The organism is Acutalibacter muris (assembly GCF_002201475.1).
GTDB classification, from domain to species: domain Bacteria; phylum Bacillota; class Clostridia; order Oscillospirales; family Acutalibacteraceae; genus Acutalibacter; species Acutalibacter muris.
Genome location: NZ_CP021422.1, coordinates 3,057,080 through 3,284,072, shown reverse-complemented (window position 1 = coordinate 3,284,072; position 226,993 = coordinate 3,057,080). Strand labels below are relative to the sequence as shown.

Below are 226,993 nucleotides of genomic sequence, written 5' to 3'. Positions count from 1 at the left end.
CCGTTTGAGGTCTGCTTATTTGAGAAAAACACGGTAGTTCAGCCGGATATCACGGTCATCTGTGACAAATCCAAGCTGAACGAACGGGGATGCAAAGGCGCGCCGGAGATGGTGGTAGAAATCATCTCCCCCGGCAGCCTGCGGCATGACCGGCTGGTGAAGTTTAATCTGTACCAGCGGGCCGGAGTAAGGGAGCTTTGGCTGGTGGACCTGGCAAGCAGTTCGATTGAGGTGTTCCTGCTGAAGGACGGCCTTTTACTCCTCCACGAGGTCTATACTTCAAAGGACACTGCCAAGGTGAACAGCCTGGAGGGGTGCTATATTGAGGTAAACAAGGTGTTTATGTAGCCTCGAAAAGTTTTACAATCCGCTTTTAACGGCACTGGTTTCACCAGTGTCGTTCTTTTTTGAAAAAAAGATTCCGCGCTTATACATCTTAAAGGCGCAGTATAAACCTTTAGCGTGTTGGTTACTTTCCACAAAAAGGGTTATATTTAACCTAAATGAGTGAGCCTGATGGGAGCGCGGTATGACGGACAAAAAGTTTGGGAACAGATTTAAGGCATGTAGAGAAAGGTTAGGCTTGACCCAGGAGGAACTGGCGGCAAGGACCGGGTTATCCGTACAGTATATCTCCTATGTAGAGAGAGGGAAAAGGTTTCCTCGTTATGATAATATGGTTTTGCTGCTGAATGAGCTGAAAATCTCAGCAGACGAAGTGTTCTGTGATGTAGTGGATAAATCCATGGAACACAGGGCGTCATATTTGAGCGAAAAACTTTTCGCGCTTCCTTCAGATGAAAAGGAAAATATTCTTGATTTGTGTGAGCTTTTAATCCAGCAGGCAGAAAAAAGGAACACTAAAGGAGATTGACAATCACTCCAAAACCTGATAAAATAGCATTACAGTATCAGGTTCGGACAACGGACAAAGTCACCGCGTTACAGAGTGTCATCAGTGTTTGCCGTGTGCAGACATAGATGGCACTTTTTTGTTTCCTCTTACAACCGAATCGGGCCGGTACTGGCAAAAGGCAGCAGTCATTATGACCGCTGCCTTTTTGCATTTCACCAAAGAAAGGGAGTATCAAAATGTCAACCTGCCAGGACAACTATTCTGCCACATTCCCGGACTTCCCCGCTATGCTGGGGTACCACGAGAACCAAACCCGGGAAAGCCAGTGGAAGCGCCGCCGGGTGAAAGATCTGCGTCTGGAGCCTCTGGACAAAAACGCCCCGCTCTACAGCGACCTCTCCTCCTTTGCCCCCGGTATCAGCCGGGAAGCGGTGGAGGACACCGCAAAAAATCTGGGCCTCGCCATGAAGATGGACAGCGGCTACTACCCCGTCCGGGACACAGCCTACAAGAGCCTGCTGGGCCGGGCCAAAATCAACGGCACCGCCCTGCCCAAGCTCAAGCGTGACAAGCTGGCGGATGTCCTCAACGCCTGCATGACTCTGTTCGGTGATGAGGCCCTGCTGCTGATCCGGGATGAGAAGGTCTCGGCAGTTCACTCCGGCGGCGAGGCCGACTATGCCGTGCTGCCGGTGGATGAACTGCTCATGACCCTCAAAACAAAGCTGGACGAGCGCTTTCCAGGCAGCAGCTTTGTGGACGGCTACTGCGACCACTCGATAGTCAGCGCGTCCTGGGAGATGCCCGGCCAGAAAGAGGACCTGTTGGGCGCCTATGCCAAAATGCTTGCCTCCCAGGGCAAGGCTTCCATAGCGGCAAAGCTCACGCCGGGTATCCGGTTCATGACCTCAGATACCGGCACAGCCTCGGCAAAGGTTTCCGCCCTGCTTATAGGCGGCCAGGTCCCCATCCACATCGGGGAGTGCGTTGCGGTAGACCACCGGAAAGGCCACAAGGTTTCCGACTTCGAGACGGCTCTCGACCAGGTTTTTGCCCAGTTTGGGGACTTGGTGGGCAAGCTGCAAAGGCTCCTTGAGGTTGAGTTGGACTATCCCATCAACGCCATGACCCGGGTATGTAAAAAGCTCAGCTTGCCCAAAAAGGCGGCGGTGGAAGCCATCGCCATGTACGGGATGGCTTTGGGCGGCAGCCCGGCCACGGCCCACGACGTCTATTTTGCCATGCAGGAGATTCCCTTTATCCTCAAAACCCAGGGTACGCCGGAAAGCAAGCTGCTGGCCGTAGAGGAAAACATGGCGCGAGCACTCACCCTGAACGTATTCCCAGCGGCTATAAGTCCTACTGCACCAATTGCGGGCAGAAGAGTTACCGGTCCGTGCAGGAAATGTCTGTGGAGTCTGCAGAAAACCCGCCTGTGTTGACTTTCGAGGGACGCATATGCAGGTCACCACCTTTCCGGGCCGCGGCACTGACTGTGATGCCGATTTTGAGGATTGGTCCATGTATGACCTGAGAAACAGGGTGCGGCTAGTGCAAGAATTTGACCGGCTGGCAGACGATATGGTACAGGAGGCTGTCTTTTACGCCCAAAACTATGCTGTGCAGGATGAAGAATACCAAGTCACGCAGACGCGTAAGGCGCTGGTTCCTGTTGGCTGAAAGGAGTACAAAATGCTTTGTGAATTCCAGCGGGTGATCTACCCGCCCATCCCCAGCCCCGGCAGCTACATGGTAGCACTCTACCACCCCTGCGAGCAGGTCAAGGACCTTGCCGGGAACATCCTGACCCAGATAAAAGCCGTTGGCTACTGTCTGCCCACCGCTGAAAACCTGCGGTACAACATGCAGGGGCGGTGGAATACCAACACCAAGCACGGCGTCCAGTTCGAGGTGGAGAGCTATGATGAGGTGCTGGTGCCCACAAAGGAGGGCGTCATCGGCTACCTTGCCTCCGGGCAGATTAAGGGCATTGGCCAGAAAACGGCTGAAAAAATCTATGATTTGTTCGGAATAAAGGCTCTGGATGTGCTTGATTCTGAGCCGGAAAAGCTGCTGCAAATCAAGGGCATCACCCCGAAAAAGCTGCAAAAAATCCGGGAGTCCTACCTGATGAACCGTGGAGCTAGGGACATCATCGCGTTCCTTGCGCCCCACGGCATCACGCCCAGGCAGGCGCTGAAGTTCTATGAGGAGTACGCCGAGCACACCATGGACACCGTTAAGAATCACCCTTACCGGCTTTGCGAGCTGTCGGGCGTGGGATTTCTGACGGCCGACAAAATTGCCGCCAGTATGGGTTTTGACAAGCTGTCCACTGAACGGGTGGACGAAGGCTTACTCTACACGCTGACCGAAGCAGAGAGCTATGGGCACTTATGCCTTGAGAAACACGCTTTCCTCAAGGCGGCGCTCAAGCTGCTGGACACCCCGGAGCTTACAACCCGGATGGCGGCGAACCGTGCCGCCTGTTTGGTGGAGAGCGGGCAGCTCACCACCTACGACCAGTATGTGTACCGCGCGAAAAGCGCTCATACCGAGAGATGTCTAGCCCAGAGGATTCAGCAGTTTTTGCGGGCCAAGACAAAGGGCTGCATCAATCTGGAAACCGAGCTGGACGGCGCGGAAAAGCGTCTGAATCTCAGCTTTGCTCCAGAGCAGCGGCAGGCCGTTAAAATGGCCCTGACCCAAGGGCTGTCTGTTATAACCGGCGGTCCTGGTACGGGTAAGACCATGATTCAAAAAGCAATTCTTGACATCTACCACCGGCAGAACCCGGACGGCATGATCTGCTGCTGTGCCCCCACCGGGCGAGCGGCACGCCGCATGGAGCAGGCCACCAATCACCCGGCCTCCACCATCCACAAGGCCCTGAATCTTATGGCTGACGAGGACGGCAATTTCAACGAGCCTGAGTTGGTGGACGCCGATTTGATTCTGGTGGACGAGGTTTCCATGTTGGACCTGTACCTGGCTAATTACTTATTGGGAGCTATCCGTCTGGGCGCACAGGTAGTGCTGATTGGCGACAGCGACCAGCTGCCCTCTGTGGGTCCTGGAGCGGTTCTCAGCGAGATCATCGCCAGCGGCAAGGTGCCTGTTGCCCGGCTTGATAAGGTATTCCGCCAGCAGGCGGGGAGCCGGATTGCGGTCAACGCGAAAGCTATCCGTAAGGGCGTTCGTAATCTGGAGTTCGGTGACGATTTCCAGTTTGTGGACTCGCCTGACATAGCAGCGTCCGCAGACAAGGTGGTAACGCTATATATGCAGGAGGTCAAGAAATATGGCCTGGACAATGTTGCCCTGCTTACCCCCTACCGCAAAAAGACGGAGACCGGGGCCAACGCACTCAACCTCCGTCTGCGCGACTTGGTGAACCCGCCCGCGCCCGGCAAGCCTGAGGCTGCACATGGCAAGCGGGTATTCCGGGTTGGCAACAGAGTGATGCAAACCAAAAATCTGGGCGAAGTGAACAATGGCGATGTGGGTTATATCAAGGATTAAGATTTTCAAGGCCCTGTACATTTAACCCATCATAAATAATCGGTTTAATATATTCGTTTAAGGTTTTTATATCAGTTTTAGTTACCCACGGCCCCGCTTTATCTTCGCCATATAAATAAGTTGCAAAATTTTCAGCAAGTCCTTCGCTAACCATCATTTCGGCCAGTGTAATATCATTTCTCCATCGAATAAATTGAAATCGAATATTATGATTGACTTCATGTGCAAGAGCAACTGGCAACCGCTCCAAAGTATATTGATTGGGAACAAGCCATGCAAAAATATAGCCGGGAATACCTCCATCGCCACAATACCCTTCATTAAGTGAAATATAGGGACTTTCGGGATCTGCTAACAAAATTGTAAAAAGATATTCCTGTACTGGTACTTCAATACCACTGTTTGCAAAGCAATCCAAAGATTTCTGAATAGATTGTTGACAAGCAGTCCACAGTAAATCAGAAGAAATTTGCTCGATATTTTTCTGCTGGGATTTGTCTACTTTACTTGGAGCAATAAGACCAAGCATACTGCTTGCCATTATTACATCATATCCATTAGGCGTTGATGCTTTCATTGGGACACTATAACAGTCCCATTTTTTCTTGAAAGGCATCATTAACTCATAACGATAGATGTCATTTTTCTTTTCAATGGACGCATTTGCGATTTTTTGATAAACGCCGTCAGAACGAATATACTTTACTTTCATTTTAATCATCCTTTCCTGTTTTCTCTATAATACACTATGACGTTACGTGAAAGTCAAGCGTGTAGAAGTTGTTTTTGTTGTTCAATATGAAATTAAACAGTCAGTAGTATGAAATACACAATCGTTCAAATAATATCATATGAAATGTAAAATTACATTAGGTGATGTTATGAAGATTGAGAGAGATAATCGACGATTTGATTTTCACGATATAGGGCTCGCCATCAAGCGGGCAAGGGAAGCCAGCGGAATGACGCAGGAGCAACTGGCCTATATTGTTGACCGGGCTCCGCGTACCATCATGTATAACGAGAATGACGGCCAGCACCCCAGCCTCAACACCTTTTATCAGATGGTGACAATGTTCGATATATCGGTAGATCAATATTTCTATCCGTCCAAGAATAAAGGGAGTGAGTGCAGAAAGCGGATCGACGCCATTCTTAACGCCCTGGACGAAAAAGAACTAAAAATTGTAGAAGCCATGATCCAAGCGATGAAAGCGGCTAAAGAAACGGAGGATGCGTAAAGAGAAGCACGCGCCTCCGTTTTTTCGCGCCACTTCCGGGGTTGCGCGTTTCGGCAAGCAATTCGGGTGTGGCCACACTCCGAAATTTTTGCTGGGCCATGGGCCCGCAAAAATGCTTGTTGGGGAGCCTCCCCAAACCCGACTCTTTGGGACAAAATGTCCCAAAGAGGTTGGCTGCGTCACCGCCGCTATCGCGTCTGTTCCTTATCTGTGCGCCCGTCCGTAAGGCCGAGCAGATGGTCGATGTTGGCCTTGACCGCCACGGCCTCCCGCATATCCCGCTGGGCCTGCCTATACTCGGCATAGAGGGCCTTTTTCTTATCCGCCAGCTCCCGCCGCTGTTTTTTCAGCGCGTCCATTTTGGGGAGCTTTGCACCGCCCAACAATTCATTCATAGCGGCCCGGGCCGCCCGGTAGGTGGCAAGCTCCGCCTCGTGCTCGGCAAGGTATTTTTTCGAGTACCGGGCCGCCTTGTAGCCATCGAACACGGGCCGGGCCTTGGCATAGTCCACCACGGCCCCCATCAGCTTGGAGACTTTCGAGAGGGCGGCCTCGGTGGTCTGGAGCTCCCCGGCCAGCGCGTAGGCCCGGTCAACCGCCGCCGTGGTCTTTGCCGCCAGCGCGTCATAGTCGGTGAGATTGTTTTCCTGCAAAAACTGGAGGGCGGCGGCCATCTGCTTTAGGTTGTAGACTTTCGCCCACCGTTCATAAGCCGGGCCCTTGCCCTCGGCCATGCGCTTTTGAATGTCAATGATAAGCCCCACCTGCCGGGCCGGGGGCGGCGCGTTCTTGGGGAGCTCCGGGAGGGGCCGCTCCCCGGCGATCACTGCCCGGATGTCCTCGGGGTCAAAGCCCGCGCCGAGGGTGGATGCCCGGAGCCGGGTGTACTTGTCCTGCCCCGGCGCGAGGAACGAAACCACGCCGCCCCGCCCGCACTTGACGGCAAAGCCGGACTCTTCCATCAGCCGGAGGAACGCGGCAAAGTCGGCGGGCTTTTTTTCAAGGGCCGCGATGATTGCCAGCCGCCCCCGCTGTTGAGCGGAGGGCGGCTTGTCGCCTATCCACTGGCCATAGTGGAGGAAACGGCCCTTGCTGTGCTGTTTGGGGTTTTGTATCACGGACAAATCATGCTCCAGACATACCCGGTCAGACAGCCGCCGGAGGGCAAAGCTGGAGCCGAGGAAATTATGAAATTTCCGGGAGCAGTCAAAGGCCGTGGAATTGAAATAGATATGATTGTGAATGTGGCCCTTGTCGGTATGGGTGCAGACGAAAAACTGGTACTTGCCTTTCGTCCAGCGCATCGCCGTTTCAAAGCCCAGCTTGTTTGCCTCCTCCGCCGTCACCTCGCCGGGCGGGAACGCCTGCCGTATCTGGAAAAACAGAGCCCCGCGCTCCACGGGCCGGGCGGTGGCCGCCTGGTATTCGCTTTTCACCAGCAGAAACTCGGCGGCGGCTGTGGCCGGGTCGCAAAGGTGGGAGGACACGGCCCCCAGCTTTTGGGGGTTGAGCCCGTAGGCAAACCGCTCCTCCATCGTCTGGACGGCGCTCAGTCCCGCCGCCTGCTTGTAGGGCCGGATGTAGGTCGTGGCCGTGGTAGCACCTCCTTTTAACAGAAAAAATGACAGTAAGGCAACTCACCTTCTGTCATTCTTTCAAATAATTTATTAACTTAATTTCTATAATTAATGCTCTATCGGGATTGCCTCCTGCTGTTTTTGTAGAACAATGCTTGCATTTGCCCCATGTACTTTAGCAATAAGCCTATCCTCGCCGAGGACTTTGACAAGATTACTTATTTGGTTTCCCAGAGTTGTCTGACTATGATAGAAAATTGTTGTTTTGGTGCTTTCCATGTTAATTAGGCTTGAAAGAATATCTTTGTCGGTAATGTCCAAGGAATGTCCTATAATATAGACATTATGTATGGCATCTCCGTTTCTCCCATAACCCGATGGCATCTGTGCCATACTATTCATCCAGTCAATATATTTGCAGCCAGTCTTTTTATAAATTCTCTGATAAAATTTCTTGAACTGAATGAACTCATTGTCTCTATCTTTGGCATATCCTTCTAAATATTCATCAATTCCAAGAATAAGATTGCAATTATCGACGTCACTTCCAGCTTTTGTTTCCCCGTGAATATAGTCGTATCTTATTTTTGGATTTTTGTTTGCGTCATAAAATCTTTGATATGTATGAGTGTAATTAAAACTAAGAACACAATGAATAGTCAGCCCATCAATGTCCGGTAGTTTAACTTTAGGAGTAATTTCTTCAACATAATTACTCAGATAGATTTCCAAGCACCGTGTAAGCCTATTTAAATCTGTTAAAAATCGTGTTTTTTTATATCCGACTGCGTTTTCATCAAATTTCATGCTATCACAGCTTGTTCCCGGTTTACCCCAAAGCGGAGAGAGAATATTTGATTGTTGATACGTCATTTTTCCCAGCTTTTGACCTCGGTTTATCTCTTCTAAAATAGTAAGCCTTGCTTTATCAAGTGTTTGTATTATCCTTGATATTTCACTCTCAAAATCGATCCACCCATCTTTCCCAGCTATTCCTCGGCTTTTATAAATCTTCCAAAAATAATCAATCCAAACATTATTTGAAATTAGGTTTTCTATTTCTTTATAAATTTGTGGTTTTTTATCATAAAGATTAGCAAAGTGTAGTATAAAATCTTTATCTTCTTCGTTCGCAGTTTCCCAGTCAGCCTTAACGCTTTCTTGTTTACAGATATCCTTAAATCGCTTAAAGGCGTCAACATATTTCAAAAAATGCTCATATTTTGTGGGTAGGCCATGAGCTAAATCAAACCCATTTCCAATGATAAGAATATTCAAAGCCAGTGCCTCCTTTGAACGCATACTAACTCATATAAAGCAAAGCATTTTCACTTAAACATATTTTTTCGCTTGCTTAAACATAATTATATCACATCTCATTTCGACAATCTACCCATCTTTGGGACAAAATGTCCCGAAGTACGAAAAAAGCCGGGGAGCGGCACAGCACCGCTCCCCAGCAGGTCACAGCTCCACCAGCGCGGAAAGCTGTTTCAGCAAATCAGACAGAGGGCCCCACAAAGCGGAGTAGTCCCGCTGGAGGGCCGATATTTCCTCGGGGTAGATGCCCCCGTAGGTGTTGGCATGGATGGCCACTTGATTGAGATTGTTTGAGCATCGCCGCTGGAGGGACACCAGCTCTCGGACGGGGGCAAGGTCAATCTGGAGCACATAGCCGCAGAGGGCCATCCGGCGCATATAGGCCCCCATGTTGCGGATGCCCGCCTGGGCCATGCGTTCCCGGATAAGCGCCTGCTCATCCTCGGACACCATCACATGGAGATGGATGGGGCGGCGGCGCTTTTTTCCGGCCATGCCTACCTGTCGCCCCGGTCGGGCGCGTTCCGTTTGGGCGCGGCGGGGGCCTGCCGTTCCCCGGCCAGTTTCCCAGCCTCCCGCAGTTGTGCGGCAATCGGGGGTTTTTCCTGCCGGGCCCGTTTACGGCCAGCGGCCTCCTGCTGGAGCTCCACCCCACGGGCACACTCGGCCAGCCGCTCCGGGGAAACAAATTCTTTCACTACATAGCACCCAAAATCCGGGTAAAACCATGTCAGCCGCTTTCCATCAGGGACGCGGCCCTCGTCCTCCCATTTCCCCACCACCTGGGCCTGGGTATCCATCAGCCGCCGCATATCCGGGTTATCACGGGATGGCTTGAGTTCGTAATTATAGAGCTCCTTTTCCGTGAGCGGCTGGGCATAGGCCAGCTCGCCCCATGCAAGCCGGGTATCATGCTCCACCCAAATCCGGCCCTCGTAGTTTTCGATCCGGATGGGCGGGTTTTCCTTGCCATTGGGGAACGTGCCGATGTCAACGGGCCGCTGGGTAGAATAATACTTGTATTCCTGCGCTTTTTCCAAAGTTACCTCCTCTCAGATGTTAGCTTTTGGGCGGGGAAACGGGGGCCGGACATAGAAACATACCGGGCCCCATGAACCGCGCCCGGAAAGCCTTGATACAAGCGGGTTTTCAAGCGGCAAACCTTGTCCTCCCCCATGATGTAGATAGGGAGATGGGAAAGGTTGAAGTTATCCAGCGTCACATAGCAGATGTAATAATCGTAATACACCCGGTAGCTGTCGGTGTGGGTATTGCCGTCCTCGTCCGTCCATGTATCCGTTTCGATGTAGTACCGCCGCTCCTTTACCACGTTCTCTGTCAGCGTGTACTGGCGGTCAAAGAGCATCTGCAGCGTAGGCCGGACATCCGCCAGCGTCCACTCGCCCTCATGCCATGCGCTCAATAAGGAAATCAGCACATAGGGGTCGTGCTCAATAGCGTCCAAATCAAAATGGTACTCGTCATAGTCGTGTGTGCTTTCGTAGGTATCCAGATAATGCTGGAGCTCCGCCTCCAGCGAACAATAAGCGGCCTCGGCCCCCAGCATATCCCCGTCCTGGGCGGGGTAGGTGGTGGCCCCAACCGCGCCTGCGGCGGCGTTCCCCAAAGTGATAAGGGAGGACGCGCAGGACTGGAGGGATAAAACGAGCACCACGCAGGCCAGCGCGATAAGCGCCCCCACGGGATGCCGTTTCACGAAAGCCACGGCCCGCTCCGCCAGCTTTTCCGTGGCGGCGGCGGTTTTCCCGGCGGCCTTGGCCCCTTGTTTCGCGGTCTGTTTCGCGGTCTGTTTCGCCGCCTGCCGCGCTTGTTTGGCGTACTGCTTTTTCAGCTTTTGCTTGTGCCAGTAGCGGGTGACGGCGTTCTTTGCAAGCTCCGGGTTCTCCTGGGCGGCCATGCGGAACTGGTAGTCCGCCCGGGCCTTGATGTACTGCGTCTCGGCCTTATGGACGGCCCGGGCCGGGTGCTCCCGGATGCGCTTTTTTGCGTACCGCGTCCCCTGCCGGAGAGCGGCCTCGCCCAAAAGCTCGGAGCGGTGGGTCCCCTCGGTTCCCACGTTTTCATGCTCCACCTCGTAGATTTTGCCATGCACAAAGCCGTGGGCGCTCCACCCGGCGGCCCCAAAAGCCCGGCGCACCGGGCCCCTGGGCTTCGGCGGCTTTTTGCCCTCCAGCTTTTTCCGGGCCCGGTTCAACTTGTCCTCCCGCGTCTCCATGCGGAGCTTGGACTTGCTGATTTTTTCCTGTTCGCTTTCCATGCGGAATTTCGATTTTTTGGTTTTGGGCCCTTTCGGGGACTTTGGGACATTTTGGAGCTGTTGACAAAGTGCCCCCAAATCGCTCGAAATATGGTATAATTAGAGCAGGGGGGGCGAGGAAATGCAGTTAAAATATCACATGGTAACGATAGAGGATTTGGTACCGGAAAATCATTTTCTGCGGAAATTGGAAGCGGCGCTGGATTTATCGTTTGTGTATGAGGAGACGGCGCACTTGTACAGCCGGAGGTATGGCCGTGCGCCCATAGACCCGGTAGTAATGGTAAAATACCTGTTGCTGGTTTTTTTGTACGGCATCCCCTCGGAGCGGCAGATCGAGGTGCGGTGTGCGGACAGCAACGCGTTTCGTTGGTATCTTGGAATAGATTTGGATGAACGAGTGCCAGACCACAGTACGATCAGCCAGCTGCGGCGGCGGAAGCCTGCGTTTCGGAAGGTGTTCCGGCGGCTGTTTGAGGAAGTGGTGCGCCAGTGCGTGGAAAAAGGTCTGGTGAGCGGACGGCTGGCGGTGACGGATTCCACCCACGTCAAGGCCAACGCGTCCAGGGCCTCGAAGCAGGAGGTAGATGCGCTGGAAGAGGTGGGGAACTATTGGGAGCGGCTGGACGCCTATGAGGAGGAGGGACTGGAGGAGCTGAAACGGCAGACAGGGCAGCGCCGGGCGAAGCGTACAAAGCAGGTGAAAAAGGACAAGCGCCGTTCCCACAAGAAGGTGAGTAGTACCGACCCGGAGTCGGGCTACATGAAGCGGCCCGGCAAGCCCAGCGGTTTTTATTATCTGTCTCACCAGACAACCGACCCGGACCACGGTATCATCACCGCTGTAACCGTGACGCCGGGGGATGTCCATGACTCACGGCCCTATTTGGAGCAGTTGGAGTACGTCCATAAAAGTGTTGTGCCGCTGCAAGCCGCCGCGGCGGACTCCGCCTATGACTTCCCCCTGGCACACCGAGCGCTGGAAGAACTGGGCATCGACTTCTTTGTCGTGCCACAGCCCGCCCATGACCGCACGAAAGCTGAACTGAAGCGGGATGCATTCACCTATAACGAACAGCGGGACGTATACTTGTGCCCTAACGGGAAAGAACTGCGGCGCAAGCGGCTGTATCGAAGTGGCAGCGGGCTGTTCTGGGAATACTGGGCGGAAAAGAAAGACTGCGGCAGTTGTCCTTTGCGGCAGAAATGTTTGAATGAGACGGACAAGGCCGGCACCAGAAAGCTCCAGGACAGTTATTTCAAGACTGTTGTTCAAGAACATTTCTCCAGGCGATGGGAGCCGGATTACCGGGAGGCGCTGAAGCAGCGGCAGATCTGGTGTGAGGGTACTTTTGCCGCACAGAAATGGGGACACAACCTGACGCGTCTCCTGCGGCGAGGTTTAGAGGCAGCGGAGGACCACTGTCTCCTTTCCGCCGCGGCCTTGAACCTCAAAAGAATGATTAAACACTCAGTGTGATGCCGAAAGGCATCTTTTTTCTTGCCTGAAATCTCCCTTGTCCCTTTATTTCAGGCACTTTGTCAACAGCTCCATTTTGTCCCGAAGTGCCTTTGTCCCCGGCGTTATTCGTTCCTCTGGTCATTGGCTATGTCCTCCGGGCGGGTGGTGAGCAGGTTGTAAATCTCACCCTTGGGGAAACGGTCAACAAAGGGGATGGTCACATTCCCATAGAACAGCAGGCCCTCGCCGGAATTGCTGTGGGTGATATAGGAAAGCTGGTGCTCGGAAATGCCGAGCTGTTTTGCGATGATGGCCCGGTCGCTCTGGGCCTGGGAGAGCAGAACAAGAAAATCGGTGTTATCCAGTATGTTCTCGATTTCCCGGCTGGCCAAAAGGTCTTTCACGTTCTGCGTGAGGGCCGAGGGCACACAGCCCTTTTTGCGGAGCATCTTCCACACCGCCACAAAGTAGCTGGCGGTCAGCGGGTCGCGGAGCAGGATGTGGAACTCGTCAAAGTAGCACCACGTCGCCGCGCCGCTTTTATAGTTGGTATTCACCGCCGAGGTGACAAACTCGTTGGTGACGTGCATCGCAATCTTGCGGAGGTTCTCCCCCAGCCCTTTCAGCACGATGCACACCACCCGGGAGCTCAAGTCCACATTGGTCGGGTGGTTGAACAGATTGAGGGAGCCCGTACAGTAGAGCTCCAGCGCAGTCGCCACACGTTTCGCCTCCGGCTCCGGCTGTTTGAGTAATTCCTCGTACAAGCTCTGGAGCAAAGGCATCTTTGCGCCCTCCAGCCCCAGCGCAAGCTCCCGGTACACCAGCCGCACACAGCGGTCAATCACGGTCTTTTCAATAGGTTGCAGGCCGTCCTTGCCGCCTACCACCAGCTCACAGAGGGAAAGCAGAAAATCCGCTTTCATGGAAAGGGGGCTGTCCTCGTCATTCAAACCGATTTCAATATCCATCGGGTTGATGTGGTGGGGGCTGTCCGGGGCAATCTCAATGACCTGCCCGCCCAGCCGCCGTACCAGCGGGGAATATTCCCCCATCGGGTCAACGATAACGATGCGGTCACTTGTGGCAAGAAAGACGTTTATCAATTCCCGTTTGGCGGCAAAGCTCTTGCCGGAGCCCGTGGAGCCAAGATACATCCCATTGGCGGATTTCAGCTTTTTCCGGTCAGCCATGATGACATTGTGGGAAAGCGCGTTCATGCCGTAGTAGAGGGCCTGCCCGCCCATGCGGAGCTCCCGCGTCATAAAGGGAATGAAAATCGCGGTGGAGCTGGTGGTCATGCCCCGCTGTATCTGCACCTCGTTATAGCCGAGGGCCAGCGAGGACATAAAGCCCTGCTCCTGCTGCCAGTCCAGCCGCTTTAAGGCGCAGTTGTATTTCTGCGCGATGCCGGAGACGGTGAACACGTCATTTTCCAGCCGCTGGCGGGTGGGGGCGAGGTTGATGACGGTGAACGTCAAAAGGAACATCCGCTCATTCCGGGACTGCAAATCCCCCAGCAGCTCCGCCGCGTCCTTGCTGAACGTGATAAGGTCGGGGGGAAGTATATCCATGTCGTACCCGGCGCGGACGGCCTTTTTCTGCTCCTCCACTTTCATCTTGTCGATGTCCGAGATTTTCCCCTTGATGGTCTTTATCGCCTTTAACTGGTCAACGGTCTGGATGTGCATGGTGACGGTGAGCTCCGCGTCCAGCTCCAGAATTTCCCGCAAAAGGCGGTCAGAGAGCTCGGACGCCAAAATCTGAAGATAGGACGCCGCGCCCCAAAAGCCGCCCACACGGAAGAACCGGGAGCCCCTAAAGTCAAAGCCGCCGCTGGGGGTGATGAAGTCCTTTGTCCCCATGCCCGTTTTGGAAATATCGCCCCATGAAAAGCGGAACGGCTCCCGCCGTCCGGGGTGCATCTGCCCATGCAGGAGGGCCAGCCGCTCCCGCCCGTCCAGCGGGGACGAGGGAACGCCCAGCCGGTGGAGGTTCCCCATCACGTCCGCCTCCACCCGGTCAAGCCGGGGCCGGGCGGCGGCAATCCCCTCGGCGGGCACGCCAAAGGTGATATATTTGGAGCGTTCAATCCCGTTGTTGCTCCGGGCAATCTGCCGTTTGAGCATCCCCACGAACTCGCCCCGGATGCTGTCAAAATCGTCCGCCTGGGCGGGGATGTTCACATGGTAGCGGCTGGTGGAGTGGGAGCGGCGGTTGATAAAGGAGAGCTGGACGGGGAGCGCGCTGTCGAAGTAGTTGAGGAACGAGCTCCACCCGCTGAATATCGCGGACTGATCCTCGGTGGATGCCACGGAATAATTGATGTCCTCATATTCCACGGTCTTTGTGTAGAGCCCGCCGGGGAGCTGGCACACGCCGTCCGGGTGCATCGCCACATAGGGGATGGACTGCTGGGAAGATAAGGCCGCCTTATTCTTTCTTTTGCTTTTTCGGTTTTCCATTCACTGCCTCCTTTCCCGCCTGCCCGGTAAAGGGCGCGTAGATATTCCCGGTCTTGTAGGGCCTCACGCCGGGCCGCAGGTACTTGGCCCGGATGATGTTCTTTACCACCTTTTCCAGCGGCAGGCCGTCTTTCTCGTACATCGCCAGAAGAAACGCCGGGAGCATGATGCCCAGCATCAGGAACAACGCCGCCGTGTTCCCAAACGAGCTCCGGGCCAGCAGGTAGGAGGGGACTCCCACAAGGGCCGCGCCGCCGAAACACACAAGCTGGCGTTTTGTCAGATTGAAAGCGATTTTCGTCTTGATTTTGGATAAGTCGTTAGGTACATTCACATAGGGCATTTCAAGCCTCCTTTCTTTGGGACAAAATGGAGCTGTTGACAAAGTGCCTGAAATAAAGGGACAAGGGAGATTTCAGGCAAGAAAAAAGATGCCTTTCGGCATCACACTGAGTGTTTAATCATTCTTTTGAGGTTCAAGGCCGCGGCGGAAAGGAGACAGTGGTCCTCCGCTGCCTCTAAACCTCGCCGCAGGAGACGCGTCAGGTTGTGTCCCCATTTCTGTGCGGCAAAAGTACCCTCACACCAGATCTGCCGCTGCTTCAGCGCCTCCCGGTAATCCGGCTCCCATCGCCTGGAGAAATGTTCTTGAACAACAGTCTTGAAATAACTGTCCTGGAGCTTTCTGGCGCCGGCCTTGTCCGTCTCATTCAAACATTTCTGCCGCAAAGGACAACTGCCGCAGTCTTTCTTTTCCGCCCAGTATTCCCAGAACAGCCCGCTGCCACTTCGATACAGCCGCTTGCGCCGCAGTTCTTTCCCGTTAGGGCACAAGTATACGTCCCGCTGTTCGTTATAGGTGAATGCATCCCGCTTCAGTTCAGCTTTCGTGCGGTCATGGGCGGGCTGTGGCACGACAAAGAAGTCGATGCCCAGTTCTTCCAGCGCTCGGTGTGCCAGGGGGAAGTCATAGGCGGAGTCCGCCGCGGCGGCTTGCAGCGGCACAACACTTTTATGGACGTACTCCAACTGCTCCAAATAGGGCCGTGAGTCATGGACACCCCCCGGCGTCACGGTTACAGCGGTGATGATACCGTGGTCCGGGTCGGTTGTCTGGTGAGACAGATAATAAAAACCGCTGGGCTTGCCGGGCCGCTTCATGTAGCCCGACTCCGGGTCGGTACTACTCACCTTCTTGTGGGAACGGCGCTTGTCCTTTTTCACCTGCTTTGTACGCTTCGCCCGGCGCTGCCCTGTCTGCCGTTTCAGCTCCTCCAGTCCCTCCTCCTCATAGGCGTCCAGCCGCTCCCAATAGTTCCCCACCTCTTCCAGCGCATCTACCTCCTGCTTCGAGGCCCTGGACGCGTTGGCCTTGACGTGGGTGGAATCCGTCACCGCCAGCCGTCCGCTCACCAGACCTTTTTCCACGCACTGGCGCACCACTTCCTCAAACAGCCGCCGGAACACCTTCCGAAACGCAGGCTTCCGCCGCCGCAGCTGGCTGATCGTACTGTGGTCTGGCACTCGTTCATCCAAATCTATTCCAAGATACCAACGAAACGCGTTGCTGTCCGCACACCGCACCTCGATCTGCCGCTCCGAGGGGATGCCGTACAAAAAAACCAGCAACAGGTATTTTACCATTACTACCGGGTCTATGGGCGCACGGCCATACCTCCGGCTGTACAAGTGCGCCGTCTCCTCATACACAAACGATAAATCCAGCGCCGCTTCCAATTTCCGCAGAAAATGATTTTCCGGTACCAAATCCTCTATCGTTACCATGTGATATTTTAACTGCATTTCCTCGCCCCCCCTGCTCTAATTATACCATATTTCGAGCGATTTGGGGGCACTTTGTCAACAGCTCCATTTTGTCTCGAGGTTGGGACGGGGGCCTGTCCGGGGCCGCCTTGTCAGCCTTGGGTGGGCGGCTCTTGCGGGCCCCCGTCCCTCCCGGTTCGCCGGGCCCCGCTTTTTCTTCCTTGGGCTTGCGGCCCCGCCTGCCCTTGGGTTTATCCGGCTCGGGCTTTTTTTCTTTGGCGGCCTTGTCCTTTTTGGCGGGCCCCTTTTCCCCGGCGGCCTTATCTTCCGGGGCCGGGGTGGGCGGCTGTTCCGGTTCGGGCGGCTCGTTCTTTTCCACCTCCGCACGTCCCGCCGCCCGCTGTTCTGCCATGAGCTTTTCAATCTGGTCAGCGGATACACTCACCTCGCCGGGAGCACCAGCCGGGGCATCCTGGGCGGGCGCATCCACGGCGGCCTGCTCGGGAATGTTCTCCGGGGCCGGGGGCTCCGGCGCGGATGTTTCCGGGGCAGGAGCATCCGCCGGGCCAGTATCGAACAAGCTGGGCTGGGGATTTTCCTCCGGGCTCACGTTTAATTTTTCGTCTGCCATTCGTTACCTCCTTTTTTAATTTCGTGAATGTTGCACAAATCTTGCACTAAAACTTTGTTACTATTTTTTCGCCTCCCTCCCGGCTATCCACGCAAAAAAGCCGCCCGTTTTTTCATGCCGGACGGCTTTCTGCGTAATGTGATAGCTCAAATAATATTTTTTTGTGGTTGCTGGCTCCGAAAAGCCTTGATATTACAGTGTTCCTATTAAAACTCATTCATATTTAAGCGAGGCCCCCCTGGCTGGTAAGGCGGAGTTTATCGACTCGCCCAACGCCAATGCTGTGGGCTATGAGATGCTGGGTGAGAAGCAGCTGGCAAGATTGCGGGGGTAACGTATGCGGAAGAATGGGAAGTACAGGTTCTCCCTACAGTTTCCGGCAGAGACGGAGGAGCAGATACAAGCCGGGGAACTGCTGGAAAGGCTGGGAAATAAGAAAAGCGCCGTCGTGGTGGCGGCGCTGGGGGAGTATTTGGCTGCTCACCCGGCCTTGCTCAGCCCGGAGTGCAGGGTCGAAATCAAGGCGGTGCAGAGCCTTTCGTCAGAATCATTAAGGGAAATGGTACGTAATTTGTTGGAAGAACAGCTTGCGGCAACCTCAAAAACAGAAGCAGGTACTGGAAACAATGTGGATTTTAATGGCAAGATAACAGAAATGCTGGATAATTTAGATATGTTTCAGTAAAACACACGATTTCTTTATCGCTTAATCTAAAGAGATTATAAGTGCTCCTTTACAACACTTTCTTTTTGAAAATGGAAGCAGTAAAATTATTGTGCAGTAAGAAATAGGTTTTCTGTATATCTGCTGATACTTTTATTTCGGACTGCTCGCATGAAGGCCGTTCTACAGAAATGTAGCCCGGCCTTTTTGTCTTTTTATATCATTTTGTCCAGGCATACCATTCAGGTGTGTCTGGTTTTTTCGTTCCGCGCTTTGCCCTGATGGTGTGCTCTGGGAGAAAGGAGCGCACCATGCGCGGGAAAAATCAGGAACGAGATGAACTTAGGGCGAGGTTTACGAAATGGATGGAGGTGACTGTTTACAGAGCAAGACAAAACTACATAAAGGCACAGAGTCGTAGAATGGACACGATTTCCCTGGAGGAAGCTCCTATGGAGCAGTTATGTTTCCAGGATATGCCGGTGGCTGAGCGTTTCTGTTTTGAGGAGGAGAATCTCTCAAAGGCGTTTGCTCAGCTGCCCGCTGCAAAAAAGAAGATAATGGCAATGCTGTTTTTTCTGGATATGTCGCCAGAGGAAGTAGCAAAGGAGTTGGGCTGCACGGTACAGTACGTCTATAAGCAGAAGTCACTGGCAATAAAAAGGCTCCGCGATGCGCTGGAAAGCGGTGGCGAGTTATGAGTGCCAAGGAATTTCGCACGACACTTATGGCGGCAGTGAATGGCAGTAATGAAGCACTTGCCGATATAATTGAGTTATATATGCCGCTGATAAATAGCAGAAGCTATATTGATGGAGAGTTGGACGAAGACCTGCGCCAGTATATCCTGCTGCACATTTTCAAAAATATTTCAAAATTTTCTCTCTGAAAGGGAAGATTTCCGAAATCTCAGTTGTTTTTATAGAGTGAAAGGCATTTCCCCATGCCCCGAACCTTGACAACCGCATAATCTGACCCGGTACATATCCCTGTGGGCGAGCGGCTATCCACCAGCCCGGCAAGCTGGCCATGAGTACATATGAGGCGGCGGCACCGCCCCAACGCGACGATACCCGCATGGAATATGGGAGAACCGACCACTCCATAGTCCGTTAGCCACGGACGCTGGGGAAGATATTTTTATTTTTTCGTTGCAAAACAAAACCTCCGCAGGTGGAATCCAATCAGAAAGCGATTACATCACGGACAAGCAGACCATAATGAACTATGAGGTGATACCATGAACATGACAGTTATACGCTATATCAACAACGAGCCATACAGGGGAGAAAAGCTGCCCGCCATTGAGGTGGAAAACCTCGGCGTAGTCATGGTGCTGAAAGATTTGCAGCACCGGCTTCTTGATACGCCAAAGTCAGAACCCAGTGACCGGGCGGATGGGAAATTCTCCCATTGATTTTCTACCCGGCAATATGGTATACTGAAAGTGCCTTGCAGAGGGCATTTCCGGAAAGGAGAAAACGTGGCAAGCAAGCCAAACCAAGAGTTAGAAACCCGCTTTCGCGTGCTGTATATCCGTGTTTCCACGGAGGCGCAGGCGGAGGAGGGCTATTCCATCGGGGCCCAGCAGGAACGGCTGGAAGCCTACTGCCGGGCTATGGGATGGAAAAACTATCAACTTTATATCGACCCCGGATTTTCCGGGAGCAACCTGAACCGCCCAAAAATGCAGCAGTTGATCGCGGACGTACAGGCGGGAAAGGTGTGTGCGGTGGTGGTCTACAAGCTGGACCGCCTCTCCCGCAGCCAGAAGGACACTCTGTACCTGATTGAGGACATCTTTATCCCCAACGATGTGGCTTTCGTATCTCTCAACGAGAACATCGACACCGGCACGCCCTATGGCCGGGCCATGATAGGGATTCTGTCAGCGTTCGCCCAGCTTGAACGCGAGAACATTTACCAGCGCACCCGCATGGGTATGCTGGAGAGGGTCAAGCAGGGCTACTGGATGGGCGGCGGTGGAGTACCCTACGGGTATGACTACGACCGAAACCAGGGTATCTTGGTGCCGAACCCCCAGCAGGCCGAACAGGTGCGGAAGATGTACGACCTCTATTTGAAGGGCTACTCCGCCCAAAAAATCGCCAATATGCTGGGGCTGCACTATGACAAGATCGTCACCCAGATATTGACCCGAAAGAGCAACACCGGCGTGATATGCTATAAGGGCGAGGAGTACCCCGGGCTGCACGAGCCAATTATCTCGGAGGAGATATACAACCTGACCCAAATCAAAATGCGGGAACGCTCCGAGAAGAGCCGGGTGCCTACCAAAGGCACCCACCTGCTGGCTGGGCTTGTGTATTGCGGCGAGTGCGGCGCACGTATGAGGTATGTGAAGTGGGGCAAGAACGGCTACAAGCTGTACTGCTACTCCAAAGACAACTCCAAGCCCCACATGAAACGGGCCGATTCCTGCGATTCAGAGCCCTGCTGGGCCGACCAGATTGAGGACCTGGTGATACAGGACTTGTTCAACATCTCGGCCAATCTGGAACGGTCTACAAAGGATGACACTGCCCCACCGGTCAACCCCCTCCAGGAGTTGGAGAGCCAGATCGCCCAAACCGAGGCCAAAGTCAAGCGCCTGTATAACCTCTACGCCATAGACGGCAACGATATGCTGCTGGACACCATAGAGGAGAACAAGCGCCAGCTGGCCCTGCTCCGGGAACAGCTTATCATGGAGGAGGAGACCCGCACCCGGGCCAAGCACATCGACCTGGTTCGGGAGCGGGTAGTCAGCATCCGGTCGGCCTGGGGTATGCTCAGTATGCAGGAGCGCCAGACCGTGCTGCGGGACTGCATTGACCGCATTATCATTCACAAGAACAAGGTGGAGATATTCTACACCTTCTTAAAGGACAAAGGAAAGGCGGGGACAGCCAAATATGTTGCGTAATAGCTGTTCTTTGCCTCAAAATATAGTTTTTCCCCAGGGTACTCTCATGCCCATGATAATCGGCGAGGTACGTCGCTTCCTCCGTGACAACAACTCCGTGAGGGTCAGCCGCTCCATGCGGGACACGGCCTATAAGGCCATCCAGTGCAAGGAGCGCCTTACCGCAAAGAACGGCAGGGAGCCCACTGTGGAGGAGATGGCGACTGAGCTTGGGATAAAGCGGGAGGACGTGGTGGTGGCCCTGGAGGCCATTGTGGAGCCGGTGTCCCTATACGAGCCCACCTTCTCCGACGGCGGGGACCCGGTGTATATCATGGACCAGGTGGGCGGCAGCGACGACCAGGACTGGTTGGAGGAGATAGCCATAAAACAGGCCATCCACAACCTATCTGAGCGGGAAAAGCGCATACTCTCCATGCGCTTTCTGGACGGCAGGACCCAGATGGAGGTGGCGGGCCTTGTGGGCATCTCCCAGGCCCAGGTGTCAAGGCTTGAGAAGGGGGCCCTTGGGAAGATAAAGGCGGAGATAAGGGCTTAACTTTAGGACAATATATGCCGATATACTTCATATAAGCGTATTGGAGGTATCGGCATGAACATAAAAATAGAGGGCGGCAGGCCGGTCTTTTACGGCGAGCCGGTCAGGGTAACCCACACAGACGTTACCGGAGGGGAGAACATGACGGTGAACGGCCAGACCGTGAAGCGGGTGACCGGGAACAGGACTGAGTACACCCTAAATGCCGACGAGATGAACGCCATCGGCTGGACAATAGACGGCTCTGTGCACCAGCCCCACTGGAAACAGCTGGAGAACGTAAAGGACACCTTCTTCCGGGGTGCGGGCTGCGGCGCGAAGATATCAGAGGATATCCAGAGCATGAAAAGCTCCATGGAGAGCCTTGCCGACGGTTTCTTCGATGGGGAAGTGACCGAGAGCGAGCTTGCGGACAAATTCCAGGCCCTGGCTGAAAAGTTCATCGGTATCTGTAAGGAAAAGCAGTACCCCTTCCCGATGCTCACCGGCATGGACGAGGCGGCTATGTCCTTCGCCTATGACTGCTTTCGGGGAGCCATACTGAAGTCCGCCGTGCAGCATAACAACGCCGAGGGCAGTGAGCTTGCCTCCAAGCATAACCGTGACTGGCACTATTATAACTCTGACTACTACTATAAGAGCGAGAGCGCCATCGGGGCAATATCCGAAAGGGTAATGGGTATGGCCCAAGAGCGGGATTATAAAGAGTTCCAGATACCCGACTATATAGCTATCGGCAAGAACAGCCTTTATAATTTCAACTCCGCTGTCTCCGGCGAGAGCGACTATATCCCCGGCGGTCTGCTGGCCATAGAGGAGAAGTGGATACTGGACTTTGACGCGGCGCCGCCAGAGGACTTTAAGTGGTTCTTTGAGGAGGAGGGCAGCAAGGAGGACGTGCTCATAAGCGGGGGCGGGGAGGATATCCCCCGGCCAAAGTCCAGGGTTTGGGCCATGTACAGGGATATGCTCGTCTCAAAGAGCTTTGACTTCAGCCTGGGCCGGGACCTGCCCTCGGAGGTGAAGAATCTGGGGGATTTGTTGCAGTTCGGGGCCGGGGTAAAGAGTGAAATCGTTGCGGTCAATAAGTATCTGCGGAACTTCCAGGTGGCCCCCAGCGGGTACTTTGCCGATAAGGCGTGGAGCGAGAGCCAGAAAAGGGCTGAGGGCGGATGGGATGCGAGAGCGTAATAATAACATATAGAGACTGGAGAGACACATATGAACATAACCCCTATCGCAAACAATATAAAGAACTATGGCCCCGGCTCAAAGGTAACCATCTCTGAAGAGGCCCTGGAGAAGCTGGAGACCAGTATCAGAGAGGGCCGCTTCGACTCCTTCCAGCCGGGAGAGGATTATGGGATAAGGCAGCTTGAGGAGCTGGACGAGGACATTATCGGGAGGGTGCTTGGAAAGCCGCAGCTCTCCACCACCTTCACCAACAGCCAGGTCTCTGAAAAGGCCAGGGAGCTGTCTATGCTTATGGACGAGCGGGACGACGCCCTTCGGTCCCAGCTGAAAGAGTTCAGCCTGACTATCAGCCGGGACCAGCTTGCGGAGCACTTCGGGGAGGTGGGCCGGAAAATAGACGAGGCCTTTTCGGAGGGCTCCATCACCCGGCAGGAGTATGAGGATTTGAACGCTGGGCTTAAAAAGTATACAGAGACCGTCACCGCCCGGGAGGAGCGCAGGGCCGCCGTCCAGGAGGTCCTCAGGGGGAACGCCAAGGCCATGGACGCCATGATGAGAAGGGGCGCTTCTCAAAAAGAGATAGAGGAGTTCGCCAAGTGGAACCGTGAGACCCTTTCGGACAGGATAGACGAGCTTGTGAAAAAGAGCAAGGAGTATGACCGGGAACTTATGGCGGCGCTTATAGAGCGTGTGCGCGGGGGAGAGGACATATTAAAGCCGGAGGAGAAGGGGGAGCCCGGATAATGAAGCGGATAACCGTTCTTGGGGCCGGGACCTGGGGCACGGCCCTAGCGAGGATGCTCTCCAATACCGGCAGTGTAGTCACCGTCTGGTCCGCCCTTGACAGCGAGGTGAGTACGCTCTCAGAGACACGGGCGCACCCGAACCTTCCCGGGGTGGAGCTGCCACGGGAGCTTATCTTTACCGGCAGCATGGAGGAGGCCTGCCGGGAGATGGACCTGCTGCTGTTCGCGGTGCCCTCGCCCTATGTGCGCGAGACCACCAGGAGGGCCGCGCCCTATATAGGCCCGGGCCAGCTTATAGCCGACGCGGCCAAGGGCATAGAGGCCGGCACACTTCTGACCATGACCGGGGTCATAGCTGACGAGCTCAAAAAAGCCGGGGCGGGGCCCGCAAGGTTAGTGGCCCTCTCCGGCCCCACCCACGCCGAGGAGGTGGCAAGGGATATGCCCACCACCATCGTTTCCGCAAGCCCGGATCCGGAGGCGGCAAGGCAGGTCCAGGACCTGTGCATGAATACCTGCATGAGGGTGTATACAAACCCCGATATCCGGGGGGTGGAGCTCTGCGGGGCGGTGAAGAACGTGATAGCCCTGGCCTCGGGCATCTCTCTGGGGTTAGGCTATGGCGACAACACCAAGGCGGCCATTATCACCCGGGGCCTTGCGGAGCTGACACGGCTGGGCTGCGCCATGGGCTGCGACCGGCAGACCTTTACGGGCCTTGGGGGCATTGGGGACCTGATAGTTACCGCTACCAGCATCCACAGCCGCAACAACCGCTGCGGGCAGCTTATAGGCGGAGGCCTTACGCCTGAGGAGGCTGTGGAGCGCACCGGCATGGTGGTGGAGGGCCTCCACGCCCTGCCTGCGGTGCTGGAGCTCTCCAGGCGGTACAAGGTGGAGATGCCCATTGTAGAGGCCGTGGAGTCCATTATCCACGGCGGGGTGCCCCCCGCTATGGCCGTGCGGGAGCTGATGTCCAGGGACCGCAAGGGCGAGGAGGTATATTAGTCGTTTAGGTGTTTTTGACGCAAAACCTGTTGACAAATCCTCCTGAATTGGGTACTATAATATATATAATATAATACCCAAGAGGAGGTCGTTTCCAATGAAAGTAAATATCGGCACCTATTCCTTCGGCGGCATCGCCAGCTACTTAGGCCTTGGGCCCACCCTGCTGGAGAAATTTCAGACCATCAAGGCCCTGGGCTTCGACGGCGTGGAGCTGCTGCCTGTGGACCTGGACAATCCCGTTGAGGACATTAAGAAGTGGGCCCAGGAGACCGGGCTGGAGATAGTATCTGTTCACGCGGAGCCCACCGAGGAAATCGTCAAGAAGATGGCTGCTCTTGGCGGCAAGGCCGTTATCTGGGCCAGCACCGACTTCTGCAACAAGGAGGAGGCCATCGAGGTGGCCCACAAGCTGGACAAGATGGCCGAGATGGCGGAGCCCTACGGCATAAAGATCGGCTATCACAACCACAGCAAGGAGTTCTATGTGGACCAGGGTCTGCCCCTTATCGAGCATATGGCAAATAACTCCAGCAAGTTCTTCTTCCAGCTGGACTGCGGCTGGTGCATGAACGCAGGCACATATCCCCCCACCTTTATCCGCAGGTATAGGGACAGGATAGTGGCCATCCACGTCAAGGAGAACTGCCGGGTCCAGGGCCCAGGGCCCCAGCCCAAGTCAGCCCACGCCGAGGGTCCCCACGAGAGCCCCTTCGCCCATGTTAAGGAAATGTCCCTGGAGGAACGCCAGGCAATGTTGGATCAGTTCAACGCCCGGAACCAGAGCCCCGAGGGGCAGAAGCGCTTTAACGTCCAGTGCAAAATGGGCGCGCCCGAGTCCAATATGGACTGGAGGGCTATTAAGGAGGCCCTGGACGAGCAGAGCTTCGAGGCCTTCTGGGTGGTGGAGCGCGAGGGCTTCTATGACGAGCACGACAAGTGCATTGCGGACGACGCAAAGTTTGTGAAGGAGAATATCCAGTAAGAAAAAAATAAAGGGCCGGCCCTGCTGTCAGGGCCGGCCAAGGTTTTGTTTACAGCAGGACTATTCCGGCCTCTCTGCACTTCTCCCGGGTGTCGCTGTCCCAGAGGGAGGCCTGGACCTCGCCGATGTGGGCCTTGCCAAGAAGCAGCATACAGAGACGGCTCTGACCGATGCCGCCGCCTATGGTAAGGGGCAGTTCTCCTGCCAGGAGCAGCTTGTGGAAGGGCAGCGCCCGCCTGTGCTCACAGCCGGCTTCTTTAAGCTGGCTGTCAAGGCTCTCCGGGTCCACCCTTATGCCCATGCTGCTTATCTCCATGGCGCAGCCTAAGGGCTCGTGCCAGAAGAACAGGTCGCCGTTAAGGGCCCAGTCGTCGTAGTCGGGGGCCCGGCCGTCGTGGAGCTTTCCACTCTTCAGTTTACCGCCGATGCCCTCTATGAACACCGTCTTATGCTCTTTTGTGAATCGGTTCTCGCGCTCCTTGGAGCTAAGCTCGGGCCACATATCCTCCAGCTCCTGGGCGGTTATGAAGGTCACGTCACGGCACAGGTCCACGGGCAGGTCCGAAAACTGCCATTTGAGCTCATCCAAAGTGCCGCAGACGGCGCTGACTATCCTTCCGACCGTCTCCTGCAAAAAGCCTATATTTCTGCTCTCCCGGTCTATGACCTTCTCCCAGTCCCACTGGTCCACATAGACCGAGTGGAGATTGTCCAGCTCCTCGTCCCGGCGTATGGCGTTCATGTCCGTCACAAGGCCGTTGCCCACATAGAAGCCGTAGTCGTGAAGGGCCAGCCGCTTCCACTTTGCCAGGGAGTGCACCACCTGGCCGTCTATCCCCACGGCGGGGATGTCGAAGCCCACCGGGCGCTCCACGCCGTTGAGGTCATCGTTAAGGCCCGTTGAGGGATCCACAAAGAGGGGCGCTGTGACCCGCTTTAAATGCAGGGCCGCGCAGAGCTTCACCTGAAACACGTTCTTTATAAGGCCGATGGCCTTTTGGGTGTCGTAAAGGCTGAGGGTGGAGACATAGCCCTCGGGTATTGTCGTCATGGGAAACACCTCCAATCGGTTAGTTTGCTTTGCCTTACTTTACTGCGACGGCCTCTATCTCAAAGAGTGCGCCCTTGGGAAGGGCCGCCACCTGGACGCAGGAGCGGGCAGGGGCCTCGCCGGTGAAATACTCGGCGTAAATGGCGTTTATAGCCGCGAAGTCGTTGATGTCTGCCAAAAATACGGTGGTCTTGGCCACATCTGAGAGGGCCATGCCGCTGGCTTCAAGCACGGCTTTAAGGTTCTCAAGGGCCTGCCTGGCTTGGGCTTCTACCCCGTCGGGCAGCTCTCCTGTGGCGGGGACGAGCCCCAGCTGGCCGGAGGTGTAGAGAGTATTGCCGCAGAGCTTTGCGTGGCAGTAGGGGCCCACGGCGGCAGGGGCATTTTGAGCTGTTATTGTCTTGTTCATGGAAATATCCTCCTTTGATTTTTTTATACACCATATATATTATACTTTTTGCGGGAAAAAATCAAGCCCTTGACATTCCCGAGGTACTGCGCTAATATGATAGTAAAATTATCGGGAGGTCATAATTGTGAAACTAGGCGCGCAGCTTTTCACCTTACGCGAGTACACCCAGACGGAAAAGGACCTGGACTACTCCCTTATGCGGGTGGCCCAAATGGGCTATACCACCGTGCAGATATCGGCCGTAGGGCCCATCGCCCCGGAGCGGGTCCGGGAGCTCTGCGATAAGCACGGACTCGAGATAGTGCTGACCCATACGGACCCCAACCGTATTCTGAACGACACAGAGAACGTCATAAAAGAGCACGACGTCATGGGCTGTAAGTACATAGGCATCGGCATGATGCCCAAGAAATACTGCTCTCCCGAATGGCTTTGGCACTTCGCCGATGACTATAAAGAGGCCGCAAGGAAAATTGCCGCCGCAGGCAAGCTGCTGATGTACCATAATCACAACGTGGAGTTCCAGAAGTTCGGCGGCAAGCTGGTGATAGACACCCTGCTGGAGAACTTCGCCCCCGGTGAGCTGGGCTTTACCCTGGACACCTACTGGGTGCATATGGGCGGCGCTGACGTGTGCGCCTGGATGGAGAAGCTCTCTGGGCGCATACCTTGCATACACCTTAAGGATATGGCCGTAAGCGGCTGGGAGCCGGTGATGGCCCCGGTGGGGGAGGGTAACCTGGACTTTGATAAAATTATTAAGACGGCAAAGAGGTGCGGGACAGAGCATCTTCTGGTGGAGCAGGACACCTGCGTGGGCAGCCCCTTCGACTGCCTTGAGATAAGCTTTAAGAATTTGCGGGGGAAGTATTGAGCTTTTTATAGAGCCTGACGGCCCAGACCGCCAGCAGCACCGCCCACAAAAGCACCCAGCCCTCGCAGAGAAGCATACTCACCGCGCCACGCTGGTACAGGGCGGCGAAAACGTCCACTAAAGCGTGGGCCAGGATAGCCAGGGGCAGGTACAGGCGGCTCTTGCCCGTGTCCAGCCCATAGGCCACCACCAGGGTCAGGGAGATGTGCGCGGACATGACTAGTACGCGCTCCACAATGTTCAGCAGCCCCATCATGGGGCCGAAGCTGGCCGCGGCCTCCAGGGCGGGGCCGATATTACCGGCGCCTGTGGGGTCCAGCATTTTTCCTGTGGCTTCGGGGCCCTGGAGCATCAACAGCACGGCTGTCACCAGATAGCTCAAAATGCCCATGAGTATGACAAAGACCTCTATGCCGCCGTGGCCTATGCCGTACATGACGTAGTCCTCTCTGCCGCGGTGCTTCTTCATGGTGAAGCGCAAAAAGACATAGCGCCCGCACTCCTCGAAGATACCGGCCATAGACGCGCCGTAGAGCACGTAGAGGGGCGTGCTTGAAAGTATCGTGCGGGAGACGGGGTTGTCCATGACGATGCACACCATATGTACCCCCAGCTCCAACACCCGAGCAAAGAGCAGGAAGCCCGCCGCCCCCAGGAACAGGGGCACGAAGCTGGGCTTTGCGCGCCTTCTCCAGACGAGGGCCGCGATTACGGGCAGCGCCAGCAGGAGCAGGGAGGTTATGGCCAGGACTATTACGGACTGAAATATGTTTGGTACGTTCTGCATATGCTTATTCTCCTTTGGATATTTTACGTTTAAGTTAAACGTTGTGTGTATTGTAGCATATACTCCCTGGAATGTCAAGTTCTTTCAAAGGCCGCCCTGCTTGACAGAAGGGCTTCATTGTGCTAAAATTTCCAGTATAAACTGAAAGATAAAAGGGGTTTGGCAGTATGAAAAATTATAAGCTCACCGTTTTAAAGGGCGACGGCATCGGGCCCGAGATAGTGGACGAGGCCATAAAGGCATTGGATAAGGCCGCGGACAAGTTTGGCTTTTCGGTAGAATATGACTATCAGCTCCTGGGGGGCGCGGCCATAGACGCCACAGGGGTCCCCCTGCCGGAGGAGACCGTCAATTCCTGCAAGGCGGCGGATTCGGTGATACTGGGCGCAGTGGGCGGGCCCAAGTGGGACAAGGAGCCCGGGAACAACAGGCCCGAAGCGGGGCTTCTGGGCATACGCAAGGCCTTGGGGCTCTACGCCAACCTGCGTCCCGCCGTGATATTCGCGCCCCTGCGGGGCGCGTCTCCCCTGAAGCCCGAGATAATCGGGGAGAGCCTTGACATAATGGTGGTCAGAGAGCTCACCGGGGGCATCTACTTCGGGGACAGGGGCACCGAGGAGAGGGACGGCGTGAAGTCCGCCTTTGACACCGAGCGGTACTCCGTGCCGGAGATAGAACGCATTGCCCGGGTGGCCTTTGACATGGCCCAAAAGCGTGATAAACGGCTTACAAGCGTGGACAAGGCCAACGTGCTGGACAGTTCCAGGTTATGGCGGGCCACGGTGGACAGGATAGCAAAGGAGTACCCCGAGGTGCAGGTCAGCCATCTGTACGTGGATAATACCGCCATGCAGCTGGTCCGGGACCCGGGGCAGTTCGACGTGATACTTACCTCCAATATGTTCGGGGATATTCTCTCGGACGAGGCCTCCATGATAAGCGGCTCCATCGGTATGCTGGCCTCGGCTAGTTTAGGCGGCAGCGGCTTCGGACTGTACGAGCCTATCCATGGCTCCGCCCCTGACATCGCCGGACAGGACGCGGCGAACCCGCTGGCAACCATACTGTCAATAGCCATGCTGCTTCGGTACTCTCTGGACGAGCCCGAGGCTGCGAAGGCCATAGAGGACGCTGTGGCAAAGGCGCTCACCAAGGCCCGCACCCGGGATATCTACACCGAGGGCTGCGGCGCGAAGCTGGTGGGGTGCGGGGAGATGGGGGACATAGTGGCCTCCCTTATCTGAACCCTGGTACGGAAAACTTAATAGCTGCCACCGGGCAGCAGGTGCAATAGTAAAGCTTTGGCACCCGGCGCACATCGTTAGGTCTTTGAAGATGTGCGCGGGGTGCCCTGTTTTTTAAATTATAGTACATTTTTCGGGGGTTTTTAGTATGAAAAAAGCTGATTTTCGCACACTTTTGCGCGATTTCTACCACTATTTTACCCGGGGGGAGCGGGCGCTCTGGTGCTGCTCTGTGGCGCTGGTGCTTATCGTGCTCTGGGTGATGGCGAGTATTGGGGAGCCCTCCTACCTCTCGGTGACGGTGTGTTTTGCGGTGTTTCTTGTGAACGACTCCTATACCTATATAAACTGGCGCAGGCTGCAAAAAAGGCAGGGGGAGAAAAGCGGAGCTTGACCGCCCGGCGGAAAGGGGGTATACTGGTACTGCCAGATAAATTTGAAAAGCATAAAAGGGTGACTGAAATGAAAAAGATACTGCTCATCGCCACCGGCGGCACCATCGCCTCCCGCAAAACCGGGACGGGCCTTGCGCCGGGGTTTTCGGCGGAGGAGCTGCTGGCCAGGGTGCCGGAGGTCAGGGGCCTTTGCCGTGTGGAGGCCGTCCAGCCCCTGAACCTGGACAGCACCAACATATCCCCCGGGGACTGGCTCCTGATAGCGGAGGTGATAGAGGAGAATTACGGCCGCTTTGACGGCTTTGTTATATGCCACGGCACGGACACCCTGGCCTATACCGCCGCCGCGCTCTCCTATCTCATACAGAACACCGGCAAGCCCATCGTTCTGACCGGGGCTCAGCGGCCTATCGACCGGGAGGACACCGACGCAAGGCAGAACCTTCTTGACAGCTTCAGCTATGCGTGCAGCGGGGACAGCGGGGTGTGCATAGTATTCGGCGGCCATGTGATAGCGGGGACCAGGGCCAGAAAGACCCGTACCAAGAGCTATAACGCCTTTTCAAGCCTCAACTTCCCGGATATCGCGGAGCTTCGGGACCGGCGGGTGGTGCGCTTCATACCCTATAAGGGGGCGGGGGAGCCGGTTTTCACCCATAAGCTCAATACCCGGGTGGCCCTTCTGAAGCTGATACCCGGCCTGCCGCCGGAGATGTTTACCTCCTTTGGGGGGCTCTGCGACGGGCTGATAATCGAGAGCTACGGCGTGGGCGGCATCCCGGACGCGTACCTTTCGGAGCTTGAAAGCATACTGAACGCGGGCAAGACCGTAGTGCTTGCCACCCAGGTGCCCCAGGAGGGCAGCGACCTGTCGGTGTATCAGGTGGGCCACAGGCTCAAGGAGCGGGAGGGGCTTCTGGAGCCCTACGACATGACCCTGGAGGCGGCGGTGACAAAGCTTATGTGGGCGCTGGCGAGGACCAGGGAGCCGGGGGAGGTCAGGCGGCTTTTCTATACGCCGGTGAATTATGATCTGCTGTTTTGAGGGCTTATCGCGGAATAAACCGGCAGGTACAAGCAAATATTTTGGGGGCCGCTCATACAATTAACATAAAGTATTAAACAGGTTAATTGTATAGGAGTGACCCCCATGTTTTTTGCAAATTTCCTCGACCTCCTGTCCCACGCCGTCTACCTTCTCCTGCACGTCACCGGTGCGGGAAGTTTCCCCCGGGCGCTGGGCGCCCAGGCCGAGCGGCAGGCCCTCTCGGAGATGGCCGCAGGCAGCGCCGCCGCCCGGCAGCGGCTTATAGAACATAACCTGCGGCTGGTGGCGCATATCGTGAAGAAATACTATGTCAGCGGCAGCGACCAGGAGGATCTGGTTTCGATAGGGACAATAGGGCTGATAAAGGCGGTGGATACCTTTGACGCGGGGAAAGGGATACGGCTTTCCAGTTATGCTTCTAAGTGTATTGAAAATGCTATGCTAACACGAGAGAGATATGGCGGGTAAAAATGCCTTTGGGGGATGGACTGTACCTGATGGGCCGGAGCGGCAGGTGTGCGCCGCTTTATGTGCACACGTTCCAGGTGTTCGCAATGGGGATAGGCAAGAGGTATGAAGACTTGCACACCGTGCCAGAGAGACTGCGTTGGTGTCGGCTTAGGTTAGGGTTGATGCAGAAAGAGGTGGCCCAGCGGGTGGGTATCTCTCAAACTCTGTATGAGGAGATGGAGCGCGGGGACTGCCAGGAGTATCCGGCTTATGCGGTGGACAAGCTGGCAGAGCTATATCAGGTGCCGGTGGAGGATTTGCTGGACGAGTATAGCCGGTTCCTCTATGGCGGGCCGGTTGACCGGATACGGTACGCTCGGAAAAGGCTGGGGTTGAGCCGGAAGGCATTTGCGGAGCTGGCGGGGGTCGGGGAGAAGTCGGTGCGGGATTGGGAGATGGGACGGAAAAAGACCAGGAAAAAGAGCTGGGAGAGGCTGAAAGCGGTTTTGATTCTGTAGAGAAATACCCGGGAGCCAAACACCCCCGGGCAGTTCTTATTCTTCATCTTCTGAAAGACCGGCGGCTCCAAAGAGCAGCTCGGGATAGTTCCGGCGGCCGTAGAAAACTCGGTCAACGTACACGTCGTTCCCTTCCGCCCGGTAAAAAATCAGGTAGTTGCCGGAAACCAGAAAGCGGTACTCGCTCTCAAGGGCCACAATGGAGTTCAGCGGCGGTCCCATGAGCGGGAAGTCCTGAAGCTGGCGGATGCGCTGGGTGATTTTCTTAGCGGTGGATCTAGCTGCCTGGGGGTTGCCCAGCCCCTCGGAAATATAGGCCTTGATTTCGGCCATATCGGCCCGCGCATCATCGGATATGTGAAGTTTAGTCATCGGCAATCCCCAGGCTCCTTTCCACTTCCTCAATGCTCAGCCAGCCCTTTTCCTCGCCGGAGCGCCGCCCCTTTTCCAGCTCGTTCATCAGCCAGATAGAGGCTTGTAGCTTCTCATAGTCGGCCATGTCCAGAATGGCGTACTTGCCCCGGCCGTTGCGGGTCAGGAAGACCGGCGCGCCCACGTCCACGTCCCGCAGGACCTCGGTGTAGTTTCTCAGGTCAGAGATAGGCTTGATGTTCGGCATAAGATTCAGCTCCTTTGTTGTAGTAAGTAATAGTATACTTTATGAAAGACGAGCGTGTGAAGCCGCTATCTTTCAAAAAGTATACTTTTCGAGAGTGAAGTGGCTTTGCACACTTCACTTCGTAAAGTATACACCATTTTGCCGAGAAATTCAACCGCGAATTTTACAGCGAAGTATTTTTCTTTCTATCCGGGGAAGGATGTGGTATAATGAAGTTAAGCAGAACCATCGGAGGAACACACTGTGAAACTATACACCATCATCGGCGGGGTAAACGGATGCGGAAAATCCAGTCTGCTCGGAATACTACAAGCAGTACGAAACGATTTAGGCCATATTTTAGAGCACCCGCCAGTCGAGAAAATGAACGAGTGCCTGGGGAAGGGCTTGAACTTCACCCAGGAGACCACCCTGGCCGGGGCCAGAACGGAGCGCACCATCCGGCAGGCAAAGGAGCTGGGCTATACCATCCGGCTGTACTATATCGGTCTGGATAGCCTTGAGGAGAGCCTTTCGCGCATTGAGAACCGCGTCAAAAAGGGCGGGCACAATATCCCCCAGCGGGACGTGGAGCGGCGGTATGCGGGGCGGTTTGAGGCCCTTGTAAAGGTGCTGCCCTACTGCGACGAGGCTAGGTTCTTTGACAATGGCAACGGCTTTATGGAGGTGGCCCGGTATGAGAATGGGGAGCTGCTGGCTATCTCTCAGAGCCCGCCGGAGTGGCTGAAAGAGTTAATGGTTTTTTATAAAGCAAAAGTCCCGGAGAGAAACACTCTCTGGGACTTTTACGCATTAAGTCGCGATATTAAACTTTTCATGGACAGCTTTTCTCCTATCCGTGTTTTTGTTTGTCAATCATTTTTGATAATGTTTTTAGTTTAGTTTTAAGTTTATTTTAACTGCGTCAGCGACTTAGTTCATCAGTGGCGGGACTTGCACGCTCCCTCTTCGCGGCGTTGTTCACAGCTTTCATCAACTCAATTCTTTCTCTAACAGAACCCCGCGTACCGTTGACTTTATGTATCACCGCGTCCGCGTGGGCCTGGGCTACACGCCGGGACAACTGGCGTATTCCATCTTCGGTCTGGGGGTAGTGCATGACGATCTTGAAAGGTTGGCTCTTGGGCAAAGGCAGCACCTCCGATTCACTTACTCATATGGTTGGGAGCTTGTACAATATGCTTGCTCATGGTGCCGTGCCTTAACTTTCTTCATCGAAGTCAACTGGAGCATCTTTCACTCCAGTAACCGCCTGCTCAATTCTCCGCAGGGCGTCCCGCAGGCGTATTACCTCCTCATAATATTTTCCCTTGTCCACAAGGCCGGTGGCGTTAGCCATGAACGCAATCTGGTTCATGTTGTTGCCTATTTCTTTTAGCTCGCGGGTCATGCCATAGTAATCAGCGGGCGGGGCCTCGCGGGGGTTGTAGCCGTGGATGAGTTGGCGGATGTAGCCGGACCTGGTTAGCCCGCACTTGTGCGCTTTGCGGGTAAGCCGCTTGTAATCCTGCTCGGTCATCCTCATGTCAAATTTCTTTTGATTGCCTATAAAAATCATCCTTTCTATTATGTTATAACTCTAAATATAAGGGGTCACAGGGTTCTCCCTGTCCAAGCTGCATTGTCCGCACACGTGTCCGCACGGGTGTCGGGACAAATGCGATGCTGGCTCATTCTAAAACCTCGTAAAAACTCGGTTTCAGAATTTAGCCCCTGCGGGGCTGTTTTCAAGGGTCAAATTTTCATGTGTTCCAGGTGTTCCAACGGAACATAGGGGTAAATATATTTGCTCTCGCATAGGAGGTAATGTTTTAGCCTGGAACACTTGGAACACCGTCAGGTTTGCGGTTGGAAAGCGGTGCCCACTTTAAGCTGTACACCACAGAACATGGCCGTTGGATTAACAGATTTTCCGGCTCCCTTTGGACGCTTTTTCCTTATTTGCGCGTACCCTTCCATACCCTGTTTGAATGTGGGATAAGCGTCTGCATACTGCCCGTTTTGCGTACACCAGTCCCGGTATTCGCGGTAAACATCTTCGGTTCTGACTTCACCATCGGGGGCTGGCGTGAGCATTTCCTCCACAAAGCGAGTCAGCTTGTCGCTGTCATGCTGGTACTGAGCAGTGGCATTCAGCACCGATTCCGGCGGCTCAAACCCTGTTTCCTGCATGAGCCACAGCCCATCTAAGCACCAGTTCAGCACGCCCGACAGTTCCTTTTCCAGCTGTCTTTTGAGAGTTTTATCCTGCTCTTCCGGTTCAAAGTGGCGGTTAAATGGCAACACTTTCACTCTCCCAGAGCTGAAAATCGTCACGTCGTTGGCCTTTGGCAAGTGATTTGTGTTGATGAAGAGTTTGAATTGCGGCTTGAACTCAAAGCTGTTTTCGTTAAGGAAGCGGGCGCTCATGGTGTCGTTTCCGGTCAAAGTTTTCACCAAAGCGGAGCTCAAAACCATCTGTTTGTCCGGCTCGGAGATGTTCACGGCCCGCGCTCTGGCCAGCTTCGCTATGTCCTCAGAGGGGCCGCTGGCGTTGTAGTTTTGGCGCAGGGCTATGGTTTCTGGCCGCGCTGTTTTGCCATAACCGCCCAGCATTTTCATATAGGTTTCCATCACGGTGCCCTTGCCGTTGCGGGTGGTGGGGCCGTAGAGCAGAAAGAAACACTCCTCGCTGGTGTCCCCAGTCAGGCCGTAGCCCAGGGCCTTTTGCAGGTAGGTAGCAAGGTCGATATCACCTTGCATAACGTCCTGGATAGTGCGCTCCCACAGTGCCGAACGGGCCTCCGGGTCATACTTTACCCCCGAAATGGTTGCCAGCATATCGGCTGGGTTGTGCTCATGGAACGCTCTCGTTTGCAAATCCAGCGTACCATTTATGCAGTTTAACAGGTAGGGTTTGTTGTCAAAATCACTGAGCTTTACTGGGTAAATACTCATCGCATCTTTTAGGATTATCTCCCTGTAGTGGCGGATTTGCCAACGCTCCACGGCTTTGCGGTACTCGTTACGGTCACGTCCATCGGGGAGGGACAATGCGTAAATTACCAGCTCGTCAGCCAACCTTTTGCATAACTCCATGGCCTGGAGATTGCCAATGTCCGGCTCCCACATTTTACCAGTGAAGATGTACCACATCTTCCGCTCGGGGACGTAGCGGGCGACGTCGCGGTAATAATCGGCGAACAGATTGCTGTTGCCAATGTCGGTCGTTGTGTATCGGGAGTTAGCTTCAGGAGCAAATTTAACCAGACAGTTAGAGAAATTTGTCATCGCTTCACCCCCTCTTTTGCTTTCTCCCAGGCCTTTTTCTCCCAATAGCGGCGGTTCATCTCCCTCACCTTATCGGGGTTCTTCCTGCGCCACTGGCGCTGGTACTCTCGCTGGGCTTCTCGCGCCAGCTCTTGAATGGTTTTTGTTTCTGCTATAGAAATTCCTCCTTTGTAATAACCACTTGACAGTGGCATTATTTCTTGCTATACTCAGTATAGAGCAAGGAAAAGGCAAAGTCAATATTTCTTTCTGCATTTGCAAAATCGCAAGAAAATCGTGCACTGCAAAAGGAGGTAGATTTCTTGTCAGACAAATATAATGACATATTCCCTACTCGGCTCAGACAGCTAATTGAAGAAAAGCCCACTACCATCACAGCGGTTGCAAGAGAGCTGGGTATATCACGACAGGCAGTTAGCCAATACACCATGGGTATAGGGCAGCCGAACGCTGACAAGCTGTTGCAAATTGCCGAGTACTTCGATGTGTCCTGCGATTGGCTGGTGGGGCGGCAGGGCGGGGCTAAGAGCTTTGATATGGATATGGCGGGAGTGTGCAAGTTCCTGAACATGAGCGAGGAATGTGTGGTATTCCTACGAGAATTGGGACAGTTTGCGGCGGACTATCCTGGCACACTAGATGCCCTCTTTGCTGCTGAAAAGTTTCACGAAGTTATGAGAAGCTTGTTGAAATATCGATATAGCCTAGAAGGACAGCGGGATGCTGAGAGAACGCAGGCAGACCGGGAAACAAAGACCAAATGGATAAATTCTGTTTTCATTGAGCACCTTGTCGCCACAACCGAGCTGGAAAATATCATTCAGGCCTGGGAAACCGAAATAGTAGGGGAAAAGAAAAGTATCACCGAGCAAATCCGTGAAACTTTGAAAATAGAACAAAGTACAGACTGAGCTTTTCTCTGCCAAACTAAAAACGCCATTTTGTCGGTTTTAGAACGTGGCGGAAATCATTTCCGCCACGTTGCGGTAAGCAATCTGGTCAACGTCAAAAATTCGCTGACCAAGCGATAATATGACGTTTTGATTCTGCGGGATGGAGGCGTGCATTTTGCCTGTGACCAGAAAACAACGTGGGAAAAACGCTTTCGGCCACGCCGCTGCAAAGTGGTCACGGACATTTTGTCCATGACCGTCCGCACACAATATTTTGTGTCTATAAGTTCATTTTTCCTCAAATTGTCATTGTAAGGTTGAAATATCTCTGCGAATATGGTATAATTTCCAATATATAGTGCGGTTTGTGTCTAAAGGAGGTCGAGTCAATGCCCGGAAACAGCAATCTGCATATGTCCCGAGCGGGAAAGACGGATGAGTTCTACACACAGCTCTCCACCATTGAAGATGAGCTGCGCCACTACCGTAAGTATTTCCGGGATAAAATTATCTTCTGCAATGCAGATGATCCGGCCATTGGGGAGGATGGGCAGGATCATTTTGGCGATGGCCTGGGAGGTTACACCAGCAATTTTTTCCGCTACTTCCAGCTTAATTTTACGCAGCTTGGTATCAAGAAGCTGATCACCACCCACTATGAGGCAGAGAAACCCAGCTACAAATTTGAGATTGTCAGCAGCGATAATGATGATCAAATTGGTATGCCCGACTATGTAAAAACCCCACTAGAGGGTAACGGGGACTTCCGCTCGCCGGAATGTTTAGCCCTGCTTAAAGAGTGCGACATTGTGGTGACGAATCCGCCTTTCTCTCTGATGAAAGAGTATATTCCTTTAGTGGCAGATAGTGGGAAAAAGTTTATTATCTTAGGCAACACAAATCATGTTACAATGAAAGAAGTTTTTCGCTATTTCAAATCTAACGAAATGTGGTTAGGAAATCGAGCAGGTCATTTTTGGTTTCGAGTTCCTGATTATTATGAAGAGAAGAACACCGATTTTCGTAAAGATGATGACGGCACGAAATGGCGAAGAATGGGGAATTGCTGTTGGTTTACTAATCTTGATATATCAGTACGCCATCAGCCTCTGGATTTATATATTACCCCCGAACAAGAATATAGGAAATCTGATTATGTTGAAAGAAAGCGGAGACCTTATCAGGAGAATGTTGTAATGTTCGCATGAAGGAAGTAGTTTTATGGCGGATATCGTATATGGTCCGAGGTAAGTCGCCAGAATGGACCGAAAGTTTCAGCGCGTGATTGAGATATTCGTCCGGATTGCTCTCGGGAGCATAGGGCGGCAGAAAGAACAGCTCGATTTTATCCCGATGCTTGTCCAGCCAGGCTGCGGCTTTCTTCCCGTGGTGCACCTTTAAGTTGTCCAAAATCAGGAAAACCTTTTGGTTGGAGGTCCGAATCAACCGGTCCATAAATTGGATCAGGCGCTGCTGGTTCATGGAATCCTCGTACATCATAAAGCGAACGTCCCCCTGCCTGCTCAGGGCGGAAAGCATATTCAGCCTCTCTCTTTTCGTTTCCACCGACAGAACAGGAGGCTGTCCTTTGGGTGCAAACCCGCGCTCACAGTTCGAGCAGTTGTCGATTCCAGTCTCGTCTCCCCAGTAAATCACGGCATTTTCTGCCTTGGCCCGCTGGTCGATGGCCGGATATTCTTCCTCCCGCCACCTTTAGATACGGGAAGGATTCTGTTTCCGGGCACGCTTGACCGGACGCTGGCACGTCAAGCCCCAGCGCCGCATATAATCCGACACACTGCCGTCCGAGATCTTTTTCCGATACCTTTTCCAGACGTATGCACACACTTTCTTCAGCGTCCACAGACTCCCAGGAATGCCGAATTCCTCTGGGCGGCGGGTAACAATCGTTTCCCGTATTTCCGCCTGCTCCTCCGGTGTCAGAAGCAGATGCGTCCCCTTCTGGAATCCGTGTTTCTTCGGTTCCAGCGCTTTGTCTCCCTCTCGCTTATATGCCGTCCATATTTCGCTGGCGCGACACTGCCGTACTCCGGTTAATTCCTCTATTTCTTTCCCGGTTTTCCCCATCTTTTTGAGGCGTACGACCTGCCGGCGTATCTGCTTGAGTTCTCCACTTTTCAGTTTTCGTAAATCTATGTATTCCATACTCTCTATTTTACCACTTTCTACTGCTTTTTTCTAGGTCGTTTTTCAGGAATAATAAAAGATATTCTCCTAAAGAATATCCATGTTACGACAACTATGAGATTATCAATGTAGATAAGACGGCTGACATTCCCTGTGATTACTCAGGCATCATGGGCGTTCCTATTACCATCCTAGATAAATGGTGTTCCGACCAATTTGAATTATTGGGTATAGCAAATTCCGCTCGTTGGCTTGGCTATGAGTGCTATACAATCATCAATGGAAAAAAGATATACAATCGAGTCCTCATACGCAACAAAAATCCCAAAAGGCTAGGTGAAGAATAGATGAATATTGACCGCATCCAAGTGACAATCAAAGAACTGATTGACGGCTATGAAGAAAAGGGCCCTGATGGTATTGAGGGCGTTGTTGCCTATGGCGGCAGGCTGGACGTGCGCCCGGCTTACCAGCGCGAATACATATACCCTGACAAAGACCGGGATGAGGTTATCCGCTCTATAAAGAAACAGTTCCCCCTCAATGTGATGTACTGGGCAAAAACTGCTGATGGCCGTTATGAGTTGATGGACGGTCAGCAACGCACCATCTCCATTTGCCACTATGCGGCGGCCAGTAATGAGTTCGACCGTCAGAGTTATGAGCAATGCTTTTCGGTGGACAACCTGTATTTCTTTAATCTGCCAGAAGATCAGAAAGAGCGTATGTTGGACTATGTTTTGGACATTTACGTCTGTGATGGAACGCCCTCTGAGGTGCTGGACTGGTTCAAAATTATCAATATCGCGGGTAAGGTGCTTTCAGCGCAGGAATTAAGGAACACCTCCTATACCGGCCCTTGGCTTGCTGATGCGAAACTTCACTTTTCCAAGCCAAACTGTACCGCTTATCGTATTGCTAAGGACTATATGAGTGGTTCGCCTATCCGTCAGGAGTATCTGGAAAAAGCCATTGAGTGGATTGCCGCCAGGGATGGCCTGAGGTCTATTGAGGAATACATGGCATTACACCAGCAGGACGAGAATGCCAACCAGATTTGGCTTTACTTCCGCCGGGTGATTGAGTGGGTGGAGGCGATTTTCCCGGTTAGGCGCAGGGAGATGAAGGGCCTTGAGTGGGGACTGCTCTATAATCAGTTTATGGACGCAGAGTTAGACCCGGATGCGTTAGAACGGCAAATCAAAGAGCTGATGATGGATGATGAGGTCACAAGTAAGAAAGGTGTTTATACATACATCCTAACCGGCGAGGAAAAGCACCTGAGCCTGCGGGCGTTTACCGAGGCCCAGAAGCGCGCGGCATACGAACGGCAGGGCGGCATATGCCCGGATTGTCAGGCCGCGGGAAAAGAAAATGCACATTATGAGTTTGAAGAGATGGAAGCTGACCACATCACGCCTTGGAGCCAGGGCGGGAAAACAGTGCCTGAGAATTGTAAGATGAGGTGCAGGGAGTGTAATCGGAGGAAAAGTGATATATGAAGAAGTTAGATCTACATATTCATACGGTCCATACCGTTAGCGATAAACCATTCGAATTTGACTTATCTATATTGACTAGGTACATTTCTGAATTATCTCTGGATGCAATAGCAATCACAAATCACAACCAGCTTGATATAGCACAATATAATGAAATATGTTCAGAAGTTTCAATTCCTGTTTTTCCTGGAATTGAAATCGACCTTGAGAGAGGGCACCTTTTAGTTATTGCTTCTCCAGGAGATATTTCAGACTTTTCTTCGCGATGTGATAAAATAAGCTCATTAATATCCACCGCAACTGATTTTGTATCCGCTGCTCAATTTAACGAGATTTTTCCCACTCTCAACAAATATCTTTTGATTCCCCATTATGATAAAGAACCTATATTAGACATGGAAAATGTTGTATCGCTGCAAGGTCAAGTGGTGTGCGGCGAGGTTTCCAGTCCAAAAAAGTTTCAAACTTATAAAAAGACAACCGACAAGCTTACCCCTGTCCTTTTTAGTGATTTTAGAATTGCAAGTGGTGTTACTCAGTTTCCCTCAAAATGCACTTATGTTGATGTTGATTCCATATCAATTTCATCTTTGAAACAAGCTTTTACCGATAAAACAAAAGTTGCTTTATCCGATGATGAAGGACATCAACTTATAGATGTACTAAGCAATGGACTTAAAATATCGACCGGGTTGACGGTTCTTTTGGGGGAGAGGTCTTCTGGAAAAACTCATACACTAGATGAACTTGCCAATAATATTAGTAATCATAAATATATTAGGCAGTTCTCGCTATTGGCAGCAGACGCAAGTATTGACGAAAAGAACTTTGAGAAGTTATTAAGAAATCGCTCTGAAACCATCGCGGAAGAGTACCTGCGACCATTTCGAGATGTAGTTGAAGATGTACGTGCTATCAGCTTGGAGCAAGATAACAGCTTGTTGGAAGCTTATATAAGTGCTCTGCATAAATCTGCCTCTGAAGCGGACCGACAAGATGTATTTTCTAAAACAAGACTATTTACCGAGTCCCATTTTGATACTCCAGATCTTAACTCCTTAGTCAAGCTTATTGAAGCAGTAAACACAGTAATTGCAAACAAAGAATATGAGGCGATTATTGGTCGGTTCATTGACCGATCCAAACTGATTGAGTTGGCCATTGCACTTATGGAACAGTATGCCGAAGAGAAAGAGTTGCTTCTGAAAAGGGAGTACGTTAATGAGGCATTGGATGACATCAAATCACAACTAAAAGTTCGTACTGCTACTACACCGATTCCAGAAATTGATTTCTATGATTTGATGCTCAAAAAAGTAAAAATTCAGAAATACATTTCTATTGCTCAAGCAGTTAAGAACGAAAAAGTCATTTATACGAAAGAATTGCGTTCTTTTAAGGTAGTAGCTACGGCTCTCCCATATACAGGTGCTTTAGAGATGAAAAATCAAAGTGGGAAAGTAGTTGCGTTTTCTGATGCATTTGAGCAGTATGATACGCCGTACAAGTTTTTGTGCTGTCTGAAAAACAAACCTGAGCTATCAGTTTCTGAATATTATAAGTATTTTGTTAACATAAAATATGAAGTAAGAAACAGACATGGCTTTCGTGCTTCGGGCGGAGAACGATCGGAATATAATTTGTTAGAACAACTTTCAGATGCAACACAGTATGATATTTTACTTTTGGATGAACCTGAGTCATCGTTTGATAATCTATTTTTAAAGAGTGATGTTAATTCGTTAATTAAGGATATATCTAGAACCACACCAGTTATTGTAGCTACACACAATAATACGATTGGTGCTTCTATTAAGCCTGATTATATTTTGTACACTCGAAAAAAGCTTCAAGATGATGGTCATGTCACTTATCAAATCTTTGGAGGATTTCCAACAAGCACGGATTTGTGTGATCTTTGTGGTGAAACAATTGCAAAACATGACGTACTGTTAGATTGCCTTGAGGCCGGTGAGCCTGCGTATAATGAAAGGAGAGTAACTTATGAAATGTCTTCTAATTGAAAATGGGAAAGGGTACTATGCGCTTGATGAAAGCAATAAGATTTCCTTAGATCAGCTTACAAAAGAAGATTTACTAAAGCTATTGGATTTAGTTCTATCTTCAGAAGTAGAAATAGACCCATATGATGAGAACAACTTACAGAACGCTGCTCATCGAATTATTTACCGAAATCTCTGCTCAAAATTGAACAGCCTTATAGATAACAAGGCAAGATTCAAAGATGAAAGCATAAGCATATACAAAGCAGCAATGGATAAATATAAGGTTGAACTTCAAAAAGAAGAAACAAAGCAAAAGACATGGTTAGCTACTATCGATTAGTTTTTCTGGTGCAATGCACTAATTTATTAGATAATTTGAGAATTCTGTATACATTGGTGCATTATTTATCAAAATAAAATTAATGCAAGGATAGTCGGTACAGTAAAGTACAGACTATTCTTGCTTTATCTAAAGCTAGGAAAAATAATTTTACGGGTATTTACTCTGGCAAGACTTTATGATATACTACAATCAAACTTATATCATAAAGGAGTCTCCCATGAAACCCACCGCCATCTACTCCCGCAAATCCAAATTCACCGGCAAAGGCGAAAGTACGGCCAACCAAATCGACCTTTGCCGGGAATACATCGCACTGCACTCCGGCAAAGAAGCCGCCCGCACCGCCCTCATCTTTGAGGACGAAGGCTTCTCCGGCGGCAACCTGAACCGCCCGGCCTTCCAGCAGATGCTGAGCGCCGCCCGGAACCATGAGATCAGCTCCATCGTGGTCTACCGCCTGGACCGCATCAGCCGCAACATCAGCGATTTCTCTACCCTCATCGAAGAACTGAGCCGCCTGAATGTGGCGTTCATCTCCATCCGGGAGCAGTTCGACACGGGCAGCCCCATGGGCCGGGCCATGATGTACATCGCCTCCGTGTTCTCCCAGCTGGAGCGGGAAACCATCGCCGAGCGCATCCGGGACAACATGCACGAGCTGGCCAAGACCGGCCGCTGGCTGGGGGGCAACACCCCCACCGGCTACTGTTCTGAGAGTGTACAAACTATCACCGTGGACGGCAAGAGCCGCAAGTCCTGCAAGCTGAAGCTCCTGCCGGAGGAGGGCGAGCTGGTCAGGAAGATTTACTCGCTCTATGCCCAGACTGACTCCCTCTCCAAAACCGAGGCCGAGCTTCGCCGCCAGAATATCAAGACCAAGACGGGCCGGGACTTCACCCGATTTGCTGTCAGGAATATCCTGCAAAACCCTGTCTATCTACTGGCCGACCAGGAAGCATACCAATATTTCACAGAAAACGAGGCCGAGCTGTGCTCCTCTCCCGCCGACTTTGACAGCACCCACGGTATTCTCGCCTACAACCGCACCGACCAGGAAAAGGGCCGGGCCACGGTCTACCTGCCGGTCAATGAGTGGATCGTCACCGTGGGCCAGCATGAGGGCCTGATACCAGGCCGGGAGTGGGTGAAGGTGCAGGAGAGCCTGGAGCAGAACCGCTCCAAATCCTACCGCAAGCCCCGGAGCAACCAGGCGCTGCTTACCGGCCTGCTGTTCTGCTCCTGCGGCAGCCGGATGTACCCAAAGGTCAGCAAGCGGCTGAACAAAGAGGGCCAGCTGGTATACAGCTACGTCTGCAAGTGCAAGGAGCACAGCCAGGGGAGTCAGTGCGCCCAGAAAAACGTCAGCGGCAACCGGCTGGACGCCGCTGTTCTTGAGGAGATAAAGGGGCTGACCGAGGACAAGGCGGCGTTTGTGGAGCAGCTTGAAAAGAGCAAGAGCTTTTATTCCGGCGATCGTACCGGCTATGACGAGCGGTTAGCCGGTCTACGCAAAAAGTGTGCGGACGTAGAAACCAAGCTCACCGCTCTGGTGGATTCTCTTGCGGAACTGGACAGTACCGCCGCCAAGAACCAGGTAGCCAAACGCATAGACGAGTTGAGCGGGCAGCAGGAGACCCTCCAAACCCGGATAACCGAGCTGGAGGGCCTGACCGCTCAAAATGAGTTGAGTGCCGAAGAATTTGACATACTCGTCCAAATGCTGTCCAGTTTCCGCACTACTATTGATCTGCTGTCTGTTGAGGAAAAGCGCGCCGCTATCCGTACAGTAGTGCAAAAGGTAGTCTGGGACGGGGACGCCGCCCATGTGGTGCTGTTCGGCGCAGAGGGGGACGTGGGCTATACCACTATCCCAGATTTGTCGCAGTCAAGTGAGGATAGCAAATGAAATCCTCATGTTCTTCCGTTCCGGCAAAAAAACCGCCCAGGACGTGTCTATCAACGAGCCCATTGACTCAGATAAGGACGGCAACGCCCTGACCCTTATGGATACGATGGCCGTGGATGATACCGTTATCGACGACCTTGATGTTCGCATGAAAAGCGAGAAGCTTTATGACTATCTCCCCACCCTGGAGCCACGAGAGCGCAGCGTTATCTGTATGCGCTACGGCCTTGGCGGCCGCAAGCCTCTGCCCCAGCGGGAGGTGGCGGGAAAGCTGGGCATCTCCCGGTCCTATGTATCCAGGATAGAGAAACGCGCCCTCCAGAAGCTGAGGGCACGTTTTGAAGCCGGAGAGGGGGAGGGCTAAAGAGTATATGCCCCTTTATTGCCGTTCGTTTAAGAGTCGGGTTTTTCCGAAGCCCTGCTCGTATCTGAAGGGGTACTCGCCCACCCCTTTAAGGGACGCGAGCCTTGCCCAGCGGAATTTCCCCTCCCCAAGGCCCCTCCGGGGGGAGTGGAAAACAGGGCGGTGGTCACGGAGCTCATCGGGCAGCGGGGAGAGCACCATGCGGCCGCCGAGCTCCGGGTCCTTGGCACAGAGCTCCTTCAGGAAGTCCCGAAGGCCCAGCTGGGACAGGAACTCGCCGTTTATCAGGGAGTATTTCAAAAGGCACGACAGGTAATACTCCCCCATGGACAGGCAGATATCTGCGCCGCCATAGCCCTTGGAGTGTATATACAGCCGCCCGAAGCGGTCCTTCTGCCGGGGGCTGCGGTGGGCGCTTGCGTCCTCGAACCTGCCGGGGTGGTAATAGTACGCTTCCACCCATAGAGGCAGCAGCATGATGTCCTCCCCAAGCCTTACGCAGAAGCGGGTCAGGAGCAGGTCGTTGAGCCGCTGGAGCAGCGCTATCTGGTCCTCAATGTCCCGGGTGCGCTCCAAAGTGTGGACGGTCTCTCTGAGCTCAAGCATGGGCTCTCTTTGACAGGAGCTTTCTGACCCCCGCCCGGCCCAGGGCCAGGACCGCGCCCACGGCCAGGGACAGGGCGAAGACTCCCAGGGGTACCAGGTGGTATATGCCGAACTCATACTGCCACTGCATATGCTGCCAATACAGCCCCCGGAGGAAGTCCAAAAAGAAGATGTGCAGGAGATACACCGCCAGGGTGGTCTCCCGGCCCAGCCAGGACAGAACCCGAACCGGCTTCGGGGCATTATAGAGCGGGTGGTTCAAGGCTAGGTGTATTAGGAGGAAGGCGGTCAGTATAGAGCCCATGTACAGTTCCCACGGGCCCAGGGAGCCGTATTCCAGAACCGCCAGCCTTTCCGCCAGAAAGACCAGCGGCAAACAGCCCCACCAGGATATCTTCTTTATCCTGGCGAAAGAGCCGGTGCGTATCAGCTTGCCCGAAAGGAAGAAGGGCAGGCCGAAAAGCAGGAAATTGCGGTAGTGGTAGAGCTGGAAGTCAACGCCGGGGTCCCGGGTCAGGAGCTGGTATGTTGTAAGCCCGCCCAGCATAAGGGCCAGCGTAATACACCACCTGGTCCACCGGGGGAGCTTATCGAAAAGCCACCCCAGCAAAAGGTCCAGCAGCAGCACATAGGCGAAGGCCCCAAGAAACCAAAGATGGGCGCTGATGGGGGACTCGTTAAAGAGTAGAAGGTTCCTCCAGGACCCTGGGGGGAATATCTGGGAAAGCCGCATTCGGGCGGCGTAGGCGTTCTGCTGGGGCAGGAGCTCCCTTGCAAGGTACATAAGGTTTCCCAGCACCGCCCATATGAGGATACGTAGAAACTGCCGGAGCTTACGCTTATTGTCAAAGCCCGCCGCGAAGTAGCCGGAGAACATGAAGAATAAGGGCACGGCAAAGCGGCAGAGGGCCACGGTCTCCTCGGCCCCTGCCACCCCGGAGCCGCTGAAATTGTGCAGGCAGATTATTGAGAAGGCCGCGGCAAGACGCAGGAGGTCTATGGTATGGTTGCGCTGCCTGAGCTGGGCATCCATTTTCATCACCTTACCTTGTTCAAATATCCATCTGGGCGGAGAGCCAAGCCTTGGCAAGCTCCGGCCATACCCGGGCGATTTCACAGTCCCGGCGGAGCTTTTTCTGATACTCCGGGTCGGGCTCCCCGGGCGGGGCGAAGAAGCCGTCCAGCGCGTCGGCGGGCGCAGCCTCTATGCTGTCGGCTTTCAGCTTATCCCGCAGAGCGGTTATGGGCGCCAGGGTGTAGGTATCGCCGTGGTCGTTTCTCAGCCACGCGTCATTTGCCAGGGCCAGGCCGTGCTGGCCGCTGGTGAACACGTGGTGGGCAAAGGGCACCCTAGCCGCCTTGCAGGCCCCCGCAAAGAGATAGCTGTTCTCCACAGGCACCGCGTCGTCCTCGGCGGTCTGCCATAGGAAGCAGGGGGGAGCTTTGTCCGTCACCTGGGTCTCAAGGCTCATGTAGTGCAGCATACCCGGGTCGGGCTCACGGCCCAAAAGCGCGTCGAAGGAGCCCCGGTGGGCGTGCTCGCCGGAGGTTATCACCGGGTAGCTGAGTAGGGCGGCGTTCGGGCGGTTTGAAATGCCCGCATACTTCGGAGAGGGATCCTCCACGTCCTGCCAGTGGACGCACAGGCTGGCGCTGAGATGCCCGCCGGCAGAGAACCCGCATACGGCCAGCTTTTCAGGGTCTATATGAAACTCGGCGGCGTTCTTTCTTATGTACCGCACGGCCCTGGACAGGTCGTTTAAGGGCTGCAGGAGAAGGGGCTCCAGGCAGAGGGGGTTCACGGTATAGGTGAGCACGAAGGCGTTATAGCCGGAATTATAGAACTCCAGGGCCACCGGCTCGGCCTCGCTGGGGGCCACGAAGCAGTAGCCGCCGCCGGGCGTCACCAGCAAGGCGGGGTGCGGGGCGGGATCGGTGTGGATATAGCTGACGAGGAAGGGGGTAAAGCCGGCGGAGAGGGAATAATTGTACTCGCCGGGGGCATAGATTTTATGAGTCCGTTTTTGCATATCTGCTCCTTTCGGGGGCTTACTTTTTCTGTCTTGAGAGCCACTGCAAGAGGGTCACGGGCTCTCCGTCTATAGTCACGGGCCTGCCGTCATAGTCCAGGGTGCAGTCGTCGTTCAGCAGGGGTATCCAGGCAAAGTGGCCGATGTACTCGAAGGGGTTTCCCTCCTGGTCCTTAAAGCCCTCGTGTATATCCTTTATATTGTCCCAGTAGGTGAAGTGCACGTTCTTTGCCCCGGCGGCTATCAGGCGCTTATAGGTGGGCTCCACGGTCTCGGAGGGCTTTACCACCGGGTCGTTTTTCGCGTGGGTAAACCAGAGGGCCTTGTCCTTTATGCCCGCAATATCCTCGTCGGTGATGGTCTCGTCATACAGGGCCTCGCACACCGGGAAGGCCGCCGCGAAGTAGTCCGGGTGGTCAAGGAACATACGCATGGTCATGAAGCCGCCGTTGCTGTCGCCGCCGATGTATATGCGGTCCCGGTCGATGTTCTCGTTGCGGGAGACGAAGTCCTCTATGCAGTCCATAAGGGCCTTGGAGTACATACTCTTACCTGTGCGGCCGTATTCGCCGCTGCCGTCGTTCATCCAGAAGGTGGGGGTCTGGGGGGCTAGGACGTAGGCCCCGCCGAAGTACGCCTGTATCTTCGGGGAGCTCAGGGCCACCACCTTATTGCCCATGTAGGCAACGGAGGGGTCAACGCCGCCCTCCCCCGCGCCGTGCAGCCAGATAATAAGGGGCCGGGGGCCGGGCTCCACGGTCTGGGGGAGGTAGTAGCCGTAGTTCAGGGGCTCTGCCGTGCGCGAGGTATCGTTTATCCAGCCCTTGGAGCAGGGGCAGCTTTCGCCTAAGGGATAGTCGTACACAAGGCCGGTGACAGCGCCCTCTGAGGTCTCCAGGGGCCCGGTCTGGGTTATAGTAAAGCGCATATTTACGAAGACGTTCAGCCCCTTGGGGGCGGAGATGCGGGAGGCCAGCTGGTGTAAGGGGCCATAGGCAAGCTCCAGGGCCACGCAGTCCCCGGACTCCATGGGTTCGCCGGACAGGTCCGAGGGATAGGCTTTCTTTACCGGGATATACCCCCGGCTCTCCTCCTTGTCGTCCACGGCCATCCAGGACTTCGGCAGCAGGAGAAGTTCCCCTCTCTCGTCCAGGCGCCGGACGTACACGGAAAAGCTCTCTGGGCAGACGGCCCTGACAGGGGCGGGCAGGGGCAGGACGATTTTTGTGACATATGGGCCAAAATCGGTGACGCGGGTGTGGGTGTAGTAACCTTTGCTCATTATATTCGCTCCTTTATGCGTTTTTTTAATTATATCGCTTAAACGGGCGGGTGTCAAGAGATGTGCTATATAATCGGGCGGAGGGGTCTATAACAGTATAGATGCACTGATAAGTCTGTGCACAGTTACCTGCCATATTATCAAAAAAGCATATAAAACTGGTTGACATTGCCATTTCGTTATGGTATAATGACTACGACCCAAAGCTGACCGAGGCAGGTTTTTGGATACTATGTTTGTTGTATCCAAAGAATAACCGGCCCGGGAGCGGCTCTTTAAAGGACGAAAACCCGCGCAGCCCTTTAGGGGCGGTTTACCGGGAGATAAGAGCTGAACAGCAGAGTCTACATACTATACTGCTTGTGAAGGAGGTGAGCCGGAGAGCTTTTCCTAATTTCTTTGCGGTGAAAAGCCGCGCGGGCTCATTAGCCGGGCGTTTTGAATAATCTCATAGAAAGGGTACCCTTTCTATATTGTGTATATCCGTTGGATATACACAATAGTGCCTTGACGATGTGGGACCTGCGGCTTGCACCAAAGGGTTCCTCCCCAAAAAGCGGCGCCTGCGGGTGCGCCTTGAGGAAGGAGCTCATATTCCAAATTCAATATCCCGCGCAATTTTCCAGAGGAGGCATTTTATAATGCGTAAAAAGTTAATCGCACTTTTACTGGCGGCCGTTATGCTGGTATCCGTTTTCGCGGCCTGCGGCGGCGAGAATAACAGCAGCACCGCCGGCGGCGACAGCTCCGCCAGCACCCCCGAGAGCAGCACTGGCGGCGACAGCTCCGAGAGCGCTCCTGAGAGCTCCCAGGTAAGCACCGGCGACGGCGCTATGACCGAGGTGGGCACCCCCCGCAGCGAGACCCTGATAGTTGAGTTCCAGAGCGCTACGGACTGCCCCGGCCAGTTCAACACCTACATGAACGGCACCTCCGCCGGCATCGGCATCCATCAGCTCATGTCCGCTATGATGTGGGAGATGGACACCGTTAAGGGCGAGCAGTTCCCCGAGGTGGCCGCCGACATGGGCACCCCCAACGAGGACTTCACCGAGTGGACCATTAAGATCCGCGAGGGCATCAAGTGGTCCGACGGCGAGGACCTGAACGCTGAGGACGTGGCCTTCACCATGAATATGATAAAGGACACCGACTCCATCGGCGCCAGCTCCTACTACAAGCAGGTCTTCAAGTCCATCGAGGCTGTGGACGCTACCACCGTCAAGATCGTGACCAACGAGCCCTTCCCCAGGCTGACTCAGCGCTTTGGCGTTACCATCTGGGGCAACGACCTGCGCATCGTTCCCGAGCATATCTACAGCCAGCAGGCCGACGTGTACACCTTTAAGGACGAGCAGCCCGTAGTGGCCGGCCCCTACACTGTACATTCCTACGACCCCAACGGCGCATGGGTGCTCTATCAGCGCCGCGAGGACTGGGAGCAGTCCACCCTGGGCGTTGTGAATAAAGAGGTCTACGGCAACACCGACGCGCCTCCGGCGTGGGTATGGTTCCGCACCCTGGGCGACGACGAGTCCACCAAGCAGATGGCCATGATCAACAACGAGATCGACGTGCTCTGTGAGGTCACCCCCGAGGTTCTGGAGGCCATGATGGCCCAGAACGACAAGGTCAAGGCCTGGTACGCCGACTTCCCCTACGCTACCTCTGACGACCCCTGCTCCAAGGGCTTGGTGTTCTCCATGGGCAAGGGCGCTCCCTATAACGACCCCAACTTCCGCTGGGGCATGACCCTTATGCTGGACTTCGACCAGATATCCATGAACGTCTTTGAGGGTATCGGCCGCGCCTCCTGCTTCCCGATCCTGACGGCCACCACTGCCATGACCGAGCTGTACTATCAGCCCCTGAAGGAGTGGGTCACCGACTTCGAGCTGGATCTGGGCGACGGCACCAAGTTCAAGCCCTTCGATCCCGAGTATAAGAACCGCATGGCGGAGACCCTGCGCGCCCAGGGCCGCGACATTCCCACCGACGAGGCTACCCTTGAGGATATGTTCGGCATCGGCTGCTGGAAGCACGACGAGGAGGCCGCCACCAAGCTGCTGGCCTTGGCCGGCGTGACCAAGGAGGGCGACACCTGGATGTTCAACGGCGAGCCCTTCAAGTTCAACGTGTCCTACCTGTCCTCCGGCGAGTTCCAGGCCGGCCGCGGCGGCCAGGCTGCCTATAACCAGTGGAAGGCTCTGGGCTTTGACTGCACCCTGGTCTCTGAGAGCTCCGCTACCTGGGACACCAACGGCGGCACCGGCGAGTTTGACATTGGCGCTTACTGGCCCACTGGCGGCATCACCAAGGACATCTACTCTCAGATCTCCGGCTATGACAACGCCCTTATCAAGCCCCTGGGCGAGACCGGCTCCGGCCAGGGTATGCGCTGGGACAATGAAGAGGCCTCCAAGATCATCCAGGACCTCTCCAAGATCTCTCCCGACAGTGACGAGGCCTATCAGCTGGCCCAGGACTTCATGAAGATAGCTATTGAGGACTGCGTCATGATCGGCTTCCATTCCGGCGTTAAGTTCGTTCCCACCAATGACACCTACTGGACCGGCTATCCCTGCGCGGATGATCCCTACAACGGCCCCTGGTGGTGGTGGAGCTGCTTCAAGTACATCCTGCCCCATCTGAAGGCGGTTGGCTAAGGAGCGGTATCCCAAAAGGAAAATTAAAGGGCAGGAGGGCTTCACAGCCAAATGCCTGAAGTAGCATAAGTTTAGGGGAGAGGCGCGAACCTTCTTCTGTTGCGTCTCTCCCTTTTTATACTTAAATTCTGTGTCAGTTTTTTTGCTCAATTAACACATTTTTCGTCACTGTTGCGAAACATTAAGCGTTTCGCCGCCCTATAATCTGTCAGATAAGGAAGTGTATTTGTGAAATTCCGTACATATTTCTTGAAGCGTATCCTGACTTGGGCCCTGACGATCTGGATCGGCGTAACATTCATATTCTTCATCCCAAGAATGTTCCCTTCTGACCCTGTTCAGAACATGATCGGACAGATGACAGCCCGGTCCGGCTCTATGGACCCCGCCCAGAGAGAGGCGCTGGAGAGCCAGCTTCGGGTGCAGTTCGGCCTGGAGGGCTCTTTGCTACAGCAGTATGGCTCTTTCCTGTGGAACGGCCTTCTGCATTTTGACTTCGGCCCCTCCCTGATGAGCTATCCCACCCCGGTGAACGACATTATCGGCCGCAACCTGCCGTATACGGTGTGCCTGTCCCTGTTCTCCACCGTGTTCGCCTGGATAATCGGCAACGTGATAGGCCTTCTGGCCGGGTTCCGCAAGAACAAGCGCTCCTCCAAGATACTGGAGGGTATCGCCATCTGCATTTACCCCATTCCGTACTTTATCGTGGCCCTGATATTCCAGATAGTCTTCGCCTTCCTGCTGGGCTGGTTCCCCCTTACCACTACTCTGCCCGCCGCGGGCGGCGCTGCGGCGTTCTGGGGGGCCCTCTTAAAGGCCTCCGTGCTGCCGGCCCTCAGTATGCTGCTGGTGGGCACCGGCTGGTGGATAATCTCCATGAAGTCCCTTGCCGGGACCACGGCCGAGGAGGACTTTGTGCGCTATGCCCGCTACCGCGGTCTTTCCGAAGGGAAAATCGGCCGCAGCTATGTTTTCCATAACTCTATCCTGACCCAGATCACCGCTTTGGCTATGAGCCTGGGCGGCGTGTTCGGCGGCTCCATCATGGTCGAGATCATTTTCGGCTATCCGGGCGTTGGTACGTTGGTGCAGAACGCCATACTGGCTTCGGATTACAACATGATCCTGGGCTGCATCACCATCTCCATCGTGGCCGTGGCAACCGCCACACTGATAGTCGACCTGGTCTACCCGTTCATCGATCCACGGATCCGCTACAGCTAAGAAAGGAGGGAGTTTATACGTGGCTAAATTTAGAAAATTCTGGAAAAACGCGAATTTCCGCCTGAAAGCCGGACTTATTATCACGCTGATATTCTTTATCATCGGCTTTGTGGTCTATTTCTTCCCCCATGAGGACCCCTTCGCCTTCAACACCTACCCCAACAAGCTGGGCGCTTCCATGGAGCACCCCCTGGGCACCACCAATATGGGCCAGGACGTTATGTGGCTCCTTATTGAGGCCATACATAATTCTCTGACCATAGGACTTATTGTGGCGCTGATAGGCACCGTGGTGGGCGTTTTCGTGGGGCTGCTGGCCGGCTTTGCCGGCGGAGCCCTGGACCGTGTGCTAATGCTCATTACGGATACCTTTGTGGTTATCCCCTCGCTGCCCATACTGATCCTGATGACCTCGCTGATGAAGGGCAGCTCCACCGTCATACTGATGGCGCTGGTGCTGGCACTGTTCGCTTGGGCCTGGCCCAGCCGCCAGATACGCTCCATGGCCCTGACCATAAAGGAGCGCGACTTTATCCACACGGCGCGGTTCTCCGGCGAGGGCACCATACAGATAGTTGTCACAGAGATTCTGCCCTTTGCGCTGTCCTGGTCCCTGTCAAACTTCATGAACGCCGTTTTGAGCGCTATCGGCTCCGAGTCCAGCCTGGCGGTCCTGGGCCTTTCCCCCGGCAGTCTGGTGTCCCTGGGCAATATGATCCAGTGGGCCAGGGAAAAGAACGCGATTTTCACCCAGCAGTGGCTCTGGATAGGCTCGCCTATAGTGGCCACCGTGGTGCTGTTCATTGGCCTGTTTATGCTCATCACGGGCTATAATGACTATCAATCCATGAAGAGAGGCAGGTAAACCGAATATGTTAAAAATCGAGCATCTGTCCACCTCTTATAAGACCATAGACGGCGACGTGCACGTTATAAACGATCTCGACCTGACTATCAAAGACAACGAGATCTTCGGCATTGCGGGCGAGTCCGGCTGCGGCAAGACAACTCTGCTCAACACCCTCTACGACATCGTGGAGTTCCCCCTGGTGATAGACCAGGGCCGGGTGGTTCTGGAGGGGGAGAAGAACGGCAGCAAGTTCTCTTACGAGTCTGGCCAGATACGCAAAACCTGGTGGAACAATATTTCCTATGTGCCCCAGGCCGCCCAGAGCGTGCTTAACCCCATTGTGCGGCTGAAAAAGCAGTTTGTGGATTCAATACCCAAGGAGGACAGAAAGAATGAGACCGAGGCCCAGACACTGGAGCGCGTGGCCAACTACCTGAAAGAGCTGAGCCTTTCGCCGGATGTGCTGGAGGCATACCCCTTCCAGCTTTCAGGCGGTATGCGCCAGAGGGCCATCATAGCTCTTGCCACATTTATGTCTCCCAATGTGGTGCTGGCGGACGAACCCACCACCGCCCTGGACGTGGTGGTGCAAAAGGGCATTCTGATGATGCTTATGCGCCTGCAAAAGCAGCTGAAGAACACCCTTGTTATCGTCAGCCACGACATGGGCGTGCACTATCAGGTGACCAACCGCATGGCCATCATGTATTCCGGCAGCGTGGTGGAGCTGGGCAATACCGAGGACATCTTCGGCGACCCCATACATCCCTATACCACCATGCTGGTCGGGGCCCTGCCCCGGGTGGGCGAGGATATACAGAGGGTCGGCATACCGGGTCGTCCCCCGGCCCTGAAGGACCCGCCTCCGGGCTGCCGCTTCGCGCCCAGGTGCCCCCACGCCACAGATAGGTGCCGCAAGGAGGTCCCGGCTTTCCGGGAGGTAAGGCCAGGCCGGTTTGCCGCCTGCCATCTGCTCAACGAGGAGGTGAAGGCGAATGGCTAAGAAATTACTTGAGATAAACGGCGTCAGCAAGATATTCCGCGTGGGCGGTATGCTCCGCGGCAAGAAGCTGGTGGCCGTGGACGACGTTACACTGTCCATCGACAGCGACAGGCCGGTTATACTGTCCATCGTGGGCGAGTCCGGCTGCGGCAAGTCCACCCTTTGCAAGATGGTTCTGCGCCTGCACAACCCGGACATGGGGGAGATAATCCTGGACGGCAAGAATTACGCCGACAAAAAGAGCTATGACCCCCATCAGTTCAAGCTGGACGTTCAGCCCATCTTCCAGAACCCCTATGAGTCCTTCTCCGCCAGGAAGACCGTGGATACCTACCTTTACAACACGGCTCTGCGGCTGGGCATAGCGAAGAACCGGCAGGAGGCCGACAGGCTGGTGGACGAGGCCCTAAAGAGCGTGGGAATGTCCCTTGAGGTCGTAAAGGGCAAGTACCCCACCCAGTTCTCCGGCGGCGAGCTCCAGCGCGTATCCATCGCCCGGGCCCTTATCACCCGGCCGAAGCTGATAATCGCCGACGAGCCTGTGGCGGCCATAGACGCCTCCATGAAGATGAACATTGTCAACCTCTTCAAGGAGCTTCGTGATAAGTACAAGATATCCTTCATCTATATTACCCACGACCTGTCCACGGCCTACTACGTGTCGGACTATATCGCCACCCTCTACCGCGGCTGCCTTATCGAATACGGGCCGGCCAAGGAGATAATGGACGAACCGGCTCACCCCTATACGGAGCTGCTCATGAGCTCTGTGCCCCGGGTAGGCGACAAGTGGGACAAGGAACTGGCCATGCCCGACATGGAGGGCAAGGAGTACGCCATCTCCTACTGCAAGTTTGCCCCCCGCTGCCCCTATGCCACGGACAAGTGCCGCCAGTCGCGGCCCGAGCCCACAAAGCTTGGGGAGGAGCGCATGGTGCTGTGCTATCATCCGCTTAACGGCAACAAGGATTAAAGCTTGGCCATATAAATCAAATAAGGCATGGGTTTTGGCCCATGCCTTATGTTTTATGAGTAAGCTTAGATCCACCTTGCCTCGGTCATCTTGTCCTCGAAGGTGATGGAGCGCTTGAGCACGTCGCAGGCCTTTACAAGGCCCTCGTTCTGGCTCATAAGGCTGTCCTCATGCTCGATGGACAGCACGTAGTCATAGCCCACCATGCGCAGGTTGCTGACAAACTCCTTCCAGAACAGCTCGTCGTGGCCGTAGCCGATGCTGCGGAAGATCCAGCTGCGATGGAGCTCGTCGGCATAGCTGATGGTGTCCAGGGTGCCGTTGACAGGGGCGTTTATGGGGTCTATTATAGCGTCCTTGGCGTGCACGTGGAAGATGGCGTCGCCGCCCAGGGCCCTGATGACCTTGATGGGGTCCATGCCCTGCCAGAACAGGTGGCTGGGGTCGAGGTTAGCGCCGATCTCGGGACCCACGGCCTCCCGCAGGCGCAGGAGGGTACGGGTGTTATGTACGCAGAAGCCCTGGTGCATCTCCATGGCTATCTTATTTACGCCGTGCTCCTTGGCGAAGGCCACAAAATTCTTCCAGTAGGGGATAAGCACCTCGTTCCACTGCCACTCCAGCACCTCAGGGAACTCGTTGGGCCAGGCACAGACCACCCAGTTGGGGTTCTTGCTCTCGGGGCAGTCGCCCGGGCAGCCGGAGAAGGTGTTTATCTGGTGTATGCCCAGCTTCTCGGCCATGAGCACCGCATTGTGCAGGTCGTCGTCAAACTGCTTTGCGATCTCCTTGTTGGGATGCACGGGGTTGGCATGGCAGCTAAGGGCGCTTATCTCAAGGCCGGACTCCTTAACGGTGGTCACGAACTCGTTGAACTTCTCCTCGTCATGGAGCAGCACGCCCGGGTCGCAGTGGTCCTTGCCGGGATATCCGCCGCAGCCTATCTCCACCATCTGTGCACCCAGGCCCTTAAAGTAGGCCAGCGCCTCCTTCAGGGGGGTACTGCCGATAACATTTGAAAGAATACCTAATTTCACTCTGTATGCACTCCTTTGAATTTATTTTGGTCCTTGGAAATATTATACAGAATAATGGGCCAAAAATCAATCCCATCCGCAAATTATTTTGGCGGATATTTTTGCTATTCGCCGCAAAAATACTCGGCCTTGCCCAGGTTGTCTATGTTTGCGCAAAGCACCTTATCCACGGCTTCCATACTCACCCTCCCGGGAATATGTACCCATCACCAGCTCCATCAGGTGCAGCGCATTGCCGCCGTCCTGCCCGATGCACAGCTTGCACCGGTTGCAGTAACATAGCACCGGCAACCCGCCGTGCTTCGCCGCCTGGTCCGGCTGGAAGTGCAGGTCGCCGCAGTAGTCCGCCTGCCCGCGGTTTTCAGGTATCTCCTCAAAAGCCACTCCCATTTTAGCCAGCAGGCTCCGCACCGCCTCATGTATCTCCGGGTGCTCCCGGTCCCGCCAGCAGTCCTGTATGCTTACGGCCAGTCCGCTGTAATCCGGCAGCGGAAATTTTTCCTCCCGGTCCAGCCACACAAGCAGGTTCTCCGGCACAAGCTCCGGAAAGCGCACCTCTATGACCTCCCGGCAGGCCTGACAGAGGTACAGCGCCCGGTCACCCTTCGGGTACTCCAGCTTGTCCACCCGGCAGCACCCGGCCACCGGCATTATAGCCTTCATGCGCTCCAAAAGCAGCTTTGCCGTCTCGGGAGTAGCTTTATTAAAGTTACAGCTTGGAAAATAAATATCGCCCATAGTTCAGCCCTTTATAGACTCCATCAGCCCGCCGCTTTTGATTATCTTCTGCAAAAACTCCGGGTACGGCTGGGCCTGATAGGTCCTGCCGGTGGTCTCGTCGGTGATAAGGCCGGTGTCAAAGTCCACCGCCACGCTGTCCCCGGGGTTTATCTCCTCGGCAGCCTTCGGGCACTCCAGAATTGGGAAACCGATATTTATGGAGTTGCGGTAAAAAATTCTTGCGAAGGTCTTGGCTATAACGCAGGAGGCCCCGCTGGCCTTCAGCGCGATGGGAGCGTGCTCCCTTGAGGACCCGCAGCCGAAATTCTTTCCGGCCACCACCACGTCCCCGGGCTTCACGTTCTTCACGTAGTCCTTGTCGATGTCCTCCATACAGTGGGCCGCAAGCTCCGCGTGGGAGGCGGTGTTGAGGTAGCGGGCGGGGATTATTACGTCGGTGTTTACGTCGTCGCCGTATTTGTGTACTGTGCCTTTGGCGTTCATGTATTTGCTCCTTTCGGGATTTATTCTGGCTTTCCTGTGCCTTTAACGGCATACTCGGCCTTTATCCTGTCTATTGACCGCCCGCCTATACCGAAGTTCCGGTCGGGCAGTTCCTTTATCGTTATGCTGAAAAACTCCGCAGGTATGTGCGTTATGCCAGCCGCGGTCTCGGTAAGCTCTTTGATAAGCCGGGATTTCTGCTCGTCTGTCAGTGTGCCGCACTCCATTGAAATGTAGGGCATGGTTTTTCACTTCCTTACAGTATCGCTTGGGTTATCTCATCAGCAGTGTAGCTGTCCGTATGTATCGCGAACCTTTGGCCGTCGGCAAAATCCTTTTCCTCCAGCGGCGGCTTGCGGTTGGGCCGCTTCTTCATGAGTATCAGCGGCTTAATCTCCTCCAGCCGCTTCACACTGTCCACCCCGAACATCATCCACTTGCCGTCATGATAAGTCTTGGAGCCGTCGTAAACCTCCCGCACCCAGGGGGAAAACTCCTCCCGCCGGGTTTCAAAAGCCTCCCGCTCCGCCTTGCCGAAGATTATCATGAAGTCAAACCTATCCTCTCTGGTGTACACGGTAAGGAGGGTCTTCTTCCCCTGTCTGAACTTCAGCTCGTCCTTGCCGTCGCCCATTTCGTCCAGCCGGTACTTTCCTCGCATGAACACCATGGTTTCGTGGCTTACCCGCTCAAGCTCCGTCATGTCCTCACCTCCGTGTGGTAATACTGCTCCTGAAAATGGGTCAGTTCAACTATCTGCTTTTTTGTAAAGCTCCTCCCCTCCGGCGCAAGCACCCACTTTTCCTCCACATCGTCAAACCTGTGGATAACGGCGATGAGCCTGCCGGTGAACTCTGTGAGCGGCTCGTCCACCCCCAGCACGTAAGCGTCCTGCTCCTCGCCGTCCGGGGCTATGAGCCCGGGCACGTAGCCGTAGTTGATCGGGTATATGATGTCCGGGTGCTTGGGGTGCGCCGTGCCCATGGGGCGGTCTATTTTGATGAAGAGGGCGTCGCCGGTCCGGGGCGGGTGGGCGGTAAAATATTCCTCACGAAGCAGGGAAAAGACCGCGTCGTCGAAGCATCTGCCCTCATAGGTACGCACGGCCCGGCGCAGGGTCCCCTCTCGGGTAAAGCCCAGCTTTTCCAGCAGGCCGAGGGAGGCGGCGTTTTCCGTGAAGGCCCGGGCGCTGACCGCCTCTGTGCCCGTTTGGAGGAACAGGTACCGCAGCAGCCCCTCCAGCGCCTCGGACATATAACCCTTATGGGCGTGTTCCTCCCCCAGATAGTAGTCCAGGGACAGGGCCTCCATCCGAAAACGCAGACTGTCTGTTTCCAGCCCGATATGCCCCAGAACCTGGCCGTCCGCCCGCCGCACAAGGGAAAACTGGCGTTCCGGCTCGCTTAGAAGCAGCTCCTCCAGCTTCTCCACAGTGGGGAGTTTGCCCAGACAGTTGTACCGCCGCACATACTCCTGGGCAAGGAACTCCCGGAGCGCAGGCGCGTCGGCCCGCTTCGGGGGCCTTAGCAGCAGCCGGTCAGTCTCTATTCTTATGGGCTCCATCACAGCTTCGCCGGGTCCGTCAGGTAACCGGTCACGGCGCTTGCCGCCGCAACGGCGGGGCTTGAGAGTATGACCTCAGACTCCACGTGGCCCATGCGCCCCACAAAGTTTCGGTTTGTGGTGGACACGGCCCGCTCGCCCTCGGCAAGGATGCCCATATAGCCGCCCAGGCACGGCCCGCAGGTGGGGGTGCTGAACACGGCCCCGGCCTCGATGAATATCTCCGCCAGGCCCTCGCGCACGCACTGTAAGTAGACCTCCTGGGTGGCGGGGATAACTATGCAGCGCACGTTCTTCGCCACCTTGCGGCACTTGAGTATCTGGGCGGCTATCCGCATATCGCTTATGCGGCCGTTGGTGCAGGAGCCTATCACCGACTGGTCTATCTTCACGTTGCTGACCTCTTCTATAGTACGGGTGTTCTCCGGCAGGTGGGGCATGGACACAGTGGGCCGCAGGGCGGAGAGGTCTATTGTCACCGTGCGGGTATATTCCGCGTCCGGGTCGGCCTCATAGACCTTAGGCTCCCGCTGGAAGCGGTCCCTGCAATATTCCATGGTTTTCTCGTCCACCGGGAAGATGCCGTTCTTGGCCCCGGCCTCTATGGCCATGTTGGCGATGGTGAATCTGTCGTCCATGGAAAGCGCCGACACTCCGGGCCCCACAAACTCCAGGGACTGGTATAAGGCGCCGTCCACGCCTATCTCCCCGATAAGGTGCAGGATAACGTCCTTGCCGCAGACGAAGCCAGTGGGCTTGTTGATAAGCTCAACTTTAATGGCAGAGGGTATCTTGAACCATAATTTGCCGGTTATCATGGCCGCCGCCATGTCCGTGGAGCCCACGCCGGTGGAGAAGGCCCCCAGCGCCCCATAGGTGCAGGTGTGGGAGTCCGCGCCCACAACAGCGTCGCCGGGGCCTACCAGGCCCTGCTCCGGGAGAAGGGCGTGCTCTATGCCCATCTTTCCCACGTCGAAGAAGTTCTTGATGTCGTACTTGTCGGCAAACTGCCGCGTCTGCTTGCACTGCTGGGCCGCCTTGATGTCCTTGTTGGGGGCGAAGTGGTCCAGCACCAGGGCTATCTTCTCCCGGTCAAAGACGTCCGTTGCCCCGCATTTCTCAAACTCGTTGATGGCCACCGGGGAGGTGATGTCATTGCCCAGTACCAGATCAAGGCTTGCCTCGATAAGCTGCCCGGGCTCCACCCTGTCCATCCCCGCGTGGGCGGCCAATATCTTTTGTGTCATCGTCATAGGCATATTATTGCCCTCCTCATTTGTATATAATAATACATATATTAAATATATAATATTATTCCGAGCCACTTTCGGGGCTTATCCGCTCGCCCCGCTCAAGGCGTTCTAAAAGCTTCACGGAGTCCTGGTGATAGGCCGTAAGCTTCTCGTCCTTCTCCACCGCCCCCTCTGTGGTGCGCAGGGAAATACTAAGGCGCTTGCAGAGCTCCTGCACCACTTCGGGGGTCCAGTTATTCAGCTCGTTGCCATCGGCGGTGAAATCTTCAAGGCCCTCATAATCGCTCCAGGGGCGGCTGGCGTTATCAAAATCCCTGGCCCCCTCGGGCATAGTGCCGCCGTCGTTATAGAGGAAGAAGCCGTCCAACCCGTCGCCCAGGGCCGAAAGCCCGTCCTGGTCATGGATATATATCATGCAGCTGCCTATGGCCGCGTCCCCGGCGAACCTTGTATAGGCGGCCTGCGTCATCTGATAGTCCTGGTTGGAGGAGTTGTCCCCAAACACATAGTTGCTGACTATCACCTTTACCTTGCCGTCGCCGTTGCGGTCCTCGCAGAAGGGCTCGAGATAGCGCTCCAGCTCCTCCGTCACCTCACTGGGCAGACTGAAGCTGGTTATCATCCCCACGGTATAGTCCGGTTCCACCTTGGTGACCACAGAGTATATCCAGCTAAAAGCCACCGCCGCAACGATAGCCACGAACAGCAGTATGCGCTTGTTATAGTACCACCAGTTCTTGGCCTTGTCCTTTTTGGTCTTCAGCTCTATAACGCCGGTGTGTATGGTATCCTCTCCTACGTCCAGCAGGTATCGTTCACGGGCCATGAAAGCACCTCCAAAAATGCAAATATCAATAAGAATATTGTATTACCTTTGGGGGGTATTGTCAAGTTAATAAACTGTGAAGCGGCGGCGCGGCTTTCTAATAGAAAAGCGGGCAGGGTCTGTACCCTGCCCGTTTCCTTCACTATACCCTCACACCCGCACCGTGCAGAAGTCAAACCCCTTCTCCATCTCCTGTGAGAGCCTGACGATAAATCCGGCCAGCAGCTCTATGCACTCCTCAAGGTCCCTCCAGCTGCCCACCTCCACCGAGCTGTGCATATACCGAAGGGGTATGGACACCAGCGCCATGGGTACGCCCTCAAGGGTGCGGTTCACCGTGTCGCCGTCGGTGCCGGTATGTCCGGCGGCCACCTCGTACTGGAGCTTTATCCCCAGCTCCTTGGCCGTCTCCTCTAAAAGGGCGTTCATCCTCTTGTTCACCGCCGTGGCCCGGCAGAGCACCGGCCCACCGGACAGCTTCACCTCGCCGGTGTCCCCGGGGTCGCCGCCGGGGGCGTCGCTGGCCCAGGTCACGTCCACGGCGATACAGCAGTCGGGCTTGATCCGTGCGGCGGCGTAGTAGGCCCCGCGGCCGCTGGTCTCCTCGCCCACCGTTGTGGCGGCGTATATGCCCATCTTCGCGCCCTTCTCTGCGGCAAGCTTTGCGGCTTCAAGCACCACAAAGGCCCCGGTCTTATCGTCCAGCGCACGGCAGGTGAAAAGGCCGTTCATAAGCTCCCGCACCTCTGTGTCTGCGCAGACCGGGTCGCCCACGGATACCAGCTTTTCGGCTTCCTCCTTGGAGCTTGCGCCTATATCCACCAAAAGGTCCGTGTCCTTCACCTTGTCCTTTTCAAGCAGATCGCTGCAGGTGGCCACGACCCCGGGGACCCTCCTGCCGTCATGTATCACCTGCACCGGCGAGCCGATGTAGAGCTTGGGGCTCACCCCGCCGTCTTTCATCAGGCGCAGTCTGCCGGAATCGTCGATATAGGTCACCAGAAAGCCTATCTCGTCGATATGCCCGCAGAGCAGTATCTTATGCTCCGCCTCCGGGTTCACTACCGAGACGGCGTTGCCGCTGGGGTCGGTGAGCTGGGTCTGGGCAAAGCCCCTGCCGAAGCCCAGGGCCTTTTCCTGGATATGCTCCTCGTGGCCGCTGACCGATGGGGTGTTCAATAGCTCCTTCAAGAAATCCCTGTTCATTTTTTAGCTCTCCCTTGATTACGTGATTTAATACTTTATCCTTCTATTTTTCAATGGCAATAGCGTAGTCCAGGATAATGTCGCCGTTCTCGTCCGGGGTGGTGAACCTGGGGCAGTTGTACCTCTCCAGGCACCAGCTGTCCTCCCTCCTTTTATATCCCCGCAGACTCAGCTCATTAAGGCACATATTGTGGGTGTCCATGGTATAGAACCCGTCGCTGCCCTCTCTGTCCCTGAGATAGCATACGGCGTATTCCTGGGGCTCTATGTCCACATACCCGAAGCCCTCCGGGGCCCGGGTCCCCGCCGGGAACAGTCTCCCTATCCAGTATTCCGGCGCGCCGTCCACAATATGTACGGCGCCGATATAAGCGTCGCCGTTAAACTCCAGGCTTCGGAGGGCCTCAAGTTTTCCGAACCAGCCGTTGGACCACCACTGGCCCCAGTCCGGACCCTGGGCATAGCTTTTGCCGATAAGCCGTGCCGCCGGACAGTTCTCCCGCTTTACATCAACTATTTCCATTTTTTTAATACCTCCAGACCTTCTATTTGTTTCGCTTCCCTGTGACCTCGCTGATATCGACTCTCCACACTGCCGTGCCCCCAAGGCTTTTTTCCACCGTTTCCTGGAACTTATCCATATGCTCCGGGGCGTACTTTTCGCAGAGGGTCCGAAGGGCACGGACCTTCTCCTCCTTGTCCGTGACCTCTGACGCGCGGCCCTTCAGTATTGCCGACTCATATTTTGTGGTATACTCCTCCCCGGCTATCCGCATATCCCCTACACAGGTAAGGCATACCCGGCTATCCCGGCGCATACAGTCGGTCTTAGTTCCCTTCATGGCGCTGTGGAAGTAGACGATCTCCCCGTCCCTTGCGAGGTTCACCGGCACGCCATAGGGCCCGCCATCGGGGCCTATAAGGCAGAGCACGGCATAGGGGCACTTGTCCGCGGCTCTTAACGCGTCCTCCCTCGGTATTTCCCTGTCTTTCCTGCGCATATTGCGGCACCTCTCCTTCATGTGTCCGTTTGCTAAAGTATATCATAGGGGGAAAGTAAAAGCAAGAAAAAAGGGCTCTTGACTTCCTTGGCCGCCCCTGATATCATAATAGCGTAGAGCCTGGCGGTCCCTTTGCCGGTGGTACCAGTCGCGGTCTCCCGTCATACTATGTTTATAGTTAACGCAGTTCAAAAGGGGCGTGCCTCTTTTGTAAAAGCGCGTTTACTATACGTCACATACCAAAAAGGAGAGGCTATGAAATTCACCTTCAAGACCACCATGCGCGCCTGCTTTATGAGCTATATTGCCCACGCCGCCGTCAACAACTTTGTCCCTCTGCTGTTCGTCACCTTCCAGCAGGACTACCATATCCCGCTGGACAAAATAACCCTGCTGGTGACGGTGAACTTTGGGGTGCAGCTTATAGTTGACCTGCTGGCGGCAAAATTCGTGGACAGGATAGGCTACCGCCCGTCGGCGGTGGCGGCACAGCTGCTGGCGGCGGCGGGGCTGGCGCTGCTGACGGTCCTGCCGGGGCTTATGGACCCGTTTATGGGGATTCTGCTCTCTGTGATAGTCTACGCCCTGGGCGGCGGGCTTATAGAGGTCATTGTAAGCCCCATTGTGGAGAGCTGCCCCACGGACAATAAACAGGCGGCCATGAGCCTATTGCACTCCTTCTACTGCTGGGGGCACGTGGGGGTGGTGCTGATATCGACCCTGTTTTTCCATCTTGCGGGCGTGGGGAATTGGCGGGTCCTGGCACTTATCTGGGCGGTGCTGCCAATACTTAACAGCGCGGTTTTCTGCTTTACCCCTCTGGCCCCGCTGCTGCCGGAGGAGGAGAAGGGCATGGGCATGAGGGAGCTGCTTTCTAACAAGGCTTTCTGGCTGCTGTTTGTGATGATGCTCTGCGCTGGGGCCAGCGAACAGTCCGTGAGTCAATGGGCCTCCGCCTTCGCCGAGAGGGGTCTTGGAGTCAGTAAAACCCTGGGCGACCTGATGGGGCCAATGGCCTTTGCCGCCCTGATGGGGCTCTCCCGGGCCCTGTACGGCAAATTCGGCCAAAGGGCGCGGCTTGACCGTGTAATGCGCCTGAGCGCCGCGCTTTGCGCCGTGTCCTACCTGCTGGTGGCGCTCCCCTCCTCGCCGGCGGTGAATCTGCTGGGATGCGGCCTCTGCGGACTCGCCGTGGGCATAATGTGGCCCGGCACCCTCAGCAAGGCCTCTGCGGCCCTTCCAGCCGGGGGCACGGCCATGTTCGCCCTGCTGGCCCTGGGCGGGGACCTGGGCTGCTCCGGAGGGCCAACCCTCGTGGGGCTGGTAGGGGGCGCGGCCGGCGGGGACATGAAGCCGGGGCTGCTCCTCTCGGGGGGCTTCGCCCTCATTATGCTCATATGCCTGTTTACCAAAACGCCAAAGCACAAAGGAACAAATCCACCCGAGACGTAACATAATAAAGGAGTAAAATTATGCGTAAAGGCCGATTGTTTCAAGTTGTATGCTATCTTCTGGAAAGGGGACAGAGCACCGCGGCCCAGATGGCCGGGGAGTTCGGAGTCTCCGTGCGCACGGTCTACCGGGATGTGGAGACCCTGAACGCCGCCGGCATACCCATATACGCTGAGACCGGCAGGGGCGGCGGCATCTGCCTGATGAAGGGCTTTGTGATGGACCGCGCCCTGCTCTCAAAGGAGGAGCGCGGGGATATCCTCAACGCTATAAAGGAGCGCGGAGAGGAGTTCGCAGGCCCCACCCCCGCCGTCCTTTCGGAGATTGCGGAGCTCTTCCAGCTGCCCGCCGGGGAAGGGCTGGAGGTGGACCTCTCTGGGGAGGGGTACGCGGCGAAGGCCGGGGAAAGGTTCAGGCTCATACAGCGGGCGGTCATACAGCACCACTGCGCGGACATAACCTACGCGGGCCCCGGCGGCGAGCCGGAGAAGCTGGACCTAATGCCCCTAAAGCTCTGCTGCCGTGCGGGAGGCTGGTATTTAAAGGCTTACTGCACAGGGGCCGGGGAATACAGGGAGCTGTCCCTTTCAAGAATAATAAAGTGGAAACCGGGTGTTGACGCCTTTGAGCCCCGCTCCTTCCCGGAGGAGCGGCCAGCCCCGCCGCCGGAGACCACCCGGGTGATATTGCGGTTCCCCCGGGAGATGGCCGACAGGGTATATGAGGTCTTCGACGGCACCCTTATCTCCCAGCGCAAGGACGGCCTTTTGGAGCTTAGGCAGGACGTCCCCGTGGAGGACAGACTCATAGGCCGGCTGCTGGCCCTGGGCCCGGGGGTCAAGGTCGCGGCCCCGGCCTCCCTTCGGGAGGAGCTGGCCCGCCGGGCAAGGGAGATATATGAGGCCCACAAATAGGGTCTATCTCCTGGTAAGCTGATAGAAGGCCACGGCGCTGGCCGCCGCCACGTTCAGGGAGTCCACGCCGTGGGACATGGGTATGCGCACGGTATAGTCGCATTTGGCGATGGTCTCGTGGCGAAGGCCGTCCCCCTCTGTGCCCAGCACGAGGGCAAGGCGCTCCTCCATAAGAAGCCTGGGGTCGCCGATATCAAGGCTGTCCTCCCGAAGGGCCAGGGCGGCGGTCTTAAAGCCCAGCCCCCTTAAAAAGCCCGGCCAGTCCCCTTCGGGCAGGTACGCCCAGGGCACCAGGAACACGTTGCCCATGCTCACCCGCAGGGCCCTTCTGTACAGTGGGTCGCTGCCCTGGGCAGTGAGGAGCACCGCGTCTATATCCAAAGCGGCGGCGCTGCGGAAGATGGCCCCAAGGTTCGTGGGGTTCATTACGTTTTCCAGCACGGCCACACGGCGTGCCCCTTCGCACACCTCCTCCGGGGAGCGGAGCTCCGGCCGTCTCATGGCGCAGAGCATCCCCCGGGTCAGATGAAAGCCCGTGAGCTCGCACAACACGGCTTCCTCGGCCGCGAACACCGGCACGTCCCCGCAGCGTTCTATAAGCTCCCGGCCCTTGCCCAGGGCGTGCTTCGGCTCCGTCAGGAGGGACACCGGCACGCACCCCGCGTCCAGGGCCCGGCCGATGACCAGCGGGCTTTCGGCAATGAAAAGTCCGTTTGCGGGGTCGGCCCGGTTCACAAGCTGATTTTCAGTGAGCCGGGCGTATATGTCCAGCTCCGGGGCGGCAAAATCAGTTATCTCGATAATTTTCATACAGCCACGTCCTTTTACACAGTTTAGTAAAAAGTATATCCTATTTCCCCCCGGGCCGCAAGCCCCCCGGGAAAAATCACAGGAGGTTCAAAAATGATTTCAAGAGAGATTTGCGAGCGCGTCCTGCTGGCGGCGTCCTCTACCGGCGCGGACTACGCCGAGCTCTTTATGGAGGACACCCTGGACCACTCCATCGAGCTGGTGGGCGGCAAAGTTGACTCCGTCCACGATGCGCAGACAGCCGGGGCCGCCGTGCGGGTGTTCTTGGGGCTTCGGAGCGTTATGGCCACCACCGTGGACACCAGCGAGGAGGGCCTGATAAAATGCGCCCGCCGGGCCGCAGAGGCCCTCTCAGAGGACAGGGCGGAGGTCAGCGTTGCCCTTCGGGAGCGGCTCTTTGGGGACAGGCACCCCATAAAAACAGTCCCCGGAGGCGTGGGCAACAGGGAGAAGATAGACATCTTAAGGGAGGCCTGTGGGACCGCCGGCGGGTACAGCGATAAGATAGTCCAGACAACAGGCTCCCTCTTAGACGTGGACCACAATATCCTAATTGCCACCAGCGAGGGGCTTTACGCCCGGGATCGCCAGATACGCACCAGGTTATCGGTCAGCGCCGTGGCCGAGATAAACGGCGAGACCCAGACCGGCGGCTGCCGCCCGGGGGCCCGAAGGGGCATGGAGCTTTTTGACAGGGTGAACCCCAAGTCCGTGGGCCTTGAGGCCGCCCGCCAGGCGGTGACCATGGCCGGGGCGGGGTACTGCCCGGCGGGGGTCATGCCCGTGGCCATAGGAAACGGCTTTGGCGGGGTCATCTTCCACGAGGCCTGCGGCCATTCCCTGGAGGCCACCAGCGTGGCCTATGGGAATAGCCAGTTCTGCGGAAGGCTTGGGGAGAAGATAGCAAACGAGAAGGTCACCGCCATCGACGACGGCACGCTGCCGAACGAGTGGGGCTCCATAAACATCGATGACGAGGGGACCCCCTCCCGGCGCAACGTGCTCATTGAAAAGGGCGTGCTGAAGTCCTATATGATAGACAAGATGGGCGGCCGCCGCATGGGGAGGGAGCCCACCGGCAGCGCGAGAAGGCAGAGCTTCAGCTATGTTACCACCTCCCGGATGACCAACACCTTCATCGCCCCGGGGGACGACAGGGACGAGGATATTATCGGCTCCATCGAGTACGGGCTATATGCCAAGGAGATGGGCGGCGGCTCGGTGAATCCGGTGACCGGGGAGTTCAATTTTGCCGTGAACGAGGGGTACATTATCCGAAACGGCAAGATATGCGAGCCCGTCCGGGGCGCCAGCCTTGTGGGCAAGGGCTCGGAGGTGATACAGAAGATAGACATGGTGGGCCGGGAGCTAAAATGCGGCCAGGGTATGTGCGGGTCCTCCAGCGGCTCCATCCCCACCAACGTGGGCCAGCCCATGATACGCGTCTCGTCCATCACTGTGGGCGGCAGATAAAGGGGGAAAAATTATGGATTTTCAGGTATTCAAAAGCGCTGCGGCTGAGGAGGCCGCAAAGCTTAACATAGAGGAGTACGAGCTGTACTGCCAGCTGGAGGACAGTGTATCGGCCTCTGCCTTCAAGCGGGAGATAAACGGCTTTTCGGACTCCGGCGAGGGAGGGGCCTGCCTGCGGTGCCTTGTGGAGGGCCGGATGGGCTACGCCTCTACCCAGCGGTTTACCGAGGACAGCGCCAGGGCCCTTGTGCGCCGGGCCAGGGACAACGCCGCCGTCCTTGAGACAGCCGAGCCGGAATTTCTGGTGGGCGCGGGCGGGGAGTACCAGACCGTCCGTACAGAAAACGCCCCCCTGCCCGGGGCGGAGGCCCTGCGCCGGACCGCCCTTAGGGGACAGGAGGCGTTGTACTCCCAGGAGGGTGTAGTGGACGGCAGCGAAACCGAAGTGTTCGGGTCGCATATCGCCATCGCCATCAGCAACTCCAAGGGGCTGGATTTGCAGTATGAGAACTCTGTCTCTGGGGCGGTGCTAAGCGCCGTGGTCAGCGACGGCAGTGAGGAGGGGGAGAAGGCCAGCGAATATAAGATAACCCTTGGAGAGCCGGAGGGGCTGGACCTTCTCGCCGCCGCAGAGGAGACTGCGGGGAGAGCCCGGGAGACCCTGGGAGCGGGGACGGCCCCCACCGGGGTGATGCCTGTGGTGTTCTCCGCCGACGCAATGTCCCAGCTTTTGGCGACGTTCTCCCCGGTGTTTTCCGCCGAGAACGTACAGAAGGGCCTGTCCCTGTTAAAGGACAGGGAGGGCACAGAGATAGCCGCGCCCATAGTCACCCTTATAGACGACCCCTTCTATGAGAAGGCCCCGCTGCCCATGCCCTTTGACGCAGAGGGCAGCCCCACCCGCAGAAAGAGCGTGATAGAAAAGGGGGTATTGAGGACCCTGCTCTACAACCTGCGCACCGCCGCTGCGGCGGGTAAGGAGACCACCGGCAACGCCTCTAAGGCCGGGTACGACTCCAAGGTGGGCGTGCGGCCCTTCACCATGTGCCTTGCCCCCGGGGAAATGAGCCGGGAGGAACTGCTGGAAAAGGCCGGGAGCGGCGTGCTGATAACCTCCCTTGGGGGCCTGCACGCCGGGGCAAACCCCATCAGCGGGGACTTCTCCCTGCAAAGCTCCGGGTTCCTTATAGAGGGCGGCAAAAAGGGCGCGCCGGTGCGGTCCTTCACCGTGGCGGGCAACTTCTTCACCCTGCTGAAGAACATCACGGCCGTGGGCAGCGACGTGAAAACGCCCACGTCCCCCTCGTTCACGACCTTTATCAGCCCCAGCGTGCTGGCACAGGGGCTGTCCGTGGCGGGGAAGTGAGCGGAGCTTTATGGCCCGCCGGGGCTTGACAAAGGGGCCCTGATGGGATATAATAGAGACAGAAAAAAGCGGAGCCCGCCGATAGACGGCTGGCCCGGTTAATGGGTTGTTTTAAAAAAGCAACCGTTCCCTGGCATGGAACGGTTGCTTACTTTTTATGATTCAGACTGTCATATACGTTGATTGCGGCCAACAAGAGCAGTAGCAGCTCTATGACCAGGTGCAATATCTGATAGTCACTCATTAAGCTTGCCCCCTTTACACTTGATTCCTGCTTTATGCAAAACAGGTTTCTATGTAATCAGAGGGTCCAGGTCCTCTGTTGAGGGCCAACCGTCCACCGTTTCCTGACGGACTCCTTACTGACATAATACCAGATACTTCAAGGCATTGCAACATATTTATCGGCATAATTTAATTTCCGTATCTTTACACCCTCCCGGCTTGCTTTCCACAGGCTAAAGGTGTATAATAGTTCCCATACTGACAGAAGGGAGTGATACCATGTACCTCATAAATTACCGGGCGTTCAGCTTCCGGCCTACCTTCAAAACGCTCCGCGCAAGCCTGTGATGGAAGGTAAGTGATCCGTAGCTGGTCTGACATACCAGCTATTTTGCGCGGAGCGGCGAGAGTCGGACAGCTTATGTTTAACTCTTTGGGTCGCTTATGTTTTCGCCATAGGTTTGCCTTTTGATATCATAATCAAAAAAGGAGCCGATGGCAATGATAGAGATAGGTTTAAACAGGGTAAGAAAAAATTTCGGATTCAAGAATGTGCTCTCGGGCGCGAGCCTTGAGATACACACCGGCGAGCGCGCCGCCCTCGTGGGGCGAAACGGCACCGGCAAGAGCACCATACTGAAGCTCATAGCCGGGGAGGAGACCCCGGACAGCGGCGTGGTCAGCCTGCGCCGGGGAGCAAGGAGGGGCGTGCTGTGGCAGATACCGCCCCTTAGAGAGCCGGGGACCACGGTGGAGGAGGCTCTGAAGGAGCCGTTTTCTGAGCTCTTTGCCATGGAGCGGCGCATGAGGGAGCTGGAGCCCCGGCTGGGCGGGGACGAAAAGCTTCTCCAGGAGTATTCCGCCCTTTCGGAGCGGTACGCCCTTGAGGGCGGCTATGAGATGGAGGAGCGCAGCTCCAAGGTCATCGGGGGTTTCCGCCTTTCCCCGCTGCTCTCCCGGGAGTATAACGCTCTTTCCGGCGGGCAGAAGACCGTGGTGAACCTGGCCGCCGCCGTGCTGCCGGGGCCGGATATACTGCTGCTGGACGAGCCCACAAACCACCTGGACATGGAGACTTTAGAGTGGTTCGAGGACTTCCTCTCCAAGTACCGGGGCACGGTGGTGCTGGTCTCCCACGACCGGTGGTTTTTGGACCGGGTGGCCACCCGCACCATACTCTTAGAGGGCGGCTGCTGCGAGAGCTTTCCTGGGGGCTACTCCAAGGCCATGGAGCTTCGGGAGAAGGAGCTTTTGGAGGAGTTCCAGCAGTACAAGACCCAGCAGAAGAAGATAGAGGCCATGAAAGCGTCCATCAAGCGGTTCAGGGAGTGGGGGGCGCTGAACAAGAATAACCCCAGCTTCTACCGCAAGGCAAAGGAGCTTGAGAAGCGCCTGGAGAAGCTGGAGCTCCTGGAGCGGCCCCAGCTGGAAAAGCCAAAGCTGCCCATAAGCTTTGAGGGCTCCCGCACAGGCAGCGAGGTGCTGCGGCTGCGGGATTTCTCCCTGACCCTTGGGGATAAGGCCCTCTTTCGGGGGGCGGAGCTGCTGGTCCGGGAGAGGGACAGGCTCTGCCTTATGGGGCCCAACGGCTCGGGCAAGACCTCTCTCATCAGGGCCCTGCTGGGGGAGCTGCCCTATGGCGGGGAGATACGGCTGAACCCATCGGTGCAGCTAGGCTATATCCCCCAGGAGATACGCTTTCTGTCGGAGACGGAAACGGTGCTTGAAGCCTTCCGCCGGGAGATACCCTCCGGGGAGGGACAAGCCCGGGGACTTCTGGCAAAGTATTTCTTCAGGGCCGGGGACGTGTTCAAGAGGGCGGGCTCCCTCTCTGGGGGCGAGAAGGTGCTTTTAAAGCTGCTGATACTTTTACAGCGGCAGGTGAACCTGCTGATACTGGACGAGCCCACCAACCACATCGATGTCGAGACCCGGGAAATGCTGGAGGAGGCCCTTTCGGAGTACAGGGGCACCCTGCTGTTCGTGTCCCACGACAGGTACTTTATCCATAAGACCGCGACCCGGGCGGTGTATGTGCGGGGCGGGAGGATAGAGACAGCGGGGGTATAATATAGACAGAAAAGCCTAACAGACATCCTGCTCTGCCAAATGGGAACCCCCGGAGATTACGGCTCCGGGGGTTCCTTTGGGTCAGGACTCCCCCAGGAGCATACTCATAGTAGTGTACGCGTCGGAAACGGCCTTCTGGCGGGCCGCGTCGCTTTCCGCGCTGAAGTAGGCATAGTAGCCCCTGGATATCTCCGTGTCCAGCTTTGTGGGGAACTCTGCGCCGGTTATCTCCTCCAGGAGCTCCCCGAAGGCCTCCCAGCAGCTCCCCTGCAGGCCGTCCCGCAGGTCACCGCCCCCGGAAAAGGCCTCGCGGATATAGGGCACGGTGGTGTCCGGGCCGAACAGGTCGGTGTATATGGGGAGAGCGTTGCACCACAGATACATATGTATGTCCGAGTCCTGCATATACTCCCGGTCCAGCAGCAGGTCGGCGGCGAAGAAGGCCCCTGCGGGGTTTTTGGCGTTTGCGTTCACCCCGGCAAAAACGTCCACCCGGGCGGTAACTCCGCCGTCGCTGTCATATAGCGGCACCATCGTCACCGGCTCCATGGCCCACTGCCGGGAGGCAAGGTCGGCGTTGGCATGGGCAATATCGCCGGTGAACACCCCGCTGGGAGAAGCTATCTCCCCGGAGTGCACGCGCCTTTCATATTCCAGGAGCTCCGAGAAGAACTCCCCCAGCTCCTCCTTTGAGAAGTTAAGGCTCTCGGCCTTATAGTCGGCCAGTTGCCCCAGGGCCGGGTATATCCCTGTGAAACACTCGTCAAACTCCTTGTTGTGCCAGAGGGAGAGGGCGCTCCCCAGTGGGCCCTCCGGGTCCAGAAGGTCGGAGAGGGTCAGCTTTTGCCCCGGGTCCGTATGAAGGTATGACGAGCGCATGAGAGCCGCGTCTATGTCATAGGTGACGGGCAGCAGGAACCGCCGCCCATCAGAGGACTTTCCCGCGTCAAAGACCGGCGAGAGCATTTTGTCCGGCTCCATGAACCGGGCCCGCTCCATATAGCCGTCAAGGCAGAGGAACAGGCCGTCCTCCATCTTCTTCTCCGGGAACAGGAACAGGTCCGAGGCCCCGTTCTGGCGCAGCACGAACAGGTCCGGGCCCTCCCCGGCCATAAGCTCCGCCCGAAGCCGGGTAAGCTGGCCCTCCCGGTCGGAGCCAAGATCCTCGAGAAATTCCACCTGCACGTTCCGGGGCCCGCCCACTGCCGCCAGCTCCTCAAGAAAACCGTCCACGGCCTCCTGCCGGAGCTTTGCGCCGGTGTATTTTGCCTGGCCGGAGTCAAAGTCGAAGTGCCGGGGGTCAAAGCTGGCGTCCAGGTCGAAGCAGATGGTCAGGGGCTCCTTGGGGTCCAGATCTTCGGGCTTCGGGGTCTCTTTCCCGGGCCTGGAGCAGGCGGCAAGGCCCAGAAGGGCTAAAAGCGACATAAATAGGGCAAGTTTTTTGAACATAGTAATCACTCCCGTAACCTTCTATATACTTTATATCATATCATAAATCTGCTTTTATTGCAAGCAAACGCTCTCCGCCTAGCTATCCGCACGTATACCCCAGGTGCCCACCTCCGCTATCTCCCAGAGATCGCCGTCCCGCTCCACCCTTATCTGCCGGGAAAACCTGTACCAGCCCTCCCGGCTTTCGTCGGGGACGGTGTTCCCGGCCATGAGTTCCTCTGAGGGCTCACCCTCGGACAGGAACCGGCAGTGCATGGAGTAGCAGAAGGAGCTGTCGGCCACGTCATACAGCGTAAGCCTTGTGCACTCATACTCCTCTACGCCGGTCCCCTCAAAGAGGTTCTCCCTCCACTTTTCCGCCGAGAGATAAATGATACCTTCTATATCCTCCGGCGCCCTGTCATAATCAAGGCTGTCGTCAACGGTTATCTCCACGCTTCTGTCGGGGGTGGGCTCGGGGGTAGGTCCCACGGGTTCAGCGGTAGATTCGGGCGTAGGGTCGGGAATGGGTTCTGGGGGCACAAGATTTCCCGGTACCGGCGATACGCTGGTCCCGCCGGCGGATACCGGAATATCCGGGCTCTCCTGGGGGGCGCAGGCGGTAAGGACAGCAAGGGCAAGGGACAGCAGTATGAGTATGAGCTTTTTCATAGGTCATCCTCCCTCCGGTTTAGTCTCTACTACTTATATCGTCAAAGGACGCGGGGGGTCACAGGTTTTTTCGGGGGTTGTGGATAATGGCGGCCCTATTTGGCGCCCTTGTGTATCTCCTGGTGGAGCTGATAAAGACGCAAAAAAGTAACCGTTCCGGGCGAGGGAACGGTTACAAGCTTAAAATATAGCATTTTTTCTGTCTTTATATACCACGCCGGGGGACTCGTTGTAAAGCCCCCCGGCTGCGCCGTCCCTCATTCCACCGGCGGCTGTGGCGGCTGCTGAGCGTCCTGGGGCGCATACTGCTGCTCGGCAAAATTCTGCTGTGGTGTGCCGTACATGGGCGGCATTGGAGGCTGCATGGGTGGATACAGCACCTGGTTCATGGCCTTGCCGTAGGTGCGAAGGAGCACGATCATAAGGATAAGCCCTGCGGCGTGGGCAAGGCTGGCCGCGCCGGTCAGGGGGGCGGTGAACAGGGCGAAGAGCCCGGAGATTATGCTGCATGCGGCGGAAAAGCCGGTCATGCCCACAAGGTAGCCGGACACCCGGTCGTCAGCCATGCCGGTGGCGGCAACGGTCTTTGTCCGGTTTATCATGCGGATAATGCTGGCCTGATAGGCGATGGCAAGGCCCATTGCAAAGCCGATGATAAGGGCGAACACCCCCAGCACCACCACCACGGCGATGGTGGCCTCCTCGTCGGAGAAGCTGCTGCCGTAGCTGTAGTAGCCGCCGTATGCGTCGAACAGGGAGCCCAGGGGCGCGTCGCTTACCAGGAAGGCTATGATGATAATGGCGAACCCGCACAGCACCAGCACTCCGGCGAGGCACAGCCCCACAAGGCTTATGTACGAGAGCACCTTGCAGATGGTGAGCCCGGCGGTGGAGATATTACCGCTCTGGCGGCTCTTGCAGGTGGAGAAGTGCAGCCACATGGCTACGGCGGTGAGTATGGCCGGGATGGAGCCCAGCACGGCGGTGACCATCGAGGAGGAGCGCATGGCGTTCATAATGGCCTGTACCTGGTCCATGTCCAGCCCATACTGGAAGGCGTAGACGTAGACGCTGGACATGGCGTCGCTGACCCCCAGCGAGGAGAAAATAGTCAGAAGGGCCCAGGCCGACATGAGCACGGCCAGCGCCAGGAACAGGGGCGAGGAGCCCACGGTCTTCAGAGCGTTCAGCGCCGGGTTATCGGACAGCGGCGGCCCCTCAAGCGAACAGGGGCAAACGGTGCCGTCGGGGATATCGCGGCCGCATTTTGGACAAATCATTTTGAAACCCTCCAGGATATTTATTGTTTACTGAAAGTCTTACAAAATATATATTACATTATCGCGACGGAAAATGCAAGCACCCATATTATACCAAAATCCCCCAAAAAGTTCAAGCTTTTACTGGACAAAAGACCAAAAACGTGATAAAATGTACGCATAGCGTACATTTTTAGAAAGCTTTCAAGCAAAGGAGGAGGAATAACATGAAGAATATATTGAAGCGGGCGCTCTCTTTCCTGCTCTCGGCGGCGCTGCTTTGCGCCCTTGCCGCCGTACCGGCAGGGGCTGCGGCGGGCTTTTCCGACGTGCCGAACGGGGCCTGGTACACTGCGGCGGTGAAGGACCTGACGTCAAGGGGCATAATGAGCGGCAAAGGCGGCGGCAGGTTCGAGCCCAACAGCCCCATGACCCGGGCGGAGTTCACTACAATGCTGGCCAAGACGGCCCTCTCTGAGGAGGAGCTGTCGGAGTACAAGTACAGAGGGAATTTCTCGGACGTGGGCGGCGGCCACTGGGCCAACAAGTACATCAACTGGGCCAACGACAACGGCATAGTAAGCGGCAGCGGCGGCAAATTCAATCCGAGCAAAATGATAACCCGCCAGGACATGGCCGTTATGCTTGTGAACTATTCAAGGGCCATGTGCATAGAGCTCCCCCCAACCACAAGCTCCGTCTCCTTTGCGGACAGCGGCAAGATAACCCGCTACGCCAGGGAGAGCGTGGAGGCCTGTGTGCGGGCCGGGATAATAAAGGGTGACAACGGCTATTTCCGTCCCACCGACACCAGCAGGCGCTGTGAAGCGGCCCAGATGTTCTCCGCCTTCCTGAAGCTGGGCCGGGCTCCCAGGTTCAAGGTGGTGCGCAGAAGGGTGGGCGGCGTGTCCGTGTCCGGGGTGAGCTTTGACCCTATGGACTTCACCCCCAACGTGGTCATGGGCGGCAGCAGGGTCAACGGCGGAGAGAGCGTGGGCTCCCTTATCAGGCGGGCCGGGGCCGAGATAGCTGTGAACGGGGCCTTCTTCGACATGGAGAGCTATGCGCCCTATGGGACCATAGTGAAGAACCGGGAGCTTGTGACCACCTTCAACAACTACTCCCCTCAGAAGTCCGCCATAATCATGGACGGTTCGGGCCGCTGGTCGGTGGAGAACTTCTTCACCTATGTGACCCTTACCGCCGTCAGGTACGACGGCTCTGAGAAAACCGCCAAAGAGGTGGCCGTGAACAGGAGGCCCTCCCGGCCTACGGACGGCTCGCGCATTATCTTCACCCGGGCTTGGGGCAGCAGGCTGGGCTTTGCCCCCAAGTACGCCGTGAAGGTGGACAAAGAGGGCTTTGTGACGGATATCTACCACGATACGGACGTGGAGATACCCGAGAGCGGCTATCTTATCGTTCAGCAGGCGGACCGCCAGTATCAGAACGAGTTTATCAGCACCATGGCTGTGGGCAGCGTCATAGACAAGCAGGTGGAGTACAGGGGCTCCAGCACCCAGGACATAAAGTATTGCGTGGCCGTGGGGCCGAGGCTTGTGAAGGGCGGAAGGGCCTATGGGGACTCCGGCACCTATGCCGCCGAGGGTCTTGACCACATCAACAACTTCTCCGGCGACGTGCGGGTCTGCATGGGTGTAAAGCCCGACGGCGACCTGGTGATAGTCACGGCCTACGCCAGCCTGCCGGAGATGTCAAAGGTCATGGTAGGCCTTGGATGTGACAGCGCGGTGAACCTGGACGGCGGCGGCTCAGCGAACCTGTATGCAGGGGGGCTATACTTTACTGGGCCAAGGGAGAGGCTTTTGAACAACGTGCTGACCTTCAGGTAAAAGCCGTAAAATAGAGAAACAGGGCCGCGCTCCTAAACAGGGTGCGGCCCTGCTGTTCTTCACAGCTTGAATTCCTCCGGGTCGTGCTCCGGCAGAGGCGGGGGATTCTTCGGCTCCCTCAGAAGGGGGTTATAGCGGTAGCGGCCGCATTTGCCAGACTCCGGGAGCTTCAGCCCAAGGCGGCAGACAGGGTCCCCGGCGGGGGAGGCGTTATAGTCGCAGTAGGCACAGCTTACGGGCACGCTGCCGCCGAACAGTGGAGAGGTCTTTTTGCGCAAGGTTCATCCTTCCTTCAGGTTGCATTTACTGAAATTATACAGGAATCTTACCGGTTTTGCAAGGGGAATTTCACTCCCGCCACGGAAATCAGTTTTGGCCCGGGGGCACGCAAACTTGATTTCCCCGTCTCTCCGGGGACCATAAGCAGGAAGGCCGCGCACATAAGCGCAAGGGACGCGCCCCCTCTCCAACCGCCGGAGAGCTCCGGCCGGTAGATCCCGGCCATGACGGGGGCCGTGGAGGCGTTCTCCATGGGGGATATTACCCCCATAAGGGCGAAGGCCCCCGCCGAAAGCAGGCCGTGGGCAAGGCGGCAGAGAAGAAATAGGGGCGGACGTATGGGCGGCTTTCTGAACATGGCCAGCACCTGCAAGTGCACGCATACCCCCCCAAAGGCCAGCCCAAAGGCGAAGAACCCCGGCCCTATCCCCAGGGCCCTTGCGTCTCCTGTGCCGCCGGTGACCTCCAACAGGAAGGAGAGCATTGCCGCCCACTGGTTTGGGGTAAAGACCCCCAGCCGGGACAGCAGCCGCACCGCCCCTTGGAATATGCCGGCTTCATGGAGCAGGGCGGAGAGCCCCGAGAACAGCAGGAGAAAGGCGCACATCAAGAGCACGCTGCGTGCCGCTCCCTCTACCGAGCGGGTCAGGGCACCGGGGCGGCTCTCCATACGCTCAGCCCCGGGCTTATCAGGGCTGGGCAGAGGGGAGAAAAGCCCGGAGAGCACACCCAGGACCACCGCCGACAGGGTGACCGACAGGAACAGCCGCAGGCCCAGGGCCGGGCTGCCGAAGACCCCTATGCCAAGGTAGGTGACCGTGAAGGCCAGGCCTGGGTTCACACAGAACATGAGCATACGCCGGGCCTCCTTCTCCGTTATCCTGCCCTTTTCCAGCAGCAGGGAGGTCCCTCTGGCCCCGGCGGGATAGCCGCCTATAAGCCCCATGAGCACCGGCGCGGCACAGCAGTCCGGCAGGCGGAACAGATACCGGGCGCAAAAGCCCAGGGGCCTGGACAGCCAGAGGGCCGCCGAGGACTCCACCGCGAAGCCGCACAGGACCATAAAGGGGAACAGGGAGGGCACAAGAGCGGAGAGACAATATGAGAGGGAGGAGGCTATGCCCCCGGTCACGGCCACAGGCCAGAGCAAAAGGGCAAAGGTCAGAAGCAGGAGTACAAGGGCAGCGAGCATTGGGGGCAGCTCCTTTCGGGGTGAATATGGCGGGAGTGATTTTCATATAAGTATATTACCGAAGGGGGTGGCGATATGCAGGAAAAGCCCACAGGGGGCGGGGTGATAACCCTTACCGGCAACAGGAGCGCGGTGGTGGACGGCTGTGACGGTATATTGGACTATGACGGTGAAAAGGTGGTGCTGCGCACGGGGAGGCTTACGGTGCGCATAGGCGGCAGGGACCTTCGGCTCACCAAGCTTACAAGCAGCTCGGCCATGGTGGAGGGGGTCATCTCAGCTTTGGAATACAGTTATTAGGGGGACGCTATGCTGACACGTATATACCACTGGCTGTCGGGCTATGTGGAATTCCTGGTAAAAGGGGACGGCGCAAGGCTCTTTACCATGGCGGCAAAGAGGGGGCTTCTGCTCTGGGGGTTTCGCCGGGAGGGCGGGGCCGCCGGGGCCCGGATAAGGCCCGGGGAGTATAGGAGGCTGCGCCCCCTGTGCAGGCGGTGCGGAGCGGTGTGCCGGGTGGGAAAAAAGCGCGGCCTGCCCTTCCAGCTTGCCCGGCTCTGGGCGCGCAAGGGGCTGATAATCGGGGCCGTCCTTGGGGCGGCGCTCTACTGGCATATGTCGGGCTTTGTATGGGGCGTCTCCGTCTCCGGCACGGAGAAGCTGCCCCCGAACCAGGTGCTGGACGCTGCCAGGGACAGCGGCGTATATGTGGGGGCCCGGCGGGAGTATCTCAGGGCCGGGAACCCGGAGGGGAGGATACAGACCCTGCTGCCCGGGCTCAGCTGGGTCAGCGTGAACACCGACGGGTGCTTTGCGGACGTGGCGGTGAAGGAGGGCGTGGCAAAGCCGGAGAGGGAGCAGACAGGGGAGCTCTCCAACATCGTGGCGGCAAGGGCCGGAAGGATAGTGAAGCTGGAGGCCCACGAGGGCCGGCCGGAGGTGGAGCCGGGGGAGACGGTCTTTGAGGGTCAGCTGCTGATAGCGGGACTCTATCAGGAGCGGCTGGACCCCTGGGCTCCCCCGCCCCCGGAGCCCTATGAGAGGACCGGGGCCGCCCGGGGCAGCGTTACCGCCGAGACCTACCGGGAGTTCACCGTCCAGGTGGGTGGCACAAAGACCCTTGAGCGGGAGACCGGGCGGGGCTCTGAGCTGTGGCTCCGGGCCTTTGGGGCCGAGATACCCCTGGGGCTCTTTGGAAAGCCCCAGGGGCCGGTGAGGTCCTGGGAGGAGGCCTGGCAGTGGGAGGTGCTGGGGGTAAAGCTGCCTTTGGGGCTCCGGCGGCAGACCACCGTATACCTTGAGGAGCAGGAGCGGCCCCTCTCTGAGGAGGAGCAGAAGGCGGCGGCCCTCAGAAAGCTTCGGGAGGTCCAGAAGGCCCAGCTGCCACAGGGCAGCAGCGTAAAGAAGGAGGAACTGGAATTCACCTTCTCCGATGGGCTCTGCATACTCTCCGCCAAGTGCCGCTGCTGGGAGGAGATAGGGGTGCTGGAGAAAATCTTGGTGGAATAGCCCAAACATTTTGCGATATTTTTGGAGAACTTTCATAGGATTTGGGCTTGAACTTTTGGGTCGCTTTATGGTATAATGTTTTAAATAAAGCTGGTCTTTAGATACAAGCTTCAGATATAAAAAGCGCGAAAGGTAATTATAGAAATTGGAAGTGAAAATCGATCTTGACAGGATAGAGCAGGCTGCGGAGCTGTTCGGCAGCATTGACGGCAATATGCGGCTTATTGAGCATGAGTACGGCGTGGCCGTGGTGGTAAGGGACCAGGAGCTGAAGATAACCGGGGAGGACCAGGAGAAGGTGGACCGGGCCGCAAGGGCCGTCCGTAGCCTTATCACCCTTATCGGCGCGGGAGAGAGCCTTAGCGACCAGAACGTGCGGTACTGCATGAGCATGGTGGCCGAGGACAGCGAGGAGAAGGTGGCAAGGCTTGCGGGGGACTGTATCTGCATAACCGCCAAGGGCAAGCCCATAAAGCCCAAGACCGTGGGCCAGCGGACCTACTGCGACAATATCAAGAATAATACCGTCACCATAGGGGTGGGCCCCGCGGGCACCGGCAAGACCTATCTTGCGGTGGCCATGGCCGTGACGGCCTTTCGGGCCCAGCAGGTGAACAGGATAATACTGACCCGCCCGGCGGTGGAGGCCGGGGAGAAGCTGGGCTTTCTCCCGGGGGATTTGCAGCAGAAGGTGGACCCCTATTTAAGGCCCCTGTACGACGCGCTGTTCGATATGCTGGGGGCGGAGACCTACGCACGGTACGTGGAGCGGGGGAATATCGAGGTGGCCCCCTTGGCCTATATGCGCGGGCGGACCTTGGACGACAGCTTTATCATACTGGACGAGGCCCAGAACACCACAGGGGAGCAGATGAAGATGTTTCTGACCCGCCTTGGCTTCAACTCCAAGATGGTGATAACCGGGGACGTGACCCAGATAGACCTGCCCGACGGCAAGCGCAGCGGCTTGAAGGAGGCTGTGCGGGTGCTGCGGGGGGTGGAGGACATCGCCATATTCAAGTTCACCGAGAAGGACGTGGTGCGCCATAAGCTGGTGCAGGACATTATAAGGGCCTATGAGCGCGCGGCGAAGGCCAGGCAGTGAGAATCACCGGCGGCGGCCGGGGAAAGGATAGAGTAATATGGAGAAGATAAGGGTGATCATTTCAAACCGGCAGAAGCAGGTCAGGGTGCCCACCGGGGTGCGTATGCTTATCCGGCGTTGCTGCCACGCGGTGCTCCAGCTGGAGGGCTTCCCGGACCCGGCGGAGATAAGCGTAAGCTTTGTGGACAACGACCAGATAAAAGAGATGAACCGGCAGTACCGCGACAAGGACTCGGTGACGGACGTGCTGTCCTTCCCCATGGGCGAGGAGGGCAGCTACGACGTGAACCACGAGACCGGCGCGAAGATACTGGGGGACATTGTCATCTCCATTCCCAAGGCCATGGAGCAGGCGAGGACCTATGGCCACACCTTGGAGCGGGAAATAGGGTATCTGACGGCCCACTCCATGCTGCACCTGCTGGGCTATGACCACGAGGAGGGCGGTATGGCCCGGGTGCGTATGCGGGAGAAGGAGGAGCGGGTCATGCGGGAGCTGGGCCTGCCCGCCAGCGGGAGCTACGCCCCAGAGGAATGAGACCCGAGAAAAGGCGGAGCTTACTGCACAGCTTTAGGGACGCGGCAAGAGGGGTATGGCTCTGTCTTTGCTCTGAGAGGAATATGCGCATACACCTGACAGCCTGCGGGTATGTGCTGTTCTTCGCGTTTAAAATTGGCGTCAGCGGCGGGGAGTTGGCCTGTCTGCTGCTCTCGATGGGCCTTGTCACTGGAGCGGAGACCATGAATACCGCCGTGGAGAAGCTGTGCGACCATGTGTGTAAGGAGCAGAACCCCGGGATAGGCAGGGTCAAAGACCTGGCCGCTGGGGCTGTGCTGTTATGCGCGATTTTCGCCGCGCTTGTGGGCGGGGCAGTTTTGCTGCGCCCGGAGCTGTGGGCGGCCATTTTGGACATAGCCGGGACAGGCTGGAAGCTGGGGGCCTTTGGGGGGGCGGTGGCGGCAAGCTTTGTGCTGGTTTTTGTAGTGCCGCTCAAGAGGGAGTGAGGGAACGATGAGGAAAAGAGTGGGCATAGCGGCGGTTATACTGGTGTGTGTTATGATAGGCGCGGGGTGGCTTGCTGTGGTTAGCGGCGCGGAAAAAGACGGGCCGGTGATCTATACGACCCTTTCCATTGACAGAATTGCAGAAAAGTTTCATGATGAGGATGGGTACTATCTGACGGTCGCTTTGGAGGACTGGCTCATAGAAGACTATAATTTGTCTTATGACAGGATTACTTTTAAGACCGAACAGGAGGTCTATGATAAGGTGTCTCCGGGGGATATTTACGCCGGCGTGACCTTGAAGATAAGGGAGCCGGAGCAATGCTCGAACGGCGACATCCGGGCGGTGCTAAAGTGGAAGCGAAACGATTTGTGCGAGATTGTTTTATTGGGGCAAAAGGCCGGAACGTGAAGGGAGAATGTGCCATGGTGCGCGCGGCTGAGGGGGAGCACGGTATCACCCAGGAGGAGAGGCGCGCATATGAGGAGCGGTTCGCGGCGTTCCGGGAGTTTGCGGCGCGGGAGCGGGGCGCTATACTCAAGGCGCTTGAGGGATGAGATTTTTGACCGATAGTGAATGGAGGGTTTATGCCGCAGCTTAATAAAGGCGGGAAGTTTGTGTTCGGAAAGTCGCTGGTGCGGGAGGACGGGAGTCTCTGTCTGCCGCCACAGGCGGTGGAGGAGTATGATATCTGCTGTGAGGGGCGGGTGTATCTTTTTACCGGGGCCAAGGCTACCGGGGGGTTCTGCGTTACCAGAAAGGGATTGCTTTTGCCGTCGAAGCTCTCGCATATACTTGAGGATATGCGAGAGCTTCGGGACTATACCATTCCCGAGGGGGAGTTCGTGGGGTACAAGGGCAGGAGCTACTGTTGGCTGGCGGTGTCGCCGGGGGGCCGGCTGAAACTCACCGGCTCCATGCTGGAAAGGCAGAAAATCGCGCCGGGGGACGAGCTGATGTGCATACGCAGCAGCGATATCGCCTTTACCTTGGGGCACCACGGGCCATTGCTTGAGCGGGCTGAGAACTATCGGGGAGAGATACCCGTATACTAAAAATTTATATTATTAAAAAGGAAAACTATGGATAATCAAAAATCAGCATACATCGCCATTGTGGGGCGGCCCAATGTGGGGAAATCCACCATACTGAATAAGCTAATCGGGGAGAAGATAGCCATCGTTTCCAAGAAGCCACAGACCACCCGCACGCGGATAATGGGCGTGCTGACAGAGGGGGAGGACCAGCTGGTGTTTTTGGACACGCCGGGGCTTTTGAAGCCCAGGAACTCCTTGGGGGACTATATGCTGCGCTCGGTGACGGCGGCCATAGAGGGAGTGGACTCCTGCCTTTTGGTGGCGCAGGCGGGCGCACCTCTGTCCAAGGCCGACGAGGAGCTTATCGGGCGGTTCAAAAAGGGGCATATTCCGGCGGTGCTGGCCATAAATAAGACAGACCTTTTGGGGGACAAGACCCGGCTTATGGAGCAGATAGCAGAGTATTCGGGGCTCTATGACTTCGAGGCGGTGGTGCCTGTGTCGGCGGAGAAGGGCGACGGCATGGACGCGCTTCTCGATGAGCTGAAGGGACTGACCCTGCCGGGAGGATGGCTCTTCCCGGAGGACACGCTGACCGACCAGACGGAGCCTGTGCTGGCGGCGGAGCTGGTGCGGGAGAAGGCGCTGCGGCTTTTGGAGCAGGAGGTGCCCCATGGGGTGGCGGCGGTGACGGAGCATATGCAGGAAAAGGGGGAGCTTTTGGAGATACACGTGACCCTGTACTGCGAGAAGCCCAACCATAAGGGTATCCTGATTGGCAAGGGCGGGGAGATGTTGAAAAGGATAGGCAGCGCGGCCCGGAGGGACCTGGAGGAGTTTTTTGGGTGCAGGGTAAACTTGCAGCTTTGGGTAAAGGTGAAGGAGGATTGGCGGCAGCGGCCGGAGACGCTGCAAGGGATGGGGTTCTCCCTAAGAGACCTGGAGATATAAGGGGAGCGAAGGGTAAAAGTTTCGTCAACCTTTTCAAAGGTTGCGGAGTTTGGGGCAGAGCCCCAAGGTCTTGCGCGACAGCGCCAAAAGTGTACACAAAAAACTTTGGCTTTCCTTTCGGAAAGCCAATTTGCTTTACAGCTTCTTCTCACCCTCCACTCCCACGCACCCAATGCTCCCACACGCTGTCCGGGGGGCTCAGCTTGTCGAGCTCATAGTCGTGAAGATTCAGGGACATATTTATGCTTGTCCGATCAGCGGGCATATCCCCGCTCCCCCGGATACCCCTCGCACTCCTCAAGTAGCCCGGAGCCTGTGCCCCGGCCCCGGCGGCTCTCCACACAGAGCAAGGGTATAGGGCCGCTGTGCACAAACGCAAAGCCTACCAGCTTACCGTTTTCCCGGCGTTCAACTATATGCGCCAGCTCCGGCCTGAGCTTTGCGCTGAAAACCTCCGGGGTGGTGGGGTGCTCCGGAAAGCACTTCATGTATAGTTCATAGTATTCGTCCAGTCTTACCTCCCAATAATAAACAAAGAGGGACGCTCCCACGAGCGTCCCTCAAAATTCTTTCTTACTTCACCATGCTGGCGATCTCCTCGGCGAAGTTGTCCTCGCGCTTCTCAAGACCCTCGCCCTTCTCGAAGCGGGTGAAAGCCTCTATCCTGATGTCGCCGCCCAGCTCCTTGGCGACGCTGTCGGTGTACTGCTTCACGCTCATATTGCCGTCCTGCACATAGGCCTGGTCCACAAGGCAAATCTCCTTAAAGAACTTCTGGAGACGGCCGGTGACTATCTTCTCGGCGATATTGGCGGGCTTGCCCTCGTCCACTATCTGCTGGGTGAGGATGTCCTTCTCCTTCTGCACCCGCTCGGCGGGCACGGAGGACTCGTCCAGGTACTCGGGGTTCAGGGCGGCTATCTGCATGGCCACATTGTGGGCGTAGGTCTTGAAGCCCTCGGTAGCAACGATGCTGTCATCAACGGCAAACTTCACGATAACGCCGATGCGGCCCCCAGCGTGGACGTAGGAGGTCACAGCGCCCTCATAGCGGGCAAAGCGGCGGACCTTGATGTTCTCGCCGATGGTCTGTATCTTCTCGGTGAGCAGCTCGCCCACGGTCATCTCGCTGCCGGCGGCTTTGCTCTGGAGCAGAGCGTCCACGTCGGCGGGGTTCTCGGCGATGACGGTGTCGGCGGCGGTCTGTACGAAAGCCTGGAACTCGGCGTTCTTGGCCACGAAGTCGGTCTCGGCGTTGACCTCGATAACGGCGGCCACCTTGCCGCAGTCGCTTACCTTGGCGAAGGCTACGCCCTCGGCGGCTATCCTTCCGGCCTTCTTGGTGGCGGCGGCAAGGCCCTTCTCGCGAAGAAGGTCAATGGCCTTGTCCATGTTGCCCTCGGCTTCGGTGAGGGCCTTCTTGCAGTCCATCATGCCGCAGCCGGTCTTTTCGCGGAGGGCGGCTACGTCTTTGGCTGTGAAATTCATGGGGATTACTTCCTTCCTATATTTGGGGTGTTATAGTCATTTTCTGCGAAAATAACTATATTTTATTTCTTCTTTAGCGTTTTTTGGCGCTGTCGCGCAGGACCTTGGGGCTCTGCCCCAAACCCTGCAAGGGGCCTAACGCCCCTTGACCGCGCAACTTACTCCTCGGCGGGCTCTGCGGCCTCCCCGGCGTTCTCGTCCTCCTCGGCCTCCTCCTGGCGGGCGGCCGCGCCCATCTGACCCTCGCGGCCCTCAATGACCGCGTCGGCCATGGCGCTGGCTATCAGCTTAACGGCGCGGATAGCGTCATCGTTGCCGGGGATAACATAGTCTATCTCGTCCGGGTCGCAGTTGGTGTCGACAATAGCCACGATCGGGATACCCAGCTTGCGGGCCTCGCTTACGGCTATCCGCTCCTTGCGGGGGTCAACAATGAACAGGGCGCCGGGATACCCGCGCATCTCCTTGATGCCGCCCAGGTACTTCTCCAGCTTCTCTATCTCCAGCTGGAGCTTGGTGACCTCCTTCTTGGGCAGGAGCTCGAAGGTGCCGTCCTCCTCCATCTTGCGCAGCTGGGCAAGGCGCTGTATGCGGGTGCGGATGGTGGTGAAGTTTGTCAGCATACCGCCCAGCCATCTGGCGTTCACATAGTATGCACCGGCCCTCTGGGCCTCCTCCTTCACGCTCTCCTGGGCCTGCTTCTTGGTGCCCACAAAGAGGAGGTTCTTCCCCTCGGCGGAAAGGTCCCGCACAAAGTTATAGGCCTCCTCCAGCTTGCGCACGGTCTTCTGCAAGTCGATGATGTAGATGCCGTTGCGCTCGGTGAAGATATAGGGAGCCATCTTCGGGTTCCAGCGGCGGGTCTGGTGGCCGAAATGCACGCCGGCCTCCAAAAGCTGCTTCATAGATACTACTGCCATTTAAATTACCTCCTGGTTTTTCCTCCGCAGAAAAGAAATTTTCCGGCGTGCCGGGGTCCCCGGACCAGAGCCGTTTTCCTGCGTGTGTTTTGGCGACTAGTATTATACCACAAAAGCTGGGAATTTGTCAACGTATTTTCGCCCCCCAAAAAAGTTGCCGGAAACCACCGGATTTTTGAAAATACAGGTGGACTTTTCCGCAAATTATGTTAAAATATATATGATAAGAGATTTTGAAAAAGGGGGCGGAAATTTTTCTTAATGAAGGGCTTACCTTGGGAAGGGGCCCCGCGTCTATAAATTGTAGAGTGTTAAGAACGCGATCATAAGTAATATAATCGATAAAAAATAAATGTTGGGAAGGCGGGAAAGCAATGAAAGGTTCGGTCGGCATGGGAAAGGAAAACAGCGGGAGGATAAAGGGAATTATGGTGAAAAGGGGCCTTGCCCTGCTCGTTGCCGGGTGCGTGCTCACCGGGGCTCTTGCGGCCTGCGGCGGTGATAAGGATAAGGAAGATGACAGCAGCGCCGGGGTTTCGGGCGCGTCCGCTGTTATACCCATTAACACCCCCTCGCCGACGCCGCTGCCCACGGCCAAGGCCGTGCGGGTGGAGGTGGACGACTCCCTGAACGTGCGGGAGTCCGGCTCTACCGAGGCGGATATACTGGGCGTTGTGGAGAACGGCGACGAGCTGGCACTTCTCACGGACACGGCCCAGAACGGCTGGTACCAGGTGTCCTATAACGGCGGCACGGGCTATGTGTCGGAGGAGTACGTAAAGGTGATAGACGTGACCGTGGAGCGGTACAACGCCCTTAAAACAAGCGTGGCCGCCACGCCTACGCCGGAGCCCTCGGAGGAGCCCGGGGCCAGTGCCACGCCCGCCCCCACCACCGGCACGGGCACAGACACCGCGAACAGCGCCAGCTCCGACAACGAGGACGGCGAGTAAAATGGATGTGCTGATAGTGGGCAGCGGCCTTCTGGGCCGGGCTGTGGCGGAGCGCCTGGACAGCCTGGGCCATGGCGTGGCCGTGGTGGACGAGAGCCCGGAGAACCTCTCCCTGCTGCCACCGGGCTTCGGCGGGGTTACCTTTGCGGGCTTCCCCATGGATCTGAACGTGCTGAGAAGGGCGGGGATAGACAGCTGTGACGCGGTGGCCGTCACCACCGGGGACGACAACCTGAACATCGCCGTGGGCCAGATAGCCAAGCGGCTGTTCAAGGTGAAGTGGGTGGCCGCCAGGGTGGCGGACCCCGAACGGGAGGATATCTTCGACGGCGACGTGCGCACGGTCTGCCCCACAAATATGGCCTGCGACAAGCTGGTGACGGACCTGCTGTCCCGCCAGGAGAACAAGCGGGTGAATTTTGGCAACGCCACGGTCTCTCTGGAGCTGCGCCCGGTGGAAAGAAGGTACTTCGGCCAGTCCACAAACAATGTGGACCTGCCTGACTGCGGCATTTTCGCGGTGATAAGGGCGGACGGCGAGTTTGTCTTGAAGGAGACCGCCGGGGGCATCGCACTTATGGAGGGCGACGTGATGGTGATAAGCAGGAGGATAGACTGATGCGCATGATAGTTGTGGGCGGCGGGCAGGCTGGGCGCAGCCTTGCCCGCCTGCTTTTGGAGCGGCGGCACGAGGTGTGCCTTATTGAAAAGGACCGGGCCAGATGTCAAAAGCTTGCGGACGAACTGGACGCGGCGGTGTTCCCCGGGGACGGCAGCACTGTCTCTGTGCTGGAGGCCGCCGGGGCCAGGAGGGCCGACTGTGTTATGGCCGTCACAGGGGTGGACCAGGTGAACCTGATAGCCGCCCAGCTGGCGGCGGGGCACTTCGGAGCGAAAAAGGTGATAGCCCGGGTGAACGACCCCAGAAACGCCGAGACCTTCCGTTCCCTGGGAATAACGGACGTGGTCAGCAGCACGGAGCTGGTGGTGCAGCTCATAGAGCAGGAGGCCGACAGCGCCCATATGCACCTTATCGCCAGCCTGAACCAGGGCAAGGGGGAGATATGCTCCATGAACCTGCCGCCTGATACGGCCTGGGAGGGAAGGGCGCTGAAGGACGTGGACTTTCCAAAAGGCACCCTGGTGATATCCCTCATACGCCAGGGGAAGCTGACAATACCCAACGGCTCCACGGTGCTACACGCCGGGGACGAGCTAGTGGCCGTGGCCGAGGACAGGAGCCGCAAGGCGCTGCACAGGGTGCTGGGGGAGGTAAAATGAGCGTGGATAACAAAAAGACTCTGCTGGGCATAAAGCCCTTCCAAGAACTGACCCTCTGTGACGATTTTATCTTCTCGAAGGTCATGCGCCAGCCTGAAAACCTCAAGCCCTTTTTGGAGGGCCCGCTGCAAAAGAAGATAGCCCGAGTGTCGAAAATCTGAAAAAGATGTGGAATAACAAAAAATCAAAAACAATAACGATTCCTACTTTACAAATCCTGGAAACTGTGTTATAATATCCCTCGCCGGGGAGAGGAGTGGTGCGTGTGCCCAGGGGGCGGGAAAATTTCAGCAGGAAGCGGGAGGCTATCCTCTGCGCCCTGCGGGACACGGAAACGCACCCCACCGCAGAGTGGGTCTACCGGCAGCTGAAGCCGGAGTACCCGGACCTGAGCCTTGGAACTGTTTACCGAAACCTTGGGCGTTTTACCGAGACCGGCCAGGCGGTGAGCCTGGGGGTGATAGCCGGGCACGAGAGGTTCGACGGAGACACATCGCCACACGCCCACCTGGTCTGCGAGCGCTGCGGCGCGGTTATAGACGTGCAGGCTGAACTGCCCGGGGCGAGGGAGCTTGAGAGCATATCGGAGCAGAGCGGGTGTAAAATAGAGTCCGCAAGCGTCACTTTCAGGGGGCTGTGCCGGGACTGTTTGAAGGGCGTGCAGAGCGCCGGAGAGGAGAAGGACAGTGGAGCTGAAAAAAGTGACCTTTGAGAACATCGATCAGCTCATCGCCCTGGAGGTCCGGGAGGACCAGCGGGAGTTTGTGGCCCCAAACGTGCTCAGCCTTGCGGAGGCCTATGTGGCCGTAAGCGGCGGACACGCGGCCCAGCCCTTCGGGATATACGAGGGCGGCGGGCCGGTGGGGTTCGTGATGTTCGGCTATGGGAGCCTGGACGACCCGGACGAGCCCGAGAGCGCAAAGGACAGCTACTGCCTGTGGCGGTTTATGATAGATGAAAAGCATCAGGGGCGCGGACTTGGAAAGCGGGCCCTGGAGGTTTGCCTTGAGTACCTTCGGGAAAGGCCGCTGGGTCCGGCGTATAAGGTCTGGCTGAGCTATGAGCCGGAGAATACCGCAGCCCGGGGGCTCTATCATAAGTTCGGCTTTGTGGAGAACGGAGAGATGTGCGGCGAAGAGATAGTGGCCGTCAGAGATTTGTAAAAAAGCGCACGGTGTTATAGTTAACGCAGTTCAAAAGAGGTATGTCTCTTTTGAACTAGGCGGCAAAGCCGCCTAGCTTCAAAATCGGTAAAACCGATTTTGAAGTGCGTTTACTAAAACGCATAGGCGCTTTGAAATATCACATAATATATTCAAAATCAGGAGGAAAATTACCATGAAGTTTGTTTGCAGCGTATGCGGTTATGTCCATGAGGGCGACAGCGCCCCCGAGAAGTGCCCTGTCTGCGGCGCCCCCGCCGAGAAGTTCAACGCCCAGTCCGGCGATATGGCCTGGGCCGCCGAGCACGTGGTGGGCGTGGCCAAGGGCGTTGACGAGAAGATCGTCGAGGGTCTGCGCGCCAACTTCCAGGGCGAGTGCACAGAGGTGGGTATGTATCTGGCCATGGCCAGGGTCGCCCACCGCGAGGGTTATCCCGAGATAGGCCTCTACTGGGAGAAGGCCGCCTATGAGGAGGCCGAGCACGCCGCCAAGTTTGCCGAGATGCTGGGCGAGGTGGTCACCGACAGCACCAAGAAGAACCTTGAGATGCGCGTAGAGGCCGAGAACGGCGCCACCGACGGCAAGACCCAGCTGGCGAAGATGGCCAAGGAGCAGGGCCTGGATGCCATCCATGACACCGTCCACGAGATGGCCCGTGACGAGGCCCGCCACGGCAAGGCCTTTAAGGGTCTGCTGGAGAGGTACTTCAAGTAAAACATTATAGACGACAATCTTAGGAGGTTACAAAATGGACAAGTATGTATGCCCCTGCGGCTATGTGTATGACCCCGAGGTGGGGGACCCGGACAACGGCGTGGCCCCCGGCACTCCCTGGGAGAAGGTGCCCGAGGACTGGACCTGCCCTACCTGTGGGCTGGGCAAGGACGCCTTTGAGAAGGAGTAAAGCTTAAAAAAGGACGGCCTGCGCGAAGCTGCGCAGGCCGTCCTTTTTTGATGGATATCAGAACATATCAAAAGGCAGGGCCCGAAAGCCCTGCCTAAACGATCAAGTTATTTGGGAGCCTTAGGCTTGCGCGCGGGCTTATTGCGGGCGGGCTTAGCCTCTGCTTTGGGTGACTCCTTCTTTACGGGAGCCGGGGTGGTCTCCGCAACAGGTTCAGGTTTAACTTCGGGCTCCTGGGCCTTTGGCGCCTCCTCCTTGGCGGGGGCGGTTTCCTTCACGGCCCTGGGCTTGCGGGGAGCGCGCTTCTTGGGGGCGGGCGTCTCCTCCTTTGCCGGGGCGGGCTCCTTCTCCGGCTCCGCCGAAACAGGAACCGTCCTCCACTGCTGGCCAATGCCCTCCACGTCGTCCCATATCTGGGCGGGAGCTCCGTCGTCCTCGCGCATCTCGACGATATCCAGTACCTTGCCGGACTGGACGTTCATCAGTTTCTTATATTCGGCGGTGACCTTGACCCATTTCCAGACCTGGCTGCCGCCGTCCACATCGTCCCAGGTCTGGGCCCAGGAACCGGCCTCTGTGCTGCCGTGGGTAACGTCCAGCACCTTACCGTTCTGCTTGTTCACAAGCTTTACCGCGCGGCCCGGGGCCTTTACCTGTATCCATACCTGAGCGTCGCTGCCGTTGGGCTCAGCCTGTTCCACTATCTGGCCGTTATCCTGGCCGGTACTCTGTAGCGCTTTGCCGGTCCTGCGGTTCACTATAATAATCTCCTCGCGCTTTTCCTTAGCAGCCATACAAAATCTTCCTTTCCTCCGCACTGTACACAATATAAGCGGGCTTTCTGTTTATCAGTTTACGTTATGATACTATATATTATAGCCGCTCCTTGTGCTAATGTCAATCTTTTCCTTACAAATTTATGAATTAAGATATCTGTAAAAAATATTTTGGCTTTTTTTAATGGATTATCCTTGGAAACTGAGCGGATTAGGTGTATACTTAATATATAATAGGATAACAGGACCAGAACTTACCATTAAGAACAGCGAGGTACTATGGATATGAAGCACGTGAAAACGCCACCAGCCCAGACACCCCAGAGCACGAAAGCTGCGGGAGACTCTTTGGCCGCGAATATTCAGCGCTTTTACCCGGACCCCAGCGAGGGGCTCACCCCCCGGCAGGTGGAACAGCGCGTAAAGCAGGGCCTGCATAACGGCGACTCGGGGGTGCATACAAAAAGCGAGGGGCAGATAATCTGGGAGAACGTATTTACCTTTTTCAACCTTCTGAACTTCGCCCTGGCCCTGGCGGTCATACTGGTGGGGTCCCCCCGAAACGCGCTCTTTATGGGGGTGATCCTTTCCAACATAGTGATAGGCTCCTTCCAGGGGATAAGGGCCAAGCACACCATCGACAAGCTCTCTTTAATATCGGCCCCGAAGGCCGTGGCGCTGAGAGGCGGGCAGAGGCACACCGTGAAGGTGGAGGACGTGGTGCTGGACGACGTACTTATCTTTGGCGCCGGCAACCAGATATGCGCGGACGCCACCGTGGTGGACGGCGAATGCGAGGTGAACGAGTCGCTCTTAACCGGCGAGTCGGATCCCATTGTGAAGCAGCCGGGGGACCCGCTGCTTTCCGGCAGCTTTGTGGTAAGCGGCACCTGTTCGGCCCAGGTGGAGCATGTGGGGGCCGAGAGCTATGCCAACAAGATAGCCGGGGACGCCAGCTACATGAAAAAGCGCAACTCCGAGATAATGAACTCCATCGACTTCATCGTAAAAATAATCGGCTTTGCCATTCTGCCCATCGGCGGGCTGCTGTTCTGGAAGCAGTACGTGGTGCTGGGGGACACCATACAGAGCTCGGTGGTGAGCACCGTGGCGGCCATGGTGGGCATGATACCAGAGGGCCTTGTGCTGCTCATAAGCCTGGCCTTCGCGGTCAGCGTCATAAAGCTCTCCGCCCGCAAGACCCTGGTGCAGGATATGTACTGCGTGGAGACCCTGGCAAGGGTGGACACTCTCTGTCTTGACAAGACCGGCACCATCACCGAGGGCTCCATGCAGGTGGACGAGATAGTACCCCTGGAGGGTTTCACCGGGGACCAGATGGAGGAGGCTTTAACTGCCCTTGTGAACACCCTGACGGACAGCAACCCCACCTTTATGGCTATAAAGGAGTGGTTGGCGGACAGCCCGCCCTCCTCCTGGAGGGCGGCCCAGACCGTGCCCTTCTCCTCGGCCAGAAAGTGGAGCGGGGCCTATTTCCAGGGCCGGGGCTGCTACGTCATGGGTGCGGGGGAGTTCGTGCTGGGCGGGGCCTTCGGGCCCTATAAAGCCCGGGCCGAGAGCTATTCAAAGAACGGCCAGCGTGTGCTGCTGCTGGCAAGGGCAGACATGAGCTTTGACGATAAGTCTCTGCCAAAGGGCATGAAGGCCATGGGCCTGGTACTTATAAGCGACAAGATACGCAAGGAGGCCCCCCGGACCCTTAGGTTCTTCGCGGACCAGGGGGTGGACCTGAAGGTCATCTCCGGCGACAACGCCGTGACCGTGGCCAACATCGCCAGAAAGGCCGGACTTTCAAATGCAAATAAATACGTGGACGCCACCACCCTTCGCACCGAGGAGGACATAAAGCGAGCGGTGAAGGAGTACGCCGTGTTCGGGCGGGTGACTCCACAGCAGAAACTAGCCTTTGTAAAAGCCCTTAAAGAGGACGGCCATACCGTGGCCATGACCGGCGACGGTGTGAACGACGTGCTGGCCCTGAAGGAGGCCGACTGCTCAATAGCCATGGCCTCTGGCAGCGACGCGGCCCGCACCGTCTCAAACCTGGTGCTGCTGGACAGCAATTTTGCCTCTATGCCCGTGGTGGTCCAAGAGGGGCGCAGGTCCATAAACAACCTCCAGCGCTCCAGCTCCCTGTTTCTGGTAAAGACCATCTTCTCGGCCCTTATCGGGGTGCTGTTCATCTTCATCAACTATTCCTACCCCTTCCAGCCAATACAGCAGACACTGATAAGCTCCCTGACTATAGGCGTGCCCTCGTTCATACTGGCCCTGGAGCCCAATAACGACAGGCTGAAGGGTAAGTTCATCAACAATGTCATACGTATGTGTATTCCCGCCGCCCTTACAATGACCGCCAATATCGTGGCTCTCTGCGCCCTGGCGGCGCCCCTGGGGCTGACCACAGAGGAGACCTCCACCATGGCGGTGATAGTCACGGCCATGACCGGCTTTATAATGCTCTTTAAGGTCAGCGCCCCCTTTAACGCCCTGCGCGGCACCCTGTTCTTCGGGCTTCTGACGGCGTTCCTCTTGGCCTACAGCTTCTTCGGCGGTCTGTTCGAGCTCACTGCCCTGAGCCTCCCCATGCTCATCGCCCTTATGCCGCTTCTGATATTCGCTATAGTGTTCATGCTCGCCATGCTCCATCTGGTGGACCACGTGATAGCAAACTCACAGAGCCCGGTGTACCCCATAAAGATCCGGGACAGGATGAAAAGGAGAAAAGGACAATGAATCCAAATTTAGACCACACATTTTTTGTGGGCTGGGCCATAGCCGTATGCGTTTTGGCGCTGATATTCGGCGTCCTGCACCTTATCGCGGTGATAAGCGCCCTGCGAAAGGAGTACAGGCCCTCGCAGATAGTCATGCTGGTTTGCAGTATTATTGCCCTGCTGTCAGTGCCCGCCTGCCTCTGGGGCTGGCCGGGGAACCTGGACTCGCTGCTGATGGCGATAGGCGGCGGGGGAGTCTGCGGCGCGGCCTTCTATAATGGCCGCTCTGCGGCGGAGAAGTCCGGGGACAAGAGCTTATTTCATCTGTCCCACCATATTATAAGGTTTGTGTTCGTGTTGATTCTGGTGTTTAATTTTATCTGGGTATAAACTGTGTTTAAAAAATATAAAAACAGCTATCTAAGCTACATATTCCTATACGCGGGTTTTTACCTGGCCTTCGCGGCCTACAGCGCGGTGTTGTCGGTATATTTGACCGGCATTGGGAAAAACGACCGAGAAATGTCCCTGATACTCTCCTCGGCGGGGCTGTTCTCCCTGGGGCTGGTCCCGGTGCTGGGCTACATAGCCGACCGGGCCAAGAACCAGAAGCTGGTGGCGGCGGTCCTGCTGATATCCGCAGCGGCGCTGGGGTGGGTATTTTCGGCGGTGAACGGGCTGGGAATACTGTTCGCCCTGAACGGCCTTATCATGGCGGCGATGAACGGCCTGTCGTCCATATGCGAGCGCCTTGCCGGGGACAGCCGCTTCAGGTACGGGGTGCTGCGGGTATGGGGCACCCTAGGCTTTGCCGCGGGGGTTCAGGGGGCAGGGCTCGCCATAGAGCTGCTGCCGGGGTACGCGTTGTTTCTGCTGGTGGCGGCGGCCTGCGGGCTGAGCCTTCTGGGACTTCTGGGAGTGGAGCTGCGTCCAGCGGTAAAGGGCTCGGAGGACAGTGCGGAAAAGCCAAAGTTCTCCGCGCTTTTGGAAAACCCCCAGTTCTTTCTGTTTCTCCTGGCGGCGTTCATATTCTCCGGCTGCTCCGGGGTGAACATGAACTACTCGCCGGTGCTCCTCTCCGGGCTGGGGCTGCCCACCGGCATGGTGGGCACGGTGCTGTCCATAGGCACCATGGTGGAGATACCCCTTTTTCTATTCTCCAACAAATTCATGGACAGGCTCTCGGGGAAGGTGCTTACGGCGCTTGTATTTGTGCTGGCAATAGTCCAGTTTTCGGTGTACGGCCTGTCAAAGTCGGCGTGGCTGGTGATGGCGGTGGTGGTGCTTTTAAAGGCGGTCACCTCCACCCTCTACATGATGCTGACCCTAAAGATGGTGCGCTGTCTGATCCCGGCGGGGCTTACCACCACGGGGCTGGCGGTGGTGGGGGCGGTGAACAGCCTTGCGGGCATGGTCATGCAGAATGTATGCGGCTGGCTTGCGGGGGAGTGGGGCATAGGCTCCATGTACCTGTTCATGGCCGGGTGCTGCGTTGTGGGGCTGATAATCACCATGTTCCTGCGGGTGCGCAATACTGAAACTGTATTCAGTTAGGCTCGAGCGTTCTTAACAGCTTGTCTCGTGGGTGGAGGTCTCTGCAAGGGCTGGCGGGAAGGCGAAGAAGAAGCAGAAGGCCCGGGGCAAACGCCCTGGGCCCTCCGCTTGAAAAAGGAGATTATGAAAAAGAAAACTTGTACGCTTAGTTATTGGAGCCTGTATTGGCCGACAGTGTCAGCTCTATTTTCAATCCGCTCTCGCCGGTCAGCGGCCGGTCCACGGTGAGAGTCACCTTGTCGCCGGGCTTTTTTGTGGCAAGATAGGAGGAGACCGTATTCTCCGCCACTACCTGCGTGTCGTCGATAGCGGTTATGATGTCGTTGGTCTTAAGGCCCGAGGCCTTGGCGTTCTCCGTGACGGTCTCGCCCACACAGTAGCCCTGGGGCAGGCCGTAGAAGCTGGACATGGACCGGTTCACAAAGGCCCCGGTAATGCCAAGCATGGCCCTGTCGCGGACATAGCCGTACTCAATAAGGTCGCTGACGATGGGCTGTACCACCGTCGAGGGTATCGCGAAACCCATGCCCTCGTACTCTGTGGCGGCGATCTTTGAGGAGTTTATGCCCACCACCAGTCCGTTCAGGTCCACCAGCGCCCCGCCGGAGTTGCCGGGGTTTATGGCCGCGTCGGTCTGTATGCAGTTCACCACGAAACCGGTCTCTCCGTTGGTGACGGGGCGGTTCAAGGCAGAGACATAGCCGATGGTGACGCTGGAGTTGAACTGTAAGCCGCCGGGGTTGCCGATGGCCAGCACCTGGTCCGTCACCTGCAAGTCGTCGGAGCTGCCGAATTCGGCGGGGGTAAGCTTATCCTCGGTGTTCACCTTGATGACCGCCAGATCCGTCTGGGAGTCCTCTCCGATGAGCTCCGCCTCATAGCTGGTGCCGTCGGAGGTGACCACCGACAGGCGGTCGGCTCCGCTTATAACGTGCTGGTTTGTGACTATATAGCCGTCCTCAGAGAGAATTATGCCGGAGCCCTCGCCCGCCGGGGACAGTTCGCCGGACTTTTCCCGCTCATCGCCCATGCCGTAGAAGTAGCTGAAGAAGCCGTTCTGCTGCTCTATTATCTGATAGTTCTGCACGCATACCACGGAGGGTATTACCTTCTGTGCCACACCCTGGGTGGTGAGCCCGGATTTGGTGGCGGTGGGGGTGGCGCCCGCATCGGAGTCCACCCGCTTATAGAGGGTAAAGGCGGCGGTATCCTCCGCGTTTTCCGGGCTTTGAATATTCACAACGCCGTTCTGTATCATCCCGGCGAAGACTCCCACAGAGCCCAGGGACACCACCCCGCAGGCCAGCACCGCCGCCAGGGCCTTTACAAAGAACCTGCCGCCCTTTTTCTTTTTTTGGGCGGGCTTTGGCTGCTGGTAATAGCCCTGGGGCGCGCCCGGCCCCCAGCTGTAGCTGCTCTGCTGGGTCTGGGCCGGAGCCTGATAAGCGGGCGGGGTCTGGTACTGGGGGTACTGATAGCGGGGCGCGGCGGTCTGTGTGGTGTAGGGGAAGGCGCCGGTATTGGACTGGTTTGCGCTGCCGTATTCGGGAGCCGCAGGCTTCTGCTGTACGGTGCTCTCGCTTTCGCTTTGAGTGCTCTTGTTATCGTTATCATAGGTGTTCATAATATAGCCGCTCCTTTCGAGTTTTACTTGGGGTGCTTGTTGTTCCCTTGTTGTGACTATATTATGCCCTATGATTGTGAAAACTGTGTGAAGTTCATCGGAGAAACAGCTGAAAAAACTGTTACGAAATTTTTTAGCCCACCAGAGGGCTCGTCAGGTCACGGAGTTTCCTCTCCGTGTTCCAAATATTTAGCAGCTTGTCAAAGTTCTTATCCGGCTCCATAAGGAGCTCCGCCAGCTTGTCCAGCAGCGCCATGTCCTCCTCGGGCAGGCTCTCCCCCCTAAAGAGAAGCGGCTCCATGAACCTGGGCTGGAGGACGTAGGAGATCTCGTGGTTCATCAGAGCGTGGAAATCGTACACGAGGTATCTTCCCACAGAGCGCAGGCCGTTGGTCCCAAGGCCGTCGGCATAGAGAAAACGCGCGCCGTCCGTTTTGCCGCTTCTGATATCCAGCCAGGCTTTGGCGGACCAGTCAAACTGACCGGGCTCCATGTCGTACTGGGTCACCGGCATGGGGAAACCCTCATAGAAGCCGTCCGCGTCGAAGGTGAGCCAGCGGCCCTCCTGCGGGAGCCAGACCTGGTTTATCCAGTGGTCCATGCTGTTTTCGCCGATGTACGGCGCGAAGCCTGCCCGGCTGCGGCAGGGCACTCCCTTTGCCTTATAAATGGAGGTCACCAGCACCGACACGAACCGGCAGGTGAGCACCAGCTTATGCTCCACGGCCCTGTCGGGGACGAACCCGCGCCCGTCCAGCCTGAAGAGCCCGGCGGCTATGGCAGGGGCCGTGAGGTATATGTCGTCCTGGCACTCGGAGCGATACCAGGGCCAGCGGTCCATGTCGCCATAGCGCAGGTCGAAGTTGGCGTTTTTGTTGCCCTCCCGAAGGGTCACCCGGTGGATTATCTGGTGGGATATCAGATGCCCCAGTTCAGAGGGGTCGTCCGGCAAAGACCGAAAATATTCCTCATACAGCCCCGGATAGGTGAAGGGGCCGTATTCAAGATAGTGCTTTCGCATTTCCTCTGTCATAATGATACCTCATTTCCATAAGTTTTGTCAATGGGAAAATACTGGCTCGCTTCCCCGGAGCCCGGGTCCGTAAAGTCATACACTGCCCCCGAGAGGGTCCAGCCCTGCTCCTTAATGTGCTCCAGCGCAAGGGAAAAGGCCTCCGGCCCCGCCGGGGCGACGAGATACTCCCGGGCGGGCGCGTCCCATTTCACCCAGCCCTCCGGGGCCTCTGCGCCGCTCTCGACCTCCACGCCCGCAAGGTAGAGCCCGCGGGTGAAGCCGTCCTCCCAGGGGGCAAAGTTCATGCCCATATCTGACATAAGCCCCCAGAACCCGGCGAAGGAGCCGTCGGGGTTTTTCTTTGCAAGGGGTGCGACTTGGGGAAAATTCTCGTTGGCCTGCTGCCAGAGCCGGGCGATAAACCCCTCGCCGGCCTCTGTGGAGCCAAGCCGGCCTATTACTGAAAACGCCGGCTTATTCACAATTTTGTATTCCATAGTAAACTCCCTTAATTATGATATCCAAGCTTGGCAGCTCCATCATACAAAATATAAAAAATTATGTCAATACCCCCAGCCTGTCAAATAAAGTTTGGTTTTGTCCGGGCGGCTTATTGACCTTTAGTTGGAAAAGGGGTATAATGAAATAAAAATTCAGAGTGACAGGGGTTTCAAAACTATAAAAATACTTATTATAAACGGCGGGCCCCATCGGGGCAACACCTGGCTCCTGACGGAGAAAGCGAAAGAATATCTGGCGGGCAAGTCCATCGTCTTTACTGAGGTGCACCTGTCGGACATGGGCCTGCCCTTCTGCACCGGGTGCAGCGGCTGCTTCCGTCTGGGACATAAGGCCTGCCCGCATAATGGAGCCGTCCAGCCGGTCATGGACCTGATAGAGCAGAGCGACGGCGTGATATTTTCCGTGCCCTGCTTCCAGGGGCACCTGCCCGGCATACTCAAGAACTTCACCGACCATATGGCTTTTATGCTCCACCGCCCCAGATACTTCACAAAGAAAGCTCTCATAATAAGCACCACCGGGGGAGTTATGGCCAGGAGCACCACAAAGGCCCTCTCGTCGACCCTTACCGGCTGGGGGTTCAACAGGTGCTATCAGCTGCCCGTGGCGGCCTACAGCTGGAACGACTATAGGCCCACGGAAAAGGACCTGCGAAAGACCTATAAAATAGCCGGAAAGTTCTATCGTGACGTGAGTTCCGGGAAAATGCACGTGCCAAAGGCGGGCGTGCTCATACCCTTCAACCTGTTCCAAGCGCTGACAAGCGTGAAAACGGACTACCCCACCGAAGACAACGATTTCTGGCCCAGGTATCGGGGCATGAGGTACGCGCCGGGGATACCGCTGACCCCGGGCAAGAGGCTCCTGGGCTGGCTGATATATCAGATGGGACGCGCGCTTTCAAAGTCAACAACGGTCACATATAGGAAATAATCCTATAATTTATAATCTAACCTGAAAGGGGCAATAACATGTCTTCTGTAACACCCAGGTTTCCCCACCTGCTCCATGGCGGCGACTACAACCCGGACCAGTGGCTGGACAGGCCCGATATCCTGGAAAAAGATATCGAGCTGATGAAGGCCGCGCATATTAACTGTGTGTCCGTGGCCATCTTCGCCTGGGCCAAGCTGGAGCCCGAGGAGGGGCGGTACGAGTTCGGCTGGCTGGAGGAGGTCATCGGCAACCTCTATAAGAACGGCATCTACACTGTCCTTGCCACGCCCTCGGGAGCAAAGCCCCGCTGGATGAGCGAGAAGTACCCGGAGATACGCCGGGTGGACGGCTCCGGCAAAAGGGAGGAGTCCGGCAAGCGGCACAACCACTGCTATACCTCCCCGGTGTACAGGGAGAAGGTCAAAGCCATGAACACGACCCTGGCGGAGCGTTTCGCGAAGCACCCCGGGGTGATACTCTGGCACCTGTCCAACGAGTATGGCGGGGAGTGCCGGTGCGAGCTGTGTAAGGCTGCCTTCAGGGAGTGGCTCAAGAAGAAGTACGGCGACATCAGCGCCCTCAACAAGCAGTATTGGACCGACTTCTGGGCCCAGACCTATAATAACTGGGAGGAGATAAATCCCCCAACCCCCAGGACCATGTGGGGCGCAGACCCAATCCACGGCCTGTGCATCGACTGGAGGCGCTTTGTCACCGACCAGGTGGGGGACTTTATCAAAATGGAGCGGGACGCGGTGAAGGCCGCAGACCCCTCTATCCCTGTAACCGCCAACCTGATGTACGACTTCTATTTCTATAACTACTTCAAGTGGAGGGATATCCTGGACGTGGTCTCCTGGGACTCCTACCCGGTGTGGGTGGGCAATGCCAAGGGCGACGTGGAGGAGGCCCAGAACCACGCCCTCTGGCACGACGTTATGCGCTCCATAAAGCAGAAGCCCTTCCTCTTAATGGAGTCCTGCCCCAGCGCCACCAACTGGCAGCCGGTTTCAAGATTAAAGCGCCCGGGGATGCAGCTGGCGGCCAGTATGTCCGCCGTGGGCCACGGCTCCAACTCCGTGCAGTATTTCCAGTTCAGAAAGAGCCGGGGCTCCAGCGAGAAGTTCCACGGGGCTGTGGTGGACCATGTGGGCCACGGGGATACCCGGGCCTTTAGAGACGTGGCTGAAGTGGGCGAGCGCCTGGAGCTTCTGGACAAGGCCCTTTATAACAGCGAGGTGCGCCCCGACGTGGCCATAGTCTTTGACACGGAGAACCGCTGGGCGCTGGATAACGCCCAGGGCCCCCGCAACTGCGGCATACACTACGCCGAGGCTGTCCGGGACCAGTACCGCGCCCTTTGGCAGATGGGCGTGCCGGTGGACATTGTTGACGAGGAGAGCGATATCTCGGGGTATAAGCTGGTGCTGGCCCCCATGCTCTATATGCTCCGTGCGGGCTTTGAGGAGAAGCTGAAGGCTTTCGTGAAGGACGGCGGCGCCTTAGTCGGCACCTACCACACCGGCCTTGTAAACGAGAACGACCTCTGCCACCTGGGCGGCTGGCCAGGGGGAGGTCTCCGCGAGCTCTTCGGCATATGGAACGAGGAGATAGACGGCCTGTGGGACGGGGAGGAGAACTCCATCATCACCGAAGACGGAAAGAGCTATAGGGTCACTGAGCTCTGCGAGCTGATACACGCCGAGGAGGCCAAGGTTATCGGCACCTACGGCAGCGACTTCTATAAGGGTATGCCCGCCTGGACCGTCGCTGAGTACGGTAAGGGTCAGGCTTACTATGTGGCCGCCAGGGCTGGGGTGGACTTCTATTCCGATTTCCTTGGTACCCTTGTGTCCGATCTGCAGTGCAAGCGCGCCCTGCCCGGGGAGATACCCTTTGGGGTGGAGGCCTGCCTGCGGGAGACGGACACGGAGAGCTTTGTGTTCCTCCAGAACTTCACCGGGGAGCCAAAAACCGTGGCTCTGCCCGAGGGCTGCACCGATATGCGCACCGGCCAGCCTGCGGCAAAAGTAGAGCTTCGCGGGTATGATTCTGTAACAATAGCTAAAAATATAAAGTAAAGCCTGGAAAGACCGCTGCAAAAGTTTCAACATTTTTGCGGCGGTCTTATCAGCTTTAAAATAACTTTACAAAACCCGGCTTGTTTCTCAAAATTGGATTGGCAGAAATAGGCACGTTATGCTATAATGTACGCGAGAGGAAATACTGTTGAGGCGGAAGCGGCTCCAGAGGGCCGCCCCGCGGAAAGGGAAGGCGAATTTATGGAAGAGAGAGCCCAATCACTGTTTAGCGTAGAGGACCGCGTGGCCCCCTTGGGGATAATTGCCCTTGAGGGCGCGGAGGAGCTGGGGGAGAAGATCGACGCGCATCTGGTACGCTGGGCCAGAACTGCGGGCATGGACGTGGATAGCTTCAGGCTGAAGTGCAGCTGTCCCCGCTTCGGCTCCGGGGACGCTAAGGGTATCATCGAGGAGACCGTCAGGGGATATGACCTTTACATCGTGGTGGACGTGGGCAACTACAGCCCCACATATCCCTACTTCGGCATGGAGAACCATATGTCCCCGGACGACCATTTCCAGAACCTCAAGCGCATCATCCAGGCCGCCAGCGGCAAGGCCCACAGGCTCAACGTGATAATGCCCGTGCTCTACGGCGGCAGACAGCACAGGCGGAACTATAGGGAGTCCCTGGACTGCGCCTTTGCCCTGCAGGAGCTTCAGCGCATGGGGGTGGAGAATGTGGTCACCTTCGACGCCCACGACCCCAGGGTGCAGAACGCCGTTCCCCTGATGGGCTTTGACAACCTGCGGCCCTCATATCAGGTACTGAAAAAGATGCTGAAGAGCTTCCCCGACATGGTGATAGACAGGGACGAATTTATGGTTATAAGCCCGGACGAGGGGGCCCTGGACCGAAATATGTTCTACGCCTCGGTGATGGGCGTGGAGATGGGTATGTTCTATAAGCGCCGGGACTACTCCAGAGTGGTGGACGGCCGCAATCCCATTGTGGCCCACGAGTACCTGGGCTCTGACGTGAAGGGCAAGGATGTGTTCGTGGCCGACGATATCATCTCCTCCGGCGAATCCATGCTGGATATCGCCTATAACGTAAAGAAGCGCGGCGCCAAAAGGTTCTTCTGCTTTGCCACCTTTGCCATCTTCGCAAAGGGTCTGGAGACCTTTGACAAGGCATATCAGGCCGGCGTGCTGGATGGGGTGTTCGGCACCAACCTTACATACCGCACCGAGGAGCTGAAGAACAGGCCCTGGTTCTATGAGGTGGACGTGTCAAAGTACATATCCTACTATGTGTCGGCTTTAAACCACGACATCTCCACCAGCCAGCTTATCGACCCCCACGCCAAGATGGTGGCCCTCTTGGAGAAGCGGCGGGAGGAGTATAAAAAGTCGCAGCACGAGCAGCTGAAGTTTCAGTAACCCGCCGGTATCCCCGGGAATAGTATAGGGTAAATTAACCGTATAGGGGTGAGAGCTTTGTTCAAAAGGCTCAAAGAGGATATAGACGCGGTGATGGAGCGGGACCCGGCGGCCCGATCCCGGTTAGAGGTGTACTTTCTCTACTCGGGCTTCAAGGCCGTCAGGGCCTATAGAAGGGCCAACTGGTTCCAGCGCCACGGCATGAAGTTCATAGCACGGGCCATCTCCCAGCACTCCAGAAGGAGAACCGGCATTGAGATACACCCGGGGGCCACAATAGGCCGGGGGCTCTTTATAGACCACGGCATGGGGGTCGTTATCGGGGAGACCACCGAGATAGGGGACAACTGCACCCTTTACCAGAACGTGACCCTGGGCGGCACGGGCAAGGACCAGGGCAAGCGGCACCCCACCCTGGGCAATAACGTGCTTATAGGGGCCGGGGCCAAGGTCCTGGGCCCCTTCACCGTGGGGGATAACGCCCGGGTGGCGGCGGGGGCCGTGGTGCTGGACGCTGTGCCTGCCGGGGCGACGGCCGTGGGCGTGCCCGCAAGGGTGGTGCGCATAAACGGCGAGAAGGTGCCCCAGGAGGCGGCCCAGCCCAGCCGGACCCTGGACCAGATACACGTGGCGGACCCGGTGTCCATGGAGCTTTGCAGACTCCGCGGTGAGATAGAGCGAATGGCGAAGAAATCGGCGGAGCTGGGCAAGCTCCGGGGAGAATTGGAACGACTTGAAAAGAAAGTCAACGAGCTGAAAGGACAGTAAAAGTATGAAGCTGACGAATACCCTTACTATGAAGAAGGAGGACTTTGCCACCTATGAGCCCGGGGTGGTGAAGATGTATACCTGCGGCCCCACGGTCTACGGACGGGCCCATATCGGCAACCTGCGCTCCTATATCATGGAGGATGTGCTGGAAAAGGCATTAGAATATGAGGGCTACAGGGTGGACCGGGTGATGAACATCACCGACGTGGGGCATTTGACCTCGGACGCGGACACCGGCGAGGACAAGATGCTCAAGGGCGCAAGGAAGGAGCATAAGTCCGTATTAGAGCTGGCGGATATGTACACCAAGGCCTTCTTTGAGGACTGCGCGAGGCTCAACATCAGAAAGCCCGCTACGGTGGTTCCAGCTACCACCCGCATAGAGGATTTTATCGAGATGGTGCAGGCGCTGCTCACAAAAGGCTACGCCTATATAGCCGGCGGCAACGTGTACTTTGACACGTCGAAGCTGGACCGTTACCACGTCTTTGGCAACCAGAACGCCGAGGACCTGGCCGTGGGCGTGCGGGACAGCGTGGAGGAGGACGGCAACAAGCGCAATAAGACGGACTTTGTGCTGTGGTTCACAAAGTCCAAGTTCGAGGACCAGGAGCTGAAATGGGACAGCCCCTGGGGCATTGGGTACCCGGGCTGGCATATCGAGTGCTCTGCCATAAGCCTTCGGGAGCTGGGGGAGCACCTTGACCTGCACTGCGGCGGGATAGACAACGCCTTTCCCCACCACACCAACGAGATAGCCCAGAGCGAGGCCTATTTAGGCCACTCCTGGTGCACCCACTGGTTCCATGTGCTGCACCTGAACGACGCGGGGGGCAAGATAAGCAAGTCCAAGGGGGCGAAGCTGACGGTGTCGCTGCTGGAGGAGAAGGGCTATGACCCGCTGGTATACAGGCTCTTTAATCTACAGTCCCACTACCGCAAGCCCCTGACCTTCTCCTTTGAGAGTCTTGATAACGCCGCCCAGGCGTACCAGAAGCTGACGGCCCGGGTGACGGCCCTTGGAAAGGGGGGCCAGCCGGATATGGCCAAGGCGGAGCCCTATATAGAGCGGTTCAAGGCGGCCCTGGGGAATGACTTAAACACTGCGGGGGCGCTTACGGTGCTGTATGATATGCTGAAGTCGGACCTTACCGACGCCACCAAGCGCTGGCTTGCCGGGGACTTTGACCGGGTGCTGGGGCTGGACCTGCTCAGCGGTAAGGGCGCGGAGAGCGGGAAGGCAGCGGTGGACAGCGGGCTGGCTGAGGAGATAGAGGGGCTTATCGCAAAACGCGCCGAAGCCCGCAAGAACAAGGATTGGGCGGCGGCGGACGCCATACGCGACGAACTGGCGGCAAGGCACGTGGTGGTGAAGGACACACCACAGGGCGTGCAGTGGCATATAGAGAACTAAAGGTAAAAGGTTTTTTTGACTTCACTTTGTGAAGTCCCACTTTTACAAAAGTGGCAGGGTGTGGGACAGAGTCCCACGGTCGTCGCCGTTGACTTGGCCTACGGCCAAGTCGGCCAAAATATAATGAAAAAGAAGGTAAAAACCCATGGGAATATCAGGCAAGCGGGCAATGGACCTGCTGGAAAAAATAGGCTTCACCAGGGTCGCGGGCTCCCAGGAGGAATTAAAGGCTGCGGAAATACTAAAGGCCGAGTGCGAGGAGATAGGCGTTCCGGCGGAGCTTGAGAGCTTTGAGATAGAGGACGCTGAAATCGAAACCGCCACTTTGGAGATACTTGAGCCCTATCAGGCGGAATACCCGGTGACCGGCTATAAGTGCGCCAAGAACACCTATCAGGGGGGCCTTGAGGCGGATTTCCTCTATGTGGAGGACGGCAACGAGGTGGATCTCTGTAACGCCGAGGGCAAGATAGTCCTGGTAAACGGCTTTATGCGGCTGCCGCTTTTCCGGCAGCTTATAAAGGCCGGTGTGGCGGGGATAGTCACCATGGAGGGCCAGCTTCGGGACGACAGAGAGGGCACGGACCTGTCCACCCGCAAGCTCCGGCGGACCCTTCGGGCCTTCGGCAACGTGCCCATGGTCCACACCCGGGTGCTGGACGCCATAGACATGGTGCGCAGGGGAGCGCGCAAGGCCCGGCTGGTATTAAAGAACGAGACGGTGGAGCGCACCTCTCACAACGTAGTCGCGACCATAACCGGCACAGAGAAGCCAGAGGAGATAATCTCCTTCGGGGCCCACTACGACTCGGTGGACTTCTCCAAGGGGGTCTACGACAACGGCGCGGGTTCGGTGATAAACATGGAGCTGCTGCGGTACTTTAAGGAGAACCCGCCGAAGCGCACGGTGAAGTTCATGTGGTACGGCTCTGAGGAGGTAGGCCTTGAGGGCAGCTGGGCCTATGTAAAGGCCCATAAAGAGGAGCTCTCGGACCATCTGCTGATGATAAATGTGGACGTGGGCGGGCCCATTCTGGGCCGGGACTCCGTGGCCGTCATGGCCGAGGAGGACCTGGTGAAATACATTTCCTACGCCTCCAAGATACACGGCCACTCCGCTAAGGTGGAGCAGCGGATATATTCCAGCGACTCCATACCCTTCGCCGACAGCGGCGTGCCCGCCGTGAACTTCTGCCGCTTCGGGGAGAGGGGCGCGGCCTATATACACGACCGCTTCGATACCCTTGACTTCCTGTCCGCAGAAGCTTTGGAGAAGACCGCCCGCTATGTGCTGGCCTTCTCATGGGGCATGGTCAACGCCGCCGCCTTCCCGGTGAAGCGGGAGATACCGAAGAACATCGTGGAGGAAGTTGAAAAGTACCTCTACAAGAAGGAGCTGGCCGAGGCCGAGGAGAATAAATAATATAAAAACCGGCCCTGCCGCCATGGCTTCGGGGCCGGCTTTTAGCGTTTCGGGGATTGACTTTCCTCTCCATTAGGTATAAAATTCATCTGGGAGGGATAAAACATGACACTATCGGAGGCGATTCCCGGCTCCACCTACCGGGTGGCTGGGTTAGACCTGACTACCGAGCTTTCCAGACGCTTGGAGGCCCTGGGGATGATAGAGGGCAGCGGGGTGAGGGTCCTGCGCAAAAAGCGGCGGGGGGCCATGATAATTACCGTGCGGGGCACGCGCTTCGCCGTGGGGCTGGATATTGCCCGGCATATATCGGTAAGGGAGGCGGTTTAAATGGCGAAGGAGATAGCCATTGGCTTCGCAGGGAACCCCAACTGCGGCAAGACCACCCTTTTCAACGCCTATACCGGCGCAAATTTGAAGGTGGCCAACTGGCCCGGGGTGACGGTGGAAAAGAAGGAGGGCCGCTTCAGGTTCCACGACAGCGAGTACCGTCTGGTGGACCTGCCGGGAGCCTACAGCCTGACCTGCTACACCATGGAGGAGCAGGTTACCCGCCGGTACATACAGAGCGACGAGGTGGACGTGATAATCGACGTGGCGGACGCGTCAGCCCTGCAGCGGAACCTCTACCTGACCCTGCAGCTTATCGAGCTTGGAAAGCCAGTGATACTGGCCCTTAACATGATGGACATAGTTGAAAAGCGGGGCATGGAGATAGACACCCACCGGCTGCCGGAGATGCTGGGCATCCCGGTGATACCCGTCTCGGCCCGGCGCAAGACCGGCCTTGACATACTCATGCACGCCGCCGCCCACCATGTGGATAAGCCCTCTGACGTGCCGCTTATACACCACCACGGCGGGGAGCAGAGGACCGTCACCAAAAGCACCCGCCCGGGGCATAAGCACCAGCACCACTCTGAGTACGCCATGGTATACTCGGACCTTATCGAGGACAAGATAGACCAGCTTATGGACGAGCTTAAAGCCCGCTATCCCGGTTTGCAAAACTACCGCTGGCACGCCATAAAGCTGCTGGAGGGGGATAAAGAGCTTTTGGAAAAGTACCCCATAGACCGGCCGGATGTGCTGGACCGCAGCTATGAGCAGGACATAATCAATGAGAAGTACGACTTCATCGACGAGATAATCCAGGAGGTGGTGGTGAACCGGGAGGAGCGCACCGCCGTCACCGACCGGGCCGACAATCTTCTCACCCACCGCTTCTGGGGCCTGCCCATCTTCCTGCTGATAATGGCCCTGGTGTTCTTCCTGACCTTCACCGTGGGCGACTGGCTAAAGGAGTATTTCCAGCTGGGGCTGGACTGGTTTTCAGAGGGGACGCTCTACTACCTGGACCTCTGGGGCGTTGCCCCAATGCTCACGTCCCTTATTGTGGACGGGATAATAACCGGCGTTGGCGGCATACTCACCTTCCTGCCCAACATAATAATACTGTTTCTGGCCCTGGCCTTTCTGGAGGACAGCGGCTATATGGCCCGGGTGGCCTACGTCATGGACGGCATAATGGGTAGACTGGGCCTTTCGGGCCGGGCCTTTATCCCCATGATACTGGGCTTCGGGTGCAGCGTCCCGGCCATAATGGCCTCGAGAGCCCTTGAGAACAAGCGGGACAGGTATAAGACCATGCTCATAACCCCCTTCATGTCCTGCAGCGCACGTTTACCCATCTATGTGCTCTTTTCCGAGATGTTCTTCCCCTCCCACGCCCTGCTGGCGGCCTACTCCATGTATCTTCTCGGCCTGCTGGTGGCGGTTGCCTGCGCCTTTATCATGCGGCTTATGGAGGGGCGCAGGGGCGGCGCGCACAGCAACTCACTTCTGATAGAGCTGCCTGAGTACAAGTCCCCCAGCGCCCACACCATCTTCATCTACGTCTGGGAGAAGGTGAAGGACTACCTGAGCCGGGCGGGCACCATAATCTTTGTGGCCTCCATCATCATGTGGGCGCTTATGAACTTCGGGCCCGGGGGCTACAGTGTGGACATGGCGGACACCTTCGGGTCCCTTCTGGGCCGGTGGCTGGTGCCCTTCTTCGCCCCGGTGGGCCTTGGGTACTGGCAGATAGTGGTGGCGCTCATTGCCGGAGTTTCTGCAAAAGAAGTGGTGGTCTCCAGCTGTGCGGTGCTCTTTGCCGTAAACAACGTAAACTCCGCGGCGGGCATGGCCTCCCTTTCGGCGATACTGGGCGGCATGGGCTTCGGACCGGCCAACGCCCTGGCGCTGATGACCTTCTCGCTCCTCTACATCCCCTGTGCGGCGACTCTGGCCACCATAAAGAGGGAGACTGGCAGTTGGCGGTGGATGCTGGGCACAGCCCTGTTCCAGGTGGCTGTTGCGTGGATAGTCAGCTTTGTAGTTTACCGTCTGGCGCTGCTGGTTATGTGAAAGCTGCACCATACGGTTTTTGGGAGAGATATGAAAAGAGCCGCAGCTGCGGCTCTTTAACTTTTTCCGAACTGATGGGCGGACAGCCCGGCATACAGCTTATAAGAAATCATACCTTCGGAAATTATCAATTTTATTTTCTTTATATATCTAATAAATTTTTTGCAAAAGCTATTGACAATAACAACCATCGTTATTATAATATATTTGCGCAGGCAAATATATTAAAAAGGGGGACAGATGTCACGTGAACGCAGCCTGAGAAAATTTGAAATAGCGAAAGGAGCTGCATTAAACGATGAAGAAAATACTGATGTCTTTAGCGGTGGCCCTGCTGATATCCTTATTGGCGGTTTCAGCATCAGCCGCCGGGGAGTCGGACCCTGACCTAATGCAGGAGGCTAATGACATTAACTTGTCGATCATGGAAAATATGTCCTCGATGGATTTGTCCGAGCTGGATTATGATGTCCAAGTGCGGATGTTCCGCGAGGCATATCTTGCCGCAGGGTGGACGGAGGTGAACGGTGATATAAAATCCCGTGAATCCGATATTGCCCCCGAGACCCTGGAGCTGGCCTATATGGATATAGACAAGGCCGACGGCCGGCTGCGTGAGAAAATCCTGGCCGCGCGCGAGGAGGTTATCTACAGCCATTCCTGGGTAAATGACACAATTAGTGGTGTTATGATGGCCTCTATTGACTCCAACAACCGCCAGTTCAGCATAACCCCAAAGTTCAGTGAGCTTTTCCCAGGCTGGGAGGTTCCTAAAAGCGAAGCTGCCGATGCGCCGGTCCCTGCTGGTAGCGCGGAGGAGGTTTCTGCACCTAATAAGACTGCCGGCAACTTATTAAACGGCGCTAAAGCCACAGTAAAAAACGCAGAAACTATATATAATAAGGACACGTGGATTTATAAAAATAACTCCAGCAGTGCGGCACATCCGTTCCTTACGGCTTTGCCTAAGGCGGGAGTGCTTAATATGGTAACTGCGTATGCCACTGAATTCAAGACTTCAGGTTTAACCAGTATTAATATTGGCCTTAATAATGACAAAGGTAATATTATTCCTGAAAAACGACCTAGAAAAAAGCAGTAGAAAGTGGTAAAATAGAGAGTATGGAATACATAGATTTACGAAAACTGAAAAGTGGAGAACTCAAGCAGATACGCCGGCAGGTCGTACGCCTCAAAAAGATGGGGAAAACCGGGAAAGAAATAGAGGAATTAACCGGAGTACGGCAGAGTCGCGCCAGCGAAATATGGACGGCATATAAGCGAGAGGGAGACAAAGCGCTGGAACCGAAGAAACACGGATTCCAGAAGGGGACGCATCTGCTTCTGACACCGGAGGAGCAGGCGGAAATACGGGAAACGATTGTTACCCGCCGCCCAGAGGAATTCGGCATTCCTGGGAGTCTGTGGACGCTGAAGAAAGTGTGTGCATACGTCTGGAAAAGGTATCGGAAAAAGATCTCGGACGGCAGTGTGTCGGATTATATGCGGCGCTGGGGCTTGACGTGCCAGCGTCCGGTCAAGCGTGCCCGGAAACAGAATCCTTCCCGTATCTAAAGGTGGCGGGAGGAAGAATATCCGGCCATCGACCAGCGGGCCAAGGCAGAAAATGCCGTGATTTACTGGGGAGACGAGACTGGAATCGACAACTGCTCGAACTGTGAGCGCGGGTTTGCACCCAAAGGACAGCCTCCTGTTCTGTCGGTGGAAACGAAAAGAGAGAGGCTGAATATGCTTTCCGCCCTGAGCAGGCAGGGGGACGTTCGCTTTATGATGTACGAGGATTCCATGAACCAGCAGCGCCTGATCCAATTTATGGACCGGTTGATTCGGACCTCCAACCAAAAGGTTTTCCTGATTTTGGACAACTTAAAGGTGCACCACGGGAAGAAAGCCGCAGCCTGGCTGGACAAGCATCGGGATAAAATCGAGCTGTTCTTTCTGCCGCCCTATGCTCCCGAGAGCAATCCGGACGAATATCTCAATCACGCGCTGAAACTTTCGGTCCATTCTGGCGACTTACCTCGGACCATATACGATATCCGCCATAAAACTACTTCCTTCATGCGAACATTACAACATTCTCCTGATAAGGTCTCCGCTTTCTTTCAACATAATCAGATTTCCTATATTCTTGTTCGGGGGTAATAACATAGGGTATGGGTTAAAGTATGGAATCGGTAATGGGCCAGCGGTAATTATTAATCCCTATGAGATACCTAAATTTGCTGTAAGAGCCAGCACCAACACCACTCCGGGAACAGCAAAGATGAAAGTTATCCGCGCCGATGTTGTTTGAACAGCACCAGTGCCACGGCCTTTTGGTTAGATAAGAACGGCTTTATCGAGAAGGTCATGCACAAGGTCAAGCCGGGGTCCTGGACTATCTGCCGCGAAAAGGGCAGCCGTAGTTTATGGAACGCCAATTAACTATAAAAGGAGCGGGTCATTCCGCTCCTTTTTCCATTGTATCGTATAATTGCAATTTGCGTTTTGGCAAAGGTGCCGCTTTCTGGACAGGTCCCAGCTCCGGCCCCTCCCACTGGCAAATCCGCAAATCGGCCCTTCCGTCCGGCAGAAAAGGGACGCCCTCCGCCCCCAGCATCTGCTGCTGAATTTCCTTGCCCCCAAAAGCTTGGTTACAGCACAGAGTGCCGTCCCGGTAGACTACCCGATGGCAGGGCAGCCCCTCCGGGGAGTAGGGATTCCCCCTTCGGTCAGGGCTCCGCACACCGCTGACTCATTGAGATAGTCCGCATGGGAATCCAATCCCGACTCCTCCGTGTACGAAAGGAGCTTACTATACCGCTGGGCAATATCCTTGCGGAAATCATCGTAATTACCAGCTTCAACAGCCTTTTCTTTCTCTGCTTTTAGAGCAGGATATTCCTGCAAAGCCATCTCGCAAAAGCAATCTGCCGCGCTTGACTGGATTCGAGCCAGCGGTTCTCAGAGTCGGAGTTATCAGGCGGTTAATGGGGAAAGCCCGATTTACCACACGATGGATCCCTTGTGAATACAGGTTCTAAGAATCCTCGACCAGTCTGGCTTGCGGTTCCCGCGTTGGAACCGTTTCCTCTCTAGCCCTAAAACCACCCTTGTCTCTATCTCCAAACAAGCTTTAAAGCTTTCGGTAGATAATGGTCCGCATGGTGAGGAAACAGGCCAGCCCACCTACCGCGTTGGAGATGGGCTCCGCCAAAAACACGCCCTCTACGCCAAGACCGATGGTGGGCAGCACTAGTGTAAGGGGGACTACAATCATCACCTTGCGGAACAGGGAGAAGAAAATGGCCTGCTTTACCTTGCCCAAGGACTGGAAAGTGGTCTGCCCGGCGAATTGGAACGCCATAAAGAAAAAGCCAAAGAAGTACAAATTTAGCATATGCGCGCCGGTATTCACAAGGGCAGTGTCGCCGGAGAACACCGCCATCAGCTGCTGGGGGACCAGCATGACCCCGATCCAGGCCAAAACGGTGTAGGCTACGCCCAGCAACGCCATGAACCGAATACCCTCCTTGACCCGGTCGTTTTTCTTGGCGCCGTAATTGAAGCCCAGCACCGGCTGCGCTCCAGAGGTGATCCCCATCACCGGCAAGGAGAGGATCTCCCGCACGGAATTCAGTACGGTCATGATCCCTACGTATAGGTCGCCGCCATAAGCTTGCAGCTGGTTGTTGCACACAATCTGCACCAGGCTGTTGGTCCCTTGCATAACGAAGCCTGGCAGGCCGATAGCCATAATGGACTTAGTGCGTTTCCAGTTGATCCGAATCATGTCCGAACGGAGCTTCAGAAGGGCCTTTTTGCCTGTGAGGAAGCGCAGCACCCATGCGGCGGAAAGTCCTTGGCTGATTACCGTGGCCAGCGCAGCGCCCCGCACCCCCATACCGAAGCCGAAGATGAACACAGGGTCCAGGGCAATGTTTGCCGCCGCGCCCAGAATGGTGGTGAGCATACCGGTGCGGGGAAAGCCCTGGGCGTTTATGTAGCCGTTCAGGCCGGTGGCGGCCATAGAAAAGGCTGTGCCGAAGAGGTAGATTTCCAGGTATTGGCTGGCATATCCTACGGACACTGGGCTTGCTCCAAATAGATAAAGAATGGGTTCGCGAAGCAAATAGCAAAATCCAAACAACACGGCCGAAGCCAGCATGAGTAAGGCAAAAGCATTGCCCAAAATGCGTCCGGCTTCCTCCTCGTCCCGGCGGCCCCGGGCAATGGAGAATAGCGCTGTACTGCCGCTGCCAAACAGACTGGTAAAGGCGGCGATGATCACGATTACCGGGAAAGTGACCCCCAGTCCTGTGAGGGCCATATCGCCCACTTGGGGCAAATGCCCGATGTAGATTCGGTCCACCACGTTATAGAGAAGCTGTACCACCTGAGCCACGGTGAGCGGAACGGCCTGAGCGACGATCTGCCGTTTCACTGAGCCGGTGGAAAAATCTTTGCTGCCCGTGTTCATAGTTCCTCCTGTTCTCGCAAAGTTCTGCGCCGGTTTTTCGGCTTCGGGGCCACATTTTCGTAGCTGATTTCCGCCAGACCCAGCCTTTCACCGAAAACCTCTGGAATTGCCGCGACCCATGTCTCTATGCGCTGGGGATGTCCGTCCAGGCCCGTCCCCCTTATGCTGCGATTGCTTTTTAAGTGATATGGCGGCTGCATTTTTGTCTATTTGTAATTATAGCGAAAACTTATTTTATAGTCAACACCGCCGGATAAAAGAAAAATCGGTTGACTTTTATGTAGGAACCATCGTGAAGCAAGGTAGAGGGATATGCTGTGATTTTGATAAAATATAGAGGTTAAAACTGTGTGTTTTTGCTGTATTATTTGATATATAGAGAAGCAACCTCAAAAAGCCGCGCATAAATAACTGAAAAAATTTTAGGAAAACGATTGACATATTGGAAGTATTGCCGTATACTGAAACTCAACGAGATTGCCTGTCAAGGTAACGAATAAAAGGAAAGGAGCGGTCCGCTTTTCGCGGGTTTTGTACCGCATTGGCAATTATAATGACAACACGAAGAATCAAGGCCAGCGGAAAATATCTCCTGCTGCCTTTGGCCGACCAGAAGGGGTGGTTTCCTGCTCCGGGGACTATCCAGTATTTAGGGTTGTACCAAAACGGCCGACTGCTAGAGGAATACGAGCTAAGCCTTTCGGAAAAGCCACGGGCGTGGGGCGTCCTCTATTTGGAGCGCTACGCCGGACAGGAGCTGGAGCTGCGGCTGGAGGGCGGAGAGGAGCGCCTGCTGGAGCTGCTGGAGGTTTCCGATCGAACGAGGGACGCGGCGCTTTATCAAGAGCCGGAGCGGCCGCTGGCCCATTTCACGCCTATGCGCGGCTTTATGAACGATCCCAACGGACTGTTTTACCATAGAGGGGAATACCACTATTTTGCCCAGTTGAACCCTTATGGCTTTTCGGCAGGCAACACACACTGGCTTCATGCGGTGAGCCGCGACCTGATACACTGGCGCGAGCTGCCGTATGCTCTGCTGCCTGACGAAACCGGGCGGATGTATTCCGGGGGCGGGGTGGTGGATGTGGACAATACCTCGGGCCTGGGAGTGGGGGGAGAGCCGCCGATATTTCTGTTCTATACGCCGGCCGGCAGCAAGACCCGTTGGAGCCGGGGGCGGTCCTTTGAGATCGCCGTAGCCGTGAGTACCGACGGGGGGCGGAGCTTTGAAAAGTATCCCGGCAACCCCATTGTGCCCAATCTCTCCTTTATGAACCGGGACCCCAAGGTGGTGTGGACCGGGGAATGCTGGGCAATGGCGATTTTCCTGGACAATGACCGGTATATGATCTTATATTCGGATGACCTGCTGCATTGGGAGCAAGGGGACGAGCTGCATATCCGTGGTGCGGCGGAGTGTCCGGACCTGTTTGCGCTTCCGCTGGAGGGGGACCCCGGACAGGTAAAATGGGTGCTATGGGGGTCTACGGACAGCTACCTGGTCGGCCGCTTTCATGGGCGGCATTTTGTGCCGGAGACCGACGCGGTGCAAGGTCCCAGCCACAGGGCGTATTCGGCCTACAGCGATTCTCTCCGTTCGCCTGGCGGCTATGCCGCCCAAACCTTTACCGGCGCGCCGGAGGGCCGGGTGGTTCAAATGGCCTGGGTGCGGGTTTGTCCGAAAAGCGGGCCGTTCGTGAGCTGCGCGAGCCTGCCTGTGGAACTTACCTTACGCACCACGGAGGAGGGTCCAAGGCTGTTTCAGCAGCCGATTCAGGAGGTGGGAGCCTTGTATGAGAATACCTTTGAATTCAAAAACCGGGGCCTGGAAGAGATTGAACGGATCCCGAGCCAATATTTGGGCGAGGCCATGGATATCCGTTTTCGATTTACGGTGAAGCCGGGCAAGCTGATCGCTATTTCGGTGCGGGGTATGCTAATTGTCTACGACCCGAATACCGGCAGACTTCTGCTTCCTGTGGGGGCCTATGACATCGGTCCGGTGGGGGAGGAGCTGGATCTGCGAGTAGTCACGGACCGCTGTTCTGTCGAGGTGTTTGCCAACGAGGGGCGCTTCGGTATGGCAATCGCGGCGATCTTGGATCCGAACGATATCTCCCTCCGCCCGGTATATTTGGAGGCGGGGATAGGAATTGACCTGGAGCTGCACCGGCTGGGGAATATGTGGAGTGAGGAGGCCCCCGCTGGCTCATAGCGCAGCCGCGTATAGTTCTGGTCTACAGCTGATAGGAGTGAAGACCTCCTGCGCCCGCGTTTGGGCACGACTGGCGGCAATCGCTTTCACAGCACAAATCCGCTATAAATTAAGTGCTTTCAAATCTTATAAAAATAGAAAAGAGGTAACGGAACATGACCGAGAACATCTATCCATCTGCGAAACTGAACTGTGCTATCACCGACACGTCCGCCAGTTTTGACCCCCAGCTGCCTCTGGGGAAAGAGGCGGGCACTGCTCTGGCCTTTGAGGGAAAGCCTCTGCCGCCTGGAATTTGTGTAACAGAGGACGGCAAGATGGTCCTTAGCTTTCTTGCGCCACAAGCGGCTTCCGTTTCAGCAGAAGTCCACCGCCAGCGCTATGAGTTGGAGAAAGATATTGACGGCCTTTGGACCGCTGTGGTAGAGGGCGGCACAGGCGGCTTCTGCCCGGTAGCGTTCTATGTGGACGGCGCGGAGGTGCTGAACCCCATGGCACCTATCGGTTTTGGTGCGTCCAGGCCCATCAACTACGCGGACATCCCCCAGCCGGATCGGGATTTCTTCCTATACCGGGAGGAGGTGCCACACGGCTCTGTGACCCAGGAATACTACCCCTCCAAGGTGGCCGGCTGTGTCAGAAGCTGTCTGGTCTATACGCCCCCTGGCTACATGAAAGGCGGCCGGGAGGAATACCCGGTATTGTATTTGCAGCATGGCCACGGCGAGAACGAGCAGTGCTGGGTGCACCAGGGCCGAGCCAACTTCATCCTGGATAACCTGATTGCCCAAGGGAAAGCGGCGCCTTGCATTGTGGTGATGAATAACGGCATGGTGCAAAAGGTAGAGGACGGATTGCGGGTGCTGGATATTGAAAAGCTGACCGATGTACTCCTTCAGGACTGCCTTCCCTTTATCGAGTCCCGCTACCGTGTGCGTACGAGCAAATGGGACCGGGCCATGGCCGGACTTTCCATGGGTTCCATGCAGACCAGCGTTACCACGCTCAGCCATCCGGAGCTGTTTGGCTACGCAGGCGTGTTCAGCGGTTTTGTCGCTTCGCATAAGGGACGCTATCAGAACAGCCCCCACCTGGCGGAGTTGGACAATAAGGAGAAGTTTGAGCAAGATTTCAAGGTGTTCTTCCGGGCTTGCGGCGATACGGATTTTGTAGCGCTGGACAGCTTTAAGCGTGACGGGGAGTTGTTTGCAGAGAAAGGTCTGGCACCCGGTGAGAGTAAGGCCCATATCGAGAAGATTTATATTGGGGAACACGAGTGGAACGTGTGGCGGGAGTGCCTGCGGGACTTCGCGCAGCTGATCTTTAAATAAAGGGAAAAAGGGGCGGTGTATCGTCCCTTTTTCAGAGCCTGTTCATGCAAGTGGGATATTCAGATTTTCAAAGAGGATTTATCGGGTTTCAGACAAAAAGTGCAGGAATCGGGAGGTTTTATGGTCTCGTGATTCTTGAAGTTCTTTTTCATGCGGAACCAGGCAAAATCCGCTGAAAAGATGGGTAGAATTACTTTGTGTGGGCAGGCTCTAGTCTTCGAGGTTTTAGGCGATTGACAAATTTAAAGATGTGTATTATTATATAATTAGGATTTTCGGTCTGGGACATTTTGGCGCGGGCCGTTTTTGGGGTGATAATTGTTGGCTACCTTAAAAGATGTGGCAACCAAAGTGGGCGTATCTGTGACAACGGTATCCCGGGTGCTGAACAACCGGGGCGCGATCAGTCAGGAGACTCGAGACAAGGTGTTCCAGGCGGTGAAAGAGCTGAACTATTTTCCCAACGAGATGGCCCGGTCGCTCTCCAACAAAAACAGCCATCTGCTGGGGCTTATTGTGCCGTATATCGCCCATCCGTTCTTCAGCAAGCTGACGGATTCCATTGAGCAGGCCAGCTACCGCGCAGGCTATAAGCTAATGCTCTGCACTTCGGGACAGGACCCTCAGCGGGAGATGGAGAGCTTTTCCATGTTATGCGCCAATAATGTGGCGGGCGTGATGATATGCAGCCGGATCGAGGAGGCGGCCAGCTATTTTAAAAACGATTTCCCTATTGTGAGCATTGAGCGGACCATTCCGGACATCCCGTCGGTTTCCTGCGACAACTACAAGGGCGGGGCGCTGGTTGCCCGAGAGATGGCAGAAAGCGGCTGTCGGCGCGTGCTGCTGTTTGGCAACCAAGTTTCAGAATATCTGCCGTCTTATCTGCGCTATCAGGGGTTTTTGGAGGAGTGCGGCCGGTTGGGGCTGGACGCCGGGACCTATTTTATCGGCGCGGAGGACTTGTTCGCGGAGGGGCTAAGCGATGATATCGCTGCGGTTTTCCAGGGAGGGCCGCAGCCGGACGGCATTTTTGCCACTAGTGACGTGCTTGCCGCCCGGCTTATCAACTGCCTGGGCAGCGTGCGGGAAAAGCTGCGGCGGCTGGTGGTGGTGGGGTTTGACGGAATCGATCTTTCCGACTACTGCGGAATTAGCACGGTGGTGCAGCCTATCCGTGAGATGGGCAGCTTGGCAGTGGATATTCTGCTGCAGCGTATTGAGGGCAAAATGGTGCCGGATCGTTCGGTGCTGCCGGTGGCTTTCCTGCGGCGGAACAGCTCCGGGCCGGGGGCAAGCGTTATTAGATAGATGCAGCGAAATTTGCGGGACAGCCTCGGCTGTCCCGCTTTTTTGCGCCAAATTTCCGCGAGATACGACAATCGGTTGCGCGATTCGACGTGAATCTTACAGCGTATTTCTATATCGATTCCCATTTTTTTCACATTTAAAGGAGAATAGATACTAAAAGTTGGTCGAAAAAGCAAAAAACCTATTGACATTTTGCTAGTGCCGTGCTATATTTATCTTGCGCATTAAGTTTAACGTTTGCGCAAATGGTACCAGGAAAGAGCGCTCTTTCCTGTCTCCTCCCAAATGGGAGGAGACAATTGCGGCTTGAAAATAAAAAGCAGGCCGTAAAACATACTTTAGGAGGTAAAATTATGACGAAACGCATTTTCGCACTCCTGCTGGCTCTGACTCTTGTTGTTACCCTGTTCGCAGCTTGTGGTGGCAACAATGAAAGCTCCACCGCCGGCGGAGACAACAGCACTTCCAGCAAGAACGACAGCTCAGAAGCTTCTGGCGAAGATTCCAAGACCAGCACGGACGACGGGGACGTTCCCACCATCAGCCTGATGGTTACCTGCGGCGCCACCCCCGCCGACACTGCCGACATTGAGGCCGCTCTCAGCAAGATTACCCGCGAGAAGATCGGCTGCAATGTGGAGATCATCACCATTGAGATCGGCAACGCGACTCAGCAGATGAACCTGCTGCTGGCTGGCGGCGACGACACCCTGGACGTTTTCTATGCCGGCATTGGCACCAGCTTTGTAAACGTAGCCAGCCAGGGCCAGGCCATGGAGCTGGACAGCCTTATGGAGCCCTATGCCGAGGAGATGAAGAAGGCTCTGGGCGAGAACGTGTACGAGTCCGGCCGCATTAACGGCAAGCTGTACGGCGTGGGCCGTCTGCTGGACCAGGCTTCTGTGCCCTGCTTCACCATCCGCGCCGACATAGCCGAGGAGTTCGACTATAAGAATGGCGACAAGATCAACCTGGAAAAGCTGACCGAGCTGTTCCAGAAGGTTCATGACAAATATCCCGACACCCCCATCATCGGGCCGAACAACGGCGCGCCCAACATCGGCGACAGCCGCGTGGACAGTTTGGGCGATGGCAACAAGCTGGGCGTGCTGGGCAATATGGGCCAGGATGAGACGGTCATAAACTACTATGAGAGCGAGTATTACACCGAGCTGGTAAGCTACTTCAAGAAGTGGAAAGAGATGGGCATCTATATGCCTGACCTGCTGAACTCCACCGAAGCCCCCGTGGACTTCATCCCCACCGGCAAGTGCTTCGGCTGCTTCGCGGGCCACTTCAGTGCCGAGATGAACGGCATCTGGTCCAGCAGCAACTTTGGTGTGGACTGCGCTTCCCTGCAGATCTATGAGGACACTGTCGCGGTAACACCCGGCGCTTATGGCTGCATTAACCCCGCCACCAAGAATCCTGAGAAAGCCGCCGGCCTGCTGTACCTGCTTTCTACCGACGCCGACGTGGAGAACCTGCTGATCAACGGCATTGAGGGCCAGCACTATCAGGTGCTGGAGGATGGCACCGCCACCTATGTGGACGGTCAGGACATCACCACGGTAGGCTGGTGCTTGGGCTACTCCTGGGCGAACCAGAACTCCACCCTCTCCATTCCCTTTGAGTATCCCGCCGACTACTTTGACCAGCTGCTGAACGCCAATGCCAGCGCCAAGCAGTCAAAAGCTTTTGGCTGTCAGTTTGACCTGACCGGTGTTTCCGACGCGGTTTCCGCTTGCACCAACGTGGTCAATCAGTATGCCAACCCCTTGGCCGCCGGTTCTGTGGAGGACTTCGACGCCACCCTGGCGAAGTTCCAGGAGGACCTGAAAGCCGCCGGCATTGACGAGATTATCGCCGCCCGTCAGGAGCAGCTGGACGAGTTCCTGGGCAAATGATTTATATTTCATGGATTGCCGAAAATGAGATAAAGTGAACCTTGCGATATAGGCAGATAAGCATCGCTTTATCTGCCTATACGTATCATAAGGCCCGGTTTTGCGCCCATCAGAGCGTTTTTCCGGGATGAAGAAAGGAACCGTGAAAAGAAAATGGCAAAACCCGCCTCCTCCTTAAAAAATAGGGCAAAACGGCAAGGCTTTTTCGCAAAATACCTGCCTCTTTACGCACTCATGCTGCCTGGGCTGGCTTATCTGGTGATAAACAACTACATGCCCATGATTGGCCTTACATTCGCTTTCAAAAAGATCAATTACAATGTGGGCGTATTTAACAGCCCCTGGTGTGGGCTGAGCAACTTCTCCTTCCTATTTAAAACGGACGACGCGTTCATTATTTTCCGCAACACCATCTGCTACAACCTGGTGTTTATCATTTTGGGAAATGTGGTCGCCATTATAATCGCCATTTTGCTGGAGCAGATCCGAACCAAGGCGCTCAAGCTCTACCAGACCTGCATCTTGATCCCCTACCTGCTCTCTATCACTGTGGTGAGCTACCTGGCCTTTGCGTTTTTAAGCTCAGACAGCGGCTTTATCAATAACTCCATTTTGGAGCCTTTGGGTATAGAGCCCATCAGCTGGTACTCTACGCCCAGATACTGGCCGTTTATTTTGGTGTTTATCAATCTGTGGAAAGGCTTCGGCTATTCCTCCATTCTATACTTCGCCACCCTCATTGGCATAGACGGCTCCTACTATGAGGCCGCGGTGATCGACGGGGCTTCCACTTGGCAGCAGATTAAATATGTGACCCTGCCTTGCCTAAAGACCACTATCATCACACTGGTCATCATGGCCATTGGCCGTATGTTCTATTCAGACTTCGGCCTGTTCTACCAGGTGCCCATGAACAATGGTATGCTCTTTGATGTGACGAATACTATCGATACATATGTGTACCGGGGGCTTTTACAGCTCAACGACGTGGGCAGGTCCTCTGCGGCGGGCTTCCTGCAGTCTTTGCTGGGCTTCATTTTGGTCATGGGGACTAACCTGGTTACCCGCAAGGTAGACCCGGACAGCGCGCTATTCTAAGAGGAAGGAGGAAAAATAGAGATGATTACTTCTAGCAAGGCCGCAAAACTGATTCCAAATATTGTTTTGGCGATCCTTACCCTGATCTGCGTCATTCCACTTTTGCTGCTGCTCACGGCGTCCTTTACGGACGAGCAGGCGCTGATCACCAATGGCTATTCGTTCTTCCCCCAGAAGTTTAGCCTGGCGTCCTACCAGTACATTTTTAAGGCAAGTCAAACCGTGTTCCGTGCTTATGGGATAACGTTCTTTATCACCCTTGTAGGCACGGCCTGCAATGTAATGATGACCGTCTGCCTTTCCTACCCGCTGGCCCGGCCCGGCCTGCCTGCCAGGAATATTATTGCGTTTTTGGTATTCTTCACCATGCTGTTCAATGGGGGCTTGGTGCCTACCTATATCATGTATTCTCAAGTCTTCCATATCCGCGACACAATCTTCGCCCTGCTGATCCCGTCTTTCCTTATGAGTCCCTTTAACGTTATCCTTATGCGCAACTACTTTAAGACGAACATTCCGGATGCCATCATCGAAGCCGCCAAGCTGGACGGCGCCAGCGAGATGAAGACTCTCCTCGAGGTAGTGCTGCCCATGTCCACACCCATTATCGGTACGGTAGGACTCATGGCCGGTCTGGCTTATTGGAACGACTGGACCAACGGCCTATACTATCTGGTAAAACGCACGGACTTGTATAGCATTCAGAATGTGCTTACCAATATGCTGAACAATATCCAGTTCCTCAAGTCCTCGGCCCAGCAGCTGCAGGGTGTGAATCTGGAGATGGGTGCCATTCCCAGCGTAGGTGTACGTATGGCCATTGCCGTAATCGCGGTGCTGCCTGTTATGGTGGTGTATCCCTTTATCCAGAAATCCTTTGTAAAGGGTATTGTAATCGGCGGTGTTAAGGGCTGATCCCGCGGCTGTGGGAATTATGCTGCTGGATAACAGCACGGAGGTATGCTCTTTAGCGGTCCCTGGCGGTGTATTCGCCGGACCGGGTATTTGTAATCGTGAAAGAGGGAGAAACATGAAGAAACTAGAAAATAAAATTATGCTCATTACCTATAGCGACTCCATGGGCAAGGACATCCCCCAGCTCCACAAGATTTTAAAGGAGCAGATCGGCGGGGCGGTGGGCGGAGTGCATCTGCTGCCGTTCTTCCCCTCCTCTGGAGACAGGGGGTTCGCGCCCATGACATATCGGGAGGTGGACCCGGCCTTTGGCAGTTGGGAGGACGTGGAGGCCCTCTCTAAGGACTACTATCTAATGGCTGACTATATGATCAACCATATCTCTGCTCAAAGCGAGTATTACAAGGACTTTCTGGAAAAGAAAGACGGCTCGGAATATAAGGATTTGTTCCTCCGCTATAAGGACTTCTGGGAGGGCGGCGAGCCGACAGACCACCAGGTGGACCTGATTTATAAGCGCAAGCCCCGTGCACCCTATGTGGACGCCCGCTTTGCAGACGGTACACAGGAGAAGGTTTGGTGTACCTTTGGCGAGGAGCAGATTGACATAAACTGTCCCTCTGAGACAGGAAAGAAGTTTTTGCGGGAGAATTTGGAGGGCTTGGCCCGCCACGGCATTGCCATTGTCCGGCTGGACGCTTTCGCCTATGCTACCAAGAAAGCGGACACTAATTGCTTCTTCGTGGAGCCGGAGGTATGGGAGCTGCTAGAGGAGACCGCCGGAATTATGAAGCCGTTTGGGGTCACCATTTTGCCGGAGATCCACGAGCACTATTCCATGCAGATGAAGATTGCGGAAAAGGATTATTATGTGTACGACTTTGCCCTGCCCATGCTGCTGCTGAACGCCTTATACTATGGGAACTCTCAATATCTGAAGCATTGGCTGGAGATCTGCCCCAGAAAGCAGTTCACCACCCTGGATACCCACGACGGCATTGGCGTGGTGGACGTAAAAGACCTGCTGCCTGACGAGGAGATCGAGCGTACGAAAGAGGATATCTTCCAATTCGGAGCCAACGTAAAAAAAGTATATAACACCGCGAAATATAACAATTTGGACATCTATCAGGTGAACTGCACCTATTACTCTGCTTTGGGCGACGACGACGCGGCATATTTGGTGGCCAGGACCGTACAGTTCTTTGCGCCTGGGATTCCTCAGGTGTATTATGTGGGTATGCTGGCAGGCAAGAACGACATTGAGCTGCTGGAAAAAACCAAGGAGGGCCGCAATATCAACCGCCACTATTATACAGAGGAGGAGGTTCGGCAGGAAGTCCAGCGCCCGGTGGTGAAGAAGCTGCTGGAGCTGATGAAGTTCCGCAACACCTGCCCGGCCTTTGACGGCTCTTTCGAGTTGCTGCCTTGCGGTGAAAATCAGCTGCATATCCGCCGCCAAAAGGGGGAGGAGGCCGCTGAGCTGCGGGTGGATTTTGCCAAAAAGAGCTACCAGGTGTTTGCCGGGAAAGCAGGTGCCCTAGAGCTGGTAGACGAAAACAACGTATAAGCGCGGCGGGAAAGGAACGATTGAGATGGCAAGAATAATGTGCAATTTTTTCTCCTATTCCCTGGGGCATGGGGTGGATATTGAGGTGACCTTGCCCTCGTTTACCTCCTGCAATATGGAGGGAGAGCGCAGCCACAAGCTGCCGGGCAGGTTCCCGGTGCTGTACCTGCTCCATGGCCATGGCAACGACTATGCTGTTTGGCACCGCTACACCAGCGTGGACCGCTATGCCGAGGAGAAGCGGATCGCCATTGTCACGTTCTCGGTGGGAAACAAGCCCTATTCCAATGAACCGGGCGGCGACAATTTCTACGACTTCTTGGAGCAAGAGCTGCCGGACTTTTTAGAGAACTATTTTCCCATTTCCGGCGATCCGAAAGATCGCTATATTGCGGGACTGTCCATGGGAGGCTATGGAGCGCTGCTGCACGGCCTGGAGAACCCAGAAAGATACCGGGCGATTGGCGCTTTTTCTCCGGCGGTATTTAGCCAAAAGCAGCTGGAAGAAAACCCCAGGGGCCTACGGCTGAAGGACCTCTATGCGGTGACGGAAAAGGCTCTGGCAGGTAGGAAGGTGCCGGACTTGTTCCTGTGTATTGGAGATAAGGATTTTCTCTATGGCCCAGTAACGGAATATCACGACTTTTTAAAGCGAGTGTGGACCGGCGCCAGACTGCGGTACGACGATATGCCCGGCTATGAGCACGAGTTCGCCATATGGGATCTGGAGGTTAGCAGCTTCCTGGACTGGATTCCCCGGGAAGACGTTTTTAAGCAGATGGGACCCAACAAGGTTTAATTCTATATAGGAAAGGAGGAACGCAAATGCGACGGACAGAGTTTTCCCGGGTGGCGCCGGAAGCGGTGGGGATCCCCAGCGCGGCGGTGGAACGCTTGCTGGACAAGCTGGAAAGCGGCTTTACCGAACCACACGGTCTGATGATCATGCGCCATGGCAAGGTCTGCGCTGAAGGCTGGTGGTCGCCCTATGCGCCAGGACTGAGGCATGGTTTGCAGTCCCTGACCAAGACCTATGCGGCCACGGCGGTAGGCATCGCCTATACCGAGGGGCTGCTGAAGCTGGAGGACCGGCTCATTGATATTTTCCCGGAGGAGTCTCCGGCGGAGCCTAGCGAGAACCTGAAAAAGCTGACCGTGCGGGAGGTGCTGTGCATGGGCTGCGGTATGGAGACCATGCCCGCGCCCAGCGTGGACTGGCTCAAGGAGTTTCTTGCCACGCCGGTGGTCCATACTCCGGGCACAACCTATATGTATAATAGCGTAGGTTCTACAGTGCTGGGAGCCATCGTTCGCAAGCTGACCGGCCAGGGCCTACAGGAATATCTAACCCCCCGGCTGTTTGAGAAAATTGGCATAGCCCCAGAGGGCGTCAGCTGGATGCGTATGCCGGACGGCATGGAGGTAGGGGGCGGAGGGCTGTTTTCCACCACGGAGGACAATCTGCGCCTGATGAAGCTTTATGCGGACGGCGGCGTGTGGGAGGGCCAGCGGATCTTAGCAGACGATTATGTGGCAAAGGCCATCAGCCTGCAAAATGAATCCGCTACCGAAGCCCTTGGCAACCCGGAGGCTGCGGATAACTTTGTGGGCTATGGCTTCCAGATCTGGCTGTGCCGCCCTGCCGGGGTCTACCGGGCGGACGGCGCGATGGGGCAGTTTTCCATTGTGGCGCCGGATAAGGACATGATCATTTCCATCAACGAGACCGCCACGGGCGCCCATTGGGCGCAGAAGAGCCTGGACATTATTTGGGAGTTTCTGGAGGAGGTTTCGGAGGAGGGCGCGCTGCCGGAGGACGCGGAGGCCAGCAGCTGCCTAAAGAACAGAATGTCCCGGCTGGCGCTGCCCGCTCCGGTGTTCGCACCCCACAGCGACATGGAGGACGCTATCAACAGGGCTTGGTGGAAGATCGAAAGCGGAGAGCTTCGCTGGGAGCAGAACGCTGTGCATTGGATGAGCGGCTGGCAAGGCCCCGGTGGCTTTGAACGTTTCCGGCTGGACTTCCAGCCAGGCCGCTGCCGGATGAGCTATGTACAGGAGGGCCGGGACCGGGCGGTAGATATTGCCACGGACGGTACCCGGGCGCTCAATTACGTAGAAGAGGAGGGTTCACCCATTAGTCGCCTGTGCCTGAACGGCTGGTGGAGCGCCCCGGAGGTCTTTTCTCTGGCAGTGCGCTGGGTGGAGACCTGCTTTGAAGATACCTATCGATTTGCTTTTTCTGACAGTGGGGTAGTAATCACACGGGAAAATACGGTGGGCGGGTTCGGCCCGGCCAACGGCAAGGAGCGGATTATAGCCAAAAGAGCTTAAGAATAGGGAAACGGAAAAGAAGAAGCTTCCTGGGTAAATGGCGGAAAGCCATATCTTCCCAAGGAGGCTTCTTGTATTAGAGGGGTCCTCGGGTGACGGCAGTTTTCCACAAAGCGTCCCGAACCGGGGATGTGCGTTTTATCGCCGCCAATGACATAGCGGTCTGTGAACGTGCCGAAAAAGCGCTCCACCGTTGCATTGGGGGAAGCGTCCCGCACAATGAAGGATATAACCTTATTGGAGCGCGCGTCATTATAGATTTTTGGGCCTTCCCGGTAGTACAGAATGGCATACCGGGGTATCTTCCTGACCCTGCGCTCAAAGGACGAAACAGAAGGAATATCGGGATATATCAGCTTGACGAGGTCATAGCAGAGCTTGATTTTTCGCTTCTGCTGGGTCATGTACAGGGAGTAGAACAAATCCCGCGCCTCCGGCGGGCTGCCTGTTGATTTCGCCCTGGCCGTACTCTTGCAATGCACCCTAACGCAAAAAAGGATTGCGGGATAAAGTCATCTACGCGTCATCAAAACCAGCGGTCACATGGGTGAACCTTACTGAAGACTGTGCGCCTTTGCTGTCCGGGGGCTTTCGTGAACACGCCAGCCTCTGCGGCGGCCATCATCAAAAACCTGGCAAAGCTGCATAAAGGGATCCACCCGCCTGGCGAGTGGATCCCCTATAATGCGTACACCGGCCTGCCAAAAGTTTCATGAATATTGGTTTGAGTTCGTCAGATGAGTTGCATATGCTTTTTTGCCGTAATAAGCCGGGAGGTGTCCAAAGACTTCTTTACGTTCTCATAGTTTCGGCTCGCGGTGCAGGTGTAGAGAATGTCCACCACCGCAAGCAGGGCAATGCGTGAGCCCATGGCTCCGCTGCGCATCATGGTTTCCGGCGAGGCAGTGTAGAGCTGCAGGTCGGACTGCTGGGCTAAGGGGTTCTTGTTATAGCGGGTGATGGAAATTAGAGAGGCGCCGGTGCGCTTGACAATGCCCACTGTCTCTAAGATATCTTTTGTGTCCCCGGTATAGGAGATGGCCACAGCCACGTCTTCGGGCTTTAGGGTCGCGGCGCATAAAATTTGGTCGTGGGGGTCAAAGCAGGGCATGGATATCTTGTTTATCCGCAGAAATTTGTTGCGCGCGTCCATGGCCACATATCCGGAGGAACCCACTCCGTAGAAGTCTACCCGCTGGGCCCTGGAAATCAAATCTACCACCTGTTCCAAATCTGCCACGTTAATAAGCGACATTGTGTTTTCTATCGCCTTTATATCCGCCATGCACACATTGCGCATGATAGCCTCAATGGAGTCCCCGGGACGCACGTCCTCATAGGTTACGGCCTCCTGCTGGTTCATCAGCAGCTCCGTTGAGAGCATCCGGCAAAGCTCCTTATACCCGGAATAGCCAATGGACTTACAGAGCCGCACCACCGATGACACGCTGACCCCGCAGGAGTCGGCAAGGTCATTGATGGACATTTTTATGACCTCCTCCGGGTAATCCAAGATAAAGGTTGCGACCTGCTGCTCCTTAATTGTCAAAGACCCCATCCGCTCTTTTAGCTTTATACAGCAATCGGCCATAGTACAGCTCCCTTCCGTTGTTTTCGTTCAGCTTTTTGCGGCGCCAAGAAGCGGCGCCAAATCTATATCCCCGGCTGGGCGTATCTCTGCGTTCAGGCCCGGGAGGGCGTCACGCAGCTGGGGGATAAACAGCTCTAATGATTTGGATATGGCCCCGCCCAACAGCACCAGCGTGAACTGCTCCTTCTCAATAATGTCCCGCAGCACCTGCCCAAGACACCGTCCCATATCCTTGAAACAGTCTGCCGCCACGGGGTCGCCCGCCATAGCCAAGCCCGCGATATCCTTGACCGACGGCACAGTCCTTTGGGGGTGTTTTTTGGAGTAAGCGCGCTCTATCGCCCGGCGGGAGACATAGTCCTCGGCGGTGCCCGCCCCAAAGGGCCGGGCGAAAATGCTGATACCCGGCCCGCCCTGAGGGTTAAGGTTCATCTGTCCGTCGTACATAGACGCAAAGCCAAGGCCTGTGCCAATGATGACCCCGCATATGCGCCGGTGGCGCGCCAGCTCTTCAGCTTTAACTGCGCCCAGCAGAAACGCAGTGGAGTCATGGAGAAAGGTGACGGGAATATTTCCCAGCGTCTTTATAAACCAGGGCCGCAGGGGCACACCGAACACGCTTTGGTATTTGTGCTTCATGAGACTGACGCCCCCGGCATAGTCAAATGGCCCGGGGATACATACGCTGGCCCTGACGATTTCGAGCCCGAGCTTACCGGCGAGCTTTCCTGCATCACGGGCTAAAGCGCTGTATGCGCCGGCAATTTCCTCCGCGCTGCCCCGGGAATCGACCGGCACCTGCAAAAAGCTGTCTGGGACGATCCTGCCGCCGGGCTGTACCAGGGCGGCTTTCAGCGATGTGCCCCCGGCGTCCACCGCTAAAACGCAGGGCTCACTCATTTTCAAAGCCGTCCTTCAACAGGGTCTTGTGCATGGTGATCACGCCGACTCCCTCGTTTATGACCTCATAGGGCCCGAAGCCCGCCGGGACTATTACCATGTCCAGATAGTTCTGGGCAAAATACTTGCTGGGGTCGGTAAGGGAGCGTATCAGGCACTTTTCGCCCTCCACAAGCACCAGCACGTGGAAGCGGTCGGTGGCTTCGTCTGTATAGCGCTCGGGGAAGCGCACGTTGTGCAGGCTGAAATACAGCAGATCGTGCTCGCCCACGACTGTCTCCACAAAGCCGTCTCCCTCCCGGAGAACCCTCGGCTGCTGGAGGAGATTCTCCTTTACCCAGGGCTCCCGGAAATCCCGGCGCAGCACCTTGTCGCCGTGATAGGTATGTATGGGACGAAGGTTGCCGTCCAGATCCTTGCGCATATAGTCGTACATCTTATAGGTATAGGAGCCTATTGTCAGACTGCCGATCTCCAAAATAACCTGGTTTCGGCCGGAGGCGTGTATAGTGCCGGCGGGGATCAGGAATTGCATTCCCGGACGGGAGGGTTCGGAGTAGACGTACTGGTCGTGGTCAAATCCCTCGCCGTATTTCTCGGCCCGGCGGGCCTTTTCAATGAACTCTTCAACGTCCGCGTCCCTCCTGAAGCCGCAGTAGGTCTTGGCCTCCTGGCCGGCCACTACCATATAGTAGCTCTCGTCCTGCCGCCCCAGCTCGCCGTTATTCTTGCGGACATAATCTCCGTCGGGGTGGCACTGTATGGACATATTCCCGCTCGCGTGATAGGTGTCGTCATAGTTAAACCGAATGGGGAAGTAGCCGCCAAACTTCTCATGGGCCTTTTTGCCCATGAGCTGCTCGCCGATGAGCTGTACGAAGAAATAGAAAGGGAACTCCAGCGAGAGCCCGCTGTCCTCCGCCACTATAGAGACCTCCATGGGTATCAAATCGAACACCCAGGCGCAGTTTTTCATCTCCTCGGGCAGGTTCCGCAGGCGCTTAACATAAAATCCGCCCCATACTCCCTCGATGTACACGGGCTTGCAGCGCAGCGGCTGCTGTACCATGGCGCCGAAGAGCGCCTTTAGCGCGGGTATTGAAAGAGACTGGATATGCTCAGGGTCGTCGCCGGTAAGATAGTAGTCTATTTTCCCCTCGCGGGCAAGGCGCCCTCTATGGGGCATCAGGGCCTCGAAGTCCACATAATAGCTGTGGCGTATCATCTCGGTGGGGGAGCGGCGCTCGGTATAGCCAAGGTTTCCGGCGGAACCGTTCTTTATGTTCAGGATGGTGCGCTTCTGGGTCATGTCAATAAACAGCCGCAGGTCGCACAGGGGAAGCAGGGCGTCGATAAGCGCTCCGCTGCCCCAAAGAAGGAGCAGCCCTTTACTGGACTCGGAAAAATTCCTAAGGCTTTTTGCCGTCTGCTCAATTTTCTCCGGATCCATCAGCCCCTCTATGCCTTTATCGTAGAGGCGTCCGTAGAGCAGGGGTGGGTCGGTCTCCCGGTCCTCCGGCAGATATGGGAGCAGCTTGTCGTGCAGCTCCTCCTCGGGCAGATACAGCCCGGCAGCGGATATGCACCGTACTGTCACGCCCTCGGCAGCGCCCAAAAGCTCCACCATGCCGCGGAAACGGTCTATGGGGGCGCTGACATAGCCGTCTATGCCAAGTACGCAGCGGCCCTTTTCGGCTATGATCTTCTGCGCGTCCTTCAACACCCGGCGGGCAGTGGCCCCGGTGTCCCGTGTAACAGACTCACGTATATCGGGGGAAATGGACACATGATTTATGGCGTTCGGGTCGTCATAAGGATAGGGATTGAACATGAAACTCATAAAACTGACCTCCAACTCAAATATATTATATATGAAAATCTGACAAAAATAAAGTCCGAAAGGGCAAAATTGGAAAAATATACCTACAGCCGGACAAACGAGAAGCCCATCAGCCCCGCTAGCGCCTCCAGCTCCGCTATATGTTCGCCGTCTGCGACCGCGTAATGCTGGGTCACTCCCTCGTTGATAAGCTTATGGAAGAACGAGGGCATATCCTGCCCCACAGGCCGGAACAGCCCGTGGGAATAGGAGGTGATAAAATGCTTCGCGGGCAGAGCGTCCACCAGCGCGCAGACCATCTTGAAGCCGCCGTCCTTTTGGGAGATATGCAGCAGGGTCTTGCGCCCGGGAGGGAGGAGATACCAGGCAAAGGGCGCGCCCGCGTGCTTATAGGAGGTCTTTGCGAAGCGAACATCCCGGGCGATCATCACAGAGCCCGCCGGGTCGGTGTAGTCGTTGGGCCCGGCATGGCCACCTGCAAAGCAGTTATTGGGCAGATCCATATGGAAGGGCTCGATAAAGCTTACCGGCTTTCCTGTGAGCTCCCGCAGAATATACACCGCCAGACCTCCGCCAATGTCTCCCTCGGGCACCACTGGAATATCCCCGCCTGCGGGAGTGGGTATAAATCCGGGCCGCAGGCCAACCTTCGTGAGCAGCACCGGGTCCACGTCGTTGAGCACCACCATATCCACGCCCGCACTGCGCCCGGTATTCTCTAAGGCTATGGACGCCCGCACAGAGGCTTTGAACTTCTCCTGGTATACGTCGGGCAGAACCGTATAGCGCTCGCTAAGTGTCTTGCAAGCCTGTTCTACCTGCTCCGCGGGCACCTTTTCCACCTCCTGAACCAGCGTGACCACAGAGAGGAACCGCAATTCCGGCCCGGCCTTCTGGAACAGGGTGTATGGATCCACATAGGTAGACCACATCACCTCGTTATAGGAGGCGAGCAGGCCGAACACCGACTGCCGCAGCCGCGAGCGCATGGCCGCCGCCGCGCAGAAGACCTTCGCCCTCTCCATGAGCTGGGGGAGAGTCCCCACGGCGGTTTCGAACATCTCGGGCTTAAAGCGGGCCACGCTGCCCGAGCCCTCGAGCGTTCCAACAAGCCCGCCGGCAGACAGAAACTCTGTAAAATCGCTTTCATCAGCGGTGTCTGCAAAATCAATAGACTCCCTTACCCGCAGGGCGTACAGCACCGGCACGGAGCCCACGTCCCGCAAAAAACGCACCCACAGGAAATCCTCTGTCCAGGAGAGAAACGCCGCGAAAATGCAGTCGGCCTTTTCGCGCTGGAACAGAGCCAGAGCCTCCGCCAGATCCTCCCGGGTATAGGCCGGGCGGCCAAGACCTATGGGGTCGCAAAAATCTTCCAGGGCCTCCATATACTCATGAACCTCTCTCATTTTGCGCTGATGATAGCTGCCTTTGGGCGTATCCTCACCCAGGTGGTAAAATCGGTTTGTGGCAATAAGTAAAACACCCATTCTTGCCTTCTGCATAGAAAAACTCCACCTTTCCTCTGAAATCACATAGTGCCGCTATGTCTCTTATAGAAAATACTATAAATGAATTTGCCGAGGAAGTCAATAGTTTTTCGGGAAAAATTTTTATTTTCGAAAATTTTTATCTTTGGAAGGATTAAAATAAACAGCACATGATTAACGAAATAGTTTGAAGGTTTCCCAAAGATATTTGAAAATTCCCCTTTTTGTTGCCATGTGAGAAAATAAGTTTCAAAAATTATTTTTATTTTTCAAAAAATTATCTTGACAAGTGAGTGTACAGCCATTATAATACATCTATAAACTGACAAAGAAAATCTTGAAAGGTGGAAGAAAATGAATAATTTGACGAAACCCTCAGTGGGCGCTGTCCCTAAGCCGCCGCTAAAATCCAGGTTCCTGTCCACCATGAGAAGGGATTGGATGCTCTATCTCATGTTCCTGCCGGGCTTGGTCTATATTCTGGTTTTTAAATACGCGCCAATGTACGGCGTCACCATCGCCTTCAAGGATTTTAAGATCGGCATGGACGTTATGAACGCTCCCTGGGTGGGGTGGAAGCACTTTATAGATCTGTTTGGGCGCACGGCTTTTCTCCGGGCCCTGCAGAATAACATAATAATCAGCTTTGCCAAGCTGGTCTTCGGCTTCCCGTTCCCCATAATACTTTCCCTGATGATAAACGAGGTGCGCTCCTCAAAAATGAAGAAGCTGGTGCAGACCTCGGTCATTTTGCCAAACTTTGTCTCCTGGGTTGTGGTGTACGGCCTGTTTTACGCTATCCTGTCGCCAAACGCCGGGGCGCTCAAGGAGGTTCTGGCCCTCTTTGGCTATGAGGGGGCCCTGCCGAACCTGTTGGCAAGCCAGTCCGCCGCCCGCACGATGATCGTAATCTCCCATGTGTGGAAGGGCGCGGGCATGGGAACCATAGTTTACCTGGCGGCCATAACGGGCATAGACCAGGGGCTCTATGAGGCGGCGACAATAGACGGGGCGGGGCGCCTCAAGCAGATGTGGCATATCACCCTGCCGTGTATCCGCACCACTATCATCGTGCTGCTGATTTTCCGTGTGGGCGAAATGATGTACGCGGGCTTCGACCAGATATTTGTATTCAGCAACGATGCCATTATCTCTAAAATCGACATTATCGACACCTATGTCTATAAGCTGGGCCTTCAGGAGCGGAAATACGGCATATCGACGGCGGCCGGGCTTTTCCAGTCCTTCACGGGACTGATCCTGGTTATTATTACCAACTGGATCGCGAAGCGGGTCGACCCCGAAAGCGGACTTATATAAAGAGGGAGGACTGTAAATGGCAAGTAAAAGGTATCGTAAGCTTGGAGCCGCAACCGGCGGCGAGCGTGTGGGACAGATTATCAACGGTATATTTTTAGGCCTGATGGTCGTTATCACTATTTACCCCTTTTGGCACGTGGTGATGTACTCTCTTTCGGATTCTCATGCCTCTATGAGCGGCGGCATCTTTCTATGGCCCAGAGAATTTTCCCTGCTGTCATATCAGCAGCTGCTGAGCACAAAGCAGCTCTACATATGCTACCGCAACAGCCTCCTCAAAACGCTCATAGGCACCGGCGTCTCCCTGCTGCTCACGGCGCTCACAGCGTATCCGCTGTCGCTGCCAAGATTTAAGGGGCGGGGGTTCTTCTCGCTGATGATATTCTTCACAATGCTCTTTAACGGAGGTATGATACCCACATACCTTTTAATAAGAGACCTGCATATGCTGGACACCTTCTGGGTGTATGTGCTTCCGGCGGCAATGAGCGCTTATAATATGTTTATCCTGCGCAACTTCTTCCAGTCCATACCGCCCTCCCTTGAGGAGTCAGCCCTGTTAGACGGGGCAAACCCGTTCCAGGTGCTGTTCCACCTTGTGCTCCCCCTTTCCGGCCCGGCACTGGCGGCCCTGGCCATGTTCTACGGCGTAGCGCTGTGGAACGGATATATGGACAATGTGCTGTATGTGAACGACTCAAACCTGCAGCTGCTGCAAAACTTCCTTCGCCAGCTCATAGCCGCGGCGGGAGCCAAGAGCGGCACCGTCAGCGAGATGGCGGATGTAAGCGCGGCCTCGCGGCTGACAGAGGAGACCGTGAAGATGACAGTCATCACAGTCTCGGTTATCCCTGTACTAATCGTTTATCCGTTCCTGCAAAAGTATTACACCAAGGGTGTGATGGTGGGTTCGGTTAAAGGATAAAGGCTAGACGCAAATATTTCCATTAAGGAGGCAAAACATGAAAGCGAAGAAATTCTTATCTATCCTGTTGGCGGTCCTGATGCTGATGGCGGCCTTCACCGCCTGCGGCGGCAAGGAGGACAAAAACTCTTCATCTGCGGCTGACAGCACAAAGAGCTCCAAGACCGAGAGCTCAGCTCCTGACGCCTCTGACGCGGGCGAGGGTCCCGAAGAGGCGGCGGAGATCACCATCATGATGGACGGCGACAATACCCCTAACGCCACAAACCTGGTGCTGGACAAGCTGGGCGAGATGACTAACACCAAAATCAACATGATCTATACACCTACTGACGACGCCGCCACAAAACGCAGCACAATGGCAGCGTCAGACACCCTGCCGGATATGTTCCGCGTCATAAATGTAGTGACAGAGGCACAGGAATATGCAGACGCCGGCCTTATCTACAATCTGGCAGGTCTTGAGGACAAGGCGCCCAACTGGTTTAAGAACGCCGGGGAGCTGCTAAACCAGGTGCCCGCAAACAAGGACGGCGCGATATATTATGTGCCGGACGGTCAGCTGGGATATGCCTATAACCTGAATATCCGCACCGATTGGCTCAATAACCTGAATATGGAAATGCCCACCAATCTGGACGAGCTCTATGACGTGTACTACGCGTTTACCAACAACGACCCCGACGGCAACGGCAAGAAGGACACATTCGGTCTTGCGACGGACTCCGACCCGCGCTCCTTTGACTCCATCTTCGGCGCCTACGGTATTCCCGCCAACAAGAACAACATTGTGCTTGATGACGGCACGGTCTCTATTTACACCAAGCACCCCAATTATCTCGAGGCCATCAAGTATATCCGTAGGCTTATAAACGACGGCCTGGTTGAGCCCGATTGGCTGACCATTCCGCCTATGGACAAGTTTGGCAAAATGTGGAACGGCGTTGCCGGCGCTATGGAGTTCCAGTGCGTTGGTCCCACCAACAACTGGATGCCCGGCCGCTATACCGAGGAGGTTACCCCCACCTTTGGCTTTGCCGTTATCGAGGGGCCTGACGGAAGCAAGGGCGTGTCTCCTCAGTTTGCCAATATAACCGGCGGCTGGTGCATTGCCGCCAGAACCGAGAACATAGACGCCTGCCTGCGTGTCGCGGACTTCTGCTGCACCGACGAGGGCAACGACCTGCTGTATCTTGGCGTTGAGGATGTTATGTTCAAGTGGATAGACAGGGACAACGGCGAGTATGAGTACCTGGGTGAGTACACCGACGGCACCAAGCAGCGCGCCGAGGGCGGTTTCTGCTATAGCTGGCTCTGCCCGCCCGCCGTCAACTGTGAGATGCGCTGCTTTAACGCCCAGACCCGCGAGGGCGTTGACCTGGCCCATGAGAATATGATCACAGAAGGCGGTTTCAGACCTGCGCCGCCGTTATTGGCAGCTGCTGGGCCGGGGCGAGTTCCGTGATACAGACCCTCTGGATATCCCCAGCCCCGGCCTGCTCGCGAAAGCTTTTGTAAACGGCAGCCAGCTTGCCGCGGCCCTTTGGAACGACAGCGGAGAGCCTATTTCGCTGGAGGGGTTTGACGCCCCGGGCTGGACGTTTGAAAAAGCTGCCGCTCTCACCGGGGAGCTTTCCGATATGCCAAAAGAGATTGCCCCGGAGGAGATCATGGTGATTCTGTATAATAAGAAAGAGGTGGACTGAATGTATAGGCTGGAAAGCCAAAATATGAGAATTGGGTTTGACGCCCAGGCGCGGCTTGTTATGCTGGCTATAGCAGAGGGAAATATCATTTCCACTGCGCCGGAGACAAGCTTTAGAATGATATTTAAGAGGGGGGAGAACTGGGAAAATACCGTGGTGAGCGCCGGCCAGGAGTTCACCGTAACCGCTGAGAAAAACGCCCTGCTTTTCCATACCGACACTCTGATACACTCCGGCGGCACGGTGGATATAGGCCTGACCCTTACGGCGCGGCTGGACGGAGACACTGTGCGCTTCTCCGCGGAGATAGACAACCGCGAGCCGGATGCCTGGGTGACGGACTTCGAGTATCCATATATCGGTGTGGTGCGGACGCTCAGCGAGGGGCCCCGGGGCAAGGGCCCGGATCTGCTGTTCCCGATTCAGAGCGGTATGCGGGTGCAGGATATCGGGCAGTTTCTCTCCGGGCACAAGAGCCGCAAGGTGGGTTTGTCCAACTTTGGCAGCGGCCCTTGCCGCGAGATAACCAACTGTTCCTTCGGGACCACATACCCGGGCTACGCCTCCATGCAGTGGATGGCCCTGGAGGGAGACGGCCGCAGCCTGTTTCTGCAAAGCCACGACGCCGACCACCATGTGACAGACCTGCGGGTACTGGGAGCGCCCGGTGATGATGGGGACGTCACCCTGGTGATGGACAAACTGGCCTTTGTGCGCTCGGGCGAGGTGTGGCAGGCTCCCGACGCCGTGCTGAGCCTCTATGAGGGGACTTGGCATAGGGGGGCTGACATCTACTCTCAGTGGGCCAAAACATGGCGGCCCACACATGAGAAGCCGGAGTGGGTCAAAAATATGAACGGCTACTATCTGGTCATTATGAAGCAGCAGTTCGGCGTGGAGATGTGGCCCTACAACACTATTCCGAAGCTCTATGAGCTGGCGAAAGATACCGGCTGCGACACAGTGGGGCTCTTCGGCTGGTATGACTCAGGGCATGACAACCAGTATCCCGACCTGAAGGTCAGCGAGAGCTTGGGAGGCGCCCGGGCCCTGACAGACGGAATCAGGGAGGTGCAGCAGGCGGGAGGCAGCGTGACGCTGTACTATCAGGGGCATCTCATAGATACTACCACTGATTTTTATAAAAACGGCGGCGACCGGTATGTGTGCCGCAGCAAGGACGGCATACCGTATTTGGAATGGTACAATAAGGCCCACAACAGCAGCTATCTGAAATATTATACAAATAAATCCTTTGCCACTTCATGCCCGAGCTGTCCCGAATGGCAGGAGCTGATGAAAGAAAAGGCAGACTGGGTGCAGTCCTTTGGCCCCGACGGAATACTTTATGACCAGATTGGCGGTATGCCTCCGCGCCCGTGCTTTGACGAGCGCCATCCACACCCAAAGGGGAAGCCCTCCCTGTCTATGCCCGGAGGGCGCAAGCTGCTTATGGACGGCATACAGCGACGCACCAAGGAGCTGGACTCTCAGTTTGGCTTCTTCTCCGAGCATATCACGGACGTGTACTCGGCCTATCTTGACGGTGTGCACGGCATCTCCTCTTATCCCAGCGGCGAGGGCGATTGGGGCAGCGGCACAGAAAGTATCCACAATTACCCGGAGCTCTTCCGCTACTGTTTCCCCGAGACTATCATCACCATACGCAATCCCCGCCCGTATATTGAAAAGCGCGCGGTAAACTATGCCTGTGTGTATGGCTTCCGCTTTGAGATGGAGATCCGCTATGACGCCGACTGTGAGGACGTGCTCACGAGGAGATATGAGCGGGAGAACACTTATGCCAAAAAGGCCGGAGACCTGCGCCGCCGCCACTGGGAGCTGTTGGGGCTTGGCCGCTTTGTGGACAGCCTGCCGCTAAAACAGGATAACGTCGCCGTGCTCGCTAAAGCTTTTGAGAGCGCAGACAAGCTGGCGGTGGTTATGTGGAACGACACAGAGCTGCCCCAGAAGGTGAACTTAGAGGTTCCCGGCTGGAGTCTGGAGGCGGTTGATTCCCCCGAGGGCCCAAGGGAGGGGCCTCCAAGGACAATGGAACCCCAGCAGCTTATTGTACAGCTGTTCGGCAGGGATAAGGCATGATAGAATTGAGAAAAGGCCACTGGTTCGCGGCGATAGACCCGGACTGTGGGGCCCGGGTGCTGAGCCTGAGGTATAAAAACGAGCCCGTCCTGCGTGAGCCGGAAAATACGGACGAGCTCAGCTCCGAGCCCTTGCTGTATGGAATGCCGTTCCTCTTTCCCCCAAACCGGGTTGCGGACGGACATTTCACCTTTGACGGCAAAGATTACCGGCTGCCCATTAACGAGCCGGCCCGCAATAACCATATTCATGGACTTTTCGCGGGCGCTTCATTTATGGTGCTCGGGAGCGGGCCCGACCGGGTGATCACACATATGGAAAACAAAGGGGAATACTTTCCGTTTCCGTGCGAGGTGGCTATGACCGACAGCCTGGATAAGGAGGGCTTTTGCCGTAAGACGCAGGTCACAAATACCGGCGCGGGAGATATGCCCGTTGAGATCGGCTTCCACACGGCCTTTGCCGCTCCGGGAGAATTTATGGCCCCAATAAGCCGACGCCGGGAGACTGACGACAGCTTTATCCCAACAGGAGACCTGCTCCCTCTGGACGGCACGGAGCAGGAGATAGCGGCGGGCCGCGGGCCCAGGGGGGTGCGGGTCTCGGGGTTTTACACGGCCAAGGAGGGCAGCGCAGGCCGTATGGCGCAAATTGGGGAGTTTACTTATGAGGTGTCGGAGAAATTTACAGATTGGGTGCTTTTTTCCAGGGCGGGTGAAGGCTGGGTCTGTGTGGAGCCTCAGACCGGCCCAGTGAATGAATTGAGCCGTTATGGCTGCCGGAGGCTGCGCCCGGGTGAGAGCCTGTGCCTTTGGCAGAAAATCAGCCTTTTAAAGAAGAGAAAGAAGGGGGACAATGAAGAGTACAGTCCATGACCCCCTCCGTGAGACCGTGGTCTATGATCGGTGCGATGTGCTGGTGGTGGGCGGCGGCCCGGCTGGGGTGACGGCGGCGGTGGCAGCAAAGAATTCCGGTGCGGAGCGGGTGGTGCTGATGGAGCGCTGCGCCTATTTGGGCGGTATGGCTACCGGGGGGCAGGTATTGCTGATACCCTTCCTCAGCGACCCAATACTGAACGGCGGCAGGGAGCAGCTTGTGGCCGGCCTAATGAATGAGTGGGTAGACAGGCTACGGGCCTGCCCTAACGGCGCGTTTGGACCGCAAAAATGGGAGATCGGCTCGAAGGACCCGGAGGTATTGGCAAAATACCGCAGCCATGGGCTTTTTATCCGCAAGGAACGGGTCATGTATGGCGTGAACTGCGACCCGGAAATGCTGAAGGCCGTGCTGAACGACATGACAGAGGCGGCGGGAGTGGTGGTGTACTGTAACTGTTTAGGCTGCCAGGCTGTTGTTGAGGACGTCAAAGCGACCGGCGTAATATTTGAGAGCAAAGAGGGCCGGAAAGCGGTGATGGCTCAGGTTATAGTTGACTGCACCGGCGACGGGGACATTTTCGCCACAGCAGGAGCGGGGTACGAGAGCGCCAGCCTGACCACCTCCCGCACAGCCAATACCTCGCTGGTGTTCCGGCTTGGGGGTGTAAGCTATGAGCGCTATACCAAAGGGCTCAGGGAAACGCCAAGCGCCAGGGAGAAGCTGCGGGAAGCCGTTCGGATAGCGGGCTATGATATGCAGATCATCTCCTCAAACAGAGACGATGTCGTCTGGATAGACAGTCTTATACCAAGAGACTGCATGACCATAACGGGCCTTACAGACACAGCCTTCATTACCACACGGACTATAAACCCGCTGATAAGATATCTGCGGGAGAATTTCCCTGGGCTCGAGGGCGCTTATCTATATGATTTCGCCTCTCAGGTAGGCACCAGGGGCAGCAGGCGGCTGAAGGGCGTAGAACGCTTTACAATGGACGATATTGGGAAGCATACAGGACGCGAGGATATTATTGCGGTGCTTCCCACGGTGAGTGGGCTTCAGGCTTACCCCCGCATGGAAATGCCATATGGCGTTCTGGTGCCTGAGAAGCTGGACGGCCTTCTTGTGGCGGGCCGCTGCTTTTCCTCTAGCGAGGAGGCAAACCAAGAGGCCAACTGGATACCTCATTGTATCGCCTTGGGCCAAGCGGCAGGTACAGCCGCGGCCATGGCGGTAAAAGAGGGGATCCAGCCGCGTGAGGTCGAGCCAAAATCACTACGCGGCATACTGCTGGAGCAGGGAGTGTATTTATAAGTGCGCTTGTGAAGAAAAATAAGCTGCTCAGATAAGCCGCACCCTCAGAGCAAGAGGCTTTGAGGGTGCGGCTTTCGCTTTAAAAATTTAACTGCCCTTCGGTAATACAATTTATGATATGCAAAGCCTTCTCTCCCGCAACACATTTTTCTAGTATGGCAGCACATCTGTGCACCCAAAAAATATCCCAAAGACTTCACCGCTATGGACACCATAACCTCATGCGCCAAGTTTCAGGAGCTTGATAAAAGGCTCTGCAACAAGATGCTGTCAGTCTTCGCTCTCAAACCCTGCCTCGGGCCCCTCCCACTGGCAAACCCGCAAATCGGCCCTTCCGTCCGGCAGAAAAGGGACACCCTCCGCCTCCAGCATTTGCTGCTGAATTTCCTTGCCCCCAAAAGCTTTGTCACAGCACAGGGTACCGTCCCGATAAATCACCCGGTGGCAGGGCAGCCCCTCCGGGGCGTGGAGCAGGGCCGCGCCTACTATGCGCGAGGCCCTGGGCCTGCCGCACAGCGCCGCCAGCTGCCCGTATGTAGCCAGCTTCCCGGCAGGGAGGCGGCTTACCAGCTCATATACCTCGTCCCTGAAGCTCATACCTTGCCGCCTCCCGCCAAGGGGGATTTTTTCTTTTCCAGGGTGCGGAAGATCCGCAGCAACATGATGACCGCCGCCGCCGACAGGAGGGCCTCTGCCACCAGCTGGGAATAGGCCAGCCCGTAGGGCGGGAAGAGCTTATCCAGCAGGAGCAGCGCGGGGATCTCCAGCACGATCTTCCTCAGCACCGCGAACAGCAGGGCCCGCCTGCCCATGCCGCAGGACTGGAACACCCCCACGGCGGTGAAGTCAATGCACAAAAAGGGCTGGGCCAGACAGAGCCCCCGAAGGAAGGCCGCGCCGAAGGTGACTACCGACTGGTTCTGGATGAACAGCAGGGTAAACCACCTGGCCCCAAAGAACATGGCCCCCGTGGCCACTGCCATAAAGCCCAGAGCGATCGCTGTCAAAAAGATGACGGTCTCCTTCATGCGCTTTATGTTGCCGCTGGCGTAGTTATAACCAATCAGGGGCATGATTCCCTGAGAGCCGCCCATGGCAATTTGCATGGCCACGGAGCTGATGGTGCTGGCAATGCCCATGGCCGCCACCGCATCCGGGCCGTAGGCGGCGGTGAAGTTGTTAAGCACCATGCGGCTGGTCACGTTCAGCAGATTTTGGATAGAGGCCGGCACGCCCACCCCGAGGAGGCCCAGCACAATAGCCCGGCGGAACCCGAACATGGAGGGCTTCACGCACACGAAGGTCTTCCCCCGGCGCAGGAACAGCAGCACGAAGAAGTACAGGCAGGCCGCGCAGTTGGAGAGGAAGGTGGCAAGGCCCGCGCCCGCCGCGCCCATATTCAGCCCCCAGGGCAAAATAAATACAGGGTCTAAGAGTATGTTCAGGAGACACCCGCTCATGGTGCCGATGCTGGCGTGGAGGGACGCCCCCTCTGAGCGCACCAGATAGGCCAGCACTACGTTGAGGATGGCGGGAGCGGCCCCAAAGGTCACGGTCCAGAGCAGGTAATCGCTGGTGGCGGAGAGGGTGCTCTGCTGTGTGCCCATAACTTGGAGCAGCGGCCCTCGGAAGGCAGTGAAGGCCGCGGAAAACAGCACCCCGCTTATGAGGGAGCCGTAAAACCCAAAGGCGGAGCTTCTGTATACGGTATCGTAGTCTTTCGTTCCCAGGGCCCGACTCATCATGGAGGAGGTGCCCACGCCGAACAGGTTGTTCACCGCGTTAAAGGCCAGCAGTACGGGTCCGGAGAGGGTGAGGGCCGCGTTTTGGAGGGGGTCGTCCAGCATCCCCACAAAGAAGGTATCCGCCAGGTGGTAGAGCACCATCACCAGGGAGCTGAGGACGGTGGGGAGGGCCAGGGTCATAACGGCCTTGGGAATGGGAGTGCGTTCAAATAATTCGGTCTTTTCGTTTTCTGCAGGCATGGAGGGCTCCTTTCCTTAGAACCTGTACTTTTTTCGGTTTGGTTTCGACCCTTTCAGAAAATAGGAGGGAAGTCTAATTGATGTATAGTATATCATAAGCTGCCTGGTTGTTCAACCGCCAATTTCATAACTTATCTACAAATTGAACGACCCGACATGGTACGCATCGTTGAGAGGCGTGCCACGAATGTTACTTGCATTATATTGCAGTTCAGAAGAAAAGAGCATTGGGCACGTTGTATCCCGTCTGCTGAAGGGGCCTTCAGCTTCTCGGGGGTAAAAGGGTTTACCTTTCCAAAGATCGGGCTGAGCTTGCCGTGTTTATCCGTGGAAAAGCTGGAATATCTGGTAGTCCAGGATACAGTGCCGGCTATCATGGCTGGAGCCGGCTATCTGATAGGTGCGGAACTTATACCCCGGTTCGTCAAAGTCTCCCAGTGGGCCCAGTAAACTCTGCGGTTATCACCACGTCCAGGAAGGGGTTTTCCGCTTCAAGGCCGCTTATCGCCTCCTTTGACAGCACCGGCTGCACCAGGGACATCTTCTCGTTTACCCAGTTCTGCCAGTTTTCGTGCAGATCCCCTTCCTTATATAACTTAACATCTCTTAAGCAAGAGGTAAGCTAAGATTTATTTGACAAATCTGCCCCTTCTGGCTATAATAAAAGAAAAATGCTTTATTTAGGGAGAACTTGTAAATGGAAACCACCAGCATAGTATTTCAGCAAACCCTGACCATGGCGATATATATGCTCGTGGGATTCGCTCTGTTCAAGGGTGGAAAAATCACGAAGGAGGGCAGCAAGTCCCTGGCGAACCTGCTGGTATGGCTCATTATCCCGGCCGTAATCATCAACAGCTTTTGCGTGGAGCTCTCCTTGGAAAAGTTGAGGGCCCTGGGGCTCAGCGCCTTGCTTGCGGCTGTGGCCCTGGCGGTTTCGGCGGCCATATCCCATTTCGCCTTTAAGAAGAGCCCCGTCGACAACTTTGCCGCCGCCTTTTCTAACTGCGGCTTTATGGGCATCCCTCTGGTGCGGGCCGGCTTTGGAGACGAGGCTGTCTTTCTTCTGGTAGGCTTTGTGGTGCTGCTGAACCTTTTGCAGTGGACATATGGCGCGGCGCTGCTCAAGGGCGATAAGGGGGCGGTCTCCCTAAAGGGGGTGCTGCTGAATCCCATCACCGTGGGCACTGCCGCAGGGGTGGTGCTGTTCGTCACGGGGCTGGGCTCACGGCTGCCCGGGGTCCTGGGCGGAGCAATAGGCGGTCTGGCAGCCTTGAACTCCCCTGTAGCCATGCTGGTGCTGGGGATCTATATGGCACAGACCAGCTTGAAGGAGACCGTTATGTCCCCAAGGCTGTATGTGCTCAGCGCGGTTCGTCTGCTGCTCATTCCCGCTGTAACATTGGCCCTGCTCACGCCGCTGCCGGTGGACTTGACGATGAAATACGTGATCCTTTTAGGCGCCTCCGCGCCGGTGGGGGCCAATGTGGCGGTATATGCCCAACTGTATGGGAAGGACTACTCGTATGCGTGCAGAACAGTGGTGCTCAGCACGGTGCTGTCTATTCTGACGCTGCCTGTGTTGGTGGCAGCGGCGGGAATTTTATGGTGATAGATATAGGAAAGTAATTTGAGGCAAAATAGAAGTTGAAATCCCTGGGCATACAGAAAGGATCTGTTTGCACAGGGATTTTAGTTGCGCTTATAGCAAAAATATATCTTAGTAAAAGGGGAGAAAGGGAATAGGTGGTTGTGAAATCTCACGCAAATTATTACCAGGCTCTGTGCAAAAAATAAATATTGCACAAATTGAGAGATAGTGCAAAATTAGGGATATAGAACGATATGAATTGACAAAAGAACAATGGGAGCGCATAAAAGGACTGTTGCCGCTGGAGAGGGCGGGGAAGTGAGGCCGACCTTATGGGGCAACCGCTAAGCAAAAACCTCACCTTCCACAACACATTTTTATAGCAGGGCCGTATATCAGGATATCCGCAAAACTGCCAGCCCCGGGGCTCTTTATTTCCCTCCTGACCGCAATTTTCGCAAATAACCCCGCAAAAATCCAGCTTGTAATTATACCCCCAATAGGCTATGCTGTACTCATATCCCACACCTAATCACGGAGGTACAAAAATGACACACTCACTATCAGGCCCCTGGACTGCCGACATTGGCGATGGCAGAAAGTACACAATGACCCTGCCCGGCACCCTGGACGAAAATAATATCGGCGGGCCGGATACCGGCGGGAATTTATGGAACCCTGACAGCCCTGTAGGCAAGGCCGCAAAATTTGGCCCGATCCTCACCCGGCTGACCCGAAAGCACAGCTTCGAGGGCCCTGCAAGGCTCACCCGCCGGGTGCGCTTCACCCCGCCCGAGGGTAAGCGCGTCTTTTTGGAGGCCGAGCGGGCAAGGGTATTGACCCTATTGGTAGACGGGCAGGAGATACCTGATTTTGTGCCGCCATCCATAGTTACGCACCATATATTTGAGCTTACCAGCGTCTGGCGGGGCGAGCACGATATTACGCTCATCTACGACAACAGCTACCCCGGCCTGCCCCGGGAGAATATCGTCTACTCCTCCGCCGCCACCGACGAGACCCAGACCAACTGGAACGGTGTGCTGGGCTTTCTGCGCCTGAGGAGGGAGGAGCCGGTGTTCATGTCCGGCCTGCGGGTCTACCCCCGGGGCGGGCTTCTGGAGGTGCGCATTACCATAGAGTCAGACCGGGAGTGGAGCGGCGTCCTGGAGGTCAGCTCTCTAGCGTTGAGCGCCTCCGCTGAAAGGCAGATAAGCGTCAAACAGGGCCGAAACGAGATAGCCTTCACTGAACTGAACATAGAAAAAAGCGCCCTTCGCTGGGACGAGTATGAGGGCAATTTATATGAGCTGACAACCACCCTAACCGGGGAGGGTCTACCCTCCCAGAGCAAAACCGTCACCTTCGGCGTGCGTGACTTCGGCCCCGATGTAAACGGCAGACTGGCCCTGAACGGCCGCACGATTTTCCTCCGGGGCGAGGCAAACTGCGGAGAGTTCCCCGAGACCGGGCACTGGCCCATGACCGTGGAGGAGTGGACGAATATCCTTGAGACCTACAAGTCCTACGGTGTGAACTGTATGCGCTTTCACTCCCACACCCCGCCGGAGGCCGCCTTTACCGCCGCCGACAGGCTGGGTATGCTCATGGAGCCGGAGCTCTCCCACTGGAACCCCACGGAGGCCTTCAGCTCCCGGAAGAGTTGGGACTACTACCGGGTAGAGCTCCTTGAGACCTTGCGGCTCCTTGCGAACCCCCCCTCCTTTGTGATGCTCACCTTCGGCAATGAGCTGGTGGCTGATGAGCTGGGCCACAGCCGCATGGAGGAGCTTTTGGATATGGCCCATAAGGAGGACTCCACCCGGCTCTTTGCCAACGGCTCCAACGTCCACTACGGCTGGCTGGGTTGCGACCCCAAGAGCGATTTCTACACCTCCAACCGTTTCCGCGAGCACTACCTTCGGGGCACTGACGCCAATATGCTGGGCTACATAAACCACAGCTACCCCAGCGCCCGGGAGAATTTCGACAGGTCCATGGACCTGCTCCGGGAGAGCTGTGATAAGCCGGTGTTCAGCTTCGAGGTGGGCCAGTTTGAAGTCCTGCCGGACTTTAGAGAGCTGGACGATTTCAAGGGCGTCACCGACCCGGCGAACCTACGGTGGATAAAGGAGCGTGTGGAGAAAGCAGGGCTCCTGCCCCAGTGGGAGCGATATGTGGAGGCCACTGGCGAGCTGTCCCGGATAGGCTACCGGGAGGAGATAGAGGCCGCCATGCGCACGGAGAAGATGTCCGGCATATCCCTGCTGGGATTGCAGGACTTCCCTGGACAGGGCACGGCCCTTGTGGGTATGCTAAACTCTCATCTGAAGCCCAAGCCCTACAGTTTCGCCCGGCCCGAGCGCTTCCGGGAGTTCTTCACCGACCGGCTGTCACTGGCCCTGCTGCCCAAGTATACATATGAGAATACCGAGACGCTGGAAACGGAGATAAAGATAGCAAACTTCGGCAAGGGGGAGATTGCCGGGGAGGTCTACTGCCGACTGGAGGGGCGCGGCCTTCTGCTGGAGGCAGTGCTCCCCCGGGTGAGCTGTCCGGCGGGACGGCTCACCCTTGCGGGCAGACTCAGCCTGCCGTTGTCTGAGATAGAGGAGCCCACCCGCCTGGAGCTGACTGTCGCTATAGGGGACATTGAGAACCGCTATCCCCTATGGGTCTACCCAGCCGTAAAGCCGGTCTGCCCTGAGAGCGTGCACGAGACGGCGGCGCTGGACGAAGAAGCTCTGGCGGTGCTGGAAAAGGGCGGCACGGTCTACCTGACCCCGCCCTCTACCCCCGAGGCTTTGCCCAATTCCCTCCAGGCCCAGTTCACCACTGACTTCTGGTCCGTGGGCACCTTCCCCAAGCAGGAGGGCGGCATGGGCCAGCTGATAAACACGGAGCACCCCCTCTTCCGGGATTTCCCCACCGAGTCTCACAGCAACTGGCAGTGGTGGCCTATGGCTTCACAGAGAGCCATGATACTGCCAAGGCCAATCGAATGTATCGTTACGGAAATGGACAGCTATGCCTTTTTGCGGCCTATGGCCAAGCTGTTTGAGTGCCGGTGCGCAGGCGGCAAGGTACTGGTCTCGTCCATGGCATTGCAGGATTTACAGCAGTACCCCGAGGCAAGAGCCCTGGCTGGATTCCGACGCGATACGGTTACCATCCCGGAAAGCGACCTGAATGGCAAGAACATAAACGAGATGGCCCTTATAGACGAGGAGGGCGTTCTGGCGGCAATAAAGACCTTTCTCAGCAAGGGGAAGGACGAGGACGTGAAATTCACCTTCCAGTTTGACGACGAATTCTAAGGGAGGGCAGTATGGCAGATGAAAAGTATACTATTCCCGAAAACCCACAGTACAAAATTGCAGATATCCGCAAGCTAAAGGACACCGATCCGGCCAGCGCTACAGAAACCTTTAACCCGGTATTTGAGCCCATTTTGGAGAGTGTCGATTATCTCAATAAACACAAGGCAGCCCTGGACACCGCCGGCAAAGTCCCGGAGAGCCAGCTGCCCGCCCTGGGCGGGCACATAGCCCAGGCGGAGGCGCCAGGCAACACGAATCTGCTGTGGATAGACACCGCGAACGGAAACATCATCAAGTTTTACGACTCCGTTGCCAAGAGCTGGAAACCGGCCGCGGCGGTATGGTCATAACATGGAGGTGAATATATGAGACAAGCGAAAATCCGGGACGTGAAGGGCTGGTATAACCGTCTCAACACGATACTGACCGGGCATGGGCTCGGAGGTATTGCTGTCCCGGAGATCTCCGGGGCGGCAAAGGCGGCCCAGGTGACGCCGCTGACAGACAGGCTGGAGAGCATGAAAACAGATACCTACTACAAGCTCGCCACATACTCCGACTGGGGCCAGGTGGTGAAGGGCGCCGTTATGCGGGAGCAGACGGTCCTGGGCGTGGAGGCCACACTTTCCAGTATAGAGGCCGCCATCGTCTGCCGGAACAGGGCGGGGAACTCCTATGGGACGTGCTCCAATGGGGTCAATACCAATGGAACCAATTCCAATGGCACTCTTTCCAACGGCAGCCATTCGGATGGGAGCAACTCTGATGGCACAAAATCTAATGGTACGCGCTCCACCAGCATCCATTCTAATCTTAGTAAAGCCAACGGTAGCTATACAAACGGCACCAGAGCCTACGGTGGTAATTCTGATGGCCTTCACACAAATCTGAACGATTTGAACGGTACAAACTCCAACGGATATGATTCGCGTGGCAGCAATTCCAACGGTAAAAATTCCAATGGTACACGTATCCACGGAACCAAATCCAACGAAAACAACGCCCACGGTACTCACTCCAACGGCACGAACAGCAACGGCAAAAACAGCGACGGCAGCGAAATAGACGCGGGCAATTCCAACAGCGCCCACAACAATTAGGAGGGCTTTCATGGGACGAACAACAGCGGTTCTATACTCAACGGCGGTGTGCAATCTCGACTGCACCTACTGCTACATCAACAAAAACAAGGGGCTAAAAGCCATCGACAGGCTCCTTGCGGACAGCTTCGCGGACCCGGATTATTACTTCGGCTTTATCCGCGACTACTTCCCCCACAAGGGCGACCTGCAAAAGCTGGAGGTCTGGGGGGCCGAGACCTTTCTGCACATGGAGCGGGTACACCCGGTGCTCCATAAGCTCATCGGCCACTACCCCTTTTTCAGAAGTTTCTTTGCCTCCACCAACTTCTCCTACCCCGAGTGGACGGACAAGGTTTTTGACCTGCTGGGGCAGTTCGCCGGGTACGCGCCCAGGCGGTTCGACGTTACCCTCCAGCTCTCCCTGGATGGCCCCAAGGAGATAACCGACAGCACCAGGGGGACCGGGGTCACGGAAAAATGCCTTGAGAATTTCGGGCGGCTGCTTTCAAGAGCCAGGGAGATACCGGGGAATGTGAGCGTGTTCCTGGCCTTCAAGCCCACCCTCTCGGTGGACTCCATGTACCGGCTGGACACGAAGGAGAAGATCATTGAATACTATCGGTTCTTTGAGGAGCTAATTCAGAAGGTCAGAAACCTGAATCTGCCCAATCTCAGCGTGAATCACCCGGTACCGAACATCGGGGTACCCGCCCCGGCGGGGAAGAAGGACGGCGAGTTCTTCGCAGGGCTTGTCAAAAACTGTCGGAAGCTGGAAAGAGAGGGAGGGCATTTTAGGTTCTACCGGGAGATAACCCCCTTTGCCACCAACATCAGGCCAAAGGATGAAGCCACCTACAATTACCCCTGCTTCAACTGCGGCACCGGGAGCACAAATGTCGGTTTCCTGCCGAACCGCATTATCTCCTCCTGCCACAACGGCTTTGTGGACGTGCTGGAGGACTACGAGGAAAACTTCCTGGAGAATCCTGATTCCAGCATCGACCCCAAGCTGTTCCAGCCCACCCACAACAAATTCACCCACACTGAGAAGGATTACCCGGCCTACGAGCGGCAGATATCCCACTACAACGCGGCGGGCTCCATGTGCCGCATAGCACACACATTTTGTTGGAGTGGTAGAAAGTAAATTCGCCGCTGGACTTCCGCATGAGGGTGTGGTATTGTGAGGTTGCCTCAACAGGGCAAATCACAACAGGAAAGAGGTTATTACAGTGGCGAGCATCCGTAAACGAGGGAACAGCTACTTGCTGGTCGTATCCATGGGCTATGATTTCGATGGCAAACGCCGCAAGCCCCAGCAGAAAACCGTACATCCACCCGATGGTCTAACGCCGAAGGCCAAGGAAAAGTGGCTCGAAGAAGAAGCCGCACTCTTCGAGCGACAGTGCCGTAATGAGCCACTCAAGGCGGTGGATAAAACCATCACTCTCGCAGCTTATACCGAGATGTGGCTGCGGGAAATTGCTCCAAATAAGCTGGCAAAATCCACCTTGGCCCGCGACAAGCAAGATATTGACCGCTTCATGCCGCGCCTGGGCGGCTACAAGCTGACCGACCTCAAGCCCGAACATTTCCGAAACCTTTACGCTGAACTTCGTAAGCAAAAGAATTCTGTGACCGGAAAGCCGCTCTCCGAATGCACCATTGAAGGTGTCCACGCTTGCTTGTGTGGTATCCTCTCTGATGCGATGGAGGGCGGCTTTTTGTCGCATAATCCGGCGTGGAGAACATACAAGTATACAGGCAAAAAGAAGAAAAAGCAGAATGTTGCTGACGAGGAAACTACGCAGAAACTCATTGCCGCGCTGGAGGAAGAAAGCATCAAATACGAAACTTACTTCAAACTAATCATTGCCACTGGTATGCGCCGAGGCGAGTGCTGTGGGCTGAAGTGGCGCGATGTAAACTTCAAGGAGAAGTCCATCCACATCTGCCGGAACGTGGTTAAAGTTACAGGCGAGGATATTATCGTCAAGGAACCGAAGACTGCTTCGGGTGACCGTTACGTTTATTTCTCGGCTGAGATGGCGAGTCTTCTCAAAGAGTACCGCAAGTTCTGTGAGCAGGAAACGGAAACCTATGATGAGCGAAAACTGTCTGCTGATGACTATATTTTCCGCAGGCATGGCATGGAACTGCCTATGACCCCCAGCAGTTTTACTTGGCGGTTCAAGCTGATTCTCAAGAAACATGGCCTACCATCCAACCTTAATGTCCACAGCCTCAGACACACTGCGGCGAGTCTTATGATTGCAGGCGGGGCCGATGTAGCTACGGTGTCTGGTTTACTCGGACACTCTCAGGTGTCCACTACGCTGGACATCTACACCCACGCCTTCGATGACAAGAAGAAAGCAGCCAGCGCGGTTTTGCAGGAGAGCCTGGACATCTGACAGAAGAAAAAGAGTTCAAGTCCTCGTAAAGAGGGCTTACTCTTTCTCTGTGTTGGCATCCAGTAGTCGCTGGATGCCTTCGTCAGTGTACGAGAGCAGCTTGCCATATTGATGGGCAATATTTTCGCGGCACTCTGCATAAGTACCAGTAGAGATAGCCTTTTCTTTCTCTGCCTTCAAGTCAAGATACTCCTGCAAGGCCGATTCATCCTGATAAAAAATCACGTTGAACTTGCCCTGATTCAGCGACAGGGGAAAGAGGTCGGTAAGAAATGCTGCATTTTCAACGTAGTAATGAACGCCGTACTTATCACACAGCTTATCGAACTCCGGCAGAAAGCTGTCCCGCTCCTCTCGAGAATCACAGGGATGGGACAGCGCTATGCGCTTTACACCAGCCCGAACCATCTCGCAAAAACAGTCAGCCGCACCAAGATGATATGAGAATTTGTCAATTTTTATAAGCGTTACATCGTCACAATTCTCTTTCGAATTGAAAACCTTTGTTTCCATGATAGCTATTCCTCTTGTTACAACAGCGTAGGTGGTGGCCAGCTACAGGCAAAGGACATCTCATTGCCAAAGCTATTTAGCTTAAAGGCGCAAGCGTCTGACATATTCCTCCAAGAGCGAAGCACTCACATCCTTATGTAGGGGATCCACGTTATGCCATAATGATATCACTGTAATTGTGGAGGCTCAATATCAACAATTCTAGTAATCTGTGGAAGAACAATATTAACTAAAAATTTTTGTGCCTCAATTGAATACGTGTTCGTCACATATTTTTCTCCAGCAGCATTCTTTTTATAAATAGCATGAATGCCTATAGACTCTCCTAATTCCGTAGAAACCTTGTATACTGTTTCGCTATGTGATTCAATTTCCTCCAAATAATTGTGATCAACCAACCAAGACGTTAACTGTGTAGCACGAAGCTTTCTCATCCCTTCGCGATGTATCAATTCATTTACCCCAAAAGTAAAACGACTGATAGTAACCTCATCTCTGACTATGGGTATTAACTCCAGTTCTTGTCTAAGAAAAAAGAATGGTACTTTTCTGCCTTTAGAATTAAAGACAAAATAGATTTCATCATCCTCACCGATTGAATCTGACATCACTTTAAACACATTTGCTGCTTCAGCAAATGCCCCCTGTAACACTTTTGATGTCAACATCATGTCGTTGGAAATCTGTAAATTGGTTATTGGATCTATTCCTCTTGAGAGATTGTCCATGATATAATATAAAGACATCATCAGTCTACCGTCCATTTTCATGCTTCAATACTCCCATGCAATATTATCCAACGCTTCAAGAAAAGCATTACCCACCTCGGGCTCTACCATGCTAACAAAATAAGCTTTACCATAGAGATGTTCTTTGAAAAATTGGAAATTTTCATTACAATATTTCTGGTGGTCAGATACTCCAAATTTTTGACAAAAATATATTTCTTGACGCAATCTTCTTTTGTATTTCTGCGAAACCCTGACTTTCCCTTCATTAACTAGGAGCCCAGTAACTTTTTGGCGTTCATGAGCATACGCAATATGTGTCTTTTGTGCGTTTACACAAAACCCCTCTTCTTCCACGATTGCGATTACGGTAGGAATCAGTTGAGTTATATTCTTTGTACCAGATAAAGTTAAGTCATCGGCATATCTTGAATAGACTCCATTATAGGATTCTGCAAGCTTACTTAGTCTTTTATCCAGTTTGAGACATATAACATTAGAAATAGCCGGACTTGCAGGGGAACCCTGTGGTAATATCCCCCGGTAAGTACATAATTTTGCAAGAGCAAAAGAAACTTCCTTTGTGTACCCGTAATATTTAAATAGCATAAAGACACGATCTATGCCTACCGAAGGGAAGAAATCTTTAATATCAAGATTGATGACGCACTCTTGGTCAATATGAGATAATGCGTTGGTTAAAATAGACTTTCCTTTGCAAAATCCATTTGCAAATTCTGAAATATGCATTTTGGAAATAATATTATCCAAAATCCATCTTTGAATATCTTTCAAATCTACAGAGGGAATATTTATCACCCGCATGCCACCAGACTTTTTTGCTAAATGGAATTCATGATAGCAGTATGAATCAATTGAGTAAATCAGAGCCGAAAGATCACTAGGCTTAATTCCTAGGAGATGCGCTAAATGTGTGCGGTCGAAAATTACCGGAAAGTCAAACGTTAATAGGTTTGAAGCGTACCTAATACAAGCAAGTGATTCTGGAATAGAAGAACTGGATTCTGATAGTGCCTCCTCAAGTTTCTTTAAATATCTTTCTTTGTCCATAGCCGCACCTCTCATAATATGATAAAGCCCATCGTACCTATTACCCATTCTGTTTCTGAACAAGCAGTGGTATTGCGGCATACCGCAATACCATTGCAAAGCGCTTTATTCCAAGCGCTTTGCAATGTGTATGTTACTGGGAACATACACATTGATAAAGTAAGCACCGTTGGCACTTAGAGAAGCGACTCGCTTCTCGCATTCTAACAGACACAATGGGCTATTATCCTAACTCTAAAGCTTTGATAAGAAGTTGCTTGGAACATAAATTTTATCGAAAGGCCATGCAGTTTTCGGGTCAATAATTCTTCCGGTTTTGGGCGAACGAGTATCTGAATTAAATCTTCCCACCTTTTCCCGAATAAAAAGCTGCCCTAATTCAGTGACTGACAGCATTGTGTCCTCATTATATTCTAAAAAGCCTTCTTTGATAAGCTGATCTACCATATCATCTATGACATCTATTGAAATACCCAAACTATTTGCCAGATCGCAGAAAGAGTATAGATTGCTGTTTTCCTGGAAATATGCGATAATGTACTCTTTTATAAAATTATCCATTCAATGCACTCCGCTTATGCGCAATATAATTTTGATTATTACGTTCAGTTTTTTGTTTTTTCATTGAGCGCGGTGTAGGACGCTTATTATTTTCACCACACGCATTTTCTCGGGGGAATATTGAAAAATAGTTGGGCGAGTCATGCCAAAATAGGCCAAGAGTATTATTAGGGGTATCATTATAGAAAGAAACCAAGGATTCACTTCCAGAGTATCCCCAAATCGAGTCTTCTTTTACACCTGTCTCCAATGAAGCCTGATAGAATTTTTCACGTGCCACCTCTGTCTTTTCAGGGAACAAATGCTTATCAAAAGCTTTATCAGACTGATTGCAGAAAAGTATCTTTACTTGTAATGATCTTTCTGTGGCTTCGTTTTGGATATTCTTAATAGCTTCTGTCATTATATAGGTGATAACATAATATATTGTCTTTCCAGTCAATATATCTAGGTGGCCCTTTATAAAATCAATAAATGTTCTGCCAGATCCGCAAAAATCATCTATAAAAACAATATGTTTTTTGTTTTTGAACACTTCTTTGTTCACTATGGTGTATGTTTCCAGGTTTGTGGCCACATCAAACTTGCTTATGCTGTGTATTTTTTTATAATTTAAAAGATATTCTATGGAGCTATTATCAATTCCCCGTTTTGAGGGAAGATAAGTGAAAATAGCTTTATGAACATCAAAATCCTGTATTGATATAAGCATGTTATGTAATTTCTTCAAAAATTGATTTACTTTTGGCTGAGAGAAATACTCAAAATCTTTTAGCAATTCGATTACAATGGGCTGTGCTTCTGCAGAAATTTGCTCAATCCATTCATCGAAATTTTCTTCAAAAGAAGTTGTCTTTTCATCATCAGCAGGAGCCCAACTCATTAAGCACCTAGAAACTATATCATATCTCTGGTCAGCAGTAAGCATCTTTATACATTCCTTTTTGGGGGAAATATGTTGATAATCCTTCACAAAAATGGAAATAAAATTACAACCTTACCCAACCCAAACAATTAACAATAATCTGTTCGGATTGGGTAAGGTTATGTTAAGGTTGGCGCGCTTGACTGGATTCGAACCAGCGGCCCTCAGAGTCGGAGTCTGATACTCTATCCAACTGAGCTACAAGCGCATATTTATGGCAACCGCAGAACCCGCGGTAGTCAACTTTGTAAAAATAGTGGTCAAACAGTAGTCAAAGGCGAAATTTTTTCTTTCCGAAAACCCCGGATCCCCTAGAAAACACTGGGTTTCCCGGCTCCTCTCAACCGAACCGGCCTGAAACGTCGGAGTTATCAGGCCGTCAATGAGAAAAGCCCATGATACCGGGCTTTTTGGTGGCACAGCACAAAATACCAAGGCGTTTACGAGAACTTGGGAGCCTTAGAAACGCCTCGATTTTTTGCAATTTTTGAGTTTTCTGAAAATAGTAGTCAAACAGTAGTCAGCGGACAAAAGAGGGGCGAAATCCTGACGGCGGCAGTCCCAATCGAATGGCTTTGTCGCGCTCATACGTTACGCGAGCGACCTCTTCAATGAACTCACGTTCCTTTTCATCAGCGCTGGCCCAGCGGATATTGTACTTGCGACACAAGTCAAAAAATATGTTGTAGAACCTTTCCTCCTCTGGATCGTGACGGCAGTACCACTCTACATCGGATTCATATTTTTGGGGATGTTGATATTCCATTTATTGTCCCTCGCTTTCACTGAAGATAACGGAAGAAAATGCGCTTTGTAGCATCGTCAGCTATTATGAATCGTGGTCCTGGTTGGCGTCTGGGTACTATGTCATTTCAAGTTCGCGAGTCCAATGACGATGTGTCAGGCAGTTCCGACCTGTCCGAATACGACTTTGACGATGAGGACGAAATCGACGAAGAATGATTGGGTTTGTTAAAAATTAAGCGTTTTTATGTAGTGCGTTGATTGAGAACCTGTTTAGTATCTAGCCAACCATCCGGTCCAGTGATAAAATAGAGGGGATGAGGGGGGAAGACAGGTGAGGAAAAGCTATCCAAGTGACATCAGTCGGAAACAATTTGAAGAAATACGCGAGGAATTGTCCAGAGTCAAAAAGCTAACACATCCCAGAAGCTACGACCTGTATGACATATTTTGTGCAGTTTTGTATCTGTTGAAAGAAGGATGCACATGGCGAGCCATCCCACATGATTTCCCTAAATGGCAAAATGTGCGGTATCATTACGACATATGGTCAAATCCAGATGAAAATGGAGTCAGTGTTCTTGACAGGGTTTTACGCAAACTGGTGGAAGCAGAGCGGGAAAAAAACGGACGCAAGGCACAAACAACAATGATAATTGTCGATTCCAAAAGCATTCAAAATGCTGATACCGCAGAAGAAAAGGGCTATGACGCGGGGAAAAAGTATCTGGGATAAAACTACATATTGGCGTGGACATTTTGGGGCTACCCCACGCAATTATGGTGACGACCGCCAATGTAACAGATCGAACCGGCGCAATTGATATGGTTGATTATTATTGTGATGTAACCGACCATCTGTCTGCGCTCAAAAAGATTATGGCAGATGGAGGCTACACCGGAGAAACATTTGCAAACTCAATCAAGGATCTTTCTGGTGCGGAGGTTGAGGTCGTTAAGCGCAACGAGCTCCATACTTTTGCTGTCCTGCCAAAGCGCTGGATTGTGGAGCGCTCTTTTGCCTGGCTCGACAAATGTCGGAGACTCTGGAAAAACTGCGAACGTAAATTACAGAACTCTTTTCAAATGTTTTCTCTTGCCTTTATTCGTCTGCTCTTAAATAGATGCTAAACAGGTTCTGAGAGTTGGTAAATGCCTTTTTATTGATTAGCTTTTGCTTTAACCCATAATCAATGAGATATTGAAAGCTACACTGTGTTCCTTGCTGACGGGAAAAATGATATAGGTTCCACAAATAGCATTGAACTGCATGAGAAGAACAGGCCCTATTGATTTCGTATTTTAGAATACAAAATTCTTTAGCGCTAATTTTTCGTTCTTTCTGCAAATAGCAAATATACGAAAGATAGGACATTAACTTATCCATTTGGTATTCAAAATCATCTTCACGGTCATGAAAGTTACCATCATACCAATCATCCTCATAATCAATTAAGTATGTGGTAGTTACTAACTCTTTATCAAACCGCAACTTTTCTAAAATTTGGTTGATAAGTTCTGTCCGTCTCGTAGTATTTGCAAATTTCCACTGCCTGTATGCAAAGAGTCCGCCAACTATCACAAGAACAATCGAAGTTGCTGACAGTACATCATCCACAGACCAATTCTCAACATTAGATATTAACGCGAATAACGATTTAATGAACTCCATATCTACCCTTCTCCCTATTATTGCTTCTTTAATTATAGCGCACATCAATAATTTATCAAGGAGAGAAATAACCTAATGAAATTAGTAATCGCGGAATAGCCCAGCGTGGCCCGGAGCATCGCCGCCGTGATCGAGGCGACCGACCGGCAAGAGGGCTACTTGCAGGGCAACGGCTGCCTGGTGCATCGGGCATCTGGTGTCCTTTGCCGACGCCGGGATGTACGACGAGCGTTTCAAGAAGTAGCGCTATGAGGATTTGCTCATCATCCAGGAGAGTTGGCGGCTGGCCGCCCCCCAGACAAGAGGGAGCGGCTCAACTCCCTGCGGGCATTACTTCACTCCGCTGTACCAAGCCCATAAAGCTGCTGTGGGCCCTGGCCTCGGCCCATGAGTACAAAACTATCACCGTCACATTTCCCTGTGCAGTTATTGCCTGATGCAAGATAATTCGTGTTCATCACTAATCTTGGGACGGGTTCTTAGTCCAATTTGTGATTATATATCCATACAAGGATGTCATCAAACTTTGCTTGCCCATTCGCCACGGCAAGTCCAAGCTCTATCAACTCGGTTTGGCTATATTGCAGAGCCACATCATTCAAATCCAGTGTGACAAGCAAGGCAAGAATACCAATACGCTTGTTACCATCCACAAAGGCGTGGTTACTTATAAGTGCATATGATAAGCGGGCAGCCTTCTCTTCTATGCTTGGATACCGTTCTACATTGCCGAACGCCGCATCTGCACTCCACACGGCAGATTCTAAAAGGCCTTGATCCCGCAAGCCAGGACTGCCGCCGGTAGCTGAAAGCAGTTTTTCGTGTAGACGGATCACTTCATCGGTTGTCAGACAAATCATTTTGCAAGCTCCTGAAATGTCTCCAGATTCTCTGCGATAAGACGATCAGCGGCAGCGCCCACTCTTTCCCAGCGCTGCACTTGAAAACTCTGGATTTGGTCGTATTCCGCAAAATCTACTACAACATAGCGGGGCTTATTGTTTTTGAGTATAACAGCCATACCGGATTCGTCTACCAGCCGGGCCACCTTGGAAAAATTCTGATTTGCCTCGGTCATTGGGACAAGAATATCTGTATTAACAGTCATTTAGAATCACCTCGCTATTATTATACGCTATTTATAGGATAAAATCAACCTATTTTTTGAAGCGAAATAAAACGGTACCTCATACAATCTGCACTCCCTCGGCAAAAATCCTATTGTGGAAATCTGAACCAGTATTGATTTCACATAACTCGTATACGTCTACACTTTTGTCTAGGGTACGGTAAAGTTCGTCAGCAATACAAAAGACATCAGTGGGAATAAAATCCTCACCGCCTATGATGAGGAGGTCTATGTCTGACTTGGCATCAGCCTCGTTTCTAGCATATGAGCCAAACAGAATCGCTTTCTCAGCTCGGTATTTCTTGAGCAAAGGGAGAATCGCTAGACGAATCTCCTCGGCTGTAAGAATCTTATCGGACATAATATTTCGCCTCAATTTAGGGGAAATGGAAAGTTTCGGTAAATGAAGTAAACTATAAGCTGACCAAATAATCATCTGCGCACCGGATCGTCGGCTCCCGTAGTATAGCGTATTCCTTCGGTCAACACATTTTTGTAAAATGGAAGTGTTGTGGAATACCGATGAAAGTAATCAAACGACTTCACGGTGATTGAGACGGTGACTTCATGTGCCAAACTCAGGTCACTAGAAATAGCGGAAATCTGATTCCGATAGCGCGAAACTTCTGCAGGTTCTAGGTCTACAGTCAGGAGAATATCAACACCAGATTCGTTGTTATAATCACCTCTGGCATATGAACCATAGAGGTAGGCATCCCGGATTTCGCAAGGAAATATATTCTGGCATTGGCGGAATACTTCATTCAAAATCTCAACGGCTTCTGGTTGGCACATGAGTGCTCCTTTTTCTGTGAAAACCAAGAAAATTTCTCTGGACTTTTGGAAAGGTTTGTGGTAGTGTCGTGTTGAAAGGAAGGGAAAGAAAATGAAGATTTTAGAAGAATTCTGGTACGGTAACATACAACCCAACGAGCGGGACATTGTACCAAACAGCCGGTTTGCTAAGCTGCTTAATCTCATCGCTAAGAACGAGGAGAGCTTGGCCCCCATGCTATCCGAGGACGCAAAGGCCGTGTTTGAAAAACTAAGAAACTGCCAAGACGAACTGTCCAGTGTGAGCGAACGCGATTCGTTTGTGCTGGGTTTTCGTTTGGGGGCAAGGTTTATGCTGGAGGTTATGGAGGATATGGATGTACCGTTTATTGATGGATAAACCTTTTCTCTCTAAGAAATTTTGTGCCATTAATTACCATAATAAATAGCAATTGGATGCAGAACACAAAGATTTTCCGATTGGGTAGGCAACAAATTTCTCAATAGCTCATTAACTTGGAATTGTAGAGTGGCAAAAATATTTTTATTATCACATGGGTCCGTGTCGGCTCCAATAATATTTGTGACCATGCCAAAACAGGTTATTTCGCCTCCATATCTAAAGCCCATACTATCCGGGGCAATTCTGAAATGCCTATCGTCCAAAGGAATAAGGTATCCATCAGATGAAAGCATCATCCGTCTATATGGTAGCACGCTTCGTAATGCTTTAAGTGCAGTAGCAGCGTCATCGTATTGCTGGTTAGATAAGCTAACCGTTCTTTTTAACTCTGCATTAAATTTAGCGTTTGCTTTACGTAGCTGCTCTCTACCTAAACCTTCAGTCGCTTTTTCAGCAGATTCATGAATCTGTTTTGCCACGCTTTTTTTGGCCAAATCAATAATGCCGTTATCGCAGAAAAGTTTGTCAAGATACTCGAAATCAATAAATTCAAATACTCTGTATAATTGGAGATAATTACCTACATCATCATAACTTTGATCGTTAAGTTCAGGATTATACGGGTTGATATAACTACGGGCAATATCAAACGCGGCATCGTGTATCACCTTTGTTACGACATCTTTTGACGATGAACTGTCACTAGTGCGAAGAAGTTCTTCCTGAGAGTGGTTCATGTTTCCTACAAATTTAAGGAGTTTGCTTACACCTGCTGACAGTCCAAGCTGAACTTCTGAGTGTGTTTTGTCCTCCTCACTTTTTTGAGTCGACTGATCACTTTCTGCGGATTTTTGTGTTACCAGTCCCTGCTCTGTCTGAGCAATGATAGAATTGATAATCTCCATATCCAGATATAAGAATTGTTTCATGCAATTTTCCTCAATTTCATCAATTTAGTCGATCGTTGCTTTGATACGGTTGCAGAGTTTCTCCGGGATATCGTCCTCTACTTCCCACAAAATCGTGTTCTTCTGTGCAATATCGAAATGGAGCGTGACACCCGTTTTGCACAACTGAATAACTGGCTTTCCTAATCCCATCGCATAGCCTTCTTCAAAGTAAGCACCGTTGTTTCGGTGAGTTAAATCGACTACCACAAATTTGCTGTCACGGATATATTTTAGTAACTCAGGGGTAATAAAGTCGTTGTGCTGGACTTCATCAATGAAAATAGCATTATATTGTGCATCCTTTATACCTTTTCGTATTGCCTCCCTCAACGGTTTTGTCTCGTCGCCAAACTTCATTGCCACTAAAACATTGTGGCCAGCAGCCCTATACTTTTGAAGTTCATCAATTCTATTATAGCCTTTAGGTCTCAAACGCAACTCAAGCTGTTTGCTTTCGGAAGAAGAGAGGCTATAGGAAATATATGAGTCCTCAGCAAGACAGTCCAGCATAAAGCGGAGATCGTTTTCACAATCACTTTCTTTGCGCCATTCTTCCTGTAAATTAACGATTCCATTTGATGCCTTTTCTTTTCGGTCAATAAACATCAAGCTGAGTGACTCTTGATAAGAGAACGAAAAAAGCTGCCCCATATGAGCTGTGTGCTCAGACAAATACATGAGAATATAGTTCACGCGTTCTGAGAAAGTATTAGGATACCAGTTTTCAATCAAATCTGCATCCATATGAACAGGATGCCCATGCGTGTTTCTACCCTCTTTAAACTCGGCCTTATACTTATCGCAGAGTTCTCTTTTAAGTACAGTATGGTAGCGATATTCATCGAGATTTTTATGACTAAAGCAATGATGAAACAGATATGGAGCTAAATGATTATAATTTAGCTGAGAATTACTATTATGCGTGCCTAACTGAAATCGACCGCACACTGGACACTCATAGAATACCAGCATTACAGAATAATTCGCTTGAGAAAATGCATTTGAACCACAAATTGGACACTTTATTTGCTCTGACATGACATCATACTCTCCTCTATTTTTATCTCTCATACATCATTAAGCTCCTACAAATTAGTAACAAAACAGCGCGATTGTGCTCTACCAAAAGTAGAAAGGGAAGTGGCTTTCCTTGGGAATCTTTGTACCATTAGGTTTTCTATAGTTGCCGAATAACTTCCAGAAACTGTTTCATACTAACCGCCCCATGGAGCAAATTCTCCTCATCCCGAAAAACCATATAGTACCGGTACATACTCCCCGCCGCATACTGCCAAGCCTTTCCAAGTTCAATTTTATCCTGGCTGTCATCATTTTTCAGATGCCCGCCCTTTGTCTCTACAAGAATCACTTTCCCGCTCTCTGTCATAACCATAATATCCGGGTAATGATGGATAAAGCCGTTGATACAGAACCCCTGCCGGGAGATATTTCTATGCCACCAGCGGACATTAGACAGCGCAGTCAGCTCCATAACCAAATCCTGCTCCAACTCGTTCATATCCGCCTCAGCTTGATATAGGGAACCGCCCAGGAAACTGGTGCTGTTGGCGGGATGGATCACCGAGGGCAGCTGATAGTGGGGGCTGCAAATGACTTTCTCCGTTTCGATCCACTGATGGAAGGTGTCCATATAATGCTGGGTTAAAAGTGTATCAATCTTATTCCGAATTTTCGCCGCATACCCTAATGGGGACTTTTCCATGGCGGCCAACTGTGGCTTGTCCATATCGTTAACGATTCGCTCTAAATACTCCCGCAACTCCGCAGCATCCACGATGTCCAGCTTGTTCAGCTGACGGAACATGATGTCCTTGCACATCCGCACCCGGTTCTCCGCCGGTTTGGAGTTAAAGTATTCCTTGAAATAGCGCTGGTCGGCATCCGACATCTTGAAAACCTTTGGGACGCTGCCCTCTTTTGTGCGCACATCTACCTGCACCAGCTCATCGTCCGCCGAGCCAAAATCAATATCATACGCCTTCCCTTTCAGCGTAAAACCGCTGGCAAGCTGCTCCTTTTCCAGCAATTCCAGCGTTCCCTCGTGGAACAGCGATTGGGGAACCACCTGAAAGAACTGAGGAATCCGCAGGTTTTTAATATCCTCCGCAAATTCTGGTTTCACCGGGAAAGTGTTCACTTTTTCCTGCACCTCCCACGCGAAATTTTGGGTGAACAAATCCCCGGCATTTTCCTCTATGGTACGGTTATATGTTTCGCCAACTTTTTCCGCCTCCTCAAGCATAGTATTCTGATAAGAAGCGGGCTCTGGTCCCTTATTATTCTCCCGGTTAGCCAACTCTGCCGCTATCTGAGTACCGTCAAAGGCCAAAAACTCATCTTCCGCAGAGGGGCTATCCTCCTGCAAAGGTGGAGGAGGAAGTTCCGTCTGAACGGGCGGCGGTGCGGTAGGTTTGGGCGGCTCGGCCATGCGGTAGTCTCTATCCGTAAACCCGGCATGGTTCAGCCCCCGGACGATTTGCTTCACCGTCTGGTCAAAGTCGCTGGAGGAAGTGAGCACATAGGACATATTTAAGGACGGCTGGCTGTGCTGACAGGTGTGGGGCAGGCGCAGGACGCGCCCCAAAATCTGCTCCACGTCCACCGGGCTGGTCTTGTTGGCGATGGAGGCGAGAATGTAGGCAAAGGGGCAGTCCCAGCCCTCTTTCAGCGCGTTGATGGTGATGATATAGCGAATGGGGCAGCTCTCCGACAGCAGGTCAACATTCTTTAGTTCATTGATATCGGCAGTACGGATAGCAATCTCCTCTTGGGGAATCCCCGCGTCCACCAGCTTGTCCCGCAGCTTTTCAAAGGTAGTGCTGTTCTCTTTGCCTTTCGGCTGGGCCTGGAACAGCACGATAGGGCGGATATACTTGCCAGTTTTGCTTTGCTCCGCCTCCGCCAGCCGTTCCAGGTTTCGCCGCAGGTCGATGGCGTCCGTGATAACCTCCTGCTGGCTGTCCCGGTTGTAGACAATCACCGGCAGCTTGACCATGTTGGCGGCCTTTAACTGCGCCGCGTCCACATAGGACAGAATATTGCTGTTCTTTTTGGGCGTGGCGGTCAGCTCCAGCACGAAGCAGGGGTTGAAGTCCTTGAGCATATCCAGGCTCAGCTCCGAGCGGGCGTGGTGGCTCTCGTCCACGATCACCAGGGGCGAAAGCTGGTTGATAACCTGGAAAAGAGCAGTGTCGTCCGCCTTTTCGATGGGCTGCTGGGGCTTGCCCAGAGCCTTTGCCATGGGCGCGAGACTGCTGTTCTCCCGGTAGGCTTTCAGCGCCTCGTTGCTGCGGCCCCGGAAAGAATCGTAGGACAGCACCATGATGGAGAGCTGCTCCATCACGGCGGTGATGTTGAAATTCTGGCCGCTCAAAAGCTCCTGCTTGGAGTAGACCGTCACCCGCCCGCCAAAGGCCACGTCAATGGCCTGCCGGTAGGGATGGCTGGAATCCTGTAGGTTCTTGAGAGTCTGGCTGAGGATAGCGTCGGAGGGGACCAGCCAGACCACGGCCTTCATCTTCGTCATGGGCAGCGCGTCAAAAACCGGGCGGAGGGCGTTGCAGGCCAGGAAGGTCTTTCCGCCGCCGGTGGGCACCTTAAAGCAGAGGTTGGGCACGCCGGGCAGAATATCCTGGTAATGCCCCAGGGCGGGCGCGCTTTTCTCCTGCCAAAACTGAGAAAACGCCGCCGCATAGTCCTGGGCCTGGTTCAGCAGCTCCATATAGCGGGACAGGTCGTCGATTGCCCGCCGCTGGTAGGACTTCATCTCCACAGCAAACCCTCCTTACAGCCGGGAAATGTCCCGGGGTATCTTCTTGAAAACAATGCCCAGCTCCCGGAGCTTTTCCGGGCTGATGGCGCAGCGGTCGGCGTAGATCACGGTGATCTCGCCCCGCTCGCGGAGACCGGACAAAAACTCATGGTCCAGCACGGTGACGCGCTGGGGCTCATAGTAGAAATAGTAGGCGGCGCCCTTGTTCGCGCCCAAATAATAGGGATTCTCACTCTCTGTCGGGGCATAGGGCAGCTTGGTCTCGGTGAACCAGACATACTCCCGAATCTTCTCCGAGCCCACCGCCTCGTTGAGGTTTTCGCCAATCAGCAAAGGCTCGCCCAGCTCATAAAAGCTGAAGCTGCCGCCGGTGCCCTCTACCGCGTTTTTGTCCTGACCGTAGCCCTTGATAACCCGCCGAACCCGCTCGGCGGTGATGGTTTCGGCGTAGTCCATCATCTCCACCAAAATGAATTTGCGGTGCCCACCGTCGGCCTTGTTCATGTTCAGAACGGCGTGGGCGGTGGTGCCGGAACCGGCGAAGCTGTCGAGGATGATGGAATCTTTTTTTGTGGCAATTTGGATGATGCGCTGAATTAAACGCACGGGTTTTGGGTAATCAAAAGTTGCAGTCTTCTCGAAAATAGTAGTAATCTCTTTTGTAGCCTCTTGAGTATGTCCCACCTCGCTATTAGGCCACCACGTCCACAAATTGCGGCCTTCTCTTTCCGAAAGATATGTTTTCTTTCTGGGAACACCCTTTCCATCAGAACCAAACCAAATGCGGCCTGCCGCAATTTCTTCATCCATACGCGGCTTTGTGAATCTCCAACACAAATTATCTGGAAGTTCTATTACACGACCACTGGGAGTTATCATGGTATAGAATTGCTCTTTGGTTCCATGCCCCGCCTGTGCGGTGCAGTCGGTAGACACCCACGGGCCTCTAGGGTCGTTATCGGGATTCTTATATTTTGACTTATCTGATTCGCTAAAGTTCAAAAGATTAATCGAACTATCAGCACAATCCACATTCTTAAAGTATGCACAGACATACTCATGTCCTGCACTCACTTTTCTTCTGGCATCAGGAGATGTGCGTTTCTGCCATACTATTTGCGCTAAAAAATTTCTAACTCCAAAAATCTCATCACAAATCATTCGCAAAAGTGTTTGAGCGTTATCATCAATACTAATAAAAATAACCCCCTCCTCCGCCAGCAGCTTTTGCAGCAGCTTGAGCCGGGGGTACATCATGCACAGCCACTTGTCGTGCCGGGTCAGGTCCTCGCCCTCTTTGCCCACCACCTCGCCCAGCCACTTCCTGATTTTGGGGTCGTTCACATTGTCGTTGTACACCCAGCCCTCGTTGCCCGTATTGTAGGGCGGGTCGATGTAAATACACTTCACCCGGCCCTCATACCGGGGCAGCAGGGCCTTGAGCGCCTCCAGGTTGTCGCCCCGGATAATCATGTTCTCGCTGCCGTTATCCGAGGCGGTCTGACCATTTTCGTCAAAGCTGTATTGGCGCTCCAGCACCCGGAAGGGGACCTCCTGGTGGTGGTTTATCACTTTTTCTTTTCCGATCCATTCAAGGGTGGGCATGGTTTTCTCCCCCATATGCGTAGAATGTTATCCGCTTCTTTTTGGGTTTCGGTATTGACGGTTTCAAACGTGGAGCCCTTTAGTTGAAGTAATGGGCGGTAAACGTTGTGATAAATTGAGATTATTTCTCCATTGAGTTTGTTGATTGCTTCAACGATATCGTCGAGTTGAACGCCATTGGTATTCTCAATAATCTTATTTGAGAAATCCAAGTTCTCTCTTGGAAATACATGGGGATTTTGAAGTGCCATGGCAAGAACTTTTTCCGCATTGTCCCTACCGGCCAAATCGCGAGTTTTTGTGTATTCTTTCACTTCCTCTTGAAGAATAGGTTCAATCTGCTCAGTAAGAGCGGCTATGGCATCTATCAAACCTTTTACTTTGGGGTAGTCCTTTGTATTTAGATACGCATTTACCTGGTCTGCTGCAGTTTTGCAAGAGATGATGTGTTTTTGAAGAGTAAATATAGCAGCAGAGGGATCGGTATGCCCCGTGCCCATTGTTAAGGTAAGAGGCCGCATAGGGTTGATAGTATCAAGAGCAGCCGCAAAAACAGATTCGATTTTTGCCCACTTTTCATCTTCTGATTTAAGATAGCTTTCTCTGATAATCTGTTTGCGTGTAAAGGCAATTGTGATAACAAGAGCAAGAATTGTTGCGCCAGTCCCCAACATTGTGCCGTAAAACGACAGCATATCCGCCCCATCCCATACAGTGATGTATCCAGGACCTTTTTTGTAGAGTTCGTTAATGATCAAAGGAATACCAAACACTAATGTCAGTATAATAACGATTATTACAAGCGTAGCAATCCACTTCTTCTTTCTCAAAATACGTCCTGCCCTCCCCTTAGAACCTGTTTAGCATCTATTTAAGAGCAGACGAATAAAGGCAAGAGAAAACATTTGAAAAGAGTTCTGTAATTTACGTTCGCAGTTTTTCCAGAGTCTCCGACATTTGTCGAGCCAGGCAAAAGAGCGCTCCACAATCCAGCGCTTTGGCAGGACAGCAAAAGTATGGAGCTCGTTGCGCTTAACGACCTCAACCTCCGCACCAGAAAGATCCTTGATTGAGTTTGCAAATGTTTCTCCGGTGTAGCCTCCATCTGCCATAATCTTTTTGAGCGCAGACAGATGGTCGGTTACATCACAATAATAATCAACCATATCAATTGCGCCGGTTCGATCTGTTACATTGGCGGTCGTCACCATAATTGCGTGGGGTAGCCCCAAAATGTCCACGCCAATATGTAGTTTTATCCCAGATACTTTTTCCCCGCGTCATAGCCCTTTTCTTCTGCGGTATCAGCATTTTGAATGCTTTTGGAATCGACAATTATCATTGTTGTTTGTGCCTTGCGTCCGTTTTTTTCCCGCTCTGCTTCCACCAGTTTGCGTAAAACCCTGTCAAGAACACTGACTCCATTTTCATCTGGATTTGACCATATGTCGTAATGATACCGCACATTTTGCCATTTAGGGAAATCATGTGGGATGGCTCGCCATGTGCATCCTTCTTTCAACAGATACAAAACTGCACAAAATATGTCATACAGGTCGTAGCTTCTGGGATGTGTTAGCTTTTTGACTCTGGACAATTCCTCGCGTATTTCTTCAAATTGTTTCCGACTGATGTCACTTGGATAGCTTTTCCTCACCTGTCTTCCCCCCTCATCCCCTCTATTTTATCACTGGACCGGATGGTTGGCTAGATACTAAACAGGTTCTTAGAATGCGCTACAAGTGTATGTCTCGCAACTGGTTTATAAATTATACCATATTTCAGCAAACTTATCAATCAAAACTCCATTTTTGTGTTAAATTCCGTCCAGCCGCTAAAAAAAACTCTGGACTTCCGCAAGGTTTTGTGGTAGTGTCGTGTTGAAGAGTCCGCATGGCGAACTCTCAGAAAGGCAGGAAAAGGAAGATGAAAATCTTAGAAGAATTCTGGTACGGCAACATACACCCTACAGAACGAAATATCGTTCCCAACAGCGGAGTGGACAAGCTGCTTGAGCTTGTCGTGAAAAACGAGCAACAGCTCATCGACTTACTCTCTGAGCAAGAACAGGCAGCATTTCAAGAATTCAGAAACGTCCAAGATGAACTGTCCGGCGTGAACGAATGCAAATCGTTTACGCTGGGCTTTCGTTTAGGCGCACGGTTCATGCTGGAGATCATGGAGGATATGAACTTACCATTCATTGAGAGCTAATCAATATGGCCTTAACATACGCTCGGCTTTTGTAATATCCCGTCTTGCCCGGAGATACTTCTTATACTCTTTTGAGCGAAGGGTTTCCTTTAATGTTTCAACTGCTTGTTTATAAGCTTTTTCCGCTGCACTGTGCCCATTGAAGTTGAGTCGAATTGCCAACTCCCGGAACGTCATGCCATTCTCATCATCGGCGCCCAAGCCGAGGTGTTGCTGGAAGTGAACCAAATCAGCAGCATATAAAAATAGGCTATATTTGTTTTCCATGCGGGTATCCATCTTGGAGGTAAGTTCTACATCCGGGATGGGCAGGATATGGATTAGATGTTGCGCCCAGAGAAATTATTTTGCCATCTCAATACCTCAATCTCTCCGTCGTGATCTCAAAGAGCAGCGGCACATTGGACACCGTATGCACACACCAGTCACTGAAACGGTGCAGACTGAAAATCATTAACTGAGTATTGCCAGCTGTGCCATGGTGGTTTGCAGCTTTCAGATAGTGCTCCAAGTCATTTTTAGTGAATCTGGCATCCAAATCTTTCGGAAATACACAAAGCAAGGCGTCCTTGTCATTTGAGAGTACGCAATCAAACTGTCCCCTGAACCCGTCTCTGAATCTGAAAGAGACGGGTTTGTTTTTTGCCCTGTCAAATTGGGCAAACAGGCGGTAGTTATCTCCTTTTTGGCCGCGCCGCATATAGCGGATGCAGCTTTCATGTACCGCAGGCAGTACGATGCGCTCATCCAAATCTTTAAAAACAATTTCCAGCAGCCGCTCTGTGTCACTAACTAACAGAGAGTGATTTCGATAGAGATAGTTGAACCAAAAACTTAGGTAACTGTTTTTGAGATAGTAGGTTGAGTGCTTTCCCATGGGAGATCTTTCAGCAACCACAAACCCGGCATCGATAAGTGCCTCCAGGTATTTGCCGCACTTGTTATTGGGAAAACCTATGTCGGCAGCAATTCACTGAGCCTGTGCTTACCCTGTGAGATGCTGTAAAGGATAGGATAATAGCTTGCCGGTGTACGGAATGTTTCCCAGAGTAACGCTGGAACAAACTGTGAAAAGGACGAGTCATGCTGCAACAGCCGCCGAAGATTCTCCTCAAAGCTGATGTCCTCATCTAACTCCTTCATAACGGGCAGTACGCCGCCCGTCACGGCATATAGGCGGGCAATGTCTTGTTTCGAGTAACCAGGCAACACCTTGCAAAAGTCAGCCAAGCTGCGCGGTGAAATAGAAACCTCCTTCGTTCTCTCAGTCTTTATGTGAGAACCAACAGTTACCAGTAAAATATTCCGTTGAGATAAGGAAAACTTTTGGAAAGCGTTCAATAATTCAGCGTCTGACCCTAAATCGGCAAAGTCATCCAGGAAGATCATCACAGGTTTTCCCTTAAACGTCGTCGCTACCTTTGAGAACGCATCGTCCCAATCTTGTGCTGAGCCTGCATTTGGAAAGCAAGCTGTCCGAAAGTTTTCCAGAGCTACTGCTTTATTCCCCCTGGAAAACGAGACATAGTAAGCATTCGGATTCTTCTGCAGGTATGTTTTAATGAGATTGGTCTTCCCACAGCCCTTATCTCCATGAAGTGAACAGGCATAAAACTCTGGGCTAGAAGTGAGTAAGTGTAGATGACTCCTCCATGTCCGATTTAACTCTGCAAGCTCATGGTTAAAATCAAAAAGCAGCATTTCTCAAAGTCCTATCATCTTATGATTTTTATTCAAGTATACTACAGCAACATAGAAAAATCAATAGAACACTCCTCCTTGCTATGTGCCAAAGTAATAATTCCGCACTATATATTGTATAAAATACAGAATTTTGAAAAAATTACAAAAAGGGGTAATAATTCTTAACGTAAACCAAGCCAAGAAAGTAAGGGGTAAAGATCTCCCTGCAATATGGAAAGAAGAACACTGGTCAGATTGGAGGTGCAGAATTTCTCACATCGCTGAACCCGCATCTATCCCGGGTCAGATCTCTATGAGTTGAAAGGAGAACTTATTGAAAAACGAAAGACAAACTAGACTCAAAACCCTCAACGGGTCTGAACTGTTACAGATGGACTTGCCTCCCACAAAATTTGTGGTGCAGAGTTTCTTGCCACAGGGTCTGCATCTCGTAGCAGGTCTGCCCAAGGCAGGCAAGTCATGGCTGCTGCTCTTTCTCTGCTTAAAAGTCGCCAAGGGTGAAGCGTTCTGGAATTACCAGACAGAGAAAGGAACGGTACTCTATCTATGCCTTGAGGACAGCTTTAATCGAATCTGCCAGCGCCTCAGTGATCTGACTGAGGATGCCCCTGACAATCTGCATTTTGCTGTCATGGCCAACTCACTGGCAGATGGACTTCTTTCTCAAATTGAAATGTTTATCACTGAGCACGCGGATACAAATCTTATTGTCATCGATACGCTCCAAAAGGTACGGGCGGGGTCTGTCGACAGTTACTATGCCAGCGACTACAAGGACATTGGTTTACTCAAATCCGTTGCAGATCAAAACGGCATTACCATTCTCTGCGTTCAACATCTTCGTAAGCAGCATGATAGTGATCCACACCTTATGGTCAGCGGCTCCACAGGTCTAACTGGAGCGGCGGACGGGAGTTATGTTTTGCAGAAAGAGGACGTCAACTCCACCGAGGGGAAGCTCTTCATCAGAGGACGCGACATCGAGGAAAAAGTTCTCACTGTCCACTTCAACCGTGAAACATGCGAATGGGAGTATGTCAGTGGGGATACTCCCGCCGAAGATGCGATGAAAGGTGATTTGGTGATGCGTACGCTTATTTCATTTCTGCAAAGCGAGAAAGAGTTCCAGGGACAAGCCTCTGAGTTAGCTGAACGTCTCCAACTAACCGTTAAGGGCAATGTCCTCTCTCGAAAACTGAACCGATATGAAAAAGAACTGCGGGATATAGGAATCGAGTTTATCAAAAGCCGCACAGGACAGAAACGCGAACTGCTCCTGATATACTCTCCGCCCGAGGTGGCATGACGATATGACGGTAATGACGATTGCATTTGAAGATACCCTGAAAGTCCGCAAGCCCTTATAAACACTGGATTTTTCCTCTATGGGGATCGTCACGGAGGTATTTGCGTCATTATCGTCATTTGCGTCACAGGCAAACGGTACGTCCTAGTTACCACCAGCCCGTGTTTCGCCCGTGTCGGCCCGCTGTGGCGATTTTGAGAGCAGGGTGGAGTAGGAACCGCAGCCCGCCCGGTGAGGGGCCGTGTTGGGCCACACAAGGCCGCTGTTGGGAAAACAGGGTCGGAGCAGGTTGAGAGAACCCCTTTTTTCTCTGTATATCCTTAAAGCAGCAGTTGCAGAGATAGAGCCGCCCAGCCTACAGTGTCCTACAAAAATCCTCCCCCTTGGGGGAGGGCAAGCAGAGCGCTCGTCCGACGTTGTCGGACGGCACGTTTAGCGGGCAGCAGCCCGCACCCACTTTAGTACAAGACCGCTATATGATTGGAGGGATCGCATGAGCAATAAAAAGGACAGAGCCTTTACGGTTCGGTTCACGGAGGAACAGTTTCAGCACATCGCGGAACAGGCTGAGCGAGCCATGATGTCTCCCAGTAACTATATCCGCGCGGCGGCGATGCGCGGTAAGGTCAACGTCATTCTTGACGGTAAATTGGTGGCTCGGGAACTGAACGCCATCGGCAACAACCTCAATCAGCTTACCGTGTTGGCGAACATGGGGCAGATCAGTGCGGTATATTTGGAGCATGTGCATGAGGATTTAAGCAGGCTCTACGATAAATTTTTTGCTCTGGCAGACAAGGAGGTACGCTAATAGCTACCGTAAAATTCATCAGGTACCAAAAGCAATCTACCACTGCGCTGAATAGGGTTGCCGCCTATATTTCACAAGAGCAGAAGACCAAAGACGATTTTTCCGGGCAGAAATTCGTCAGCGGCATTCACTGCTCCCCTCAATTTGCGGTGCAGGAATTCAAGGCGACCCGTGCGATTTATCGTAAGGACAGCCCAATCTGGTTCTATCATTACACGCAATCTTTCTCGCCGGACGAGCTTATCACTGGGCAGCAGGCTCACGAATTGGCGAAAGAATTTGCAGATAAAGCTTGGCCCGACAGTCAGATTTTAGTGGCAACCCATGTGGATCGGGAGCATATTCATTCCCACTTTTTAATCAACTCTGTCTGTTTTGAAAGCGGCTATATGCTTCGTCAAGGGCCGACCACGCTGAAGAAACTGCGTAAATTATCCGATGAAATTTGTTTGGCGCATGGATTTTCTGTACTGTCTCCCGACCCACCCAAGCATCATAAAGAGCCGGGCGACCGTGAATATCGCTCCATGGATAAGAACCAGAGTTGGAAACTTCAGCTTATGATTGTCATAGAGGATGCGATGACGCTGGCTCGTTCCCGTGAGCATTTCATCAAGCTGCTTGGGCGAAAAGGGTACAAAGTTAGATGGGCGGATGAGCGAAAGAGCATCACTTACACAACTCCCACAGGTATGAAATGCAGGGACGTCAAGCTCTACGAACTAAAGTTTTTGAAGGAGATGATGGAATATGAGTTCAAACTTCGAGCGCAAATCATTGGACAGATTGAAGGAGCAGTCCCGCCAGCAACTTCAGACCGCGGCAGAGGTGGTGCCATGCGTTACAGTGACGGAGAAGAACTGGTCAGGAATGATTGGCCTTCAGCAGGCACAGATTCAGCTACTGGTAGAAATTCAGACAGCGGCGGCGCAGCTGGTGACCAGGGAGGAACTGGTGGAGTATTTCGACCAGAGGGTGCAGCAGTTGGAGAATCACTCAATGGAAATGCAGTCGGTGGCACAGAATTTTCGGCAAAGGATGGAGCAGTCAGCGGACGAGATAACGAAGAACCTGTCGTCACAGGCTGGGAGGATCAGCGAAAACTTTTCACAGAATCTCTCTTTGGAGCAGGAGAGAATGAGCAAATACACGGACAGGCTGTTCTGGGTAGCCCTGATTCCTTCGGCAGTGCTGGTGATATTGGAATTGATCTCGCATATCTTTCGGCTGATGTAGCTGGGATTATTAATGAGGACTATCGCCCACAGGACAGTACCATAATGAAGAAACAGAAGAGGAAAAAGCGCGCGCTGGGTCAGAAACCAGACGAGCAAGACCACGAACAGCATATGTAGGGGAGGAATACAAATGGCGAGTATTAAGCAGTTAGATGAACGCAAATTCAAGATTACTGTCAGCAACGGTTACCGCCCGGACGGTAGAAAAATTTCAAGGGCAAAGACGATTTCTGTGCCAGACAGCATAGGCAAGCGTGGCATCCGGCAGTACGTTTCTCACGCCGCAGAGGAAATGGAGAGGACCGTCAAGCAAGGTTTCTCTGAGGATGCCGAGATGACCTTTGAGGAATTTTCTCTCCGCTGGCTGGACAGGCAGGTGAAGTATGCGGCGGGCACCATTGCCAGTTACCGGCGTATGCTGAAAGTTGTGTACCCATACATTGGCGCTATTCAGTTGTGTAAGTTGCGCCCTATGGCATTGGAAAATATGCTGGTGGAACTCCGTAAGCGCAGCAACCACGGCAAGCCCGTGCAGGAGGCTACCGTGCAGAAATACCTCACCGTGGTGTCGGCTGTGCTGAGCGATGCCAAGCGGAACGAGATCATTCAGAAGAATCCAGCACGGATGATTGACCTGCCTGGTACTGAGAAGCGCCAACAATTCATCCCCACCGAGGAACAGGCGCAGCAGTTTATTCTTGCTCTATTGGACGAACCCGAAGTGTATAAGACCTTCTATCTGCTGGCAATTTATACCGGATGCCGCCGGGGTGAACTGTGTGCTTTACGCTGGGACGATTTCATTCTGGATGGTTACCGTTCCATCTTGACTGTGAGCCGCTCCAGAAGTATCGTCGCTGGTGGCGGTGTACAGGAAGGGCCAACGAAAAACGGACGCAGCCGCACCATTTCCATTGATGAGGATATCACATCATTTCTGCAAACCTACTACTACATCAAGCGACATGATGAAAACTCCGCTGGTACAGAACATAGCCCATATCTGTTTACGGATGAGCATGGGGCGTTCATCCATCCTGATACGTTTACAAAACATCTGAGGAAGATTTTCAAGCGGAATGGCTTCCCTGATAATTTCCACTTGCACACTTTGCGACACCTTTTTGTCAGCACACTGCTCCACCATGGCGTAGACAAGCAAACTGTCGCGGAGTTAGCTGGCCACGCTGATACATCATTCCTGGAGCGAACCTACTGCCACCCGCAGATGGAACTGAAAAATCAGGCCGCAAATGTCATGACTGACGTACTCTTACACAGTGCCTAACAACAAATTGATGGACATACAACCGGGCATAGCACACACATTTTGTCCGTGTAGTAGAAAGTAAATTCGCCGCTGGACTTCCGCATGAGGGTGTGGTATTGTGAGGTTGCCTCAACAGGGCAAATCACAACAGGAAAGAGGTTATTACAGTGGCGAGCATCCGTAAACGAGGGAACAGCTACTTGCTGGTCGTATCCATGGGCTATGATTTCGATGGCAAACGCCGCAAGCCCCAGCAGAAAACCGTACATCCACCCGATGGTCTAACGCCGAAGGCCAAGGAAAAGTGGCTCGAAGAAGAAGCCGCACTCTTCGAGCGACAGTGCCGTAATGAGCCACTCAAGGCGGTGGATAAAACCATCACTCTCGCAGCTTATACCGAGATGTGGCTGCGGGAAATTGCTCCAAATAAGCTGGCAAAATCCACCTTGGCCCGCGACAAGCAAGATATTGACCGCTTCATGCCGCGCCTGGGCGGCTACAAGCTGACCGACCTCAAGCCCGAACATTTCCGAAACCTTTACGCTGAACTTCGTAAGCAAAAGAATTCTGTGACCGGAAAGCCGCTCTCCGAATGCACCATTGAAGGTGTCCACGCTTGCTTGTGTGGTATCCTCTCTGATGCGATGGAGGGCGGCTTTTTGTCGCATAATCCGGCGTGGAGAACATACAAGTATACAGGCAAAAAGAAGAAAAAGCAGAATGTTGCTGACGAGGAAACTACGCAGAAACTCATAGCTGCGCTGGACGAAGAAAGTATCAAATATGAAACTTACTTTAAGTTGATTATTGCCACTGGTATGCGCCGGGGCGAGTGCTGCGGGCTGAAGTGGTGCGATGTGAACTTCAAAGAGAAGTCCATACACATATGCCGGAATGTGGTCAAGGTTACAGGCGAGGAAATCATCGTCAAGGAACCTAAAACCGCCTCGGGCGAGCGCTATGTTTACTTCTCCGCTGAGATGGCAAGCCTGCTCAAAGAGTACCGCAAATTCTGTCAGCAGGAAACTGAAACCTATGATGAACGCGAGCTGACTCCCGATGATTACATCTTCCGTAGGCACGGTATGGAACTACCGATGATGCCCAGCAGCTTTACTTGGCGGTTTAAGTTGATATTGAAAAAACATGGGTTACCAGAAAATTTGAACGTGCATTCCTTACGTCACACGGCGGCGAGCCTTATGATAGCTGGTGGTGCTGATGTAGCAACCGTATCAGGGCTACTCGGTCACTCGCAGGTGTCCACTACACTGGATATTTACACTCATGCTTTTGACGATAAGAAGAAAGCGGCAAGCGCAGTTTTGCAGGAGAGCCTGGATATCTAGCCACACACCCGATTCAACAAAAAGTCCCTGACATCCGCTAAATGCAAAAAGCATGGGACTTTTTCTCTTTCAGCCAAGTCCCAGAGCATATTTGCACCGAAGTCGTGTATGCAAACAGCGTCCAATATCCGCTCTACAAATGTCTCCGAATCGGTGTCCACAAACAACCGCAACAAATCTTTCCGACAGTGAAATAGCTCAAATACCAGCGGACCCAGCTCATACCACCAAGGCGCAAGGCAGGCATCAGCGCAGTCAATAATAACCGGGCTACTCTCCGAGTCAACCAGAATATTCTCCCCGGTCAAATCACCGTGTACCAGCACCGTATCCGTCAAATCAAGGTTTGCCGCACGCGCTGCCATTTCAGCACGTAGGCTGTCTGGCAGACGCTCCAATCTTGAGTTTCCCAACGCTCGACTCAGCAAATCAACAGGTGGGATCAGTCCCTGTGCCGAACGATTGAGCTTTTGGAGCAACTCGCGCAAACGCTCGATGAATATTTTCTTCTGGCCAAGAGTAGCCTTTTCAAGCCATGCTCCGGCCTCTACGCCGGAATAATACTCCGTGATGATGTAGTAAAATAGATACTTATCCTGCACCGAGCCGCAGGCAATCATCCGGGGCGTGGGAATCCCCCGTTCAGTCAAAGCACCACAGACTGCCGATTCATTGAGATAATCAGCCTGCGAGTCCAAACCCAATTCCTTTGGTGCAAATATTTTCACTACATAATTCCCCGCCCGGAACACGGCATTTGTCCCGGGAGTGAGGTTTTCCAGATTGGTAAACTCTAACTTCTCCCGGCGAAAAATCTCTTGCGCCAGAGGCGTGAATTCCTCGATTGACTGGAACACTTTGCCCCAATCAGCCCAATTCTTAATTGTATAGTTAAACAGCATATTTATACCTCAATCTCGCTATTTGCGTCCAGCAAACGCTGGATACCCTCGTCCGTATACGAGAGCAATTTGCCGTACCGCCGAGCAATATCCTTGCGGCAATCATCGTAATTACCCGCCGCGATTGCCTTTTCTTTCTCTGCTTTTAGAGCAAGATATTCCTGCAAGGCCGATTCATCCTGATAAAAAATCACGTTGAACTTGCCCTGATTCAGCGACAGAGAAAAGAGGTCGGTTAAAAGTGCCTCATCCTCCGCATAGTAACGAACGCCGTATTTCTTGCACAGCTTATCAAACTCCGGCAGAAAGCTATCACGCTCATCTTTGGTATCACAAGGATGTGACAGCGCGATACGTTTCACACCCGCGCGAACCATCTCGCAAAAGCAATCGGCAGCGCCTAAGTGGTAGGAAAACTTATCAATTTTCATGAGATCAACTCCTATTAGCAATCATAATATCTTCAATAATCTTATCGAGAACACGATCTCGCTCTGACGATGTATCGTAAATTGTGAATCTATATTTTGCCAGATGATCCATCATGACCCGGTTAAATGGAATAGCGTCTTGGGTAACATAATCTCTCAATTCGTCCTCGCACAAATTGTATGTCCAATCGTCTTCTGTGTCGTACTTTTTGAAGTCGCTTACATACTCATCAACCGTCTTTTGGCCCTGCACTAATCCAATCAAAATAAAGCGGTCTTTCAATTCATTCACCCCATATTCTTTCAGGATAGAGGTGATTTTCTCAAAATCAAAGTACCCGCCTTCCAGCACAAAATGATTCCCTTCAACATGATGTGCGCGGAGGTTCAAGTCATCTTTGATTCCGTCATCTGAGGAAAATAGCCCCAGGAAATGCCCAATAAACGGCGCTACATTTTCCGTTGTCTTATCCCTATTCCAGTTGAGCCGAATGTCAAGCTGGGGATATGCCGCTTGGAATGTAGCGACCAGCTTATCAAGGCTGATGACAAAATAATTGAATTTTTCGTGGAGTCGTTTTGCCAAAGTTGTCTTCCCGGCCCTGGACGGTCCGACAATAATTATATTTTTCATAGCACACCTCATGCCAGATAATTTGAAAAAAGCGGAAAAGTTCACACTGAACTTTTCCGCTCTCTGGCGCGCTTGACTGGATTCGAACCAGCGGCCCTCAGAGTCGGAGTTATCAGGCCGTCAATGGGAAAAGCCCGAAAATGCTGGGTTTTGTCCAGAGCGCACAAAAAAGTTACTTTTTGTCCCGGGGCCGGGAGCCCTAGAAATGGCCGGGTCCCCGGCCATTTTATTGATTTTTCAAAATAGTAGTCAAACAGTAGTCAAGCCAAAGAACGTCCCGGGAATCGAGCCCTGTAACACCACCGTTTTACTATTATTGTAGTATTATACCATGCAGATTCCCAATATGCAACGACAAAATTTTTCTGGCCTTTCGAAAGGTTTTGCGGCAGTGTCGTGTTAACGAGTTCGCAAAGCGAACACCCAGAAGATCAGGGTGTAAAGATAAAGGCAATACCGCACAAAGCCCGCAGGGCGGTCTTTGTGCGGTATTGCCTAAATATTTTCAGAAAAGTTTTAAAACGGTCGTAACCATCTCAACGAAAAGCAAACCCACGGGACAGTAGGCACACTAAACTGCTCAGGCGGTGCAATATGAAGACGGGCTTGCGCCCCAAAGGTCAAACATAACCATATTTAAGTGTAGCTGCCATGAGAGTAAATGCAATAGCGTTTTCCGTTACCCGTCCGGCCTTTTTAGCGTTCCAACGTCCAATTATTCGGGAAACAACCGGGTTCATTCCAACTCCTTTTCCATTGGCCCTTATGAATGAAGATCAGGACGGTTTGGAATCACAATCTCTACCACTGAGCTTTCGCCCCGATTGGAGAAGTGCAGCTGGAACTCCACCCCGTACATGAGCGACAGCCGCTTACGCACATTCTCCACGCCCACATGCAGGCCATCGCTACTGGGCAGATTCTGCTCAGGCGCGTTCAGTTCCGCCAGGTCCTCCTGGGAAAAGCCCGAGCAGTTCCCCGACACGGTGAGCCGGATGGAATCCCCGTCTTCCTGGTGGACCGGCTGGGCCTGGATAAAAATGGCCAGCATGGACAGGTCCTCCACTGAGTGTTTCACCGCGTTCTCCACGAAAGTGAGCAGCAGGAGGGGCGGGATGTTGACCGAGAGAAGCTCCGGAGGGATATCTTCACCCAAAGCGCTCTGGGCGCGGTAGCGGATGTTCTGGATATCCAGGTAATCCCTGACCACCTTTAGCTCGTCCTCCAGGGACACCATGCTGAGTCCATCCCGGAACAGGTACCGCACATAATCGGACAGCGTGATGCAGAACTGCTGGATCCGGGCATACTCTTTCTTCTGCGCCATGCCATGCAGGATGCTGAAAGCATTTACAAAGAAGTGGGGCTTGATTTGCAGTTGGAAAAATTCCAGCTGGGTTTTTGCCAGATAAATCTTTTCCTCATACTGCTCGATTTTCAATTCGTTCAGCTGGTCCACCAGGGAATCAAAGGCTGCCATAGCCATGTTGAGTTCGGCGAAGCCCTTGCGTTTCGCCTCTTTTCTTGTGGAGGCGAAGTCGTTCACATGGTCCTGCAGGCGCTGGAAGGGCTGCTGGATATACCGCTGGAAGTAGGTGAGGGTATATACGGCAAACCCCGCCACAATACCCAGGGTCACCAGGAAGAAGATGGTAAACAGCATCAGCATCTCCTGGTAGCCGCTGGGGCGGTCCACTACCAGCAGGGTCAGATCCCCATAGCGCATGGTGAACTCCCGGGAATAGCTCCCCCACTTGTCCCGCTCTCCGGACATAAAGATCTCCTCGCTCTCCTTGGGGAAGACTAGAGTCCCATCCTTGTCCAGCACCGTATAAAAGCTTTCCTCGGAAGGGACCGTCCCGGAGAGGAAGGAAAAAGCCAAGTTGCAGGGTGTCCAGCAGGCGATCATGGCACTGCCCAGCTGGTTGCACTGGAGCAGGTAGGCCTCCTTCCCCGCGGATACAGGCTCCCAAAGGAAATTAGAGGAAATCTTTGCGCCCGCCTGGGCTTGCTCCCGGATCCAGCCGCGCAGGCGGGTGCAAGCGTTGTAGTCGGAAACGCTGTCGTAGCAGAACACCTCCACACCACTTTGCGAATCGTAAAAGAAAAAGTTGTAATAACCAGGGATCAGTTCCCCATGCGCCACCAGGTTTGCCTGGAGCTGGCGGGCGGCGGCATTGCGTTTTTGGCTGTCCTGCTGGGTGAGGATGTCCTGGACATCCGTGCTGGTAAGCATCAGGTCGGCCAGGTACAGGTTGAGACTGGAAAGGGAATTGTCCAGGCTTTTCAAGCGCTCCTCAATGGCCTGGCAGGAGCGCTCCCACTCCGACTCCCTGGATTCCCGGCCGACAGCCGTCAGGGCCGCTACCCCCGCCGCCAAAATCAGCAGAAACAGCACCAGGAGCCAGAGCATGATTTTCCGTAGCGCTGGCCCTGGCAGCTTGCTCTTTGTGCTCATACAACTCCCTCCCTTGCGCTATTTTCTCCATTATACAAGGGGAAAAAACAGGTTTCGAGGGGCAAATGGCAAAATGTCTGATTTTTGATAATTTGTCTACCATTTTCTTATGTTATTACCCAAGGGATTTTTGGTATGCTTAGGGTGCAAAACAAACGGCGCGCAAAGCGCCAGAATATGGAGGAATCAAACATGAAAGCAAAAAAGATCATCAGCCTGTTGTTGGCTCTGGCGCTGGTTGTGTCCTTGTTCGCGGCCTGCGGCGGGGACGGAAAGGGCAGTTCCAGTCAGGCAGAAAACAGCTCCGACGAGAGTAACCAGACAGAAAGTACTGGCGGCGAAAGCTCCGAGGGCGAGGCCGAAAGCACCGGCAAGGTGGATGGCGGCGGGTACGAGGTCAACTACATGTACCTGGTGGCCCAGGAGGGCACCAACCAGAACAAAGTCAACGAGGCTGTTGCCGCGCTGGCGGAGAAAGAGCTGAATATGAAAGTCAATATGATCCCGATGACTTTCGGTACCCTGAACTCTCAGCTTTCTATGATGCTAGCAGCTGGTGAGCCGTTGGATATCTTTCCGGCGTTCTCTAGTAACTTTTCTACTTATATTGAATCTCAATATGTGGTGAACCTGGCTCCGTATCTGGATGACCTGCAGGGGGCCAAAGAGGTTTTGGGTAGCGACTTTGATTGCGGCTACTTAGGCGATTTCTTCATTGGCTTGGGCCAGATGAAGGAGCGTGGCTATCCCGCTGGCCTGGTGGTGCGCAAAGACATCTTTGAGGAACTGGGATACAAGGTGGAGGACTTCAATATCACCACCGATGACTATAGCAGCTTTGATCAGATTGGCGATATGTTTGCCAAGGTGAAGGAAAAGCATCCTGACATGATCTGCTTGGACGGAACCTCTATCATGGGCACGCAGGACCTGAGCTATATGGACAACATGGGCAGCAACTTCGGTGTGCTGGAAAACTACGGCCAGACTACGGAAATCACCAACTGGTTCGAGGGCGAGCAGTGGCGCACCTTTTGCGAGATCGCCCAGGAATGGTTTAAAGCGGGGTACCTTTCCCAAGATATCGCGGTGAATCAGGATGGCGGTGAAACCAAATTGAAGGCCGGCAACTGTTTCTCTTTCATCACCAATGTAAAGCCGAACACCGATATTGAAAAGCTGGCGCAGACTGGGTATGAGGTTTCCGTTATTCAGATGGGCGAGGCCATGAAGAACACCAACGCCGTCAACTCCATGCTCTTTGCGGTGGCAAACGCCGCCGAGGATCCTCAGAAAGCCGCCCAGTTCCTGAATTGGACCTATACCAGTCAGGAATTCAACGACCTGATCAACTGGGGCATCGAGGGCGAGGATTGGGTCCTGACTGATGATGGGCTGGCATCCTATCCCGATGGCGTAGATGCTACCAGCGTGGGTTACCACAATGACTTTGGCTTTGTATATCCCAACCAGTTTGCCGGACACCCCTGGGCGGGCAACCCCACCGATATCTGGGAGCAGTACGATGTATATAACGAGGGCATCACCACCTCCAAAGCGTATGGCTTTACCTTTGATTCCACTCCCGTTGCCAATGAAGAAGCGCAGCTGAATTCCGTGGTGGAACAGTACCGCAAGGATCTGGCCTTTGGCGTGGTGGATGATCTGGACGCTAAAATAAAGGAATTCAACGACGCCTTGTATGCCGCCGGCCTGCAGACTGTCATGGATGAGAAGCAGAAGCAGTTCAACGAATGGCTGGAGAAACAATAACCCCTCTTGAGGGAAACCGAGGAGGACGGATATGGACAAAAAGAAACTAACCTTGGCCCGGTTTAAGCAGTATATCCCCCTGTACCTGATGTTGTTGCCCGGTGCGGTCTACCTGTTTATCAACAATTATATTCCTATGACCGGCATTGTGGTGGCTTTTAAGACCTACAATGTGAACGACGGTATTTATGGCAGCCCTTGGGCAGGTCTGAAGAACTTCGAGTTTCTGTTCGGCACCAACGAGGCGGCCATTATCGTCCGCAACACCCTGCTGTACAATGTGGCCTTTATCATTGTGAACATGGTTGTGGGTATCATTCTGGCCATCTTTATTTCAGATGTGGTCAACAACCGCATGAAGAAGCTGTACCAAAGTTCAATTTTACTGCCGTTTTTAATCTCCATCGTGGTGGTCAGCTACATTGTGTTCGCCCTTTTGAGCCATGAGAACGGTATGTTCAATAAAACCCTTCTGCCCCTGCTGGGTTTAGATCCCGTGCAGTGGTACAATGACACCACCTGGTGGCCGCTGATCCTCATTATCACCAACTGCTGGAAGGGCGTGGGCTACGGCACACTGATTTACATTGCGGCCATTGCCGGTATCGACCAGAGCTTCTATGAGGCGGCGGAGTTGGACGGAGCCAGCAAGTGGCAGCAGATCACCCAAATTACCCTGCCCTGCCTGGTGCCGTCCATCATTACCCTTCTTATCATGAATATCGGGCGCATCTTCTACTCGGACTTCGGCCTGTTCTACCAGGTGCCGCAAAACTCCGGCTCGCTCTACTCTGTGACCAACACCATCGACACCTACGTCTACCGGGCGCTGATGAGCACCGGCGGCATCGGGCGGTCCTCTGCGGCGGGCCTCCTGCAGTCTGTGGTAGGGTTCACGCTGGTAATGGTATCGAACCTTGTGGTGCGTAAGGCCAGCGCCGAAAACGCGATTTTCTAAGGAGGCAAACATCATGATCATGTCAAAGGGCCGTAAGGCCTATCAGATAGTGATAAACATTATCCTGCTGCTGGTCTCGCTGTGCATGATACTGCCTCTTGTGCTGCTGTTCATGTCATCCATCACAGACGAGAACACCCTGGTGGCAAACGGCTACTCTTTCTTCCCAGCCAAACTCAGCACAGGGGCTTACCAGTACATTCTGCAAAACTCCGCCACCGTATTCCGGGCTTATGGAATCACGGTGCTGGCCACCATAATCGGCACGTCCCTAAGCATTATCCTCTCTTCCTTGATGGCCTTTCCTCTGTCCCTAAAGGACCTGCCCGGGCGGCGGATCATTACCTTCTATGTGTTTTTTACCATGCTGTTCTCTGGGGGCCTGGTGCCGTCCTATATCATGTGGACCACCACCTTCGGTATCCGTAATACCATCTGGGCCTACATCTTCCCCAACTTCCTGCTGGGCGCGTTCAACATCATCCTGGTGCGCACCTTTTTTGCTACCAGCATACCGGCGGATATTTACGAAGCGGCAAAGATAGACGGTGCGGGCTATATGACAATTTACTGGAAAATTGTCCTTCCCTTGGGCAAACCCATCTTGGTGACCATTGGCCTGTTTACCGGCCTGTCATACTGGAACGACTGGACCAACGGCCTGTACTACATCAACAAGTCCAACATGTTCAGCATCCAGACCCTGTTGAACCGCATGATTCAGGATATCCAGGCTCTGGCGGCGCAGTCTACGGCCAATTCCGGTTCACTGATGCAGATCCCTCAGGTGTCCATCCGCATGGCCATCGCATTTGTGGCTATTTTGCCCATTTTGGTGGTGTACCCTTTCCTGCAAAAATACTTTGCCAGCGGCATTATGCTGGGGGCTGTGAAGGGCTAAAGCCTACTAAGCTCACAAAATATTCTCACCCCCTGCCTGGCCCGGGACAGTCTATCCCCGGGCCAGCGCTATATGGGGCACACTGATTCAAGCAAAGAAAGGAATGTGTTTATCATGGCCAAGTTTACCTGCAATTTCATCTCCTACACCTTAAAGCGTACCGTGGACATCACCGTGGTCATCCCCAGCCCCACCATCCCCGATTCCATGGGCATGAACGGCGGCGGCAAGCCCAGCCACACCCCCAAGGAGAAGTACCCCGTGCTCTACCTGCTCCACGGTATGGGCAACAACCACGCCACCTGGACCGGCTACACCAATGTGGAGCTGTTCGCCGAGGAGCGGCAGATTGCCATCGTGAATCTGTCCGCTGAGAATAAGAGCTACGTGAAGCTGGGCGGCGATGATTTCTTCACTTTCGTCTCCGAGGAGCTCCCCGACTTTGTGGGCGGTATGTTCCCCATCGCCCGGGAGCCGGAGCACACCTACATCGCCGGGCTTTCCATGGGCGGCTACGGCACCCTGGTCCACGCGCTGACCCATCCGGAGCGCTTCAAGGCCCTCGGCGCATTCTCCGCGGCTGTGCAGTTGAACCCGGCCCTGCTGGTTGCTGACGCTATGGCCGCCGCAAGCGGCCAGGCGGAGGTAGACCCCTCTATCGATCCCGCCTCCCTGGCCGAGAAGCTGGCCGCAGATGGGAAAACCTTCCCCAAGGCGTACGTTGCCTGCGGGGCCAAGGACTTCCTCTATAAGGCCAACCAGGACTTCCGGGATAAACTGGTCGGCCTGGGCGCGGACGTGACCTGGGACGAGCATCCAGATTACGGCCACGAGTGGCGGTTCTGGAACCTGGAGATCGAGAAGTTCCTGGATTGGCTGCCCCGTACCGACTGCTATGCCCAGGCCGGCAAGCGGCAAATCTAACTTTTGGCCTCCGGCAAGACCTTGGGAGCTTCTCGCCCCCAAATTCCTCGCCATGCGCGCAAGAGTTGCAAGTAACTCTCGCGGCGCTGGACCCGCCAAATTCATTCACTTTTGGGATAATAATGGGACCGGGCCCTCTTGAGGAGCCCGGTCTTTTCTTTGGATGCACCTGATTTTTTCCATTTGCAGAGCCTTACTGTCGCGCGTGAGCCCTACGGTTTGTCCCGAAAAAGGTTCGAGGTAAAAGTTTTGTCCACTTTTTCAAAAGTGGCGGGGTTCTTAGGGGCGGAGCCCCTAAGCCGCCGGATGCCCACGCTCTCAGCGGTTCTTGCGCCGGTACTCGATGGGGGTGAGGCCGGTTTTCTCCTTGAACACATGGGAGAAGTAGGAGATATTGTCGTAGCCCACCTGCATGGCCACCTCGTTGACGGGGGTGTCGGTATGGGCGAGGAGTTCTTTTGCCTGGCACATACGAACCTCCTGGAGGTAGCCGCCGATGGAAACGCCCGTCTTTTTCTTGAAAACCCGGGAGAGATAGTCGGGGTTCAGGTAGAACACTTTGGACAGGACGGCCCGGGTTACATCCTCGCTATAATGCTCGCCGATATAGTCCTTCATCTTGCTCACCACCGAGCCGGATTCCCGGATGTACTCCATATATTCCCCGGCGGTCTCTACCACGTAGCATAGGTAGCGTTTCATATGCTCCACCGATTGCAGGGAGCTTGCCCGCAGGGAATCGAAGCGCTCATCGGAAAACAGGTCATGGGCGGAAATCTGTTTTTGCTTGAGCAGGGTGTGAATGGTCTGCATCAGGTCAATGCGCATATATTTGATAAAGGGCATGTTCAGTTTCCCCTGAGCGGAAAGCTGATCCAGATAGGCACAGATATCCTTTTGCACCTGGGCCGTCTGACCGGAAGAGAGGGCGCTGCCCCATTCCCGCACCTTTTCCCCATCATAAGGAAAAGAATTCTGCTGATAGTCCCTGGCCGCACAGGCGCCCCCTTTTCTGGACACATCGTCGTCCGCACAGACCCGGACCTGGGCGTATGCTTGGGGCGCGTCCTGGACGCCTGTCCCCAGGGCGTAGTACAGGTTGACCCAGCCCGACAGATACTTCTTCACAAAGGAACTCAGCTCCTGATGAAGCTTGAGCAAACGCGTCTCGCTCCCTTCGTCCCCTTCCCGGATTATGATGCAGACTTCCCCGCCCGGCAAAGTGAAAAGCGCCTCGACGGCCAGGCTCAGGTCCTCCGCCATCTCCTCCAGGACGTTCAAGGCCGCATACTTTTTCCAGCTGCTGATCTGCTCGGAGGAATCGCCCAGGATGCAGACGCAGAGCATGAACCGCGCTTGGGGCTCATAGCTGACGGAATCCCCCGCATGTTCCACGGACTTGGGGATTTCGTTCAGCAGGAGCTTCTTCCAAAACCTCTCCTTGCGATCCCGCAATCCTGCCTTGGGGTCGCTTTCGGGGCGTTTCAGGCTGCGCAGCCGCAGGGCCTCGTCTCTGGCCCGGAACAAATGCCCCTGCAGCTCCGGATAGGCGATGGGCTTGAGGAAGTAGGCAAAGCTGTGCAGCTCCAACGCTTTTTGGGCATAGTTGAAGCTGGCAAAGCTGGTGTAAAACAACGTGACCACGTCCAGCTGATTGTCCCGCACCCACTCCAGCAGTTCCAGCCCGCTGCCGCCCGGCATCTCGATATCGGTCAGCAATACGGAGACATCCTGTTCCTGAAGAATCTCCCTGGCTCTTTTCGCGCTCTGGGCCAGATACACCTGCCGGAAGCCCAGCCCTTCCCAGTCCACACCGTCCATGATTCCCTCTATCACATCCAGGTCATCGTCCACCAATAAAATGTTCATTGCCCATTCACCTCACTTCATGATAAGTTTAGCACAAAGAACGGCAAAAAGCAAACTCCACTTGGAGGCACGCACGGAAATTACCTCTTGCTTTTAACATTTTTTGTCTGTTTATTGCTAGCATTTTTACCGGGGGTTTGGTATAATTGTAGAAAACCGAGCTTGGGAGGTCAAATCAATGGAACTGAAAAACGAAAACATGAACGAACGGGGCATGATCTACGGCAAGTGGATGACCTCGCCCAACACCTGGACTATCAGCTTTGGCGGCGGGGTGTACTGCTACCTGATCATCGGAGAGGAGAAAGCGCTGCTGTTCGACACAGCCTATGGCATCGGCAACCTGCGCGCGTTTGTGGAGGGCATCACCGACAAGCCGGTCATGGTGGTCAACTCCCACGGCCATTTCGACCACACCGGCGGCAACCCCTGGTGGCCGGAGGTCTGGGCGGGCCCCGGCGCTGAAGAGAGCATGAAGGTAGCTTTCAGCCCGGAAATGCAGGAGGATTTCAACAAGAAGCCTTACCCGGATTATACCGTCCATACCGTGCGGGAGGGCCATATCTTCGACCTGGGCGGCAGGCAGCTTGAGGTCATTGAAATCCCCGCCCACCACGAGAGCAGCATCGCCTTGCTGGACCGCTCCAACCGGGCGCTGTATTCCGGCGACGAGCTGGAGGCCGGACAGGTGCTGCTGTTTGTGCGGAATCATCTTCTGCCGCTGCGGGAAGTGGTAACCAACCATCTGAACAACATGAAGAAGCTCAAGGCCCATTGGGACGAGTTCGACACCATCTATCCCGCCCACAACGGCCCCCAGCTGTACAAAAGCTACATAGACGATTACATCGCTTTGTCTGAGCACATCCTGTCGGGGGACGCTCAGATCATGCCCAACCTGGCGGGCTTCGGCTGGGCCCCCAGCGTGGAGGGCTCCCCCTTCGCCGAAAAGGGTGAGTTGGAGCGCGCGCAATACGGCGGGGCGTCCTTTATCTACGTAAAAGAATGAGCGAATCATCGCGGCCTCGCTTCGGGGCCGTTTCCGTATAGAGGAGGCTGACCTTATGCTTGCGTTTCTAGGCTTTTTGACGGTCGTACTGATGCTCGTCCTTATCCTTGCAAAAAAGCTTACCCCCACCGTCGCACTGATCTCAGTCCCCCTGGTAACAGGGCTGATCGCCTGCGGCTTTATGGTCACCGACCCGGAAAACGCCTCCGGCCAGGTTGACTTTTGGGCGAACGTCCAAAGCATCAGCGGGATGGTCACCGGGGCCAGCGGAATCGGCTCTGTGGCGGCGACAGGTGTGATGTTCCTGTTTTCCATCCTGTTTTTCGGCATACTGACCGACGCGGGGACCTTCCAGCCCATCATTGAGGGTATCATCAAGCGCATGGGCTCGGACCCGGTGCTGATCACCCTGGGGACGGCGCTTCTGGCCATGTGCGTTCACCTGGACGGCTCCGGCGCGGTGACCTTCTTGATCTGTGTGCCGCCGCTGGTCCCCCTTTACGACGCCATCGGCATGAAGAGGACCACCTTAGCCGCCACCGTCGCCATGGCCGCGGGCACCATGAACATCCTGCCCTGGGGCGGGCCCACCATCCGGGCGGCCAGCGCCCTGGGGGCGGGCAATGACCCGGTGGGGTTCTTTCTGCCGGTTCTGCCCGCAGTGGTGGTGGGGCTGGTGTCTGTGCTGGCCTTTTCCGCGCTTTTGGGCTTCCGGGAGAAATCCCGGATTGGGAGCGTGGCTCTGGCAGGCAGGGAATACCAGTCAGCCCAGCTGAGCGAGGAGGAACAGGATCTGCTGAGGCCCAAGCTGTTTTGGGTCAACATCAGCCTGATCGTTCTGGCTATTGTTTGCCTGCTGTTCTCTGGCTTTGCGCCTGCTGTGATCTTCATGGTGTTCTACGTTCTGGCCACTGTCATCAATTATCCGAATGTGGAGCAGTCCAAGGCCCGGGTAGATGCTCACGCCCAAAGCGCCATTATGATGTGCTCGGTGCTGTTCGCCGCCGGATGCTTCTGCGGGATTATGAAGGGTTCAGGAATGATCGATGCCATGGCAAAGAGCCTGGTTTCGGTGATGCCGGATTCCCTGGGGCGGTTCTTCCCCCTAATCACTGGTGCGATTTCCATGCCCGCCTCCCTGCTGTTTGACCCGGACTCCTTCTACTACGGCGTGCTGCCCATCCTGGCTGAGACGGCCAAGGGTTTCGGAATAGACCCCGGCGCGGTAGGCCGGGCGGCGATCCTGGGCCAGATGACTACCGGTTTCCCCGTCTCGCCCCTGTCCCCGGCCACCTTTTTGCTGGTGGGGCTCAGCGGGGTGGAGCTGGGGGAGCATCAAAAGAAAACCATCCCCTTCGCTTTTGCGCTGACTATCATTATGCTGCTCGTGGCCGTGCTGACCGGCGGGGTGAGCTTATAAGGAGGAATCAACTTGGATGACAGACTGCGAGCGGTCATAAATAGCTATAAATCTTCCGGCGTGCCGGTACGTTACACTGATATAGAGGAAGGCGAGGAGTGGGTGCCATGTAAGGACGGCGTCAGGCTGAGGGTATTCTGGTTCCGGCCTGTGGGCGGCAGGTCTTGGCCCACCATTGTGCAGCGCAGCTGCTACCCCATGGCCCACGAAATGTACCGTGTCCACGGGCAGGAGCTTGCCAGGCGGGGCTATGCCTATATCTGCCAGTATTGCCGGGGCACCGGCGGTTCGGAAGGCCAGTGGGAGCCAAACATCAACGAGCCCTCCGATGGCGCGGATTTCATCCGCTGGGCGGACGGCCTGAACTGGGTAGAGAGCATCGGCTACTGGGGCTGCTCCTACCTGGCGTCAACGGGCTGGGCCATCACCGGGGCGCTGCCTGCCAAGGTGAAGTCCATGCTCCTGTCACACTATGGCACCGAGCGCTTCACCTCCGCATATCAAAGCGGGCTGTTCCGGCATGACATCCTCACCGCCTGGGCCATGGGGAACGCCGGGCGGGAGATAAAGGCGGACTATCTGAAGTCCTGCCGCTACCGTCCCCATGTCGAGGTGGACAAGGCTCTGTGGGGCGGCGAACTGCCATGGTACCGGGAGTGGGTGACCAACACCCATGGCAGCGACCCTTACTGGAAAGAAGGCTTTTGGAAGTTTATGTCCGACGCGCCCCGCAAACTGAAGGTGCCCGTCTGCATTGTGGAGGGATGGTACGACCACCATCTCGGCAGCGCTTTGGAATCCTTCAAAAATCTCTCCCTGGAAGCCGCCGCGCACAGCCGCCTGGTCATCGGGTGTTGGAACCATGGTTTCCAGCCCTGCGCCCAGGGGAAGGTTCAGGAGCATTTAGAGAACGACGAGGTACATCAGGTGCTGGACTGGTTTGGGGAAACCTTGCTGGAAAAGAAATCTCCGGCCCGGCGGGTTGACTGGTATGTGATCGGGGAAGACGCCTGGCGCAGTTGGAGCGATATCCCGGCAGGCCAGACAGAGCTGGTCTTTTATCTGGACGCTGGGCGCAAGCGGCTGGAAGGAAAGGCCGAGGCAGACAGGGAGATTTCATACCAATACGACCCGGAAAACCCGGTGATGTCCCGTGGCGCGGAGTCCCTCTTTGCCAGCTTTCAGGAGGTGGGCAGCCTGGAACAGCCGGAACCGGACTACCGGCCGGATGTGGTCAGTTTCTTGTCAGAGCCCCTGGAACAGAGCGTCACTTTACTGGGAGAGGCAAAGGTAGAGCTATTTGTAAAGAGCACGGCGGAGGACACCGCTTTCACCGCCAAGCTGATGGAGGTCACTTCCGAAGGGAAAGCATATAACATCCGGGGCTCCATTGCTACCCTGGCCTATGAAACGCCCTATGTTCCCGGCGAGGTCCGGAAAATCACTGTCTCCATGTGGGCGGCGGCTTATCAGATTCAGTCAGGCTCCCGGCTGCGGCTGGACATATCATCATCGGATTTCCCTCAGTACGCGATACATCCAAATCTTCCGGGTATCTGGGCGAAGCAGGAATCCACTCAGACAGCTTGTCAGACCATATTGACCGGGGAGAGCTACCCGTCCCGGGCGGTGCTGCCGGTTGGAGAATAAAAATTAAGGAGCGATATCTATGGCAAAAGAGTTTTACGTTACAAAAACCGCCCCCATCGTGGAAACGCCCAAAGGCAAGCTAAGAGGCTTCCACTACGATGGCGTGGACCACTTCTACGGCATCCGCTACGCGAAAGCAAAGCGCTTCCAGATGCCGGAGCCGGTTGCCCCCTGGGAAGGCGTAAAGGACGCGGGCAGCTACGGCATGATCTGCCCGGTGCTCAACGAGCCCATGCCCACCGGCGAGGTGCAGACTCCCCACCGTTTCTGGCCCTCCTCCGAGCACTGCCAGTACCTGAACGTCTGGACTTCCAGCTGCGACCCCGCGGCGAAAAAGCCCGTCATGTTCTGGATTCATGGCGGCGGGTACGCTGCTGGGTCCTCCATTGAGCAGGTTTGCTATGACGGCTTCAACCTGGCCAAGCTGGACGACGTGGTGGTGGTGTCCGTCAACCACCGGCTGAACGCTTTTGGCTACATGGATATGTCCGCGTTTGGTGAGAAGTACAAGAATTCCGTCAATGTGGGCATGGCCGACCTTGTAGAGGCCCTGCGCTGGGTGCGGGACAACATCGCCTGTTTCGGCGGCGACCCGGATAACGTCACCATTTTCGGGCAGTCCGGTGGTGGCGGAAAGGTCACGGTCCTGGGGCAGATCCCCGAGGCCGAGGGCCTGTTCCACAAGATGATTGTCATGTCCGGCGTAATCCCCGGCGGGCTTTTAGATGGAACCTGCGACCCCAAGGAGTTTGCGCTGGCCGTCCTGGGCAAGCTGAACATCCCGGAGCAGGACGCGGAGAAGCTGGAAAAGGTGCCGGTGCCCCAGTTTATCTGGGCGGTCAACCAGGCCTCCGCCGACCTGCAGAAGCAGGGCAAGCGCGTGGGCTGGACCCCCATGCCCAACGATTACTATGTGTGCGACCCCTTGGAGGGGGACTTCACCAAGCATTCCCTGAACATCCCCACCCTGGTGGGTACTGTGTTCGCCGAGTTCGGGATGCCCCAGGACTACGGCGACCGGGCTCAGCTCACCACGGAGCAGAGGGAGAAGTATGTAAAAGAGTATTACGGCGAGGAGGGCGGCCAAAAAATCCTGGACGCTTTCCGCAAGGCTTACCCCAACACCAACGAGGTCTACGCCGTGGACCTGGACGGTATGTTCCTGCCGCTCACCGTGGAATATGTGAAAAAGAAGGGGAAGGAGGCTTCCGCCCCCGTCTATAACTACATCTTCGCCAAAATTTACGACTACGACGGTGGAGCGGCCGCCTGGCACTGTGCTGACATCCCCTATTTCTTCCACAACGGTGCCTTCATCCCCATCTGCCACCAGAAGGGCTGGGAAAAGTTGGACAGCCTGATGTCCTCATGCTTTGTCAACTTCGCCCGCACCGGTGACCCCAACGTCCCCGGCCTGCCCCAGTGGGATGCCTGCGAGGGCGGCGACATGGTGACCATGGTTCTGGACGACCAGTGCTACACCCAGAAAAATATGCAGGATGAGCTGCTGCCCCTGATCAAGGAGTATAAACCGCCTTTCCGCTTCGAGTTCAAGGCCAAGGATGACGACGATGAGGAGAGCGGCAGCGCCTGGGTGTTCTGAGAACATTTTGAATTTTTCCGATACGTGATGGACTTGCAGCCTCCGGGATCATCTTCCCGGAGGCTTACTTTTGTAAAAATCCAATTCAGTTAGATTCACATAGATACACAAATTAAAAAAGTAGAGTTGGACAGAGAGAGTCACCCTGCACCATCGGCTCAACAGTCGGAAAAAGTCTGGTACGGTAACATGCGCTCTACAGACCGAAACTTCGTTCCCAACAGCAAGGTAAACAAGTTGCTCAACTCGGTGGGAAAGAACGAGCAGCAACTCATCGGCTTACTCTCTAAGGAAGAACAGACAGCGTTTCAGGAATTCAAGAACGTCCAAGACGAATTGTCCGGCGTGAACGAATACGAATTGTTTACGCTGGGCTTTCGTTTAGGCGCATGGTTTATGCTGGAAGTCATGGAGGGACTGGATATTCCTTTCATCGATGAGTAAAAATTAATGCGATAACCAGTCCGCTCTACTCAGCGCATATGATTTGCAGCGCATGCTCTTCAGTCATTTTCCCAGCCAGGTAGCTGTCTCTGGCTAGAGTGGCCTGTGCCAGCCAAGCATAATAATCAGAATAGCTTAGATTCTTATTGGAGGGCTTTGCTCCGGTATCCTCCGTTCGCTCATACCGCTTGTACATCCTGCGCTTGGCACGGTCAAATTCCTCAATTACTTTCTGACGTTTCGCATTGAGCTTGTGTTTCAAAGAGGGTGCCAGCTCTTTACAGCTCTTTCCGTCTTTCAGGACTCTGTCACAGTATAGGGTCTTCTTTTTTGTTTTCGGAATAAAATAGCGGCCACAGCACTCGCACATGGCAACATTTGGTTTCCACTGGATAAAATGCACAAGCAAGAAATAGTAGTATTCTGTCAGGGAACGAAAGCGGTAGCGTGAAGTCCAGCCTTCCCCAAACTCAAAAACCTGTGTGAGCTCCAGCATCTGCAAATAGTTATGTTTTTCCTTAATGTCAAGTGGAATCCCCTGCCTTATGTCGCTTAGAATTTCATTGATCTTCATCTGGAGTACCATAGCCTCACAAAGAACCGAAATAATCTTGTCTGCCGCTTGATAAATGTATAATCCCATTCCATTATCTTCCGGCACTTGATCCTCCAGCATAGTCCGGGTCAGAGTCCCTTGCAACGGCTGCTCCTCCTCAAGAGAAAGAACCAAATCATTAGCGGTATCTACAAGGAACTGAAACTCCTCCACGCTGACTTCTTCAATATGTCCGTCCACAGATAAGTTTGATGCAGAATAAATCAGAAGGTCAACGACTGCGGCGTAGGGGCCAAACGCCAACTCAGAGAATGATATGATCTCGTCTTCAACAGTAACATCATCCAAACAGACCTTGCCGGTCACAGAGGTAAGGTCTCGTTTCATTTTCCCATCAGGGAGGATGGTAACATACAGAGCGCAATCGGTTCTCATGTGCATACATCCTTGTCTGCAAGTAAACTTTTCCAGTTTTGGGTAAAATCACTTGTCGATTTCAAACCGTGATTTTTTCTTGTATTATAACATATGGGCAGAAAAAAGAAAAGCCATATTGAAATCTCAAAAATGGATTAATGAATACTGCTCCCACTTTTGTGGGGCGAAAAACTGAAAGGAGGGCTTCTATGACCCCAAACAAACACGATCTTCATCTGATCCGAATGTCCGACGTAGAAACTCAGGAGGTGCAGTGGCTGTGGTATCCCTATATACCACACGGCAAGCTGACCATCATCCAAGGGAATCCCGGCGAAGGCAAGACCACTCTCGCTCTGTGGATCGCAGCCATGTGCAGCCAAGGTCAAGCTCTGCCCGGCATGGAACCTGGCTCGCCCATCAACATCCTCTATCAGACTGCGGAGGATGGCCTGGGTGATACCATCAAGCCCCGGCTTGAAAGTACAGGCGCTGACCTTAAGCGCATCCTCTGCATTGATGAAGCAGAGCGTTCTCTCTCTTTGCTGGATGAACGAATTGGACAGGCGGTCAAGGCCACTAACGCCAATCTGATGATCCTGGACCCGCTCCAGGGTTACCTGGGCCGGAATGTGGACATGAACCGCGCCAACGAGATACGTGACGTCCTCAAGCGGCTTACCATCACGGCCGACCAAACCGGCTGTGCTGTGGTTCTGATTGGCCACCTCAACAAGGCAGTCGGGTCCAACAGTGCCTACCGTGGTCTTGGCTCCATGGACTTCCGCGCTGCAGCCCGGAGCGTTCTGTTGGTAGGCAGAATGAAAAAAGAGCCGAGCATCCGCGTCATTGTCCACGATAAATCATCTCTTGCTCCGGAGGGGAAATCGATTGCATTCAACATTGAGGACGGCAGTCTGCGCTGGGTAGACGGCTACGAAAAGATTACTTCCGAGGATTTGTTGAACGGTGGGCCGGCAGATTCAAAGGTAGACATGGCCGAAAAATTGATAAGGGACAGGTTGAACGGCGGGGTTTCTGTACCAGCCAGCGAAATGTTCCAGGCGGCAAAGCAGGCCGGTATCTCCAAGCGGACGCTGAAAATTGCCAAAGAAAACCTCGGAGTTGATTCAGTAAAGAAGGGGGAGAGATGGGATTGGAAACTGTCATGTTGAAGGGGGCAAGGGTGCAAAAGTTTTTAGCTGCACTCTTCTATCTTGTGTCAGCGGTGCGTTTTAAACTCTACATAATGTGTGCGCCTGCAAAAAACTTTGGAATCCTCTGCACCCTTGCACTCTTGCACCCTTGGATTCAGACACGACCAAGGCAGAGCGACAGCAGCCACATATTCGGCCCGTGTCGGCCCCGTGTGGCGGTTTTTAGGGCTGGGTGGGGTAGGAACCGCAGTCCACCCGGGCAGGCCCGTGTGTGGCCGCACAGAGGCTATTCTGAGAGTGCAAGGAAGTGTGGAGCAGATATTTTTCTTTTCTGCAAATGCCCTAAACTTGGAATTCGCAGCCGATTGTGTCCTACAAAGATCCTCCCCTTTGGGGAGGGCAAGCAGAGCACTCGTCCGACGTTGTCGGACGGCACGTTAAGCGGGCAGTAGCCCGCACCCACTATGATTGGAGGGATCAAATGAGCAAAAACAAAGACAGGGCATTTACAGTGCGATTCACTGAAGAACAATTTCATCATATCAAGGAGCAAGCTGACCGTGCCATGATGACACCCAGCAACTACATCCGGGCGGCGGCAATGCGAGGCAAATTGAATGTAATTCTGGACGGAAAGCTGGTGGCTCGGGAGCTGAACGCTATCGGCAACAACCTCAATCAGCTTGCTATGCTGGCACACATGGGGCAGATCAATGCGGTGTACTTGGAGCAAATACATGAGGATATGAACAAGCTTTATGAGCGATTCTTTGCTCTGGCAGACAAGGAGGTACGCCAATAGCTGTAGTTGAATTTATGCCATATAAACGGCAATCCGTAAAAGCGTTGGGCAGGGCGGTCAGTTATGTTTTACAGGAACGCAAAACTGTGGATGCAGATGGACGTCAGTGGGCCACTGGAATAAACTGTTCTCCTCAGTTTGCTTTCCAGGAGTTCCGTGCCACCCGCGCCGCTTACCGCAAGGACAGCCCCGTCTGGTTCTACCATTACACACAATCCTTCGCACCGGATGAGCCCATCACCGTCCAGCAGGCTCACGAGTTGGCGAAAGAGTTTGCGGAAAGAGCTTGGCCTGACAGCCAAATCTTAATCGCAACTCACATGGACACAGACCACATACACTCGCACTTTGTGGTCAATTCTGTGTGCTATGAGAGCGGCTATATGCTTCGCCAGGGGCCGACCACGCTGAAAAAGATACGTAAATTGTCCGATGAAATTTGCTTGGCGCACGGGTTCTCGGTGCTGCCGCCCGACCCTCCCAAGCACAGCAAACAGCTTGGTGCCCGCGAGTACCGCTCCATGGACAAAGGGCAGAGTTGGAAAATGCAGCTGATGATTGCCATAGAGGATGCGATGGTACTGGCGCGATCCCGGGAGCATTTCATCAAGTTGCTGGCGCGAAAGGGGTACAAGGTCAAGTGGACGGACGAGCGAAAGAGCATCACTTACGCCACGCCCAGCGGTATGAAATGTCGGGATATCAAGTTGTACGACGCAAAATTTTTGAAGGAGATGATGGAGTACGAGTTCAAACTACGAGAGGAAATCCTTGGAAGAATTGAAGGAACAATCCCGCAGACAGACGAAAGCGGCGGCAGAAGTGGTGCCCTGCGTTACGGTGACGGACAAGAATTGGACAGCACTGCTTGGGTTGCAACAGACGCAAATCCAACTGCTGATAGAGGTTCAAACAGCGGCGGCACAGCTGGCAACCAAGGCGGAGTTGGTGGAGTACCTCGACCAGCGGGTGCAGGAATTGGAGAATTACGCAGCAGAAATGCAATCATCAACACAGAATTTCCAGCGGGAGATGGAACGGTCTGCCTCGGAGATTGCGAAGGGCCTATCGTCACAGGCTGGGAAAATGAGCGAAGAATTTTCGAGGAATCTCTCTTTGCAGGGGGAGCAGATGAAGAAATTTTCTACGGTACTGTTCTGGGTAGCCCTAATCCCATCGGCGGCGCTGGTGATTTTGGAATTGATCTCGCATATCTTTCCGCTGATATTGCCGGGATAATTGACGACCGTCGTCCGCAGGACAGCACGGCTATGCGAAAGCCGCGCCAGCGCAAACGTGCTTTGGGGCAAAAATCGGATGAGCAAGACCAGAATCATGGTCAGCAGATGTAAGGGGGAATTTTATTGGCAAGTATCAAGCAGTTAGACGAGCGTAAATTCAAAATTACTGTCAGCAATGGTTACCGCCCGGATGGACGGAAGATTTCAAAGGCAAAGACCATTTCTGTGCCGGACAGCATAGGTAAGCGTGGTATCCGACAGTACGTTGTCCATGCCGCCGAGGAGATGGAACGTACCATTAAGCAAGGCTTTTGCGAGGATACCGAGATGACTTTTGAGGAATACTCTCTCCGTTGGCTGGACAGGCAGGTGAAGTACGCGGCGGGTACCATCGCAAGCTACCGGCGAATGTTGAAAGTGACTTACCCGTTCATCGGTGCTATCAAGCTAAACAAGCTGCGACCTATCGCGCTGGAAAATATGCTGGTGGAACTTCGCAAGCGCAGTAATCACGGCAAGCCTGTGCAGGAGGCCACGGTGCAAAAATATTTGACGGTAGTGTCAGCGGTGCTGAGCGACGCCAAGCGCAACGAGATTATCCCAAAGAATCCAGCCCATATGATCGACCTGCCCGACACTGAAAAGCGCCAACAATTTATCCCCACCGAGGAACAGGCGCAGCAGTTTATTCTTGCCCTATTGGACGAACCAGAAGTGTATAAGACCTTCTATCTGCTGGCAATTTATACCGGATGCCGCCGAGGTGAGCTGTGTGCTTTACGCTGGGACGATTTCGTTTTGGACGATTATCGTTCCATCTTGACCGTCAGCCGCTCCCGGAGTATCGTTGCCGGTGACGGTGTGCAGGAGGGGCCCACGAAAAATGGCCGCAGCCGCACCATTGCCATTGATGAGGATATTACGTCGTTTTTGCAAAGTTACTACTACATCAAACGGCGTGATGAGGACTCCGTTGGCGCAGAACACAGCCCATACATGTTTACGGATGAGCACGGGACGTTCATTCATCCAGATACATTTACAAAACATCTGCGGAAGATTTTTAAGCGGAACGGCTTCCCGGATAACTTCCACCTGCACACTTTAAGGCATCTTTTTGTCAGCACTCTGCTCCACCACGGCGTGGATAAGCAAACGGTTGCAGAGTTAGCTGGTCATGCTGATACATCATTCCTGGAGCGAACCTACTGTCACCCTCAAATGGAACTGAAGAATCAGGCAGCGCAGGTAATGACCAACGCCTTGCTCCACAGTGCCTAGCAACAAAATGATGGACATACCAACAGCCATAGCTCACACATTTTGTTGGTGTAGTAGAAAGTGAATCTGCCGCTGGACTTCCGCAAAAGGGTGTGGTATTGTGAGGTTGCCTCAACAGGGCAAATCACAACAGAAAGCAGGTTGACAGTATGGCGAGCATTCGTAAGCGAGGAAACAGCTACTTGCTGGTCGTGTCCATGGGCTATGATTTCGATGGCAAACGCCGCAAGCCCCAGCAGAAAACCGTTCATCCACCCGATGGCCTAACGCCAAAGGCCAAAGAAAAGTGGCTCGAGGAGGAAGCCGCACTCTTCGAGCGCCAGTGCCGAAACGAGCCACTCAAAGCGGTTGATAAAACCATCACTCTCGCAGCTTATACCGAGATGTGGCTGCGGGAAATTGCTCCGAATAAGCTGGCAAAATCCACCCTAGCCCGTGACAAGCAGGACATTGACCGCTTCATGCCGCACCTGGGCGGCTACAAGCTGACCGACCTCAAGCCTGAACATTTCCGCAATTTGTACGCTGAACTTCGTAAGCAAAAGAATTCTATTACCGGAAAGCCGCTCTCCGAATGCACTATAGAGGGTGTCCACGCTTGCTTGTGTGGCATCCTCTCCGATGCGATGGAGGGCGGCTTTTTGTCGCATAATCCAGCGTGGCGTACCTATAAATATGCTGGCAAAAAGAAGAAAAAGCAAAACGTGGCGGATGAGGAAACTACTCAGAAACTCATTGCCGCGCTGGAAGAAGAAAGCATCAAGTACGAAACTTATTTCAAGCTGATTATAGCCACTGGTATGCGCCGGGGCGAGTGCTGTGGCTTGAAATGGTGCGATTTGAACTTCAAAGAGAAGTCCATCCATATCTGCCGGAACGTGGTCAAAGTCACAGGTGAGGATATAATTGTCAAAGAACCCAAAACCGCTTCGGGTGACCGTTACGTCTACTTCTCCCCTGAGATGGCAAGCCTCCTCAAAGAGTATCGCAAATTCTGCGAGCAGGAAACTGAAACCTATGACGAACGAAAGCTGTCCGCTGACGACTATATTTTCCGCAGGCATGGGATGGAATTGCCTATGACCCCCAGCAGTTTTACTTGGCGGTTCAAGCTGATATTGAAAAAGCATGGCTTGCCATCCAACCTAAACGTCCACAGCCTTCGTCACACCGCAGCCAGCTTGATGATAGCAGGCGGAGCCGATGTAGCTACGGTGTCAGGTTTACTCGGCCACTCCCAGGTGTCCACTACGCTGGATATCTACACCCACGCCTTCGATGATAAAAAGAAAGCTGCCAGCGCGGTTTTGCAGGAAAGCCTTGATATATAACTCAAATGCAACCGCACATCCTGTCCATCAAAAAATCTTTCACCTCTGCTAAATGCAAAAAGCATGGGCTCCCTTCCCGGACAGCTGTATCCAACAGCATATTCGCCCCGAAATCATGGACGCATACAGCGTCTATGATTTGTTCTGTGAATATCTCTGGATCGGCGTCCGTGAACAGCCGCAGCAGATCCCCGCGGCAGTGGAAAAGCTCAAAGACCAGCGGGGCCAACTCATACCACCAGGGGCCGGACAGGAGTCGGCGCAGTCGATTATGATGGGCTGGTCGTTCGCTCCAATCAGGATATTTTCTCCGGTCAGATCGCCATGTACCAGCACAGTGTTTGTCAAATCCAGCCTTTCCGCACGGTCTGTCATCTCATCGCGTAAGCTGACTGGCAGACGTTCCAGGCGCGGATTTTCCAAGGCCCGTTTCAACAAATCCATCGGTGGAATCAAACCTTGTGCCGGGCGGTGCATGGTCTGGAGGAGCTCTTTGAGCTGCCGGATAAAGCCCTCCAATTGGCTGGGGCTGGCACATTCCAGCCATGGCCCAGCCAACTCGCCGGGGCAGTATTCGGTAATGATGTAGTAGAAAAGGTAGGTATCCTGTATCATCCCATGGGCGATCAGGCGGGGCGTGGATATCCCCCAGCAGGTCAGTGCCTCACAAACAGCGGCCTCGTTGGAATAGTCTAACTGCGAATCCATGCTAGACTCGCGGGGGCAAATATTTTTACCACATGATCCCCCGTGTGAAAGACCGCGTTCGTTCCGGGAGTCAGATTATTTAACTCTGAAAATGTCAGCCCCTCACGGCGGAAAATTTCTTCTGCCAGCGGGGTGAACGCCTTCGTCGATTGAAATATTGCACCCCATTCGTTCCAATTATGGATGGGCTCGTTGAATAACATTGGCCCTACTCCTTGTCCGGGTTTGCGTCCAGCAGACGCTGGATCCCCTCATCCGTGTACGAAAGCAGCTTGCCGTACCGCCGGGCTATATCCTTGCGGCACTCTGCATAAGTACCAGCAGCGATTGCCCTTTCTTTCTCTGCTTTCAAATCGAGATATTCCTGCAAAGCGGATTCATCCTGGTAGAAAATCACATTGAATTTGCCCTGATTCAGCGATAGAGGAAAGAGGTCGGTAAGAAATGCTGCATTTTCAACGTAGTAATGCACCCCATACTTCTCACACAGCTTATCAAATTCCGGCAGAAAGCTATCCCGCTCCTCCTGAGAATCACAGGGATGGGACAGCGCTATGCGCTTTACCCCTGCCCGAACCATCTCGCAAAAACAGTCAGCCACACCAAGATGATATGAGAATTTATCAATCTTCATATGATACCCTTTTCTAAATGTGATTTTTGGTATAGCGATATTCGCCATGCCGCCCAGCTGCTCAAAGCACTTCGTTCTTGTCTTTATCAGTATAATTCTTTCTCCATCAACCGTAGGAGAAATCAACAATAAAACCGTACCTGGCAAAAAAACGCAACCCACTTATCAATAATCTCTTGACTACGTGCTTCAATCACTTTCATTATATTGTTGAGGGTGGTTGACGGTATGCGGGAATTGTTATTACACAGGTAACATTTTCCAGCCTGCGTGATCCATACTTTTGTGGCACCGGCCTGGGGCGCTCCCATACAGATATGAACGTGGATCGGCTCCAAAGGGCCGCTCTCATTTGCCCAAAAGTATACCCAATAAGAGCCGACCTTAAAGACCCGCGGCATGGTCAAAGCCTCCCTCTTGCGAGAACTGCAAAATCAAATGGGCTGTAGAACGTATCACATCCTGCAGCCGCTCCATTTCTGTCTCGGAAAATCCGAAAACATCTTCCCACTCATATCCCGGCAAAAAGCAAGTTGCATGAAGGAACCCCAGCTTTTCGTCCGCCCGCTCCATATAAACTTTCACCCGGCTGTCCGGCAGCATCTCCGAGTGAACAATCTCCGTCCCGTCATCCAGCGTAAGAAATGGATACATCATTTCAAAACCTCTCTGCCAAATGATTACTAATACTTCAAAAGCCCCCGGAAAACCGAGGGCTTTTTACTATTGGCGCGCTTGACTGGATTCGAACCAGCGGCCCTCAGAGTCGGAGTCTGATACTCTATCCAACTGAGCTACAAGCGCATATTTATGAGAACCGCGAAACCCGCGGTAGTCAACCTTGTAAAAATAGTGGTCAAACAGTAGTCAACGGCGAAATTTTTTCTCTCTCAAGACCCCGCCAGCCCTACAAAACACTGGGCTTTCCGGCCTATCTCAACTAAACCGGCCTGAAACGTCGGAGTCTAATACTCTATCCAACTGAGCTACAAGCGCATATTTATGGCAACCGCGAAACCCGCGGTAGTCAGCTTTTTGAAGCCTGTGATTTTCAAGGCTATCACATTATACAGTACCGCCAGCGAAAAAGTTGTCGCTTTCTGTCGCAGGGCGGTGAATTATTTGAATAGGGGAACGAGGATCAATAACTGTGCCATTTCGTTTCGGAGCTGAAGCGTTCCTTTAATACGTCAAGGGCGTCGTCGGGGGAGATCCTCTTGTCGCGCAGGAACGCGACGATGGACTTCTCGCTGGTGGTAAGATCGCCTATCTTCTCCGGGTCGGCCTTAACTTTTTTTGAAACACGCTTGGCCCCGGAGTCATAAAGCATATCGGCCTGGGAGAACATCTCATCTTCAAAAAACTCCTCCACCGATAAACCAAACAGTCTGGCGATACGGTTCAGCGTGGCGGGGTCGGGGCTGGTTTTGCCCAGCTCATAATAAGTATAGGTAGACCGGGAAACATTCAGTATCTCCGCCACATTTTTTTGTGTGAAGCCCACCTGTAAACGATAACGCTTGAGCTTGGTCGCCAAGTCCTCATTCTGTACAGGAACATATGCAATTTCTTTCATACGGCCCCCCCCTTCCCAAGCTTTTCTTTTCGCAAATGTGAACATTATGATTATATACCAAGCCCAAGAAAAAATCCAGACCTAAAATGCGAAAAGATAATAATGTGACTTATCTTCACTGGTTTAAAGCCTATTCCCTCCTTATTCGTATATACGCCCCCTCCTCAAGGGGCAGCGTAGTCCTCCAGTAGACCGGCATCTCCGCGTGGGGCGCGCTCTCAAGGGGCTCAAAGTCCTCATTGTATATCTCCGTGAGCGTTGCGGTGAAGGCCTCGCCGGGCTGGAGCACGTCCACGGCGGCGCCCCTTAGGAATTTGTTGCGTTGTCGAAGGAGCACGTACTCCCCGGACCTGCCCGCGCAGACCGCCGCCACCTGGTAGTTCCGGGTATAATGGCTGCAGTCCGTGGTCTGGCCTGGCTCGCCGCCGAAGTAGAAGCCGGGGGAATAGGTTCTATGGCTTATCTTTTCCGTCTCCGAAAGTATCTCCGGGGGCAGCTTTTCTCCCGGGTGCTCATAGAAGAAATCTATGGCCCGCCGGTAAGCGGCGGTGACGCAGGCCACGTAGTAGGCGGACTTCGCACGGCCCTCTATCTTCAGACTGCAAATGCCCGCGTCGAGCATCTCCGGGATATGCTCTATCATGCACAGGTCGTTGGAGTTCATGATGTATGTGCCGTCCCCCCGCTCCACGATGGAGAAGTGCCGCTCCGGCCGCTGCTTTTCCGTGAGAAAATACTCCCACCGGCAGGGCTGGGCGCACTGGCCCCGGTTTGCGTCCCGGCCGGTCATGTAGTTGGACAGCAGACAGCGCCCGGAGAAGGAGACGCACATACTGCCGTGGACGAAGGCCTCCAGCTCCAGGTCGTCCGGGATATTTTCCCTTATCTCCTTTATCTCGGAGAGGGGTACCTCTCTCGCCAGCACCACCCGCCTTGCCCCCAGGTCGTAGCAGGCTTTGGCGGCGGCGTAGTTCACTATGCCGGTCTGGGTGGACACGTGCAGGTCCACACCTGGGGCGTATTCCCTGGCAAGGCTCAAAACCCCCAGGTCGCAGATTATCAGCGCGTCCACACCTATTTCGGCACAGTAGGAGAGAAAGCCCGGCAGTTCCCGGAGCTCGTGGTTTCTGGGCAGGGTGTTGCAGGTTACGTGCACCCGCACCCCATTATTATGGCAGAGCTCTACGGCCCTTTTAAGCTCCTCCCGGGTGAAGTTGCCCGGAGCGGCGCGCATACCGTAGTCCTTGCCAGCAAGGTACACCGCGTCCGCGCCGTAGCGCACCGCGGCTTCTAAGCGTTCCATATCCCCGGCCGGGGATAAGAGTTCAGGCTTGGGCCTGAACTCGTGTTCAGATTTCCTCATCATTCCAGCCCCGCCAGCTGCTTGTTGTACTCGTGGTCGTCGGCGTTGGTGGCATAGAAAGCCTCGCCCTCGGCCGAGTGGCAGAAGTACAGGTACCTTGCCGCGTCTCCGGAATCGTTGGGCTTCAAAGCGGCGTTTAGGGCGTCCAGGCCGGGGTTGCATATGGCTCCGGCGGGCAGGCCGCTGACCTGATAGGTGTCATAGGCCCCGTGGCTGAGGGTGCCGCCCATCTGGTCCATCTCCTGCTGGTTCTTATAGGGATAGAAGGAGGTGGAGTCGCATTCCAGGTTGTATATGCCGTAGTCCCCGCCGAAGTTCAGGCGGTTGTGGAGAACGGCGGATACGTTGAACATATCCGTGGTGCCGGCGGCTTCAGCCTGGATGATGCTGGCAAGGGTCACCACCTGGTCAAGGGTCATGCCCGAGGCGTCCACCTTCTCCTGGAGCCGGCCCGAGAGCTTTTGATGGAAGTTCCACAGAAACTTGCCTATCACGTCCTCCAGGTCCTCGCCTTTATAGAAGTCATAGGTGTCGGGGAAGAGGTAGCCCTCCAGCTTATAGTATTTATTGCCGGTGTCCGAACCCAGGGCGGCTATCTCCTTATACTCCGAGTAATCCCCGGAGTTCACCTCTGTCAAAAACTCCTGGGCCGTGCAGACCTCGTTCTCCTCCAAAAGGTTTGCCATCTGTAGAACGGTGCTGCCCTCGGGGAAGGCCACGGTGACTATCTCCCGGCTCTCGTTGCCGCCCTTAAGGGCGGTAATAATAGCCTCGTAGTCCATATTGGTGTCCACCTGAAGCCTAGTGCCCGGGCTGAAGCTGTCGATGTTCTTTTTTATCTTGCAGTAGAGACTGAAAAACTCCGGCTTGCTGATTATCCCCGCCTGGTGGAGTATTTCGGCCAGCTGGTCCTCGGTAAGCTCCCCCTCGGGTATGGTCACGTCGGCCTTGCCCTCGGGCCGGCCCGCGCCTAAGAAATCGTTGGAGCCGCCGATAAGGTAGCTGGCGAAGGTGAAGGATATGAGCAGCACCATGCAAAGCCACATTATCTTGAAGATGCGCTTGTTCTTCCGGGCCTTCACACGGTTGCGCTTTTTATGGGCCCGCTTCTCCGCCCGCAGCTCCTTGTCGGTGAGCTGGGCCTTTTTCATGGAGGGTGGCTCGGAATACAAGTCGGGCTGTCTTCTTCCACGGGGCTGTTCTATGGGGCCGGTCATCAGGTCCCGCTGGTCGATATTCACCTGGAAGTTTCCGGGGCGTGGGCCGCCCTGCTGGGGGCCCGCGCTGCTGCGTTGGGGCGCGCGCTGGGGCTCTCCTCTGTGCTGCGGCTGCTGTGGTCTTTGGTTCATAGCTTAGTTACCTCCCCTTCTTAGGCGAACTGTATGCCCGCCTGTATCTCCGCGGCGGTCTCCGGGGTGGTGAGCGCCGCCGCCAGGGCCAGCCCGAACCGGGTGGACACGCCCATGCCCCGGGCGGTGATGAACTGGCCGTCCCGGACTACGAAGCTATCGGAGAGCTCTCCGCCGCCCTCTGTGACGTCCTTCTGGAAACTTGGGAAGGCGGTGGCCTCCCGGCCCTTCAGGAGCCCCTTATGGGCCAGTATGGAGGGCGCGGCGCAGATAGCTCCAAGGAGTTTCCCCTCCCGTGCGCAGAAATCTATGAGCTCCTGGACTTTTGGGGACTTTTCCAGGTTCAGGGTCCCCGGGAGCCCCCCGGGCAGGATAACGCAGTCCAGACCGTCAGCCGTGGTCTCCGATATCTCAAGGTCGGCTGTTATGGGCACGCCGTTGGAGGAGCTTACCGTTTTGCCGGTGACCCCCACCGTTTCGACCTCCACCTTCGCCCGACGCAGTACGTCCACCGGGGCCATGGCCTCCACCAGCTCGAAGCCCTCCGCTAAAAGTACGTATACCATAAATATTGCTCCTTCCTAATATTTTAATCAAGGGCGGAGACCACCCGGCGGTGTATCTCCTCTATACTCAGGGGTTTGGCCCCTCTTGCGCACCCTATGGCCCGCCAGCCCAGCTTCTCTGCCGCGAATCTGGCGCACTGGGCGCAGCTCTCGAGGTAGCGCAGGTCCCGCTCGTGCAGGTCCTTTTTCTCGTCGTGTCCCCCGTACCTTTTTGAGAGCAGCTTCTGGGCCGCGTCAAGGGGCATATCCAGAAAGATGACCCGCTGGGGCCGGGGGAGACCCAGCCTTTCATATTCAAAGTCCTCTGCCCAGGAGATGTAGCCCTCCCACTGGGACCGGGGCAGCTTCTCCATCTGGTATATCATGTTGGAGGTGGTATATCTCCCGGCAAGTATCGTCACTCCGCTCTCATAGTCCCGCTGCCAGTCCTTTTTGAAGCTGGCGTAGCGGTCCACGGCGTAAAACGCCCCGGCGGCGTAGGCGTTAACGTCCCCGGGCTTATCCCCGAACTCGCCGCCAAGGTACATCTTCACCAGGGCCGAGGAGGGGGAGGAGTAGTCGGGGAAGGACACCGTGCGCACCGGGCCCCGCCGCCGGAGCTCCTGTTCCAAAAGGGGCAGCTGGGTGCTCTTGCCGCTGCCGTCCAGGCCCTCGAGAACTATCAAGCCCATATGACCGGCTCCTTTCCAAATTCCCTGATATATTCCATGACCTTTTCCCGGCTTTTGGCTTTCTCTATAAGCTCTCCGGGGTACAGCTTCAGACCTTCAGACAGTGGCCTTTTCCCGGCGGTATTCAGCGCCTTTAAAAGCTCCGTGTCCCGGCGCTTGCGTTCGGACTCTGACGGGGGCCAGCCCACGCCGAAGTCTCCGTCAAAGAGCTTCTCAAGGGTGCACTGTAGGTTTATCTCCCCACACCAGCCGAAGCCCAGGCCCAGGGGCAGTGAAGCCGCGTTGCCGCCGTTTATCCGGCCGAACAGAAACGCGTCCTGGGGAGTGGGCAGGTAGCCGCAGAGGACCCCGGGCAGACTGTTGCAGGCAAGCATCATCCCCTGGCCCGAGGAGCAGCCGGTGACTATGAAGTCCACCGCTCCGCTTGAGAGCAGGAGACTTGATAGAAAGGCGGTCTCCACATAGGACCAGTTCTCTGTCTCCTCCGGGAATACCCCGAAGTTTATCACCGTATGGCCGTGGGGTTCGGCGGCCTTTTTAGTGCAGTCGTATATCAGGGGGTTCTTCTCCCGCTGGGAGGAGGCCTGTATCACGCCGACCTTCATTTTCCGGCCCCCATCTTGCCAAAACGCTCCCGGACTTCATTGGCTTTGCCGCAGCTCATTTTCCCCTCGGGGCAGGAGCCCCTTAGGCAGGGGGGGCCGGCCTTTTTGAACAGGTCCGGAGCCACGGCCTTCACCTGTCGCAGCATTTCGTCGGCAAGGGCCCGTATCTCCCACTGGGCCCTGTTGCAGCAGCGGTGGGTGAAGAAGTTCATGAGCGACCGGGCGTTCATGGTGCAGATAAGCTTTGTGGCGCAGGCGTTGGGCAGGACGAAGCGGGCGTCCTCGATGGCCTTCTTCTCGGCTTTCCGCTTTGCTTCCTTTTCACTCAGGCCCTGGGCTAAAAATTCGGTTTCGTGCTTTCGCTGCAAGAGCTCCGCCAGCCGCTCGTAGTGCCGCTGGTCCTCCTCCATGGCTAATAAAAACTCCCGCTTTGTCTCGGGCATGGCTTCTATCTCCGGGGGCAGGACAAACTCAAAGGCGGACTCCTTTACATACCGCTGGCTCTGGACGCTGTAGGAGGCCAGCCGGTGGCGCGTCAGCTGTGCCAGCAGGGACCGGGACACCCCCTCTATGCCGAAGGTGAAGCTGGCGTGCTCGACGGGGCTCTCGTGGCCCAGTTCGGAGAGCATATTGATAAAGGAACTGGTCTTTTCCTCTGTAAGGCCCTCCATCACCGTGTCTATGTCCGCGGCGGCGTAGCAGAGCTTGGCGGCGCAGGCCACGGTGCGCTCGGGGTCGGGCGTATAAGCTAAAAGCTTTACGTTCATGGGTTTCCCTCCGTATTATCTGTCTGCCAGGGCAGCTTGCCGCCCCCGGCGGTGTATTCCTCAAGAAGCCTTGCGTACTCCTTGTCAAGCCCCACCAGCATTTCTCCGGCTGTGACGTCCCCGCTCTCAAGGCCGCTGAGAAGGGAGGAGAAGACCGGGTTATTTACGCCGGTGCTTTCCTCAAAGACCACCGGGGCGCTGGCGTAACGGTAGCTGGGGGTGTTCAAAAGGTCGGTTTCGCCGTACCAGCCGCCCTCCAGCAGGGAGGGCTCATAGGCCTCTATCTCCCGGTAGAGGGGCTTTACGCCATAGTCCTTGAGCTCCATATACATATGGGTGTTATTATCCGCGTTTGTCATATACCAGAGGAAATGCACGGCCTTTTCCGGCTCCGGGCTGTCCTTGTTCACCCCCCAGGCCGACCAGCCCAGCAGGGGGGCTGTCTTGCCGCCGATACCCTTTGGCAGGCCCACGGCGTACCAGTCCTCGTTCACCTTTCCGGGCATCTCCTTGCTGAGCCTTACCATATCCATGCCTGTGCCCAGGTACATCCCGGCTTCGCCGTCTATAAAGGCCCCTATGGGGTCCTCCGCCCCCATATCCAGCTTCAGCACCTGCTCGTAGGTCTCCGCGGCGTTTTGGGCGGATTCCAGGGTGAAGATGGTGCTGCCATCGGGCTGGTAGTACCCGAAGGCCGGGTCGGCAACGCGCCGCTGGCCCACCCAGCTCCAGAGCAGGGCGTCGAAGAGATAGGGCTTTACGGTCTTGTCTATGGCCAGCCGCCCTTTGTCACCAAGCTTCTCCCCGGCCACGAGAAAACGGTTCCAAACGTTTACCGACGCTTTCTCCTCCTCGTTGTAGTCCAGATTGTACTCGTGGAACCAGTCCCAGCGGTAGTAGAGCATTATCTGGTCGTAGCTAAAGGGGAGGGCGTAGATATTGTCCCCGCCCATAAAGCGCATTATAAGGCTTGCGGGGTTCGACACGGTGCCCTCGTCGGTCCAGGCCTCCTCGTAGGGGGTCAGGTCCAGGAGCCAGTCCGTGTTCCGGGGGAGCTGCTCCTTGTGCTTATAATAGGGGTCCTGGCCTGTGAACAGCTCGATATCCGGCGCGTTCCCGCCCCCGGCGGCTATTTTCTCGCCCCGGGCGTCGTATACGAGCTCTATCTCGGTGTCGGGGAAGTCGGCCTGATATTTTGCGATTATCTCCTTCATCACCCGCTCCAATGCCCCATTTGTGTTGATAAGGGCTATGTCCTCGGGCGACTCTATTGCTACAGTCAGCTTTGCGGGCCGACCGTCGTTCTTTGGCAGCAGGGGCTCGTCCGCCGCCACGGGCTCCGTCTGGCCGCAGCCCCCAAGGGTCAGGAGCGCCGCCAGGGCCGCGCCCAGCAGTCCCGCTTGTAGTCTCCGGCTTTTTTTCATATGACCACGCCTTTCTATCAACTCAGCCAAAAGGCCGGAATTTTCCAGTTTGCTCTTATTATAACGGCTTTTGCGGAAAAAAACAAGCCGCAGGAGCGAATATCTCTCCCGCGGCCCGGAAATTTACCGTCAGTTCATGATTTATACAATTTTTATATAGCCCTCTTTTCGGGGCTTCGGCTGGGGAGGCTGGCCCTCCGCGTAGCCCAGGGCCAGGGAGCCCACGCCCCGCAGGTCCTCGGGAAGGCCCCATTTTTTCAGCAGGGCCTTGCCCTCGGGCAGGTCGAACATCAGGTGCTCGCCGTGTATCCAGCAGGAGCTGACCCCCAGGGAGTGGGCCGCCGCCATCATGGTGTTGAGCACGCAGGAGCCGTCCTCCACAAAGGTGCCGGTGATATTGCTGTCCGCCAGCACCAGCACGATGGTGGGCGCGCCGTAGTAGGGGTCGCCGCTGCCGCCCCGGGCCTTTTTGTTGAGTTCCATGACGGCCTTGCGGTCCTCGGGGCTCTGCACGGCCACTATTACCGAGGGCTGCTTGCCCATGCCGCTGGGGGCGTAGGTGCCGGCCTCTAAAATGGCGTCAAGGGTTTCGGGGTCCACCTGGTCCGGCTTGTATTTTCGGACGCTCCGGCGGGTCTTAAGTACGTTCAGGGTATCGTTCTGCATATGAAATACCTTTCCTTCGGTTATTTGATAAGGCCGCACAGCTCCGCGGCAAGTTCAATAAGGCCCACGTTGTACCCAGCGCTGACGAAGCGGGCACAGCCCTCCTTATCAGCCAGCACGGCCAGGGGCAGATGGCCCGGCTCCTGGAACAGCCGCCGGGCCATGGTCTCGGCGGCGTATTCCTCCCAGGGGTGGGGGGTTATGCCGGGGCCGAAAGCCGCCTTTGGCTGGCGGCAGATAAAGTGTATAGGACAGGGAAATTCTCCAAAAGCTTTCAGCTCGTTTAAAAGGTGCTCTGTGGGCTCGGCCCCCGGGTCTATCCAGCACAGGAGCGCGGGGCCCCGGAAGCTGAAGCCCGGGTCGGGCAGGGGGAGCTTTTGCAGCAGGTCGTTGGGACTGGCCTTGCGGAAACTCACGGCCAGCTCTGTGGGCTCGTCAGGGGCCAGGGTGAAATCCGTAAGCCTTCCCAGCTGGGCTCCGCTTGGCAGGCGGACGGAGGTGATGAGCCGGTATTTTCCCGCAGGCAGTTCGGCTTCAGTGCCGGGGGGCATTGTGACGGCCCACCAGCCCTCCTTCCAGCGCATGAGCCCCACCGCGCCCTTGCCCTGGCCACGGCACAGGGTGAGCTTTCCCACCGGGCCGCTTGTATCGTGGGCAGAGCCGTCCTGCCAGAGCTCGGGCACTTCCCCGGCCGGGAAACGCTCCCAGGGCCATAGCCTGGGCTTCTTTGGCACAGAGCCGCCGCCGGGGTGGTGGCTGTCGTAGAGCTCCTTCGCGCGGTTTAGGGCCTTCTGCCGCTTGAGCCTTTCGGGTTCTGATAAGGCAAGGGGCTTTACACTGCTGCCTTCGGGGGGGAGGAAGTCGAAGCTGGCGGGAACAGAGTCCCTCTGGGGCAGAGAGAGCTCCACGGTGCCGGTCTCCGCCGTGTTTACAAGGAACTCGGCGGACATATTCCCCTGCCGGGCAGTTACCCAAAGGCTGCCAAGGCCAAGGCTCATAACGGCTTTCCCCCCGCTGTCAGTAGTGCGCTCGGCTATCTTCCTCAAAAGGCCCTCGTTAAGTACGTAATACTCAACGATAGCCCCTGTCAGGCTGTTGCCCGCTGCGTCGGTTATGTGAACCGTAAAGGGCCTTACCTTTGCATATCTTTGGGTGACGCTGATGTACGCCACGCCCTCCCGCAGGTCCACCTCCCGCAGGTCCTCCCCGGGCAGCAGCCGCTCCCAGTCCTCGTTATCGCCCACAAAGCACTTGGCGTGGCAGAGCATGGCCCGGCCCGCCGCCGGGAGAAACCAGCCCAGGTCCGGCCGGGGCTCGGGCTCGCAGGCTCCCAGAAAGCGCCAGCTATTGCCGTCGTAGGCCTCCACCCAGGCGTGGTTGTCGTCACAGTGAGACCACCAGGGGGCGTACACCTGCCGGGCAGCGACGCCGATGCTCCTCAGGGCGTTTACCGCGAACATGGATTCCTCGCCGCAGCGGCCGCAGCCGCTCTCGTATACCGACAGGGCCGAGGCCGTGCGTATGTCCGTGGAGCGGTAGGTAACGTTTTCGGCGCACCAGCGGTTTGCTTCGAGTATCGCTTCTGTCAGGCTTAAATCCTTTACCCTTGGGGCCAGCTCCTTATAGAACAGCTCCCGGCAGTCGGAGAGCTCCTCGTTGTTCACCCGGGGGCAGAGCACCCAGGAGAGGAACATCTCCTCTGAAAGCTCCCGGCACCAGGGCCAGTCCCTTCTGAGCAGGGCCCCGTGCTCCGCAAAACGCATGAAGAGCTCCGGGGGATAGTCCTCCAGGTCGTATTTTGGCAGGACGCTTATGATGTGTCTGTAGTAGTTTTCCGTCATTATTTAAGCTCCACCCTTATGACGGTATCCACCGGGTCCGGCAGCACCGGGTCCGGGCCCAGGTCCGCGAAGACTATGTCCGGGTAGTTGTCATATACCCAGCCCTTCGCTATCTTTATCTCCGCCCCGGAGTGGACCCAGCGCACGGATTTCACCTGCTCTTTGGAGAGCCCCTGCAAGGGCATGGCCCCGATGGTGTTCTCGAACAGGTGGTAGTAGAGGGTATTGCCCCGCCGTGTTATCCTGCCCACCTCCGGCTTCTCCATGCCGGCCTTGCCGCACCCATAGATGCTCTCGCCGTTCTTTTTCATCCACCTGCCGATACCGGCCAGTATCTCCAGGGACTGGTCGGGGATGTTGCCCTTTGCGTCCGGCCCCACGTTCAGAAGCAGGTTGCCGCCCTTTGAGACGCACTCCACCAGCTTCTTTATGAGCATACCGGCGGGCTTGAAGTTATTGTCAAGGGCGCAGTAGCCCCAGTTGTTGTTCATGGTGACGCAGGCCTCCCAGATGAGGTCGTTGCCGTTCTTGTCCAGCAGGCCGCCCGGCGGGATTATCTGCTCGGGGCTTACAAAGTCCCCGTGCCAGGGCTTTGGGTCCCCCTCGTACATGGAGCCGAAGCCCTCGCCGCTGACCTCCAGGCGGTTGTCGATGATTATGCCGGGCTGAAGCCCGCGCACCATGGTCACCAGCTCGTGGGCCCTCCAGGTCTCGCCGCGCATACATCTCTCGCCTTCGCCATAGGAGAAGTCGAACCACAGCACGTCCAGCCTGCCATAGTTGGTGCACAGCTCCCGCACCTGGCCGTGCAGGTACTCAAGGTACTTATTAAAGTCCCGGCCCTCGTTGCTCTCCTTGGGGTTATTTCTCATGGGGTGGTGCTGGTCTCCGTAGTGGGGATAGTCCGGGTGGTGCCAGTCCAGCAGGGAGTAGTACAGCCCCACCTTCAGCCCCTCGGCCCTGAAAGCGTCCAGGTACTCCCGCACCAGGTCCCGGCCGCATTTGGTGTTGGTGGACTTGAAGTCCGTCAGGGCGCTGTCGAAAAGGCAGAAGCCATCGTGATGCTTGGCGGTGAGCACGGCGTACTTCATGCCGGCCTCCTTGGCCGCCTTCGCCCACTGCCTGGGGTCGTAGTCCACGGGGTCAAACTCCTCGAAATACTGCAGGTACTCCTCCTCGGGCATTTCCTCGGGGCTCCTGACCCATTCGCCCCGGGCGGGGAGGGCGTAGATGCCCCAGTGGAGGAACATACCGAAGCGGGCCTCCTGATACCACTTCATTCTTTCTTCGTACTCTTTGCGGTTGAATTGATACATGGTTTTTGCTCCTTCATCCGTTAATTTATTTGTTATTATTTAAGTAAGGCCTCCAGCAGGCACACCGCGCTGGCCGCTATCCCCTCTCCGCTGCCGGTGAAGCCCAGGCCCTCCTCCGTCGTGGCCTTTACGCTGACCCGGCTTACATCAACCCCACAGGCGGCGGCGAGGTTCTCCCGCATACGGTCAATATAGGGCGCAAGCTTCGGCCGCTGGGCTATCACGGTGCTGTCGAGGTTCCCAATATCAAAACCCGCCTGCCGGACCCGGGCGCATACCTTTTCCAGCAGCTTAAGGCTGTCCGCCCCCTCATACTCCGGGTCGCTGTCCGGGAACAGCTTTCCGATGTCCCCCAGGGCCGCCGCCCCCAGTATCGCGTCCGAGATGGCGTGGGCCAGCACGTCCGCGTCCGAGTGGCCCAAAAGCCCCAGCTCATAGGGCACCTCCACGCCGCCGAGTATCAACCTCCTGTCCGGCACGAGCCTGTGCACGTCATAGCCGCTTCCAATGCGCATAGCTTCTCTCCTGTCTCCCGCCAGAGCCCGGGCCAGTATAAGGTCCTCGGGCGTGGTGAGCTTGAAATTTTTGTAGTCCCCGGGGGTGAGCTTTACCCGGCCCCCCGCCGCCTCTATGAGCTGGCAGTCGTCTGTATAGCTCAGGCCCTTTACCCGCGCCTTTTCGAGAGCATACAGATAGAGCTCCTTTTTAAAGGCTTGGGGGGTCTGCACGGCCATGAGCCGGTCCCGGGGCGGGGTGCTGTCCACGAAGCCGCCGCCGTCGGAGAGCTTGCAGGTGTCCTTTGAGGGCACCGCAGCTGTGGCCGCGCCGAAGCTCAGTGCGTCTTTGCACACGGCGGCTATCAGCTCCGGGCTTATAAAGGGCCGGGCCGCGTCGTGGAATACAAGGTAGCCGCAGTCCTCCGTAAGGGCCTGCACGCCGTTATACACCGACTCCTGGCGGTCCCTGCCCGCCGGGGCGAAGCATATCTCCTTGCCCGAGCCGGCGTTTAGCCTGAGGGCCAGCCGGGATATCTCCTCCATGTCCTCCTCCCGGCAGACTATGCATACTTCTTCGATATAGCCGCATTCCAAAAGGGCGCGCAGGCTTTTCAAAAGCACCGGCTCGCCGGAAAGTTCCAGAAGGACCTTGGAGCGGCCCGTTCCCATGCGGGAGGAGGCACCCCCCGCCGCCAGCACCGCGGCAAAGCTCTCGTTCATTGGACCCGCCCCCTTTCTCTCGTGTTTACTATAGCATATCCTCCCGGATTTTTCTACCTGTCTTTTAATATTTTCCCGCTTTATTTCCCTATTTTTGCAAAACCCATTGATTTGTCCCCGGAGTATATGCTATTATATCCCTGACTTGCAGAGAATCAAGGGGAAAATGTGAGGGGTTAATCTATGGATATTTTTTCGGTCTTCACCCTGCTGGGGGGCCTGGCCTTCTTCTTGTACGGCATGAACGTGCTGTCGTCGGCTCTGGAGAAGATGGTGGGCGGCAAGCTGGAGTCGGTGCTCAGGGTAATGACCTCAAACCGGTGGAAGGGTCTGGCTCTGGGGGCGGTGATAACCATCGCCATACAGTCCTCCTCCGCCATGACGGTAATGCTGGTGGGCCTTGTGAACTCCGGCATAATGGAGCTGTCCCAGACCATCGGGGTCATAATGGGCTCAAATATCGGCACCACGCTTACGGCCTGGATATTAAGCGCCGCGGGCATAGAGGGGGACAATATCTGGCTTAAAATGCTCAAGCCTGAGTCCTTTTCGCCCCTTCTGGCCCTTGTGGGCATACTGCTGATAATGACCTGCAAGCAGGGGCGCAAGCGGGACGCGGGCCATGTGCTCATCGGCTTTTCCATACTCATGACCGGCATGAGCTTTATGAGCCAGTCCGTCAGCCCCCTGGCGGATATGCCCGTATTCCAGGATATACTGGTCATGTTCAAAAACCCCCTTATGGGCGTGCTGCTGGGGGCCGTGGTCACCGGGGTCATACAGAGCTCGGCGGCCTCGGTGGGCATTTTGCAGTCCCTGAGTATGACCGGCAGCATCACCTTCGGCATGGCCATACCCATCATAATGGGCCAGAATATCGGCACCTGCGTTACCTCTCTGCTCTCAAGCGTCGGGGCCAACAAGAACGCCAAGCGTGTGACGGCGGTGCATATCTACTTCAACGTGCTGGGCACGGTGATATGCCTTCTGGGCTTCTACGCGCTGAACTCGCTGTTCCGGTTCGAGTTCACGGACTCGCCCATAAATGCCGTGGGCATTGCCCTTGTGCACAGCCTGTTCAACTTTATCACCACGGCCCTGCTGCTGCCCTTCTCAAAGCAGCTGGAGGGCCTGGCGAAGCTGACGGTCCGGGACACCAACGTCCGGGAGACCCTTCTGGACGAGCGGCTTATGCTCTCCCCGGCCTTCGCCATAAGCGAGTGCAGGGCTTTAGCTGTGAAGATGGCCCATACGGCCAGGGACTCCATGCTCAGCGCCATAGGGCTTACAAAGGAGTATGACGACGGCATAGCCCGGGAGATAACCGAACAGGAGGAGCAGCTGGACCTTTATGAGGATACCCTGGGCACGTTCCTGGTGAAGCTGAGCAGCAAGGATCTGTCCCAGGCGGACAGCAACGAGGCTGCGGAGCTTCTGCACGCCATAGGGGACTTCGAGCGCATAGGGGACCATGCCATGAACATTCTGCGGGCGGCACAGGAGATAGACGACAAGGGGCTGGAGTTTTCCGAGAAGGCCCAGGAGGAGCTGGGGGTCATAACCCAGGCCATTATAGATATATTGAACCTGACGGTGGACTCCTTCGAGCGGGAGGACACAAGGCTTGCCGCCCGGGTGGAGCCCCTGGAGCAGGTGGTGGACAGCCTTAAGCTGGAGCTTAAAAACAGGCACGTGCGGCGCTTGCAGGAGGGCCGGTGCACCATTGAGCTGGGCTTTGTGCTGACGGACCTTCTGACAAACTATGAGAGGGTTTCGGACCACTGCTCTAATATCGCGGTGACGGTGATACAGGTGAAGGACTCGGCGCTGGAGAACCATGGGTATCTGAACCAGCTGAAGAGCTCTGGCAGCCCGGAGTTTACCAGGGAGTATGAGCAGAGCCTGCAAAGGTACGTGCTGCCGGTAAGCGGCGGGCAGGCGACGGAATAGTTCAATAATATGAAGGGAGCCTTCTGCGGGCTCCTTTTTTTGCAGGGTAATGTAAATTATTAAAATCTTTTTGTAATATATACTTGACTTTTTGGAATGAATAGTGTACACTAAGGGCATGGAGGTGATGGCTTGGGCAAAAACCTTAAGATGAAGGCCGCAAGGGCTGCCAAGGGGCTCACCCAGCAGGAGCTGGCCGACAGGGTGGGCGTGACAAGGCAGACCGTGGTGGCCATCGAAAAGGGGGACTACAACCCCACCGTCCGGCTGTGCGTGGACATCTGCCGCGCCCTGGGCGTGACCCTCAACGAGCTTTTCTGGCCCGGGGAGGACGAACGGTAATTTTGAAAGGAGAGCATCAAAAATGAAAAAATGCTTTATGGGAGACGACGGACTGGACGAGCGGCAGCTGCTGCTGAGAGGGGACGTGTATAAGCATTCGCTGATACTGATGATGGCCCTGCTGCTTATCGACGGGTTTTTGAGGGACGAGGGGATAGTCTGGGCCCAGGGAATGTGGGGAAATATTCTCATATTCTGGGCCGGGATGGGGCTTGCGCTGGTGGAGTTTATCCTGCGGGACATTTTACCCCGCAGCCGCAGGCAGAACTCGCTGTATATTTTCCTGGGGCTATGCGGGCTGGTGCTGGCGGTGCTGATCGGCACGAGCATCTTTATCGGCCACGAGCCCCTCATAGAAAACGGCGCGCTGAACACCCGGGGCGCGGGGCTGATACAGGCGGCGGTGATGCTGGGGGTATGCCTGCTGTTTATAGGCAAGCGGGTGTATGACGGGCGCAGAAGGGACGAGGAGTGACGGATAATATGGGGCTTCCGGGAGACCGGGAGCTCTTATTTTTTACCCCTTGCATATTACCTGAATTCCATGTAAAATAGGTGTATAGTAAACGCGGTTAATAAGCGCGTTTACTATTCCAACCTTTCTAAAGCACAAAATCTTCAAAAAGTCCGTCGTACCGTGTCGATAAAAGATATTTTTTCCTCTCATAGCCGCCCCTTAGGTGCAAATAATGCTAATGTAGCAAACTTATTTGGACAGGGGGGCTGCCGCCAATGAACGAGACGCAAGCCTGGAACTGCTTTGCCCGGTCCGGCCGGGTGGAGGACTATCTGCGCTATGTGCAGGTAAGGAGCATAGATCATAGGGAGGAGGTTCTCCGTGGCAGAGAAGAAGCAGAAGACCCGGGGGCTTATCCTTCGGGAGATGACCCTGGGGGAGAGCGACCGGCTGGTCACGGTCCTCACTGAGGACCAGGGCGTTATCAGGGCCTTTGCCCGCCGGGCCAAGAATCTCTCCGACGGCAAAAACGCCGCCACAAGCCTTTTGTGCTACTCCCGCCTGGACCTTTACCGGGGCCGGGAGCGGTACATAATAAACTCCGCCATACCCATAGAGACCTTTTTCGGTCTGCGCTCGGATATAGTGGCCCTGGCCCTTGCCCAGTACCTCTGCCAGTTTACAGAGGAGCTGGTGCCCGAGGGGCCGGACTCCGGGGAGTATCTGCGGCTGGTGCTAAACACCCTGCATTTCCTGTCGGAGGGCAGCCGTCCCCCGGAGCTTTTAAAGGCCCTTATAGAGCTCCGTATGCTTTCTATGTCCGGATTTATGCCGGACCTGGTGGCCTGCGCCGCCTGCGGGGCCTATGAGTCGGAGCGCATGTTCCTCCGGGTCACCAGGGGGGAACTCTACTGTGAAAAGTGCTACCTTCAGAAGGACACCCCCGCCCTGGGCCTGTCGCCCGCAGCCCTTACCGCTATGCGGCACATTATCTATTCGCCCCTGGAAAAGGCCTTTGCCTTCGCCCTTAAAGGCGCGCCCCTTCGGGAGCTCTCGGAGGCCGCCGAGGCCTATTCCATAAGCGTCCTGCAAAGGCGGCTTAAGACCCTGGATTTTTACCACAGCCTTTTAACTTAGGAGAAACTTATGAACAGACATATTATATTTGACAGAGCCCGGCGCTATCTTGCGGCGGAGCTGGGGTGCCTCCCGGAGGAACTGTCCGGTTCCGGGACGCTCTACGTGCAAAATGACCGCGCCGGACAGCCCTATTTGAAGCTTGCGGCCATCGGGGAGCGGGTAATAGTCTCCGCGTCCCCGGAGCTGCTCCCCGGGGCGCGAAGGCTCACAGAGGGCCGCAGCCGGGACGAGATATTCGAGCTGCCCCTGGTTTACGGGCAGACCATACACTTTGTCCCGGACCATGTGCCTGATCTGCCACTGCCCGGTGGCTATGATTACCGCCTGCTGGAGAGGGACGGCGTGTATGAGCTTGCGGGGCTTGAGGGCTTTCCCAACTCCCTGGCCTTTGACGAAGACGGCCATACCGGCACGGGCATAGTGTTCTTTGCCAAAAGCGGGGACAGGATAATAGCCCTTGCCGGGGCCGGGGAGGAGTACGAGGGCCTGTGGGAGATGGGCGTGGACACGGACCCCGCCCACCGGGGAGAGGGCCTTGGGGCGGCGCTGGTGGCGCGGCTCTCGAGGGAGCTGATGGCCCGGGGGCAGGCGCCCTTCTACAGCGCGTCGGTGACGAATATAGGCTCCCAGTCGGTGGCCCACCGGGCGGGGCTTCGGCCCCTATGGGTGGATACCTACAGCAATACGCTTTTGGAAGACTACATATATAAAGATATCACTATAAATTGAGGATAATACTATGGATAAAAATTATAGAGCCTTAGAGCTCGACAAGATACTCGACCTTGTGGCGGCGGAGACCACCTGCGACGACGCGGCAGAGGCCGTGCGTTCTATAGAGCCGGTGAAAAGCGCCGGAGAGGCCCGGCTGCTCCTGGAGGAGACGGACGCGGCCTTTGTGCTGATGGCCAAGTTCGGCGGGCCCAGCTTCAGGGATCTGAAGAACGTAAGTAACCCCCTGCGCCGGGCACAGGCCGGGGGCAGCCTTGGCATGAGAGAGCTTCTGGACGTGGCGGGGACGCTGCGCTCCATACGCTCCCTACAAAGCTGGCACGATAAATCTGCGGGCATGAGGACGGCCCTTTCGGACCGCTTCTCGGTGCTGACCCCAAACAAGTACCTTGAGGAGAAGATATTTACCTCGATAGTCAGCGAGGAGGAGATGGCCGACGCGGCCTCCCCGGCCCTTGCCACCATACGCCGGAAAATACGCAACGCCTCGGCCCGGGCCCGGGACCAGCTGGACAAGCTGGTGCGCTCCCCGGCTCACCAGAAGCACTTGCAGGAGAGCATCATAACCCAGCGGGGCGGCAGGTACGTGGTACCGGTAAAGGCCGAGTTCCGGGGAGAGGTGCCCGGGCTTGTGCACGACACCTCCTCCAGCGGGGCCACGGTGTTCATCGAGCCCATGAGCGTGGTGGAGGCTAACAACGAAATACGCGTATTGCAGTCGGAGGAGCTGGAGGAAATAAACCGCATACTGCGGGAGCTTTCCGCAGAAGCGGGGGAGTTTGCCGACGGCATCATACACAGCTATAAGTGCGCCGTGGAGCTGAACGTCATCTTCGCCAAGGCCCAGACCGCCTACCGCATGAAGGCCGTGACGCCAACTGTGCGGGAGGACGGCGTGACAGAGCTGCACGCCGCCCGACACCCTTTAATACACAAGGAAAAGGTGGTGCCCACGGATATAAGCCTTGGGAAAAGCTTCGACACCCTTATCATCACCGGGCCCAATACAGGCGGCAAGACCGTGGCCCTGAAGACCGTAGGGCTCTTGTCGCTGATGGCCATGTGCGGGCTGATGATACCCGCCGGGGAGGGCAGCGAGGTATCTGTCTTTGACCATATCCTGGCGGATATCGGGGACGAGCAGAGCATTGAGCAGAGCCTGTCCACCTTCTCGGCCCACATGACAAATATCATAAGCATTCTTAAAGCGGCGGACGAAAAAAGCCTGGTGCTCCTGGACGAGCTGGGCGCGGGCACGGACCCGGTGGAGGGGGCGGCCCTGGCGGCGGCCATAATCGAGGAGCTGAGGGGCAAGGGAGTGAAGCTTGCCTGCACCACCCACTACGCGGAGCTGAAGGCCTACGCCTTGCAGACACCGGGGGTGGAGAACGGCTGCTGCGAGTTCGATGTGGAGAGCCTAAGGCCCACCTACCGGCTCCTTATCGGCGTGCCGGGCAAGTCCAACGCCTTTGCCATATCAAAGCGGCTTGGTTTAGAAGAGCGGATAGTGGACCGGGCCGGGGAGCTGGTCTCAAGGGAGAGCAGCGAGTTTGAGAAGGTCATAGGCCGCCTTGAGGAGGACCGGCGGAAACTCCAGGACGAGCTGGAGCTTGCGAAGAAGGCGGCGGCCAGAGCCCGGGACAGCATCAGAGAGGCTGAAGCCAAACAGGCCGAAGCCGGGGTCCAGGCCAAGCGGGAGCTGGAACAGGCCCGCAAGGAGGCTACTGACATCGTGGCGAAGACCCGCAGGCAGGCGGACGCGCTCTTAAACGAGCTGGACGAAATGAGACGGCAGAAGAATAAGAGCCTTTCAGCCGAGCAGAAGGCCCGGCTGCGTTCCGGTATGCGGGATATGGAGGCCTCGGCGGACCCGGTGCACAGGCGCGAGGTTGGGGATTATACCCTGCCAAGGGAGCTTAGAACCGGGGACAATGTGCTGATATTCGACCTTGATAAAAAGGCCGTGGTGCTGGAGGCCCCCAGAGACGGCCAGGTTTTGGTCCAGGCGGGGATAATCAAGACCCGGGTGGATGTGAAAAACCTGCGGCTGCTGGAGGAGAAGCAGAAGGATAGGCCACGGGGCCGGACGGTGACGAAGAACGTGTCCGCGCCGGAGGCCGGCACCAGCCTGGACCTTCGGGGTATGAACGCCGACGAGGCGCTTATGGAGGTGGACGGCTTCCTGGACAGGGTGGGCCGCATGGGCCTTGCCCAGGTGACCATCATCCACGGCAAGGGCACCGGGGTACTGCGGGCCGCAGTGCAGAAGCACCTGAGACGCTGCCCGGGGGTGAAGAGCTTCAGGCTCGGGGCTTTTGGCGAAGGGGAGAGCGGGGTCACCATTGTGGAGCTGAAGTAATGGCCCCCGGCCCTTGACCTGCGCCACCCAAATGTGCTATAATGTACGTCACGAATTTGCAAAAGAGGTGCATGGCTATGGAACATAAATACGCCTCCGACTGCCACAGCCACTCCAACTGTTCCCCGGACGGAGAGCACTCCCCGGGGGCTATGGCGGAGCGGGCCCGGGAGCTGGGGCTTTACGCCTATACCCTCACGGACCACTGCGAGTGCAACGAGTATGAGGGGAAGTACAGGGAGCGGCAGGCCATTGCTTGGGCGGAGATGGAGAAGCTCAGTGTGCCAAAGGGGCTTGTCTTTCTTAAAGGCATAGAGCTGGGCCAGGCCACCCAGAACCCGGAGGGGGCCAGGGAGGCCGTGGAGAAATATCCATACGATTTTGTGATAGGGTCCCTGCACAACCTTCGGGATAAAGAGGACTTCTACTATATGGACTGCCGGGAGAAGCCCCGGGAGGAGATAGATGGACTTCTGGACACCTATTGGGACGAGCTTTTGGAGATGATAGAACTGGGGGGCTTTGACAGCCTGGGCCACCTGACATATCCCCTGCGGTACATCCAGGGGGAGCAGGGAGTTATAGTTGACCTGGAGCGGCATTATGAAAAAATCGACGGGGTATTTAAAAGCCTTATGGAGCACAAAAAGGCCCTTGAGGTCAACAGTTCGAGCTTCTTTAACGGGCTGGGGGAGACCATGCCCGGGCCGGGGCTGCTTAGGCGGTACTATGAGCTGGGGGGCAGGCTTCTGACCTTCGGCTCCGACTCCCACCGCATGGAGCATCTGGGCCGGGGCATAGACCGGGCCATGGCAGAGGCAAGGGCGATAGGCTTTACCGAGTTTGCGCTATACAGGCAGCACGAGCCCGTAATGCTGCCGCTGGAATAATAAAGGAGCGAGTGAATATGGCAATGGAGCAGATTTTGGAGCTTTTGCAGGAGGACGCGAAGCTTACCCCCAAGCAGCTTTCCGTGATGCTGGGCGAGGAGGAGGGCGCGGTGGAGAGCGCCATAAAGCAGTATGAGCGGGAAGGCGTTATAAAGGGCTATCACACCCTTGTGAACTGGGAGCGCACCGAGACCCAGAAGGCCGCTGCCCTTATCGAGCTGCGGGTGTCGCCCCAGAAGGACACGGGCTTTGACGAGATAGCCGGGCGGATAATGAACTTCCCCGAGGTGGAGAGCGTATACCTTATGTCCGGGGGCTATGACCTGGCGGTCACTGTTGGCGGGCGCAGTATGCAGGACGTGGCGATGTTCGTGCAGAAGCGGCTGGCCCCCATCGACGGCGTACTGTCCACGGCCACCCACTTCGTGCTGACCAAGTACAAGGACGGCGGCGTGGTCTTTAACAGCGACTACGAGGAAATCGACGAGAGAGGGAGCAACCTTTGTGATTGATTATGATAAGCTGGTGAATCCCACTATAAAAGAGATAAAGCCCTCGGGCATACGCCGGTTCTTCGACATAGCCAACGAGATGGAGGACGTGATATCCCTCTCAGTGGGGGAGCCGGACTTCCATACCCCATGGCACATACGGGAGGCGGGCATAGAGTCCCTTGAGAAGGGTCGCACAAGATACACGCCCAATAGGGGCTTTATACAGCTGCGGCAGGAGGTCTCGAGCTTTCTTTCCCGGCACTACGGCGTGGAGTATGAGCCCGAGAGCCAGGTGCTCATAACCGTGGGCGGGTCAGAGGCCATAGATCTCTGCGTCAGAAGCCTTATAACCCCAGGGGACGAGGTACTGATACCCGAGCCCAGCTTTGTGTGCTATGTGCCCATCGCGCAGATGGCCGGGGGGGTGCCGGTGACCATAGAGACCGGGCCGGAGAACGGCTTTAAGCTGACGGCAAAGGAGCTGGAGGCCCATATAACCGAGAGGACAAAGCTCCTCATTATGCCCTACCCCAACAACCCCACCGGGGCTGTGATGGAGCGGGAGGAGCTGCTGAAGATAGCCAGGGTGGTGGAAAAGCACAACCTTCTGGTGCTCTCCGACGAGATATACGCGGCGCTGACCTATACCCAGGAGGGACATATATGCTTTTCCTCACTGCCGGGGATGATGGAGCGGACCATTGTGGTCAACGGCTTTTCAAAGGCCCACTCCATGACAGGCTGGCGCCTGGGGTACGCGGCGGGGCCAAGGGAGATAATCTCCCTGATGGTAAAGCTGCACCAGTTCGCCATAATGAGCGCCCCCACCACCAGCCAGTACGCGGCCATAGAGGCCCTAAAAAACGGCGACGACGATATGGCATATATGCGGGGCCAGTACGACATGAGGAGAAGGCTTATCGTGGACGGCCTTAACGAGATCGGCTTAAAATGCTTCGAGCCCAAGGGGGCCTTCTATGTGTTCCCCTCTGTAAAGTCCACGGGCCTTACCTCCGATGAGTTCTGCGAGAGGCTCATATACAGCAAGCAGGTGGCCGTTGTGCCCGGCAGCGCCTTCGGGCCCTGCGGCGAGGGCTTTGTGCGTATATCCTACTGCTATTCCGTAAAGCATATCACCGAGGCCCTGTCAAGAATACGGGCGTTCCTTGAGGAGCTGTAGAGCTTTTTGGGGCTTCGGCCAGGAGTTGATATTATGAAAATAAATGCCTACGGTAAGATAAACCTTACCCTGGACGTGGTCGGCAGACGGGAGGACGGCTATCACCTTTTGGACACGGTGATGCAGACCATATCCGTCTGGGACGAGCTGGAGATACAGCACAGCCGCCAGCCTGGGGTGCACCTTCAGTGCAACAGGGAGAGTCTTCCCACAGACAGTAAGAACACCGCTTTTCGGGCGGCGAAGTTCTTTCTTGAGGACCGGGGCCTTCAAAACGAGGGCGTGTATATATTTATAAAAAAGCACATACCAAGCCGCTCCGGCATGGGCGGCGGCAGCGCGGACGCGGCGGCGGTGCTTCGGGGCCTTAACGAGATGTATGAGACAAAGCTTTCGGCGGAGAAGCTCATGGAGCTGGGGGTTAAGGTGGGCGCGGACGTGCCCTTCTGCGTTATTGGGGGCGCGGCCAGGTGCACGGGGACCGGCGCCCAGGTGGAGCCTATAGCCCCCATGCCGGAATGCTGGCTGGTGGTCTGCAAACCGCCCACTGGTATGAGCACCCCCAGGGCCTACGCCCTTCTGGACCAGTACCCCCTCTCAAGCATCCAGGCCACGCCCCGGATGCTGGAGGCCATGGCTGTGGGGAGCCTCAAGCGTATCGGCAGGAGCCTTGCCAACCGTTTCGACGAAACCCTCCGCATGGCGCCGGTGAGGGCGCTGAAAAGGGCCATGACGGACGCTGGGGCCCTGGGCGCGATGATGACCGGCAGCGGTTCCAGCGTGTACGGCATCTTCGAGACGGAGCAGCGGGCCCGGGAGGCCATGGAGCAGATGGTCGGGATGGGAAAGATATTTTTGGCCAAGCCCTGCGCTGGAATATAAAAAAAGAAAGCACCCATATGGGTGCTTTCTCTATGGAAGGATAAGCTGGCAGAGAGTGCCGGTTACCACCGCCGACACATATAGCACACCGGTGATGCACAGGTTCTCCCGCCAGTTTTTATTTACCCGGAACAGCACCAGCAGCCCCAGCCCAGCCCCGGTGCAGAGCCCGGCCACCGCCGCCCCGAAGGACAGGGAGCCCCCCAGGTACAGCTCGGTAAGTATCACCGAGGCCGCGCAGTTGGGGATAAAGCCGAGGAGTCCTGAGAGCAGGGGCTGAAGGACGCTTCCCGACAGCAGCAGGCGGGAGATGTTCTCCTCTCCCACCAGCTCGAGGGCGCAGCCCAGCGCCACGTTTACCGCCAGCAGGAACAGGAATATTTTCAGCGTATGCTCCAGCGCCGATCGGAACACGCCCTTCTCCTCACAGCCGCAGTCCTCGCAGAGCTCCTGGAAGGGCTCGCGGAGCTTCTGCTTTAGAAACCGGCTGTACACAAGGTCCACGGCGATTCCCGCTGCAGCCCCGGCGCAGAGCTTTACCCCCAGCAGCGGCCAAAGGCTCCCCGCGGCCCCGGGTCTTGAGAGCAGGAGGGGCAGGGCCTCGTCTGAGGTGGCCAGGAACACCGCGATAAGGGTGCCCGGTGTGATGAGCCGCCCGGCGTAGAAATTGGCCGCCGCCACGGAGAACCCGCACTGGGGCACGCAGCCCAGGGCCGCTCCGCCCAAAGGGCCCAGGGGCCCCAGCCGGGCCAAAAGTCGGGCCATTCCGTCGCCGGCCCTGTGCTCCAGGAATTCTATGAGCAGGTATGCGCCGAAGAGGAAGGGCAGTGTCTTTAGTGAGTCTATAACCGCGTCAATAAGTATATCCAGCATACTCCACCCTCATATCAAGCATTTTTCATATTATACCACAAAATTTTGGTTTTGAACAGCCCCGCATAAAAGCCGCCTCAAATGCCCATACTTTTCCCAGAATATGGCGAAAGGTATGATAATATGAACGTGAAGCAAAACCGTCTTTTTAAAGCCGCCCTCTGCGCGCTGGCTACAGCCTGCGCCCTTTCATGGCTCACAGCCGCAGGACCCGCCGAGCAGCTGCCGGAGAACATACTGCGCCTGCATGTGGTGGCAAACTCCGACAGCGAAGCCGACCAGTCCCTGAAGCTAAAGGTCCGGGACGCGGTACTTAACGAGGCCGCCCGCTGGTGCCAGGGGGCGGACAGCCTGTATGAGGCCAACGCCGCTGTCTGCACCCACCTGGAGGGTATCACCGAAGCGGCCCGGGGAGCTGTAAAAGAAAATGGTTTTACAGACGCGGTCACGGTCACCGTCACCGACGAGTTCTTCCACACCAGGGAGTATGAGGGCTTTACACTGCCCGCCGGGAGGTATAGGACCCTGCGGGTGGTGATAGGAGAGGGCTCCGGCCACAACTGGTGGTGCGTGGTGTTCCCGGCCCTATGCCTGCCCGCGGCCCAGGGTGAGGACGTGCTGGCGGAGCTGCCCCCGGAGCAGCGGGAGGCTGTAAGGGACAAGGGCCTGCAGGTGAGCTTCAAGCTGGCGGAGCTCTATGAAGAATTGAAAAATTGGCTTGCCCCTGGGGCATGAACTGTTGTATAATAGCATTACTGCTATTATAAAAATACTGCTACTTAGGAGGCCCCATGCTCCAGTTCATACTCGGCCGCGCCGGAAGCGGGAAAACCGAATACCTGCGGCGGGCCCTTGCGGACCGCGCCCTCTCCGGAGACTCGAAATGTATAATGCTGGTCCCGGAGCAGTTTACCTTCGAGACCGAAAAGGCCATGCTGCGCCTGGCGGGGCCCCAGAGGGCGGGCGCCATCGGCGTGTACAGCTTTACCCGGCTGGCGGAGTCCGTGTTCCACCGGCTGGGGGGCCTTGCGGGCCACAGGCTCACCGACGGGGGCCGGCGCATACTCATGTCCTCGGCCCTGGCCGCCTGCGAGGAGGGGCTGGAGGTGTACAGAAGCGCTGTCAA

At 55.0% G+C, this 226,993-nt stretch carries 232 protein-coding genes, 2 tRNA genes and 3 pseudogenes (2 of these 237 cut by a window edge); 132 read left to right on the top strand and 105 right to left on the bottom strand.

Annotated elements, in window-relative coordinates:
- The 5 genes from ADH66_RS16730 to recD2 form a co-directional block, all read left to right on the top strand.
- Positions 1-348, top strand: the 3' portion of a protein-coding gene (locus ADH66_RS16730; RefSeq protein ID WP_066538515.1) for a Uma2 family endonuclease. The gene continues 153 nt to the left of window position 1, outside the view; the window shows 348 of its 501 coding nt (coding positions 154-501); its start codon lies off the left edge, out of view; its stop codon occupies positions 346-348.
- Between the two features lie 181 nt (positions 349-529).
- On the top strand, positions 530-874 hold the full coding sequence (locus tag ADH66_RS16725; RefSeq protein ID WP_066538518.1) for a helix-turn-helix domain-containing protein: 345 nt from the start codon (positions 530-532) through the stop codon (positions 872-874).
- A 218-nt stretch (positions 875-1,092) separates the two neighbouring features.
- A complete protein-coding gene (locus ADH66_RS16720) occupies positions 1,093-2,298 on the top strand; it encodes a hypothetical protein (RefSeq protein WP_066538525.1) in 1,206 nt (401 codons plus the stop codon).
- A gap of 16 nt (positions 2,299-2,314) precedes the next feature.
- Entirely contained in the window at positions 2,315-2,536 is a 222-nt protein-coding gene (locus tag ADH66_RS16715) for a hypothetical protein (RefSeq protein WP_066538528.1), read from the top strand.
- Between the two features lie 12 nt (positions 2,537-2,548).
- A complete protein-coding gene (recD2, locus tag ADH66_RS16710; RefSeq protein ID WP_066538531.1) occupies positions 2,549-4,378 on the top strand; it encodes an SF1B family DNA helicase RecD2 in 1,830 nt (609 codons plus the stop codon).
- Here recD2 and ADH66_RS16705 read toward each other — a convergent pair.
- Complete coding sequence (locus ADH66_RS16705) at positions 4,368-5,090, bottom strand: DUF2268 domain-containing protein (protein ID WP_236757088.1); 723 nt, start codon at positions 5,088-5,090, stop codon at positions 4,368-4,370. The genes recD2 and ADH66_RS16705 overlap by 11 nt on opposite strands.
- Before the next feature lie 169 nt (positions 5,091-5,259).
- Here ADH66_RS16705 and ADH66_RS16700 point away from each other — a divergent pair, with 169 nt between their 5' ends.
- Complete coding sequence (locus ADH66_RS16700; protein ID WP_016284406.1) at positions 5,260-5,619, top strand: helix-turn-helix transcriptional regulator; 360 nt, start codon at positions 5,260-5,262, stop codon at positions 5,617-5,619.
- 188 nt (positions 5,620-5,807) lie between these two features.
- Here ADH66_RS16700 and ADH66_RS16695 read toward each other — a convergent pair whose 3' ends face one another.
- The 5 genes and pseudogenes from ADH66_RS16695 to ADH66_RS16675 form a co-directional block, all read right to left on the bottom strand.
- Entirely contained in the window at positions 5,808-7,154 is a 1,347-nt protein-coding gene (locus ADH66_RS16695) for a relaxase/mobilization nuclease domain-containing protein (RefSeq protein ID WP_066538535.1), read from the bottom strand.
- Positions 7,155-7,304: 150 nt separating this feature from the next.
- The gene (locus ADH66_RS16690) at positions 7,305-8,474 is read right to left on the bottom strand and encodes a bacteriophage abortive infection AbiH family protein (RefSeq protein WP_066538538.1); all 1,170 of its coding nucleotides are present in this window, start codon (positions 8,472-8,474) and stop codon (positions 7,305-7,307) included.
- Positions 8,475-8,660: 186 nt separating this feature from the next.
- The gene (locus ADH66_RS16685) at positions 8,661-9,011 is read right to left on the bottom strand and encodes a plasmid mobilization protein (RefSeq protein ID WP_066538541.1); all 351 of its coding nucleotides are present in this window, start codon (positions 9,009-9,011) and stop codon (positions 8,661-8,663) included.
- 2 nt (positions 9,012-9,013) lie between these two features.
- Positions 9,014-9,556, bottom strand: coding sequence for a defense against restriction DarA-related protein (locus ADH66_RS16680; protein ID WP_066538544.1), 543 nt, complete (start codon positions 9,554-9,556; stop codon positions 9,014-9,016).
- Between the two features lie 104 nt (positions 9,557-9,660).
- Positions 9,661-10,872, bottom strand: a pseudogene (locus ADH66_RS16675) (CD1108 family mobile element protein); the annotation flags it as partial.
- Positions 10,873-10,915: 43 nt separating this feature from the next.
- Between ADH66_RS16675 and ADH66_RS16670 the strand changes: the two are divergent.
- Positions 10,916-12,274: an IS1182 family transposase gene (locus ADH66_RS16670; protein WP_066538547.1), complete on the top strand. Its 1,359-nt coding sequence runs from the start codon at positions 10,916-10,918 to the stop codon at positions 12,272-12,274.
- A gap of 104 nt (positions 12,275-12,378) precedes the next feature.
- Here ADH66_RS16670 and ADH66_RS16665 read toward each other — a convergent pair whose 3' ends face one another.
- The 4 genes from ADH66_RS16665 to ADH66_RS16650 form a co-directional block, all read right to left on the bottom strand.
- Positions 12,379-14,721 (bottom strand): VirB4-like conjugal transfer ATPase, CD1110 family, encoded by a 2,343-nt coding sequence (locus ADH66_RS16665; protein WP_066538549.1) that lies wholly within the window; start codon positions 14,719-14,721, stop codon positions 12,379-12,381.
- Positions 14,690-15,064, bottom strand: a complete 375-nt coding sequence (locus tag ADH66_RS16660) for a PrgI family protein (RefSeq protein WP_066535556.1) — start codon at positions 15,062-15,064, stop codon at positions 14,690-14,692. Before ADH66_RS16660 ends, ADH66_RS16665 begins: the two co-directional genes overlap by 32 nt.
- A 101-nt stretch (positions 15,065-15,165) precedes the next feature.
- Positions 15,166-16,524 (bottom strand): IS1182 family transposase, encoded by a 1,359-nt coding sequence (locus ADH66_RS16655; protein ID WP_066538551.1) that lies wholly within the window; start codon positions 16,522-16,524, stop codon positions 15,166-15,168.
- A gap of 22 nt (positions 16,525-16,546) precedes the next feature.
- Positions 16,547-17,116, bottom strand: a complete 570-nt coding sequence (locus tag ADH66_RS16650; RefSeq protein WP_066538553.1) for a hypothetical protein — start codon at positions 17,114-17,116, stop codon at positions 16,547-16,549.
- 337 nt (positions 17,117-17,453) lie between these two features.
- Here ADH66_RS16650 and ADH66_RS16645 point away from each other — a divergent pair, with 337 nt between their 5' ends.
- The 10 genes and pseudogenes from ADH66_RS16645 to ADH66_RS16605 all read left to right on the top strand — a co-directional run bounded on the left by ADH66_RS16645 (position 17,454) and on the right by ADH66_RS16605 (position 25,177).
- The gene (locus tag ADH66_RS16645; RefSeq protein WP_066538555.1) at positions 17,454-17,801 is read left to right on the top strand and encodes a hypothetical protein; all 348 of its coding nucleotides are present in this window, start codon (positions 17,454-17,456) and stop codon (positions 17,799-17,801) included.
- Between the two features lie 290 nt (positions 17,802-18,091).
- Positions 18,092-18,481, top strand: coding sequence for a sigma-70 family RNA polymerase sigma factor (locus tag ADH66_RS16640; protein ID WP_157767228.1), 390 nt, complete (start codon positions 18,092-18,094; stop codon positions 18,479-18,481).
- Positions 18,478-18,669, top strand: a complete 192-nt coding sequence (locus ADH66_RS16635; RefSeq protein WP_066538557.1) for a helix-turn-helix domain-containing protein — start codon at positions 18,478-18,480, stop codon at positions 18,667-18,669. Before ADH66_RS16640 ends, ADH66_RS16635 begins: the two co-directional genes overlap by 4 nt.
- Before the next feature lie 351 nt (positions 18,670-19,020).
- Entirely contained in the window at positions 19,021-19,197 is a 177-nt protein-coding gene (locus ADH66_RS20220) for a hypothetical protein (RefSeq protein WP_157130653.1), read from the top strand.
- A 66-nt stretch (positions 19,198-19,263) separates the two neighbouring features.
- A complete protein-coding gene (locus ADH66_RS16630; protein WP_066538558.1) occupies positions 19,264-20,706 on the top strand; it encodes a recombinase family protein in 1,443 nt (480 codons plus the stop codon).
- A gap of 46 nt (positions 20,707-20,752) precedes the next feature.
- Positions 20,753-21,244: pseudogene (locus ADH66_RS16625) on the top strand (sigma-70 family RNA polymerase sigma factor); the annotation flags it as partial.
- A gap of 54 nt (positions 21,245-21,298) precedes the next feature.
- Complete coding sequence (locus ADH66_RS16620; protein ID WP_066538560.1) at positions 21,299-22,435, top strand: hypothetical protein; 1,137 nt, start codon at positions 21,299-21,301, stop codon at positions 22,433-22,435.
- Positions 22,436-22,465: 30 nt separating this feature from the next.
- Positions 22,466-23,182, top strand: a complete 717-nt coding sequence (locus ADH66_RS16615; RefSeq protein WP_066538562.1) for a hypothetical protein — start codon at positions 22,466-22,468, stop codon at positions 23,180-23,182.
- Positions 23,182-24,192, top strand: a complete 1,011-nt coding sequence (locus ADH66_RS16610; protein ID WP_066538563.1) for an NAD(P)H-dependent glycerol-3-phosphate dehydrogenase — start codon at positions 23,182-23,184, stop codon at positions 24,190-24,192. The genes ADH66_RS16615 and ADH66_RS16610 overlap by 1 nt, the downstream gene beginning before the upstream one ends.
- 97 nt (positions 24,193-24,289) lie before the next feature.
- Entirely contained in the window at positions 24,290-25,177 is an 888-nt protein-coding gene (locus ADH66_RS16605) for a sugar phosphate isomerase/epimerase family protein (protein WP_066538564.1), read from the top strand.
- A 49-nt stretch (positions 25,178-25,226) separates the two neighbouring features.
- Here ADH66_RS16605 and asnA read toward each other — a convergent pair whose 3' ends face one another.
- A complete protein-coding gene (asnA, locus tag ADH66_RS16600; RefSeq protein WP_066538565.1) occupies positions 25,227-26,228 on the bottom strand; it encodes an aspartate--ammonia ligase in 1,002 nt (333 codons plus the stop codon).
- A 34-nt stretch (positions 26,229-26,262) separates the two neighbouring features.
- Entirely contained in the window at positions 26,263-26,637 is a 375-nt protein-coding gene (locus tag ADH66_RS16595; RefSeq protein WP_066538566.1) for a RidA family protein, read from the bottom strand.
- A 127-nt stretch (positions 26,638-26,764) separates the two neighbouring features.
- Between ADH66_RS16595 and ADH66_RS16590 the strand changes: the two genes are divergently transcribed.
- Complete coding sequence (locus tag ADH66_RS16590) at positions 26,765-27,514, top strand: sugar phosphate isomerase/epimerase family protein (RefSeq protein ID WP_066538568.1); 750 nt, start codon at positions 26,765-26,767, stop codon at positions 27,512-27,514.
- On the opposite strand, the gene ADH66_RS16585 is transcribed toward ADH66_RS16590, so the two are convergent.
- A complete protein-coding gene (locus ADH66_RS16585; RefSeq protein ID WP_066538570.1) occupies positions 27,489-28,301 on the bottom strand; it encodes a YhfC family intramembrane metalloprotease in 813 nt (270 codons plus the stop codon). The genes ADH66_RS16590 and ADH66_RS16585 overlap by 26 nt on opposite strands.
- Positions 28,302-28,468: 167 nt before the next feature.
- Here ADH66_RS16585 and leuB point away from each other — a divergent pair, with 167 nt between their 5' ends.
- From leuB to ADH66_RS16560, 5 genes are all read left to right on the top strand, one after another.
- On the top strand, positions 28,469-29,545 hold the full coding sequence (gene leuB / locus ADH66_RS16580) for a 3-isopropylmalate dehydrogenase (RefSeq protein ID WP_066538576.1): 1,077 nt from the start codon (positions 28,469-28,471) through the stop codon (positions 29,543-29,545).
- Between the two features lie 148 nt (positions 29,546-29,693).
- Positions 29,694-29,939, top strand: coding sequence for a hypothetical protein (locus tag ADH66_RS16575; protein WP_066538577.1), 246 nt, complete (start codon positions 29,694-29,696; stop codon positions 29,937-29,939).
- 68 nt (positions 29,940-30,007) lie between these two features.
- Positions 30,008-30,985 carry an asparaginase gene (locus ADH66_RS16570; protein ID WP_066541870.1) on the top strand — a complete coding sequence of 326 codons (978 nt, stop codon included), beginning with the start codon at positions 30,008-30,010 and terminating at the stop codon, positions 30,983-30,985.
- A gap of 105 nt (positions 30,986-31,090) precedes the next feature.
- The gene (locus ADH66_RS16565) at positions 31,091-31,456 is read left to right on the top strand and encodes a sigma-70 family RNA polymerase sigma factor (protein ID WP_066538579.1); all 366 of its coding nucleotides are present in this window, start codon (positions 31,091-31,093) and stop codon (positions 31,454-31,456) included.
- A 2-nt stretch (positions 31,457-31,458) separates the two neighbouring features.
- Positions 31,459-31,956, top strand: a complete 498-nt coding sequence (locus tag ADH66_RS16560; RefSeq protein ID WP_084384408.1) for a helix-turn-helix domain-containing protein — start codon at positions 31,459-31,461, stop codon at positions 31,954-31,956.
- Between the two features lie 36 nt (positions 31,957-31,992).
- Here the strand turns inward: ADH66_RS16560 and ADH66_RS16555 are convergent, their stop codons facing one another.
- Entirely contained in the window at positions 31,993-32,328 is a 336-nt protein-coding gene (locus ADH66_RS16555) for a type II toxin-antitoxin system RelE/ParE family toxin (RefSeq protein WP_066538580.1), read from the bottom strand.
- Positions 32,321-32,575 carry a type II toxin-antitoxin system prevent-host-death family antitoxin gene (locus ADH66_RS16550; protein ID WP_066538581.1) on the bottom strand — a complete coding sequence of 85 codons (255 nt, stop codon included), beginning with the start codon at positions 32,573-32,575 and terminating at the stop codon, positions 32,321-32,323. Before ADH66_RS16550 ends, ADH66_RS16555 begins: the two co-directional genes overlap by 8 nt.
- A 243-nt stretch (positions 32,576-32,818) precedes the next feature.
- On the opposite strand from ADH66_RS16550, the gene ADH66_RS16545 reads away from it, so the two are divergent.
- Positions 32,819-33,457, top strand: coding sequence for a zeta toxin family protein (locus tag ADH66_RS16545; protein ID WP_066538582.1), 639 nt, complete (start codon positions 32,819-32,821; stop codon positions 33,455-33,457).
- Between the two features lie 319 nt (positions 33,458-33,776).
- Here the strand turns inward: ADH66_RS16545 and ADH66_RS16535 are convergent, their stop codons facing one another.
- The 3 genes from ADH66_RS16535 to ADH66_RS16525 form a co-directional block, all read right to left on the bottom strand.
- Positions 33,777-34,100, bottom strand: coding sequence for a plasmid mobilization protein (locus ADH66_RS16535; protein WP_157130654.1), 324 nt, complete (start codon positions 34,098-34,100; stop codon positions 33,777-33,779).
- Between the two features lie 311 nt (positions 34,101-34,411).
- Entirely contained in the window at positions 34,412-35,845 is a 1,434-nt protein-coding gene (locus ADH66_RS16530) for a DNA primase family protein (protein ID WP_066538585.1), read from the bottom strand.
- Positions 35,842-36,039, bottom strand: coding sequence for a hypothetical protein (locus ADH66_RS16525; protein WP_066538591.1), 198 nt, complete (start codon positions 36,037-36,039; stop codon positions 35,842-35,844). Before ADH66_RS16525 ends, ADH66_RS16530 begins: the two co-directional genes overlap by 4 nt.
- Positions 36,040-36,147: 108 nt before the next feature.
- Between ADH66_RS16525 and ADH66_RS16520 the strand changes: the two genes are divergently transcribed.
- Positions 36,148-36,756: a helix-turn-helix domain-containing protein gene (locus ADH66_RS16520; protein ID WP_066538593.1), complete on the top strand. Its 609-nt coding sequence runs from the start codon at positions 36,148-36,150 to the stop codon at positions 36,754-36,756.
- A 371-nt stretch (positions 36,757-37,127) separates the two neighbouring features.
- Positions 37,128-37,946: an adenine-specific methyltransferase EcoRI family protein gene (locus ADH66_RS16515; protein ID WP_066538594.1), complete on the top strand. Its 819-nt coding sequence runs from the start codon at positions 37,128-37,130 to the stop codon at positions 37,944-37,946.
- Here the strand turns inward: ADH66_RS16515 and ADH66_RS16510 are convergent.
- Both ADH66_RS16510 and ADH66_RS16505 read right to left on the bottom strand, forming a co-directional pair.
- Positions 37,861-38,394 carry an IS630 family transposase gene (locus ADH66_RS16510; protein WP_157767175.1) on the bottom strand — a complete coding sequence of 178 codons (534 nt, stop codon included), beginning with the start codon at positions 38,392-38,394 and terminating at the stop codon, positions 37,861-37,863. The two genes, ADH66_RS16515 and ADH66_RS16510, sit on opposite strands and share 86 nt — an antisense overlap.
- A gap of 57 nt (positions 38,395-38,451) precedes the next feature.
- On the bottom strand, positions 38,452-38,904 hold the full coding sequence (locus ADH66_RS16505; RefSeq protein WP_084384410.1) for a winged helix-turn-helix domain-containing protein: 453 nt from the start codon (positions 38,902-38,904) through the stop codon (positions 38,452-38,454).
- Here ADH66_RS16505 and ADH66_RS16500 point away from each other — a divergent pair.
- The 6 genes from ADH66_RS16500 to ADH66_RS16475 all read left to right on the top strand — a co-directional run bounded on the left by ADH66_RS16500 (position 38,898) and on the right by ADH66_RS16475 (position 45,007).
- The gene (locus ADH66_RS16500) at positions 38,898-39,233 is read left to right on the top strand and encodes an adenine-specific methyltransferase EcoRI family protein (protein ID WP_084384411.1); all 336 of its coding nucleotides are present in this window, start codon (positions 38,898-38,900) and stop codon (positions 39,231-39,233) included. The genes ADH66_RS16505 and ADH66_RS16500 overlap by 7 nt on opposite strands.
- The gene (locus tag ADH66_RS16495) at positions 39,234-40,388 is read left to right on the top strand and encodes an HNH endonuclease family protein (RefSeq protein WP_066538596.1); all 1,155 of its coding nucleotides are present in this window, start codon (positions 39,234-39,236) and stop codon (positions 40,386-40,388) included. It begins immediately after the preceding gene.
- Positions 40,385-42,412: a hypothetical protein gene (locus ADH66_RS16490; protein ID WP_066538598.1), complete on the top strand. Its 2,028-nt coding sequence runs from the start codon at positions 40,385-40,387 to the stop codon at positions 42,410-42,412. Before ADH66_RS16495 ends, ADH66_RS16490 begins: the two co-directional genes overlap by 4 nt.
- Positions 42,393-42,734, top strand: coding sequence for a hypothetical protein (locus tag ADH66_RS16485; RefSeq protein WP_066538600.1), 342 nt, complete (start codon positions 42,393-42,395; stop codon positions 42,732-42,734). Before ADH66_RS16490 ends, ADH66_RS16485 begins: the two co-directional genes overlap by 20 nt.
- A 220-nt stretch (positions 42,735-42,954) precedes the next feature.
- Positions 42,955-44,643, top strand: coding sequence for a recombinase family protein (locus ADH66_RS16480; protein WP_066538605.1), 1,689 nt, complete (start codon positions 42,955-42,957; stop codon positions 44,641-44,643).
- Positions 44,627-45,007, top strand: coding sequence for a sigma-70 family RNA polymerase sigma factor (locus ADH66_RS16475; RefSeq protein WP_236757087.1), 381 nt, complete (start codon positions 44,627-44,629; stop codon positions 45,005-45,007). Before ADH66_RS16480 ends, ADH66_RS16475 begins: the two co-directional genes overlap by 17 nt.
- A 15-nt stretch (positions 45,008-45,022) precedes the next feature.
- On the opposite strand, the gene ADH66_RS16470 is transcribed toward ADH66_RS16475, so the two are convergent.
- Genes ADH66_RS16470 through ADH66_RS16455 form a run of 4 tightly spaced genes read right to left on the bottom strand, consistent with a single transcriptional unit; the run spans position 45,023 to position 48,925 of the window.
- Positions 45,023-45,613: a hypothetical protein gene (locus ADH66_RS16470; protein ID WP_066538610.1), complete on the bottom strand. Its 591-nt coding sequence runs from the start codon at positions 45,611-45,613 to the stop codon at positions 45,023-45,025.
- On the bottom strand, positions 45,606-46,652 hold the full coding sequence (locus ADH66_RS16465) for an acyltransferase family protein (RefSeq protein WP_066538614.1): 1,047 nt from the start codon (positions 46,650-46,652) through the stop codon (positions 45,606-45,608). The genes ADH66_RS16470 and ADH66_RS16465 overlap by 8 nt, the downstream gene beginning before the upstream one ends.
- A gap of 13 nt (positions 46,653-46,665) precedes the next feature.
- The gene (locus ADH66_RS16460) at positions 46,666-47,643 is read right to left on the bottom strand and encodes an alpha/beta hydrolase (RefSeq protein WP_066538616.1); all 978 of its coding nucleotides are present in this window, start codon (positions 47,641-47,643) and stop codon (positions 46,666-46,668) included.
- 19 nt (positions 47,644-47,662) lie between these two features.
- Positions 47,663-48,925, bottom strand: a complete 1,263-nt coding sequence (locus ADH66_RS16455) for a prolyl oligopeptidase family serine peptidase (protein ID WP_066538617.1) — start codon at positions 48,923-48,925, stop codon at positions 47,663-47,665.
- A gap of 641 nt (positions 48,926-49,566) precedes the next feature.
- Between ADH66_RS16455 and ADH66_RS16450 the strand changes: the two genes are divergently transcribed.
- The 5 genes from ADH66_RS16450 (at position 49,567) to ADH66_RS16430 (ending at position 55,644) form a co-directional block, all read left to right on the top strand.
- Positions 49,567-51,591: an ABC transporter substrate-binding protein gene (locus ADH66_RS16450; protein WP_066538618.1), complete on the top strand. Its 2,025-nt coding sequence runs from the start codon at positions 49,567-49,569 to the stop codon at positions 51,589-51,591.
- 228 nt (positions 51,592-51,819) lie between these two features.
- A complete protein-coding gene (locus ADH66_RS16445; protein WP_066538620.1) occupies positions 51,820-52,818 on the top strand; it encodes an ABC transporter permease in 999 nt (332 codons plus the stop codon).
- A gap of 19 nt (positions 52,819-52,837) precedes the next feature.
- Positions 52,838-53,683 (top strand): ABC transporter permease, encoded by an 846-nt coding sequence (locus ADH66_RS16440; protein WP_066538621.1) that lies wholly within the window; start codon positions 52,838-52,840, stop codon positions 53,681-53,683.
- 7 nt (positions 53,684-53,690) lie between these two features.
- Complete coding sequence (locus ADH66_RS16435; protein ID WP_066538622.1) at positions 53,691-54,671, top strand: ABC transporter ATP-binding protein; 981 nt, start codon at positions 53,691-53,693, stop codon at positions 54,669-54,671.
- On the top strand, positions 54,664-55,644 hold the full coding sequence (locus tag ADH66_RS16430) for an ABC transporter ATP-binding protein (protein ID WP_066538623.1): 981 nt from the start codon (positions 54,664-54,666) through the stop codon (positions 55,642-55,644). Before ADH66_RS16435 ends, ADH66_RS16430 begins: the two co-directional genes overlap by 8 nt.
- Positions 55,645-55,709: 65 nt before the next feature.
- Here ADH66_RS16430 and ADH66_RS16425 read toward each other — a convergent pair whose 3' ends face one another.
- The 11 genes from ADH66_RS16425 to ADH66_RS16375 all read right to left on the bottom strand — a co-directional run bounded on the left by ADH66_RS16425 (position 55,710) and on the right by ADH66_RS16375 (position 63,754).
- Positions 55,710-56,681 (bottom strand): sugar phosphate isomerase/epimerase family protein, encoded by a 972-nt coding sequence (locus ADH66_RS16425; RefSeq protein ID WP_066538624.1) that lies wholly within the window; start codon positions 56,679-56,681, stop codon positions 55,710-55,712.
- 162 nt (positions 56,682-56,843) lie between these two features.
- Complete coding sequence (locus ADH66_RS16420; protein ID WP_066538628.1) at positions 56,844-57,419, bottom strand: hypothetical protein; 576 nt, start codon at positions 57,417-57,419, stop codon at positions 56,844-56,846.
- Positions 57,420-57,422: 3 nt separating this feature from the next.
- The gene (gene leuD, locus ADH66_RS16415) at positions 57,423-57,905 is read right to left on the bottom strand and encodes a 3-isopropylmalate dehydratase small subunit (RefSeq protein WP_066538629.1); all 483 of its coding nucleotides are present in this window, start codon (positions 57,903-57,905) and stop codon (positions 57,423-57,425) included.
- A 20-nt stretch (positions 57,906-57,925) separates the two neighbouring features.
- Complete coding sequence (dmpI, locus tag ADH66_RS16410; protein WP_066538630.1) at positions 57,926-58,147, bottom strand: 4-oxalocrotonate tautomerase DmpI; 222 nt, start codon at positions 58,145-58,147, stop codon at positions 57,926-57,928.
- Between the two features lie 14 nt (positions 58,148-58,161).
- Entirely contained in the window at positions 58,162-58,608 is a 447-nt protein-coding gene (locus ADH66_RS16405) for a DUF3788 family protein (RefSeq protein WP_066538631.1), read from the bottom strand.
- Entirely contained in the window at positions 58,605-59,468 is an 864-nt protein-coding gene (locus ADH66_RS21520) for a GNAT family N-acetyltransferase (protein ID WP_084384413.1), read from the bottom strand. The genes ADH66_RS16405 and ADH66_RS21520 overlap by 4 nt, the downstream gene beginning before the upstream one ends.
- Positions 59,468-60,727, bottom strand: coding sequence for a 3-isopropylmalate dehydratase large subunit (gene leuC, locus ADH66_RS16395; protein ID WP_066538633.1), 1,260 nt, complete (start codon positions 60,725-60,727; stop codon positions 59,468-59,470). The genes ADH66_RS21520 and leuC overlap by 1 nt, the downstream gene beginning before the upstream one ends.
- Before the next feature lie 52 nt (positions 60,728-60,779).
- Positions 60,780-61,547 (bottom strand): hypothetical protein, encoded by a 768-nt coding sequence (locus tag ADH66_RS16390; RefSeq protein ID WP_066538635.1) that lies wholly within the window; start codon positions 61,545-61,547, stop codon positions 60,780-60,782.
- 150 nt (positions 61,548-61,697) lie between these two features.
- A complete protein-coding gene (locus ADH66_RS16385; RefSeq protein WP_066538636.1) occupies positions 61,698-62,753 on the bottom strand; it encodes a M20/M25/M40 family metallo-hydrolase in 1,056 nt (351 codons plus the stop codon).
- Positions 62,754-62,796: 43 nt separating this feature from the next.
- Positions 62,797-63,276 (bottom strand): hypothetical protein, encoded by a 480-nt coding sequence (locus ADH66_RS16380; protein WP_066538638.1) that lies wholly within the window; start codon positions 63,274-63,276, stop codon positions 62,797-62,799.
- 22 nt (positions 63,277-63,298) lie between these two features.
- The gene (locus tag ADH66_RS16375) at positions 63,299-63,754 is read right to left on the bottom strand and encodes a pyridoxamine 5'-phosphate oxidase family protein (RefSeq protein ID WP_066538640.1); all 456 of its coding nucleotides are present in this window, start codon (positions 63,752-63,754) and stop codon (positions 63,299-63,301) included.
- 255 nt (positions 63,755-64,009) lie between these two features.
- On the opposite strand from ADH66_RS16375, the gene ADH66_RS16370 reads away from it, so the two are divergent.
- Together ADH66_RS16370 and ADH66_RS16365 are read left to right on the top strand one after the other, a co-directional pair.
- Positions 64,010-65,206: an MFS transporter gene (locus ADH66_RS16370; RefSeq protein WP_066538642.1), complete on the top strand. Its 1,197-nt coding sequence runs from the start codon at positions 64,010-64,012 to the stop codon at positions 65,204-65,206.
- Between the two features lie 20 nt (positions 65,207-65,226).
- The gene (locus ADH66_RS16365) at positions 65,227-66,120 is read left to right on the top strand and encodes a helix-turn-helix transcriptional regulator (protein WP_066538643.1); all 894 of its coding nucleotides are present in this window, start codon (positions 65,227-65,229) and stop codon (positions 66,118-66,120) included.
- A gap of 3 nt (positions 66,121-66,123) precedes the next feature.
- Here ADH66_RS16365 and ADH66_RS16360 read toward each other — a convergent pair whose 3' ends face one another.
- The gene (locus ADH66_RS16360; protein ID WP_066538644.1) at positions 66,124-66,930 is read right to left on the bottom strand and encodes a TrmH family RNA methyltransferase; all 807 of its coding nucleotides are present in this window, start codon (positions 66,928-66,930) and stop codon (positions 66,124-66,126) included.
- Between the two features lie 93 nt (positions 66,931-67,023).
- Between ADH66_RS16360 and ADH66_RS16355 the strand changes: the two genes are divergently transcribed.
- The 3 genes from ADH66_RS16355 to abc-f all read left to right on the top strand — a co-directional run bounded on the left by ADH66_RS16355 (position 67,024) and on the right by abc-f (position 72,064).
- Positions 67,024-68,403, top strand: coding sequence for a TldD/PmbA family protein (locus tag ADH66_RS16355; RefSeq protein WP_066538645.1), 1,380 nt, complete (start codon positions 67,024-67,026; stop codon positions 68,401-68,403).
- A gap of 13 nt (positions 68,404-68,416) precedes the next feature.
- Positions 68,417-69,769, top strand: a complete 1,353-nt coding sequence (locus tag ADH66_RS16350) for a TldD/PmbA family protein (RefSeq protein ID WP_066538646.1) — start codon at positions 68,417-68,419, stop codon at positions 69,767-69,769.
- Positions 69,770-70,495: 726 nt separating this feature from the next.
- Positions 70,496-72,064, top strand: coding sequence for a ribosomal protection-like ABC-F family protein (gene abc-f, locus ADH66_RS16345; RefSeq protein WP_066538650.1), 1,569 nt, complete (start codon positions 70,496-70,498; stop codon positions 72,062-72,064).
- Between the two features lie 81 nt (positions 72,065-72,145).
- Here the strand turns inward: abc-f and ADH66_RS16340 are convergent, their stop codons facing one another.
- The 3 genes from ADH66_RS16340 to ADH66_RS16330 all read right to left on the bottom strand — a co-directional run bounded on the left by ADH66_RS16340 (position 72,146) and on the right by ADH66_RS16330 (position 75,447).
- Complete coding sequence (locus ADH66_RS16340; RefSeq protein ID WP_066538651.1) at positions 72,146-73,513, bottom strand: hypothetical protein; 1,368 nt, start codon at positions 73,511-73,513, stop codon at positions 72,146-72,148.
- A 78-nt stretch (positions 73,514-73,591) separates the two neighbouring features.
- Positions 73,592-74,167: a hypothetical protein gene (locus ADH66_RS16335; protein ID WP_066538652.1), complete on the bottom strand. Its 576-nt coding sequence runs from the start codon at positions 74,165-74,167 to the stop codon at positions 73,592-73,594.
- A 257-nt stretch (positions 74,168-74,424) separates the two neighbouring features.
- Positions 74,425-75,447 (bottom strand): hypothetical protein, encoded by a 1,023-nt coding sequence (locus tag ADH66_RS16330; protein WP_066538655.1) that lies wholly within the window; start codon positions 75,445-75,447, stop codon positions 74,425-74,427.
- A 206-nt stretch (positions 75,448-75,653) separates the two neighbouring features.
- On the opposite strand from ADH66_RS16330, the gene ADH66_RS16325 reads away from it, so the two are divergent.
- Positions 75,654-77,279: an S-layer homology domain-containing protein gene (locus tag ADH66_RS16325; RefSeq protein ID WP_066538660.1), complete on the top strand. Its 1,626-nt coding sequence runs from the start codon at positions 75,654-75,656 to the stop codon at positions 77,277-77,279.
- Positions 77,280-77,338: 59 nt separating this feature from the next.
- Here ADH66_RS16325 and ADH66_RS16320 read toward each other — a convergent pair whose 3' ends face one another.
- Positions 77,339-77,557 carry a hypothetical protein gene (locus ADH66_RS16320; RefSeq protein WP_066538662.1) on the bottom strand — a complete coding sequence of 73 codons (219 nt, stop codon included), beginning with the start codon at positions 77,555-77,557 and terminating at the stop codon, positions 77,339-77,341.
- Positions 77,558-77,604: 47 nt separating this feature from the next.
- Positions 77,605-78,750 carry a hypothetical protein gene (locus ADH66_RS16315; protein WP_066538667.1) on the bottom strand — a complete coding sequence of 382 codons (1,146 nt, stop codon included), beginning with the start codon at positions 78,748-78,750 and terminating at the stop codon, positions 77,605-77,607.
- 75 nt (positions 78,751-78,825) lie between these two features.
- Here ADH66_RS16315 and ADH66_RS16310 point away from each other — a divergent pair, with 75 nt between their 5' ends.
- The 9 genes from ADH66_RS16310 to era all read left to right on the top strand — a co-directional run bounded on the left by ADH66_RS16310 (position 78,826) and on the right by era (position 84,358).
- Complete coding sequence (locus ADH66_RS16310; RefSeq protein ID WP_066538669.1) at positions 78,826-79,050, top strand: YabP/YqfC family sporulation protein; 225 nt, start codon at positions 78,826-78,828, stop codon at positions 79,048-79,050.
- A gap of 9 nt (positions 79,051-79,059) precedes the next feature.
- Positions 79,060-80,259, top strand: a complete 1,200-nt coding sequence (locus ADH66_RS16305) for a sporulation protein YqfD (RefSeq protein ID WP_066538671.1) — start codon at positions 79,060-79,062, stop codon at positions 80,257-80,259.
- Positions 80,260-80,404: 145 nt separating this feature from the next.
- On the top strand, positions 80,405-81,364 hold the full coding sequence (locus ADH66_RS16300; RefSeq protein WP_066538675.1) for a PhoH family protein: 960 nt from the start codon (positions 80,405-80,407) through the stop codon (positions 81,362-81,364).
- Positions 81,365-81,401: 37 nt separating this feature from the next.
- Positions 81,402-81,902 carry an rRNA maturation RNase YbeY gene (ybeY, locus tag ADH66_RS16295; RefSeq protein WP_066538677.1) on the top strand — a complete coding sequence of 167 codons (501 nt, stop codon included), beginning with the start codon at positions 81,402-81,404 and terminating at the stop codon, positions 81,900-81,902.
- The gene (locus ADH66_RS16290; protein ID WP_084384414.1) at positions 81,899-82,369 is read left to right on the top strand and encodes a diacylglycerol kinase family protein; all 471 of its coding nucleotides are present in this window, start codon (positions 81,899-81,901) and stop codon (positions 82,367-82,369) included. The genes ybeY and ADH66_RS16290 overlap by 4 nt, the downstream gene beginning before the upstream one ends.
- 7 nt (positions 82,370-82,376) lie before the next feature.
- Positions 82,377-82,781, top strand: a complete 405-nt coding sequence (locus ADH66_RS16285; RefSeq protein WP_066538683.1) for a hypothetical protein — start codon at positions 82,377-82,379, stop codon at positions 82,779-82,781.
- Entirely contained in the window at positions 82,778-82,927 is a 150-nt protein-coding gene (locus ADH66_RS20215; protein WP_157130655.1) for a hypothetical protein, read from the top strand. Before ADH66_RS16285 ends, ADH66_RS20215 begins: the two co-directional genes overlap by 4 nt.
- Before the next feature lie 30 nt (positions 82,928-82,957).
- Positions 82,958-83,425 carry a hypothetical protein gene (locus ADH66_RS16280; RefSeq protein ID WP_066538685.1) on the top strand — a complete coding sequence of 156 codons (468 nt, stop codon included), beginning with the start codon at positions 82,958-82,960 and terminating at the stop codon, positions 83,423-83,425.
- A gap of 27 nt (positions 83,426-83,452) precedes the next feature.
- A complete protein-coding gene (era, locus tag ADH66_RS16275) occupies positions 83,453-84,358 on the top strand; it encodes a GTPase Era (protein WP_066538687.1) in 906 nt (301 codons plus the stop codon).
- Between the two features lie 254 nt (positions 84,359-84,612).
- Here the strand turns inward: era and ADH66_RS16270 are convergent, their stop codons facing one another.
- The 3 genes from ADH66_RS16270 to rpsB all read right to left on the bottom strand — a co-directional run bounded on the left by ADH66_RS16270 (position 84,613) and on the right by rpsB (position 86,766).
- A complete protein-coding gene (locus tag ADH66_RS16270) occupies positions 84,613-84,909 on the bottom strand; it encodes a GNAT family N-acetyltransferase (RefSeq protein ID WP_157130656.1) in 297 nt (98 codons plus the stop codon).
- Positions 84,910-84,931: 22 nt separating this feature from the next.
- Entirely contained in the window at positions 84,932-85,846 is a 915-nt protein-coding gene (gene tsf / locus ADH66_RS16265; RefSeq protein WP_066538689.1) for a translation elongation factor Ts, read from the bottom strand.
- A gap of 158 nt (positions 85,847-86,004) precedes the next feature.
- Positions 86,005-86,766: a 30S ribosomal protein S2 gene (gene rpsB, locus ADH66_RS16260; protein WP_066538690.1), complete on the bottom strand. Its 762-nt coding sequence runs from the start codon at positions 86,764-86,766 to the stop codon at positions 86,005-86,007.
- A 392-nt stretch (positions 86,767-87,158) separates the two neighbouring features.
- Here rpsB and ADH66_RS16255 point away from each other — a divergent pair, with 392 nt between their 5' ends.
- The 8 genes from ADH66_RS16255 (at position 87,159) to ADH66_RS16225 (ending at position 91,068) form a co-directional block, all read left to right on the top strand.
- Complete coding sequence (locus ADH66_RS16255) at positions 87,159-87,719, top strand: SH3 domain-containing protein (RefSeq protein WP_207653006.1); 561 nt, start codon at positions 87,159-87,161, stop codon at positions 87,717-87,719.
- A gap of 1 nt (position 87,720) precedes the next feature.
- Positions 87,721-88,338 (top strand): potassium channel family protein, encoded by a 618-nt coding sequence (locus ADH66_RS16250; protein WP_066538697.1) that lies wholly within the window; start codon positions 87,721-87,723, stop codon positions 88,336-88,338.
- Positions 88,338-89,000, top strand: a complete 663-nt coding sequence (locus ADH66_RS16245) for a potassium channel family protein (RefSeq protein ID WP_066538700.1) — start codon at positions 88,338-88,340, stop codon at positions 88,998-89,000. Before ADH66_RS16250 ends, ADH66_RS16245 begins: the two co-directional genes overlap by 1 nt.
- Positions 89,001-89,002: 2 nt before the next feature.
- Positions 89,003-89,161: a hypothetical protein gene (locus ADH66_RS20210; RefSeq protein WP_157130657.1), complete on the top strand. Its 159-nt coding sequence runs from the start codon at positions 89,003-89,005 to the stop codon at positions 89,159-89,161.
- Positions 89,162-89,259: 98 nt separating this feature from the next.
- Entirely contained in the window at positions 89,260-89,712 is a 453-nt protein-coding gene (locus ADH66_RS16240; protein WP_236757086.1) for a Fur family transcriptional regulator, read from the top strand.
- The gene (locus ADH66_RS16235; RefSeq protein WP_066538703.1) at positions 89,687-90,163 is read left to right on the top strand and encodes a GNAT family N-acetyltransferase; all 477 of its coding nucleotides are present in this window, start codon (positions 89,687-89,689) and stop codon (positions 90,161-90,163) included. The genes ADH66_RS16240 and ADH66_RS16235 overlap by 26 nt, the downstream gene beginning before the upstream one ends.
- A gap of 175 nt (positions 90,164-90,338) precedes the next feature.
- Positions 90,339-90,878, top strand: a complete 540-nt coding sequence (locus ADH66_RS16230; protein WP_066538704.1) for an NADH peroxidase — start codon at positions 90,339-90,341, stop codon at positions 90,876-90,878.
- A 34-nt stretch (positions 90,879-90,912) separates the two neighbouring features.
- On the top strand, positions 90,913-91,068 hold the full coding sequence (locus ADH66_RS16225) for a rubredoxin (protein ID WP_084384415.1): 156 nt from the start codon (positions 90,913-90,915) through the stop codon (positions 91,066-91,068).
- 107 nt (positions 91,069-91,175) lie between these two features.
- Here the strand turns inward: ADH66_RS16225 and ADH66_RS16220 are convergent, their stop codons facing one another.
- Positions 91,176-91,862, bottom strand: a complete 687-nt coding sequence (locus tag ADH66_RS16220; RefSeq protein ID WP_066538706.1) for an RICIN domain-containing protein — start codon at positions 91,860-91,862, stop codon at positions 91,176-91,178.
- Positions 91,863-92,129: 267 nt separating this feature from the next.
- Between ADH66_RS16220 and ADH66_RS16215 the strand changes: the two genes are divergently transcribed.
- The 3 genes from ADH66_RS16215 to ADH66_RS16205 are packed head-to-tail and all read left to right on the top strand — an operon-like array spanning position 92,130 to position 96,136.
- A complete protein-coding gene (locus ADH66_RS16215) occupies positions 92,130-94,601 on the top strand; it encodes a cation-translocating P-type ATPase (RefSeq protein ID WP_157767227.1) in 2,472 nt (823 codons plus the stop codon).
- Positions 94,598-94,972 (top strand): hypothetical protein, encoded by a 375-nt coding sequence (locus tag ADH66_RS16210; protein WP_066538710.1) that lies wholly within the window; start codon positions 94,598-94,600, stop codon positions 94,970-94,972. The genes ADH66_RS16215 and ADH66_RS16210 overlap by 4 nt, the downstream gene beginning before the upstream one ends.
- A gap of 3 nt (positions 94,973-94,975) precedes the next feature.
- Entirely contained in the window at positions 94,976-96,136 is a 1,161-nt protein-coding gene (locus ADH66_RS16205) for an MFS transporter (RefSeq protein ID WP_066538712.1), read from the top strand.
- Between the two features lie 145 nt (positions 96,137-96,281).
- On the opposite strand, the gene ADH66_RS16200 is transcribed toward ADH66_RS16205, so the two are convergent.
- The 3 genes from ADH66_RS16200 to ADH66_RS16190 form a co-directional block, all read right to left on the bottom strand.
- Complete coding sequence (locus ADH66_RS16200; protein WP_066538713.1) at positions 96,282-97,760, bottom strand: S1C family serine protease; 1,479 nt, start codon at positions 97,758-97,760, stop codon at positions 96,282-96,284.
- A 133-nt stretch (positions 97,761-97,893) separates the two neighbouring features.
- Positions 97,894-98,793, bottom strand: a complete 900-nt coding sequence (locus tag ADH66_RS16195; protein ID WP_066538715.1) for a transglutaminase domain-containing protein — start codon at positions 98,791-98,793, stop codon at positions 97,894-97,896.
- Positions 98,790-99,272: a GyrI-like domain-containing protein gene (locus tag ADH66_RS16190; protein WP_066538716.1), complete on the bottom strand. Its 483-nt coding sequence runs from the start codon at positions 99,270-99,272 to the stop codon at positions 98,790-98,792. The genes ADH66_RS16195 and ADH66_RS16190 overlap by 4 nt, the downstream gene beginning before the upstream one ends.
- Before the next feature lie 127 nt (positions 99,273-99,399).
- Between ADH66_RS16190 and ADH66_RS16185 the strand changes: the two genes are divergently transcribed.
- The 13 genes and pseudogenes from ADH66_RS16185 (at position 99,400) to ADH66_RS21380 (ending at position 112,162) form a co-directional block, all read left to right on the top strand.
- Positions 99,400-100,230: a flavodoxin family protein gene (locus ADH66_RS16185; protein WP_084384417.1), complete on the top strand. Its 831-nt coding sequence runs from the start codon at positions 99,400-99,402 to the stop codon at positions 100,228-100,230.
- Between the two features lie 38 nt (positions 100,231-100,268).
- Positions 100,269-102,314: a beta-galactosidase gene (locus ADH66_RS16180; protein ID WP_066538717.1), complete on the top strand. Its 2,046-nt coding sequence runs from the start codon at positions 100,269-100,271 to the stop codon at positions 102,312-102,314.
- A gap of 201 nt (positions 102,315-102,515) precedes the next feature.
- Positions 102,516-103,697, top strand: coding sequence for a ribose-phosphate pyrophosphokinase (locus ADH66_RS16175; RefSeq protein ID WP_066538718.1), 1,182 nt, complete (start codon positions 102,516-102,518; stop codon positions 103,695-103,697).
- Between the two features lie 57 nt (positions 103,698-103,754).
- Complete coding sequence (gene epsC, locus ADH66_RS16170) at positions 103,755-104,465, top strand: serine O-acetyltransferase EpsC (RefSeq protein ID WP_066538719.1); 711 nt, start codon at positions 103,755-103,757, stop codon at positions 104,463-104,465.
- Between the two features lie 4 nt (positions 104,466-104,469).
- Positions 104,470-105,882 carry a cysteine--tRNA ligase gene (gene cysS / locus ADH66_RS16165; RefSeq protein ID WP_066538720.1) on the top strand — a complete coding sequence of 471 codons (1,413 nt, stop codon included), beginning with the start codon at positions 104,470-104,472 and terminating at the stop codon, positions 105,880-105,882.
- 145 nt (positions 105,883-106,027) lie between these two features.
- On the top strand, positions 106,028-107,305 hold the full coding sequence (locus tag ADH66_RS16160; RefSeq protein ID WP_066538722.1) for a M28 family metallopeptidase: 1,278 nt from the start codon (positions 106,028-106,030) through the stop codon (positions 107,303-107,305).
- 105 nt (positions 107,306-107,410) lie between these two features.
- Positions 107,411-107,635, top strand: a complete 225-nt coding sequence (locus ADH66_RS16155; protein ID WP_066538724.1) for a FeoA family protein — start codon at positions 107,411-107,413, stop codon at positions 107,633-107,635.
- Positions 107,636-109,714, top strand: coding sequence for a ferrous iron transport protein B (gene feoB, locus ADH66_RS16150; protein WP_066538726.1), 2,079 nt, complete (start codon positions 107,636-107,638; stop codon positions 109,712-109,714).
- Entirely contained in the window at positions 109,666-109,965 is a 300-nt protein-coding gene (locus tag ADH66_RS20205; protein WP_157130658.1) for a hypothetical protein, read from the top strand. Before feoB ends, ADH66_RS20205 begins: the two co-directional genes overlap by 49 nt.
- A gap of 47 nt (positions 109,966-110,012) precedes the next feature.
- Complete coding sequence (locus tag ADH66_RS16145; protein ID WP_066538727.1) at positions 110,013-110,816, top strand: hypothetical protein; 804 nt, start codon at positions 110,013-110,015, stop codon at positions 110,814-110,816.
- Between the two features lie 20 nt (positions 110,817-110,836).
- Positions 110,837-111,289 carry a winged helix-turn-helix domain-containing protein gene (locus ADH66_RS16140; RefSeq protein ID WP_084384191.1) on the top strand — a complete coding sequence of 151 codons (453 nt, stop codon included), beginning with the start codon at positions 110,837-110,839 and terminating at the stop codon, positions 111,287-111,289.
- A 21-nt stretch (positions 111,290-111,310) separates the two neighbouring features.
- A pseudogene (locus tag ADH66_RS16135) lies at positions 111,311-111,880 on the top strand (IS630 family transposase); the annotation flags it as partial.
- A 147-nt stretch (positions 111,881-112,027) separates the two neighbouring features.
- Positions 112,028-112,162: a hypothetical protein gene (locus tag ADH66_RS21380; protein ID WP_257789544.1), complete on the top strand. Its 135-nt coding sequence runs from the start codon at positions 112,028-112,030 to the stop codon at positions 112,160-112,162.
- Positions 112,163-112,178: 16 nt separating this feature from the next.
- Here the strand turns inward: ADH66_RS21380 and ADH66_RS16130 are convergent, their stop codons facing one another.
- The 3 genes from ADH66_RS16130 to ADH66_RS20715 form a co-directional block, all read right to left on the bottom strand.
- The gene (locus ADH66_RS16130; RefSeq protein WP_084384418.1) at positions 112,179-112,463 is read right to left on the bottom strand and encodes an MGMT family protein; all 285 of its coding nucleotides are present in this window, start codon (positions 112,461-112,463) and stop codon (positions 112,179-112,181) included.
- Positions 112,464-112,853: 390 nt separating this feature from the next.
- Complete coding sequence (locus ADH66_RS16125; RefSeq protein WP_066538732.1) at positions 112,854-114,197, bottom strand: MATE family efflux transporter; 1,344 nt, start codon at positions 114,195-114,197, stop codon at positions 112,854-112,856.
- Entirely contained in the window at positions 114,194-114,397 is a 204-nt protein-coding gene (locus tag ADH66_RS20715; RefSeq protein ID WP_207653005.1) for a hypothetical protein, read from the bottom strand. Before ADH66_RS20715 ends, ADH66_RS16125 begins: the two co-directional genes overlap by 4 nt.
- Positions 114,398-114,750: 353 nt before the next feature.
- Between ADH66_RS20715 and ADH66_RS16120 the strand changes: the two genes are divergently transcribed.
- The 9 genes from ADH66_RS16120 (at position 114,751) to ADH66_RS16080 (ending at position 126,881) form a co-directional block, all read left to right on the top strand.
- Positions 114,751-116,415, top strand: coding sequence for a glycoside hydrolase family 32 protein (locus tag ADH66_RS16120; protein ID WP_157130659.1), 1,665 nt, complete (start codon positions 114,751-114,753; stop codon positions 116,413-116,415).
- 155 nt (positions 116,416-116,570) lie between these two features.
- On the top strand, positions 116,571-117,746 hold the full coding sequence (locus tag ADH66_RS16115) for an alpha/beta hydrolase (protein WP_066538735.1): 1,176 nt from the start codon (positions 116,571-116,573) through the stop codon (positions 117,744-117,746).
- A 339-nt stretch (positions 117,747-118,085) separates the two neighbouring features.
- Entirely contained in the window at positions 118,086-119,057 is a 972-nt protein-coding gene (locus ADH66_RS16110; RefSeq protein ID WP_257789543.1) for a LacI family DNA-binding transcriptional regulator, read from the top strand.
- Positions 119,058-119,410: 353 nt separating this feature from the next.
- Complete coding sequence (locus tag ADH66_RS16105) at positions 119,411-120,964, top strand: ABC transporter substrate-binding protein (protein ID WP_066538737.1); 1,554 nt, start codon at positions 119,411-119,413, stop codon at positions 120,962-120,964.
- A 153-nt stretch (positions 120,965-121,117) separates the two neighbouring features.
- Complete coding sequence (locus ADH66_RS16100) at positions 121,118-122,062, top strand: ABC transporter permease (protein WP_066538738.1); 945 nt, start codon at positions 121,118-121,120, stop codon at positions 122,060-122,062.
- A 21-nt stretch (positions 122,063-122,083) separates the two neighbouring features.
- Entirely contained in the window at positions 122,084-122,977 is an 894-nt protein-coding gene (locus ADH66_RS16095; RefSeq protein ID WP_066538739.1) for a carbohydrate ABC transporter permease, read from the top strand.
- Between the two features lie 115 nt (positions 122,978-123,092).
- Positions 123,093-124,547, top strand: coding sequence for a sucrose phosphorylase (gtfA, locus tag ADH66_RS16090; RefSeq protein WP_066538740.1), 1,455 nt, complete (start codon positions 123,093-123,095; stop codon positions 124,545-124,547).
- 25 nt (positions 124,548-124,572) lie between these two features.
- A complete protein-coding gene (locus tag ADH66_RS16085) occupies positions 124,573-125,346 on the top strand; it encodes an alpha/beta hydrolase (protein ID WP_066538741.1) in 774 nt (257 codons plus the stop codon).
- Positions 125,347-125,372: 26 nt separating this feature from the next.
- Positions 125,373-126,881 carry a serine hydrolase domain-containing protein gene (locus tag ADH66_RS16080; protein ID WP_066538743.1) on the top strand — a complete coding sequence of 503 codons (1,509 nt, stop codon included), beginning with the start codon at positions 125,373-125,375 and terminating at the stop codon, positions 126,879-126,881.
- Here ADH66_RS16080 and ADH66_RS16075 read toward each other — a convergent pair.
- Entirely contained in the window at positions 126,878-127,363 is a 486-nt protein-coding gene (locus ADH66_RS16075) for a DNA-binding domain-containing protein (RefSeq protein ID WP_157767226.1), read from the bottom strand. The genes ADH66_RS16080 and ADH66_RS16075 overlap by 4 nt on opposite strands.
- A 111-nt stretch (positions 127,364-127,474) precedes the next feature.
- On the opposite strand from ADH66_RS16075, the gene ADH66_RS21375 reads away from it, so the two are divergent.
- Entirely contained in the window at positions 127,475-127,597 is a 123-nt protein-coding gene (locus ADH66_RS21375) for a hypothetical protein (RefSeq protein WP_257789541.1), read from the top strand.
- Positions 127,598-127,614: 17 nt separating this feature from the next.
- Here ADH66_RS21375 and ADH66_RS16070 read toward each other — a convergent pair whose 3' ends face one another.
- The 4 genes from ADH66_RS16070 to ADH66_RS16055 all read right to left on the bottom strand — a co-directional run bounded on the left by ADH66_RS16070 (position 127,615) and on the right by ADH66_RS16055 (position 132,717).
- Positions 127,615-128,472: a MurR/RpiR family transcriptional regulator gene (locus tag ADH66_RS16070; RefSeq protein ID WP_066538747.1), complete on the bottom strand. Its 858-nt coding sequence runs from the start codon at positions 128,470-128,472 to the stop codon at positions 127,615-127,617.
- Positions 128,473-128,499: 27 nt separating this feature from the next.
- Positions 128,500-129,372: an ROK family protein gene (locus tag ADH66_RS16065; RefSeq protein ID WP_066538749.1), complete on the bottom strand. Its 873-nt coding sequence runs from the start codon at positions 129,370-129,372 to the stop codon at positions 128,500-128,502.
- Entirely contained in the window at positions 129,365-131,212 is a 1,848-nt protein-coding gene (locus ADH66_RS16060; protein ID WP_066538754.1) for a class I mannose-6-phosphate isomerase, read from the bottom strand. The genes ADH66_RS16065 and ADH66_RS16060 overlap by 8 nt, the downstream gene beginning before the upstream one ends.
- A gap of 83 nt (positions 131,213-131,295) precedes the next feature.
- Positions 131,296-132,717, bottom strand: coding sequence for a hypothetical protein (locus ADH66_RS16055; protein WP_066538760.1), 1,422 nt, complete (start codon positions 132,715-132,717; stop codon positions 131,296-131,298).
- Between the two features lie 339 nt (positions 132,718-133,056).
- On the opposite strand from ADH66_RS16055, the gene ADH66_RS16050 reads away from it, so the two are divergent.
- The 6 genes from ADH66_RS16050 to ADH66_RS16025 all read left to right on the top strand — a co-directional run bounded on the left by ADH66_RS16050 (position 133,057) and on the right by ADH66_RS16025 (position 140,952).
- Complete coding sequence (locus ADH66_RS16050; RefSeq protein WP_066538762.1) at positions 133,057-134,022, top strand: ABC transporter permease; 966 nt, start codon at positions 133,057-133,059, stop codon at positions 134,020-134,022.
- Positions 134,023-134,038: 16 nt separating this feature from the next.
- Entirely contained in the window at positions 134,039-134,947 is a 909-nt protein-coding gene (locus ADH66_RS16045; protein ID WP_066538763.1) for a carbohydrate ABC transporter permease, read from the top strand.
- A gap of 37 nt (positions 134,948-134,984) precedes the next feature.
- Positions 134,985-136,412 (top strand): extracellular solute-binding protein, encoded by a 1,428-nt coding sequence (locus tag ADH66_RS16040; protein ID WP_066538765.1) that lies wholly within the window; start codon positions 134,985-134,987, stop codon positions 136,410-136,412.
- Between the two features lie 265 nt (positions 136,413-136,677).
- Positions 136,678-138,756, top strand: a complete 2,079-nt coding sequence (locus ADH66_RS16035) for a DUF6259 domain-containing protein (RefSeq protein ID WP_207653004.1) — start codon at positions 136,678-136,680, stop codon at positions 138,754-138,756.
- The gene (locus ADH66_RS16030) at positions 138,753-139,631 is read left to right on the top strand and encodes an aldose 1-epimerase (RefSeq protein WP_066538770.1); all 879 of its coding nucleotides are present in this window, start codon (positions 138,753-138,755) and stop codon (positions 139,629-139,631) included. The genes ADH66_RS16035 and ADH66_RS16030 overlap by 4 nt, the downstream gene beginning before the upstream one ends.
- Complete coding sequence (locus ADH66_RS16025) at positions 139,612-140,952, top strand: FAD-dependent oxidoreductase (RefSeq protein WP_066538772.1); 1,341 nt, start codon at positions 139,612-139,614, stop codon at positions 140,950-140,952. The genes ADH66_RS16030 and ADH66_RS16025 overlap by 20 nt, the downstream gene beginning before the upstream one ends.
- A 270-nt stretch (positions 140,953-141,222) precedes the next feature.
- Here the strand turns inward: ADH66_RS16025 and ADH66_RS16020 are convergent, their stop codons facing one another.
- The 3 genes from ADH66_RS16020 to ADH66_RS21170 all read right to left on the bottom strand — a co-directional run bounded on the left by ADH66_RS16020 (position 141,223) and on the right by ADH66_RS21170 (position 143,478).
- The gene (locus ADH66_RS16020) at positions 141,223-141,549 is read right to left on the bottom strand and encodes an MGMT family protein (RefSeq protein WP_066538774.1); all 327 of its coding nucleotides are present in this window, start codon (positions 141,547-141,549) and stop codon (positions 141,223-141,225) included.
- Positions 141,546-142,937 (bottom strand): MATE family efflux transporter, encoded by a 1,392-nt coding sequence (locus ADH66_RS16015; RefSeq protein WP_066538780.1) that lies wholly within the window; start codon positions 142,935-142,937, stop codon positions 141,546-141,548. Before ADH66_RS16015 ends, ADH66_RS16020 begins: the two co-directional genes overlap by 4 nt.
- 424 nt (positions 142,938-143,361) lie before the next feature.
- A complete protein-coding gene (locus tag ADH66_RS21170; protein WP_162288756.1) occupies positions 143,362-143,478 on the bottom strand; it encodes a DUF5060 domain-containing protein in 117 nt (38 codons plus the stop codon).
- 156 nt (positions 143,479-143,634) lie between these two features.
- Between ADH66_RS21170 and ADH66_RS16010 the strand changes: the two genes are divergently transcribed.
- The 6 genes from ADH66_RS16010 (at position 143,635) to ADH66_RS15985 (ending at position 151,344) form a co-directional block, all read left to right on the top strand.
- Entirely contained in the window at positions 143,635-144,549 is a 915-nt protein-coding gene (locus ADH66_RS16010; protein WP_066538782.1) for an AEC family transporter, read from the top strand.
- 527 nt (positions 144,550-145,076) lie between these two features.
- Complete coding sequence (locus ADH66_RS16005) at positions 145,077-147,845, top strand: glycoside hydrolase family 2 protein (RefSeq protein WP_157130661.1); 2,769 nt, start codon at positions 145,077-145,079, stop codon at positions 147,843-147,845.
- A gap of 11 nt (positions 147,846-147,856) precedes the next feature.
- Positions 147,857-148,198, top strand: coding sequence for a hypothetical protein (locus ADH66_RS16000; RefSeq protein ID WP_066538785.1), 342 nt, complete (start codon positions 147,857-147,859; stop codon positions 148,196-148,198).
- A 15-nt stretch (positions 148,199-148,213) separates the two neighbouring features.
- A complete protein-coding gene (locus ADH66_RS15995) occupies positions 148,214-148,948 on the top strand; it encodes a hypothetical protein (RefSeq protein WP_066538787.1) in 735 nt (244 codons plus the stop codon).
- A 10-nt stretch (positions 148,949-148,958) separates the two neighbouring features.
- The gene (locus ADH66_RS15990) at positions 148,959-150,077 is read left to right on the top strand and encodes a hypothetical protein (protein ID WP_066538789.1); all 1,119 of its coding nucleotides are present in this window, start codon (positions 148,959-148,961) and stop codon (positions 150,075-150,077) included.
- A gap of 85 nt (positions 150,078-150,162) precedes the next feature.
- Entirely contained in the window at positions 150,163-151,344 is a 1,182-nt protein-coding gene (locus tag ADH66_RS15985; RefSeq protein WP_066538790.1) for a tyrosine-type recombinase/integrase, read from the top strand.
- A gap of 36 nt (positions 151,345-151,380) precedes the next feature.
- Here ADH66_RS15985 and ADH66_RS15980 read toward each other — a convergent pair whose 3' ends face one another.
- The 7 genes from ADH66_RS15980 to ADH66_RS15950 form a co-directional block, all read right to left on the bottom strand.
- Entirely contained in the window at positions 151,381-151,857 is a 477-nt protein-coding gene (locus tag ADH66_RS15980; protein ID WP_066538792.1) for a hypothetical protein, read from the bottom strand.
- A gap of 167 nt (positions 151,858-152,024) precedes the next feature.
- The gene (locus ADH66_RS15975; protein WP_066538794.1) at positions 152,025-152,627 is read right to left on the bottom strand and encodes a hypothetical protein; all 603 of its coding nucleotides are present in this window, start codon (positions 152,625-152,627) and stop codon (positions 152,025-152,027) included.
- 3 nt (positions 152,628-152,630) lie between these two features.
- Complete coding sequence (locus ADH66_RS15970) at positions 152,631-153,656, bottom strand: retron St85 family RNA-directed DNA polymerase (protein ID WP_084384421.1); 1,026 nt, start codon at positions 153,654-153,656, stop codon at positions 152,631-152,633.
- A gap of 234 nt (positions 153,657-153,890) precedes the next feature.
- On the bottom strand, positions 153,891-154,217 hold the full coding sequence (locus ADH66_RS15965; protein ID WP_066538797.1) for a hypothetical protein: 327 nt from the start codon (positions 154,215-154,217) through the stop codon (positions 153,891-153,893).
- A complete protein-coding gene (locus ADH66_RS15960) occupies positions 154,210-155,145 on the bottom strand; it encodes a phosphoribosyltransferase-like protein (protein ID WP_066538799.1) in 936 nt (311 codons plus the stop codon). Before ADH66_RS15960 ends, ADH66_RS15965 begins: the two co-directional genes overlap by 8 nt.
- Before the next feature lie 128 nt (positions 155,146-155,273).
- A tRNA-Arg gene (locus ADH66_RS15955) sits at positions 155,274-155,350 on the bottom strand.
- A 312-nt stretch (positions 155,351-155,662) separates the two neighbouring features.
- On the bottom strand, positions 155,663-155,908 hold the full coding sequence (locus ADH66_RS15950; protein ID WP_066538801.1) for a hypothetical protein: 246 nt from the start codon (positions 155,906-155,908) through the stop codon (positions 155,663-155,665).
- A 312-nt stretch (positions 155,909-156,220) separates the two neighbouring features.
- Here ADH66_RS15950 and ADH66_RS15945 point away from each other — a divergent pair.
- A protein-coding gene (locus ADH66_RS15945; protein WP_088364400.1) for an IS5 family transposase occupies positions 156,221-157,017 on the top strand; the annotation gives its coding sequence in 2 pieces (ribosomal slippage) (positions 156,221-156,611 and positions 156,611-157,017; 798 coding nt in all).
- Here ADH66_RS15945 and ADH66_RS15940 read toward each other — a convergent pair.
- From ADH66_RS15940 to ADH66_RS20200, 5 genes are all read right to left on the bottom strand, one after another.
- Positions 156,989-157,558, bottom strand: coding sequence for a hypothetical protein (locus tag ADH66_RS15940; RefSeq protein WP_066538803.1), 570 nt, complete (start codon positions 157,556-157,558; stop codon positions 156,989-156,991). The genes ADH66_RS15945 and ADH66_RS15940 overlap by 29 nt on opposite strands.
- A gap of 479 nt (positions 157,559-158,037) precedes the next feature.
- Complete coding sequence (locus ADH66_RS15930) at positions 158,038-158,418, bottom strand: type II toxin-antitoxin system death-on-curing family toxin (RefSeq protein ID WP_066538805.1); 381 nt, start codon at positions 158,416-158,418, stop codon at positions 158,038-158,040.
- On the bottom strand, positions 158,415-158,666 hold the full coding sequence (locus tag ADH66_RS15925; protein ID WP_066538807.1) for a type II toxin-antitoxin system Phd/YefM family antitoxin: 252 nt from the start codon (positions 158,664-158,666) through the stop codon (positions 158,415-158,417). Before ADH66_RS15925 ends, ADH66_RS15930 begins: the two co-directional genes overlap by 4 nt.
- A 79-nt stretch (positions 158,667-158,745) precedes the next feature.
- Positions 158,746-159,048 carry a nucleotidyltransferase family protein gene (locus ADH66_RS15920; RefSeq protein WP_084384422.1) on the bottom strand — a complete coding sequence of 101 codons (303 nt, stop codon included), beginning with the start codon at positions 159,046-159,048 and terminating at the stop codon, positions 158,746-158,748.
- Between the two features lie 71 nt (positions 159,049-159,119).
- Positions 159,120-159,509 carry a nucleotidyltransferase family protein gene (locus ADH66_RS20200; protein WP_207653003.1) on the bottom strand — a complete coding sequence of 130 codons (390 nt, stop codon included), beginning with the start codon at positions 159,507-159,509 and terminating at the stop codon, positions 159,120-159,122.
- Between the two features lie 64 nt (positions 159,510-159,573).
- Between ADH66_RS20200 and ADH66_RS20195 the strand changes: the two genes are divergently transcribed.
- Positions 159,574-159,861 carry a DUF6809 family protein gene (locus tag ADH66_RS20195; RefSeq protein WP_066538810.1) on the top strand — a complete coding sequence of 96 codons (288 nt, stop codon included), beginning with the start codon at positions 159,574-159,576 and terminating at the stop codon, positions 159,859-159,861.
- A 29-nt stretch (positions 159,862-159,890) separates the two neighbouring features.
- On the opposite strand, the gene ADH66_RS20550 is transcribed toward ADH66_RS20195, so the two are convergent.
- The 6 genes from ADH66_RS20550 to ADH66_RS15890 form a co-directional block, all read right to left on the bottom strand.
- Positions 159,891-160,793: a DUF6414 family protein gene (locus tag ADH66_RS20550; protein ID WP_201448083.1), complete on the bottom strand. Its 903-nt coding sequence runs from the start codon at positions 160,791-160,793 to the stop codon at positions 159,891-159,893.
- A gap of 24 nt (positions 160,794-160,817) precedes the next feature.
- The gene (locus ADH66_RS15905) at positions 160,818-161,885 is read right to left on the bottom strand and encodes a hypothetical protein (protein WP_157130663.1); all 1,068 of its coding nucleotides are present in this window, start codon (positions 161,883-161,885) and stop codon (positions 160,818-160,820) included.
- Between the two features lie 106 nt (positions 161,886-161,991).
- On the bottom strand, positions 161,992-164,607 hold the full coding sequence (locus ADH66_RS15900) for a DEAD/DEAH box helicase (protein WP_066538811.1): 2,616 nt from the start codon (positions 164,605-164,607) through the stop codon (positions 161,992-161,994).
- A 12-nt stretch (positions 164,608-164,619) separates the two neighbouring features.
- Entirely contained in the window at positions 164,620-166,212 is a 1,593-nt protein-coding gene (locus ADH66_RS15895; protein ID WP_066538812.1) for a site-specific DNA-methyltransferase, read from the bottom strand.
- A complete protein-coding gene (locus tag ADH66_RS20190) occupies positions 166,176-167,042 on the bottom strand; it encodes a hypothetical protein (protein ID WP_066538813.1) in 867 nt (288 codons plus the stop codon). Before ADH66_RS20190 ends, ADH66_RS15895 begins: the two co-directional genes overlap by 37 nt.
- A 30-nt stretch (positions 167,043-167,072) precedes the next feature.
- Positions 167,073-167,869 (bottom strand): IS5 family transposase gene (locus ADH66_RS15890; protein ID WP_088364400.1). Its coding sequence is split into 2 segments (ribosomal slippage): positions 167,073-167,479 and positions 167,479-167,869, totalling 798 coding nucleotides; the frame shifts between segments, so codons are not numbered across the junction.
- Between the two features lie 236 nt (positions 167,870-168,105).
- Here ADH66_RS15890 and ADH66_RS15885 point away from each other — a divergent pair.
- Positions 168,106-168,426 (top strand): DUF6809 family protein, encoded by a 321-nt coding sequence (locus ADH66_RS15885; protein WP_066538815.1) that lies wholly within the window; start codon positions 168,106-168,108, stop codon positions 168,424-168,426.
- Here the strand turns inward: ADH66_RS15885 and ADH66_RS15880 are convergent, their stop codons facing one another.
- From ADH66_RS15880 to ADH66_RS15870, 3 genes are all read right to left on the bottom strand, one after another.
- Positions 168,427-168,693 (bottom strand): hypothetical protein, encoded by a 267-nt coding sequence (locus tag ADH66_RS15880; protein ID WP_066538816.1) that lies wholly within the window; start codon positions 168,691-168,693, stop codon positions 168,427-168,429.
- Between the two features lie 88 nt (positions 168,694-168,781).
- Positions 168,782-169,303, bottom strand: a complete 522-nt coding sequence (locus ADH66_RS15875) for a hypothetical protein (protein WP_066538823.1) — start codon at positions 169,301-169,303, stop codon at positions 168,782-168,784.
- Between the two features lie 77 nt (positions 169,304-169,380).
- Complete coding sequence (locus ADH66_RS15870; protein WP_066538828.1) at positions 169,381-170,127, bottom strand: AAA family ATPase; 747 nt, start codon at positions 170,125-170,127, stop codon at positions 169,381-169,383.
- A gap of 316 nt (positions 170,128-170,443) precedes the next feature.
- Here ADH66_RS15870 and ADH66_RS15865 point away from each other — a divergent pair, with 316 nt between their 5' ends.
- From ADH66_RS15865 to ADH66_RS15845, 5 genes are all read left to right on the top strand, one after another.
- Positions 170,444-171,436: an AAA family ATPase gene (locus ADH66_RS15865; protein WP_066538830.1), complete on the top strand. Its 993-nt coding sequence runs from the start codon at positions 170,444-170,446 to the stop codon at positions 171,434-171,436.
- 493 nt (positions 171,437-171,929) lie between these two features.
- On the top strand, positions 171,930-172,247 hold the full coding sequence (locus tag ADH66_RS15860) for a plasmid mobilization protein (RefSeq protein ID WP_066538832.1): 318 nt from the start codon (positions 171,930-171,932) through the stop codon (positions 172,245-172,247).
- Positions 172,214-173,602 carry a relaxase/mobilization nuclease domain-containing protein gene (locus ADH66_RS15855; RefSeq protein ID WP_084384424.1) on the top strand — a complete coding sequence of 463 codons (1,389 nt, stop codon included), beginning with the start codon at positions 172,214-172,216 and terminating at the stop codon, positions 173,600-173,602. The genes ADH66_RS15860 and ADH66_RS15855 overlap by 34 nt, the downstream gene beginning before the upstream one ends.
- Positions 173,603-173,615: 13 nt before the next feature.
- Positions 173,616-174,773 (top strand): tyrosine-type recombinase/integrase, encoded by a 1,158-nt coding sequence (locus tag ADH66_RS15850; protein WP_066538836.1) that lies wholly within the window; start codon positions 173,616-173,618, stop codon positions 174,771-174,773.
- Between the two features lie 149 nt (positions 174,774-174,922).
- Positions 174,923-176,104 carry a tyrosine-type recombinase/integrase gene (locus tag ADH66_RS15845; protein WP_066538838.1) on the top strand — a complete coding sequence of 394 codons (1,182 nt, stop codon included), beginning with the start codon at positions 174,923-174,925 and terminating at the stop codon, positions 176,102-176,104.
- On the opposite strand, the gene ADH66_RS15840 is transcribed toward ADH66_RS15845, so the two are convergent.
- The 4 genes from ADH66_RS15840 to ADH66_RS15825 form a co-directional block, all read right to left on the bottom strand.
- The gene (locus ADH66_RS15840) at positions 176,101-177,006 is read right to left on the bottom strand and encodes an aminoglycoside phosphotransferase family protein (RefSeq protein WP_066538839.1); all 906 of its coding nucleotides are present in this window, start codon (positions 177,004-177,006) and stop codon (positions 176,101-176,103) included. The genes ADH66_RS15845 and ADH66_RS15840 overlap by 4 nt on opposite strands.
- 2 nt (positions 177,007-177,008) lie before the next feature.
- Positions 177,009-177,437, bottom strand: coding sequence for a hypothetical protein (locus ADH66_RS15835; protein ID WP_066538842.1), 429 nt, complete (start codon positions 177,435-177,437; stop codon positions 177,009-177,011).
- Between the two features lie 4 nt (positions 177,438-177,441).
- Positions 177,442-178,071, bottom strand: coding sequence for an AAA family ATPase (locus ADH66_RS15830; protein WP_066538846.1), 630 nt, complete (start codon positions 178,069-178,071; stop codon positions 177,442-177,444).
- Between the two features lie 763 nt (positions 178,072-178,834).
- Complete coding sequence (locus ADH66_RS15825; protein WP_066538848.1) at positions 178,835-180,529, bottom strand: sensor histidine kinase; 1,695 nt, start codon at positions 180,527-180,529, stop codon at positions 178,835-178,837.
- 192 nt (positions 180,530-180,721) lie between these two features.
- Here ADH66_RS15825 and ADH66_RS15820 point away from each other — a divergent pair, with 192 nt between their 5' ends.
- From ADH66_RS15820 to ADH66_RS15805, 4 genes are all read left to right on the top strand, one after another.
- Positions 180,722-182,302, top strand: coding sequence for an ABC transporter substrate-binding protein (locus ADH66_RS15820; protein ID WP_157767225.1), 1,581 nt, complete (start codon positions 180,722-180,724; stop codon positions 182,300-182,302).
- Positions 182,303-182,333: 31 nt separating this feature from the next.
- A complete protein-coding gene (locus tag ADH66_RS15815) occupies positions 182,334-183,260 on the top strand; it encodes an ABC transporter permease (RefSeq protein WP_066538852.1) in 927 nt (308 codons plus the stop codon).
- Between the two features lie 13 nt (positions 183,261-183,273).
- Positions 183,274-184,161: a carbohydrate ABC transporter permease gene (locus ADH66_RS15810; RefSeq protein WP_066538854.1), complete on the top strand. Its 888-nt coding sequence runs from the start codon at positions 183,274-183,276 to the stop codon at positions 184,159-184,161.
- Between the two features lie 114 nt (positions 184,162-184,275).
- A complete protein-coding gene (locus tag ADH66_RS15805; RefSeq protein WP_066538856.1) occupies positions 184,276-185,085 on the top strand; it encodes an alpha/beta hydrolase in 810 nt (269 codons plus the stop codon).
- A 318-nt stretch (positions 185,086-185,403) separates the two neighbouring features.
- Here the strand turns inward: ADH66_RS15805 and ADH66_RS15800 are convergent, their stop codons facing one another.
- Entirely contained in the window at positions 185,404-186,954 is a 1,551-nt protein-coding gene (locus tag ADH66_RS15800; RefSeq protein ID WP_066538857.1) for a response regulator transcription factor, read from the bottom strand.
- 178 nt (positions 186,955-187,132) lie between these two features.
- On the opposite strand from ADH66_RS15800, the gene ADH66_RS15795 reads away from it, so the two are divergent.
- The 5 genes from ADH66_RS15795 to ADH66_RS20710 all read left to right on the top strand — a co-directional run bounded on the left by ADH66_RS15795 (position 187,133) and on the right by ADH66_RS20710 (position 193,080).
- The gene (locus ADH66_RS15795) at positions 187,133-187,963 is read left to right on the top strand and encodes an MBL fold metallo-hydrolase (protein ID WP_066538859.1); all 831 of its coding nucleotides are present in this window, start codon (positions 187,133-187,135) and stop codon (positions 187,961-187,963) included.
- 55 nt (positions 187,964-188,018) lie between these two features.
- Positions 188,019-189,383, top strand: coding sequence for a CitMHS family transporter (locus ADH66_RS15790; RefSeq protein ID WP_066538861.1), 1,365 nt, complete (start codon positions 188,019-188,021; stop codon positions 189,381-189,383).
- Between the two features lie 12 nt (positions 189,384-189,395).
- Complete coding sequence (locus ADH66_RS15785) at positions 189,396-191,033, top strand: CocE/NonD family hydrolase (protein ID WP_157767224.1); 1,638 nt, start codon at positions 189,396-189,398, stop codon at positions 191,031-191,033.
- 19 nt (positions 191,034-191,052) lie between these two features.
- The gene (locus tag ADH66_RS15780; RefSeq protein WP_066538864.1) at positions 191,053-192,636 is read left to right on the top strand and encodes a carboxylesterase/lipase family protein; all 1,584 of its coding nucleotides are present in this window, start codon (positions 191,053-191,055) and stop codon (positions 192,634-192,636) included.
- A gap of 126 nt (positions 192,637-192,762) precedes the next feature.
- Entirely contained in the window at positions 192,763-193,080 is a 318-nt protein-coding gene (locus ADH66_RS20710) for a DUF6809 family protein (RefSeq protein WP_066538865.1), read from the top strand.
- Between the two features lie 25 nt (positions 193,081-193,105).
- Here the strand turns inward: ADH66_RS20710 and ADH66_RS15770 are convergent, their stop codons facing one another.
- Positions 193,106-194,071, bottom strand: a complete 966-nt coding sequence (locus ADH66_RS15770; protein WP_066538867.1) for a DUF6076 domain-containing protein — start codon at positions 194,069-194,071, stop codon at positions 193,106-193,108.
- Positions 194,072-194,262: 191 nt separating this feature from the next.
- Between ADH66_RS15770 and ADH66_RS15765 the strand changes: the two genes are divergently transcribed.
- The 5 genes from ADH66_RS15765 to ADH66_RS15740 all read left to right on the top strand — a co-directional run bounded on the left by ADH66_RS15765 (position 194,263) and on the right by ADH66_RS15740 (position 199,865).
- Positions 194,263-195,228: an AAA family ATPase gene (locus ADH66_RS15765; protein WP_066538869.1), complete on the top strand. Its 966-nt coding sequence runs from the start codon at positions 194,263-194,265 to the stop codon at positions 195,226-195,228.
- A 463-nt stretch (positions 195,229-195,691) separates the two neighbouring features.
- Entirely contained in the window at positions 195,692-196,012 is a 321-nt protein-coding gene (locus ADH66_RS15755; RefSeq protein WP_066538871.1) for a plasmid mobilization protein, read from the top strand.
- Positions 196,013-196,026: 14 nt separating this feature from the next.
- Positions 196,027-197,364, top strand: a complete 1,338-nt coding sequence (locus ADH66_RS15750; RefSeq protein WP_066538873.1) for a relaxase/mobilization nuclease domain-containing protein — start codon at positions 196,027-196,029, stop codon at positions 197,362-197,364.
- A gap of 12 nt (positions 197,365-197,376) precedes the next feature.
- Positions 197,377-198,534 (top strand): tyrosine-type recombinase/integrase, encoded by a 1,158-nt coding sequence (locus ADH66_RS15745; protein ID WP_066538874.1) that lies wholly within the window; start codon positions 197,377-197,379, stop codon positions 198,532-198,534.
- Positions 198,535-198,683: 149 nt separating this feature from the next.
- The gene (locus ADH66_RS15740) at positions 198,684-199,865 is read left to right on the top strand and encodes a tyrosine-type recombinase/integrase (RefSeq protein ID WP_066538876.1); all 1,182 of its coding nucleotides are present in this window, start codon (positions 198,684-198,686) and stop codon (positions 199,863-199,865) included.
- 132 nt (positions 199,866-199,997) lie between these two features.
- Here ADH66_RS15740 and ADH66_RS15735 read toward each other — a convergent pair whose 3' ends face one another.
- The 18 genes from ADH66_RS15735 to ispF all read right to left on the bottom strand — a co-directional run bounded on the left by ADH66_RS15735 (position 199,998) and on the right by ispF (position 214,568).
- Positions 199,998-200,573: an aminoglycoside phosphotransferase family protein gene (locus ADH66_RS15735; RefSeq protein WP_084384426.1), complete on the bottom strand. Its 576-nt coding sequence runs from the start codon at positions 200,571-200,573 to the stop codon at positions 199,998-200,000.
- On the bottom strand, positions 200,558-200,776 hold the full coding sequence (locus ADH66_RS15730) for a hypothetical protein (RefSeq protein ID WP_066538885.1): 219 nt from the start codon (positions 200,774-200,776) through the stop codon (positions 200,558-200,560). The genes ADH66_RS15735 and ADH66_RS15730 overlap by 16 nt, the downstream gene beginning before the upstream one ends.
- A 5-nt stretch (positions 200,777-200,781) precedes the next feature.
- Positions 200,782-201,207 carry a hypothetical protein gene (locus tag ADH66_RS15725; protein WP_066538886.1) on the bottom strand — a complete coding sequence of 142 codons (426 nt, stop codon included), beginning with the start codon at positions 201,205-201,207 and terminating at the stop codon, positions 200,782-200,784.
- A gap of 122 nt (positions 201,208-201,329) precedes the next feature.
- On the bottom strand, positions 201,330-201,608 hold the full coding sequence (locus ADH66_RS15720) for a DUF4160 domain-containing protein (protein WP_066538887.1): 279 nt from the start codon (positions 201,606-201,608) through the stop codon (positions 201,330-201,332).
- Positions 201,592-201,864, bottom strand: a complete 273-nt coding sequence (locus ADH66_RS15715; RefSeq protein WP_066538888.1) for a hypothetical protein — start codon at positions 201,862-201,864, stop codon at positions 201,592-201,594. Before ADH66_RS15715 ends, ADH66_RS15720 begins: the two co-directional genes overlap by 17 nt.
- A 70-nt stretch (positions 201,865-201,934) precedes the next feature.
- Positions 201,935-202,011 (bottom strand) — tRNA-Arg (locus ADH66_RS15710).
- 337 nt (positions 202,012-202,348) lie between these two features.
- Positions 202,349-202,783 carry a helix-turn-helix transcriptional regulator gene (locus ADH66_RS15705; RefSeq protein WP_066538890.1) on the bottom strand — a complete coding sequence of 145 codons (435 nt, stop codon included), beginning with the start codon at positions 202,781-202,783 and terminating at the stop codon, positions 202,349-202,351.
- A gap of 130 nt (positions 202,784-202,913) precedes the next feature.
- Positions 202,914-204,149, bottom strand: coding sequence for a peptidase U32 family protein (locus tag ADH66_RS15700; protein ID WP_066538892.1), 1,236 nt, complete (start codon positions 204,147-204,149; stop codon positions 202,914-202,916).
- Positions 204,146-205,495 (bottom strand): endolytic transglycosylase MltG, encoded by a 1,350-nt coding sequence (gene mltG, locus ADH66_RS15695; protein ID WP_066538894.1) that lies wholly within the window; start codon positions 205,493-205,495, stop codon positions 204,146-204,148. Before mltG ends, ADH66_RS15700 begins: the two co-directional genes overlap by 4 nt.
- Before the next feature lie 20 nt (positions 205,496-205,515).
- The gene (locus ADH66_RS15690) at positions 205,516-206,061 is read right to left on the bottom strand and encodes a DJ-1 family glyoxalase III (RefSeq protein WP_066538896.1); all 546 of its coding nucleotides are present in this window, start codon (positions 206,059-206,061) and stop codon (positions 205,516-205,518) included.
- A 23-nt stretch (positions 206,062-206,084) separates the two neighbouring features.
- Entirely contained in the window at positions 206,085-206,732 is a 648-nt protein-coding gene (locus tag ADH66_RS15685; RefSeq protein ID WP_066538897.1) for a dTMP kinase, read from the bottom strand.
- Positions 206,723-207,337 carry an RpiB/LacA/LacB family sugar-phosphate isomerase gene (locus tag ADH66_RS15680; RefSeq protein WP_066538898.1) on the bottom strand — a complete coding sequence of 205 codons (615 nt, stop codon included), beginning with the start codon at positions 207,335-207,337 and terminating at the stop codon, positions 206,723-206,725. Before ADH66_RS15680 ends, ADH66_RS15685 begins: the two co-directional genes overlap by 10 nt.
- Positions 207,334-208,104 (bottom strand): FAD-dependent thymidylate synthase, encoded by a 771-nt coding sequence (thyX, locus tag ADH66_RS15675; RefSeq protein ID WP_066538899.1) that lies wholly within the window; start codon positions 208,102-208,104, stop codon positions 207,334-207,336. The genes ADH66_RS15680 and thyX overlap by 4 nt, the downstream gene beginning before the upstream one ends.
- The gene (locus ADH66_RS15670) at positions 208,101-209,528 is read right to left on the bottom strand and encodes an ABC transporter substrate-binding protein (protein ID WP_066538900.1); all 1,428 of its coding nucleotides are present in this window, start codon (positions 209,526-209,528) and stop codon (positions 208,101-208,103) included. Before ADH66_RS15670 ends, thyX begins: the two co-directional genes overlap by 4 nt.
- A gap of 141 nt (positions 209,529-209,669) precedes the next feature.
- Positions 209,670-210,194, bottom strand: a complete 525-nt coding sequence (locus tag ADH66_RS15665; RefSeq protein ID WP_066538902.1) for a nitroreductase family protein — start codon at positions 210,192-210,194, stop codon at positions 209,670-209,672.
- Positions 210,195-210,214: 20 nt separating this feature from the next.
- The gene (locus ADH66_RS15660) at positions 210,215-212,035 is read right to left on the bottom strand and encodes a transglutaminase-like domain-containing protein (RefSeq protein WP_066538904.1); all 1,821 of its coding nucleotides are present in this window, start codon (positions 212,033-212,035) and stop codon (positions 210,215-210,217) included.
- Positions 212,035-213,351 carry an alpha-L-fucosidase gene (locus ADH66_RS15655; protein ID WP_066538905.1) on the bottom strand — a complete coding sequence of 439 codons (1,317 nt, stop codon included), beginning with the start codon at positions 213,349-213,351 and terminating at the stop codon, positions 212,035-212,037. The genes ADH66_RS15660 and ADH66_RS15655 overlap by 1 nt, the downstream gene beginning before the upstream one ends.
- A gap of 35 nt (positions 213,352-213,386) precedes the next feature.
- Positions 213,387-214,568 (bottom strand): 2-C-methyl-D-erythritol 2,4-cyclodiphosphate synthase, encoded by a 1,182-nt coding sequence (gene ispF, locus ADH66_RS15650; RefSeq protein ID WP_066538906.1) that lies wholly within the window; start codon positions 214,566-214,568, stop codon positions 213,387-213,389.
- A gap of 183 nt (positions 214,569-214,751) precedes the next feature.
- Here ispF and ADH66_RS15645 point away from each other — a divergent pair, with 183 nt between their 5' ends.
- The 10 genes from ADH66_RS15645 to ispE all read left to right on the top strand — a co-directional run bounded on the left by ADH66_RS15645 (position 214,752) and on the right by ispE (position 224,994).
- Entirely contained in the window at positions 214,752-216,518 is a 1,767-nt protein-coding gene (locus tag ADH66_RS15645; RefSeq protein WP_066538907.1) for a Na/Pi cotransporter family protein, read from the top strand.
- Between the two features lie 150 nt (positions 216,519-216,668).
- The gene (locus ADH66_RS15640) at positions 216,669-216,860 is read left to right on the top strand and encodes a helix-turn-helix transcriptional regulator (protein ID WP_066541883.1); all 192 of its coding nucleotides are present in this window, start codon (positions 216,669-216,671) and stop codon (positions 216,858-216,860) included.
- 22 nt (positions 216,861-216,882) lie between these two features.
- Entirely contained in the window at positions 216,883-217,335 is a 453-nt protein-coding gene (locus ADH66_RS15635; RefSeq protein WP_066538909.1) for a hypothetical protein, read from the top strand.
- 363 nt (positions 217,336-217,698) lie between these two features.
- A complete protein-coding gene (gene recO / locus ADH66_RS15630) occupies positions 217,699-218,454 on the top strand; it encodes a DNA repair protein RecO (protein WP_236757083.1) in 756 nt (251 codons plus the stop codon).
- 9 nt (positions 218,455-218,463) lie between these two features.
- Positions 218,464-219,186, top strand: a complete 723-nt coding sequence (locus ADH66_RS15625) for a GNAT family N-acetyltransferase (RefSeq protein ID WP_066538911.1) — start codon at positions 218,464-218,466, stop codon at positions 219,184-219,186.
- A 10-nt stretch (positions 219,187-219,196) separates the two neighbouring features.
- The gene (locus tag ADH66_RS15620; RefSeq protein WP_066538913.1) at positions 219,197-221,548 is read left to right on the top strand and encodes an endonuclease MutS2; all 2,352 of its coding nucleotides are present in this window, start codon (positions 219,197-219,199) and stop codon (positions 221,546-221,548) included.
- Between the two features lie 77 nt (positions 221,549-221,625).
- On the top strand, positions 221,626-222,438 hold the full coding sequence (locus ADH66_RS15615; RefSeq protein ID WP_066538915.1) for a histidinol-phosphatase HisJ family protein: 813 nt from the start codon (positions 221,626-221,628) through the stop codon (positions 222,436-222,438).
- Between the two features lie 23 nt (positions 222,439-222,461).
- The gene (locus ADH66_RS15610; RefSeq protein WP_066541890.1) at positions 222,462-222,950 is read left to right on the top strand and encodes an Lrp/AsnC family transcriptional regulator; all 489 of its coding nucleotides are present in this window, start codon (positions 222,462-222,464) and stop codon (positions 222,948-222,950) included.
- Complete coding sequence (locus ADH66_RS15605; protein WP_236757254.1) at positions 222,946-224,112, top strand: pyridoxal phosphate-dependent aminotransferase; 1,167 nt, start codon at positions 222,946-222,948, stop codon at positions 224,110-224,112. The genes ADH66_RS15610 and ADH66_RS15605 overlap by 5 nt, the downstream gene beginning before the upstream one ends.
- 33 nt (positions 224,113-224,145) lie before the next feature.
- On the top strand, positions 224,146-224,994 hold the full coding sequence (ispE, locus tag ADH66_RS15600) for a 4-(cytidine 5'-diphospho)-2-C-methyl-D-erythritol kinase (protein ID WP_066538919.1): 849 nt from the start codon (positions 224,146-224,148) through the stop codon (positions 224,992-224,994).
- 30 nt (positions 224,995-225,024) lie between these two features.
- On the opposite strand, the gene ADH66_RS15595 is transcribed toward ispE, so the two are convergent.
- Positions 225,025-225,867, bottom strand: coding sequence for a putative manganese transporter (locus ADH66_RS15595; RefSeq protein ID WP_066538921.1), 843 nt, complete (start codon positions 225,865-225,867; stop codon positions 225,025-225,027).
- A 123-nt stretch (positions 225,868-225,990) separates the two neighbouring features.
- On the opposite strand from ADH66_RS15595, the gene ADH66_RS15590 reads away from it, so the two are divergent.
- Both ADH66_RS15590 and ADH66_RS15585 read left to right on the top strand, forming a co-directional pair.
- Positions 225,991-226,602, top strand: a complete 612-nt coding sequence (locus ADH66_RS15590; protein ID WP_157767223.1) for a stage II sporulation protein R — start codon at positions 225,991-225,993, stop codon at positions 226,600-226,602.
- 56 nt (positions 226,603-226,658) lie between these two features.
- Positions 226,659-226,993 carry the 5' end (the start) of a PD-(D/E)XK nuclease family protein gene (locus tag ADH66_RS15585; protein ID WP_066538923.1) on the top strand. 2,989 nt of this gene lie beyond the right edge of the window, so only the first 335 of its 3,324 coding nucleotides appear in the window; the start codon lies at positions 226,659-226,661; its stop codon lies beyond the right edge, outside the window.

Excerpts from the sequence above, each read along its gene's own strand:
- ADH66_RS16725 (WP_066538518.1), top strand. The coding sequence starts at position 530 with ATGACGGACAAAAAGTTTGGGAACAGATTTAAGGCATGTAGAGAAAGG.
- ADH66_RS16720 (WP_066538525.1), top strand. The coding sequence starts at position 1,093 with ATGTCAACCTGCCAGGACAACTATTCTGCCACATTCCCGGACTTCCCC.
- ADH66_RS16715 (WP_066538528.1), top strand. The coding sequence starts at position 2,315 with ATGCAGGTCACCACCTTTCCGGGCCGCGGCACTGACTGTGATGCCGAT.
- recD2 (WP_066538531.1), top strand. The coding sequence starts at position 2,549 with ATGCTTTGTGAATTCCAGCGGGTGATCTACCCGCCCATCCCCAGCCCC.
- ADH66_RS16705 (WP_236757088.1), bottom strand. The coding sequence starts at position 5,090 with ATGAAAGTAAAGTATATTCGTTCTGACGGCGTTTATCAAAAAATCGCA.
- ADH66_RS16700 (WP_016284406.1), top strand. The coding sequence starts at position 5,260 with ATGAAGATTGAGAGAGATAATCGACGATTTGATTTTCACGATATAGGG.
- ADH66_RS16695 (WP_066538535.1), bottom strand. The coding sequence starts at position 7,154 with ATGGAGGAGCGGTTTGCCTACGGGCTCAACCCCCAAAAGCTGGGGGCC.
- ADH66_RS16685 (WP_066538541.1), bottom strand. The coding sequence starts at position 9,011 with ATGGCCGGAAAAAAGCGCCGCCGCCCCATCCATCTCCATGTGATGGTG.
- ADH66_RS16670 (WP_066538547.1), top strand. The coding sequence starts at position 10,916 with ATGCAGTTAAAATATCACATGGTAACGATAGAGGATTTGGTACCGGAA.
- ADH66_RS16665 (WP_066538549.1), bottom strand. The coding sequence starts at position 14,721 with ATGGAAAACCGAAAAAGCAAAAGAAAGAATAAGGCGGCCTTATCTTCC.
- ADH66_RS16660 (WP_066535556.1), bottom strand. The coding sequence starts at position 15,064 with ATGCCCTATGTGAATGTACCTAACGACTTATCCAAAATCAAGACGAAA.
- ADH66_RS16655 (WP_066538551.1), bottom strand. The coding sequence starts at position 16,524 with ATGCAGTTAAAATATCACATGGTAACGATAGAGGATTTGGTACCGGAA.
- ADH66_RS16650 (WP_066538553.1), bottom strand. The coding sequence starts at position 17,116 with ATGGCAGACGAAAAATTAAACGTGAGCCCGGAGGAAAATCCCCAGCCC.
- ADH66_RS16645 (WP_066538555.1), top strand. The coding sequence starts at position 17,454 with ATGCGGAAGAATGGGAAGTACAGGTTCTCCCTACAGTTTCCGGCAGAG.
- ADH66_RS16640 (WP_157767228.1), top strand. The coding sequence starts at position 18,092 with ATGCGCGGGAAAAATCAGGAACGAGATGAACTTAGGGCGAGGTTTACG.
- ADH66_RS16635 (WP_066538557.1), top strand. The coding sequence starts at position 18,478 with ATGAGTGCCAAGGAATTTCGCACGACACTTATGGCGGCAGTGAATGGC.
- ADH66_RS20220 (WP_157130653.1), top strand. The coding sequence starts at position 19,021 with ATGAACATGACAGTTATACGCTATATCAACAACGAGCCATACAGGGGA.
- ADH66_RS16620 (WP_066538560.1), top strand. The coding sequence starts at position 21,299 with ATGAACATAAAAATAGAGGGCGGCAGGCCGGTCTTTTACGGCGAGCCG.
- ADH66_RS16615 (WP_066538562.1), top strand. The coding sequence starts at position 22,466 with ATGAACATAACCCCTATCGCAAACAATATAAAGAACTATGGCCCCGGC.
- ADH66_RS16610 (WP_066538563.1), top strand. The coding sequence starts at position 23,182 with ATGAAGCGGATAACCGTTCTTGGGGCCGGGACCTGGGGCACGGCCCTA.
- ADH66_RS16605 (WP_066538564.1), top strand. The coding sequence starts at position 24,290 with ATGAAAGTAAATATCGGCACCTATTCCTTCGGCGGCATCGCCAGCTAC.
- asnA (WP_066538565.1), bottom strand. The coding sequence starts at position 26,228 with ATGACGACAATACCCGAGGGCTATGTCTCCACCCTCAGCCTTTACGAC.
- ADH66_RS16595 (WP_066538566.1), bottom strand. The coding sequence starts at position 26,637 with ATGAACAAGACAATAACAGCTCAAAATGCCCCTGCCGCCGTGGGCCCC.
- ADH66_RS16585 (WP_066538570.1), bottom strand. The coding sequence starts at position 28,301 with ATGCAGAACGTACCAAACATATTTCAGTCCGTAATAGTCCTGGCCATA.
- leuB (WP_066538576.1), top strand. The coding sequence starts at position 28,469 with ATGAAAAATTATAAGCTCACCGTTTTAAAGGGCGACGGCATCGGGCCC.
- ADH66_RS16575 (WP_066538577.1), top strand. The coding sequence starts at position 29,694 with ATGAAAAAAGCTGATTTTCGCACACTTTTGCGCGATTTCTACCACTAT.
- ADH66_RS16570 (WP_066541870.1), top strand. The coding sequence starts at position 30,008 with ATGAAAAAGATACTGCTCATCGCCACCGGCGGCACCATCGCCTCCCGC.
- ADH66_RS16565 (WP_066538579.1), top strand. The coding sequence starts at position 31,091 with ATGTTTTTTGCAAATTTCCTCGACCTCCTGTCCCACGCCGTCTACCTT.
- ADH66_RS16560 (WP_084384408.1), top strand. The coding sequence starts at position 31,459 with ATGCCTTTGGGGGATGGACTGTACCTGATGGGCCGGAGCGGCAGGTGT.
- ADH66_RS16555 (WP_066538580.1), bottom strand. The coding sequence starts at position 32,328 with ATGACTAAACTTCACATATCCGATGATGCGCGGGCCGATATGGCCGAA.
- ADH66_RS16550 (WP_066538581.1), bottom strand. The coding sequence starts at position 32,575 with ATGCCGAACATCAAGCCTATCTCTGACCTGAGAAACTACACCGAGGTC.
- ADH66_RS16535 (WP_157130654.1), bottom strand. The coding sequence starts at position 34,100 with ATGAGGATGACCGAGCAGGATTACAAGCGGCTTACCCGCAAAGCGCAC.
- ADH66_RS16530 (WP_066538585.1), bottom strand. The coding sequence starts at position 35,845 with ATGACAAATTTCTCTAACTGTCTGGTTAAATTTGCTCCTGAAGCTAAC.
- ADH66_RS16525 (WP_066538591.1), bottom strand. The coding sequence starts at position 36,039 with ATGCCACTGTCAAGTGGTTATTACAAAGGAGGAATTTCTATAGCAGAA.
- ADH66_RS16515 (WP_066538594.1), top strand. The coding sequence starts at position 37,128 with ATGCCCGGAAACAGCAATCTGCATATGTCCCGAGCGGGAAAGACGGAT.
- ADH66_RS16505 (WP_084384410.1), bottom strand. The coding sequence starts at position 38,904 with ATGGAATACATAGATTTACGAAAACTGAAAAGTGGAGAACTCAAGCAG.
- ADH66_RS16495 (WP_066538596.1), top strand. The coding sequence starts at position 39,234 with ATGAATATTGACCGCATCCAAGTGACAATCAAAGAACTGATTGACGGC.
- ADH66_RS16490 (WP_066538598.1), top strand. The coding sequence starts at position 40,385 with ATGAAGAAGTTAGATCTACATATTCATACGGTCCATACCGTTAGCGAT.
- ADH66_RS16485 (WP_066538600.1), top strand. The coding sequence starts at position 42,393 with ATGAAATGTCTTCTAATTGAAAATGGGAAAGGGTACTATGCGCTTGAT.
- ADH66_RS16480 (WP_066538605.1), top strand. The coding sequence starts at position 42,955 with ATGAAACCCACCGCCATCTACTCCCGCAAATCCAAATTCACCGGCAAA.
- ADH66_RS16470 (WP_066538610.1), bottom strand. The coding sequence starts at position 45,613 with ATGCTTGAGCTCAGAGAGACCGTCCACACTTTGGAGCGCACCCGGGAC.
- ADH66_RS16465 (WP_066538614.1), bottom strand. The coding sequence starts at position 46,652 with ATGAAAATGGATGCCCAGCTCAGGCAGCGCAACCATACCATAGACCTC.
- ADH66_RS16460 (WP_066538616.1), bottom strand. The coding sequence starts at position 47,643 with ATGCAAAAACGGACTCATAAAATCTATGCCCCCGGCGAGTACAATTAT.
- ADH66_RS16455 (WP_066538617.1), bottom strand. The coding sequence starts at position 48,925 with ATGAGCAAAGGTTACTACACCCACACCCGCGTCACCGATTTTGGCCCA.
- ADH66_RS16450 (WP_066538618.1), top strand. The coding sequence starts at position 49,567 with ATGCGTAAAAAGTTAATCGCACTTTTACTGGCGGCCGTTATGCTGGTA.
- ADH66_RS16435 (WP_066538622.1), top strand. The coding sequence starts at position 53,691 with ATGTTAAAAATCGAGCATCTGTCCACCTCTTATAAGACCATAGACGGC.
- ADH66_RS16430 (WP_066538623.1), top strand. The coding sequence starts at position 54,664 with ATGGCTAAGAAATTACTTGAGATAAACGGCGTCAGCAAGATATTCCGC.
- ADH66_RS16420 (WP_066538628.1), bottom strand. The coding sequence starts at position 57,419 with ATGGGCGATATTTATTTTCCAAGCTGTAACTTTAATAAAGCTACTCCC.
- leuD (WP_066538629.1), bottom strand. The coding sequence starts at position 57,905 with ATGAACGCCAAAGGCACAGTACACAAATACGGCGACGACGTAAACACC.
- dmpI (WP_066538630.1), bottom strand. The coding sequence starts at position 58,147 with ATGCCCTACATTTCAATGGAGTGCGGCACACTGACAGACGAGCAGAAA.
- ADH66_RS16405 (WP_066538631.1), bottom strand. The coding sequence starts at position 58,608 with ATGACGGAGCTTGAGCGGGTAAGCCACGAAACCATGGTGTTCATGCGA.
- ADH66_RS21520 (WP_084384413.1), bottom strand. The coding sequence starts at position 59,468 with ATGGAGCCCATAAGAATAGAGACTGACCGGCTGCTGCTAAGGCCCCCG.
- leuC (WP_066538633.1), bottom strand. The coding sequence starts at position 60,727 with ATGCCTATGACGATGACACAAAAGATATTGGCCGCCCACGCGGGGATG.
- ADH66_RS16390 (WP_066538635.1), bottom strand. The coding sequence starts at position 61,547 with ATGGCCCGTGAACGATACCTGCTGGACGTAGGAGAGGATACCATACAC.
- ADH66_RS16385 (WP_066538636.1), bottom strand. The coding sequence starts at position 62,753 with ATGAACAGGGATTTCTTGAAGGAGCTATTGAACACCCCATCGGTCAGC.
- ADH66_RS16380 (WP_066538638.1), bottom strand. The coding sequence starts at position 63,276 with ATGGAAATAGTTGATGTAAAGCGGGAGAACTGTCCGGCGGCACGGCTT.
- ADH66_RS16375 (WP_066538640.1), bottom strand. The coding sequence starts at position 63,754 with ATGCGCAGGAAAGACAGGGAAATACCGAGGGAGGACGCGTTAAGAGCC.
- ADH66_RS16370 (WP_066538642.1), top strand. The coding sequence starts at position 64,010 with ATGAAATTCACCTTCAAGACCACCATGCGCGCCTGCTTTATGAGCTAT.
- ADH66_RS16365 (WP_066538643.1), top strand. The coding sequence starts at position 65,227 with ATGCGTAAAGGCCGATTGTTTCAAGTTGTATGCTATCTTCTGGAAAGG.
- ADH66_RS16360 (WP_066538644.1), bottom strand. The coding sequence starts at position 66,930 with ATGAAAATTATCGAGATAACTGATTTTGCCGCCCCGGAGCTGGACATA.
- ADH66_RS16355 (WP_066538645.1), top strand. The coding sequence starts at position 67,024 with ATGATTTCAAGAGAGATTTGCGAGCGCGTCCTGCTGGCGGCGTCCTCT.
- ADH66_RS16350 (WP_066538646.1), top strand. The coding sequence starts at position 68,417 with ATGGATTTTCAGGTATTCAAAAGCGCTGCGGCTGAGGAGGCCGCAAAG.
- abc-f (WP_066538650.1), top strand. The coding sequence starts at position 70,496 with ATGATAGAGATAGGTTTAAACAGGGTAAGAAAAAATTTCGGATTCAAG.
- ADH66_RS16340 (WP_066538651.1), bottom strand. The coding sequence starts at position 73,513 with ATGTTCAAAAAACTTGCCCTATTTATGTCGCTTTTAGCCCTTCTGGGC.
- ADH66_RS16335 (WP_066538652.1), bottom strand. The coding sequence starts at position 74,167 with ATGAAAAAGCTCATACTCATACTGCTGTCCCTTGCCCTTGCTGTCCTT.
- ADH66_RS16330 (WP_066538655.1), bottom strand. The coding sequence starts at position 75,447 with ATGATTTGTCCAAAATGCGGCCGCGATATCCCCGACGGCACCGTTTGC.
- ADH66_RS16325 (WP_066538660.1), top strand. The coding sequence starts at position 75,654 with ATGAAGAATATATTGAAGCGGGCGCTCTCTTTCCTGCTCTCGGCGGCG.
- ADH66_RS16315 (WP_066538667.1), bottom strand. The coding sequence starts at position 78,750 with ATGCTCGCTGCCCTTGTACTCCTGCTTCTGACCTTTGCCCTTTTGCTC.
- ADH66_RS16310 (WP_066538669.1), top strand. The coding sequence starts at position 78,826 with ATGCAGGAAAAGCCCACAGGGGGCGGGGTGATAACCCTTACCGGCAAC.
- ADH66_RS16305 (WP_066538671.1), top strand. The coding sequence starts at position 79,060 with ATGCTGACACGTATATACCACTGGCTGTCGGGCTATGTGGAATTCCTG.
- ybeY (WP_066538677.1), top strand. The coding sequence starts at position 81,402 with ATGGAGAAGATAAGGGTGATCATTTCAAACCGGCAGAAGCAGGTCAGG.
- ADH66_RS16290 (WP_084384414.1), top strand. The coding sequence starts at position 81,899 with ATGAGACCCGAGAAAAGGCGGAGCTTACTGCACAGCTTTAGGGACGCG.
- ADH66_RS16285 (WP_066538683.1), top strand. The coding sequence starts at position 82,377 with ATGAGGAAAAGAGTGGGCATAGCGGCGGTTATACTGGTGTGTGTTATG.
- ADH66_RS16280 (WP_066538685.1), top strand. The coding sequence starts at position 82,958 with ATGCCGCAGCTTAATAAAGGCGGGAAGTTTGTGTTCGGAAAGTCGCTG.
- era (WP_066538687.1), top strand. The coding sequence starts at position 83,453 with ATGGATAATCAAAAATCAGCATACATCGCCATTGTGGGGCGGCCCAAT.
- tsf (WP_066538689.1), bottom strand. The coding sequence starts at position 85,846 with ATGAATTTCACAGCCAAAGACGTAGCCGCCCTCCGCGAAAAGACCGGC.
- rpsB (WP_066538690.1), bottom strand. The coding sequence starts at position 86,766 with ATGGCAGTAGTATCTATGAAGCAGCTTTTGGAGGCCGGCGTGCATTTC.
- ADH66_RS16255 (WP_207653006.1), top strand. The coding sequence starts at position 87,159 with ATGGGAAAGGAAAACAGCGGGAGGATAAAGGGAATTATGGTGAAAAGG.
- ADH66_RS16250 (WP_066538697.1), top strand. The coding sequence starts at position 87,721 with ATGGATGTGCTGATAGTGGGCAGCGGCCTTCTGGGCCGGGCTGTGGCG.
- ADH66_RS16245 (WP_066538700.1), top strand. The coding sequence starts at position 88,338 with ATGCGCATGATAGTTGTGGGCGGCGGGCAGGCTGGGCGCAGCCTTGCC.
- ADH66_RS16230 (WP_066538704.1), top strand. The coding sequence starts at position 90,339 with ATGAAGTTTGTTTGCAGCGTATGCGGTTATGTCCATGAGGGCGACAGC.
- ADH66_RS16225 (WP_084384415.1), top strand. The coding sequence starts at position 90,913 with ATGGACAAGTATGTATGCCCCTGCGGCTATGTGTATGACCCCGAGGTG.
- ADH66_RS16220 (WP_066538706.1), bottom strand. The coding sequence starts at position 91,862 with ATGGCTGCTAAGGAAAAGCGCGAGGAGATTATTATAGTGAACCGCAGG.
- ADH66_RS16215 (WP_157767227.1), top strand. The coding sequence starts at position 92,130 with ATGAAGCACGTGAAAACGCCACCAGCCCAGACACCCCAGAGCACGAAA.
- ADH66_RS16210 (WP_066538710.1), top strand. The coding sequence starts at position 94,598 with ATGAATCCAAATTTAGACCACACATTTTTTGTGGGCTGGGCCATAGCC.
- ADH66_RS16200 (WP_066538713.1), bottom strand. The coding sequence starts at position 97,760 with ATGAACACCTATGATAACGATAACAAGAGCACTCAAAGCGAAAGCGAG.
- ADH66_RS16195 (WP_066538715.1), bottom strand. The coding sequence starts at position 98,793 with ATGACAGAGGAAATGCGAAAGCACTATCTTGAATACGGCCCCTTCACC.
- ADH66_RS16190 (WP_066538716.1), bottom strand. The coding sequence starts at position 99,272 with ATGGAATACAAAATTGTGAATAAGCCGGCGTTTTCAGTAATAGGCCGG.
- ADH66_RS16180 (WP_066538717.1), top strand. The coding sequence starts at position 100,269 with ATGTCTTCTGTAACACCCAGGTTTCCCCACCTGCTCCATGGCGGCGAC.
- ADH66_RS16175 (WP_066538718.1), top strand. The coding sequence starts at position 102,516 with ATGGAAGAGAGAGCCCAATCACTGTTTAGCGTAGAGGACCGCGTGGCC.
- cysS (WP_066538720.1), top strand. The coding sequence starts at position 104,470 with ATGAAGCTGACGAATACCCTTACTATGAAGAAGGAGGACTTTGCCACC.
- ADH66_RS16160 (WP_066538722.1), top strand. The coding sequence starts at position 106,028 with ATGGGAATATCAGGCAAGCGGGCAATGGACCTGCTGGAAAAAATAGGC.
- ADH66_RS16155 (WP_066538724.1), top strand. The coding sequence starts at position 107,411 with ATGACACTATCGGAGGCGATTCCCGGCTCCACCTACCGGGTGGCTGGG.
- feoB (WP_066538726.1), top strand. The coding sequence starts at position 107,636 with ATGGCGAAGGAGATAGCCATTGGCTTCGCAGGGAACCCCAACTGCGGC.
- ADH66_RS16145 (WP_066538727.1), top strand. The coding sequence starts at position 110,013 with ATGAAGAAAATACTGATGTCTTTAGCGGTGGCCCTGCTGATATCCTTA.
- ADH66_RS16140 (WP_084384191.1), top strand. The coding sequence starts at position 110,837 with ATGGAATACATAGATTTACGAAAACTGAAAAGTGGAGAACTCAAGCAG.
- ADH66_RS16125 (WP_066538732.1), bottom strand. The coding sequence starts at position 114,197 with ATGAACACGGGCAGCAAAGATTTTTCCACCGGCTCAGTGAAACGGCAG.
- ADH66_RS20715 (WP_207653005.1), bottom strand. The coding sequence starts at position 114,397 with ATGCAGCCGCCATATCACTTAAAAAGCAATCGCAGCATAAGGGGGACG.
- ADH66_RS16120 (WP_157130659.1), top strand. The coding sequence starts at position 114,751 with ATGACAACACGAAGAATCAAGGCCAGCGGAAAATATCTCCTGCTGCCT.
- ADH66_RS16115 (WP_066538735.1), top strand. The coding sequence starts at position 116,571 with ATGACCGAGAACATCTATCCATCTGCGAAACTGAACTGTGCTATCACC.
- ADH66_RS16105 (WP_066538737.1), top strand. The coding sequence starts at position 119,411 with ATGACGAAACGCATTTTCGCACTCCTGCTGGCTCTGACTCTTGTTGTT.
- ADH66_RS16100 (WP_066538738.1), top strand. The coding sequence starts at position 121,118 with ATGGCAAAACCCGCCTCCTCCTTAAAAAATAGGGCAAAACGGCAAGGC.
- ADH66_RS16095 (WP_066538739.1), top strand. The coding sequence starts at position 122,084 with ATGATTACTTCTAGCAAGGCCGCAAAACTGATTCCAAATATTGTTTTG.
- gtfA (WP_066538740.1), top strand. The coding sequence starts at position 123,093 with ATGAAGAAACTAGAAAATAAAATTATGCTCATTACCTATAGCGACTCC.
- ADH66_RS16085 (WP_066538741.1), top strand. The coding sequence starts at position 124,573 with ATGGCAAGAATAATGTGCAATTTTTTCTCCTATTCCCTGGGGCATGGG.
- ADH66_RS16080 (WP_066538743.1), top strand. The coding sequence starts at position 125,373 with ATGCGACGGACAGAGTTTTCCCGGGTGGCGCCGGAAGCGGTGGGGATC.
- ADH66_RS16070 (WP_066538747.1), bottom strand. The coding sequence starts at position 128,472 with ATGGCCGATTGCTGTATAAAGCTAAAAGAGCGGATGGGGTCTTTGACA.
- ADH66_RS16065 (WP_066538749.1), bottom strand. The coding sequence starts at position 129,372 with ATGAGTGAGCCCTGCGTTTTAGCGGTGGACGCCGGGGGCACATCGCTG.
- ADH66_RS16060 (WP_066538754.1), bottom strand. The coding sequence starts at position 131,212 with ATGAGTTTCATGTTCAATCCCTATCCTTATGACGACCCGAACGCCATA.
- ADH66_RS16055 (WP_066538760.1), bottom strand. The coding sequence starts at position 132,717 with ATGCAGAAGGCAAGAATGGGTGTTTTACTTATTGCCACAAACCGATTT.
- ADH66_RS16050 (WP_066538762.1), top strand. The coding sequence starts at position 133,057 with ATGAATAATTTGACGAAACCCTCAGTGGGCGCTGTCCCTAAGCCGCCG.
- ADH66_RS16045 (WP_066538763.1), top strand. The coding sequence starts at position 134,039 with ATGGCAAGTAAAAGGTATCGTAAGCTTGGAGCCGCAACCGGCGGCGAG.
- ADH66_RS16040 (WP_066538765.1), top strand. The coding sequence starts at position 134,985 with ATGAAAGCGAAGAAATTCTTATCTATCCTGTTGGCGGTCCTGATGCTG.
- ADH66_RS16035 (WP_207653004.1), top strand. The coding sequence starts at position 136,678 with ATGAGAATTGGGTTTGACGCCCAGGCGCGGCTTGTTATGCTGGCTATA.
- ADH66_RS16030 (WP_066538770.1), top strand. The coding sequence starts at position 138,753 with ATGATAGAATTGAGAAAAGGCCACTGGTTCGCGGCGATAGACCCGGAC.
- ADH66_RS16025 (WP_066538772.1), top strand. The coding sequence starts at position 139,612 with ATGAAGAGTACAGTCCATGACCCCCTCCGTGAGACCGTGGTCTATGAT.
- ADH66_RS16020 (WP_066538774.1), bottom strand. The coding sequence starts at position 141,549 with ATGAGCTTCAGGGACGAGGTATATGAGCTGGTAAGCCGCCTCCCTGCC.
- ADH66_RS16015 (WP_066538780.1), bottom strand. The coding sequence starts at position 142,937 with ATGCCTGCAGAAAACGAAAAGACCGAATTATTTGAACGCACTCCCATT.
- ADH66_RS21170 (WP_162288756.1), bottom strand. The coding sequence starts at position 143,478 with ATGTCCCTGGTGCAGCCGGTGCTGTCAAAGGAGGCGATAAGCGGCCTT.
- ADH66_RS16010 (WP_066538782.1), top strand. The coding sequence starts at position 143,635 with ATGGAAACCACCAGCATAGTATTTCAGCAAACCCTGACCATGGCGATA.
- ADH66_RS16005 (WP_157130661.1), top strand. The coding sequence starts at position 145,077 with ATGACACACTCACTATCAGGCCCCTGGACTGCCGACATTGGCGATGGC.
- ADH66_RS16000 (WP_066538785.1), top strand. The coding sequence starts at position 147,857 with ATGGCAGATGAAAAGTATACTATTCCCGAAAACCCACAGTACAAAATT.
- ADH66_RS15995 (WP_066538787.1), top strand. The coding sequence starts at position 148,214 with ATGAGACAAGCGAAAATCCGGGACGTGAAGGGCTGGTATAACCGTCTC.
- ADH66_RS15990 (WP_066538789.1), top strand. The coding sequence starts at position 148,959 with ATGGGACGAACAACAGCGGTTCTATACTCAACGGCGGTGTGCAATCTC.
- ADH66_RS15980 (WP_066538792.1), bottom strand. The coding sequence starts at position 151,857 with ATGGAAACAAAGGTTTTCAATTCGAAAGAGAATTGTGACGATGTAACG.
- ADH66_RS15975 (WP_066538794.1), bottom strand. The coding sequence starts at position 152,627 with ATGAAAATGGACGGTAGACTGATGATGTCTTTATATTATATCATGGAC.
- ADH66_RS15970 (WP_084384421.1), bottom strand. The coding sequence starts at position 153,656 with ATGGACAAAGAAAGATATTTAAAGAAACTTGAGGAGGCACTATCAGAA.
- ADH66_RS15965 (WP_066538797.1), bottom strand. The coding sequence starts at position 154,217 with ATGGATAATTTTATAAAAGAGTACATTATCGCATATTTCCAGGAAAAC.
- ADH66_RS15960 (WP_066538799.1), bottom strand. The coding sequence starts at position 155,145 with ATGCTTACTGCTGACCAGAGATATGATATAGTTTCTAGGTGCTTAATG.
- ADH66_RS15950 (WP_066538801.1), bottom strand. The coding sequence starts at position 155,908 with ATGGAATATCAACATCCCCAAAAATATGAATCCGATGTAGAGTGGTAC.
- ADH66_RS15940 (WP_066538803.1), bottom strand. The coding sequence starts at position 157,558 with ATGGAGTTCATTAAATCGTTATTCGCGTTAATATCTAATGTTGAGAAT.
- ADH66_RS15930 (WP_066538805.1), bottom strand. The coding sequence starts at position 158,418 with ATGATTTGTCTGACAACCGATGAAGTGATCCGTCTACACGAAAAACTG.
- ADH66_RS15925 (WP_066538807.1), bottom strand. The coding sequence starts at position 158,666 with ATGACTGTTAATACAGATATTCTTGTCCCAATGACCGAGGCAAATCAG.
- ADH66_RS15920 (WP_084384422.1), bottom strand. The coding sequence starts at position 159,048 with ATGTCCGATAAGATTCTTACAGCCGAGGAGATTCGTCTAGCGATTCTC.
- ADH66_RS20195 (WP_066538810.1), top strand. The coding sequence starts at position 159,574 with ATGAAGATTTTAGAAGAATTCTGGTACGGTAACATACAACCCAACGAG.
- ADH66_RS20550 (WP_201448083.1), bottom strand. The coding sequence starts at position 160,793 with ATGAAACAATTCTTATATCTGGATATGGAGATTATCAATTCTATCATT.
- ADH66_RS15905 (WP_157130663.1), bottom strand. The coding sequence starts at position 161,885 with ATGAGAGATAAAAATAGAGGAGAGTATGATGTCATGTCAGAGCAAATA.
- ADH66_RS15895 (WP_066538812.1), bottom strand. The coding sequence starts at position 166,212 with ATGCCCACCCTTGAATGGATCGGAAAAGAAAAAGTGATAAACCACCAC.
- ADH66_RS15885 (WP_066538815.1), top strand. The coding sequence starts at position 168,106 with ATGGCGAACTCTCAGAAAGGCAGGAAAAGGAAGATGAAAATCTTAGAA.
- ADH66_RS15880 (WP_066538816.1), bottom strand. The coding sequence starts at position 168,693 with ATGGAAAACAAATATAGCCTATTTTTATATGCTGCTGATTTGGTTCAC.
- ADH66_RS15875 (WP_066538823.1), bottom strand. The coding sequence starts at position 169,303 with ATGGGAAAGCACTCAACCTACTATCTCAAAAACAGTTACCTAAGTTTT.
- ADH66_RS15870 (WP_066538828.1), bottom strand. The coding sequence starts at position 170,127 with ATGCTGCTTTTTGATTTTAACCATGAGCTTGCAGAGTTAAATCGGACA.
- ADH66_RS15860 (WP_066538832.1), top strand. The coding sequence starts at position 171,930 with ATGAGCAATAAAAAGGACAGAGCCTTTACGGTTCGGTTCACGGAGGAA.
- ADH66_RS15850 (WP_066538836.1), top strand. The coding sequence starts at position 173,616 with ATGGCGAGTATTAAGCAGTTAGATGAACGCAAATTCAAGATTACTGTC.
- ADH66_RS15840 (WP_066538839.1), bottom strand. The coding sequence starts at position 177,006 with ATGCTGTTTAACTATACAATTAAGAATTGGGCTGATTGGGGCAAAGTG.
- ADH66_RS15835 (WP_066538842.1), bottom strand. The coding sequence starts at position 177,437 with ATGAAAATTGATAAGTTTTCCTACCACTTAGGCGCTGCCGATTGCTTT.
- ADH66_RS15830 (WP_066538846.1), bottom strand. The coding sequence starts at position 178,071 with ATGAAAAATATAATTATTGTCGGACCGTCCAGGGCCGGGAAGACAACT.
- ADH66_RS15825 (WP_066538848.1), bottom strand. The coding sequence starts at position 180,529 with ATGAGCACAAAGAGCAAGCTGCCAGGGCCAGCGCTACGGAAAATCATG.
- ADH66_RS15820 (WP_157767225.1), top strand. The coding sequence starts at position 180,722 with ATGAAAGCAAAAAAGATCATCAGCCTGTTGTTGGCTCTGGCGCTGGTT.
- ADH66_RS15815 (WP_066538852.1), top strand. The coding sequence starts at position 182,334 with ATGGACAAAAAGAAACTAACCTTGGCCCGGTTTAAGCAGTATATCCCC.
- ADH66_RS15810 (WP_066538854.1), top strand. The coding sequence starts at position 183,274 with ATGATCATGTCAAAGGGCCGTAAGGCCTATCAGATAGTGATAAACATT.
- ADH66_RS15805 (WP_066538856.1), top strand. The coding sequence starts at position 184,276 with ATGGCCAAGTTTACCTGCAATTTCATCTCCTACACCTTAAAGCGTACC.
- ADH66_RS15800 (WP_066538857.1), bottom strand. The coding sequence starts at position 186,954 with ATGAACATTTTATTGGTGGACGATGACCTGGATGTGATAGAGGGAATC.
- ADH66_RS15795 (WP_066538859.1), top strand. The coding sequence starts at position 187,133 with ATGGAACTGAAAAACGAAAACATGAACGAACGGGGCATGATCTACGGC.
- ADH66_RS15790 (WP_066538861.1), top strand. The coding sequence starts at position 188,019 with ATGCTTGCGTTTCTAGGCTTTTTGACGGTCGTACTGATGCTCGTCCTT.
- ADH66_RS15780 (WP_066538864.1), top strand. The coding sequence starts at position 191,053 with ATGGCAAAAGAGTTTTACGTTACAAAAACCGCCCCCATCGTGGAAACG.
- ADH66_RS15770 (WP_066538867.1), bottom strand. The coding sequence starts at position 194,071 with ATGAGAACCGATTGCGCTCTGTATGTTACCATCCTCCCTGATGGGAAA.
- ADH66_RS15765 (WP_066538869.1), top strand. The coding sequence starts at position 194,263 with ATGACCCCAAACAAACACGATCTTCATCTGATCCGAATGTCCGACGTA.
- ADH66_RS15755 (WP_066538871.1), top strand. The coding sequence starts at position 195,692 with ATGAGCAAAAACAAAGACAGGGCATTTACAGTGCGATTCACTGAAGAA.
- ADH66_RS15750 (WP_066538873.1), top strand. The coding sequence starts at position 196,027 with ATGCCATATAAACGGCAATCCGTAAAAGCGTTGGGCAGGGCGGTCAGT.
- ADH66_RS15740 (WP_066538876.1), top strand. The coding sequence starts at position 198,684 with ATGGCGAGCATTCGTAAGCGAGGAAACAGCTACTTGCTGGTCGTGTCC.
- ADH66_RS15735 (WP_084384426.1), bottom strand. The coding sequence starts at position 200,573 with ATGGATTCGCAGTTAGACTATTCCAACGAGGCCGCTGTTTGTGAGGCA.
- ADH66_RS15730 (WP_066538885.1), bottom strand. The coding sequence starts at position 200,776 with ATGTTATTCAACGAGCCCATCCATAATTGGAACGAATGGGGTGCAATA.
- ADH66_RS15725 (WP_066538886.1), bottom strand. The coding sequence starts at position 201,207 with ATGAAGATTGATAAATTCTCATATCATCTTGGTGTGGCTGACTGTTTT.
- ADH66_RS15720 (WP_066538887.1), bottom strand. The coding sequence starts at position 201,608 with ATGCCGCGGGTCTTTAAGGTCGGCTCTTATTGGGTATACTTTTGGGCA.
- ADH66_RS15715 (WP_066538888.1), bottom strand. The coding sequence starts at position 201,864 with ATGATGTATCCATTTCTTACGCTGGATGACGGGACGGAGATTGTTCAC.
- ADH66_RS15705 (WP_066538890.1), bottom strand. The coding sequence starts at position 202,783 with ATGAAAGAAATTGCATATGTTCCTGTACAGAATGAGGACTTGGCGACC.
- ADH66_RS15700 (WP_066538892.1), bottom strand. The coding sequence starts at position 204,149 with ATGATGAGGAAATCTGAACACGAGTTCAGGCCCAAGCCTGAACTCTTA.
- mltG (WP_066538894.1), bottom strand. The coding sequence starts at position 205,495 with ATGAACCAAAGACCACAGCAGCCGCAGCACAGAGGAGAGCCCCAGCGC.
- ADH66_RS15690 (WP_066538896.1), bottom strand. The coding sequence starts at position 206,061 with ATGGTATACGTACTTTTAGCGGAGGGCTTCGAGCTGGTGGAGGCCATG.
- ADH66_RS15685 (WP_066538897.1), bottom strand. The coding sequence starts at position 206,732 with ATGGGCTTGATAGTTCTCGAGGGCCTGGACGGCAGCGGCAAGAGCACC.
- ADH66_RS15680 (WP_066538898.1), bottom strand. The coding sequence starts at position 207,337 with ATGAAGGTCGGCGTGATACAGGCCTCCTCCCAGCGGGAGAAGAACCCC.
- thyX (WP_066538899.1), bottom strand. The coding sequence starts at position 208,104 with ATGAACGTAAAGCTTTTAGCTTATACGCCCGACCCCGAGCGCACCGTG.
- ADH66_RS15670 (WP_066538900.1), bottom strand. The coding sequence starts at position 209,528 with ATGAAAAAAAGCCGGAGACTACAAGCGGGACTGCTGGGCGCGGCCCTG.
- ADH66_RS15665 (WP_066538902.1), bottom strand. The coding sequence starts at position 210,194 with ATGCAGAACGATACCCTGAACGTACTTAAGACCCGCCGGAGCGTCCGA.
- ADH66_RS15660 (WP_066538904.1), bottom strand. The coding sequence starts at position 212,035 with ATGACGGAAAACTACTACAGACACATCATAAGCGTCCTGCCAAAATAC.
- ADH66_RS15655 (WP_066538905.1), bottom strand. The coding sequence starts at position 213,351 with ATGTATCAATTCAACCGCAAAGAGTACGAAGAAAGAATGAAGTGGTAT.
- ispF (WP_066538906.1), bottom strand. The coding sequence starts at position 214,568 with ATGAACGAGAGCTTTGCCGCGGTGCTGGCGGCGGGGGGTGCCTCCTCC.
- ADH66_RS15645 (WP_066538907.1), top strand. The coding sequence starts at position 214,752 with ATGGATATTTTTTCGGTCTTCACCCTGCTGGGGGGCCTGGCCTTCTTC.
- ADH66_RS15640 (WP_066541883.1), top strand. The coding sequence starts at position 216,669 with ATGAAGGCCGCAAGGGCTGCCAAGGGGCTCACCCAGCAGGAGCTGGCC.
- ADH66_RS15635 (WP_066538909.1), top strand. The coding sequence starts at position 216,883 with ATGAAAAAATGCTTTATGGGAGACGACGGACTGGACGAGCGGCAGCTG.
- ADH66_RS15625 (WP_066538911.1), top strand. The coding sequence starts at position 218,464 with ATGAACAGACATATTATATTTGACAGAGCCCGGCGCTATCTTGCGGCG.
- ADH66_RS15620 (WP_066538913.1), top strand. The coding sequence starts at position 219,197 with ATGGATAAAAATTATAGAGCCTTAGAGCTCGACAAGATACTCGACCTT.
- ADH66_RS15615 (WP_066538915.1), top strand. The coding sequence starts at position 221,626 with ATGGAACATAAATACGCCTCCGACTGCCACAGCCACTCCAACTGTTCC.
- ADH66_RS15610 (WP_066541890.1), top strand. The coding sequence starts at position 222,462 with ATGGAGCAGATTTTGGAGCTTTTGCAGGAGGACGCGAAGCTTACCCCC.
- ispE (WP_066538919.1), top strand. The coding sequence starts at position 224,146 with ATGAAAATAAATGCCTACGGTAAGATAAACCTTACCCTGGACGTGGTC.
- ADH66_RS15595 (WP_066538921.1), bottom strand. The coding sequence starts at position 225,867 with ATGCTGGATATACTTATTGACGCGGTTATAGACTCACTAAAGACACTG.
- ADH66_RS15590 (WP_157767223.1), top strand. The coding sequence starts at position 225,991 with ATGAACGTGAAGCAAAACCGTCTTTTTAAAGCCGCCCTCTGCGCGCTG.